Annotated in this window: 214 protein-coding genes, 6 tRNA genes, 11 pseudogenes and 1 riboswitch (2 of these 232 only partly in view); of the genes and pseudogenes, 161 read left to right on the top strand and 70 right to left on the bottom strand. The window is 71.0% G+C overall.

Annotated features, from left to right (window positions below; all coding sequences use genetic code 11):
- Positions 1-68 carry the final stretch of an NHL domain-containing thioredoxin family protein gene (locus OVA15_RS08770; protein ID WP_268144393.1) on the top strand. The gene continues 1,831 nt to the left of window position 1, outside the view, so only the last 68 of its 1,899 coding nucleotides appear in the window; the start codon falls outside the window, past its left edge; the stop codon is at positions 66-68.
- A gap of 87 nt (positions 69-155) precedes the next feature.
- Here the strand turns inward: OVA15_RS08770 and OVA15_RS08765 are convergent, their stop codons facing one another.
- Positions 156-1,139, bottom strand: a complete 984-nt coding sequence (locus tag OVA15_RS08765) for a hypothetical protein (protein ID WP_268144391.1) — start codon at positions 1,137-1,139, stop codon at positions 156-158.
- 52 nt (positions 1,140-1,191) lie between these two features.
- Here OVA15_RS08765 and OVA15_RS08760 point away from each other — a divergent pair, with 52 nt between their 5' ends.
- On the top strand, positions 1,192-1,854 hold the full coding sequence (locus tag OVA15_RS08760; protein WP_053447909.1) for a hypothetical protein: 663 nt from the start codon (positions 1,192-1,194) through the stop codon (positions 1,852-1,854).
- Between the two features lie 126 nt (positions 1,855-1,980).
- Here the strand turns inward: OVA15_RS08760 and OVA15_RS08755 are convergent, their stop codons facing one another.
- The 7 genes from OVA15_RS08755 to OVA15_RS08725 form a co-directional block, all read right to left on the bottom strand.
- Positions 1,981-3,240 (bottom strand): ABC transporter ATP-binding protein, encoded by a 1,260-nt coding sequence (locus OVA15_RS08755; RefSeq protein WP_053447908.1) that lies wholly within the window; start codon positions 3,238-3,240, stop codon positions 1,981-1,983.
- Positions 3,241-3,294: 54 nt separating this feature from the next.
- Positions 3,295-4,128: a carbohydrate ABC transporter permease gene (locus OVA15_RS08750; RefSeq protein WP_024289786.1), complete on the bottom strand. Its 834-nt coding sequence runs from the start codon at positions 4,126-4,128 to the stop codon at positions 3,295-3,297.
- A 4-nt stretch (positions 4,129-4,132) separates the two neighbouring features.
- Positions 4,133-5,071 (bottom strand): carbohydrate ABC transporter permease, encoded by a 939-nt coding sequence (locus OVA15_RS08745; protein WP_326493279.1) that lies wholly within the window; start codon positions 5,069-5,071, stop codon positions 4,133-4,135.
- Positions 5,068-6,366 carry an extracellular solute-binding protein gene (locus tag OVA15_RS08740; RefSeq protein ID WP_268144389.1) on the bottom strand — a complete coding sequence of 433 codons (1,299 nt, stop codon included), beginning with the start codon at positions 6,364-6,366 and terminating at the stop codon, positions 5,068-5,070. The genes OVA15_RS08745 and OVA15_RS08740 overlap by 4 nt, the downstream gene beginning before the upstream one ends.
- Before the next feature lie 149 nt (positions 6,367-6,515).
- Positions 6,516-7,538, bottom strand: a complete 1,023-nt coding sequence (locus OVA15_RS08735) for an AEC family transporter (protein WP_268144387.1) — start codon at positions 7,536-7,538, stop codon at positions 6,516-6,518.
- A gap of 1 nt (position 7,539) precedes the next feature.
- Positions 7,540-7,989, bottom strand: a complete 450-nt coding sequence (panD, locus tag OVA15_RS08730; protein WP_268144385.1) for an aspartate 1-decarboxylase — start codon at positions 7,987-7,989, stop codon at positions 7,540-7,542.
- Positions 7,990-8,174: 185 nt separating this feature from the next.
- Positions 8,175-8,245: transfer RNA gene (locus OVA15_RS08725), tRNA-Gly, on the bottom strand.
- Positions 8,246-8,323: 78 nt separating this feature from the next.
- Between OVA15_RS08725 and dcd the strand changes: the two genes are divergently transcribed.
- Positions 8,324-8,905, top strand: coding sequence for a dCTP deaminase (gene dcd / locus OVA15_RS08720; protein WP_053448328.1), 582 nt, complete (start codon positions 8,324-8,326; stop codon positions 8,903-8,905).
- A gap of 50 nt (positions 8,906-8,955) precedes the next feature.
- On the opposite strand, the gene OVA15_RS08715 is transcribed toward dcd, so the two are convergent.
- Positions 8,956-10,326: an MFS transporter gene (locus OVA15_RS08715; RefSeq protein WP_268144383.1), complete on the bottom strand. Its 1,371-nt coding sequence runs from the start codon at positions 10,324-10,326 to the stop codon at positions 8,956-8,958.
- A 232-nt stretch (positions 10,327-10,558) separates the two neighbouring features.
- Between OVA15_RS08715 and OVA15_RS08710 the strand changes: the two genes are divergently transcribed.
- The 9 genes from OVA15_RS08710 to OVA15_RS08665 all read left to right on the top strand — a co-directional run bounded on the left by OVA15_RS08710 (position 10,559) and on the right by OVA15_RS08665 (position 21,432).
- On the top strand, positions 10,559-13,783 hold the full coding sequence (locus tag OVA15_RS08710) for a Na+/H+ antiporter subunit A (protein WP_206390685.1): 3,225 nt from the start codon (positions 10,559-10,561) through the stop codon (positions 13,781-13,783).
- Positions 13,780-14,301 (top strand): Na(+)/H(+) antiporter subunit C, encoded by a 522-nt coding sequence (locus OVA15_RS08705; protein ID WP_006213853.1) that lies wholly within the window; start codon positions 13,780-13,782, stop codon positions 14,299-14,301. The genes OVA15_RS08710 and OVA15_RS08705 overlap by 4 nt, the downstream gene beginning before the upstream one ends.
- Positions 14,298-16,133: a Na+/H+ antiporter subunit D gene (locus tag OVA15_RS08700; RefSeq protein ID WP_206390684.1), complete on the top strand. Its 1,836-nt coding sequence runs from the start codon at positions 14,298-14,300 to the stop codon at positions 16,131-16,133. Before OVA15_RS08705 ends, OVA15_RS08700 begins: the two co-directional genes overlap by 4 nt.
- Positions 16,130-16,813 carry a Na+/H+ antiporter subunit E gene (locus OVA15_RS08695; RefSeq protein WP_061712173.1) on the top strand — a complete coding sequence of 228 codons (684 nt, stop codon included), beginning with the start codon at positions 16,130-16,132 and terminating at the stop codon, positions 16,811-16,813. Before OVA15_RS08700 ends, OVA15_RS08695 begins: the two co-directional genes overlap by 4 nt.
- Positions 16,810-17,196, top strand: a complete 387-nt coding sequence (locus OVA15_RS13280; protein WP_326493278.1) for a monovalent cation/H+ antiporter complex subunit F — start codon at positions 16,810-16,812, stop codon at positions 17,194-17,196. Before OVA15_RS08695 ends, OVA15_RS13280 begins: the two co-directional genes overlap by 4 nt.
- Entirely contained in the window at positions 17,196-17,585 is a 390-nt protein-coding gene (gene mnhG / locus OVA15_RS08685; RefSeq protein ID WP_024289798.1) for a monovalent cation/H(+) antiporter subunit G, read from the top strand. Before OVA15_RS13280 ends, mnhG begins: the two co-directional genes overlap by 1 nt.
- Before the next feature lie 107 nt (positions 17,586-17,692).
- Positions 17,693-17,974, top strand: a complete 282-nt coding sequence (locus tag OVA15_RS08680) for a DUF4235 domain-containing protein (RefSeq protein WP_206390682.1) — start codon at positions 17,693-17,695, stop codon at positions 17,972-17,974.
- A 145-nt stretch (positions 17,975-18,119) separates the two neighbouring features.
- A riboswitch (TPP riboswitch) is annotated at positions 18,120-18,224 on the top strand.
- Between the two features lie 113 nt (positions 18,225-18,337).
- Positions 18,338-19,006, top strand: a complete 669-nt coding sequence (locus OVA15_RS08675; protein ID WP_268144378.1) for an ECF transporter S component — start codon at positions 18,338-18,340, stop codon at positions 19,004-19,006.
- On the top strand, positions 19,003-21,432 hold the full coding sequence (locus tag OVA15_RS08665) for an ATP-binding cassette domain-containing protein (RefSeq protein ID WP_326493277.1): 2,430 nt from the start codon (positions 19,003-19,005) through the stop codon (positions 21,430-21,432). Before OVA15_RS08675 ends, OVA15_RS08665 begins: the two co-directional genes overlap by 4 nt.
- A gap of 10 nt (positions 21,433-21,442) precedes the next feature.
- Here the strand turns inward: OVA15_RS08665 and OVA15_RS08660 are convergent, their stop codons facing one another.
- Positions 21,443-21,859, bottom strand: a complete 417-nt coding sequence (locus OVA15_RS08660; RefSeq protein ID WP_268144376.1) for a hypothetical protein — start codon at positions 21,857-21,859, stop codon at positions 21,443-21,445.
- Positions 21,856-22,527 carry a low molecular weight protein-tyrosine-phosphatase gene (locus OVA15_RS08655; RefSeq protein WP_326493276.1) on the bottom strand — a complete coding sequence of 224 codons (672 nt, stop codon included), beginning with the start codon at positions 22,525-22,527 and terminating at the stop codon, positions 21,856-21,858. Before OVA15_RS08655 ends, OVA15_RS08660 begins: the two co-directional genes overlap by 4 nt.
- A 266-nt stretch (positions 22,528-22,793) precedes the next feature.
- Between OVA15_RS08655 and dnaK the strand changes: the two genes are divergently transcribed.
- From dnaK to OVA15_RS08630, 5 genes are all read left to right on the top strand, one after another.
- Positions 22,794-24,653 carry a molecular chaperone DnaK gene (dnaK, locus tag OVA15_RS08650; protein WP_268144374.1) on the top strand — a complete coding sequence of 620 codons (1,860 nt, stop codon included), beginning with the start codon at positions 22,794-22,796 and terminating at the stop codon, positions 24,651-24,653.
- A 160-nt stretch (positions 24,654-24,813) separates the two neighbouring features.
- Positions 24,814-25,419 carry a nucleotide exchange factor GrpE gene (locus tag OVA15_RS08645; RefSeq protein WP_268144372.1) on the top strand — a complete coding sequence of 202 codons (606 nt, stop codon included), beginning with the start codon at positions 24,814-24,816 and terminating at the stop codon, positions 25,417-25,419.
- 178 nt (positions 25,420-25,597) lie between these two features.
- Positions 25,598-26,608 carry a DnaJ C-terminal domain-containing protein gene (locus tag OVA15_RS08640; protein ID WP_268144370.1) on the top strand — a complete coding sequence of 337 codons (1,011 nt, stop codon included), beginning with the start codon at positions 25,598-25,600 and terminating at the stop codon, positions 26,606-26,608.
- 101 nt (positions 26,609-26,709) lie between these two features.
- Positions 26,710-27,192, top strand: a complete 483-nt coding sequence (locus tag OVA15_RS08635; RefSeq protein WP_268144368.1) for a heat shock protein transcriptional repressor HspR — start codon at positions 26,710-26,712, stop codon at positions 27,190-27,192.
- Positions 27,193-27,313: 121 nt separating this feature from the next.
- A complete protein-coding gene (locus OVA15_RS08630) occupies positions 27,314-29,332 on the top strand; it encodes a BCCT family transporter (RefSeq protein WP_268144367.1) in 2,019 nt (672 codons plus the stop codon).
- Here the strand turns inward: OVA15_RS08630 and trmB are convergent.
- Complete coding sequence (gene trmB, locus OVA15_RS08625; RefSeq protein WP_200904742.1) at positions 29,314-30,123, bottom strand: tRNA (guanosine(46)-N7)-methyltransferase TrmB; 810 nt, start codon at positions 30,121-30,123, stop codon at positions 29,314-29,316. The genes OVA15_RS08630 and trmB overlap by 19 nt on opposite strands.
- An 87-nt stretch (positions 30,124-30,210) precedes the next feature.
- Here trmB and OVA15_RS08620 point away from each other — a divergent pair, with 87 nt between their 5' ends.
- The 3 genes from OVA15_RS08620 (at position 30,211) to OVA15_RS08610 (ending at position 34,033) form a co-directional block, all read left to right on the top strand.
- Positions 30,211-31,434 carry a multidrug effflux MFS transporter gene (locus tag OVA15_RS08620; protein WP_268144364.1) on the top strand — a complete coding sequence of 408 codons (1,224 nt, stop codon included), beginning with the start codon at positions 30,211-30,213 and terminating at the stop codon, positions 31,432-31,434.
- Positions 31,435-31,645: 211 nt separating this feature from the next.
- Positions 31,646-33,085: an alanine/glycine:cation symporter family protein gene (locus OVA15_RS08615; RefSeq protein WP_268145674.1), complete on the top strand. Its 1,440-nt coding sequence runs from the start codon at positions 31,646-31,648 to the stop codon at positions 33,083-33,085.
- A gap of 111 nt (positions 33,086-33,196) precedes the next feature.
- Complete coding sequence (locus OVA15_RS08610) at positions 33,197-34,033, top strand: D-hexose-6-phosphate mutarotase (protein WP_268144362.1); 837 nt, start codon at positions 33,197-33,199, stop codon at positions 34,031-34,033.
- Between the two features lie 121 nt (positions 34,034-34,154).
- Here OVA15_RS08610 and OVA15_RS08605 read toward each other — a convergent pair whose 3' ends face one another.
- Entirely contained in the window at positions 34,155-34,556 is a 402-nt protein-coding gene (locus OVA15_RS08605; RefSeq protein ID WP_006213830.1) for a hypothetical protein, read from the bottom strand.
- A gap of 490 nt (positions 34,557-35,046) precedes the next feature.
- On the opposite strand from OVA15_RS08605, the pseudogene OVA15_RS08600 reads away from it, so the two are divergent.
- Positions 35,047-36,781 (top strand): annotated as a pseudogene (locus tag OVA15_RS08600) (DEAD/DEAH box helicase).
- 171 nt (positions 36,782-36,952) lie between these two features.
- Here the strand turns inward: OVA15_RS08600 and OVA15_RS08595 are convergent.
- The 4 genes from OVA15_RS08595 to OVA15_RS08580 all read right to left on the bottom strand — a co-directional run bounded on the left by OVA15_RS08595 (position 36,953) and on the right by OVA15_RS08580 (position 40,453).
- A complete protein-coding gene (locus tag OVA15_RS08595) occupies positions 36,953-37,084 on the bottom strand; it encodes a hypothetical protein (RefSeq protein WP_268144360.1) in 132 nt (43 codons plus the stop codon).
- A 1-nt stretch (position 37,085) separates the two neighbouring features.
- The gene (locus OVA15_RS08590; protein ID WP_268144358.1) at positions 37,086-38,426 is read right to left on the bottom strand and encodes an HAD family hydrolase; all 1,341 of its coding nucleotides are present in this window, start codon (positions 38,424-38,426) and stop codon (positions 37,086-37,088) included.
- A gap of 10 nt (positions 38,427-38,436) precedes the next feature.
- Entirely contained in the window at positions 38,437-39,309 is an 873-nt protein-coding gene (locus OVA15_RS08585) for a VanW family protein (protein WP_058870754.1), read from the bottom strand.
- A 91-nt stretch (positions 39,310-39,400) separates the two neighbouring features.
- Positions 39,401-40,453, bottom strand: a complete 1,053-nt coding sequence (locus tag OVA15_RS08580; protein ID WP_053447893.1) for a cation diffusion facilitator family transporter — start codon at positions 40,451-40,453, stop codon at positions 39,401-39,403.
- Positions 40,454-40,598: 145 nt separating this feature from the next.
- On the opposite strand from OVA15_RS08580, the gene OVA15_RS08575 reads away from it, so the two are divergent.
- Together OVA15_RS08575 and OVA15_RS08570 are read left to right on the top strand one after the other, a co-directional pair.
- Positions 40,599-41,153, top strand: a complete 555-nt coding sequence (locus OVA15_RS08575) for a hypothetical protein (protein ID WP_268144354.1) — start codon at positions 40,599-40,601, stop codon at positions 41,151-41,153.
- A 40-nt stretch (positions 41,154-41,193) separates the two neighbouring features.
- Positions 41,194-41,844 carry a CDP-alcohol phosphatidyltransferase family protein gene (locus OVA15_RS08570; RefSeq protein WP_006213822.1) on the top strand — a complete coding sequence of 217 codons (651 nt, stop codon included), beginning with the start codon at positions 41,194-41,196 and terminating at the stop codon, positions 41,842-41,844.
- Here the strand turns inward: OVA15_RS08570 and OVA15_RS08565 are convergent.
- The gene (locus OVA15_RS08565; RefSeq protein WP_268144351.1) at positions 41,828-42,445 is read right to left on the bottom strand and encodes a GNAT family N-acetyltransferase; all 618 of its coding nucleotides are present in this window, start codon (positions 42,443-42,445) and stop codon (positions 41,828-41,830) included. The genes OVA15_RS08570 and OVA15_RS08565 overlap by 17 nt on opposite strands.
- A 93-nt stretch (positions 42,446-42,538) precedes the next feature.
- On the bottom strand, positions 42,539-43,006 hold the full coding sequence (locus tag OVA15_RS08560) for a hotdog fold domain-containing protein (RefSeq protein WP_024289820.1): 468 nt from the start codon (positions 43,004-43,006) through the stop codon (positions 42,539-42,541).
- A gap of 181 nt (positions 43,007-43,187) precedes the next feature.
- Between OVA15_RS08560 and clpB the strand changes: the two genes are divergently transcribed.
- Both clpB and OVA15_RS08550 read left to right on the top strand, forming a co-directional pair.
- Entirely contained in the window at positions 43,188-45,788 is a 2,601-nt protein-coding gene (gene clpB / locus OVA15_RS08555; RefSeq protein WP_268144349.1) for an ATP-dependent chaperone ClpB, read from the top strand.
- A 202-nt stretch (positions 45,789-45,990) separates the two neighbouring features.
- Positions 45,991-46,206 (top strand): DUF3073 domain-containing protein, encoded by a 216-nt coding sequence (locus OVA15_RS08550; protein WP_024289822.1) that lies wholly within the window; start codon positions 45,991-45,993, stop codon positions 46,204-46,206.
- Between the two features lie 144 nt (positions 46,207-46,350).
- On the opposite strand, the gene purM is transcribed toward OVA15_RS08550, so the two are convergent.
- The 5 genes and pseudogenes from purM to OVA15_RS08525 form a co-directional block, all read right to left on the bottom strand.
- Positions 46,351-47,514, bottom strand: coding sequence for a phosphoribosylformylglycinamidine cyclo-ligase (purM, locus tag OVA15_RS08545; RefSeq protein WP_268144347.1), 1,164 nt, complete (start codon positions 47,512-47,514; stop codon positions 46,351-46,353).
- A 59-nt stretch (positions 47,515-47,573) separates the two neighbouring features.
- Positions 47,574-49,253 carry an amidophosphoribosyltransferase gene (purF, locus tag OVA15_RS08540; protein WP_006213816.1) on the bottom strand — a complete coding sequence of 560 codons (1,680 nt, stop codon included), beginning with the start codon at positions 49,251-49,253 and terminating at the stop codon, positions 47,574-47,576.
- Positions 49,254-49,257: 4 nt separating this feature from the next.
- On the bottom strand, positions 49,258-49,626 hold the full coding sequence (locus OVA15_RS08535; protein WP_061712195.1) for a hypothetical protein: 369 nt from the start codon (positions 49,624-49,626) through the stop codon (positions 49,258-49,260).
- A gap of 69 nt (positions 49,627-49,695) precedes the next feature.
- A pseudogene (locus tag OVA15_RS08530) lies at positions 49,696-50,057 on the bottom strand (sterol carrier family protein).
- Complete coding sequence (locus OVA15_RS08525; RefSeq protein ID WP_268144343.1) at positions 50,057-51,103, bottom strand: asparaginase; 1,047 nt, start codon at positions 51,101-51,103, stop codon at positions 50,057-50,059. The pseudogene OVA15_RS08530 and the gene OVA15_RS08525 overlap by 1 nt, the downstream one beginning before the upstream one ends.
- Positions 51,104-51,167: 64 nt before the next feature.
- On the opposite strand from OVA15_RS08525, the pseudogene purD reads away from it, so the two are divergent.
- The 3 genes and pseudogenes from purD to OVA15_RS08515 form a co-directional block, all read left to right on the top strand.
- Positions 51,168-52,052: pseudogene (purD, locus tag OVA15_RS08520) on the top strand (phosphoribosylamine--glycine ligase); the annotation flags it as partial.
- Between the two features lie 115 nt (positions 52,053-52,167).
- Positions 52,168-52,383 (top strand): annotated as a pseudogene (locus OVA15_RS13455) (phosphoribosylglycinamide synthetase C domain-containing protein); the annotation flags it as partial.
- Positions 52,384-52,587: 204 nt separating this feature from the next.
- Positions 52,588-53,526, top strand: coding sequence for a phosphoribosylaminoimidazolesuccinocarboxamide synthase (locus tag OVA15_RS08515; protein WP_268145672.1), 939 nt, complete (start codon positions 52,588-52,590; stop codon positions 53,524-53,526).
- 395 nt (positions 53,527-53,921) lie between these two features.
- On the opposite strand, the gene OVA15_RS08510 is transcribed toward OVA15_RS08515, so the two are convergent.
- The 9 genes from OVA15_RS08510 to OVA15_RS08480 all read right to left on the bottom strand — a co-directional run bounded on the left by OVA15_RS08510 (position 53,922) and on the right by OVA15_RS08480 (position 60,123).
- Positions 53,922-55,379: an NAD(P)/FAD-dependent oxidoreductase gene (locus tag OVA15_RS08510; RefSeq protein WP_268144341.1), complete on the bottom strand. Its 1,458-nt coding sequence runs from the start codon at positions 55,377-55,379 to the stop codon at positions 53,922-53,924.
- Between the two features lie 120 nt (positions 55,380-55,499).
- Positions 55,500-55,673 (bottom strand): hypothetical protein, encoded by a 174-nt coding sequence (locus OVA15_RS08505; protein WP_268144339.1) that lies wholly within the window; start codon positions 55,671-55,673, stop codon positions 55,500-55,502.
- Between the two features lie 81 nt (positions 55,674-55,754).
- Positions 55,755-55,919, bottom strand: coding sequence for a UBP-type zinc finger domain-containing protein (locus OVA15_RS13275; RefSeq protein ID WP_326493275.1), 165 nt, complete (start codon positions 55,917-55,919; stop codon positions 55,755-55,757).
- Positions 55,898-56,179, bottom strand: a complete 282-nt coding sequence (locus tag OVA15_RS13270; protein WP_326493274.1) for a hypothetical protein — start codon at positions 56,177-56,179, stop codon at positions 55,898-55,900. Before OVA15_RS13270 ends, OVA15_RS13275 begins: the two co-directional genes overlap by 22 nt.
- Before the next feature lie 2 nt (positions 56,180-56,181).
- Positions 56,182-57,606: a Na+/H+ antiporter gene (locus tag OVA15_RS08500; RefSeq protein WP_326493273.1), complete on the bottom strand. Its 1,425-nt coding sequence runs from the start codon at positions 57,604-57,606 to the stop codon at positions 56,182-56,184.
- Between the two features lie 199 nt (positions 57,607-57,805).
- Positions 57,806-57,882: transfer RNA gene (locus OVA15_RS08495), tRNA-Pro, on the bottom strand.
- 88 nt (positions 57,883-57,970) lie between these two features.
- Positions 57,971-58,831: a shikimate dehydrogenase gene (locus OVA15_RS08490; protein ID WP_268144337.1), complete on the bottom strand. Its 861-nt coding sequence runs from the start codon at positions 58,829-58,831 to the stop codon at positions 57,971-57,973.
- Positions 58,828-59,283, bottom strand: a complete 456-nt coding sequence (gene aroQ / locus OVA15_RS08485) for a type II 3-dehydroquinate dehydratase (RefSeq protein ID WP_268144335.1) — start codon at positions 59,281-59,283, stop codon at positions 58,828-58,830. The genes OVA15_RS08490 and aroQ overlap by 4 nt, the downstream gene beginning before the upstream one ends.
- A 201-nt stretch (positions 59,284-59,484) precedes the next feature.
- Positions 59,485-60,123, bottom strand: a complete 639-nt coding sequence (locus OVA15_RS08480) for an IclR family transcriptional regulator (RefSeq protein ID WP_268144333.1) — start codon at positions 60,121-60,123, stop codon at positions 59,485-59,487.
- Between the two features lie 177 nt (positions 60,124-60,300).
- On the opposite strand from OVA15_RS08480, the gene OVA15_RS08475 reads away from it, so the two are divergent.
- Together OVA15_RS08475 and OVA15_RS08470 are read left to right on the top strand one after the other, a co-directional pair.
- Positions 60,301-61,728 (top strand): MFS transporter, encoded by a 1,428-nt coding sequence (locus tag OVA15_RS08475; protein WP_206390899.1) that lies wholly within the window; start codon positions 60,301-60,303, stop codon positions 61,726-61,728.
- On the top strand, positions 61,725-63,689 hold the full coding sequence (locus OVA15_RS08470) for a bifunctional sugar phosphate isomerase/epimerase/4-hydroxyphenylpyruvate dioxygenase family protein (RefSeq protein WP_268144331.1): 1,965 nt from the start codon (positions 61,725-61,727) through the stop codon (positions 63,687-63,689). Before OVA15_RS08475 ends, OVA15_RS08470 begins: the two co-directional genes overlap by 4 nt.
- A gap of 102 nt (positions 63,690-63,791) precedes the next feature.
- Here the strand turns inward: OVA15_RS08470 and OVA15_RS08465 are convergent, their stop codons facing one another.
- Both OVA15_RS08465 and OVA15_RS08460 read right to left on the bottom strand, forming a co-directional pair.
- Positions 63,792-64,736: a metallophosphoesterase gene (locus OVA15_RS08465; RefSeq protein ID WP_268144329.1), complete on the bottom strand. Its 945-nt coding sequence runs from the start codon at positions 64,734-64,736 to the stop codon at positions 63,792-63,794.
- 19 nt (positions 64,737-64,755) lie between these two features.
- Positions 64,756-67,026 carry a transglycosylase domain-containing protein gene (locus tag OVA15_RS08460; protein ID WP_268144327.1) on the bottom strand — a complete coding sequence of 757 codons (2,271 nt, stop codon included), beginning with the start codon at positions 67,024-67,026 and terminating at the stop codon, positions 64,756-64,758.
- Positions 67,027-67,112: 86 nt separating this feature from the next.
- On the opposite strand from OVA15_RS08460, the gene OVA15_RS08455 reads away from it, so the two are divergent.
- From OVA15_RS08455 to OVA15_RS08445, 3 genes are read left to right on the top strand one after another with little or no spacing between them, the layout of a single operon-like run.
- Entirely contained in the window at positions 67,113-67,310 is a 198-nt protein-coding gene (locus OVA15_RS08455; protein ID WP_006213800.1) for a hypothetical protein, read from the top strand.
- Between the two features lie 2 nt (positions 67,311-67,312).
- On the top strand, positions 67,313-67,801 hold the full coding sequence (locus OVA15_RS08450; RefSeq protein WP_024289835.1) for a RidA family protein: 489 nt from the start codon (positions 67,313-67,315) through the stop codon (positions 67,799-67,801).
- Positions 67,785-68,843, top strand: a complete 1,059-nt coding sequence (locus tag OVA15_RS08445; protein WP_268144326.1) for a hypothetical protein — start codon at positions 67,785-67,787, stop codon at positions 68,841-68,843. Before OVA15_RS08450 ends, OVA15_RS08445 begins: the two co-directional genes overlap by 17 nt.
- 178 nt (positions 68,844-69,021) lie before the next feature.
- Here the strand turns inward: OVA15_RS08445 and OVA15_RS08440 are convergent, their stop codons facing one another.
- Complete coding sequence (locus OVA15_RS08440; RefSeq protein WP_006213795.1) at positions 69,022-69,699, bottom strand: Crp/Fnr family transcriptional regulator; 678 nt, start codon at positions 69,697-69,699, stop codon at positions 69,022-69,024.
- Positions 69,700-69,890: 191 nt separating this feature from the next.
- On the opposite strand from OVA15_RS08440, the gene OVA15_RS08435 reads away from it, so the two are divergent.
- Positions 69,891-71,087: a MarP family serine protease gene (locus OVA15_RS08435; protein WP_268144323.1), complete on the top strand. Its 1,197-nt coding sequence runs from the start codon at positions 69,891-69,893 to the stop codon at positions 71,085-71,087.
- A 98-nt stretch (positions 71,088-71,185) separates the two neighbouring features.
- Here OVA15_RS08435 and acs read toward each other — a convergent pair whose 3' ends face one another.
- Positions 71,186-73,135: an acetate--CoA ligase gene (gene acs, locus OVA15_RS08430; protein ID WP_061712210.1), complete on the bottom strand. Its 1,950-nt coding sequence runs from the start codon at positions 73,133-73,135 to the stop codon at positions 71,186-71,188.
- A gap of 126 nt (positions 73,136-73,261) precedes the next feature.
- Here acs and nth point away from each other — a divergent pair, with 126 nt between their 5' ends.
- From nth to OVA15_RS08415, 3 genes are read left to right on the top strand one after another with little or no spacing between them, the layout of a single operon-like run.
- Positions 73,262-74,224: an endonuclease III gene (nth, locus tag OVA15_RS08425; protein ID WP_006213792.1), complete on the top strand. Its 963-nt coding sequence runs from the start codon at positions 73,262-73,264 to the stop codon at positions 74,222-74,224.
- The gene (locus OVA15_RS08420) at positions 74,221-74,418 is read left to right on the top strand and encodes a hypothetical protein (RefSeq protein WP_268144320.1); all 198 of its coding nucleotides are present in this window, start codon (positions 74,221-74,223) and stop codon (positions 74,416-74,418) included. Before nth ends, OVA15_RS08420 begins: the two co-directional genes overlap by 4 nt.
- 38 nt (positions 74,419-74,456) lie before the next feature.
- On the top strand, positions 74,457-74,999 hold the full coding sequence (locus OVA15_RS08415; protein ID WP_268144318.1) for an NUDIX hydrolase: 543 nt from the start codon (positions 74,457-74,459) through the stop codon (positions 74,997-74,999).
- Between the two features lie 12 nt (positions 75,000-75,011).
- On the opposite strand, the gene OVA15_RS08410 is transcribed toward OVA15_RS08415, so the two are convergent.
- Positions 75,012-76,850 carry a bifunctional 3'-5' exonuclease/DNA polymerase gene (locus OVA15_RS08410; protein WP_268144316.1) on the bottom strand — a complete coding sequence of 613 codons (1,839 nt, stop codon included), beginning with the start codon at positions 76,848-76,850 and terminating at the stop codon, positions 75,012-75,014.
- A gap of 509 nt (positions 76,851-77,359) precedes the next feature.
- Between OVA15_RS08410 and ssd the strand changes: the two genes are divergently transcribed.
- The 7 genes and pseudogenes from ssd to OVA15_RS08375 all read left to right on the top strand — a co-directional run bounded on the left by ssd (position 77,360) and on the right by OVA15_RS08375 (position 82,425).
- Positions 77,360-78,454 (top strand): septum site-determining protein Ssd, encoded by a 1,095-nt coding sequence (ssd, locus tag OVA15_RS08405; protein ID WP_268144314.1) that lies wholly within the window; start codon positions 77,360-77,362, stop codon positions 78,452-78,454.
- Positions 78,451-79,659 (top strand): TadA family conjugal transfer-associated ATPase, encoded by a 1,209-nt coding sequence (locus OVA15_RS08400; RefSeq protein WP_061712262.1) that lies wholly within the window; start codon positions 78,451-78,453, stop codon positions 79,657-79,659. Before ssd ends, OVA15_RS08400 begins: the two co-directional genes overlap by 4 nt.
- A 441-nt stretch (positions 79,660-80,100) precedes the next feature.
- Positions 80,101-80,481, top strand: coding sequence for a type II secretion system F family protein (locus OVA15_RS08395; protein ID WP_268144312.1), 381 nt, complete (start codon positions 80,101-80,103; stop codon positions 80,479-80,481).
- Positions 80,478-80,819: pseudogene (locus OVA15_RS13265) on the top strand (type II secretion system F family protein); the annotation flags it as partial. The gene OVA15_RS08395 and the pseudogene OVA15_RS13265, both read left to right, overlap by 4 nt.
- A 379-nt stretch (positions 80,820-81,198) precedes the next feature.
- A complete protein-coding gene (locus OVA15_RS08385; protein ID WP_024289846.1) occupies positions 81,199-81,459 on the top strand; it encodes a DUF4244 domain-containing protein in 261 nt (86 codons plus the stop codon).
- A gap of 113 nt (positions 81,460-81,572) precedes the next feature.
- Positions 81,573-81,989, top strand: coding sequence for a TadE family type IV pilus minor pilin (locus OVA15_RS08380; RefSeq protein ID WP_204782204.1), 417 nt, complete (start codon positions 81,573-81,575; stop codon positions 81,987-81,989).
- Entirely contained in the window at positions 81,979-82,425 is a 447-nt protein-coding gene (locus OVA15_RS08375) for an Rv3654c family TadE-like protein (RefSeq protein WP_268144309.1), read from the top strand. The genes OVA15_RS08380 and OVA15_RS08375 overlap by 11 nt, the downstream gene beginning before the upstream one ends.
- Before the next feature lie 88 nt (positions 82,426-82,513).
- Here the strand turns inward: OVA15_RS08375 and OVA15_RS08370 are convergent, their stop codons facing one another.
- Together OVA15_RS08370 and OVA15_RS08365 are read right to left on the bottom strand one after the other, a co-directional pair.
- A complete protein-coding gene (locus OVA15_RS08370) occupies positions 82,514-83,227 on the bottom strand; it encodes a PIG-L deacetylase family protein (protein WP_268144307.1) in 714 nt (237 codons plus the stop codon).
- A 102-nt stretch (positions 83,228-83,329) separates the two neighbouring features.
- A complete protein-coding gene (locus tag OVA15_RS08365) occupies positions 83,330-85,711 on the bottom strand; it encodes a DEAD/DEAH box helicase (protein WP_268144305.1) in 2,382 nt (793 codons plus the stop codon).
- 156 nt (positions 85,712-85,867) lie between these two features.
- Here OVA15_RS08365 and OVA15_RS08360 point away from each other — a divergent pair, with 156 nt between their 5' ends.
- The 7 genes from OVA15_RS08360 to proC all read left to right on the top strand — a co-directional run bounded on the left by OVA15_RS08360 (position 85,868) and on the right by proC (position 95,498).
- On the top strand, positions 85,868-86,320 hold the full coding sequence (locus OVA15_RS08360) for a pyridoxamine 5'-phosphate oxidase family protein (protein ID WP_268144303.1): 453 nt from the start codon (positions 85,868-85,870) through the stop codon (positions 86,318-86,320).
- Between the two features lie 54 nt (positions 86,321-86,374).
- Complete coding sequence (gene trhO / locus OVA15_RS08355; protein ID WP_268144301.1) at positions 86,375-87,391, top strand: oxygen-dependent tRNA uridine(34) hydroxylase TrhO; 1,017 nt, start codon at positions 86,375-86,377, stop codon at positions 87,389-87,391.
- Complete coding sequence (locus tag OVA15_RS08350; RefSeq protein ID WP_326493272.1) at positions 87,388-89,595, top strand: pyridoxamine 5'-phosphate oxidase family protein; 2,208 nt, start codon at positions 87,388-87,390, stop codon at positions 89,593-89,595. The genes trhO and OVA15_RS08350 overlap by 4 nt, the downstream gene beginning before the upstream one ends.
- Before the next feature lie 259 nt (positions 89,596-89,854).
- Positions 89,855-92,662 carry a type I DNA topoisomerase gene (topA, locus tag OVA15_RS08340; protein WP_268144299.1) on the top strand — a complete coding sequence of 936 codons (2,808 nt, stop codon included), beginning with the start codon at positions 89,855-89,857 and terminating at the stop codon, positions 92,660-92,662.
- 64 nt (positions 92,663-92,726) lie between these two features.
- On the top strand, positions 92,727-93,713 hold the full coding sequence (locus tag OVA15_RS08335) for a Ppx/GppA phosphatase family protein (protein ID WP_024289853.1): 987 nt from the start codon (positions 92,727-92,729) through the stop codon (positions 93,711-93,713).
- Positions 93,710-94,573: a sugar phosphate isomerase/epimerase family protein gene (locus OVA15_RS08330; protein WP_268144296.1), complete on the top strand. Its 864-nt coding sequence runs from the start codon at positions 93,710-93,712 to the stop codon at positions 94,571-94,573. The genes OVA15_RS08335 and OVA15_RS08330 overlap by 4 nt, the downstream gene beginning before the upstream one ends.
- A 52-nt stretch (positions 94,574-94,625) precedes the next feature.
- Positions 94,626-95,498: a pyrroline-5-carboxylate reductase gene (gene proC / locus OVA15_RS08325; RefSeq protein WP_259871121.1), complete on the top strand. Its 873-nt coding sequence runs from the start codon at positions 94,626-94,628 to the stop codon at positions 95,496-95,498.
- A gap of 72 nt (positions 95,499-95,570) precedes the next feature.
- Here the strand turns inward: proC and OVA15_RS08320 are convergent, their stop codons facing one another.
- The 3 genes from OVA15_RS08320 to OVA15_RS08310 are packed head-to-tail and all read right to left on the bottom strand — an operon-like array spanning position 95,571 to position 98,799.
- Complete coding sequence (locus OVA15_RS08320; RefSeq protein ID WP_268144293.1) at positions 95,571-96,659, bottom strand: alpha/beta hydrolase; 1,089 nt, start codon at positions 96,657-96,659, stop codon at positions 95,571-95,573.
- 39 nt (positions 96,660-96,698) lie between these two features.
- A complete protein-coding gene (locus OVA15_RS08315) occupies positions 96,699-97,343 on the bottom strand; it encodes a potassium channel family protein (protein WP_006213769.1) in 645 nt (214 codons plus the stop codon).
- A gap of 28 nt (positions 97,344-97,371) precedes the next feature.
- The gene (locus OVA15_RS08310) at positions 97,372-98,799 is read right to left on the bottom strand and encodes a TrkH family potassium uptake protein (RefSeq protein ID WP_268144288.1); all 1,428 of its coding nucleotides are present in this window, start codon (positions 98,797-98,799) and stop codon (positions 97,372-97,374) included.
- 213 nt (positions 98,800-99,012) lie between these two features.
- On the opposite strand from OVA15_RS08310, the gene OVA15_RS08305 reads away from it, so the two are divergent.
- The 12 genes from OVA15_RS08305 to OVA15_RS08250 all read left to right on the top strand — a co-directional run bounded on the left by OVA15_RS08305 (position 99,013) and on the right by OVA15_RS08250 (position 109,983).
- Positions 99,013-100,128 (top strand): acetoin utilization protein AcuC, encoded by a 1,116-nt coding sequence (locus OVA15_RS08305; RefSeq protein ID WP_268145667.1) that lies wholly within the window; start codon positions 99,013-99,015, stop codon positions 100,126-100,128.
- 51 nt (positions 100,129-100,179) lie between these two features.
- Positions 100,180-100,830 (top strand): ArsR/SmtB family transcription factor, encoded by a 651-nt coding sequence (locus tag OVA15_RS08300; RefSeq protein ID WP_268144286.1) that lies wholly within the window; start codon positions 100,180-100,182, stop codon positions 100,828-100,830.
- A 136-nt stretch (positions 100,831-100,966) separates the two neighbouring features.
- On the top strand, positions 100,967-102,313 hold the full coding sequence (gene gdhA / locus OVA15_RS08295; RefSeq protein ID WP_204782196.1) for an NADP-specific glutamate dehydrogenase: 1,347 nt from the start codon (positions 100,967-100,969) through the stop codon (positions 102,311-102,313).
- Positions 102,314-102,341: 28 nt separating this feature from the next.
- A complete protein-coding gene (locus tag OVA15_RS08290) occupies positions 102,342-103,352 on the top strand; it encodes a FadR/GntR family transcriptional regulator (protein ID WP_268144284.1) in 1,011 nt (336 codons plus the stop codon).
- A 203-nt stretch (positions 103,353-103,555) separates the two neighbouring features.
- On the top strand, positions 103,556-103,654 hold the full coding sequence (locus tag OVA15_RS08285; protein WP_009882927.1) for a 30S ribosomal protein bS22: 99 nt from the start codon (positions 103,556-103,558) through the stop codon (positions 103,652-103,654).
- A 142-nt stretch (positions 103,655-103,796) separates the two neighbouring features.
- Positions 103,797-104,084, top strand: a complete 288-nt coding sequence (locus tag OVA15_RS08280; RefSeq protein WP_024289862.1) for a glutaredoxin family protein — start codon at positions 103,797-103,799, stop codon at positions 104,082-104,084.
- A gap of 47 nt (positions 104,085-104,131) precedes the next feature.
- Positions 104,132-104,806 carry a histidine phosphatase family protein gene (locus OVA15_RS08275; RefSeq protein ID WP_204782195.1) on the top strand — a complete coding sequence of 225 codons (675 nt, stop codon included), beginning with the start codon at positions 104,132-104,134 and terminating at the stop codon, positions 104,804-104,806.
- Positions 104,807-104,885: 79 nt separating this feature from the next.
- Complete coding sequence (locus tag OVA15_RS08270; RefSeq protein WP_024289864.1) at positions 104,886-105,548, top strand: TlpA family protein disulfide reductase; 663 nt, start codon at positions 104,886-104,888, stop codon at positions 105,546-105,548.
- 10 nt (positions 105,549-105,558) lie between these two features.
- Positions 105,559-106,317: a cytochrome c biogenesis CcdA family protein gene (locus OVA15_RS08265; protein ID WP_024289865.1), complete on the top strand. Its 759-nt coding sequence runs from the start codon at positions 105,559-105,561 to the stop codon at positions 106,315-106,317.
- 113 nt (positions 106,318-106,430) lie between these two features.
- The gene (gene resB / locus OVA15_RS08260; protein WP_268144267.1) at positions 106,431-108,137 is read left to right on the top strand and encodes a cytochrome c biogenesis protein ResB; all 1,707 of its coding nucleotides are present in this window, start codon (positions 106,431-106,433) and stop codon (positions 108,135-108,137) included.
- The gene (gene ccsB / locus OVA15_RS08255) at positions 108,134-109,237 is read left to right on the top strand and encodes a c-type cytochrome biogenesis protein CcsB (RefSeq protein ID WP_268144265.1); all 1,104 of its coding nucleotides are present in this window, start codon (positions 108,134-108,136) and stop codon (positions 109,235-109,237) included. The genes resB and ccsB overlap by 4 nt, the downstream gene beginning before the upstream one ends.
- A 92-nt stretch (positions 109,238-109,329) precedes the next feature.
- Positions 109,330-109,983: a maleylpyruvate isomerase N-terminal domain-containing protein gene (locus tag OVA15_RS08250; protein WP_024289868.1), complete on the top strand. Its 654-nt coding sequence runs from the start codon at positions 109,330-109,332 to the stop codon at positions 109,981-109,983.
- 25 nt (positions 109,984-110,008) lie between these two features.
- Here OVA15_RS08250 and OVA15_RS08245 read toward each other — a convergent pair whose 3' ends face one another.
- Together OVA15_RS08245 and OVA15_RS08240 are read right to left on the bottom strand one after the other, a co-directional pair.
- Positions 110,009-110,446 (bottom strand): PLD nuclease N-terminal domain-containing protein, encoded by a 438-nt coding sequence (locus OVA15_RS08245; protein WP_024289869.1) that lies wholly within the window; start codon positions 110,444-110,446, stop codon positions 110,009-110,011.
- Between the two features lie 149 nt (positions 110,447-110,595).
- Positions 110,596-111,498 carry a sulfite exporter TauE/SafE family protein gene (locus OVA15_RS08240; protein WP_326493271.1) on the bottom strand — a complete coding sequence of 301 codons (903 nt, stop codon included), beginning with the start codon at positions 111,496-111,498 and terminating at the stop codon, positions 110,596-110,598.
- A gap of 175 nt (positions 111,499-111,673) precedes the next feature.
- Here OVA15_RS08240 and OVA15_RS08235 point away from each other — a divergent pair, with 175 nt between their 5' ends.
- Both OVA15_RS08235 and OVA15_RS08230 read left to right on the top strand, forming a co-directional pair.
- Positions 111,674-112,168, top strand: coding sequence for an RrF2 family transcriptional regulator (locus OVA15_RS08235; protein WP_268144262.1), 495 nt, complete (start codon positions 111,674-111,676; stop codon positions 112,166-112,168).
- A 50-nt stretch (positions 112,169-112,218) separates the two neighbouring features.
- Positions 112,219-112,512 carry a DUF4229 domain-containing protein gene (locus OVA15_RS08230; RefSeq protein ID WP_024289871.1) on the top strand — a complete coding sequence of 98 codons (294 nt, stop codon included), beginning with the start codon at positions 112,219-112,221 and terminating at the stop codon, positions 112,510-112,512.
- Between the two features lie 79 nt (positions 112,513-112,591).
- Here OVA15_RS08230 and OVA15_RS08225 read toward each other — a convergent pair whose 3' ends face one another.
- The 3 genes from OVA15_RS08225 to OVA15_RS08215 form a co-directional block, all read right to left on the bottom strand.
- On the bottom strand, positions 112,592-113,473 hold the full coding sequence (locus OVA15_RS08225) for a 1,4-dihydroxy-2-naphthoate polyprenyltransferase (protein ID WP_204782190.1): 882 nt from the start codon (positions 113,471-113,473) through the stop codon (positions 112,592-112,594).
- 74 nt (positions 113,474-113,547) lie between these two features.
- The gene (locus OVA15_RS08220) at positions 113,548-114,807 is read right to left on the bottom strand and encodes an AMP-binding protein (RefSeq protein ID WP_268144260.1); all 1,260 of its coding nucleotides are present in this window, start codon (positions 114,805-114,807) and stop codon (positions 113,548-113,550) included.
- A 5-nt stretch (positions 114,808-114,812) separates the two neighbouring features.
- Positions 114,813-115,778 (bottom strand): 1,4-dihydroxy-2-naphthoyl-CoA synthase, encoded by a 966-nt coding sequence (locus OVA15_RS08215; RefSeq protein WP_268144258.1) that lies wholly within the window; start codon positions 115,776-115,778, stop codon positions 114,813-114,815.
- Positions 115,779-115,878: 100 nt separating this feature from the next.
- Between OVA15_RS08215 and hrpB the strand changes: the two genes are divergently transcribed.
- A complete protein-coding gene (hrpB, locus tag OVA15_RS08210) occupies positions 115,879-118,572 on the top strand; it encodes an ATP-dependent helicase HrpB (RefSeq protein ID WP_268144256.1) in 2,694 nt (897 codons plus the stop codon).
- 112 nt (positions 118,573-118,684) lie between these two features.
- Here the strand turns inward: hrpB and putP are convergent, their stop codons facing one another.
- Both putP and gluQRS read right to left on the bottom strand, forming a co-directional pair.
- A complete protein-coding gene (gene putP, locus OVA15_RS08205) occupies positions 118,685-120,385 on the bottom strand; it encodes a sodium/proline symporter PutP (RefSeq protein ID WP_268144254.1) in 1,701 nt (566 codons plus the stop codon).
- 332 nt (positions 120,386-120,717) lie between these two features.
- Positions 120,718-121,644 (bottom strand): tRNA glutamyl-Q(34) synthetase GluQRS, encoded by a 927-nt coding sequence (gene gluQRS, locus OVA15_RS08200; RefSeq protein ID WP_268144252.1) that lies wholly within the window; start codon positions 121,642-121,644, stop codon positions 120,718-120,720.
- A gap of 47 nt (positions 121,645-121,691) precedes the next feature.
- Here gluQRS and OVA15_RS08195 point away from each other — a divergent pair, with 47 nt between their 5' ends.
- Positions 121,692-122,531 (top strand): MBL fold metallo-hydrolase, encoded by an 840-nt coding sequence (locus OVA15_RS08195; protein ID WP_006213741.1) that lies wholly within the window; start codon positions 121,692-121,694, stop codon positions 122,529-122,531.
- Here the strand turns inward: OVA15_RS08195 and OVA15_RS08190 are convergent.
- Positions 122,509-123,486 carry a phosphatase PAP2 family protein gene (locus OVA15_RS08190; RefSeq protein WP_251714549.1) on the bottom strand — a complete coding sequence of 326 codons (978 nt, stop codon included), beginning with the start codon at positions 123,484-123,486 and terminating at the stop codon, positions 122,509-122,511. The genes OVA15_RS08195 and OVA15_RS08190 overlap by 23 nt on opposite strands.
- Before the next feature lie 6 nt (positions 123,487-123,492).
- On the opposite strand from OVA15_RS08190, the gene OVA15_RS08185 reads away from it, so the two are divergent.
- The 5 genes and pseudogenes from OVA15_RS08185 to OVA15_RS08165 all read left to right on the top strand — a co-directional run bounded on the left by OVA15_RS08185 (position 123,493) and on the right by OVA15_RS08165 (position 129,035).
- On the top strand, positions 123,493-123,630 hold the full coding sequence (locus OVA15_RS08185) for a hypothetical protein (RefSeq protein WP_155930972.1): 138 nt from the start codon (positions 123,493-123,495) through the stop codon (positions 123,628-123,630).
- Positions 123,631-123,751: 121 nt separating this feature from the next.
- A pseudogene (locus OVA15_RS08180) lies at positions 123,752-124,799 on the top strand (o-succinylbenzoate synthase).
- Between the two features lie 201 nt (positions 124,800-125,000).
- Entirely contained in the window at positions 125,001-127,175 is a 2,175-nt protein-coding gene (locus OVA15_RS08175) for a PhoX family protein (RefSeq protein ID WP_053447854.1), read from the top strand.
- Between the two features lie 40 nt (positions 127,176-127,215).
- Complete coding sequence (locus OVA15_RS08170) at positions 127,216-127,749, top strand: thiamine pyrophosphate-binding protein (RefSeq protein WP_268144246.1); 534 nt, start codon at positions 127,216-127,218, stop codon at positions 127,747-127,749.
- Complete coding sequence (locus tag OVA15_RS08165) at positions 127,740-129,035, top strand: 2-succinyl-5-enolpyruvyl-6-hydroxy-3-cyclohexene-1-carboxylate synthase (RefSeq protein WP_268144244.1); 1,296 nt, start codon at positions 127,740-127,742, stop codon at positions 129,033-129,035. The genes OVA15_RS08170 and OVA15_RS08165 overlap by 10 nt, the downstream gene beginning before the upstream one ends.
- Before the next feature lie 44 nt (positions 129,036-129,079).
- On the opposite strand, the gene OVA15_RS08160 is transcribed toward OVA15_RS08165, so the two are convergent.
- Both OVA15_RS08160 and OVA15_RS08155 read right to left on the bottom strand, forming a co-directional pair.
- The gene (locus OVA15_RS08160) at positions 129,080-130,081 is read right to left on the bottom strand and encodes an MFS transporter (RefSeq protein WP_268144242.1); all 1,002 of its coding nucleotides are present in this window, start codon (positions 130,079-130,081) and stop codon (positions 129,080-129,082) included.
- A 261-nt stretch (positions 130,082-130,342) separates the two neighbouring features.
- Entirely contained in the window at positions 130,343-131,731 is a 1,389-nt protein-coding gene (locus tag OVA15_RS08155; RefSeq protein WP_251714552.1) for an isochorismate synthase, read from the bottom strand.
- Between the two features lie 74 nt (positions 131,732-131,805).
- Here OVA15_RS08155 and OVA15_RS08150 point away from each other — a divergent pair, with 74 nt between their 5' ends.
- From OVA15_RS08150 to OVA15_RS08130, 5 genes and pseudogenes are all read left to right on the top strand, one after another.
- The gene (locus OVA15_RS08150; protein WP_268144239.1) at positions 131,806-132,537 is read left to right on the top strand and encodes a demethylmenaquinone methyltransferase; all 732 of its coding nucleotides are present in this window, start codon (positions 131,806-131,808) and stop codon (positions 132,535-132,537) included.
- Positions 132,534-133,864, top strand: a pseudogene (locus tag OVA15_RS08145) (geranylgeranyl reductase family protein). The gene OVA15_RS08150 and the pseudogene OVA15_RS08145 overlap by 4 nt, the downstream one beginning before the upstream one ends.
- Before the next feature lie 11 nt (positions 133,865-133,875).
- Complete coding sequence (locus tag OVA15_RS08140) at positions 133,876-134,931, top strand: polyprenyl synthetase family protein (RefSeq protein ID WP_268144237.1); 1,056 nt, start codon at positions 133,876-133,878, stop codon at positions 134,929-134,931.
- Positions 134,932-135,044: 113 nt separating this feature from the next.
- A complete protein-coding gene (locus OVA15_RS08135) occupies positions 135,045-136,739 on the top strand; it encodes a sodium-dependent transporter (protein ID WP_268144235.1) in 1,695 nt (564 codons plus the stop codon).
- On the top strand, positions 136,736-136,846 hold the full coding sequence (locus tag OVA15_RS08130; protein ID WP_082677002.1) for a methionine/alanine import family NSS transporter small subunit: 111 nt from the start codon (positions 136,736-136,738) through the stop codon (positions 136,844-136,846). Before OVA15_RS08135 ends, OVA15_RS08130 begins: the two co-directional genes overlap by 4 nt.
- Before the next feature lie 353 nt (positions 136,847-137,199).
- On the opposite strand, the pseudogene rarD reads toward OVA15_RS08130, so the two are convergent.
- Both rarD and OVA15_RS08120 read right to left on the bottom strand, forming a co-directional pair.
- A pseudogene (gene rarD / locus OVA15_RS08125) lies at positions 137,200-137,844 on the bottom strand (EamA family transporter RarD); the annotation flags it as partial.
- A 140-nt stretch (positions 137,845-137,984) separates the two neighbouring features.
- On the bottom strand, positions 137,985-139,427 hold the full coding sequence (locus tag OVA15_RS08120) for a DUF6882 domain-containing protein (RefSeq protein ID WP_204782177.1): 1,443 nt from the start codon (positions 139,425-139,427) through the stop codon (positions 137,985-137,987).
- Positions 139,428-139,490: 63 nt separating this feature from the next.
- Here OVA15_RS08120 and OVA15_RS08115 point away from each other — a divergent pair, with 63 nt between their 5' ends.
- Positions 139,491-140,993, top strand: a complete 1,503-nt coding sequence (locus tag OVA15_RS08115) for an SseB family protein (RefSeq protein ID WP_268144230.1) — start codon at positions 139,491-139,493, stop codon at positions 140,991-140,993.
- 151 nt (positions 140,994-141,144) lie between these two features.
- Here the strand turns inward: OVA15_RS08115 and OVA15_RS08110 are convergent, their stop codons facing one another.
- Both OVA15_RS08110 and OVA15_RS08105 read right to left on the bottom strand, forming a co-directional pair.
- The gene (locus OVA15_RS08110) at positions 141,145-142,665 is read right to left on the bottom strand and encodes a catalase (RefSeq protein ID WP_204782175.1); all 1,521 of its coding nucleotides are present in this window, start codon (positions 142,663-142,665) and stop codon (positions 141,145-141,147) included.
- An 82-nt stretch (positions 142,666-142,747) separates the two neighbouring features.
- Entirely contained in the window at positions 142,748-143,287 is a 540-nt protein-coding gene (locus tag OVA15_RS08105) for a Fur family transcriptional regulator (RefSeq protein ID WP_268144228.1), read from the bottom strand.
- Between the two features lie 325 nt (positions 143,288-143,612).
- Between OVA15_RS08105 and OVA15_RS08100 the strand changes: the two genes are divergently transcribed.
- Entirely contained in the window at positions 143,613-146,201 is a 2,589-nt protein-coding gene (locus OVA15_RS08100; protein ID WP_268144226.1) for a sigma-70 family RNA polymerase sigma factor, read from the top strand.
- A 141-nt stretch (positions 146,202-146,342) separates the two neighbouring features.
- Positions 146,343-147,221, top strand: coding sequence for a zinc metalloprotease HtpX (htpX, locus tag OVA15_RS08095; protein ID WP_024289893.1), 879 nt, complete (start codon positions 146,343-146,345; stop codon positions 147,219-147,221).
- An 87-nt stretch (positions 147,222-147,308) separates the two neighbouring features.
- Here htpX and OVA15_RS08090 read toward each other — a convergent pair whose 3' ends face one another.
- Entirely contained in the window at positions 147,309-147,800 is a 492-nt protein-coding gene (locus tag OVA15_RS08090) for a YajQ family cyclic di-GMP-binding protein (protein WP_006215871.1), read from the bottom strand.
- 210 nt (positions 147,801-148,010) lie between these two features.
- On the opposite strand from OVA15_RS08090, the gene OVA15_RS08085 reads away from it, so the two are divergent.
- The 3 genes from OVA15_RS08085 to trxA all read left to right on the top strand — a co-directional run bounded on the left by OVA15_RS08085 (position 148,011) and on the right by trxA (position 148,996).
- Positions 148,011-148,208: a hypothetical protein gene (locus tag OVA15_RS08085; protein WP_268144223.1), complete on the top strand. Its 198-nt coding sequence runs from the start codon at positions 148,011-148,013 to the stop codon at positions 148,206-148,208.
- A 132-nt stretch (positions 148,209-148,340) separates the two neighbouring features.
- Positions 148,341-148,422 (top strand) — tRNA-Tyr (locus OVA15_RS08080).
- Between the two features lie 181 nt (positions 148,423-148,603).
- The gene (gene trxA / locus OVA15_RS08075) at positions 148,604-148,996 is read left to right on the top strand and encodes a thioredoxin (protein ID WP_024289895.1); all 393 of its coding nucleotides are present in this window, start codon (positions 148,604-148,606) and stop codon (positions 148,994-148,996) included.
- A 133-nt stretch (positions 148,997-149,129) separates the two neighbouring features.
- Here the strand turns inward: trxA and OVA15_RS08070 are convergent, their stop codons facing one another.
- A complete protein-coding gene (locus OVA15_RS08070) occupies positions 149,130-150,038 on the bottom strand; it encodes a DNA-3-methyladenine glycosylase family protein (protein ID WP_268144220.1) in 909 nt (302 codons plus the stop codon).
- A gap of 488 nt (positions 150,039-150,526) precedes the next feature.
- On the opposite strand from OVA15_RS08070, the gene OVA15_RS08065 reads away from it, so the two are divergent.
- The 11 genes from OVA15_RS08065 to OVA15_RS08015 all read left to right on the top strand — a co-directional run bounded on the left by OVA15_RS08065 (position 150,527) and on the right by OVA15_RS08015 (position 159,665).
- Positions 150,527-152,356: a DEAD/DEAH box helicase gene (locus OVA15_RS08065; RefSeq protein ID WP_268144218.1), complete on the top strand. Its 1,830-nt coding sequence runs from the start codon at positions 150,527-150,529 to the stop codon at positions 152,354-152,356.
- A gap of 33 nt (positions 152,357-152,389) precedes the next feature.
- Entirely contained in the window at positions 152,390-153,946 is a 1,557-nt protein-coding gene (locus OVA15_RS08060) for a sensor histidine kinase (RefSeq protein ID WP_268144217.1), read from the top strand.
- 79 nt (positions 153,947-154,025) lie between these two features.
- A complete protein-coding gene (locus tag OVA15_RS08055; protein ID WP_268144215.1) occupies positions 154,026-154,691 on the top strand; it encodes a response regulator transcription factor in 666 nt (221 codons plus the stop codon).
- A 64-nt stretch (positions 154,692-154,755) separates the two neighbouring features.
- On the top strand, positions 154,756-155,181 hold the full coding sequence (locus OVA15_RS08050) for a hypothetical protein (protein ID WP_206390875.1): 426 nt from the start codon (positions 154,756-154,758) through the stop codon (positions 155,179-155,181).
- Positions 155,182-155,233: 52 nt separating this feature from the next.
- Positions 155,234-155,305, top strand: a tRNA-Thr gene (locus OVA15_RS08045).
- A 59-nt stretch (positions 155,306-155,364) separates the two neighbouring features.
- Positions 155,365-155,438, top strand: a tRNA-Met gene (locus OVA15_RS08040).
- A 161-nt stretch (positions 155,439-155,599) separates the two neighbouring features.
- Positions 155,600-156,049 carry an FAS1-like dehydratase domain-containing protein gene (locus OVA15_RS08035; protein ID WP_024289901.1) on the top strand — a complete coding sequence of 150 codons (450 nt, stop codon included), beginning with the start codon at positions 155,600-155,602 and terminating at the stop codon, positions 156,047-156,049.
- Positions 156,050-156,069: 20 nt separating this feature from the next.
- Positions 156,070-156,549 carry a MaoC/PaaZ C-terminal domain-containing protein gene (locus tag OVA15_RS08030; protein WP_268145664.1) on the top strand — a complete coding sequence of 160 codons (480 nt, stop codon included), beginning with the start codon at positions 156,070-156,072 and terminating at the stop codon, positions 156,547-156,549.
- Positions 156,546-157,862, top strand: coding sequence for an MFS transporter (locus tag OVA15_RS08025; RefSeq protein WP_268144213.1), 1,317 nt, complete (start codon positions 156,546-156,548; stop codon positions 157,860-157,862). Before OVA15_RS08030 ends, OVA15_RS08025 begins: the two co-directional genes overlap by 4 nt.
- A gap of 19 nt (positions 157,863-157,881) precedes the next feature.
- Complete coding sequence (locus OVA15_RS08020) at positions 157,882-159,000, top strand: UDP-N-acetylmuramate dehydrogenase (RefSeq protein ID WP_268144211.1); 1,119 nt, start codon at positions 157,882-157,884, stop codon at positions 158,998-159,000.
- Positions 158,997-159,665, top strand: coding sequence for a PGPGW domain-containing protein (locus tag OVA15_RS08015; RefSeq protein ID WP_268144209.1), 669 nt, complete (start codon positions 158,997-158,999; stop codon positions 159,663-159,665). The genes OVA15_RS08020 and OVA15_RS08015 overlap by 4 nt, the downstream gene beginning before the upstream one ends.
- Here the strand turns inward: OVA15_RS08015 and asd are convergent.
- The 7 genes from asd to OVA15_RS07980 all read right to left on the bottom strand — a co-directional run bounded on the left by asd (position 159,586) and on the right by OVA15_RS07980 (position 165,600).
- Entirely contained in the window at positions 159,586-160,734 is a 1,149-nt protein-coding gene (gene asd / locus OVA15_RS08010) for an aspartate-semialdehyde dehydrogenase (protein WP_024289906.1), read from the bottom strand. The genes OVA15_RS08015 and asd overlap by 80 nt on opposite strands.
- 65 nt (positions 160,735-160,799) lie before the next feature.
- The gene (locus OVA15_RS08005; protein ID WP_006213551.1) at positions 160,800-161,147 is read right to left on the bottom strand and encodes a GNAT family N-acetyltransferase; all 348 of its coding nucleotides are present in this window, start codon (positions 161,145-161,147) and stop codon (positions 160,800-160,802) included.
- 109 nt (positions 161,148-161,256) lie between these two features.
- Positions 161,257-161,787: a dihydrofolate reductase gene (locus tag OVA15_RS08000; RefSeq protein ID WP_268144205.1), complete on the bottom strand. Its 531-nt coding sequence runs from the start codon at positions 161,785-161,787 to the stop codon at positions 161,257-161,259.
- Positions 161,787-162,623 (bottom strand): thymidylate synthase, encoded by an 837-nt coding sequence (locus OVA15_RS07995; protein WP_053447833.1) that lies wholly within the window; start codon positions 162,621-162,623, stop codon positions 161,787-161,789. Before OVA15_RS07995 ends, OVA15_RS08000 begins: the two co-directional genes overlap by 1 nt.
- A 145-nt stretch (positions 162,624-162,768) precedes the next feature.
- On the bottom strand, positions 162,769-163,752 hold the full coding sequence (locus OVA15_RS07990) for an NUDIX hydrolase (RefSeq protein ID WP_006213548.1): 984 nt from the start codon (positions 163,750-163,752) through the stop codon (positions 162,769-162,771).
- Positions 163,753-163,930: 178 nt separating this feature from the next.
- A complete protein-coding gene (gene mshD, locus OVA15_RS07985) occupies positions 163,931-164,854 on the bottom strand; it encodes a mycothiol synthase (protein ID WP_268144203.1) in 924 nt (307 codons plus the stop codon).
- A 53-nt stretch (positions 164,855-164,907) separates the two neighbouring features.
- Positions 164,908-165,600 carry a response regulator transcription factor gene (locus OVA15_RS07980; RefSeq protein WP_268144201.1) on the bottom strand — a complete coding sequence of 231 codons (693 nt, stop codon included), beginning with the start codon at positions 165,598-165,600 and terminating at the stop codon, positions 164,908-164,910.
- A gap of 323 nt (positions 165,601-165,923) precedes the next feature.
- On the opposite strand from OVA15_RS07980, the gene OVA15_RS07975 reads away from it, so the two are divergent.
- From OVA15_RS07975 to ygfZ, 3 genes are all read left to right on the top strand, one after another.
- Entirely contained in the window at positions 165,924-166,430 is a 507-nt protein-coding gene (locus OVA15_RS07975) for a hypothetical protein (RefSeq protein WP_268144199.1), read from the top strand.
- A 118-nt stretch (positions 166,431-166,548) separates the two neighbouring features.
- The gene (locus OVA15_RS07970; RefSeq protein ID WP_268144197.1) at positions 166,549-167,145 is read left to right on the top strand and encodes an FABP family protein; all 597 of its coding nucleotides are present in this window, start codon (positions 166,549-166,551) and stop codon (positions 167,143-167,145) included.
- Entirely contained in the window at positions 167,142-168,368 is a 1,227-nt protein-coding gene (gene ygfZ, locus OVA15_RS07965; RefSeq protein ID WP_268144195.1) for a CAF17-like 4Fe-4S cluster assembly/insertion protein YgfZ, read from the top strand. The genes OVA15_RS07970 and ygfZ overlap by 4 nt, the downstream gene beginning before the upstream one ends.
- 184 nt (positions 168,369-168,552) lie before the next feature.
- Here ygfZ and OVA15_RS07960 read toward each other — a convergent pair whose 3' ends face one another.
- Complete coding sequence (locus OVA15_RS07960) at positions 168,553-169,584, bottom strand: 6-phosphofructokinase (RefSeq protein WP_061710850.1); 1,032 nt, start codon at positions 169,582-169,584, stop codon at positions 168,553-168,555.
- 278 nt (positions 169,585-169,862) lie between these two features.
- Here OVA15_RS07960 and ppk2 point away from each other — a divergent pair, with 278 nt between their 5' ends.
- Positions 169,863-170,768 (top strand): polyphosphate kinase 2, encoded by a 906-nt coding sequence (ppk2, locus tag OVA15_RS07955; protein WP_024289916.1) that lies wholly within the window; start codon positions 169,863-169,865, stop codon positions 170,766-170,768.
- Here ppk2 and OVA15_RS07950 read toward each other — a convergent pair.
- Positions 170,714-171,238 carry a hypothetical protein gene (locus OVA15_RS07950; RefSeq protein WP_442786733.1) on the bottom strand — a complete coding sequence of 175 codons (525 nt, stop codon included), beginning with the start codon at positions 171,236-171,238 and terminating at the stop codon, positions 170,714-170,716. The genes ppk2 and OVA15_RS07950 overlap by 55 nt on opposite strands.
- Positions 171,235-172,437 carry a pyridoxal phosphate-dependent aminotransferase gene (locus OVA15_RS07945; RefSeq protein ID WP_268144191.1) on the bottom strand — a complete coding sequence of 401 codons (1,203 nt, stop codon included), beginning with the start codon at positions 172,435-172,437 and terminating at the stop codon, positions 171,235-171,237. Before OVA15_RS07945 ends, OVA15_RS07950 begins: the two co-directional genes overlap by 4 nt.
- Positions 172,438-172,715: 278 nt before the next feature.
- Between OVA15_RS07945 and OVA15_RS07940 the strand changes: the two genes are divergently transcribed.
- From OVA15_RS07940 to glmM, 63 genes and pseudogenes are all read left to right on the top strand, one after another.
- Positions 172,716-172,788, top strand: a tRNA-Trp gene (locus tag OVA15_RS07940).
- A 127-nt stretch (positions 172,789-172,915) separates the two neighbouring features.
- A complete protein-coding gene (gene secE, locus OVA15_RS07935) occupies positions 172,916-173,179 on the top strand; it encodes a preprotein translocase subunit SecE (RefSeq protein ID WP_006213537.1) in 264 nt (87 codons plus the stop codon).
- 101 nt (positions 173,180-173,280) lie between these two features.
- The gene (gene nusG / locus OVA15_RS07930; RefSeq protein WP_006213536.1) at positions 173,281-174,132 is read left to right on the top strand and encodes a transcription termination/antitermination protein NusG; all 852 of its coding nucleotides are present in this window, start codon (positions 173,281-173,283) and stop codon (positions 174,130-174,132) included.
- Positions 174,133-174,384: 252 nt separating this feature from the next.
- Positions 174,385-174,816, top strand: a complete 432-nt coding sequence (rplK, locus tag OVA15_RS07925; protein WP_006213535.1) for a 50S ribosomal protein L11 — start codon at positions 174,385-174,387, stop codon at positions 174,814-174,816.
- Positions 174,817-174,912: 96 nt separating this feature from the next.
- Positions 174,913-175,620 carry a 50S ribosomal protein L1 gene (gene rplA, locus OVA15_RS07920; protein WP_006213534.1) on the top strand — a complete coding sequence of 236 codons (708 nt, stop codon included), beginning with the start codon at positions 174,913-174,915 and terminating at the stop codon, positions 175,618-175,620.
- Between the two features lie 194 nt (positions 175,621-175,814).
- A complete protein-coding gene (locus OVA15_RS07915; RefSeq protein WP_268144188.1) occupies positions 175,815-176,966 on the top strand; it encodes a GNAT family N-acetyltransferase in 1,152 nt (383 codons plus the stop codon).
- Between the two features lie 283 nt (positions 176,967-177,249).
- Positions 177,250-177,792: a 50S ribosomal protein L10 gene (gene rplJ, locus OVA15_RS07910; RefSeq protein WP_024289920.1), complete on the top strand. Its 543-nt coding sequence runs from the start codon at positions 177,250-177,252 to the stop codon at positions 177,790-177,792.
- 87 nt (positions 177,793-177,879) lie between these two features.
- Positions 177,880-178,266 (top strand): 50S ribosomal protein L7/L12, encoded by a 387-nt coding sequence (gene rplL, locus OVA15_RS07905; RefSeq protein ID WP_006213531.1) that lies wholly within the window; start codon positions 177,880-177,882, stop codon positions 178,264-178,266.
- 403 nt (positions 178,267-178,669) lie between these two features.
- Positions 178,670-182,176, top strand: a complete 3,507-nt coding sequence (rpoB, locus tag OVA15_RS07900; RefSeq protein WP_268144185.1) for a DNA-directed RNA polymerase subunit beta — start codon at positions 178,670-178,672, stop codon at positions 182,174-182,176.
- A 63-nt stretch (positions 182,177-182,239) separates the two neighbouring features.
- Positions 182,240-186,121 carry a DNA-directed RNA polymerase subunit beta' gene (locus OVA15_RS07895; RefSeq protein ID WP_053447826.1) on the top strand — a complete coding sequence of 1,294 codons (3,882 nt, stop codon included), beginning with the start codon at positions 182,240-182,242 and terminating at the stop codon, positions 186,119-186,121.
- 31 nt (positions 186,122-186,152) lie between these two features.
- A pseudogene (locus tag OVA15_RS13450) lies at positions 186,153-186,720 on the top strand (neutral/alkaline non-lysosomal ceramidase N-terminal domain-containing protein); the annotation flags it as partial.
- 52 nt (positions 186,721-186,772) lie between these two features.
- The gene (locus OVA15_RS07890) at positions 186,773-186,916 is read left to right on the top strand and encodes a hypothetical protein (protein ID WP_156479124.1); all 144 of its coding nucleotides are present in this window, start codon (positions 186,773-186,775) and stop codon (positions 186,914-186,916) included.
- A 15-nt stretch (positions 186,917-186,931) separates the two neighbouring features.
- Positions 186,932-187,747, top strand: a pseudogene (locus tag OVA15_RS07885) (neutral/alkaline non-lysosomal ceramidase N-terminal domain-containing protein); the annotation flags it as partial.
- A 54-nt stretch (positions 187,748-187,801) separates the two neighbouring features.
- Entirely contained in the window at positions 187,802-188,080 is a 279-nt protein-coding gene (locus tag OVA15_RS07880) for a neutral/alkaline non-lysosomal ceramidase C-terminal domain-containing protein (RefSeq protein ID WP_268145659.1), read from the top strand.
- Between the two features lie 30 nt (positions 188,081-188,110).
- Positions 188,111-188,233 (top strand): annotated as a pseudogene (locus OVA15_RS13445) (helix-turn-helix domain-containing protein); the annotation flags it as partial.
- 17 nt (positions 188,234-188,250) lie between these two features.
- The gene (locus OVA15_RS07875) at positions 188,251-188,883 is read left to right on the top strand and encodes an IclR family transcriptional regulator (protein WP_268144181.1); all 633 of its coding nucleotides are present in this window, start codon (positions 188,251-188,253) and stop codon (positions 188,881-188,883) included.
- A gap of 70 nt (positions 188,884-188,953) precedes the next feature.
- On the top strand, positions 188,954-190,168 hold the full coding sequence (locus tag OVA15_RS07870) for a 4-hydroxybenzoate 3-monooxygenase (RefSeq protein WP_268144179.1): 1,215 nt from the start codon (positions 188,954-188,956) through the stop codon (positions 190,166-190,168).
- 232 nt (positions 190,169-190,400) lie between these two features.
- Entirely contained in the window at positions 190,401-191,189 is a 789-nt protein-coding gene (gene pcaH / locus OVA15_RS07865; RefSeq protein WP_100244608.1) for a protocatechuate 3,4-dioxygenase subunit beta, read from the top strand.
- Positions 191,182-191,751 (top strand): protocatechuate 3,4-dioxygenase subunit alpha, encoded by a 570-nt coding sequence (gene pcaG, locus OVA15_RS07860; protein ID WP_006213520.1) that lies wholly within the window; start codon positions 191,182-191,184, stop codon positions 191,749-191,751. The genes pcaH and pcaG overlap by 8 nt, the downstream gene beginning before the upstream one ends.
- A gap of 121 nt (positions 191,752-191,872) precedes the next feature.
- Positions 191,873-193,360 carry a lyase family protein gene (locus OVA15_RS07855; RefSeq protein WP_268144176.1) on the top strand — a complete coding sequence of 496 codons (1,488 nt, stop codon included), beginning with the start codon at positions 191,873-191,875 and terminating at the stop codon, positions 193,358-193,360.
- Positions 193,357-194,733 carry a bifunctional 3-oxoadipate enol-lactonase/4-carboxymuconolactone decarboxylase PcaDC gene (pcaDC, locus tag OVA15_RS13440; RefSeq protein WP_442786732.1) on the top strand — a complete coding sequence of 459 codons (1,377 nt, stop codon included), beginning with the start codon at positions 193,357-193,359 and terminating at the stop codon, positions 194,731-194,733. Before OVA15_RS07855 ends, pcaDC begins: the two co-directional genes overlap by 4 nt.
- Positions 194,730-195,956 (top strand): thiolase family protein, encoded by a 1,227-nt coding sequence (locus tag OVA15_RS07840; RefSeq protein WP_006213517.1) that lies wholly within the window; start codon positions 194,730-194,732, stop codon positions 195,954-195,956. Before pcaDC ends, OVA15_RS07840 begins: the two co-directional genes overlap by 4 nt.
- 44 nt (positions 195,957-196,000) lie before the next feature.
- On the top strand, positions 196,001-196,684 hold the full coding sequence (locus tag OVA15_RS07835) for a 3-oxoacid CoA-transferase subunit A (protein WP_251714571.1): 684 nt from the start codon (positions 196,001-196,003) through the stop codon (positions 196,682-196,684).
- Between the two features lie 109 nt (positions 196,685-196,793).
- Positions 196,794-197,453, top strand: a complete 660-nt coding sequence (locus OVA15_RS07830) for a 3-oxoacid CoA-transferase subunit B (RefSeq protein WP_006213515.1) — start codon at positions 196,794-196,796, stop codon at positions 197,451-197,453.
- Between the two features lie 14 nt (positions 197,454-197,467).
- Positions 197,468-198,343, top strand: coding sequence for an IclR family transcriptional regulator domain-containing protein (locus tag OVA15_RS07825; RefSeq protein ID WP_268144173.1), 876 nt, complete (start codon positions 197,468-197,470; stop codon positions 198,341-198,343).
- A gap of 262 nt (positions 198,344-198,605) precedes the next feature.
- Positions 198,606-198,980 carry a 30S ribosomal protein S12 gene (gene rpsL, locus OVA15_RS07820; protein WP_006213513.1) on the top strand — a complete coding sequence of 125 codons (375 nt, stop codon included), beginning with the start codon at positions 198,606-198,608 and terminating at the stop codon, positions 198,978-198,980.
- On the top strand, positions 198,980-199,450 hold the full coding sequence (gene rpsG / locus OVA15_RS07815; protein WP_006213512.1) for a 30S ribosomal protein S7: 471 nt from the start codon (positions 198,980-198,982) through the stop codon (positions 199,448-199,450). The genes rpsL and rpsG overlap by 1 nt, the downstream gene beginning before the upstream one ends.
- 87 nt (positions 199,451-199,537) lie before the next feature.
- A complete protein-coding gene (gene fusA, locus OVA15_RS07810; RefSeq protein ID WP_053447820.1) occupies positions 199,538-201,652 on the top strand; it encodes an elongation factor G in 2,115 nt (704 codons plus the stop codon).
- A gap of 211 nt (positions 201,653-201,863) precedes the next feature.
- Entirely contained in the window at positions 201,864-203,054 is a 1,191-nt protein-coding gene (gene tuf, locus OVA15_RS07805; RefSeq protein WP_006213510.1) for an elongation factor Tu, read from the top strand.
- A gap of 524 nt (positions 203,055-203,578) precedes the next feature.
- Positions 203,579-203,887 carry a 30S ribosomal protein S10 gene (gene rpsJ, locus OVA15_RS07800; protein WP_006213509.1) on the top strand — a complete coding sequence of 103 codons (309 nt, stop codon included), beginning with the start codon at positions 203,579-203,581 and terminating at the stop codon, positions 203,885-203,887.
- A 17-nt stretch (positions 203,888-203,904) separates the two neighbouring features.
- Positions 203,905-204,561: a 50S ribosomal protein L3 gene (rplC, locus tag OVA15_RS07795; RefSeq protein ID WP_024289929.1), complete on the top strand. Its 657-nt coding sequence runs from the start codon at positions 203,905-203,907 to the stop codon at positions 204,559-204,561.
- Positions 204,562-204,566: 5 nt separating this feature from the next.
- On the top strand, positions 204,567-205,193 hold the full coding sequence (gene rplD / locus OVA15_RS07790) for a 50S ribosomal protein L4 (protein WP_006213507.1): 627 nt from the start codon (positions 204,567-204,569) through the stop codon (positions 205,191-205,193).
- Complete coding sequence (rplW, locus tag OVA15_RS07785; RefSeq protein WP_006213506.1) at positions 205,190-205,492, top strand: 50S ribosomal protein L23; 303 nt, start codon at positions 205,190-205,192, stop codon at positions 205,490-205,492. Before rplD ends, rplW begins: the two co-directional genes overlap by 4 nt.
- A gap of 33 nt (positions 205,493-205,525) precedes the next feature.
- Positions 205,526-206,365 (top strand): 50S ribosomal protein L2, encoded by an 840-nt coding sequence (gene rplB / locus OVA15_RS07780; RefSeq protein WP_006213505.1) that lies wholly within the window; start codon positions 205,526-205,528, stop codon positions 206,363-206,365.
- A 12-nt stretch (positions 206,366-206,377) separates the two neighbouring features.
- Positions 206,378-206,659: a 30S ribosomal protein S19 gene (gene rpsS, locus OVA15_RS07775; protein ID WP_006213504.1), complete on the top strand. Its 282-nt coding sequence runs from the start codon at positions 206,378-206,380 to the stop codon at positions 206,657-206,659.
- A gap of 52 nt (positions 206,660-206,711) precedes the next feature.
- Positions 206,712-207,077, top strand: coding sequence for a 50S ribosomal protein L22 (gene rplV, locus OVA15_RS07770; RefSeq protein ID WP_006213503.1), 366 nt, complete (start codon positions 206,712-206,714; stop codon positions 207,075-207,077).
- On the top strand, positions 207,078-207,896 hold the full coding sequence (gene rpsC / locus OVA15_RS07765) for a 30S ribosomal protein S3 (RefSeq protein WP_006213502.1): 819 nt from the start codon (positions 207,078-207,080) through the stop codon (positions 207,894-207,896). It abuts the gene before it with no gap.
- Positions 207,896-208,312: a 50S ribosomal protein L16 gene (rplP, locus tag OVA15_RS07760; protein WP_006213501.1), complete on the top strand. Its 417-nt coding sequence runs from the start codon at positions 207,896-207,898 to the stop codon at positions 208,310-208,312. The genes rpsC and rplP overlap by 1 nt, the downstream gene beginning before the upstream one ends.
- A gap of 30 nt (positions 208,313-208,342) precedes the next feature.
- On the top strand, positions 208,343-208,567 hold the full coding sequence (gene rpmC, locus OVA15_RS07755) for a 50S ribosomal protein L29 (protein ID WP_006213500.1): 225 nt from the start codon (positions 208,343-208,345) through the stop codon (positions 208,565-208,567).
- On the top strand, positions 208,564-208,851 hold the full coding sequence (rpsQ, locus tag OVA15_RS07750; protein ID WP_006213499.1) for a 30S ribosomal protein S17: 288 nt from the start codon (positions 208,564-208,566) through the stop codon (positions 208,849-208,851). The genes rpmC and rpsQ overlap by 4 nt, the downstream gene beginning before the upstream one ends.
- Positions 208,852-209,320: 469 nt before the next feature.
- Positions 209,321-209,692 carry a 50S ribosomal protein L14 gene (rplN, locus tag OVA15_RS07745; protein WP_006213498.1) on the top strand — a complete coding sequence of 124 codons (372 nt, stop codon included), beginning with the start codon at positions 209,321-209,323 and terminating at the stop codon, positions 209,690-209,692.
- Positions 209,692-210,036, top strand: a complete 345-nt coding sequence (gene rplX, locus OVA15_RS07740) for a 50S ribosomal protein L24 (RefSeq protein ID WP_006213497.1) — start codon at positions 209,692-209,694, stop codon at positions 210,034-210,036. The genes rplN and rplX overlap by 1 nt, the downstream gene beginning before the upstream one ends.
- Positions 210,036-210,596 (top strand): 50S ribosomal protein L5, encoded by a 561-nt coding sequence (gene rplE, locus OVA15_RS07735; protein WP_006213496.1) that lies wholly within the window; start codon positions 210,036-210,038, stop codon positions 210,594-210,596. The genes rplX and rplE overlap by 1 nt, the downstream gene beginning before the upstream one ends.
- A gap of 64 nt (positions 210,597-210,660) precedes the next feature.
- A complete protein-coding gene (gene rpsH, locus OVA15_RS07730) occupies positions 210,661-211,059 on the top strand; it encodes a 30S ribosomal protein S8 (protein WP_006213495.1) in 399 nt (132 codons plus the stop codon).
- A 32-nt stretch (positions 211,060-211,091) separates the two neighbouring features.
- Positions 211,092-211,628, top strand: a complete 537-nt coding sequence (gene rplF, locus OVA15_RS07725) for a 50S ribosomal protein L6 (protein WP_024289932.1) — start codon at positions 211,092-211,094, stop codon at positions 211,626-211,628.
- A gap of 2 nt (positions 211,629-211,630) precedes the next feature.
- Positions 211,631-212,005: a 50S ribosomal protein L18 gene (rplR, locus tag OVA15_RS07720; RefSeq protein ID WP_024289933.1), complete on the top strand. Its 375-nt coding sequence runs from the start codon at positions 211,631-211,633 to the stop codon at positions 212,003-212,005.
- Entirely contained in the window at positions 212,002-212,724 is a 723-nt protein-coding gene (gene rpsE, locus OVA15_RS07715) for a 30S ribosomal protein S5 (protein WP_006213492.1), read from the top strand. Before rplR ends, rpsE begins: the two co-directional genes overlap by 4 nt.
- Positions 212,724-212,933: a 50S ribosomal protein L30 gene (rpmD, locus tag OVA15_RS07710; protein WP_024289934.1), complete on the top strand. Its 210-nt coding sequence runs from the start codon at positions 212,724-212,726 to the stop codon at positions 212,931-212,933. Before rpsE ends, rpmD begins: the two co-directional genes overlap by 1 nt.
- A 2-nt stretch (positions 212,934-212,935) precedes the next feature.
- Positions 212,936-213,427: a 50S ribosomal protein L15 gene (rplO, locus tag OVA15_RS07705; protein WP_006213490.1), complete on the top strand. Its 492-nt coding sequence runs from the start codon at positions 212,936-212,938 to the stop codon at positions 213,425-213,427.
- 293 nt (positions 213,428-213,720) lie between these two features.
- The gene (secY, locus tag OVA15_RS07700) at positions 213,721-215,031 is read left to right on the top strand and encodes a preprotein translocase subunit SecY (protein ID WP_006213489.1); all 1,311 of its coding nucleotides are present in this window, start codon (positions 213,721-213,723) and stop codon (positions 215,029-215,031) included.
- 71 nt (positions 215,032-215,102) lie between these two features.
- Positions 215,103-215,666, top strand: a complete 564-nt coding sequence (locus tag OVA15_RS07695) for an adenylate kinase (protein WP_268144162.1) — start codon at positions 215,103-215,105, stop codon at positions 215,664-215,666.
- A 155-nt stretch (positions 215,667-215,821) separates the two neighbouring features.
- Complete coding sequence (gene map / locus OVA15_RS07690) at positions 215,822-216,652, top strand: type I methionyl aminopeptidase (protein WP_006213487.1); 831 nt, start codon at positions 215,822-215,824, stop codon at positions 216,650-216,652.
- Between the two features lie 237 nt (positions 216,653-216,889).
- On the top strand, positions 216,890-218,050 hold the full coding sequence (rlmN, locus tag OVA15_RS07685) for a 23S rRNA (adenine(2503)-C(2))-methyltransferase RlmN (RefSeq protein WP_268145657.1): 1,161 nt from the start codon (positions 216,890-216,892) through the stop codon (positions 218,048-218,050).
- A 275-nt stretch (positions 218,051-218,325) separates the two neighbouring features.
- On the top strand, positions 218,326-218,547 hold the full coding sequence (infA, locus tag OVA15_RS07680; RefSeq protein WP_006213485.1) for a translation initiation factor IF-1: 222 nt from the start codon (positions 218,326-218,328) through the stop codon (positions 218,545-218,547).
- A 61-nt stretch (positions 218,548-218,608) separates the two neighbouring features.
- Entirely contained in the window at positions 218,609-218,722 is a 114-nt protein-coding gene (gene rpmJ, locus OVA15_RS07675; RefSeq protein ID WP_006213484.1) for a 50S ribosomal protein L36, read from the top strand.
- Between the two features lie 182 nt (positions 218,723-218,904).
- Complete coding sequence (gene rpsM, locus OVA15_RS07670) at positions 218,905-219,273, top strand: 30S ribosomal protein S13 (protein ID WP_006213483.1); 369 nt, start codon at positions 218,905-218,907, stop codon at positions 219,271-219,273.
- A 78-nt stretch (positions 219,274-219,351) separates the two neighbouring features.
- Entirely contained in the window at positions 219,352-219,756 is a 405-nt protein-coding gene (rpsK, locus tag OVA15_RS07665) for a 30S ribosomal protein S11 (protein ID WP_006213482.1), read from the top strand.
- Between the two features lie 151 nt (positions 219,757-219,907).
- A complete protein-coding gene (locus OVA15_RS07660; protein ID WP_006213481.1) occupies positions 219,908-220,909 on the top strand; it encodes a DNA-directed RNA polymerase subunit alpha in 1,002 nt (333 codons plus the stop codon).
- 85 nt (positions 220,910-220,994) lie between these two features.
- Entirely contained in the window at positions 220,995-221,768 is a 774-nt protein-coding gene (rplQ, locus tag OVA15_RS07655; protein WP_006213480.1) for a 50S ribosomal protein L17, sunset domain variant, read from the top strand.
- A 233-nt stretch (positions 221,769-222,001) separates the two neighbouring features.
- On the top strand, positions 222,002-222,925 hold the full coding sequence (gene truA, locus OVA15_RS07650) for a tRNA pseudouridine(38-40) synthase TruA (protein ID WP_268144157.1): 924 nt from the start codon (positions 222,002-222,004) through the stop codon (positions 222,923-222,925).
- Between the two features lie 246 nt (positions 222,926-223,171).
- Positions 223,172-223,615: a 50S ribosomal protein L13 gene (gene rplM / locus OVA15_RS07645; protein WP_006213478.1), complete on the top strand. Its 444-nt coding sequence runs from the start codon at positions 223,172-223,174 to the stop codon at positions 223,613-223,615.
- 38 nt (positions 223,616-223,653) lie between these two features.
- On the top strand, positions 223,654-224,160 hold the full coding sequence (rpsI, locus tag OVA15_RS07640; protein ID WP_024289940.1) for a 30S ribosomal protein S9: 507 nt from the start codon (positions 223,654-223,656) through the stop codon (positions 224,158-224,160).
- 253 nt (positions 224,161-224,413) lie between these two features.
- Complete coding sequence (glmM, locus tag OVA15_RS07635; RefSeq protein WP_053447815.1) at positions 224,414-225,766, top strand: phosphoglucosamine mutase; 1,353 nt, start codon at positions 224,414-224,416, stop codon at positions 225,764-225,766.
- Between the two features lie 229 nt (positions 225,767-225,995).
- Here glmM and mscL read toward each other — a convergent pair whose 3' ends face one another.
- Positions 225,996-226,133, bottom strand: the final stretch of a protein-coding gene (gene mscL / locus OVA15_RS07630; RefSeq protein WP_051452684.1) for a large conductance mechanosensitive channel protein MscL. It continues 303 nt past the right edge of the window; 138 of the gene's 441 nt are visible here — the last part of the coding sequence; its start codon lies off the right edge, out of view — the gene reads right to left on this strand; the stop codon is at positions 225,996-225,998.

The following is a 226,133-nucleotide window of genomic DNA, read 5'->3' as shown; positions in this document are numbered from 1 at the left end:
TCCCGTTCACGGTCGCCGAGGGCGCCGAGGACTCCCTGGTGCTGGATCTGCGCGGTCTGAACGCCTGACCCCTCCCACCCGGCCTCCCGCGCCTGTGTGCCTGGATGCCGCATGCGCGGCGCGGAAGCGCATGCGTGCACGCAGGCGCGAGGGGCTCAGCGGCGGGTGACCTTCACGCTGTCGTCGCTGACGGCCAGATCGGCCTGGTAGATGAAGGGCACCGACTCGGTGACCTCCTCGGTGGTGCCATCGAACAGGTCCACGGAGGTGAACGAGACCTCGGCCATGCCCTTCGCCGACCCCAGGGCCCAGTCCTTGCCGCCGTCCACGCCGATCGTCACGGGCGGCTCGGGCTGCTTGGTGATGCTCCAGGTGACGTCGCCGTCCACTCGGCCGTCGAAGTCGTAGGAGAACGGGCAGTCGGTCGGGTACAGGCTGGACTGCTCGGTGCAGGTGCTCAGGTCAGCGGCGATCTGCTCGGAGATCTCGGTCTCCAGAGCCTCCGACGGGGTGGCCTCCAGCGCGATGGTCTCGGTCTGGGCCTCGTCCGTCAGGACGACCGAGGCAGGATCGGTGTCGACCCAGCGCGAGGCGTAGGAGGCCGAGTAGACACCGGGCGGGAAGGCTGCGAAGCGCTGCTCGGACTCCGGCAGCGCCGCCGAGGCTCCGTTGAGATCGGCGCTGGTGGCCCCGGGCATGGACACGGTGACCGAGGGGAGCTCGGATTCCTCGAAGCCCCACACCGTGAAGAAGCCCCACTGGGTGTCCACGGGCACCAGGCGGTACTCGGAGGCATGCGGCTGACCGTCCAGGGTGAAGTCGGCGCGCACCACGGCCTCCTCCGAGTCCTGGGAGACGGTCGAGATCTCGAGGTCCTCGAGCGACTCGGTGGCCGCGGCCAGCGGCTCGCCGTCGAGCAGGACGGCATCGTCCTCGGGATCGACCTGCGCATTGAGCAGGCCCAGGGCGCGGCCGCCGTCGCCGTCCTGGAGGCTCTCGAAGTAGGCGCGGACGCCCGTCTCCGGGCCGTACATGTACTTGTTGACCAGCGAGATCGTGATCCACGCGGCAGCCATGGCGAGCACGAGAAGGACCAGCCACATGCCGATCGCCCTGCGCACCGCCGTGTTCTGATCCATCCTCCTTACGCTAGTCGACGACACCGCCCGCGCTTCGAAGGAGCCGCACTCCATGGCCGAGTCCATCCGCCAGATCCCCGCGAAGTACGGCACCGCCGAGCGGGTTCTGCACCCTCGCATCGGCTCGATGGGCCGGCGTCTGCTGGCCTGCCTGCCCGCGGTCGTGCTCGGGCTCCTGTGCCTTGCCGTGCTGGGGGTGCGGCGGCCGGCGCCCATGGGGATCATCGTGCTGGTCATCGTCATCATCGGCTGCGCCGTCAGCGCGTGGCGCTGGCTGCGGCCCGTGACCGTGGCGATCACGCCCACCCATGTGATCGGCTCGCGCACGATCGGCTTCCACACGATGGAGCGGTCGAAGATCGAGCGGCTGGTGGTCGTGGACTCCCTGCGCCGCCCGGCGCGCACCGGCTCCGACGGGACCAAGCGCCGCCGCGGCGTCGCTCGGCCCTACCTGTGGGCGGCCGACGACGCGGGGCGGCGCCTGTTCCGCATGGACGGGACGATCTGGGACCGGAAGTCCATCGACCGCCTCGTGGAGCACCTGGGGGTGAAGACGGAGCGCTTCGCCCAGGCCAGCCCAGCGCACATGGCGAAGACCTGGCCGCGGCTCGTGGGCCCCTTGATGCGCTTCCCGTGGCTGCGTCCCCTGCTCACGGGTCTGGCGGCGATCGCCGCGGTCCTGCTGCTGGTGTGGATGGCCTGGAACCAGGGCTGAGCCGCCGGCCCCGCCGGATCGCCGTGCGGGAGTCAGGCGGACGGCCACCCTGCGACCCGGCACGACGACAGCGGCCGGTCCTCCCGTGAGGGGAGGACCGGCCGCTGTCGTCAGGCAGGAGGCGGGTCAGGCCTGATGGTCGCGCATCCGCGCGATGTCGGCCTTGCGCTCCTCGTTGGCCTCGCGGGTCAGCTCGGCGCCGGCCTCCTCGTCGCGGGTGAGGTTCTCGCCGGTCTGCGGGTCGAACACGTGCATCTTGGAGGTGTTCAGCCACAGCTTGGCCTGCGAGCCGCCGCGCACGCGAGAGCTGGCGGGCAGCTCGACGACCACCTGGGCGGGCATCTCATCGGCGTCCAGGTCGCGGGCGAGCTCGTCGAGCTTGTCCTTGACGTCCCGGTCCTGCTCGAACTGCACGTAGCCGTACTGCTGGTTGCCCAGCCACTCCGTGTGCGAGAGCTCGGCGTCGAACGTGGCGCCCTTGGCCGACCACGGGGTGTCGGCGACGTCGCGGGCATCCGCGAAGTGCTCCGGGCGCACGCCCAGCACGAGCAGCTCGCCGGCCGAGTCCAGACGGCCCTGGGCATGGGCCGGGACCGGGATCTCGCCCAGCGGCGTCACGAAGACGTCGCCGTTGCGATGGGCCGGCAGGAAGTTCATCGACGGGGCGCCGATGAACCCGGCCACGAACAGGTTGACGGGCTGCTCGTAGAGCTCGCGCGGAGAGGCGATCTGCTGCAGCTCGCCCTTCTTCAGCACGGCCACGCGATCGCCCAGGGTCATGGCCTCGGTCTGATCGTGGGTCACGTACAGTGAGGTGATGCCCAGACGGCGCTGCAGCTGCGCGATCTCGGTGCGCATCTGCCCGCGCAGCTTGGCGTCCAGGTTGGACAGCGGCTCGTCGAACAGGAAGGCGTCGGCCTCGCGCACGATCGCGCGGCCCATGGCCACGCGCTGGCGCTGACCGCCGGACAGGTTGCCGGGCTTGCGCTCCAGGTGGTCGTCGAGATCCAGCAGGCGCGAGGCCTCGCGGACCTTGGCGTCGATCTGGTCCTCGGAGAGCTTGTCCGAGCCCTTGGCCAGGCGCAGCGGGAACGCGATGTTCTCGTACACGGTCAGGAACGGGTACAGGGCGTAGTTCTGGAAGACCATCGAGAGGTTGCGCTCTCGTGGCTGCTTCTCGTTGACGCGGGTCCCGTCGATCCGCAGCTCGCCGTCGGTGATGTCCTCCAGACCCACGACCATGCGCAGGAGGGTGGACTTTCCGCAGCCGGACGGGCCGACGAGGATCAGGAACTCGCCGTCGGCGACGTCGATGCTGACGCCCTTGATGGCGGGGAAGCCGTCGTCGTACTTCTTGATGAGATTGTCGATGGTGATGGATGCCATGGTGCTGTGCGCCTCTCGTGGGGAGGAAGTGTGGTTTCGGGTCCGTACCGGGCGTCAGCCCTTGACGGCGCCCTGGGTGAGGCCGGAGACGATCTGGCGCTGGAACAGCAGCACCAGCAGGACCACCGGGATGGTGACCACGATCGCGGCGGCGGAGATGGCGCCGGCGGGGTCCTCGAACTGCGAGGCGCCGGTGAAGAAGCCCAGTGCGGCCGGCACGGGGCGGGCCGCCGAGGTCGAGGTCAGGCCGATGCCGAACACGAAGTCGTTCCAGGCGATGAAGAACGCGATGATCGCGGTCGTGAAGATGCCCGGGGTCACCATGGGCACGATCACCTTGCGGAAGGACTGCAGGGTGGTGGCGCCGTCGACCTGGGCCGCGGAGTCCAGATCCCACGGGATCTGCTGGAAGTAGGCCGCCAGCGTCCAGATGGAGATCGGCAGGGTCAGCGACAGGTACGGCAGGATCAGGCCCAGCCAGGTGTCGTAGAGCCCGATCTGGCGCCACATGTTGAACAGCGGGGTCACGATCGACACGACGGGGAACATGGAGACCATGAGCGAGGTCGTGAGGATCAGGGACTTGCCGCGGAAGTCCAGGCGGGCGATGGCGTAGGCGCACAGGGTCGCCAGCACCACGGCGATCGCCGTGGCGATCAGCGTGATGCCGATCGAGTTGCGCAGCGCCGGGACGAAGAGGTCCTGGGCCGAGCCCACGAAGATCATCTCGTAGTTCTCCCACGTGAACTGGGTGGGGATGAACCCGCCCGAGGTCAGGTCCGAGGCGGACTTGAAGGAGTTCATGAGGATCGAGAGCACCGGGAAGAGGCACCACACGAGGACGAGGACGGTGATGACCGCCCAGCCGAGCTTCTGCTTGCCGGTCATGGGATCAGCCCTTCCTTCCGGTGAGATCCACCTTGAAGCCCTTGATGGCCACGACGGCGATCAGCAGGACGCAGATGAACAGGATCACGGAGATCGCCGAGCCGAGGCCGATCTCCAGACGGGTGATCGAGGTGCGGTAGGCCAGCAGCGACAGCGACTCGGTCCCATACTGGCCGTTGGTCATGATGTAGATGTTGTCGAAGATGCGGAAGGCATCCAGGGCGCGGAAGACGACCGCGACCATGATGGCGGCCTTCATGGAGGGGATGGTCACCTTGACCATGCGCTCCCACCAGCCGGCGCCGTCGACCTTGGCGGCCTCGCCGAGCTCGTTCGGCACCTGCGCCAGGCCCGAGAGCAGCAGCAGGGAGATGAACGGCGTGGTCTTCCAGATCTCGGAGGCCATGATCACCAGCAGCGCGGACCAGCTCTGGCCGAACCAGTTGAAGTCCGGGCCGATGACCGGCAGCCAGGCGAACCACGAGTTCACGTAGCCGGTGTTGATGTCGAAGGCGTAGAACCAGGCGAAGGCCGACACGACCGTGATGATGCCGTAGGGCACCAGGATCACGGTGCGCAGCAGGCCGCGCAGCCGCTTGATCGCCGAGTGCATGACCAGCGCCAGCGCGAAGCCGAGCACGAGCTCCACGGCGACGGTGACGACCGTGATGAGCAACGTGACCCACAGGTCCTTCCAGAACACACCGTCCGTGAGGACCGTCCAGTAGTTCTGGAGGCCGATGAACTCTCGGTCATCCGGGGCCGTGAGGCGGTAGGAGAACAGCGAGTCGAACAGCGCCTGGATGATGGGGTACATGGTCACCAGCAGCATGACCGCGAAGGCCGGTCCGGCCAGCAGCCAGCCGAGGCGGCGCTCGGACTTCAGCCGGTCGGAGATCGGGGCGGAGGCGGGCCGTCGGCGGCCCTGAGTCGAGGTGCTCACAGCAGCGACTCTCCCTTCAGGACGGAGTCGATGAACTCCTGCGAGTTCGCCGGGGTGTTCTCGTTGACCTCATGGATCGGGGTCCACTCCTGCTGGATGCCGGAGGAGATCTCGTTGTAGTACGGGGTCTGCGGGCGCGGGGCGGCGCTGTCCAGGGACTCGCGGATGGCCTCGTACATGGGGTAGGCCTCCTGCACGGCCTTGTCCTCGTAGGCAGAGGAGGCGGCGGCGGGGTTGCCGTCGGAGACCATGTACTTCGCCTGGTTGGCCGGGTCCGAGATGCACTCGATGGCCTCCCATGCCAGGTCCTGGTTCTCGGAGCTGGCGCCCACGCCCAGGTTGATGCCGCCCAGCGGGGGAGCCGACGGGGTGTCCGCGTCCACGCGGGGCCAGGTGGTCCAGGCGATGTCGTCCATCACGGACTGCTCGACCGAGCCCTCCGCGACAGCGCCCTGGGTGGCGGAGTAGATGAACGGCCAGTTGACCATGAACGAGCCCTTCTCGCCGCGGAACTGCTCCATGGCGGCGTTCTCGTCCTGGGTGTCGATGCCCGGACCGCCCAGTCCCTCCTCGCCGATCGTCCCGACGATGCCTGCGGCCTTGCCCCCGGCCTCGGAATCGAGCGCGAGCTCCAGGGTGTCGACCGAGGCGGGGTCGCCCTCCACGATCGAGCCGCCGGCGGACTCCACGAGGCTGTTGACCCACACGGTCATGGACTCGCCCTGCACGCCCTGCACTCCCAGGTACTTGTCCTGGTCCTTCGCGGCCGTGATGATCTGCTCCCACGTCACGGGCTGGGTCATGTCCAGCCCGGCGGCCTCGGCCACGGACTTGCGGTACCACAGCAGCTGCGTGTTGGCCCAGAACGGGATGGAGACGTACTCGCCGTCCCACTGCGCACCGGCCTGGGCGCCCTCGAGGGTGTCCTGCGTAGCTGTCTCCACGAGCTCCTGCGGCGGTGCGGCCAGGAAGCCCGGCTCGGCCAGCTCGGGGATGAAGGGCGGGTCCAGGGACATGATGTCCATGGACCTGTCGCCGGCCGCCAGGCGGCGGGCCAGCTGCTCGCGCTGCGTGGCGGCATCGCGCGGCAGCAGCGAGGTGGTGATGGTGTACTTCCCGCCCGAGTCCGCGGAGCACTGCTCGGCGATCGTGGCCTGCCCCCCGTTGTCCGGGTTGATGTACCACGTCAGCTCGGTGGGACCGCCATCATCCGATGCGCAGCCCGCCAGCATCAGTGCTCCGATCGAGGCGAGCGCTGCGGTGCGCAGCCGTCGCCGATGGTGCTCTGCTCTCACGAGGTTCCTCCGTGTGCTCGATTCGTGCGAGGCGCACCGTGGACACGGCAGGCACCTCCACGGCCCAGAATACTCCCAGATGTGAATTGGCACACAATCATCTGGGCGAGTCCCCGGAAGTCGCGCAACGGGAGGTGAACGGGGGCGGCTCAGGCGAGCAGCAGGGCCACGACGGCCATGGTCCCCATGGCGGCCACGGAGGTCACGAGCACGACGTCGCGGGTCACGGCCTCAGCGCTGCGATAGCGCACGGCCGCCACATAGACGTTCTGCGCCGTCGGCAGCGCCGCCATCAGGACCACGCCGTAGAGCATGGCGGGGTCGAGGCCCAGGGCGAGGCCGAACAGCCAGGCCAGGACGGGCTGGGCGATCAGCTTCAGCGCGGAGAGCAGCGCGACCTCCTGGCGGTGGGCGCGAGTGCCCTGCAGCGGGCGGTGGGAGACCAGCGACATGCCGAACGCGGCGAGCATGCACGGGATGGCCGCCCCGGAGATCAGCTCGATCGGCTGGTGGGCCACGGTCGGCAGCTGCCAGCCGGTGGCCGAGAAGACCACGCCGAGCAGCGAGCCCAGGATCATGGGATTCGTGGCCACGGAGCGCAGCAGCGACAGCGGGTTCGGGCGGCGCCCGAGCACTGCGATGTCCATGAGGGCCAGGTAGATGGGCGTGTAGATCGCCAGCTGGAACAGGATCACGGGCACGACGGCCGAGGCATCGCCGAGCACGAAGGTCGTCAGCGGGATGCCCAGGTTGGCGGAGTTGACCATCGAGGCGGACTGTCCGGACATGATCACGGAGCCCAGCCGCGCGCGTTCGCCCTGGGCGCCGCGGCGCTCGACGGAGCTGCCGTCGTCGTCGGCCGAGGGGAAACTCTGCGCGGCCCGATCCCGCTGATCCCGCCGCCGCAGGGCGCGCCGTGCGAAGGCGAAGCCCCACCACAGCGAGGCGGTGGCCCAGGCGGAGACCAGGGCCACGAGCAGCGGGGCGGAGAAGATCTGGGAGACGTCCGCCCCGGAGACCGTCAGGAACAGCAGGCAGGGGGAGGCCACCCAGAAGGAGAAGGCGCTCAGGGAGTGCTGGCCGGCATCGCCCAGGATCCCCGCGCGGGAGACGACGGCCCCCACCAGGATGATGATCCAGATGACCGCGAATCCCGCGAGGACCCCGGTCATCTCAGCCGCGCCCGCCCAGCTCGGCGCGCGCGTCCGGGGAGCTCACGGCGTGATCGGGGGTCTTCACGTCCCCGACGACGGCCTCGGCGGGGTCCTGCCCCAGGTGCACGATGCGGTTGCCGGCATCCACATGGACGACGTGCGGCTCGTACGTGCGGGCCTCCTGGTCGTCCATCTGGGCGTAGGCCATCAGGATCACGAGGTCGCCCACGGACACGAGGTGGGCGGCGGCGCCGTTGATGCCGATCACGCCCGAGCCGCGCTCGCCGGGGATCGTGTAGGTCTCCAGGCGCGCCCCGTTGGTGATGTCGACGATGTGGACCAGCTGGCCCGGGAGGATTTCGGCGGCCTCGAGCAGGTCCAGGTCGACGGTCACGGAGCCCACGTAGTGCAGGTCCGCGTGGGTCACGGTCGCGCGGTGGATCTTGCCGGTGAACATGGTTCGCAGCATGGCTGCCTTTCACGAGACGCGAGCAGGGGTGCGGGGAAGCTCGGATGCCGCTGACGGCATATGCGCGTGGCGTTCGGGGCTGCGGCCGCACGGAGCGCCCCTGTCCGCAGCCGGAAGGGCCGTCCGATGAGAAGCGCCCGCAGACCGGAGGGTCTGCGGGCGCGGTCGGCGCAGGCCGACGAGAGAGCGGCTGACGGGAATCGAACCCGCGTATCAGGCTTGGGAAGCGTGCGCTCTACCATTGAGCTACAGCCGCGCGACGAACGCCGACTCTAGCGCAGTCCACGACACGGCGCCAATGCGTCGGGCGCCCGCGTGGACTACCGTGGCAGCCGTGCTGCTCTCCGATCGCGACATCCGCGCCGAGCTCGAGGCCCAGCGGGTCCGGCTCGAGCCCTGCGACCTCGACCTCATCCAGCCCTCGAGCATCGACGTCCGCCTGGACCGATGGTTCCGGCTCTTCGACAACCACAAGCACGCCGTGATCGACCCGTCGATCGAGCAGCCGGGGCTGACCCGGCTCGTGGAGGTGGCTCCGGAGGAGCCCTTCGTGCTGCATCCCGGCGAGTTCGTGCTGGGCTCCACCTACGAGTGCGTGAGCCTTCCAGACGACATCGCCGCCCGGCTCGAGGGCAAGTCCTCGCTGGGGCGCCTGGGGCTGCTGACGCATTCGACCGCGGGCTTCATCGACCCGGGCTTCTCGGGGCACGTGACCCTCGAGCTGTCCAACATGGCCACGCTGCCGATCAAGCTGTGGCCGGGCTCGAAGGTCGGGCAGCTGTGCTTCTTCCGGCTGTCGTCGTCCGCCGAGGAGCCCTACGGCACGGGGGATCACCAGAACCGCTACCAGGGCCAGCGCGGACCCACGGCCTCGCGCTCGCACCTGAGCTTCCACCGCACGCAGCTGCCGCGCTGAGGAGCACTCGGGCGGCGCGGGCTGCTGTGCGCAGCCGCATGCTGCAGGGCTCAGGCGGTGTGCGCGGTGGAGACCGCTTCGGCGGCGGCCACCGCGGGCCGGGGCCGCGTGGGCAGCCCGATCATCATGAGAAGGCCCAGCAGGACGACGGCCACGATGCCCAGGATCCCGTAGCGCTGTTCGCCGAAGACGCCGATGGCCGTCCCGAACAGCAGCGGGGCCAGGAAGCTCACCGCACGCCCGGTCGTGGCGTAGAGCCCGTAGAGGGAGCCCTCCGTGCCCTCGGTGGTCAGCCGCCCCAGGTAGGACCGCGACGAGGCCTGGGCCGGGCCGACCGCTACGCACAGCGCCAGTCCGCAGACCCAGAAGGCCCCCTTGCCCTCGAGCAGCATCAGGGCGGTGCCGGCCACGGCGACCAGGGCCAGTGCGGCGACGATCACCGGCTTGGGACCCAGGCGGTCGTCGAGCTGGCCGCCCAGCAGTGCACCGAGGCCCGCGATCAGGTTGCCCGCGATCGCGAAGATCATGACCTCGGTGAGGCTGAACCCGAAGGTCCCCGCAGCGATCAGGCCGCCGAAGGCGAACACGGCGGAGAGGCCGTCGCGGAACACGGCCGAGGCCGCGAGGAAGTGCAGCGCCCGACGATCTGTGCGCCAGAGGTGGACCACCATGCGCACGATCTCCCGGTAGGGAGCCAGAGCTCCGCCGCCGGTGCCCGGGGCCCGGCGGCTGGGACACCGGGCTTCGATGCGGCGCAGGCTCACGATCAGCGGGACAGCCAGGACGACGCACCACACGGCGCAGAACAGGGCGACCGCCCGGACGTTGAGGGCCTCGTCCGTGGGCAGCCCCACGAAGCCGGGCGTGATGAAGCCGAACAGCACGAACGCGGTGGCCAGGATCGAGAAGATGTAGCCGACAGCCCAGCCGCGTCCGCTGACGCGTCCGATCGACTCCGGGGAGGTCAGCCCGGGAAGGGTCGCGTAGTAGTCCACGACGGCGAGCTCCTTGGCCGCGTTGGCGGCGCTGAGCAGGACGACGCCGAGCATGAGCAGCTGCTCCTCGGGACGCACGAGGAAGCAGGCTGCCGTGCACGCCGCGCAGATCCCCGTGAACACGGCGATGCCGGTCGATCGGCGGCCGCTGCGGTCGGAGAGCCAGCCGATCAGCGGAGCCGCCACGGCGATCATCACCGCGGCCACGACCGTTCCCCGGGACAGCATCTGCGTGGCGTGCTCGGTGCTGCCGAAGGACCCTGACGTCAGGTACGTCCCGAAGACGAACGTGATCATCAGCGCATCGATCACGGAGATCGCGGCGTCGTAGAGGTACCAGGAGCCCAGGGCGCCGGGCCCGGCGGGGGACAGCGGAGCAGGGGGAACCGTCGGATCGACGGCCGCGGGCCGCGCAGTGGATTCCATGATGCTGAAGACTAGGGGCGACGGCGGCCGTCGGACGATTTCGCGACAAGGTGAAGGTGGCCCTGGGCACGGCGGGGCCTGCCGGCGAGTTGGTAATCTGCTGGGAAGTTCCCCGCAAGACGACCCCGCAAGACGACTTACGAGCCGCTGCCCTCGTCGCCGGTCCCTCGACCGATCGGCCGGCCTGCAGAGCCGCTGGTCGTCGACTCCTCGAGCCGCAACGGAGGCGCACGTGCTGGCAGTGCTGATAGCCCACGCAGCCATCGCTCTGCTCGCACCGCCCCTGTTCACCCGCTTCGGCCGGTCCGCCTTCTACGTCATCGCGGCGGTGCCGGCGGCCTCGTTCATCTGGGTGCTGCTGCAGGGCGGGGCCGCGCATTCCGGGCAGTGGCAGCAGGTGATCCCCTGGCTGCCCACCATGGACCTGGCGATCGCCCTGCGCACCGACTCCCTGGCGTGGGTGATGTCGCTGATCGTGCTGGGCATCGGTGCGCTCGTGCTGGCCTACTGCGCCCGCTACTTTTCGGAGGACTCCCCGGACACGGGCTCCTTCGGCGCGCAGCTGGTCGCCTTCGCCGGGGCCATGTACGGGCTCGTCGTGGCCGATGATCTCCTGCTGCTGTTCATCTTCTGGGAGATCACGACCGTCCTGTCGTTCCTGCTCATCGGGTATGCCCGCGTCCGGCTCTCGGCTCGCCGCGCCTCCATGCAGGCCCTGATCATCACGACCGCCGGCGGCCTGACCATGCTCGTGGGCGTCATCCTGCTGGGGCAGAGCGCCGGCACCTACCGGATCTCCGAGCTCGTGGCCATGGGCCCGCAGCTGGCCTCGCACGGGCCGATCATCGACGTCGCGATCGCGCTGCTGCTCGTGGGCGCTGTGACCAAGTCGGCGCTGATCCCGTTCCACTTCTGGCTGCCCGAGGCCATGGCCGCCCCCACGCCCGTCTCGGCCTACCTGCACGCCGCCTCCATGGTGAAGGCCGGCGTCTACCTGGTGGCCCGGCTGGCCCCGGGCTACTCGGACACCGCCGCCTGGCAGCCCATGCTGCTCACGCTGGGCGTCGGCACCATGGTCTTCGGCGGCTGGGTCGCCATGCGCCAGTACGACCTCAAGTTGCTGCTGGCCTACGGCACCGTGTCCCAGCTGGGCTTCATGATCCTGGTCCTGTCCGTCGGCACCCCCGACGCCGCCCTGGCCGGCATGGCGCTGCTCGTGGGCCACGCGCTGTTCAAGGCGACCCTCTTCCTCACGGTCGGGATCATCGACCACGAGACCGGCACCCGAGACATCCGCAAGCTCTCCGAGCTCGGTCGCCAGATGCCCGTCCTGCTGGTCGTGGCGATCATCGCGGCGGCCTCGATGGCAGGCGTCCCGCCGTTCGGGGGCTTCGTGGCCAAGGAGGCCGTGCTCGGCACCCTGCTCCACGACGTCCAGGCGGACACGGGAGACGCCCTGGCCTGGATCCGCCTGCTCGGCGTGATCCTCGGCTCGGTGTTCACCGTCGTGTACTCGGCCCGCTTCGTGTGGGGCGCCTTCGGGGTCAAGCGCAGCGCGTTCGCCCAGCTGCCCACGGGCGAGGACGGCCGGCCCATGCGCACCCCGGCCCACCACGCAGCCCGCTCCTTCGTGGCCCCTGCCGTGGTGCTCACCGTCCTGACGATCGTCTACGGCTTCGTGCCCGGACCGGTCGAGCACTCGCTGCTGCCCTGGGTGGGCGAGTTCGCCGGCGAGGCCACGCTGCACCTGGCGCTGTGGCACGGCATCAACGGCGCGCTGCTGATCTCGCTGGGGATCATCGCGCTCGGGCTCCTCATGCACGCCAATCGCCGCACGCTGGCCGCGGTGCTGCACTCCCTGCCGCACATGACCCCGGCCGAGCGGATCTACCGCGAGGTCATCGACTCCCTGGACAAGCTGGCTGTGTGGGTCACGGGCAAGACCCAGAGGGGCTCGCTGAGCTTCTACCTCTCGGTCATCCTGATCACGGCGATCGTCGTGCCGGTCACCGTCCTGTTCCTCTACGAGACCCCGCCGCTGGGCTCCATGCGCATCGCGGACTCGTGGGGACAGCTCGTGGCGGCCGCGCTGATCATCGGCGCGTGCCTGGCCGTGCTGCGCGCGGGCAAGCGCTTCCTGGCCGTGCTGCTCGTCTCCGTGACGGGCTACGGCCTGGCGCTGACCTTCGCCCTGCAGGGCGCCCCGGACCTCGCGCTGACCCAGACCCTGGTGGAGACCATCGCCCTGGTGGCCTTCGTGCTGGCGCTGCGGACCCTGCCGGCGCCCGTGTGGGACCGCAAGGCCGATCGCACCCGCCTGCCGCGGGCCATCATCGCGATCCTCTTCGGCGGCTTCATGATGCTGCTGGCGGCCTTCTCCATGGCCTCGCGCACCGAGTCCCCGGTCTCGTTCGCCATGCCGCGGCTGGCCTACGAGGAGGGCGACGGCGCGAACGTCGTGAACGTGCTGCTCGTGGACATCCGCGTGTGGGACACGTTCGGGGAGATCTCCGTGCTGGTCCTGGCAGCCACCGGCATCGCCTCGCTGATCTTCGTGCTCGGGCGCCGGGACCGCCCGCACGCCACGGCCCAGCCCAGCACCGGGCAGATCCGCCAGATCCGCCAGCGCTCCGAGATCACCGCGCGCAGCTTCGAGACCGAGTTCGACCGCGCCTCGCGGTCCTTCCGCGGCGACGTGGACGATCCCTACATCGTGGCCGGGCGCACGCTGTCCCCGGAGCGGCGCTCGATCGTGCTCGAGATCGTGACCCGGCTGCTGTTCCACACGATCATCATGGTCTCGCTGTACTTCCTGATCGCCGGTCACAACCTCCCCGGCGGCGGATTCGCCGGCGGCCTGACCGCCGGTCTGGCGCTCACGCTGCGCTATCTCGCGGGCGGGCGCTACGAGCTGTGGCGCTCGACGCCCATCAACGCGGGCACCATGCTGGGCCTGGGCCTGGCCATCGCCGCGGTCTACGCCATAGCCCCGATCTTCTTCGGCGGCTCGATCATGCAGAGCTACACGTTCGAGTGGACCTGGCCGATCATCGGCGAGGTGAAGTTCGTGACCGCCATGATCTTCGATGTCGGCGTCTACCTGGTGGTCGTGGGCATGGTCCTGGACGTCCTGCGCTCGCTCGGCGGGCAGATCGACCGGCACACCGAGGACGAGGCGCTGCGCCGCCGTCGTCGTGCCGCCGGTCGCGGCGGTGCCCGCATCCGCGTGGTGCGCCGCCCCTCCTCGGAGCCGGGCAGCACCGGGGCGATCACCGTCCTGCGCGAAGAGGCCAGCGACGACGTCGACCTGACCGAGAGCGACGCCACGCAGGACGTCACCGTCTCCGAGACCGACCTCAAGGACTTCGGCGGCGGGGGCATGGACCGGCAGCAGATCCTCAGCGCCGGCAAGCGCACGAGCACCGATGACGACCGGACGGGGGAGGGACGACGATGAGCCTGAACCTCACCATGCTGGTGGTCATGGGCGTGCTCTACGCCGTGGGCGTCTACATGCTGCTCGAGCGCTCGCTGACCCGCGTGCTGCTGGGCATCATGCTGCTGACCAACGGCACCAACCTGCTGCTGCTGCACACCGGAGGGCTGCCGGGGCGCTCGCCGCTCTACGACTCCGGTCTGGACCCGAGGGCCTACTCGGACCCGCTGCCGCAGGCGCTCGTGCTCACGGCGATCGTGATCGGCTTCGCGATCACCGCGTTCCTGCTCGGCATGATCTACCGCTCCTGGGTGCTCTCCCATCGCGATGAGATCACTGACGACGCCGAGGACCGCCGCGTGGCAGTCCAGTCGTCGTACGACGAGGAGCTGGACGCCGAGGTGCCCGAGGAGGACTCGGAGTTCGACGACGACGAGATCGACAAGCACGAGAAGGAGAGGGCCGAGGAGCTGGCACGCCACCGCAGGGAGCAGGAGTCCGCTGAGCGGCGGCGTCAGCGCAAGGAGGGACGGCGATGAGCTTCGACATCATCCAGCTCGCCCCGCTGGCCATCGTCCTGCCCTTCCTGGGCGCGGCGCTGTCGCTGGTGCTGGTGCGCCGCAACCGGGCCCAGCGCTTCGTGGCGATCGTGTCGCTGTCGCTGACGCTGCTGGCCGAGTGCCTCGTGCTGGCCACGGCATGGGAGTCGGCCCCCACCTCGATCAACGTCGCCGGGTGGCAGGCCCCGTTCGGCATCGTGCTGGTCGTGGACCAGCTCTCGGCCATCCTGCTCGTGGTCTCGACCCTGGTCTCGCTGGCGGTGCTGCTGTTCGCGACCGGGCAGGGCATCGCCGACGGCGATGACGACGGCCCCATCTCGATCTTCTACCCCACGTTCCTGATCCTGGTCGCAGGCGTCTCGAACGCGTTCCTGGCGGGTGATCTCTTCAACCTGTACGTGGGCTTCGAAATCCTGCTGATGGCCTCCTACGTCCTGATGACCATGGGCGGCACGGCCCAGCGCATCCGGGCCGGCGTGACCTACGTGGTCGTCTCCGTGATCTCCTCGGTCCTGTTCCTGATCGCCATCGCGATGATCTACGCGGCCACCGGCACCGTGAACATGGCGGATCTGGCCGTGAAGCTCGGCGATCTGCCGGTGGGCACGCAGATGCAGCTGCACCTGATGCTGCTGATCGCCTTCGGCATCAAGGCCGCGGTCTTCCCGCTGTCGTTCTGGCTGCCCGACTCCTACCCCACGGCCTCGGCACCCGTCACGGCCGTGTTCGCGGGCCTGCTCACCAAGGTGGGCGTCTACGCGATCATCCGCACCGAGACGCTGCTGTTCCCGGGGGACAGGGCGGATCAGCTGCTGCTGTGGGTCTCGCTGCTCACGATGGTCGTGGGCATCCTGGGAGCGCTGGCCCAGATCGACATCAAGCGTCTGCTGTCCTTCACGCTGGTCAGCCACATCGGCTACATGATCTTCGGCATCGCGGTCGGCACGCAGACCGCCATGGCGGCAGTTGTCTACTACGTGGTCCACCACATCATCATCCAGACCAGCCTCTTCCTGGTGGCCGGTCTGATCGAGCGCCGGGGCGGGTCGACCAACACGGACCGCCTGGGCGGCCTGGTCGGGCTGTCGCCGCTGCTGGCCCTGCTGTTCATGATCCCCGCGCTGAACCTGGGCGGCATCCCGCCGTTCTCCGGCTTCCTGGGGAAGGCGGGCCTGATCCAGGCGGGCACCGACCAGGGCGGCTGGGCCATCTGGGTCGTGATCACCGGCTCCGTGCTCACCTCGCTGCTGACGCTGATGGCCCTGATGCGCATCTGGAACAAGGCGTTCCTGCGCGCCCCCGACGACGCCGACTACCCGGATCCGGTCCTGCTGGTCTCCCGGGACGAGGCACGGGAGCACGGGCCCCGCAGCGCCGCCTCGGTGTCCATGGACGCCGAGGGCGGCGGCCGGTGGGCCGGTCGCAGCAACGTGCAGCTCATGCCGTTCTCCATGGTGATGCCCACCGGGATGCTCGTGGCGGTCGGGGTCGCCCTCACGGTCTTCGCGGGACCGCTGTTCTCGGTGGCCGACAACGCCGCGGAGAACCTCATGCACCCCGAGCGCTACGTCGAGGCGGTCTTCGGCGACGAATCGGGACCGCGCGGCGTCGTGGACGACGGCGAGGACCCGAGCTCCGATGACCCTGCCGCACCGAGCCTGCCGGAGGGCGAGCAGTACGGGGAGGACGTGGGCGAGGACAGCGGCGCCGGCATCCAGCGCGAGGTCTACGACGGCACGGATTCGCGGCCCTCGGCCGAGGCCGACGCGCAGCGGCAGGGCGCCGAGCAGTCCGAGGAGGCAGATCAGTGAGCTCGACAGCGACATCCCGCGGGTCCGCATCCGCCCGGCCGCGGCGGCGCGAGCACCGCTGGGCCGTGGAGATCCCCCTGATCCTGTGGCTCATGCTCGTATGGGCCGTGCTGTGGGGCGAGCTGACGGCCAAGAACCTGCTGGTGGGCCTGGTGCTGTCCCTGCTGGTCACCCGGGCGCTGGCACTGCCGCCCGTGCAGCTGTCCAGCCGCTTCAACGTGCTGCACGCCGTGACCCTGTTCGTCACCTTCCTGTGGCAGGTCATCCGCGCCAGCTTCGAGGTCATGTGGACCGTGATCGCCCATGGGCCCAGGGCCTCCTCGTCGGTGACCGCCGTGCAGATGCGCTCGCACTCCGATCTGATCATGACCGCGACCGGAAGCACCACGGGACTGATCCCGGGCTCGGTGCTGCTGGAGGTGGACCGTCCGAACGCGATCCTCTACTTCCACGTCCTGGACGTGCACGACGACGAGGACATCGAGCACTTCCGGGAGTCCGTGCGCAACACCGAGGCTGCCTGGATCCGCATGATGGGCTCCCCGGAGGACTACGCCGCGCTGCGGCGCGAGGACGCCCAGAAGGGCCGTGGACTCAGCCCTCGGGCCGTGCTGCGCAGCTGGGCGGGCTACGCCCACAGATCGAAGGCCGAACGACGGGATGAGGAGCAGAGCCGATGAGCTCCATCGTCATGGCCGTGTGCCTCGTGATGCTCGCCGGTGCGGCCGTCGGCGTGCTGTACCGACTGGTGAAGGGACCCTCGCTGCTGGACCGCGTGCTCTCCAGCGACGTCCTGCTCTCCGTGGTGGTCGCCGCGATCGCCCTGGAGATGGTCTGGAGCGATCACTCCGACTACATGATGGTCATCGTGACCGTCTCGCTGCTGGGCTTCATCGGCTCGGTGTCCGTGGCGCGGTTCGTCCAGCCCACGCGGCCCCGGAAGACGGGCCAGACCGATGAGGGCGCCACCAAGGAGCCGGTCGAGGGCGAGCGGGCCGAGCAGGATCACCGGCCCGCCCCGATGCAGAAGCCCGCCCCGTCCGAGAAGGAGGGACACCGCTGATGGATCCCATGGACCTCGTGCTCGACATCGTCGTGGGCGTGCTGCTGCTCGTGGGCTGCCTCATGTCCCTGACGGCCGGCCTCGGCCTGATCCGGCTGCCGGACGTCCTGTCGCGTATGCACGCGGCCACCAAGCCGCAGGTGCTCGGTCTGCTGTGCATGCTGCTGGCCGTGGTGATCCACTCCCGCGAGTGGACGCTGCTGCCGCTGGCCCTGCTCGGCTGGGCCCTGATGCTGCTCACGGCGCCGGTCTCGGCGCACATGGTGGGGCGCTCGAGCTATCGGACCAAGCACGTGCTCGATGAGACGCTGATCGCCGATGACCTGGCCGCAGCCCTGGACGAGGCCGACACCGCCGAGTCGCAGGGCGGCGCGGATCGCCCGTCGTGATCCGCGACGGCTCGCCGAGCGCGCTAGGGTGAGCACCGAACCTCCGGCGTCGGCTGAGGCGCCGGTTCCGCGATCTCCCGAGTGGCTCACTCGGGGTAGGAGATGACATGAACCCCAAGATTATGGGACTCATCGGCACCGGCGCGTCCGTGCTGGGCGTGCAGGCCGCCACCAAGGGCCTCGACGCCACGTGGAAGAAGGTCACCGGCCGCCAGGTCCCGTCCAAGGGCGATGACCCCCGTGAGGACCGCTGGCTCGACATCATCCTGTTCGCCGTGGTCAGCGGCGTGCTGACCACGGTCGTGCGCACCCTGGTCAACCGCCAGGTCGCCGAGCAGCGCGAGAAGGCCGAGCTCAAGGCGCAGGAGAAGGCCAAGGGCCGCGCCTGATCTCGACCGGTCCGGGCCGGCCGCTGCGCGCGGCCTGCTGATCGATGGCGAAGGCGCCGGGAGCTGTGTGCTCCCGGCGCCTTCATCCGTTCCGGGTCCGGCTGAGGGTGACCTGCATCTGCTGCGCGTTTGGCGTAGGATCCCAGGCACACGACAGGGGAGCGCCCGAGGGCGCTGAGAGTGCGGTCCGCCGCAGACCCTCGAACCTGCTCCGGCTAGCACCGGCGAAGGAAGTCGAGCATCTCGGAGGTGCTTCTCGCGCGTTCCTGCGGGCGCCCGCCCACGCAGGAACGCGCGAGAAGCGCTTCTCCCCTCCTGATGACAGGGGCGCCGCGGCGTCCCCGGGCCCCCAGGAGGACCACCATGACGCAGCATCGCAGCACCGGTCAGATGAGCACCGGATCCGGCCTCGATACGCGCTCGGACCGCGACCCCGGAACCATCGGCTCCCCGCAGCGCAGCGCGCGCTCCCGCCTGAGGTGGCGCGTGCTCGACCTCGTGGTCCTCGCAGTGCTGGCCGCCGCCTGCGGCGTGATCTTCTGGGCCTGGTCCGCTCTGGTCTACCCCCTCTCCCAGGCCGTCACGGTCGGCTATCCCCCGGCGGGCGGCCTGCTGGTCGGCGGATGGCTGATGGCCGGACCGCTGGCCGCCCTCATCATCCGCCGCCCCGGCGCAGCACTGGCCTGCGAGCTGCTGGCGGCGTGCTTCGAGGGGCTGCTGGGCACCCACTTCGGCATGACGGTCGTGCTCTCCGGTCTCATCCAGGGCGCGGCGGCGGAGGCCGTCTTCCTGGCCGCCGGGTACCGCCGCTTCGGCCCGGTCGTGGCCGTGGCCTCGGGCGCTGCCGCCGGAGCGCTCGGGACACTGACCGAGTGCCTGATCTACTACTACGAGTGGCCGATGGCCCACCAGGCGGTCTACGTCGTGCTGGGCACGGTGTCCGGGGCGGTCATCGCCGGTCTTGCCATGTGGGCACTGACGCGCGCTCTGCGCTCCACGGGAGTGCTCTCGGGCCTGGCCTCCGGTCGATGACCGCTCGCACGCACGGAGCCGACAGGGCCGTGCGCGGCGGAGCCGCCGTGTTCGCGCGCGGCTTCGGCTGGCAGCCCGGGGGTCGGAAGACCCCAGCCATCGAGCAGGTGGACCTCGAGATCCCCGCGGGGCAGTGCGTGCTGCTGCTGGGCGCCAGCGGCTCGGGCAAGTCCACGCTGCTGCACGCCCTGGCGGGCGTGCTCCCGGACACCGAGGACGATGCCCCCGGGCCGGGGCCCGACGGCGGTCGCGCAGCGCCCTCAGGAAGCAGCGGCTCGCGCGGCGAACTGCTCGTGGACGGACAGCCCGCAGCCCAGCGCGGCGTCGTCACCGGCCTGCTCCAGCAGGATCCGGAGTCCTCGATCCTGCTGGCCAGGGCCGGCGACGACGTCGCGTTCGGCCCGGAGAACCTGGCCGTGCCCGCCGAGGAGATCTGGGACCAGGCCGATGCCGCCCTGCGGGCCGTGGGGCTAGAGATCTCCCGCAGCCGGGACACCTCGGCGCTGTCCGGCGGGCAGCAGCAGCGCCTCGGCCTGGCCGGCATCACCGCCATGCGCCCGCGCCTGCTGCTGCTCGACGAGCCCACGGCCAACCTGGATCCAGAGGGGGTGGCGACCGTCCGCAGGGCGGTCGAGACGGTGGTCGAGGACACCGGGGCCACGCTGATCGTGGTCGAGCACCGCACCGAGGTCTGGGCGGATCTGGTGGAGCGCGTCGTGGTCCTGGGGCCGCGGGGAGTGCTGGCCGACGGGAGCCCCGAGGACGTCCTCGGCGCCCGGGGGGCCCAGCGCGAGCAGCTGCGCCGCGCCGGCATCTGGCTGCCGGGCCAGCGCGCCGCCGCGGCCGCCCCGGCCCCCGCCCCCGGTGAGCTGCTCCTGCGCGCCGACGAGCTCGAGGTCTCGCGCGAGCAGCCCTCGCAGCGCCTGCTCTCCCGCCGCCGTCGCCGCGTGCGCCGCGGGGACGCGGTGCCCGACGGGGCCTGGGCCGGCGCCCCGGCGGCGCAGCCGGTGGACCTGCGCCTGCGCGCCGGCAGCGCGCTCGCGCTGACCGGGCCGAACGGCGCCGGGAAGTCGACGCTGGCCCTGACGCTGGCCGGTCTGCTCGTGCCGAGCGCCGGTACGGTGCGCGCTGCCGGCAGCCTCGCCGGAGGGCTGCCGGACGATCCTTCGGTATGGTCCGGCCCGGAGCTTGTGGAGCGCATCGGCACGGTCTTCCAGGAGCCCGAGCATCAGTTCCTCACCGGCAGCGTGCGCGAGGAGCTCGCCGTGGGCCCGCGCCGGGCCGGGGTCCCCGAGGACGAGATCGCCCGCCGCGTGGACGAGCTGCTCGAGCGGCTGCATCTTTCGGCCCACGCCGAGGCCAATCCCTTCACCCTCTCCGGGGGCCAGAAGCGCCGCCTGTCCGTGGGCACGGTGATGGCTGGAGCACCCCAGATCCTCATCCTGGACGAGCCCACCTTCGGGCAGGACGCAGTGACCTGGGCGGCCGTCGTCGAGCTGCTGGCCGAGCAGGTGCGGCAGGGCCGCTGCGTCGTGGTCGTGACCCATGATGACGACCTGGTCCGCGCCCTGGGAGCCGAGGAGATCGCGGTGCGACCCCGGACCCGGCCGACGGAGGAAGCGCGGCCCACGAGCGCGCCCGCTCGGCAGCGCGGCGCCCTGGCTTGCCGCGACGCCCTGGCCAAGCTCGGGGCGGTCGCGGTGCTGAGCCTGGCGCTGCTGCTCTCCGCGGATCCCGTGACCTCCGGACTGATCCTGGCCGTGGAGCTCGTGGGCCTGGCTGCGATCGGCCAGCGGCCCGGTGCTCTGCTGCTGCGGATCTGGCCCCTGCTGGTGGCCGCCCTGCTCTCGGGCTGGGGCACCGCGGTTCTCTCGGATGCCGGCGGGCACCTGTGGGTGAGTGCCGGGCCCCTGCAGCTGACCTCGGGCTCGATCGCCGCCGGGGCCGCGATCGCGCTGCGTGGGCTGGCCCTGGCCCTGCCGGGCGTCATGCTGCTGCTGAGCACCGACCCGACCGATCTGGCCGACCGGCTTGCCCGGACCATGCGGCTGCCGGTGCGGGTCGTGCTGGCAGCGCTCGTGGGGCTGCGCTTGGTCACGGTCATGATCGATCAGTGGCAGGTGCTCGTGACGGCTCGTCGGGCACGCGGCGTCGGCGGCTCCCGAGCCCCCCTGGCGGCAGTGCGGGAGCTGGGCGGGCGTGCGTTCGGGCTGCTGGTGCAGGCCCTGCGGCGGGCCTCGCGGCTGGCCGTGACCATGGAGGTGCGCGGCTTCGGCGGCGTGGTGGATGCCAGGGATCGGACCTGGGCCCGTCCGCTGCGCTTCGGGCGCGCGGATGCGCTGCTGCTGGGGGCGGCCATGGCCGCAGCGGCGGCCGCGCCGGCGGTCTCCGAGCTGCTGGGGACCCACCGCTTCATCTGGCAGTGAGGCCGAGGGCTCAGCCGGTGGGGCCGGGCTGGATGATGGTGGCGGACTCCCACACGGGATCGCGCTGCAGGTAGTCCAGCTCCTGCTGGGCCCACATGTCCCAGTAGGGCTCGAAGCCGCTGTCGCGGTTCAGGGCGCGCTCCCGGCGCTGGGCCTCCGGCAGCTCGACCCACACGGAGACGTCGAGGGCCTCTCGCGCCGGTGCGCTGCAGGCTCCCACACCCTCCAGGACCACGATCTCCGCAGCACGGGTCAGCCGCGGTCCGCCCGGCGAGTCGGCCAGCCAGTCCCACGCCGTCCAGTAGGCGTCCCGGCCGTCGCGCAGCGGGGAGAGGATGGACTCCTCGTACATGGCGATGCCCCGATCCAGGCCGTCCCAGCCCGGGTAGAGGTCCTCGAGGTGGAAGACCACGACATCTCGGGTCACGGACAGCACCTGCGCGAGCTGCCCGGCCAGCGAGGTCTTGCCCGCCCCGGAGCGCCCGTCGATCCCGATGAGGTGGGGCCGGTGGATCGGCTCGGTGAGCTGATGCATGAGGGCGATGCCCGAGGGGTTGCGCTCGGCGATCGCGGGGTCCATGTGCAGCTCGACGTCCTGCATGCCTCAGGCCCCTGCCTGTTCGCGGCGTGCTCGACGATCCCCGGCAGCGCGTCGACGACCATCTCCCACGTGCTCTCGAAGCCCTCGGCCCCGCCGTACCAGGGGTCCGCCACGCCCTGCTCGGACTCGGGCAGATCGGCGGCCTGCGGGTCGAAGGAGCGGTACAGGCGCACCCGGTCCTGGGCGCCCTCCGGGGCCATGGCGCGCAGGGCCCGAGCGTGCTCAGGAGTCATGGCCAGCAGGAGGTCGTGGTCCTGGAACCACTGCGGGGTGACCTGGCGGGCGCTGTGCCCGGAGGGATCGAGCCCCTCGCGCTCGAGCACCCGCGCCGCCCGGGGATCCACGGGGTTGCCGTGCTCCTCGTCCGAGATGCCCCCGGAGTCCACCTCGACCGATGAGGCGAGCCCGGCGCGATCGAGCTCGCGCTCGAGGGCCAGCTCGGCCATCGGCGAGCGGCAGATGTTGCCGGTGCACACGACTGCGATGCGATACATGCGCTCCAGTGTAGGCGGCATGCATGTGCGGCGTATGAGCGGGCCCTGACGAGCGCGGGACAGCGGAGTGCCCGGGCGCATCGGAAAGTTGATACGAACTGACTCAAGTCTGCTTGACACGAAGGTTGGCAGGGCTATACTTGAGTCCAGAAAGCTCAACGAGAGAGGCCGTCCGGGCCTAAAGGATCCGGCAACCGCTCGCAGTGAGCACCGCAAGAACAGATCCGAAGGCCCCGTCAGAGGCTTCGGCAGAAGGAGGAATCACCATGGCTCGAGCAGTCGGCATCGATCTGGGCACCACCAACTCCTGCGTCGCAGTGCTGGAGGGCGGCGAGCCCGTCGTCATCGCGAACGCGGAGGGCGCCCGCACCACCCCGTCGGTCGTCGCGTTCTCCAAGGACGGCGAGACCCTCGTGGGCGCCGTCGCCAAGCGACAGGCCGTCACGAACGTCGATCGCACCATCGCCTCGGTCAAGCGCCACATGGGCACGGACTGGACGACCTCGATCGACGGCAAGAAGTACACCCCGCAGGAGATCTCGGCCCGCACGCTCATGAAGCTCAAGGCGGACGCGGAGGCCTACCTGGGCGACGACGTCACGGACGCCGTCATCACCGTCCCGGCCTACTTCAACGACGCAGAGCGCCAGGCCACCAAGGAGGCCGGCGAGATCGCGGGCCTGAACGTCCTGCGCATCATCAACGAGCCCACCGCGGCTGCCCTGGCCTACGGCCTGGAGAAGGGCAAGGAGGACGAGAACATCCTCGTCTTCGACCTCGGCGGCGGCACGTTCGACGTCTCCCTGCTGGAGGTCGGCAAGGACGACGACGACTTCTCCACCATCCAGGTCGTTGCCACCGCCGGTGACAACCGCCTGGGCGGCGATGACTGGGATCAGCGCATCGTCGACTGGCTGCTGGAGCAGGTGAAGTCCAAGACCGGCGCGGATCTGTCCAAGGACAAGATCGCCCTGCAGCGCCTCAAGGAGGCCGCCGAGCAGGCCAAGAAGGAGCTGTCCTCGGCCTCCTCGACCAACATCTCGCTGCAGTACCTCTCCGTCACCAGCGAGGGCCCGGTGCACCTGGATGAGACCCTGACCCGCGCCAAGTTCGAGTCCCTGACCTCGGATCTGCTGGCCCGCGTGGAGCAGCCCTTCCGGGATGTCATCTCGGAGGCCGGGATCAAGGTCTCGGACATCGACCACGTGGTCCTCGTGGGCGGCTCGACCCGCATGCCCGCGGTCGTGGAGAAGGTCAAGGAGCTCTCGGGCGGCAAGGAGCCCAGCAAGAGCGTCAACCCGGATGAGGTCGTTGCGATCGGCGCCGCCATCCAGGCAGGCGTGCTCAAGGGCGACCGCAAGGACGTGCTGCTGATCGACGTGACCCCGCTGTCGCTGGGCATCGAGACCAAGGGCGGCGTCATGAACAAGCTGATCGAGCGCAACACGGCCATCCCGACCAAGCGCTCGCAGGTCTACACGACCGCCGAGGACAACCAGCCATCGGTCTCGATCCAGGTCTTCCAGGGCGAGCGCGAGTTCACCCGGGACAACAAGAACCTGGGCACGTTCGAGCTGACCGGCATCGCGCCGGCCCCGCGCGGCGTGCCGCAGATCGAGGTCACCTTCGACATCGACGCCAACGGCATCGTGCACGTGTCCGCCAAGGACAAGGGCACCGGCACCGAGCAGTCCATGACCATCACCGGCGGCACCTCGCTGTCGCAGGAGGACATCGACCGCATGGTCAAGGACGCCGAGGCCAACGCCGAGTCGGACAAGAAGCGCCGCGAGGCCGCGGACATGCGCAACAACGCCGAGCAGCTGGCCTACTCGACCGAGAAGCTCGTCAAGGACAATGAGGAGAAGCTTTCCGACGATGTCAAGACCGAGGTCCAGGCGGACATCGACGCGGTGAAGACCGCGCTCGAGGGCGACGACGACTCCGCCGTGGAGTCGGCCGTCGAGAAGCTGCAGGGCTCCATGGGCAAGATCGGCGAGGCCGTCTACTCGCAGGACGGCGCCGAGGGCGCAGCCGCAGGCGAGCAGCCCGCCCAGGATGAGGACGAGGACATCGTCGACGCCGAGGTCGTCGACGACGAGAAGGATTCCGACTCGTCCAAGTGACCCGCGCTGCGAGGCTCGCCCGAGCGCCTGGCGGGACCCGTCGCGCACAGCGGCGGCCCCGCGACGGCGCCGGGCGGGCCTCGTCCGCATCCGCACCCCGTCGCGCGAGCCCCAGCCCGTTCGGGCGGGCTGCGCGCCCACACCGCTTGAGGAGCCAGATATGACCACCAATCCAGAGGACCCGCGCTCGGAGGATCAGGTGCCCGGCGAGGCCGAGCAGCCCGCCGAGAACCAGGACCAGGCCTCGGCCGAGCAGCCGCTGACCCCGGAGGACGTCCTGGGCGCGGAGCAGACCGAGGAGGCCCGCCAGGCCGATCAGGCCGGCTCCGCCGAGGGCGAGCCGGAGGGCGATGACCTCGCCCGCGAGCGGCTCGAGGATCTGCGTCGACTGCAGGCCGAGTTCGTGAACTACAAGAACCGCACGGCCCGCGAGCGTGATCAGCTGCGCGATCACGTCATCGGCGACGTCGTCGCCTCGCTGGTCCCCGTGCTCGATGACATCGACGCCGGCCGCCAGGCCGGAGAGATCACCGACGGGCCCTTCGCCCGGATCTCCGACAAGCTCGAGGAGTCGCTGCAGCGCAACGGGCTGCAGCGAGTCGGCACGGTCGGCGAGGCCTTCGATCCGAACGTGCACGAGGCCGTGCTGCAGCAGCCCGCCGAGGGCGTCGAGCCCGACCACGTCTCGCTCGTGCTGCGCTCCGGCTTCCGCGTGGGCGGGCGCGTGGTGCGCGCGGCCCAGGTGGCCGTCGCGCCGGGCGACTGAGCCGGCCCGCTCGCGGAGGCGAGCGCCGTGACACGAGCCGCGCAGCGGCCCGTGCACCTGAGATGACGGGGGCGTCCGCCTCGGCGGGCGGCCCCGTCATCTCCTCCCGGCAGACCCGAGGGATACGGGCCCCCGGAAGCACCATCACCACCGTCAACTGCCCCTGAAAGGAGGCGTCATGGCCAGTCAGGACTGGATCGACAAGGACTTCTATGGCGTTCTGGGCGTCTCCAAGGACGCGACCGACGCCGAGATCAAGAAGGCCTACCGCACGCTCGCCAAGAAGCACCACCCGGATCGCCACCCCGGTGACCCGGAGGCGGAGGCCCGCTTCAAGGAGATCTCCGAGGCGCACGACGTCCTCGCCGATCCCGAGGAGCGCCAGCAGTACGACCAGATCCGCGCCATGGGCTCCGGCGCCCGCTTCGCCGGCGGCTCCGGAGGCGGGGGCTTCGAGGACCTGTTCGGCGACGCCTTCGGAGGGGGCGGGCGCACCCGCACCCGCTACACCACCACCGGCGGCGGCGGAAGCTTCAGCTTCGAGGACCTCTTCGGAGGCGGCGGCTTCGGCGGTGGGGGCTACAGCGGCGGCTACAGCGCCGGAGGCTTCGACGGCTACGAGTCCCCTCAGCCGCCCGCCAAGGGCGAGAACCTCACCACGTCCACGCTGATCTCCTTCGACGACATGCTCAAGGGAACCACGGTGCGGCTGCGCCGCTCCGACGGCAAGACCACCACGGTCAAGGTCCCGCAGGGCGTGCGCGATGGCCAGAAGCTCAAGCTGCGGGGCAAGGGCCATGACGGCCCGGGAGGCCCGGGCGACCTGATCCTCACGGTCAAGGTCGGCGAGCACCCGGTCTTCTCCCGCAAGGGGGAGACGGACGACCTCCTGGTCACGGTGCCGATCTCCTTCCCGGAGGCCGCGCTCGGGGGCACCGTCCAGGTCCCCAAGCCGACCGGCGGCACCGTGTCGCTGCGCATTCCGGCCGGGACGTCGTCGGGACGCCGCTTCCGCGTGAAGGGCCAGGGCGTGCACTCGTCCAAGGGCCAGGGCAATCTGATCGTCACCGTGGAGGTGGCCGTGCCCGCCGAGCTCAACGACGCAGCCAAGAAGGCGGTCGAGGACTTCGCCGCCGCCACAGCCGGCGAGGATCCCCGGGCCAAGCTCATGGAGCGCGCCGGCGCGTGAGCCGGCTCCGAGCCCGGCCTCGCAGCGCCGGCCCGGGATCGCTCCCGGGTCCGCCCGCCGGGACACCGGAACCCCGTTATCTGGAAAGGAACGTGAATGCCATGGCTCTCGACACGGACAAGCCGCTGTTCGTGATCTCCGTGGCGGCCGAGCTGGCATCCATGCACCCGCAGACCCTGCGCCAGTACGACCGCCAGGGGCTGGTCCGCCCCTCCCGGGCCCCGGGGCGCGCTCGGCGCTACTCCCAGCGCGATGTGCAGAAGCTGCGCCACGTCCAGCAGCTGTCCCAGGACGGCGTCTCCCTGCAGGGGATCAAGCGCATCATCGAGCTCGAGAGCCAGGTCGCCGCCCTGCAGCACCGTCTCACCGAGCTCACGCGGGAGCGCGACGAGGCCCTGGAGCAGGTGGAGTCCGATCAGTCCGTGTTCGCGGCCACGGCCTCGGGCGAGATCGTGCGCCTGCCCCGCGGCAGGCGGCGCCTGCCGAGCGAGCGCCCCGGGGTCTCCAGCTCCCGGGCGCTGATGCTCTACCGCCCGAGCGACGGCCAGGGGCGCGCCTCCGCGACGCAGCGGCAGCGGTGCTGAGGTAGCACCGCGGCACGCGCTGGTCGCGGCTGTGAAGACGGCGGTCCGTCCTCCCCGGGACGGGCCGCCGCCTTCGCCTATGGTGAAGCAGTCCATCGAACCGCGACACCGAAGGCACCCCATGCCCAGGAGCGAAGCGTCCGGCACCCCCACCGAGTCCCGACGACACGGGAAGGAGGCCGCAGCAGGGCGAGCCTTCCTGCGGGAGATCACCTACCCGCACAACATCCACCCGGTGCTGGTACCCGGTATCTCGGTGGACGGCCAGCTCAACCGCTACGGCGTGGACCGCATCATCACCGTGGTCACCGGAGCGCTGATCCTGGCGTTCATCGTGTGGGGCCTGCTCGACACCCAGTCGCTGACCGAGATCTCGACGGCCGCGCTGCAGTGGACCAGCGTGAACATGGGCTGGGCCTTCAACTCCCTGGCCGTGGGGCTGCTGATCTACCTGGTGTGCCTCGCCCTGTCGCGCTACGGCCGGATCCCGCTCGGCCTGGACACCGACGAGCCCGAGTACTCGACCGCGTCGTGGGCGGCCATGCTCTTCGCGGCGGGCATCGGCATCGGCATCATCTTCTTCGGGCCGTTCGAGCCCATGACCTACTTCCTCTCGCCGCGCCCCGGCTCGGTCGATCCGGGCACGCAGGAGGCCATGAAGCTGGCCTCGGCCCAGGCCGCCCTGCACTGGGGCCTCAACGCGTGGGCGATCTACGGGATGGTGGGACTGGCCGTGGCCTACGCCTCTTACCGCCGCGGCCGCGTCCCGCTGATGAGCTCGGTGTTCGCCCCGTTCTTCCGCGACGGGCGCACGGACAACGCCGTCGGGAAGATCATCGACATCCTGGCGATCATCGCCACGCTGTTCGGCACGGCCGCCTCGCTCGGCATCGGGGCGCTGCAGATCGGGCGCGGCGTCGAGATCTTCGCCGGCCTGGGCGAGACGGGCAATGCCATGGCGCTGATGATCATCGCCCTGCTCACCTCCGGATTCATCGCCTCGGCCGTCTCCGGGGTCTCGCGCGGCATCCGCTGGCTGTCCAACATCAACATGGTGCTGGCGGTGGCCCTGGCGCTGTTCTTCTTCATCGTGGGCCCCACGGCGTTCCTGGCCAACTACGTCCCCGCCGTCGTGGTCACCTACTTCGCGGAGCTGCCCACGATGCTCTCCGCCTCGATGTCCGACGGCCCCGAGATGCAGGAGTTCCTCTCCTCGTGGACCACGTTCTACTGGGCCTGGTGGGTCTCCTGGTCGCCGTTCGTGGGCGTGTTCGTCGCCAAGATCTCGCGCGGACGCACCATCCGGCAGTTCATCTTCGGGGTGCTGTTCATCCCGTCGTCGATCGTGGTGCTGGCCTTCACCATCCTGGGCGGCACGGCCATCCGGGAGCAGCTGCAGAACCGGACCATCGCCCCGGACGGCACGGCGGCCAGCCTGCCGGCCCCCGAGGAGATCTTCTTCGTCGTGGCCGAGACCCTGCCCGGCGGGGCGGTCGTGACGGGGATCGTGATCGTGATGCTCGCGGTCTTCTTCATCACGACCGCCGATTCGGCCTCCGTCGTGGCCTCCCAGATGTCGCAGAAGGGCAATCCCGAGCCCCGCAGGCTCGTCACCGTCTTCTGGGGGCTGTGCATGGCCGGGATCGCGGTCGTGCTGCTGCTGGTCGGCGGTGAGAACGCCCTGACCGGACTGCAGAACATGATCACCGTGACCGCGCTGCCGTTCACGCTGATCATCTTCGCCATGGCCGTGGCCTTCCACAAGGATCTGCGCACCGACCCCTACATCCTGCGCAGCGCCTACGGGGAGTGGGCCCTGGAGAAGGCCGTGCGCCACGGCGTGGACGAGCACGGCGACGACTTCATGCTCGCCGTGCAGAAGGCCGACGGCCCCGACCGGGAGTGGGCCACGGCGGCCGATTTCGACTCCTCGGCCAGCGAGTACACCGACTGGTACCAGCGCACCGATGAGAACGGCCGTCCCGTGGACTACGACTGGGGCACGGGCACGTTCCCCGCTCAGGAGGACGAGCCCCGCAGCCCGGACGCCGACGGGTCGTCGGTCGAGGGGCGCCCGGAGGCCGGCGCCCAGCCGGGCGCCGAGGCCGGCCCCGGCGAGGATCAGCCCGAGAAGCGGTAGGTCAGATCCCGCGGAGTGCGCCCGGCCTCCCTGGCCTTGCGCTCGAAGCTGGTGAGGGTGCGGCCCTCCCAGCGCGGCGCCCAGCCCTGATCCGGCTGGGCGTCATCGGCCAGGGGGCCGGGGTGCAGGTTCTCAAAGCGGCCGTCGGCCTCGATGACCTCGCGCATCTGGATCGCGTACTCCTGCCAGTCCGTGGCCAGCCGCCAGGTGGCCCCGGGGCGCAGCACGCGGGCGACCTTCTCGACGAAGCCGGGGGAGACCAGGCGGCGCTTGTGGTGGCGCTTCTTGTGCCACGGATCGGGGAAGAAGACCCACAGCTCGTCGACCGAGGCCGGCTCCAGGAAATGCTCGAGCACCTCGGGGGCATTGGCCTGCACGGCGCGCACGTTGGTGGCCCCGGCGGCGTCGGACTTGGAGAGCAGGTCGGCCAGACCGGGGGTGTAGACCTCGACGGCCAGGAAGTCCTGCTCGGGGACTTCGGCGGCGCGGTGGGCCATGGCCTCGCCCAGCCCGGAGCCGATCTCGACGACCAGCGGGGCGCGCCGGCCGTAGACGGCCTCCTGGTCGAACACGGCGTGGGCGGCCACGGAGGTGTCGGTGATCTCGCGCGGGACCTGAAGGATCCGCTCGGGGGCCAGCTCGTCCCAGGCCCTCTGCCGGCGATGGGTCAGGCGGTCGCCGCGGCGCACGAAGGACAGCGGCTGGCGGTGGAAGCGGGTGGGATCCGCATCCCCGCCGGTCTGGTCGTCGGTCTCGGGCGCGGTCTGATCGGGGGAACTGTGCTCGCTCATCAGTCGGTGAGTCTAGCCAGCCGCTAGGGTGATGGGGCCGCCGCCCACCCCTCCCCGCCCCGACCGGGCATGTCGCGCAGGAGCACCGTGTCGTCGCTGACCAGGCTGAAGCTGTCCTCCGGAGCAGATCGGGCCATGTTCATCGTGGCCCTGGGCATCATGGCGGCGGTGAGCCCCATGGCCACGGACATCTACCTGGCTTCGATCCCGGCGGCGGCCGAGTACTTCCGGACCCCGATCACGGCGGTCCAGCTCTCGCTGAGCACGTACATGATCGGCATGGCCCTGGGGCAGCTCGTGCTGGGGCCCGTCTCCGATCGCCTGGGGCGCTATGGCCTGATCGTGGCCGGCACCTCGGTGTTCACGCTGAGCTCGGCGGGCATCGCCCTGTCCACGAGCATCGAGATGATGCTCGTGCTGCGCGCCGTCCAGGGCATCGCCGGCGCTGCGGGCGTGGTGGTCGGACGTGCGATGGTCTCGGACACGGTCTCCGGCATCGAGGCCGCCAAGGTCTACACGCTGCTCGGCACGATCACCTCCATGGCGCCCATCGTCGCGCCGCTGATCGGCGGAGTGATCGCCTCGCAGGCGGTGTGGCAGACGGTCTTCTGGCTGCTCACGGGCTTCGGCCTGCTCATGCTCACCGGGACGCTCGTGGTCCTCAAGGAGACGCTGCCTCCGGCCGAGCGCAGCCGTGCCGGCCTGGTGGGGATCTTCGAGGGGCCGTGGCGCATGCTGGGCCAGCCCGTGTTCATGGGCTGGGCGCTGGCCCTGGCCTTCGCCTTCGGCTGCCTGTTCTCCTACATCTCCGCCTCCTCGTTCGTGCTCCAGAACATCGTGGGGCTCTCGGAGCTCGGCTACTCGGTCGTCTTCGCCCTCGGCGCGCTGTGCGGGCTGCTCGGGGGCCTGGTCAACGTCCGCCTCCTGAACCGCTTCTCCCCGGGCGCCATCCTGCGCACGGCGCTGATCGCGCTCAGCTGCATCAACCTGGTGGGTCTGGCGGCTCTGCTGGCCGGTGCGCCGATGTGGACGCTGATCGCCCACGTGGTGGCCGCCCAGGCGTGCTTCGGATTCGTGATGGGCAATGCGATCGCGCTGGGCCAGGCCGAGGCGCGGCACCGGGCCGGGGCCGGCTCGGCGGTTCTCGGGCTGCTGCAGTTCCTGCTCGGAGGGATCGCCAGCCCGCTGTCCGGACTCGGCGGCGACAGCACCGCGGTGCCCATGGCGGTGTGGATGCTGATCTTCTCCGGACTGGCGCTGATCTGCGCCGTGACCGCCCTGCGGCTGTCCCGGCGCGCCGACGCCGACTGAGCGGACCAGCGACGGGCAGGCCTGTCGACACACTTCTCCCGTGAGCAGGCCGAGCACCGGCTGGCAATCACCTGTGTGCTTAGATGCTTTCGGATGGGGCGTGTCGCGCGTCTCTCCGGCTCCAGACTCCCTGACGAGAGGACCCCCCGTGATCCAGGACCTGCTCGACCAGCTCGCGGGCATCGGCTCGTACTGCTTCACCCCCGGCTCGATCGATGCCGCCCAGTGCTTCGGCAGCTTCGGGTCGATCATCTGGGGGCCCTTCTGCCTCATCCCGCTGATGCTGCTCACGGGCATGTACCTGACCATCCGCCTCTCGGGCCTGCAGCTGCGCAAGCTGGGCCCGTCGCTGCGCCTGGCCCTGCTCGACCGGGCGGACGACGACGCCGTGGGCGGCGACGTCTCCCAGTTCCAGGCGCTCACCACGGCCCTGGCGGCCACGGTGGGCACCGGCAACATCGTGGGCGTGGCCACCGCGATCTCGATCGGCGGCCCCGGCGCCCTGTTCTGGATGTGGGTCACGGGCGTGTTCGGCATGGCCTCCAAGTACTCCGAGGCCTTCCTGGGCGTGCGCTTCCGCACGACCGATGCCAAGGGGGAGATCTCGGGCGGGCCGCAGTACTACCTGCAGCGCGGCATCCCGGGCGGCATCGGCAAGTTCCTGGCCCTGTTCTTCGCGGTGGCCGCAGCGCTGGCGTCGTTCGGCATCGGCAACATGACGCAGGGCAACTCCATCTCCTCGAATGTCGAGGGCTCTTTCGGCATCCCCCTGTGGATCACCGGAGCGGTGCTGGCCATCCTGACGCTCGCCGTGCTGGTGGGCGGCATCAAGTCGATCGCCAAGGTCTCCTCGGGCTTCGTGCCGATCATGATCGTGTTCTACGTCGTGGGCGCGATCTGGATCCTGATCGTCAACATCGTCGACGTCCCCGCGGCGATCGCCCTGATCTTCACCGACGCCTTCTCCGGGACGGCCGCCGTGGGCGGCTTCGCCGGCTCTGCGCTGATCCTGGCCGTGCAGATGGGCGTGGCCCGCGGTGCGTTCTCCAACGAGTCCGGCATGGGCTCGGCCGCCATCGCCGCCGCCGCCGCCCAGACCACCCACCCGGTGCGCCAGGGCCTGGTGTCCATGACCCAGACCTTCATCGACACGATCATCGTGGTGACGTTCACCGGCCTGGTGATCATCACGACCGGCGTGTGGGAGCAGGGCTCGGACTTCGCCGCGACCATGACAGGCGACGCCTTCTCGCACGGCCTGCCCGGCAACTGGGGCCACTACGTGGTGACCATCGGACTCGTCCTGTTCGCCTACTCCACGATCCTGGGCTGGGCCTACTACGGCGAGCGCTGCATGGAGCGGCTGTTCGGCCGGCGGGCCGTCATGCCCTACCGCGTCGTGTTCTCGATCGTCGTCTACATCGGCTGCACCGTCCCCCTGGCGGTCGTGTGGAACTTCGCCGACGTCATGAACGGCCTCATGGCGATCCCCAACCTGATCGGCCTGCTCGTGCTCTCCGGGCTGATCTACCGGGAGACCAAGCACTACCTCGACAACGATCCGCAGCTGCGGGCCGGCAAGGCGCAGATCGACGCCTTCATGGCGGGCCACCCCGGCGGCATCGACACGTACGAGTCGACCGGGCGCTGAGCGCACTCGGGAGGGGCCTGCCGGCGGACCGGCAGGCCCCTCGTCGCTTTTCCACGGCAAACGACGACGACAGCTTCCCCTGCGGCAGCCGAGCGTGCCTAGGGTGGGAGCATGAGCGAACTCAACCACCCTCTGGCCCTGAGCGGCGACGCCGGGATCGCCACCGTCTACGACCAGGGCGCCCACGTCGCCTCCTGGACCCCGTTCGGCCACGACCCGGTCCTGTTCGTGTCCCGGCGCTCCGGATTCCAGGTGGGCACGTCCATCCGCGGCGGGATCCCCGTGTGCTTCCCGTGGTTCGGCCCCGGCCGCAGCGGGGACCGGAAGCCGGCGCACGGATTCGCGCGCATCGTGGACTGGGCGCGGGTGAGCACCGAGCAGGATGCGGCGGTCTTCGAGCTCACCGACGCCGCGCTGTCGCAGGAGCACCGGGAGTCCTTCCCGCACGCGTTCCGCGCTCGGCTCTCCGTGCGTGCCGGGGCGTCGCTGGAGGTCGTGCTCAGCGTGGAGAACACGGGGGAGGAGGCCTTCGAGATCGAGGAGGCGCTGCACACCTACCTGGCCGTCGGCGACGTCCGGGAGGTCGAGGTGCGCGGCCTCGAGGACGCCGAGTTCATCGACAAGACGCAGGACAATGCGCTCGTGCCCGCCGCCGGCCGGTCGCTGCGGCTGACGGGGGAGACGGACCGCGTGTACCTCTCGGGCGGGCCCGTGACGGTCGAGGATCCTGTGCTGGGCCGGCGCCTGCGCATCACCATGCGCGGAGCTGCGGACACCGTCGTGTGGAATCCGTGGAGCGAGAAGGCCGCGGCCATGTCCGACTTCGGCGATGAGGAGTGGCCGGCCATGCTGTGTCTCGAGGGCGCCAATGCGCTCGAGCACGCCGTGCGGGTCGCACCCGGCGAGGTCCACGAGCTCGGCTATCGGATCGACGTCGGGACCGACTGAATCCATCGAGAGCCTGCTGCCCGGACATGCGAACGCCCCCACCGTCACGGTGGGGGCGTTCGCATGTTCTCGGGGCGGCAGCTGTCAGCGGCTGCGCCCGGGCGGAAGCGGAGCGCTCAGCTCACTTCTTGCCCTGAGCGATCAGGCTGGCGCCGATCGCGGCGAGCCAGACGTCCTTGGACAGCGGCGTGCCCTCCTGGGAGGGGCGGATGCCGTCCGCCTGGGTGAGCTCGTCGTTGCGGAAGTACATGCTCAGCATGCCGGCGGAGAACGCGAGCAGAGCGGCGCCGGCCAGGCGCTTGTTCACGAACGGGGTGACCAGCGCTGCGCCGATGCCGACCTCGGACAGCCACAGGAACTGCCCGAAGGTCTTGTCGTCCCACTCGCCGAACTGCGGGATGCCGCTGGCGGCCATGCCCTTGAGGTGGCCGTAGGCCTCCGCGGGGAGGTCCTTCTTCCCCAGCCCGGACTGGATGAGGTAGGCGCCGGAGACGCCGCGGAGGATGGCATTGGAGAGGCGCATTCGTGCTCCTTCAGGTCGGGGGTGTCGGCTCCCGCGTGCCGCGAGGAGCCGATGGGTGATCCGTCACGATGTTAGCAGGGCCTCCCGGGGTGGGCAGGTGCGCGTCGGGGCGCCGGCCCCGCTGAGCGAGGGCCGGGCTCGTGCTGCGCCTCACGGCGGTCAGGGGCCTATTCATGTAGGGTCGATGAGTTGCACATGGCACTGCCCGCCGCGCACCGGACCCGACGGCCGTTCATCGGCCCGGGACGTGAGATCTGAAGCGAGATGGGCAGGCAGCGCGTCGAACACCCCGCGGGCACGCGGACGGCGCAGGACGCAGACGGACCCTCGAGGGCAGACCTCGGGTCTACGCCTGCAGCGGACCGGGAGCTCGGAAGCCCCGGACGTCACTGCGCGAGTCCGGTACGTCGCCTCCACGCGGATCGTGAGATCGGCGCACCCCGGCCGGCCGATACCGGCGCCGGGACATCCGATCGAAAGTGCTCTTCCCTTGACGTCCTTCATCGACCTCGGCGTGCCCGAGGCACTGGCTCGTGTCCTCTCCCAGCACGGGATCGACCAGCCCTTCCCCATCCAGACCAAGACCCTCCCGGACTCGCTGTCCGGGCGCGATGTGCTCGGCCGAGGCCGCACCGGCTCCGGCAAGACCATCGCCTTCGCCCTTCCCCTGGTGACCCGCCTGGCAGGCCTGGCCCAGGGAACCAGCCGCGCGCCGCGCAGGGCCAACCGGCCCACCGGCCTGGTGCTGGCCCCCACTCGCGAGCTCGCCACCCAGATCGATCGGGCGATCGCTCCACTGGCCGAGGAGGCCGGGCTGTCGACCACCGTGATCTTCGGCGGCGTCTCGCAGGTCCACCAGGAGCGCGCGCTCTCCCGCGGCGCCGATATCGTCGTGGCCTGCCCGGGCCGCCTCGAGGACCTGCTCAAGCAGGGGGTCCTGACCCTCGACGACATCCGCGTGACCGTGATCGACGAGGCCGATCACATGGCCGACATGGGTTTCCTGCCCGTGGTCACCCGCATCCTCAAGCAGACCCCGGACGACGGCCAGCGCCTGCTGTTCTCGGCCACGCTCGACGGCGGCGTGGACGTGCTGGTCAAGAAGTTCCTGCACGACCCCGTCACCCACTCGGTGGATGCGCCCAAGGCCGCGGTCTCGACCATGGAGCACCACGTGCTCGTGGTCGATGCCGATGAGAAGCAGGCGCTGATCGAGACCCTGGCCTCCGGCACGGGTCGGCGCGTGATGTTCACGCGCACCAAGCACCGCGCCAAGAAGCTGGCCAAGAAGCTCTCGCAGCAGGGCATTCCGGCGGTGGACCTGCAGGGCAACCTCTCGCAGAACGCGCGCGACCGGAACCTGGCGAGCTTCTCCCAGGGCGATGTCCGCGTGCTCGTGGCCACCGACGTGGCCGCCCGCGGCGTGCACGTGGATGACGTCGAGCTGGTCGTGCACATCGATCCGCCGGCCGAGCACAAGTCCTACCTGCACCGCTCCGGTCGCACGGCCCGCGCCGGCGCCCAGGGCCAGGTCATCACGATCGCCACGCGCGAGGAGCGCCGCGACGTCGAGAAGCTCATGAAGCAGGCCGGCGTGACCGCCGAGTTCTCCGAGGTCTCGATCGGCTCGCCGGTCGTCGCCGATCTCGTGGGCGAGCGCGCAGAGCGCGTGGAGTACGTGGCTCCGGCCCAGCAGCAGCCCTCCGGCGGCCGGGGTGCGCGGCGCTCCGGCGGCCGCGGCGGCGAGGGCCGTCCCGCCCAGCGCCAGGGCGGTCGTCAGGGCTCCGGGCCGCGGCGGCCGCGGCGGGGACGACGCCCGCGGCGAGTCCCGCGCCGAGGGCGGCCGCTCGCGCGGCGGCCGCGGCGCACGGCCCGAGGCCCAGGGCGGCCAGCGGGGCGGGCGCTCCGAGGGCCGCGCCGGTGAGCGCGGCCAGTCCCGCTCGGGCGGTCGCGGTGGACGCGGCGCCGAGCAGGGCCAGGCCCAGGGCCGGCGCGACGGAGGCCGCGGAGGCCGTCCGGTCCAGGGCGGCGGCCGCTCCGGCGGCGGTCGTCCCGCCGGCTCGGGCCGCGGACGCAGCGGCGGCGCTCGCAGCACCGCTGCTCGCACGGACGCCCCGGCAAGCGCTGTGGCGCTGCACGGCACCGCGGACGCGGTGGCCGATCGCGCCACGCAGGCAGCGGCTCGTCGTCGTGACCGCCGCGCCGGCGGCTCGCCGCGCGGCTGAGTCCCTCGCCGTGAGGCGCCGGGCAGGCTCGGCCGATGCGGCCGAGCCTGCCCGGTCCCACCTTGAGCCTCCGGGCCCCGTCCTCCCAGGACGACCGGACCCGGATAGGCCGGAAGCCCGGGATCTCCGTGAGGAGGTCCCGGGCTTCTGCCGTGCCCGCAGGCTCGGGGATCAGCCGCGGTTCAGGCGCAGCACCTGGCTGGCGGGGCGTCGGGTGGCCCGCTCGAGCTCGGCGCGGGAGCGATCGGCGGCATCTGCCCCAGCGGAGGCCTCGGACGGATCCCCCTGCAGATCTGCCGTCATGTCACAGCGGGGCAGCTCGGGCACCAGCGGGCCGATCGAGCGCAGCAGCTCGAGGGTCACGTCCTCGTGCCGGGCCACGGGCACGAAGCCGGGCTCGGTGGGGACCTCTCGCTCGCCGGGGACGATCACCACCGGCATGCCGGCGGCAGTGGCCGACTGGGCGCCGGCGATCGAGTCCTCCACGGCGATGCAGTCCTCGGGGGGCCGTCGTGAGCCGCTCGGCGGCCGTCGAATAGGGCTCCGGGTGCGGCTTGGCGTGCTCCACGTCCTCGCGCGAGACCGCCGCGCGGATCGCGTGCGGGGCTGCCGCCGCGGTGCCCGCGATGACCGCGGCCAGCGCATTGGTCACGATCGCGGCGGGGATCGCGGCCTCGGCGAGCTCGTCGAGCAGCTGCGGGCGTGCGGGCAGGAAGGGGACGTGCTCGGCGGTCGCCGCCGCCACCTCGGCGCCGATGCGGTCGGTGACCTCCTGCAGCTCTCCCTGCGCTCCGCGATCGAGCATCAGCTGCGCCGACTCCTGGACGGTGCGGCCCAGGGTGGCCATGTCGTCCTCCTCGGTCCACTCCTGGCCGAACGAGCGGGCCACGGTGCGCTTGGCGATGGCCCACTCGGGCTCCGTGTCCACCAGGGTGCCGTCGTGATCGAGCAGGACGGCCTTGGGCCACGAGCGGTGCTGGGGATCCAGCCACTCGAGCAGGGCCAGGGAGAGCTGGCGGTGATCGGTCAGATGGACGGTTCCCCGCTGCGGGTCCACGGGCAGGGCCCCAGGGACGACGACCACGGTCATGCCCGCGGCCTGGGCGGCCTCCACGCCGGAGGGGGAGTCCTCGATCGCGATGCACTGCGCCGGGTCCACCCGCAGGCGGCGAGCGGCCTCCTGGTAGCCCTCCGGGGACGGCTTGGCGGCGATGCCCTGGGCGAGCTCGCGGTCGCCGATGATGACGTCGAACATGTTCTCGGGGCCCTTGGCGGCCGTGTGCTCGGCGATCTCGGTGGTGGCGTTCGTGACGATCCCGGCCGGGATGCCGGCAGCGGCCACCTCCTCGAGCAGCGACTCGACACCCGGGATGAGCTCTGGGTCCTGCTCGCGCAGCAGCTCGCGGGACAGCAGCACCAGGCGCTCGCCCATGGCCCGGTCCTCGAGCTCCACGCCGCGCTCGCGCAGCCGCTGCAGCGTCAGCCCGATCGACCGGCCCATGACGTCGTCGGTGTCCTGGGCGGTCCACGTGCCGCCGTGCTCAGCGGCCAGCCGCCGCTTGGCCAGGTCCCAGAGGGGCTCGGTGTCCATCAGGGTGCCGTCGTGGTCGAACAGGACGGCCTGGGGGAAGGTGCGAGAGGACATGCGCACCAGCCTATCGGCGCTGGGCGGACTCGGATTCCGACAGCGGGCGGATGGGCTCGGTGATCCGGTCGCGGTCGTAGACCACCAGGGCGTCGTTCTCGAGCAGCGTCTCGCTCGCCACGATGTTGCCCGTGCGCTTGTCCCTGGTGCTCCGGCTGACGATGTTGTGCCGGCGCACCTGCAGCTTCCCGGTCTGCGGGTCCAGCGCCTCGTAGAACCACCCGTCCTCCTCGCGGACATGGAACTTCTGGTCCAGGGGAGCATCGGCGCGCAGCTCGCCGCGCAGGTGCTCGTCATCCGTGCGGACCCGGAACTGGAAGGTGATGCCGGTGTCGTTGCGCAGGCGGTAGTCCAGGAAGTTCCACACGATGGAGGTGCCGGTGCCGAACGGGATCTGCCGCTTGAAGTCGGGGAAGAGATCCAGGCCGGAGTGGTGGTGGTGCTCCACAATGCTCAGCGGCGAATGCAGCGCCATCCAGTGCAGGAGGTTGGTGAACTGGCACAGCCCGCCTCCCACCCCGGTCTCCGCGCGGTCGTCGAAGATCACCACGCCGGGCTGGAACCCTCGCCTGGAGCTGGGCTCGCCCACCAGCCGCCAGAAGGAGAACGTCTCTCCGGGGCGGATCAGGATCCCGTCCACGTGCGGGGCGGCCAGGCCGAGCGAGACGGCCTTCCCCTCCTGCAGCTCGGGCTGCGCATTGCCCAGACGGCGGCGGATCAGCGAGTTGTGGGTGTAGACCTTGACCGGCAGCGACTCCTGCGACGCCTGCCGCGCGAAGCTGCTGCGCCGCAGGCCGTCGGCGATCCTGCGCTGCATCCGGCGGCGGGCGAGGGCGATCTGATAGGTCGTCGGCGAGAGCTCGGAGAAGAGACGGCGTGCCATGATCTGCCTCCTTCGGCGTCGGGGGCACGCCATCCAGGGTAGCCCTCCGGTTTGCAGAGGGGAACAAGTGACGCCGAGGGGCGGCGCAGCCTCAGTCGTGGGCGGGGCCCAGAGCCTCGTGGCGGCGGTGCGATGCGGGCTCGAGCTGGAAGGTGGTGTGCTCCACGGCCACGGGGAAGTGCTCCACCGTGCACAGCTGCAGCGCGTCCAGGACGGCGGGCAGGGAGCCGTCGTGGAAGCAGTCGTCGTCCACCACCACGTGCGCGGTGAGCACGGGCACCCCGGTGGCCACCACGGAGGCGTGCAGATCGTGGATCGCCGCCACGTGCGGGACGGTCTCCAGGTGCTCGCGGACCTCGGTCACATCCAGACCGCGGGGGGCGGATTCGAGCAGCACGGAGCCGGACTCGCGCAGCAGCATGAGCGCCCGGGGCAGGATCAGCAGCGAGATCAGCAGGCCGGCCAGGGCATCGGCGCCGGTCCAGCCGGTGAAGTGGATGACGGCGGCCGCCGCGATCACGGCGACGGAGCCCAGGGCGTCGTTGAGCACCTCCAGGAAGGCGGCGCGCATGTTCATCGAATCCCCGCGCCCGCCCGCCAGAACCAGCAGCGAGGCGATATTGGCAGCCAGGCCCACGGCGCCGATCACGGCGAGCAGCACCACGTCCGTGTCCGCGGCCGGCGGGGGATCCAGCAGCCGCCGGACGCCCTCGACGATCGCGTAGAGGCCGACCACGAGCAGGACGGCGGCCTGCATGCCCGCGGCCAGGATCTCGGCGCGCAGCCAGCCCCACGTCCGGTGCGAGGAGCTCGGCCTGGCCGCCAGCGAGGCGGCGAGCAGGGCCAGCAGCAGACCGCCGGCGTCGACGAGCATGTGGGCGGCATCCACGAGCAGGGCCAGGGAGCCGGTGATCACCGCCCCGATGACCTCGGCAATCAGGATGCTCGACGTGATGGCGAAGGCGATGGCCAGGCGGCGACGGCCCGCACCCGCTGCATGGTCGTGGGAGTGCCCGCCTCCGTGCGCATGGCCGTGACTGTGGCCGGAGGCCTCTGCGGCGGCGCCGTCGGGGACGGCATGGGCGCTGCGGGTCTGCGCGCAGGCATGGTCGTGGGGGCGGGGGATCGTGGGGCGATCAGCCATGGCGCACCTCCTGCAGCACGGGGCCTCGTCGACGCCGACCCTTCCGGAAATTATCACGCCGCCGGCAGCTCCACTGCCGCCGGTGCGGTGCCCGGCCCCGTGAGCGCTGGGCGGGAGCGTCGGAGAGCGCTTCTAGGATGGAGCCATGAGCGCCCCGCTGGATGACCCCCGACGCCGCGGAGCCGTCGCCCGGACGGTGCCCCTGCTGGCTCCGGTGATGCCCCTGCTGCTGGCCGCCTGGCTCGCGTTGTCCTCCGCACCCGTCGGCGGGCCCGGGCAGCGCTGGCCGATCTGGCTCGGGGCCCTGGGCGCCCCGCTGGCGCTCCTGCTGTGGATCGCCGCGGGCATGGTGCTCGCCGATGCCCGCCGCTACCTCCAGCGCCGTGCCCGGCCCCTGACCTGCTGGCTCATGGTCGTCGCCTGGGCCCTGGCCGTGGCGCTGGGGGCGCTGCTGCCGGACCTGGTCCGCGGCGAGCCCGCCTCGATCTTCCTGGTGGTCTTCCCCGGTGCCACCGCCGGGCTGAGCTCGGGCTTCGCCAACACCGTGGGCGTGCTGATGTTCGCGGCGGCCGCCGCGAGCCTGCTGGCCGCGGCCCTCGACGTCCGCCGCACCCGCCTGCTGAGCCGCGGCGTGCCCCTCATCCCTGAGCCCGAGGACGAGGACCGCCTGCGCGAGCAGTGGCTCGACTCCTTCCGGTGACCGCGCCTGCACCCCTCCCGCCGAACAACGGATCCGCACCATGAACAAGGCCCTGACCGCTCTGCGCGACGGACTCCTGCCGCCGTCCCTGCGAGGCGATGAGCCCGCGGGACAGGGGCGTGCCGCGCAGTCGTCGTCGCACGCGGACAGCGGCGTGGTCACGGTCCCCAATGCCTTCACCGCGCTGCGCTTCCTGCTGATCATCCCGGCGGTCATCGCGATCCTGCAGATCCAGGAGCGGCCCTGGATGCCGCTGGTGCTGGTGGCGATCTTCTCGCTGACCGACTGGGTCGACGGCTTCCTGGCGCGACTGCTGGACCAGTTCAGCGAGTTCGGCGCCAAGCTGGATCCGATCGCCGACCGGATCGGCCTGGGCCTGGTGATCATCGCGCTGACGGTCGAGGGCATGCTGCCGCTGTGGGCGATCCTGGTGATCGCCGCGGTCGATGTGGCGCTTCTGGTCATGCTGGTCCGGCTGCGCCTGCGCGAGGGCATGGCGGTCACCTGGGCGGGCAAGCTGCGCACGGCCCTGACCATGCTGGGCGTGGTCGGGGTGCTGGCAGGGCCGGCCTTCGACTGGTCCTGGCTCACCGCCCTGGGCTCGGTGTGCGTGCAGGTCGGCGCCGTGCTGCACGTGCTCAACGGGATCGGCTACGCACGCACCGCCCTGCGGATCAGCCGCGGCGCATGACCGCCTGCTCCACCCCGGCGGAGTCGGTGATCAGCGCCACGAGCTCGAAGCCGCTGCGCTCGTAGAGCCGACGGCTGCCCGGGGTGGTCGACTCGAGGCCCACGGGCAGGCCCTCGGCGCGGGCCAGGCCGTGCTCCAGCAGGGTCGAGCCCACGCGACGGCCCTGCGCGGCCGGAGCCACCGTGAGGTAGGACAGGCGCCAGTGCGGCTCCTGGGGGTGCAGGCGGTCGTAGGTGCGGCTGTCCTGCTGCTGCTTCTGCGGGTCCGTCCCCAGGATCTCGCCAGCGCTGCGCTCGGCCTCCCGGGCCGCCGGGTCCTCGTGGGCCTTCGACTCGGGGCGGTCCCAGACGGCCGCACCCAGGATCTGTGGACCCTGATCGCCGTGCAGCTCCGCGACGTCCACCGCGGCATGGGGCAGCCAGACCTGCTCGAGCAGCAGGCGGTAGTGGGCCTCGAGCCGCTTGGTGAGGTCCTCGCCCGGCGCCGCATGGGCGCGGGCCCACGGATCGTCGGTGAAGGCCAGTGCCATCACTCCGGCGATCGTCTCGAGGTCCTCGGCGCTTGCCGGGCGGACGCGGATCGCGGTCTCGGAGGTGGTCATCGCGGAGCCTTTCGGGTCGGGACTGCGCCGCTACGGAGCGCGTCGGGGCAGCGGGGCCACACTATCCAGTCCGGCGGCGGCCCTGCAGGGCATTCAGCGCCTGGCCTCCGAGAGCCACAGGGGGATGACGCCGCGCACCACCTCGGTGCCGTCGCGCAGGTGGGCCGTCACGCGCACGGGCACCTCGCAGGGGAGGGGCTGCTCCCAGTCCGCCGGGTCGGTCTCGGCCAGGCATCGGACGTCGCCGGGGACCTTGGCCACGTAGTCGAGCCGAATGCCCTTGGGGATCCAGCGCGTGCCCTCCGGCAGCGTGGCTTCGGCCAGCAGGCCCATGGCCGCCTCGAGTCCGTTGCCGACGGCCAGGGCGTGGACGGTGCCGATGTGGTTCTGCACCGCGCGCCGCTTGCGGATCTGCACCACGGCGCGGTGCGGGGCCATCTCGAGGACCTGCGGGCGCACGGAGGCGAAGTAGGGGGCCTTGAGCATGTAGGCCAGGGAGAACGCTCGCTTCCCCAGGGGGCGGGCGGCGAACTGCTGGTACATCCGGTAGGTGGAGGTCATGCCCCGATGGTAGAGAAGATAGCGGGGAGAGGTGTCGAGCATCACTCCGGTGACGCAAGCCCGTGCCCATGGTGTATGGCGCAATAAACTTGAGTGGAGTAGACTCAAGTCAAGACAACACAAGAGGCGTCGAGGTCCGCAGGAGTGCAGCGGGCGGCAGCGCCGGAACAAGGAGGAACCTGTGGACACTCAGCTGACCACTCGCTCGCAGGAGGCCGTCTCGGCGGCGGCCGCTGCGGCCTCGACCGGAGGCCACCCGCAGATCGAGCCCCTGCACCTGCTGGACGCGCTGCTCCAGCAGCGCGACGGCGTCGCCGTCGCCATCCTGGAGGCCGCAGGCACGGACGTCGCCGCACTGGCCGCGGCGGTCACCGCCAAGCTCGGCGCGCTGCCGTCGGTCTCTGGCGACACTGCCAACCAGGCCCAGTTCAACCGCGCCGCCCTGCAGGCGGTCAAGGCGGCCGAGGCCTTCGCCCGCGAGCTCGGGGACGAGTACGTCTCGACCGAGCACCTGCTCTACGGCATCGCCGAGGGCCAGGGCGCTGCGGCCGAGCTGCTGGCCTCGGCCGGCGCCTCGCCCGCGGTCATCCGGGAGACGATCCCCAAGGTGCGCGGTGACCGTCGCGTGACCTCGCCGGATCCCGAGCAGACCTTCCAGGCGCTCGAGAAGTACGGCACCGACCTGACCGCGATCGCCCGCGAGGGCAAGCTCGATCCGGTGATCGGGCGCGACGGCGAGATCCGCCGCGTCATCCAGGTGCTGTCGCGGCGCACCAAGAACAACCCCGTGCTGATCGGCGAGCCCGGCGTGGGCAAGACCTCGGTCGTCGAGGGTCTGGCTCAGCGCATGGTGGCCGGGGACGTCCCCGAGTCGCTGCGCGGCAAGACCCTGATCGCCCTGGACATCGGTGCCATGATCGCCGGCGCCAAGTACCGCGGCGAGTTCGAGGAGCGTTTCAAGGCCGTCCTGGATGAGATCAAGGCCTCCGAGGGGCAGATCGTCACCTTCATCGATGAGATCCACACCATCGTGGGCGCCGGCGGCGGCTCCGAGGGCGCCATGGATGCGGGCAACATGCTCAAGCCCATGCTCGCCCGCGGCGAGCTGCGCCTGATCGGTGCCACCACGCTGGACGAGTACCGCGAGAACATCGAGAAGGACGCCGCGCTGGAGCGCCGCTTCCAGCAGGTCTTCGTGGGGGAGCCGTCGGTGGAGGACACGGTCGCGATCCTGCGCGGGCTCAAGGAGCGCTACGAGGCGCATCACAAGGTCCAGATCGCCGACAGCGCCCTGGTGGCGGCTGCGAGCCTGTCCAACCGGTACATCCCGCAGCGCCAGCTTCCGGACAAGGCCATCGACCTGATCGATGAGGCTGCCTCCCGGCTGCGCATGGAGATCGACTCCGCTCCGGAGGAGATCGACCAGCTGCGCCGCCAGGTGGACCGCCTGACCATGGAGGAGCTGGCCCTGGAAGGGGAGACCGACCCCGCTTCGGTCGAGCGGCTGGCCGCACTGCGCAAGGACAAGGCGGACAAGCAGGCCGAGCTGGATGTCCTGAACTCCCGGTGGGAGCAGGAGAAGGCCGGGCTGAACCGCGTGGGCGATCTCAAGGCGCAGATCGATGAGTTGCGCTCGCAGGCCGAGCGCGCCCAGCGCGGCGGCGATCTGGGGGAGGCCTCGCGCCTGCTCTACGGCGAGATCCCGGCTCTGCAGAAAGAGCTGGAGCGCGCACAGGAGCAGGAGGACGCCGCTGCCGATCGCGAGCTCATGGTCTCGGAGGAGGTCACCGCCGATGACATCGCCGAGGTGGTCTCCGCCTGGACGGGCATCCCCGCCGGGAAGATGCTGCAGGGCGAGGCAGAGAAGCTGCTCGAGATGGAGTCCATCCTGGGTCGGCGCCTGATCGGCCAGAAGAAGGCCGTGAAGGCGGTCGCCGACGCCGTGCGCCGCTCGCGCGCCGGCGTCTCCGACCCCGACCGCCCGATCGGTTCCTTCCTGTTCCTCGGCCCCACGGGCGTGGGCAAGACCGAGCTGGCCAAGGCGCTGGCCGAGTTCCAGTTCGACGACGAGCGCGCCCTGGTGCGCATCGACATGTCGGAGTACTCGGAGAAGCATTCCGTCGCCCGTCTCGTCGGGGCCCCTCCGGGATACGTGGGCTACGAGGAGGGCGGTCAGCTCACCGAGTCGGTGCGGCGCCGGCCGTATTCGGTCGTGCTGCTCGACGAGGTCGAGAAGGCCCACCCCGAGGTCTTCGACATCCTCCTGCAGGTGCTCGACGACGGCCGCCTGACCGACGGACAGGGCCGGACCGTGGACTTCCGCAACACGATCCTGATCCTGACCTCGAACCTGGGCAGCCAGTTCCTGGTGGATCCCGAGCTCGACGAGACCGCCAAGCGGGAGGCCGTGATGAACGTGGTCAATGCCTCGTTCAAGCCGGAGTTCCTGAACCGGCTCGACGCGACGATCATGTTCGATCCGCTGAGCACCGAGGACCTGTCGCACATCGTCGAGATCCAGGTGCGCGAGCTGGCGCGTCGCCTCGAGCCGCGCCGCTTGCGCCTGGAGGTGACCCCGGCGGCCCGCGAGTGGCTGGGGCTCGCCGGGTTCGACCCGGCATTCGGCGCCCGGCCGCTGCGCCGCCTGGTGCAGCAGGAGATCGGCGATCGGCTGGCCCGCGGTCTGCTCGCCGGCGACATCGTCGACGGCGACACCGTCCGCGTGGATGTCGATCCGAGCATAGACAGCGACGGGCTGGTCGTCACCGCCGAGCGCGATTGATCGTCAGACGCCGCAGCCGCCCGGCGGTCGCCCCTTCCTCCCGCGGAGGGGCGACTGCCAGGTCTCTGCCAGGTGGGGCCGGGTCGATCCAGGAGCGTTCGAACGTGTACCCTGGGGCCACGATTCATACGCACATCACCGGGGCAGCACTGTGTGTCGACTGGCTGCCGACCGGAACCGAGAGACAGAGGGGGTCACGCTCATGGGGCGCGGCCGTCAAAAGGCGAAGGCAACGCGACAGGCTCGGGAGATGAAGTACTTCACCCCCGACACCGACCTCACCGCACTGCAGCGCGAGCTGCGGCAGTCGGGGCCGACCGAGAGTCGGCGCCCGGCGTTCGAGGACGACCAGCACAGCGCGGTCGACTCGCACTCCGAGGATCAGGACAGCTACGAGTACGACGATCGTCGCCGCTGAGCCTCCCCTCTCCTGAAGGGGTCAGCCGGTGCGAACGGCGTGCGAAGAGCCCCCCACCGTTCGGTGGGGGGCTCTTCGCGCGCCAGCTGATCTCGGGGCGGGCGCCCCGTGGGCTGTGAGCGACTCCTCGCGGGGCTCGATCGCTCAGCCGGCGTAGTCGCCGACCAGGTGCACTGCGCCGCCGTCGACGCCCTTGGCTCCCTGCACCCAGTCCGGTCCTCCGCCCAGGCCGTCCCCCGGCAGGTCCTCGACCTGGCCCATGATCCAGGCGTCCATGCCGCGGGAGTGCAGGCGGGCCAGGGCGGAGTCGGCCGCGGACGGATCGACGACCGCGATCATGCCCACGCCCAGGTTCAGCGTGCGCTCCAGATCGGGCTGCGGGACGCTGCCCAGCGCGCCGATCAGCTGGAAGACCGGCGGAACCGACCAGGTCCCACGATCGACTACGGCCACGGTGCCCTGCGGCAGCACGCGGGCCAGGTTGGCGGCCAGTCCTCCGCCGGTCACGTGGGTGAACCCGCGCACACCCGAGCCGGTCGTGCCGTCAGGGCCGTTGACGGGGAAGGAACGGGCCAGATCCAGGACGTCGGCCGCGTAGACGCGGGTGGGCTCGAGCAGCTCCTCGCCCAGGGTGCGCCCGAACTCCTCGACCTCGCGCTCGAGCGACCAGCCGGCCACGTCCAGGACGCGGCGGACCAGGGAGTAGCCGTTCGAGTGGATGCCCGAGGAGCCCATGGCGATCAGGACGTCGCCCGAGCGCACGCGGTGCGGTCCGAGCAGCTCGTCGGCCTCGACCACGCCGGTCGTGGCGCCGGCGACGTCGTACTCGTCCGGGCGCAGCAGGCCCGGGTGCTCGGCGGTCTCGCCGCCCACCAGGGCGGCACCGGCCGCGGAGCAGGCGGCGGCGATGCCGCGCACGATATCGGCGATGCGCTCCGGCACCACCCTGCCCGTGGCGATGTAGTCGGTCATGAACAGCGGCTCGGCGCCGACCACCACGATGTCGTCGACGACCATGCCCACCAGGTCCCAGCCGATGGTGTCGTGGATGTCCAGGGCCTGGGCGATCGCGACCTTGGTGCCCACGCCGTCGGTCGACGAGGCCAGGTACGGCTTGCGGTAGCCGGTCAGCGCCGAGGCGTCCCACAGCCCGGCGAAGCCGCCGAACCCGCCGACGACCTGGGGCGAGTGGGTGTCCTTGACGGCGGCGCGCATCAGCTCGACCGCGCGGTCACCGGCCTCGACGTCGACGCCGGCCGAGGAGTAGGTGATGCTCTGGGCCGCGTCTGTGCTCTTCTGATCGGTCACGATGCTCCTGGGGTGGCGTGGTGGTCGTGAGGTGTGCGATGCGGGGCCGACGGCCGCGCTCAGCGCTGGGACGAGCTGTGCTCGTGGGAGGTGCGGGTGTCCTGCTCCAGGACCAGGTCCTCGAGCTCGGAGTCGGGTCCTGGATCGCACGAGCCGACCTCGGAGGAGGGCTCGGCGTCGTCGGCCAGCCGGATGCGCTCGCCCGAGGCCTCGACGGTCTTCTCCTCGCTCGCGGCGGCTGCGGACTCAGTCCGGCCGTGGGGCGCCGATGGGGCGCGACGAGCCTCCACGACGGACTTGCCGAGAGCATCGGCTGCGGGCAGCTCGGTGGGATAGCGCCCGGAGAAGCACGCCGTGCACAGCTCGGAGGGCTCCTGCCGGGTGGCCTCGATCATGCCGTCCTCGGAGATGTAGCCCAGGGAGTCGGCGCCCAGGGAGGCGCGGATGTCATCGACGGCCAGCCCGTTGGCGATCAGCTCTGCGCGATTGGCGAAGTCGATGCCGTAGAAGCAGGGCCACTTGATGGGCGGCGAGGAGATGCGCACGTGGATCTCGGCCGCGCCGGCCTCGCGCAGCATGCGCACGAGCGCGCGCTGGGTGTTGCCGCGCACGATGGAGTCGTCGACCACGATCAGCCGCTTGCCCGCGACCACGGACTTCAGCGGGTTGAGCTTGAGGCGGATGCCGAGCTGGCGGATCGTGTCCGAGGGCTGGATGAACGTGCGGCCGACGTACGAGTTCTTGACCAGGCCGTTGCCGAACGGGATCCCGGAGGCCTCGGCGTAGCCGATCGCCGCCGGCGTGCCGGATTCGGGGGTGGGCATGACCAGATCGGCCTCGACGGGGTGCTCGCGGGCCAGGGCTCGGCCCATGTCCACGCGGGACTCGTAGACCGAGCGGCCGTGGATCGCGGTGTCCGGGCGGGCCAGGTACACGTACTCGAAGACGCAGGCGGCGCGACGGGCCTCGGCGAAGCGGTGCGAGCGCAGGCCGTCCTCGTCGATCGCGATGAACTCGCCGGGCTCGACCTCCCGCACGAACGAGGCGCCCACGATGTCCAGGGCGGAGGTCTCCGAGGCCACGACCCAGCCGCGCTCCAGGCGGCCCAGCACCAGCGGGCGGATGCCCTGCGGGTCGCGCGCGGCGTAGAGGGTGTGCTCGTCCATGAAGCTCAGGCAGAAGGAGCCCACGAGCTGCGGCAGCAGCGCCAGCGCGGCCTCCTCGAGGGAGTCGTGCGGGTGCTCGGCCAGCAGCGAGGTCACCAGGGCGGTGTCCGTGGTGTTGCCCCGGGCCATCTCGCCTCGCGAGGGGAAGCCCGACTTGTCGATGAGCTTGTCGTAGAGCTCCGCGGAGTTCGTGAGGTTGCCGTTGTGGGCCAGGGCGACCGTGCCGTGGGGCGTGGCGCCCAGGGTGGGCTGGGCGTTGGTCCAGGTCGAGCCGCCGGTGGTCGAGTAGCGGCAGTGCCCGACGGCCATGTGCCCGATCAGGGTGTTCAGCGTCGTCTCGTCGAAGACCTGGGAGACGAGCCCCATGTCCTTGTAGACGCTGATGCGCTCGCCGTTGGAGGTCGCGATCCCCGCGGACTCCTGGCCGCGGTGCTGGATCGCGTACAGGCCGAAGTACGTCAGCTTGGCGACGTCCTCGCCGGGGGCCCAGACGCCGAAGACCCCGCATTCGTCCTGCGGAGCCCTGTCGTCGTCGAAGGTCTCGTGGGTCAGTCGTCCATCAGGTCGCAGCACGGGTTCAGTCTCCCACGTCGGCGGATCGGTCGTTCGGGGCGGCGGTGCGGGACTCCAGGTGAGCCTGCACCTCCCGGGCTCGTCGCACCGAGATGCGGTCGGCGACCACGTAGGCCACCGCTCCCAGGGCCATGCCGAGGAGTGCGAAGATCACCGCCATGTAGCCGATGACCTGGGTGGTCGTGAACTCCACGTTGCCCGATCCCAGCACGCCGATGACGATGCCCGCGATCAGGCCGATCGCTGCGCCGGTGCCCAGGAACACGGAAACCCTGGGCGCCCGGCGGAGGCTGAGGGTCGTGAGCTGCTCCTGGTCCTCGACGGGAGCCGTGGAGCCGTGGAGCGGGGTGGTCGGGGAGTCTTCGGAGGGCATGGGTCTCAGGATAACGGCCGCGGAGGCCGAGCGATCCCGCCGGAGGCCTCGCGCTGGGAGGCGTGCGTCTCAGGCCCCGAGCAGCGGCAGGACGCCCGAGAGATCGGTGCGGGTCCCGGAGGCCGCCACTCGGCGATCGGCCTGGCATCGGCCCAGCTCAGGCGCCCGGTGGCCAGCTCGAGCCACGTCCGGGCATCGGTCTCGACCACGTTCGGCGGGGTGCCGCGGGTGTGGCGCGGGCCCTCGATGCACTGGGTCACGCCCAGGGGCGGAACGCGCACCTCCACCGAGTTGCCCGGCGCGCGCTCGGCGAGCTCCTCGAGGGTGAAGCGCACGGCCGTGGCGATCGTGCTGCGCGGGGGCTCGTCGTCGCGTCGCCAGGCGGCCACGGCCAGGGTGCCGTCGGCGGGATCGATTCGTCGCCGGGCCATCAGCCGCGCCTCCGGGCTCCGGCCGGCTCGACCGGCTCCTGCCCGTGCTCGCGCAGGACGTCGACGACGGCGGGGGCCAGCTCGAATCCGCCCACGACCGCCTCGGCGCCCGTGATGGACGGGGTGGCGTCCTCGATCACGGGCCGGGCCCGCTCGGGGTCGATCGCCCCGACGGCGATCAGCAGGTTCAGGCCCACGAGCGCGTTGATGCGCCCGGAGCCGTCGAGGGTCTTGACGGCCACCGAGTAGCCGTCGGTGGTGCCCAGCCCCAGCACGCCCTCGGCGCCGAGCTTGGCGATGACGTCGAGCTGCTCCATGATCACGGTGTTCGACCGGCCGGGGCCCTCGACGAACTCGGGGTAGTCGAGCATGGCGGTGGCGACCGTGGCCATGCGGGCCTCTGCGCGGATGTTGCGCGCGGCGGCGCCCAGGGAGGCGAACGCCCTGCCGAGTCCGCTCAGCGAGATCGCGGCCAGGGGAGCCCCGCAGCCGTCGACCCCCACGAGGGAGGGCTGCTCGCCGGTGGCCTCGGCGATCACGCGCAGCACCTCCTGCTGCAGCGGGTGCTGCGGATCCAGATAGGTCTGCGGATCCCAGTCGTTGACCGCGCATGCCGCGAGGAAGGCCGCGTGCTTGCCCGAGCAGTTGTAGAACAGGCGCGAGTCCTGCTCCTCCGGGCGGTGGCGCCCCACGGCCGGGCACTGCAGGGCCGTCTCCGCCACGCCGGCCTCCTCGAGGATGGAGCGCACGGCGGCAACCTGGTCGTCGTCGGCGCGGTGGGAGCCGGAGGCGATCGCGATCTGGCCCAGGCTGAGGATCGCCCCGGAGTTCATGGCGGCGATCGTCTGGAACGGCTTGAGAGTGGAGCGGGGGAAGATCGGCGTGTCGACATCGCCCAGGCTGATCAGCCGGGAGCCGTCCGGGCCGGTCACCACTGCGGAGCCGATATGGCGGGTCTCCACGAAGCCGCTGCGCCGCAGGCGGGCGATCTCCACGGCGGAGGAGGCGGCGAAGGTCTCGTCGGGACTCGGATTCTGCATCGTCATGGCCCCAGTATCGGGCATGGGCGGGCCCGCGCACCCGGTCCCGGGTGGGCACTAGGCTGGCCCCGTGAAGATTCTGGTCATCGGCTCAGGCGGTCGAGAGCACGCCATCGTCCGCACCCTCCTGCGAGATCCGGCCGTGAGGGAGGTGCACGCAGCCCCCGGCAACGCCGGGATCTCCCGGGAGGTGCCGGTCCATCCGGTCGACCCCCAGGATCCGGCTGCGGTCCTCGCCCTGACGCGGACGATCGGCGCGGACCTGGTGGTCGTCGGCCCGGAGGCCCCGCTCGTGGCGGGAGTGGCCGACGCCCTGCGCGCCGAGGGCATCGACGTGTTCGGGCCGTCGGCCGAGGCCGCACGGCTCGAGGGCTCCAAGGCCTTCGCCAAGGAGGTCATGGACAAGGCCGGGGTGCCCACGGCCCAGGCCCGGACCTGCACGACCGAGCAGCAGGTCCAGGACGCCCTCGACGCGTTCGGCGCTCCGCACGTGGTCAAGGACGACGGCCTGGCCGCGGGCAAGGGCGTCGTGGTGACGGAGGACCGCCAGGCGGCCGCGGCCCACGCGCTGGCCTGCCTCGAGGCGGGCTCGACCGTGGTGATCGAGCAGTTCCTGGACGGCCCCGAGGTCTCGCTGTTCGTGATCTGCGACGGCACCGAGGCCGTGGCCCTGACCCCCGCCCAGGACTTCAAGCGCATCTTCGACGGCGACGAGGGCCCCAACACCGGAGGCATGGGCGCCTACACGCCGCTGCCGTGGCTTCCGGCAGGCTTCGCCGACGAGGTCGTGGCGACCGTGGCCCGTCCGGTGCTCGAGGAGATGGCCCGCCGCGGAACCCCGTTCAACGGCGTGCTGTTCTGCGGCCTGGCCGTGACCTCCGAGGGCCTGAAGGTCATCGAGTTCAACGTGCGCTTCGGCGACCCCGAGACCCAATCCGTGCTGGCGCGGCTCGTCTCGCCGCTGGGCCAGCTGCTGAAGGCGGCGGCCCAGGGGCGGCTGGCCCAGGAGCAGGCCTCGCCCGACGACGGCCCCCCTGCCGCTGCGCTGGAGCTCGCGCAGCTCGGTCAACGTGGTCGTCGCCTCGGCCGGCTACCCGGGCACCGTGCGCACCGGCGATCCGATCACAGGCATCGAGGAGGCGGAGGCGCTCGAGGGCGTCGAGGTCATCCATGCGGGCACGGCGCACGGCACCGGCGCCCAGGACGGGGCCGTGCTCAGCTCGGGAGGCCGCGTGCTCTCGGTCGTGGCCCTGGGCGATGACCTGGCTCAGGCCCGGGCCCGTGCCTATCAGGGCGTGGAGCTGATCCGGCTGGAGGGCTCCCAGCACCGCACCGACATCGCCGAGGGCGCCCTGCGAGCGCAGGCGCGCGCGCAGGCCGAGGACGAGGCTGCGGCACCGGCGCCTGCAGTTCCGACGGCAGCTGCCGCCGCCCAGGGCGAGCGTCGACCGGAGCATCCCGAGTTCCCCGGCCACCCCGCCCCGCCCGAGCTGCCGGGCTGGAGGCACATCTACTCCGGCAAGGTCCGCGAGCTCTACGTCCCCGAGGACGAGCACATGGCGGCCACGGGCGCGTCCGTCGGCGATGACGCCGAGTACCGGGCGGGCAGCGTGCTGGTGCTGGCCACCGACCGCATCTCGGCCTTCGACCAGGTCCTGCCCACTGAGATCCCGGACAAGGGAGTCGTGCTGACCCAGCTGTCGCTGTGGTGGTTCGAGCAGCTCAGCGAGGTCCCCAACCACCTGTGGAGCACCGATGTCCCGGAGGAGGTCCGCGGACGGGCGGTGATCTGCAAGAACCTCTCGATGTTCCCGGTCGAATGCATCGTGCGCGGCTATCTGACCGGCTCCGGGCTCAAGGACTACCGCCGCGACGGCGAGATCTGCGGCGTGGCCCTTCCCGAGGGGCTGGAGGACGGCTCGCGGCTCGAGGAGCCCATCTTCACGCCCACGGGCAAGGCGGAGGTCGGCGAGCACGACCTCCCCATCACCTTCAAGGAGATGTCCGAGGGCATGGGCACGGCCGTCTCGGAGCGGCTGCGCGAGCTGAGCCTGCAGATCTACGCCCGCGCCGAGGCGATCGCGCGCGAGCGGGGGATCATCCTGGCCGACACCAAGCTCGAGTTCGGCCTGGACTCCTACCGCGGGGCCATCACTCTGGGGGATGAGGTCCTGACACCGGACTCCTCCCGGTTCTGGGATGCCGAGACCTGGCAGCCGGGGCGCTCGCAGCCGTCGTTCGACAAGCAGTACGTGCGCGACTGGCTGCACAGCGAGGCCTCCGGCTGGAACGGCGAGGGGCTGGCGCCCGCGCTGCCGGCTGATGTCGTGGAGCCCACGCGGGCCCGCTACATCGAGGCGTTCGAGCGGCTCACGGGGCGCAGCTTCAGCCCCCAGGGGCCCTTCCTGGAGGTCGACGCCGTGGACTGATCGGGTCCCCTCCGGCGGCTCGGATCCCGGGGCCCGCCAGAAAATCCCGAGAACCTGGACCAAAGTCCATAGTGCGAATGCATGGACTCGTCGGATACTCGTGGTGAGCGAAAGCCGTGACGACCAGACGCGGCTGACGACTCGGTGAGGAACTCCTCGCCGCGCTCCCGGGAAGTTCCACCTTCCGGATCCAGGGCGCAGCGCGGAGTCCGTGTCGGTGTCGCTCCTGAAGGACTTGTCGAGGACCGGTGCTCTCCCCACCGCCTCGGCTCCGGACAGCCGCGCGAGGACTGGATCCCCTCGCAGGACGGCGCGGAGCAGGTCCCTGAGGTGGAACGACGAGCGGCCCCTTCTGCCCATGAAGGGGCCGCTCAACGTTTGTCCGAAAGGCCTTCTCAGGCCTGCTCGGGCGCAGCCGAGATGTGCTCGTGGATCAGCGACACCGCCGCAGCTCCCTCGCCGGTGGCCGAGGCCACCCGCTTCATGGACCCCGCGCGGACGTCTCCTGCGCACAGCACGCCGGGCACCGCGGTGGACAGCTGCGCCGGCGGGACGTCCTGCAGCCAGTGGTCGGCCGGGACGTCCCTGCCCGTGAGCACGAAGCCCCGCTCGTCCCGGTACACGGCCTCTGGAAGCCAGTCGCAGTGCGGGGCCGCCCCCAGCAGGAGGACGAGCCCGCCGACCTCCTGGTGCCGGCGCTGCCCGGTGGCGATCTCCTCGAGCTCGACCCAGGACAGCTCTCCCTCCTCGGCGCCGCCGTCGACCACGCGGGTCCCGCCCTGGACCTCGATCCGGGGGTTCGCCTCGATCTCGGTGATCAGGTACTGCGACATGGTCTCTCCGAGCCCGGGCCTGCGCACGACGATCGTGACGGAGCGGGCGAATCGTGCCAGGTGCACGGCGGCCTGCCCGGCGCTGTTCCCTCCGCCGACCACCACGACGTCCTGGCCCTCCATCTCCGGGGCCGAGGCCATCGCGGCGCCGTAGTGGACGCCGTGGCCGACCAGCTGCACGAGGGAGTCGACGCCGAGCCGGCGGTAGCTGACCCCGCTGGCGATCAGGACGGTGCGTGCGCGCAGGGCCTCGGATTCGGTGAGCACGGTGTGCAGGTCTCCGTCGATCCCGGGCTCCAGGCGCTCGACCGGCCAGCCGGTGCGGATCACGGCGCCGAAGCGCAGCGCCTGGGTGCGCGCCCGCGACGTCAGGCGCATGCCCGAGATGCCGCGCGGGAAGCCCAGGTAGTTGCGGATCATCGAGCTTGTGCCGGCCTGGCCGCCGACGGCGTCGGATTCGAGCACGAGCGTGCTCAGCCCCTCGCTGGCCGCATAGACGGCCGCTGCGAGCCCGGCGGGTCCCGCGCCCACGATGATGACATCGAACTCATCGGGCAGCTGCTCGACCGTGAGGGCGCGATTCGCCGAGAGCCTCCGGGCGAGGTGGCGGGCCGAAGGGCAGTGCTCGGCTGGCAGGCCCGAGGCGCTGATCATGGGCCAGCGGATCTCCTCCTCCGTCTCGGCCAGGATCCGCCGTCCGGTCTCGGAATCCGGGGAGTGCATCCCGTGCGGAGTGCCCATCCGATACAGGTGGTCCTGCAGCTGCCGGGCGATCGGGTGCCCCGGCGGGGCCACGATCGAGAAGGTCTCCACCTGCGGGCTGCCGGTCGTGGCGACCCAGTCGTTGAGCAGGTCGACGATCGCCGAGTGGAACTCCTCGTCGCGCTGCCCGCGCGGCAGCAGCAGGTGGGCATCGAGGACGCCCATGGCCACCTTGTGCCGCAGCAGCTGCACGTGGGGCATGAAGCTGGACCAGGCGGTGACCGCGATCCGCCGCGCCGTGGGCACGGCCGTGCCCACGGACTTCAGCGACGCGAAGGTCTGCGACCAGTCCTGGTCCTCGGTCTCGGGGGGGGGAGGTGTCCAGGACGAGAAGCGCCACGGGCGAGCCCTGGGCCTCGAGCTCCTCCGGGTCCGCGCTCAGCGCAGGCTGTGGGAGTCCACCGCGCGGACGTCGTACTCGTGGGCGTAGCGGCGGAACTGCCGGGTCAGCACCTCGCCGTGAAGGGCCGAGACGAGCAGGATCGCCGGCTGCGGCTCGACGGGCCGGTCCGGCTCGGAGGTCGTGGGCTGGGACGGGGGCGGGGTGGACATGGCGGCTCCAGTGCTCGGGCAGGACGGGGTTCCAGGACGACGGAGGAGGATGCGACGAGCACCGGATGCGTCGGGATCGGTTCAGGCGGTGGTGCTGTGCACGTAGCACCAGCGCCAGGTCTCGCCGGGCTCGGCCGACTGCATCACGGGGTGGCCGGTGGCGCGGAAGTGCGCGGTCGCGTGCTGGCCGACCGAGGAGTCGCAGCAGCCGATCTCGCCGCGGGTCAGGCAGCGGCGCAGGGCCACCGGATGGGTGCCCTGCCCAGACAGGCGCGGCACACGGCGTCGTCGTCGGCATGCGGGCTCACCGAGGGCTGGGCGGCGAGCTCGTCGCAGGTGCCGCCCTGGCCGTCGCCGGTGGCCACGATCTCCTCGCGCGCCTCGGCGCCGGAGTCCAGCATGGACTCCACGAGATCGAGCATGCCCAGGACCTCGCGGACCACGTGGGAGGGCACCTGGCCTTCCCTCCGGATCTCCAGCACGCGCTGGCGCTCGGCGGCGATCATGCTCAGCCGCAGCCGGGTGTAGGCCTCCGACGGGGACTCCTCCCCGGTGCGGGTGGACAGCCGCTCCCAGGCCGCGAAGGTGCGCGCTGGTCCAGGCGGGCGCGGATGGACTCGGCCACGCCGTGGTCCTCGTGGTGGTCGCACCGATCGAGCTCGTGCAGACCTGCCTCGCTCGCCTGCTGCAGCAGCGTGGCCCGGGCCAGCGCGTCCACGGCGGGGTCGTTGGGCCTGACCCCCAGCGCGCGGGTCAGCCAGGGCAGGGACAGGCCCTGCAGGTAGAGGGTTCCCAGCACCACCACGAGCGCGCACAGCACCAGCAGGTCGTGGTGGGGGACATCGGCCGGGATGATGAACACGGCGGCGATCGTGACGACGCCGCGCATCCCCGCCCAGCCCGTGATGATCGCGTGCGACCACGGCTCCCGCTCCTGCGGGGCCTGTCGCAGGCCGCGCAGCCACTGGGTCAGCAGCACCCAGGCCATGCGCGTCAGGATCACCGCGGCGAGCACGCCTGCGCACGCGAGCACCACGCGCGACCAGGGGACGGTGCCGTCCAGGCCCGTGATGATGGAGACCACCTGCATGCCGATCAGCAGGAAGACCGCGTGCTCCAGCAGGAACGCCACGGTGGACCAGGTGACGCGCTCGGTGATCCGGGATCCGGAGGTCTGGACCACGGGCGCCTTGTGCCCGATGAGCAGGCCGGCGACGACCACCGAGATCACTCCGGAGGCGTGGATCTCCTCGGCCGCCAGGTAGGCCAGGAACGGGACGACGAACGAGAGCCCCGTGTCGATCAGGGGGTCGTGGATGCGCCGGCGCAGCAGGTTCACGACGGCGGCCACGGCCAGCCCGAGCAGGATGCCCCCGCCGGCGGCGATGAGGAAGTCCAGGGAGATCGAGCCGACGGCGACGGCACCCGTGATGGCGGCGATCGCCGTGCGCAGGCTGACCAGGGCGGTGGCGTCGTTGAGCAGGGACTCGCCCTCGAGCACCGTGACGATCTGGCGGGGCAGCCCGATGCGGCGGGCCACGGCGCTGGCGGAGACGGCGTCCGGAGGGGCCACTGCCGCACCCAGGGCGAGCGCGACCGGCCAGGGGATGTCCGGCACGAGGGCGTGCAGCGTCCATCCGACGGTGAACGTGGTGACGACCACGGCCGTCACGGACAGCAGGATCACCGAGGTCAGGTTCGCCTTGATGTCGATGATCGAGGTCTGCAGCGCGGAGGAGTACAGCAGGGGCGGGAGCAGCCCCACGAGCACGAGCTCCGGGCCGAGCTCGATCACCGGGACGAAGGGCAGGAAGGAGCCGATCACGCCCAGGACGATGAGGACCATGGGCGCGGGCAGTCGCAGCCGCTCGCTCAGGGAAGTGCCGACGAGGACCGTGACGACGATGCCGACGAGCAGCAGAGCGGTGTGCATGGCGACATGCTAGTCAGCCGGGGGCGTCGGCGGCCCCGGTCGAGCGATCGGCGGAGCGGGCCCAGAACTCGATGATGTTCATGACGGCAGCCGCTCCGACGAGGATGAAGCTCAGACCCGCGAGTCCGACACCGGAATGACGAACGGCCGGATCCGCGCTGCGGCGGATCCGGCCGTTGCGATGTCCTGAGACATCACATGGTCGGGATGACAGGATTTGAACCTGCGACCTCCTCGTCCCGAACGAGGCGCGCTACCAAGCTGCGCCACATCCCGATTGCGCGGACTCGCGTCGCGCGCAACCCGACCAGTGTAAGGGCATCCGCGGGGGGATGGGAAATCCGTTCCTCGCAGCCCGTGCCGCTCAGGAGCTGGCGAGCAGGAAGGCCTCGCGCATCCGCTGGACGTCGGGCTCCAGTCCGGTGAAGTGGCGGAAGGCGTCGACGGCCTGGAAGACCGCCATGCGGCCGCCGTCGAGGGTGCGGCAGCCGCGCTGGGCGGCCTCCTCGAGCAGCTGCGTGCGCAGAGGCATGTAGACGATCTCCGCGACCCACTGCCGCGGGCTGAGCAGGCCGGTGTCGAAGGAGGTCCCGGGGTGGGCGGGCATGCCCATGGGGGTCGCGTTGACGACGCCGTCGCATGCCTGCAGCGCGGGCTCGAGCTGATCCTGGGGCAGCGCCGCTGCCGCCTGGCGGCCGGCCCCGCGGTTGAGCGAAGCCACGAGCTCCTGGGCCCGCACGGGGTCCAGGTCGCTGACCAGAAGGCGCTGCACGCCCATCCCGACCAGGGCCGAGGCCACCGAGGTGCCCGCCCCGCCGGTGCCGATCTGCACGACCGTCCCGGTCTCGGCATCCGGGAGACCCTCCAGGAACCCGCTGCGGAACCCGGAGACGTCGGTGTTGTGCCCGACGAGCGTCCCGTCCTCCCGGATCACGACGGTGTTGGCCGCGCCCAGGCGGCGCACGTCGTCGTCGATCTCGTCGAGCAGCTCGACGACGGCGCGCTTGTGCGGGTGCGTGATGTTCAGCCCGTCGAAGCCCAGGTCCCTGGCCGCGTGCAGGATCTCCGCGAGCGGCCGGCCCTTCAGCCCCGAGCGCAGGGTGTCCAGACGCCGATAGATGGTGGGGCGGCCCTGTGCCAGGCCCTCGGCCTCGTGCATGGGGGGAGTGCGGGACAGGGCGATGTCGTCGCCGATCAGCCCCAGCAGCAGCGTGCGCTCGCTCATGCGTCTGCGCCCCGTCCGTAGCGGGCCATCAGGAGCTCCAGCGCGTAGAGATAGCCCTGCGCCCCGGCGCCGGCGATCACGGCGTCCGCGATCGGCGAGAGGAAGGACACGTGGCGGAAGTCCTCGCGGGCGTGCGGGTTGGAGAGGTGGACCTCGACCGTGGGCAGCTCGGAGGCCTTGACGGCGTCGTGGAGGCTGACCGAGGTGTGGGTGAGCCCGGCGGCGTTGAGCACGCAGCCGACATGGCTCCCGCGGGCCTGCTGGAGGGCGTCGATCAGCTCGCCCTCGAGGTTGGACTGGCGGAAGTCGACCTCGACGCCCAGCTCTTGGGCGCGCTGAGCGACCAGGGCCTCGATATCAGCCAGGGTCTGGCTGCCGTAGATCTCGGGCTCGCGCGTGCCGAGCATGTTCAGGTTGGGGCCGTTGAGGACCAGGATGCGCGGACGGGTCATGGTGCGTCTCCTCTCGGGGCCGCCGCGGCGGCCGGGATCTGGGATCGGGGATGGGAGCGTAGAAGGGCGGGCGAGCTCAGCGGGGCCGCGGCGGCAGCACGGCCGCGAGCTGATCGGCGGCCTCGCGCAGCAGGGGCACCTGGTCCTGAAGCTCCTCCCGGGTGCTGCGGAAGATGGGGGCGGCCAGGCACAGGGCGGCGATCAGCCCCCGGCGGGGTCCAGGACCGGCACGGCGACGGCGGCCATGCCGTCGTCGTGCTCCTCCGACTGCGAAGCGAAGCCCTGCTGCTGCGTCTGCGCCACGAGCTCCCGCAGCCGATCGCGCTCGGTCAGGGTGCTCTCGGTCCGAGCCGGCAGGGGGATCGACTCGAGCAGGCGGTCGCGCTCGGCGGCGGGGGCGAAGGCGAGCAGGACCCGGCCGATCGCCGAGGAGTGCAGAGTGCCCTGATCGCCCGGGTCCGTGGTGACCCGGAAATCCGGGCCGTCGATCTTGGCGGTGGTGAGGAAGCGCTGCTCGTGCAGCACGGCGAGCAGGCAGCTCTCCCCGGTGGTCTCGACCAGTCCCTGCAGCACGGGTGCCGCCGAGGCGTCGAAGCCGCGGGCGTGAGCGACCTTCTGCCCGAGCTGGAACACGGGCAGCCCCAGGCGGTAGCGCTTGTCCTGGGGGGAGTGCTCCGCGAAGCCCGTGTCCACCAGGGTGCGCAGCAGACGGTAGGCGGTGGAGAAGTGGTGCCCCGAGGCCTCGGCGAGCTCGCGGGCAGTAGCGCCGTCGGGATGCTCGCCGAGCAGGCTCAGCATGTCCAGGGCCTTGCCCACCGTGCCGGTGCTCTGGGTGCTCACGCGCATCTCCCTCTGGGTTCTGCTTGACAGGCACTGTTGTGTGGATCACAGTGAATCTATCACTATTCGGAAGTCATTTCCAATATATGGAAATCATCCGTGCGGGGCATCTGTCCCGCAGGACCCGGCGCGCGTCGATCAGCTCGCCGCCCATGCCCGCCATCGTGAGGAACTGCCATGACCACTGCTTCGGCTGCTGAGCAGCCCGCCGCCTCGCCCTCCGGCAAGACTCCGCGCAAGGCCGCGCTGTCCAGCTGGGTCGGCTCCGCCCTGGAGTACTACGACTTCGCCGTCTACGGCACCGCCGCCGCACTCGTGCTCAATCACCTGTTCTTCCCCGCGGACACCAGCCCGGGGGCTGCGATCCTGTTCTCGATGGCCACCGTGGGCGTCGCCTACGTGGTCCGTCCGCTGGGCGCCCTGATCATGGGCCCGCTGGGGGATCGCATGGGACGTCAGTTCGTGCTGATGCTCACCCTGTTCCTGATGGGCGGGGCCACCTTCGCCGTCGGCCTGCTGCCGACCTATGAGCAGGCCGGCCTGCTGGCCCCGATCCTGCTGACCCTGTGCCGCGTCATCCAGGGCCTGTCGGCCGCCGGCGAGCAGGCCAGCGCGATCTCGGTCTCGCTCGAGCACGCCGATGACGACCACCGCGCCTTCACCTCCAGCTGGACGCTGCAGGGCACCCAGGCCGGCACGCTGCTGGCCACCGCCGTATTCATCCCCTTCACGCTGATCCTCACCGAGGAGCAGCTGATGAGCTGGGGCTGGCGCGTCCCGTTCTTCGTCTCGGCCCTGGTCGTCGTGACCGCCTGGGTCATCCGCCGCACCCTGGAGGAGCCGCCCAAGTTCCACGAGGTCTCCGAGCAGCTCGAGAGCGGCCCCACCAAGGCGCCGAACCCGCTGGGCATCCTGTTCCGCTACCACAAGGCGGCCGTGGCTCGGGTGGCCCTGGCTGCCATGGTCAACACCGTCAACATGGTCTTCACGGTCTGGTCGGTCTCCTTCGCGACCTCCGTGGTGGGCCTGAACCGCTCCACGATGCTGCTGGTGCCCGTGGTGGTCAACGCCGTCGCGCTGCTGGCGATCCCGCTGGCGGCCCTGCTCGCGGACCGGATCGGGCGCAAGCCGGTGTTCATCGCCGGGGCGATCGGCGCGGCGGCAGGCATGTACGGCTACCTCGGTGCCGTCCACAGCGGCAGCTGGCCGCTGATCTTCCTGCTCGGCATCCTGATGTCCGGCTGCTTCTACTCACTGGCCAACGGCGTGTGGCCGTCGTTCTACGCCGAGATGTTCCCCACCGCGGTGCGCGTCTCCGGCCTGTCCCTGGGCACCCAGATCGGCTTCGCGGTCTCGGGCGGCGTGGCTCCGGCGCTGTCGGCCTACCTGGCCGGTGAGACCGGCGACAACTGGATGGGCGTGGCCATGTTCGTGACCCTCATGTGCCTCATCTCGGCAGGTGCCGCGCTGACCGCCACCGAGACGGGCCACCGCACGCTCGACAGCCTGGACGACCTGCACACCACCCGCACCGAGGCCATCGATCTCAAGGCCATCGAGGCCGCGCAGGAGCGCAAGGCGCAGAAGGAGGCAGCCGGCCGATGAGGACGTCGATCGCCACCGTGTGCCTGTCCGGAACGCTCGCGGAGAAGATGCGCGCCGCCGCGGATGCGGGCTTCGACGGGATCGAGATCTTCGAGCAGGATCTCGTCGTCTCGCCGCACACCCCGGCGCAGATCCGGCAGCGCGCCGCCGATCTGGGGCTGAGCCTGGACCTCTACCAGCCCTTCCGGGACCTGGACGGGGTCGAGGAGGACGTGTTCCGGGACGGCCTGCGGCGATTGGAGGCCAAGCTCGACGTGGCCCGCGAGCTGGGCATCGACACGATGCTGCTGTGCTCCAACGTGGGCACGGCCACGATCGACGATGACGAGGTCTGCGCCGAGCAGCTCAGGAGGGCCGGCGATCTGGCTGCGGAGTACGGCATCCGGCTGGCCTACGAGGCCCTGGCCTGGGGGAGGTTCGTCAACGACTTCGAGCATGCCGCTCGGATCGTGCGGATGGCCGATCACCCGAACGTGGGCACCTGCCTGGACAGCTTCCACATCCTCTCCCGCGGCTGGGACCCGGCGCCGATCGAGGACCTGGATGCGCAGACCGTGCTGTTCGTCCAGCTCGCGGACGCTCCGCTGCTGAGCATGGACGTGCTGTCCTGGTCGCGGCACCACCGGGTGTTCCCGGGGCAGGGCGGCTTCGACCTGGTCGATTTCATGGTGCACCTGCACCGCTGCGGCTACGACGGCCCGGTGTCCCTGGAGATCTTCAACGACTCCTTCCGCCAGGCCGACGTGGCGCGCACCGCCGTGGACGGGCTGCGGTCGCTGCGCTGGCTCGAGGACCGCACCCTGGCCCGCCTCGTCGAGCTGGGGGAGGCCGATCCCGGCGACGTCCTCGTCCAGGGCCGGGAGGAGGCCATCGGCACCGCCGACGGCGCGGGCCGCGGTGACGAGTCGGGCCCGACTGGTGCGGGCCCCCTGGAGCTGCGCGCACTTCCCCCGGCGGTCCAGCCAGAGGACTGGGGTTTCGTGGAGCTGCGCACGGGCAGGCTGGGGAAGACCTCTCGCGTGCTGCATCAGCTCGGCTTCGCGCTGGGTGGGCATCACCGCAGCAAGGAGGGCGTGCAGCTGTGGACCCAGGGCGAGGCCCGCGTGGTCGTCGCCGACCTGGGCCCCACCGGCCAGGGCGCGGGACTGGCGGGGCTGGCCTTCGAGGTCCCGGACATCGAGGCCGCAGACGCCCGTGCTCACCTCCTGGGGGCGCGCAGGGTCGAGCGCAGCCGGCGATCGGATGAGCAGGACCTGCGCGGCGTGTTCGCCCCCGACGGCACGGAGATCTTCTTCTGCCCGCAGGAGGAGGGGCAGGTGCCGAGCTGGGCGCTCGAGTTCGGGCTGGAGGCCTCGCAGGGCCCGGCGCAGCAGGGACCGGGCATCACGGGGATCGACCACGTGAACACCGCCCAGCCCTGGCAGCACCGCGACGAGGCCGTGCTGTTCTTCACCGCGCTGCTCGGCCTGCAGGCCCAGGAGCCCCAGGACGTCCCGGGGCCGGCGGGTCTCGTGCGCAGCCAGGTCATGCGCTCGAGCGACGACGCGATCCGGATGCCGCTGAACGTGGCTCCGGAGGACGCCGAGCAGTCCGCCTCTATGGGCGCCGTGTACCCCGAGCACGTGGCCTTCGCCTGCCGGGACATCGAGGGCGTGGCCCGCAGGGCCGCCCAGCGAGGGCTGGACAGGCTCCCCGTGCCGGCGAACTACTACGCCGACCTGCAGGCGCGCTTCGGGCTGGACGACGACCGCGTGGCCGAGCTGCGCGAGCTCGGGCTGCTCTACGACCGCGACGACAGCGGGGAGCTGCTGCACTTCTACACCGGGACCCTCGGCGGGGTCTTCTTCGAGGTGCTCGAGCGCCTCGGGGGCTACCGCGGCTACGGAGCGGCGGATGCTCCCGTGCGCCTGGCCGCCCAGTACCGGCGCCTGCGCGATGCAGCACGCGGCATCCCGCGCTGAGGCACGGCACCTTTCGAGGCGGCCACCCGAGACGACGGCCCGGGCCGCGATTCCCGAAGGATCGCGACCCGGGGCCGTCGGGCGTTGCGGGACGACGTTCGCTCAGGCGCGCGCCGTCAGGGTCATGAGGACGGCCTCGGGGCGGCAGAACAGCCTCACCGGAGCGAAGCGAGATTCGCCGAGTCCGGCCGAGATCCCCACGGGCACGCCCTTCTGCTCCGTCATGCCCTTGCAGCGCTCGGGCTCGATATCGCAGTTGGAGACCAGTGCCCGGCCGCCGGGCAGGCAGACCTGCCCGCCGTGGGTGTGTCCGGCCAGGATCAGGTCCGCGCCGTCGTCGGCGAAGCGCTCGAGGGTGCGGATGTAGGGGGCGTGGGCCAGGCCCAGGCGCAGCACGGGCTCCTCGGCCGGAACCGCGTCTGCGGTCCGAACCGATCCGGAGGCATGTGCGGCGCCGGCCGGCAGGCTGAAGCCCGGGTGGCGGTCGAAGTGCAGGTGGGGGTCATCGACGCCCGAGACGTCGAGCAGCTGCCCGCCGATGCGCACCGTGCGGGAGCGGTTGACCATCCCGAGCCAGCCGGCGTCCTCGAAGGCCCGGTGCATCTGCTGCCAGGGCAGCAGCTGCAGCTGGGTGCGGTCGTCGTCCTGCGAGGTGCGCTTCCAGAGATAGCGCGCGGGATTCTTGAAGGCCGGGGCGAAGTAGCAGTTGGAGCCCGGGACGAAGAGGCCGGGCAGGCGCAGCAGGGGCTCGAGGATCTCGAGCAGGTACGGCAGCGCCTGCATGTGCGAGAGGTTGTCGCCGGTGTCGATCACGAGATCCGGCTCGAGCTCGGCCAGACCGTGCACGAAGCGCTTCTTGGCCTCCTGGCCCGGAACCGTGTGCAGGTCCGAGATGTGCAGCAGGCGCAGATCCCGCGAGCCGGGTGCCAGCACGGGCAGGGTCTCGTGGCGGACCCGGAAGCGGCGGCGCTCGCCGAGCACGGCCCATGCGCCGACGGCCAGGCCGGAGGCCGCGACAGCGGCACCGGTCTGGCCGAAGGTCCTCACCCAGGAAGCCCTCAAGGGATCACGCAGCCGGGGCGGTGGTGGCGGTCCCGCTGGCAGTCCCGCCGCTGTCGCCCGTCGCCGTGCCGCCGCTGCTCGAGCTGGAGTCGCTGCTCGAGTCGGAGTCGCTGCCGCCGGTCAGGTCCGACGGGGCCGAGGGGAACTCCTCCGTGCTGTAGTCCGGCGCGATCTCCTCCATGTACTTCTGCCACTGCTCACCGGCATAGGAGGCGCCGTCGACCCAGTCGTCGGGATCGGAGGTCTGGGAGGCTGGCGTGTCGCCGCCGATCGAGACGTCGTTGAGCGAGCTGCTGCCCTCGGCGTAGTTGCCGACCCAGGAGGCCGTGGACAGGCCCTGCGTGTAGCCCAGCAGCCAGGTCTGCGTGGAGTTGTCGGTGGTGCCGGTCTTGGCGGCCGACGCGTCCGGCAGCCCGATGCCGAGCTCGTAGCCGGAGCCGCGCACGAGGACCTGCTCGAGCACGTGGTTCACCGTCCGCGCCTCGTCCTCGCTGATCTGGCGCTGGCAGTTGCCCTCCGGGACCGCGTACTCGGTGCCGTCGGCGCCGGTGACGCTGAGCAGGGACCGGGGCTCGCAGCGCACGCCGTCATTGGCGAAGGTCGCGTAGGCGGTGGCCATGGTCAGCGGGGAGACGTTGTCCGACGAACCGCCCAGCAGCGCGGAGAGGTGCGTGGTGTCGATCGGCAGGCCCGTCTGTCCGTTGTGGAGACCCAGATCCGCGGTGAGCTCGCCGATGCGGCACAGGTCAAGCTGATCGGCCATGGCGTAGATCGCGGTGTTGATCGAGTTGTACAGGCCGAACTCCACGGACATGTCCCGCTCGTAGCCCTTGGTCGCGTTCTGGAACGAGAAGCCATTGCCGTCGTTGCCCGGCTCGAACACCGAGCCGCCCTCCACGCAGGAGGCCTTCCACGCGTGATCGGCCGGGTAGCGGGTGCGCGAGGCGTCGATGTTCTGGCCCACCGACTTGCCAGCGTCGATCCAGGCCAGCAGCACGGCGGGCTTGAACGTCGAGCCCACCTGGTATCCGCCGGTGCCGGCGTCCAGGGTGTCCGTGTTGAAGTTATAGACCGTGTTCTGGTGGTCCTCCTCCTCCGCTGAGGAGTAGTTCGAGTTCTGCGCCATAGCCACGATGTTCCCGGAGTCCGGCTCGACCGACACGATCGAGGAGCCCACGGAGTCCGGGTTGTCGTCGGCAGGCTGCGTGGCCTCGACCTGCTCCTGGGCCACGGACTGGGCCTTCGGATCCAGGGTGGTCACGATCTTCAGCCCGCCGCGCTGGAGGTTGTTCAGGCGGTCGTCCGGGGTCTCGCCGAACTCGGGCGAGGTGAGGATCTCGTTCTCCACGTACGTGCAGAAGTAGGGGGCGTCCTCGGAGGCGGTGCAACCCTGGTTCTCCGGGTGCAGATCCAGGTCCAGCGGGGCCGCGACGGCGGCGTCGTACTGCTCCTGGGAGATCTTGCCCTCATCGAGCATGGTCCACAGCACCGTGTTGCGGCGGTCGATGGACTGCTCCGGGTTGGTCGCGGGGTTGTAGTACTCCGGGGACTGCACGAGCCCCGCCAGGGTGGCCGACTGCTGGAGGTTCAGCTCCGAGGCGCTGATGCCCCAGTAGTAGTTGGCAGCGGTCTCCACGCCGTAGTTGCGCGGGCCGAACAGCACCATGTTCAGGTAGCCCTCGAGGATCTCCTCCTTGGGCACCTCGTTCTCCATGGAGACCGCGAGCTTCATCTCCTGGATCTTATCCGCGTAGCCCTTGTTGGCGCCCAGCGTGGAGGCCTCGTCGCCGGCGCGGACGTCGCGGTCGATGATGAGGTTGTTGACGTACTGCTGGGTCAGCGTGGAGGCGCCCTGACGGCCCTCGGAGTTGGTCAGGTTGTTCGCGACCGCGCGGAAGATGCCCGTGACCGAGACGCCGCCGTGCGTGTAGAAGTCGCGGTCCTCGACCGAGACGATCGCATCCTGCATGTACGGGGAGATGTCGTCGAGCGCGACCGGTGTGCGGTTCTCCGCGTAGAACGTGGCCAGCTCGGTCTCGCCGTCACGCGCGTACGCGGTCGAGGAGCGGGAGATGGGGCCGTTGGAGAGGTCCTCGGGGAGGTCCTTCATCCACGCGACCGAGCCGTTGGCGGCGAGGCCCGCCGCAGCGGCCGAGGGCAGGACGAGGGCCGCGACGACGCCTCCGGCCAGGATGCTGGCGAGGAGGAAGGCGATGACGCGACCGACGGCAGACGTCCCCTGCGGGGCACCGGGGGAGCTCGGAGATGAGGCCATTCGGTCATGGTACAAGCGAAGCCTGGCAGCGGCGGGCGGCGCGCGATGAGGCCTGCGCCACGGGCCCAGGCACTAGGATCGGGGTCATGACCACCTGGGAATACATGACCGCGCCCATCATGATCCACGCGACCAAGCAGATCCTCGACAACTTCGGCTCGGAGGGCTGGGAGCTGGTGGCGATCCTGCCCGGCCAGCAGCAGGCCTCCACGCCGGACGCTGCCGTGAACGCTCCGCAGCAGACCAACCCGATCGCCTACTTCAAGCGCCCCAAGGAGGCCTGATCATGTCCGCAGCGGCATCCGCAGGACGCGTCGAGGCCCGCATGGCCGAACTCGGCCTGGCCCTGCCCGAGGTCCCCGCCCCGGCCGGCACCTACGTCCCGGCCCTGATCGACGGCACCCACGTCTGGACCTCCGGGCAGCTGCCGTTCGTCGACGGCGCCCTGCCGAGCACCGGCAAGGTCGGGCTCGGCGAGGGCCTGGTCGCCCCGGAGCTGGCCCAGCAGCTGGCCGCCACCTGCGTGCTCAACGCGCTGGCGGCGATCAAGGGCCAGATCGGCGACCTCGATCGCATCACCCGCGTGGTGAAGCTCGTGGGCTTCGTGTCCTCCGACCCGTCCTTCACCGAGCAGCCCGGCGTGATCAACGGAGCCTCGGATCTGCTGGGCGAGCTGCTCGGCCAGGCCGGAGTGCACGCCCGCTCGGCCGTCGGCGTGGCGGTCCTGCCCAAGGACTCCCCGGTCGAGCTCGAGCTCGTTGTCGAATTCGCCTGAGCCCCTCGAGGCTTCCACCGGGCCGTCCGGCCGCGCTCCGCAGGAGGAGCCGGCCGGGCGGCCCTCGTCGTACCCGCCGGGGCTCGAGCAGCGGCGCCCGGACTCGATCGCCCCGGTGCGCCGCTTCCCGCTGCTGCCGGAGTACCGGGCGGCGGCCGAGCTCTGGCTGGATCCAGAGCAGGACACAGCTCCGGTCACGCCGCTGGACGCGGCCTGCACCGTGCTGCTGCGCGACAGCCCCCAGGGCGTGCAGACCTACCTCTGCGCCCACGAGCTGCGCTCGCCGTTCGGATCGGTGGGCTTTCCCGGCGGGAGGGTGACCGGCGCCGACGACGACCCCGTGCCCTGGTCCGGGCCCACGAGCAAGCAGTGGGCCGGCCTGCTGCAGGAGGACGTCGGCGATGCCCGCCGCGCCGTGATGGCCGCTGCACGCACCCTGTTCGTGAGCACCGGCGTGCTGCTGGCGGGTCGACGCAGCGATTCCACGATCACCATGACCGGCGGGCACGACTGGATGTCCGTGCGGGAGGGCGTCGCTGCCGGGGAGTCCAGCATGGCCGAGCTGCTCCACGAGCGCCGGCTGGTGCTGCGCACCGAGCTGCTGCGGCCCATGGCCCGGTGGGTGACCGCCGAGTTCGTGCACCGCCGCTTCGACCTGCGCTGCTTCCTGGTGATCCTGCCGGAGCGGCAGGAGCCCTCGCCGCTGCGCTCCCGTGATCGTCCCGGCGCCTGGGTCTCCCCGGAGCAGATCCTGCGGGCCCGGGAGACCGACACCGGTTTCGCGGAGGCCGCGCGCTCCGGCGATCTGGGGCTCACGGCCCGGGAGGCGCTGGCGGGGGCCGAGCCGCATGCCCACCTGCATCGGCTGCTGACCCCGTTCACCCTGCTGCTGCTCGAGGACCTGGCCGGAGCCGGCTGCGCGATCGCCGCCGCTGCCCACCGGCCCCACCTGGCTCCCCGCATGGCCCGGCTCGACCGCGACGACGACGGCAGGCTGTGCTTCGCCGTCGACCGCCGCAGCGGAGGGCGCCGCCGCCGCTGACCCGCGGAAGCCGCCTGCTCGCTGCGCTCAGCTGCGCCTCAGCGCCGCGATCACGGATCCCATGGAGGGCCCTTCCGCGCAGACGAGTGGAGGCCGCGACCCGATGGGTCGCGGCCTCCTCTTCATCGCTCCTGCCGGTCTGCTCGCCGAAGCGGTCCGGGGCAGAGCCGGCGGTGCGTCAGCGGGAGCGCTGCTGCAGGCGCGGCGTGTCCAGGATGACGACGGCGCGGGCCTCCAGGCGGATCCAGCCGCGCTGGACGAACTCGGCCAGGGCCTTGTTCACGGTCTCGCGCGAGGCGCCGACCAGCTGGGCCAGCTCCTCCTGGGTCAGCTCGTGGGCCACGAGCACGCCGTCGGGGGTCTGGCGGCCGAAGCGCTCGGCGAGGTCCAGCAGGGCCTTGGCCACTCGGCCGGGGACGTCGGAGAAGACCAGGTCGGCCAGGTTCTCGTTCGTGCGGCGCAGGCGACGGGCCAGGGCCTGCAGCAGCTGCTGCGAGACCGCGGGGTTGCGCTCGAGGACCTTCATGAGGTTCTCGTGGTTGAGCCCGGCCAGCTGGGTCTCGGAGACCGCGGTGGCGGCGGTCGAGCGGGGGGACGGGTCGAACAGGGCCATCTCGCCGAAGACCTCGCCGGGGCCCATGACCGCGACCAGGTTCTCGCGGCCGTCGCTGGCCGTGCGGCCCAGCTTCACCTTGCCGGAGATGATGAAGTACAGGCGATCGCCCTGATCGCCCTCGTGGAACAGGGTGGCCCCGCGCGGGAGATCGACCTCGGTGATCTCGTCGGTGAGCGCGGCGAAGGCCTCGTCGTCAAGAGACGCGAAGAGGGGGGCCCGGCGCAGGACCTCGGTATCCATGGTGCTCCTCGAAAGGTGGTAGCTGATCTCGGTGCCGACTTGCTGTGACGCATTCGACACTCCCGTCCCCACTGTAATGCGAGATACTCCGATTCCCAACGGACCGGACATGATCGGACCGCCTCAGCGCGTCGAGGCGCCGGGGCGAGCCGCCCCGTCGACGGGTCGGCACGAGCGCGGAGGAGGCGGCGATGACCTGGAGCCTGATGGACCTGATCATCGTGCTTCTCCTCGTGCTGGGGATGCTCCACGGCCTGGTGCGCGGGATCGGGCGCACACTCGGCGGCATCGTCGGGCTGCTGCTCGGAGGTGCCCTGGCCCTGTGGCTGATCCCCCTGATCCCGCTGGAGAACGGCGGGACCTCGGTGCGGCTGCTGGTGCTGGGCGGGCTGGTCGTGCTCGGGATGCTCGGAGGGCACGCCCTCGGCGAGGCCCTGCTCGGGCGGATCGCCGGGATGCCGTCCCAGCGGCACTCGCGGGCCGCGGCGGTGCTCGACGCCCTCGGCGGCGCGCTGCTCAGCACGGCGGCGGCAGCGCTCGTCGTGCTCGCGGCGGTCTCCACCCTGGCCAGCGGGCCGGCCCCGGCCCTGGGCGCCCACGCCGAGAGCTCGCCCATGATGCGCGCGATCGACGGCTCCGTGCCTCGGAGCCTCACGAGTCTGCTCGAGCAGACCCAGCACAGAGTGGCCGGAAGCGCCGCCGCGCGTGAGCTCGACACGCTGCTCTTCGCCCCGGCCTCCCCGCCGGAGGGAGAGGTCGAGGACCCGGAGATCCTCGCGGCGGCCGATTCGGTCGTCCAGGTGGTCGGCTTCGCCCCGCAGTGCTCGACGCGCCAGAGCGGCTCGGGCTTCGCTGCCGCCGAGGGCCAGGTGGTCACCAACGCCCACGTGGTGGCGGGCACCGACACCGTGTTCGTCCACGACGCCCAGGGGCGGCGGCACGAGGCCCGGGTGGTCCTCTTCCGTCCCGAGGAGGATCTGGCCGTGCTGGACGTCGCGAGCCTCGCGGTCCCGGCGCTGCCGATCGGCGGCGCCCCGGCGCAGGGCACCCTGGGGGCCTTCATCGGCCACCCCGGCGGCGGGCCGCTGACGATCGGCCCGGCCGAGGTCCAGGGCACGGCGCTGACCTCCATGAGCTCGATCGACGCCGAGGCCTCCGCCGCACCCGTCGAGGTCCTGCAGTTCGCCGGCGACGTCCAGCAGGGCAATTCGGGCGGGCCCCTGGTGGATGAGGACGGGGCGGTGATCGGCGTGGTGTTCGCTCGCTCGTCGTCCGGACCCGCCGGCTTCGCGGTGAGCACCGAGCAGCTCGACGCCGCTCTGTCCGCGGCGGACGGGGCCGAGCAGGCCGTCTCCACGCAGGACTGCGAGCCCGCCGCGGCCGGCTGAGATCGCCCGTCGCGCCGTGGATGCGGAAGGAGGGGCCGGGAGGAGCCGCACGGCTCCTCCCGGCCCCTCCTTCCGACGGGCTCAGGCCTGCGCTGGGCTCACTTGCCCAGCGAGTCCACGATCTGGACCATGACCGTCTGATCGGCCAGGGTCGAGACGTCGCCGACCGGGCGATCCTCGGCGACATCCTTGAGCAGACGGCGCATGATCTTGCCGGAGCGCGTCTTGGGCAGCTCGGGGACGATCAGCACGCGCTTGGGCTTGGCGATCGGGGAGATCTCCTTGCCCACGTGCGCCCGCAGCTCCTCGGACAGCTCGTCCTTGGGCCGGTTCTCGTCCACGGCGTCGTCGGTGAGGATCGCGAAGGCGACCACGGCCTGCCCGGTCGTCTCATCCGCGGCGCCCACCACGGCGGCCTCGGCCACCGACGTGTGCGACACCAGCGCGGACTCGATCTCCGAGGTCGACAGGCGGTGCCCGGAGACGTTCATGACGTCGTCCACGCGGCCCAGGACCCAGATGTCGCCGTCCTCGTCGAAGCGGGCGCCGTCGCCAGCGAAGTACATGCCCTCGAAGCGCGACCAGTAGGTGTCGATGAAGCGCTGGTCATCGCCCCAGATGGTGCGCATCATGGACGGCCACGGCTCGCGCACCACGAGGAAGCCCTGCTCGCCCTTGCCGACGCTCGCGCCCGACTCATCGACCACGTCCAGGCTGATGCCCGGCAGCGGGGTCTGCGCCGAGCCCGGCTTGGCCACGGTGACGCCCGGCAGCGGCGTCATCATGTGCGCGCCGGTCTCGGTCTGCCACCAGGTGTCCACGATCGGGCAGCGGCCGCCGCCGATGTGCTCGTGGAACCAGGCCCAGGCCTCCGGATTGATGGCCTCGCCCACGGTGCCCAGCAGGCGCAGCGAGGAGAGGTCGTACTCGGCCGGGATGTCCTCGCCCCACTTCATCATGGTGCGGATCGCGGTCGGCGAGGTGTACAGCGTGGTCACGCCGTACTTCTGCACGATCTCCCAGAAGCGGCCGCGGTGCGGCGAGTCCGGGGTGCCCTCGTAGATGACCTGGGTAGCGCCCATGACCAGCGGACCGTAGGCCACGTAGGAGTGCCCCGTGACCCAGCCGACGTCGGCGGTGCACCAGAAGACGTCGGTCTCCGGCTTGAGGTCGAAGGTCGCCTTCATGGAGAACGCGCCCTGGGTCAGGTAGCCCCCGGTCGTGTGCAGCACGCCCTTGGGCTTTCCGGTGGTGCCCGAGGTGTAGAGGATGAACAGCGGGTCCTCCGCGCTCATGGCCTCCGGCTCGTGCTCGGCGGACTGGTCGTCGACCAGGTCGTGCCACCAGTGGTCGCGGCCCTCGGTCCACTCGACGTCCTCGCCGTTGCGCTTGACCACCAGCACGTTCTCGACGGTGGGGGCGCCCTTGGACAGGGCCTCGTCGACGACCGGCTTGATCTTCGAGGGCTTGCCGCGGCGGTAGGAGCCGTCCACGGTGATCACGAGCTTGGCCTCGCCGTCCTCCATGCGCGAGCGCACGGCGTCGGCGGAGAAGCCGCCGAAGACCACCGAGTGGATCGCGCCGATCCGGGCGCAGGCCAGCATGGAGATCACGGCCTCCGGGACCATGGGCATGTAGATGCCCACGCGATCTCCCTTGGCGATGCCCAGCGAGAGCAGCGCGTTGGCGGCCTTGGAGACCTCGTCCTTGAGCTCGGCGTAGGTGTAGGTGCGCTCGTCACCGGGCTCGCCCTCGAAGAGCAGGGCCGTGCGGTCGCCGTTGCCGGCTTCCACGTGCCGGTCGACGGCGTTGTAGGCGGCGTTGAGGGTGCCGTCGGCGAACCACTTGGCGAACGGCGGGTTCGACCAGTCCAGGGTCTCGGTGAAGTCCTGGGACCAGCTCAGCAGCTCGCGGGCCTGCTGAGCCCAGAACTCCGGCCCCTCTGCGGCTGCACGGTCGTAGACCTCTGCGCCGAAGTTCGCCTGAGCCGCGAACTCCTCTGACGGGGCGAAGGTCGGCTTCTGCTGCTGATCGGTCATCTGCTGCATCTCCAGTCCGGTGTGCGGTGTGTCACTGTCGTCTGCCTCGAGAGTAGTTCACCCTTCGAGCCACCTCCAATGCGGGCGGGCCGCACGCGGCGGAGGGCGTCGTGGGCCCCGCGTAGCATCGGGGCCATGACCCAGCCCGAGCCCACTGCGGACCCAGCCCAGCCCAGCGCGGGGCCGGTCAGCGACCTCAGCGCCGAGCACGGGCAGCACCCGCTGCACCGCCGTCAGGGCGGGCCGGTGCCGGATCACGTGCGGATCGTTGATCCGGCCAAGGCCCGCGCCGGTGCGGCCCGCCGTGCGCGCACGGGCAGGGCGGAGACCCCGCTGGCGCTCAAGCGCCGCGCTCGCCGGATCAACCAGGAGCTCGGACGGGCCTATCCGTATGCGGTGGCCGAGCTGGACTTCGACAGCCCCTGGCAGCTGCTCGTGGCCACTGTGCTCTCCGCGCAGACCACCGACGTCCGCGTCAACGCGACCACCCCGGCGCTGTTCGAGCGCTGGCCGGATCCGCGCGGGCTGGCAGAGGCCGAGCGCACGGAGGTCGAGGAGATGCTGCGGCCCCTGGGCTTCTACCGCTCCAAGGCCCGCTCCGCGCAGGGGCTGGCCCAGGCGATCGAGGACGAGCACGACGGACAGGTGCCGGGCCGGCTCGAGGACCTCGTGAAGCTGCCGGGGGTCGGGCGCAAGACCGCCAACGTGGTGCTCGGCAACGCGTTCGACGTCCCCGGCATCACGGTGGACACGCACTTCGGCCGACTGGCCCGCCGCTTCGGCTGGACCGGTCAGGAGGATCCGGTCAAGGTCGAGCACGAGGTGGGGGCGCTGTTCGAGCCCGAGGACTGGACGGATCTCTCGCACCGGCTCGTCTACCACGGCCGCCGGATCTGCCATGCCAAGCGCCCTGCCTGCGGAGTCTGCCCGGTGGCGGATCTGTGCCCCTCCTACGGGTTGGGCCCGGTCGAGCAGGAGGCCGCCGCGCAGCTGCTGGCCTACGAGTTCAAGCCCGGGCGCGAGGACCTGCTCGCCGGGTACATGGAGGGCCGGACGCGCCGCGAGCTGCGCGCGGCCGGGCACGGGCTGAGCGCATGAGCGCCCGCGAGCAGCTGCTGGGCGCCGTGGCCTCCCTGCGGGAGCAGGGTTCGCTGCGCATCGACGTCCTCAAGCACCGGACCACGCCGCGGGAATCTGCGGTGCTGATCCTCGTGGGCGTGCTCGACGACGTGGCCGCCGAGTCGGACGGGCCCGCCCCGACGGCCCCGGGGCCGATCTGGACCTGCTGCTGACCCAGCGCGCCGCCACCCTGCGCGCGCATCCCGGCCAGGTGGCCTTCCCCGGAGGGCGGCTGGATCCCGAGGACGGTGACCCCGAGGACCCGGACGACGTCCTGCAGCTGCCCGGCGGGCCGGTCGCAGCCGCCTACGTGCGCGCGGCGCTGCGCGAGGCGCAGGAGGAGACGGGGCTGGATCCGTCCGGGATCGAGATCCTGGGCGCACTGCCCAAGGCGCCGGTGCCGGTCTCCGGGCACGACGTCACCCCGGTCGTCGGCTGGTGGACGCGGCCCTCGGCCGTGGACGTGGTGGATCACGCGGAGTCATCGCTCGTCTTCCGGGTTCCGGTGCTGGATCTGGTGGATCCTGACCGCCGCCACACCGCCGAGGTCACGCGCGAGGGGGCGAACCGGCCCACGCTGCGCCACCGCTCGCCGGCCTTCCGCGTGCCCCGGCAGATCACTGACCCGGTGGGCGGCGCGGACGAGGTGGTCGTGTGGGGCTTCACCGGGATCCTGCTGGACCGGGTGCTCGAGGCAGCCGGTTGGGCTCGCCCCTGGCCGAAGGACGACGTCCGTCCCGCGCCGCTGGGCTGAGCGGGACCGTCGTCACTTGGCCTGGTCGTAGCTCTCCACGACCGCCACGGTCACCGGGAACTCGACCGGCACCCGGCCGAAGACGATCCCGGTGGCCTGCTCGGCGCACTCGCGCACCAGATCGGCCACCTCCTCGGCGTGCTCGGCGGAGGAGTCCACCATGATCTCGTCGTGCAGGAAGAAGACCAGGGCGGCGTCCAGGCCGCGGCGATGCAGCTGCGCGCGCACGCAGCCCATCCAGGCCATGGCCCATTCGGCCGCTGAGCCCTGGACCACGAAGTTTCGCGTGAACCGCCCCTGCGACCTGCGCAGCTGGGCTGCGCGGCGCTCGTCCTCGGCGCTGGCCGTGCGGGCCACGGCCTCCTGCCAGCGCTGATCGGGCTGCGGCGACCAGCGCCCGAGCCAGGTGCAGACCTGGGAGCCGTCCTCGCCCACGCGGGCGGCGTGCTCCACGAAGGCCACGGCCTGCGGGAACAGCCGGGCAAGCTGGGGCATGAGCCTGCCGGGCTCGCCGCTCGTGGCTCCGTACATGGCGCCGAGCAGAGCGACCTTGGCGTGATCGCGCTGGGTGAGTCCCGTCCCGGAGTCCCGGCCGCGCTCGGCGATCGAGAGGTAGAGGTCGCGACCGCGAGAGGCATTGGCCAGGGCGTCGTCGCGGGCGAGCACGGCCAGGACGCGGGGCTCGAGCTGGGCGGCGTCGGCGACCACCAGTCGACGATCCGGGCCCGGCCGCACGGCCGAGCGGATCACCTTGGGGATCTGCAGGGCCCCGCCGCCGCGTGCGGCCCAGCGCCCGGTGACCACGCCGCCCACCATGTACTCGGCGCGGAAGCGGTCATCGCGCACCCAGGATTCGAGCCACTGCCAGCCGCTGGCCGTGAGCAGCCGGGAGAGCTTCTTGTACTCCAGCACGGGGGCGACCAGCTGCTCGCGGCGCTCGCGCTCCCCGGGTGAGGAGACCGGTGCGGCCTGGACCCAGCCGGTGAGCTCCCACTGGCTCGTGGAGCTGACGTTGAGCCCCGCACCGCGCAGCGCCCGCAGCAGGGACTGGGGGGAATCCGGGTTCAGCTCGGCGGCGCCCAGCACCCGGCGGACCCGCTGGACGGCCTCCTCCATGCGGGCCGGACGATGTCCGAGCGCGGGCTGCGGGCCCAGCGCCTCGATGAGCAGGCGGCGATGGACCTCTGCGTCCCAGGGGATCCCGATCCGGTGCATGTCCGCGGCCAGCAGCGCCCCGGCGGATTCGAGCCCGCAGAGCAGACGCAGCTTCCCGGGGGAGCGGGAGCCCTCGATCGCGGCCAGCTGGGCGCGCAGCTCCTCGATGACTGCAGAGAGCCGCTCGGCGCCCCCCGCGTCCGAGTCCGGGGCAGCCATGCCTTCCGGGGCATCGTCGAAGAGGCCCATCTGGCCCTCGCCGGGACCGTTCCACACGGAGCGCGGCGGGGGCTCGGGGGCGATCCCCGGGTGCTCGTGGGCCGGCAGAGGCTCGAGCACCGGCGAGTAGTCCACCCGTGCGGCCGGTGCGCTCGCCGCGTTGGAGAGGATCGCCGAGACCAGTCGGAGGTCGTGCAGGTGCGGCAGCGGCACGGCCGGATCCGCGGCCAGCAGCCCGGGCAGGATCAGCGGCGAGCGCTCGAGGACCCAGCGCGGGCTGCGGCCGGTCTCCGTCCGGCACCGGGCGTCCTGGTCGTGGACGAAGGCGGCGAGCCCCGTGGAGTCCAGCTGCTGCGGGGCGCTGAGGGGCCGGGTGAGGTCGTCGAGGACCTGCGCCCAGTGGACGGCCGAGGTTCTCGCGCCTGCGAGCCCTGTGGTCGCGGCGCGCGGATCCGGGGCGGTCACGACGATCAGCACTTCGGCATTCTCGCCGTCGGCACCGACAGCACAGGCGCCCCTGACCCCCGCCCGTGCGCGAGAGCCTCCACAGGCCATGCATCGGCGGCAGCGCCCCGCCAGGGCGTGCTCGCATCCGCGACTGCCGTCCCGAGGGGGCCGCCGGCGGCGCATCGTTCGGGGCATGACAGCACAGCACCTGCCCCAGGAGCCGCGGATCGAGCGGCGGCGACGCCCCCGGGCGGCGCGCCGCCGCCCTCGACCTGACGGCGCGAGCGGACCGCGAGGCCGAGCGGCAGACGGATCTCGACGCGGTCGTCGCGGACCGGGAGCTCGAGCGAGCGGGCTCGCTGCCCGGGCTGCCTCAGGCCGCGGGTGATCCGGTGATCAGTGCGAGCGCCGCAGTGCCGCCTCCGGCATCCGCGCTGCGTGCGACGGCCGAGCCGACGGCTGCGGACCCCCGCGCGGTCGCTGCGCCCGGGGCGGAGAGGGCTCCTTCGGGCCTCGTGCTCGAGGGGCCCGGTCGGCGCGTGGTGCTGATCAGCGCGGACGCCGGCCTGGTCCAGGAGATGACCGCGGTCTGCGCTGCCGCCGAGGCGCGCCTGAGCCGCGCTCGCGGGCTCGAGCCCGGACAGCTGGAGGAGGCGGCGGAATCGGCCGAGCTGATCCTGCTGGATGCCCGCAGCCTTCGCGCCGCCGAGGTGCGCTCAGGGACGCTGCCGGCTCCGGCGGTGCTGCTGGGGACGGCCGAGGACGAGGACCTGTGGGAGCTGGCCTCCCGCGTGGGCGAGTGCACCATGGCCGTGCTGCCGGCGGCCGAGCCGTGGCTGGCCGACCGGCTGGCGGATGTGCACGCGGACTCGGCACGCATGAGCGCAGGGGTGCTGGGCGTCATGGGCGCTGCGGGAGGAGCGGGCGCCTCGACCCTGTCCTGCTGGCTGGCGGCCTCGGCGGCTCAGGAGCACGACGTCGTGCTGGTGGACGGCGACCCCGACAGCTGCGGCATCGATCTGCTGCTGGGCACCGAGCTGCTCGGCGGGCTGCGCTGGCCGGATCTGGTGGGATCCCACGGGGCGCTGAGCTCGCAGCGGCTGTGGGAGGTGCTGCCGGACATCGAGGGCCTGGAGTCGCTCCGGTGGCTGTCCTGGGATCGTCGCGAGCCCGTGCAGGCGCCGGTGCCCGAGGTGCTGCGCACGCTGCGCCGTGCGTGCGACGTGGTCGTGCTCGACCTCGGCCGAGGCACCGAACGATCGTTCGGGATGGCCGGTCAGTGCGATGCCGTGCTGGTGGTCGTGCCGCGCACCCTCCGGGGGATGATCTGCGCCCTCCGTGTCGGACAGGGCCTCGGCGGGATCCCCGTCGAGTACGTCCTGGCCGGACCGGCCATCTCCGATGTCTCCGCCGACGGCGCCGCCGAGCACCTGGGCGTCCGTCCACTGGGGGCGCTGCCCTTCGATGCGCGGGTCGCGGAGGCCTGCGAGGTCCGCGATCTGCTGCCCCGCGGGCGCAGGCGACGCCACGCCGAGACGGCGGCTGCCCTGTGGGAGCAGCTCGATGAGCTGCACGGCCTGCTGGCCGAGGACGTCGCCTCCGCGGCCGGCACTGGATGGGGGCGGCGGGCATGAGCGCCCAGACGACGATGCCGTCGAGCCTCCGCGGCACGAGTGGCGCAGACCTGGACCCGCAGCTGCTGCACGAGGTCCGCGAGGCGCTGCTCAGCGACGGCGGCAGCGTGGACGACGAGCGGATCGCCCGTGCCGTGCGCGAGTCCGGCCATGCCCTCAGCGCCGCAGGGACCCTGCACGCCGTGCGCAGGATCCGCGCCGAGCTGACCGGGCTGGGCGCCCTGCAGGCCATGCTGCCCGCCGAGGGGCTCACCGACGTGTGGATCAACGGCCACCGCGAGGTCTGGTGGGAGGCCGGTGCCGGGCCCGTGCGGGTCGAGTCCCCCTTCCGCAGCGAGGAGGAGGTGCGCGCACTGGCCGTGCGCCTGATCGCCTCGGCCGGGCGGCGTCTGGACGACGCCCACCCCTGCGCCGACGTCCAGACCGACGACGGCATCCGCGTCCATGCGGTGCTGCCACCGATCTCCACGGGAGGCACGCTGCTGTCTGTGCGCTTCCGGCACCGCGCCGTGCTCAGCGTGAACGACCTGGTGGCCTCCGGGACCCTGCGCCCCGAGATCCTGGAGCTGCTGCTGACCGCCACAGCCGGCGGGGCGAACCTGCTGGTCACCGGCTCGACCGGATCCGGCAAGACCACGGTGCTCAACGCGCTGCTGTCGGCATGCCCCGTCGGCGAGCGGATCGTGCTGATCGAGGATGCCGCCGAGCTGCGCCCCGAGCACCCGCACGTGATCGGCATGCAGTCCCGGCATGCGAACGTCGAGGGCGCCGGCGCGGTGGATCTGGTCGAGCTGGTGCGGCAGTCGCTGCGCATGCGCCCGGACCGGATCGTGATCGGGGAGTGCCGCGGGGCCGAGGTCCGGGAGCTGCTCACCGCGCTGAACACGGGGCACAGCGGGGCGGGGACCGTCCACGCGAACTCCGCCGATGCCGTGCCGGCTCGCCTGGCAGCGCTCGGAGCCCTCGGAGGGATGTCCCCGGAGGCGGTGGCCCTGCAGGCCGGCTCGGCCCTGGACCTGGTGATCCACCTGGACCGCGAGGGCGGTCGGCGGATCCTGCGCACCGTCTCGCTTCTGCAGGAGCACCAGGGGGCGCTGCGCATGGTCCCGGCCTTCGAGCAGACGCCGCAGGGTCCATCCTTCGGCCCAGGCTGGTCGGAGTTCGCGGCGCTGGCCGCGCGCAGTCCCGGGCAGGCCGGCTCATGAGCGCGCGTTCGCGGCCATCTGCGCCCTGCTCCTCGGGGCCGCGGTGCTGCTGTGGCTCCCGCGGCAGCTGCCGGCGCACCTCGGTGTCCTCGGGAGCGCCGCAGCTGCTGAACAGGTGCCGGCGGAGGCCACCGGGATCGAGTCCCTGCTTCGGCGGCTGCGCCGACGCGATGCCGCCGCTGAGGCCGGCGAGTGGGTCGATTGGATCCGGCAGCTGGCCGCTCTGGTCAGGGCGGGGCAGACCCCGTCGGCGGTCTTCTCCGTCAGCGCGCAGACCGCCGCCCAGGCGGTAGCGCCCAGCCGGTCGATCCGTGCTCAGGAGCGGATCAGCCGCAGCGTCGCCGCAGCCGCCTCCTCGGACGCGGTCCGGGCGAGACGCTGCGGGCCCAGGCGGCCGCTGCGGGCCGAGGCCGCAGCCGGCTCGAGCGCACACGGGTCTCCGTGCTGCGGGATCTGGCCCGGTGCTGGGAGGTCTCCGAGCGCACCGGAGCGCCTCTGGCCTCGCTGCTGGAGGGCGTGGCCGAAGCCGCGGAGGCCGACCTGGATGCCGATGCCGCCCGCGAGACCGCCCTGGCGGGGGCCAAGGCCACCGTGCGGATCCTGTCCTGGCTGCCGGTGCTCGCCCTGGGGCTCGGGATGCTGATCGGCGCCGACCCGGTGCGCACGCTGCTGACCACACCCTGGGGCATCACCGCCGGCGTGCTCGGTGCGGTCCTGACGATCCTCGGGCGGGTGTGGACCCGCCGGATGGTCCACCAGGCAGAGGCCGCCTCCGGGCACCGGGCAGCGCCTGCTGCGGCACAGGGGAGGCGGCGGCCATGACCGATCCTCAGACCCTGCGCGGCGCGGCGCTGATCGCGTTCCTGGTCCTGGGAGCGCTGATCGTCTCGGGGATCGCGCCGCTGCCCGGCAGGAGCCGTCCCTCGAGCGGGTTGCCCGGCGCCTCGAGGGCCGCTGCGGCGGCCGAGGCGGAGGCGCCCGTCGGGACCGAGGCTGCCGCAGGCGTCTCCGCCGGGGTCCTGATCGAGCTCGTCGCCTCGATGCTCGAGTCGGGCGTCCCGGTCTCCAGGGCCCTGGAGGTGCTGGCCGGCACGGACTCCGGAGCCGTCGGGCAGGCGCTTCGCTGCGTGGCCACCGCACTCGGGCTGGGGCTGTCGTGGCAGCAGGCCTGGTCGGCAGCCGGGGAGGTTCCGCCCCAGGTCCAGGACCTGCGCTCGGCGCTGACCTTCGCGGCCGTCTCCGGGGCGCCGTCGGCCTCAGGCCCTGCGGGCGGCCTCCGCACAGGTCCGGCGCTCGGAGCACCGCCGGGCGGAGGCGGCGGCCGAGCGGCTGTCCGTGCACCTCATGGTCCCGCTGGGGCTGTGCTCCCTGCCGGCCTTCGTGTGCTGGGGCATCGTCCCGGTGCTCATCGGGCTCGTGCCCGACCTGCTCGGATGAGCGACGCCGTCGCAGCCGCGGCGGCCCATGAGCCCCGGTCGGACGACCGTCCGCCCGGTCCAGGAGCCCCTTCCCGGGGCCCGAATGAGAGAGAGGGACATCATGTCCGTCATCACCCGCACCACCGCCCCCGCCTCGCTCGAGCCGTCGGAGGAGATCGTCACCGCCCTGCAGCCGTCCGGGACCGTCGAGCCCGGTCGAGAGCTCAGCGCACAGGATCCGGACCTCGGCGCCTCCACGGTGGAGTACGCCATCATCCTCTTGGCCGCCGCCGCCTTCGGAGGCGTCATGGCGGCGGTCCTCGCCTCCGATGCCGTCTCCGACCTGCTGCTCAAGATCGTCGAGAAGGCGCTCGCCATCTGATAGCCGGGAGGATCCGCGCTCTCCGCGCGCGGATCCTCCCGGCCCTGGCCCGGTCGGCCCGGTGCCGCGCGCACCGGGCCGACCGACGACGACCGGAACGAGAGGACATCGCCATGAACAGCATCCGCGCAGCGCTCGCCCGCCGCACACGGCCACGGCACCGCCACAGCAGCAGCGCCCGGGACGAGGGCGCCGTGACCGTCGAGACCGCCATCGTCCTGCCCTCGATCGTCCTGCTGCTGGCCGTGCTCCTTGCCTGCGGCGGCGCGGCCATGCTGCAGGTGCGCGCCGAGGAGGCGGCGGGAGCCGCCGCCCGCGTGATGGCCCGCGGGGAATCCGCCGCCGACGCCCAGCGGGAGGCCGAGGCCATCGCCGGCGACGACGCCGTGGTCTCCGTGCAGCGCGACGACGACCGGGCCACCGCAGCCGTGCGGCTTCCCGCTCCCGGGGTCCTGGGGCGCTGGGAGTCGCTCGAGGTATCGGCCGAGGCCACGACGTTCAGCGAGGAGGTGATCGTCGATGTGGGCTGAGGGCGGCGGGCTCGACCCCGGGATCCTGGGCGACGATCCCGACGGATCCGCGTGGGATCGGCGGCATCATCCCGACCTCGGTGCGGGGACGGTCTTCGGACTGATCCTCGCCCTGGTCGCCGTCTTCCTGATCATCGCGGCGCTGGGAGTGGGGCAGGCCGCGATCCTGACCCATCGCGCCGGCAACGCCGCCGACCTCTCGGCGCTGGCCGCCGCCGACACCGCCCGCGGTCTGCGGATCGGGCAGCCCTGCGAGGTCGCCGCCGAGCTGGCCGAGCTCAACGGCGCGGAGGTTCTCGACTGCGCGGTCGTGGGTCCCGAGGCCACCACGGTCGACGTGGAGGTGGGCATCGACCTGCCGCCGTCGCTGTCGGTCTTCGGTCAGGCCCATAGCCGAAGCCGCGCAGGGGCGCCGGAGGACAGCCCCTTCTCATGAGGCGAGCGGGGCGTCCCTGCGCGGGGCAGCCGCCGGGTGTCCTGACAGCTCCGCCTGCAGCTGCCGGCGGTCGTCGCCGTGAAGGCCCTCAGCGCAGCCGGAAGGCTCGGAAGGCCTCGGCGGCCTCCACGCCGAGCTCGCGGCCGGCCTCCGCGGTGACTCCGGTGATCAGCTCGCGCGGGGCCGGGTGGCCCGGCAGATCCGCCAGGTACTCGCGGTGCTGCTCCAGAGAGGCGATCCCGCGCTCCAGAGCCTCTCCGCTGACATCGACGGCATGGGTCGGCTGGTCGGTGCCGGAGACCAGCAGCCAGGTGGTGCCCCACGGCTCGAGCCCCTCCTGCTCGGCGAGCTCGCGGAAGACCCACCGGTTGTCGGCATCGCGCACGGCATCAGCGGCGGCGAGTCCGGCCACGCGGTGATCTGCCATGGACAGCCCCCACGGCACCACGTCAGCCCAGGTCATGGTCACCACCGCATCCGGGCGCACGCGGCGGATGTGCCGGGCGATGTCCCGGCGCAGCTCGAGCGAGGGCTCCAGGTGGCCGTCGGGGTGATCGAGGATCGTCAGGTCCGTGACGCCCACCTCCGCGCAGGCGCGGGCCTGCTCCTGGGCGCGCAGCGGGCCGGTCTCGGCGGGATCGCGCTGCATCCCGGCCTCGCCGCTGGTCAGCAGCAGGTAGGAGACCTCCACACCGCGGGCGACCCAGCTGGCCACGGCGGCAGAGACCCCGTATTCGAGGTCATCGGGATGGGCCACCACGCACAGCACGCGGCGGAGGTCCTCATCGGGCAGCAGCTCCATGGCGCATCCGCTCCTCTTCCAGAATCGATTCGGGCTCCCAGTCTGGCACCGGCAGCGGGGCCAGGTCTCGCGCTCGCAGGGATCGCGGGGCGCAGCGCCGGATCAGTCCTGCGGTTCGGCCACCGGCGCGGCCTTGAGCAGGGCGTCGAGCAGCCGCACCGCCGCCTGCTTGTCCAGCGGCTGATTCCGGTTGCCGCACTTGGGCGACTGGACGCACGACGGGCACCCGGCCTCGCACCCGCAAGCCGTGATGGCGTCCCGGGTGGCCTGCAGCCACCGCCGGGCGACGTCGTAGCCGCGCTCGGCGAATCCCGCGCCGCCGGGGTGGCCGTCGTGCACGAAGATCGTGGGCAGCTCGGTGTCGGCGTGCAGCGCGGTGGACAGCCCACCGACGTCCCACCGGTCGCAGGTGGCCAGCAGCGGCAGGAGCCCGATCATCGCGTGTTCGGCGGCGTGCAGCGCTCCCGGCAGATCCGGCTCCTCGATGCCGGCGGCCGCCAGCTCCGATCCCGGCGCGGTGAACCAGACCCCGCGTGTGCGCAGGTCGGTGGGAGGCAGGTCGAGCGGCTCCTCGCCGAGCACCTCGTTGCCGGGCACGGCCTTGCGCTGGAAGGACACCACCTGCGAGGTCACCTGCACCTGCCCGAAGCGCACGGTCACCGGGCCCCACTGCTGGCTGCGCTCCTCCTCGATCACGGACACGGTGGTGACCTCGCGAGCCGAGGTCCAGAAGTCGGGCTGGGCGCGGGTCACCGAGACCAGGTGATGCTCCAGATCCAGGTCATCGACCAGGTACGACCTGCCCTGGTGGACGTACACGGCCCCGGGATGGGTCTGCTGATGGGCCTGGGACGTGCCGATCGAGCCGAGTAGCTGGCCGGTGTCCGTCTCGATGATCTGCAGGGGCCCGCCGCCGTCGCCGCGGATCGAGACCATGCCCGCCGGGTCCTCTGCATGGGTCCAGAACCAGCCGGTGGGACGACGACGCAGGCGCCCGGCCTGCTCGAGAGCCGCCACGATCGCGGGGGCGCCGGGGCCGAAGAGCTCGAGCTCCTGGGGCCGCAGCGGCGTCTCGGCGGCGGCGGCGCACAGGTGCGGAGCCAGCACGTAGGGGTTGCCGGGGTCGAAGACCGTGGCCTCGAGGGGATCGTCGAACAGCGCCTCGTGATGGTTGACCAGATAGGTGTCCAGAGGGTCCTCGCGGGCGATGAACGCCGCCAGCGCGTCCTGCCCGGCGCGGCCGGCGCGGCCGATCTGCTGGAAGAACGAGCTGCGCGTGCCGGGCCAGCCGGCCACCAGCACGGCGTCGAGCCCGGCGATGTCGATGCCGAGCTCGAGCGCGGACGTCGAGGACAGCCCGAGCAGCCGCCCGTCGCGCAGCTGCTGCTCGATCTCGCGGCGCTCCTCGGGGAGGTAGCCGGAGCGGTAGGCGGCCACGCGGTGGGCCAGGCCGGGCTCGACCTCCTCGAGCTGGCGGTGGGCGATCTGCGCGATCGTCTCCGAGCCGCGGCGCGAGCCCACGAATGCCAGGGTGCGGACTTGGCGCAGCACCAGGTCGGTGAGCATCTCGGCGGCTTCGACCACGGCGCTGCGCCGCACGGGTGCGCCGTTCTCGCCCTCGGCCCCGGACTGCTCGGGCTCCCACAGCACGACCGTGACCGGTCCATGGGGTGAAGTGTCCTCGCGGATCGCGGTGACCTCCTCGCTCGGAGCCCCGATCAGCCGGGCGAACGAGTCCTGCGGCCGCGCCGAGGTGGCCGAGGCGCCGATGAACACGGGAGCGGCGCCGTAGAGCGCGGCGACCCGCTGAAGCCGGCGCAGCACCACGGCCACGTGGGAGCCGAACACGCCGCGGTAGACGTGGGCCTCGTCGACGATCACCCAGCGCAGCCGGCGCAGGAATCGCGACCACTGCTGGTGGTTGGGCAGCACGCCCGCATGGAGCATGTCCGGATTGCACAGCACGGCATCGGCGTGATCGCGGATCCAGCGCCGCTCGGAGACGGGGGTGTCGCCGTCGTAGGTTCTCGCGCGCACGTCCAGGCGGACGCCGTCGGGCCCGCCGCCGCGGCGGATGAGCCCCTCGAGAGCGCTGAGCTGATCGGCGGCCAGGGCCTTGGTGGGGGAGAGGTAGAGCGCGGTGGCCTCGTCGGGGTGCTGGAGCCTGCCCGGTGCCCTGCGCGCGGCCAGCCGCCCGCGGTGCAGATCGGAGAGCACGGGCGCCTGATAGGCCAGCGATTTGCCGGAGGCCGTTCCGGTGGCCACGATGACGTGGCTCTCGCCGGCCGCGCGGATGGCCCGGGCCTGATGGGCGTAGGGCTTGTTGATGCCCATGGCGCCGTAGGCCGCCACCACATCGGGGTGGATCGTCTCCGGCCACGCAGCGGTCTCGGCCTCGCGTCCCGGCAGCTCGCGGACATGGCGCACCTGCTCGGGGTCGGCGCCGCGACCGAGCAGCGGGAGCAGGGGATGGGGCTCGTGCATCCGCGCATTGTCCCACCGCGGCAGGCCGGCGTCAGCGCACCGGTCCGGTGCGCGCACGCCGCGCGCTCGGGGGGGACGACGAGCTCAGCGGGACCCGCGGCAGAAACCCCGGGCAAGTCCTCGCCGCAGTCGGCAGAAGCGGGCCATCATGAGGCCATGGACAAGGACATCCTCCACCCCGACCCCATGCCGGAGCACGACGGGCCACAGGATCAGGCCCCGGCCGAGCCGCTGAGCGACGAGCAGTGCTGGGAGCTGCTGGGCGAGAGCCGCTTCGGACGCCTGGGCACTCGCGATGGCGACGAGATCGAGATCACCCCGGTCAACTTCATCGCGGATGACGGCAAGCTCTACTTCCGCTCGGCCCGCGGCTCCAAGCTGCTGCGCCTGACCCTGTACTCGCAGGTCGCCTTCGAGGTCGATCACGTGGCTGGAGGCCAGGCCTGGTCCGTCATCGTGCGCGGCCATGCCCGCACGCTCACGGACCCGAAGGACCTCGAGCGCTTCGAGCGCCTGGACCTGCGCCCGTGGCTGGACACCGTGAAGCTCGAGGTCGTGGAGATCGCGCCGTACAAGGTCACGGGCCGGCGCTTCAGCCTGCAGGGCTGAGCCGCCCGTCGCCCGTCGGCGGCCACCGGTCGGCTGCCCGGCTAGCCTGGTGCGGTGACTGTCGAACGCATCCTGCTCCACTACCGGATCGTCGCCCTGCCGGATCCGCAGGCGATCGCGCTGTGGCAGGAGGCCCTGTGCGAGCGATGGGGCCTGCGCGGGCGCATCATCGTCTCCCCGCAGGGTCTCAACGGCACGGTCGGCGGGGAGGTCGGCGCTCTCAAGCAGTACGCCAAGGCCACCCGGCGCCATCCCGGCTTCCGCGACCTCGAGCTCAAGTGGTCGGACGGCTCGGCCTCGGACTTCCCGCGGCTGTCGGTGAAGGTGCGCCGAGAGCTCGTGGGCTTCGGCGCCCCCGACGAGGTCGCCGTGGACGAGCAGGGCGTGGTCGACGGCGGCGTGCGCGTGAGCCCGCAGCAGCTCGATGACATGGCCGCTCAGCGCGAGGACCTGGTGCTCTTCGACGGCCGGAACGCCTGGGAGGCCCGGATCGGGCGCTTCCAGGGAGCCGTGGTCCCGGACGTGGAGACCAGTCGCGACTTCGCCGCCGAGCTCGACTCCGGGGCCTACGACCACCTGAAGGACCGTCCCGTGGTCACCTACTGCACCGGCGGGATCCGCTGCGAGTTCCTCTCGGCCATGATGCGCCGCCGCGGCTTCCGCGAGGTCTACCAGCTCGACGGCGGCATCGTGCGCTACGGCGAGGCCCGCGGCGATGCCGGGCTGTGGCAGGGCTCCCTGGCCGTGTTCGACGACCGCGGGGCCCTCGAGTTCTCCGAGGACGCCGCCGTGATCGGGCAGTGCGACCTCTGCGGCGCCGACGCCCGGCGCTTCGAGAACTGCGCCCGATCCCGCTGCCACCGTCGCCTGCTGATGTGCGAGGACCACCGGGCCGCTCACCGCGACGGCCCGGGCCTGCGCTGCCCCGATGGCTACCGGGATGCCCGCACCGGCGCCCCTCTGCCGCCCGAGGCCCACTCCGGGCAGAGCTCCTCCACACCGGCTGCGGCCCCCGAGACCGGGGACGCCCGCCCGACCGATCCGTCGACCAGCACCCAGGAGGGCGCATGAGCACGGGAGCGCACGAGACCGCCCGCACCCCCGACTTCGCGGATGTCCCGGAGGCGCCCCGCTCGGATGACCCCGCGCTGCTGGCCCGCCTGGGGCTGGCTCTCGAGGACGCTGGCTTCCGCGCCGAGCGGATCGCCGAGCTGCTGGGGACGGAGGCCGCAGAGGCCCTGGCCCGCGATCAGGCGGTCCCCGCGCTTCGAGTCCTCCGCCGCCTCGAGGCCGCGGCGGAGACGGCGCCGTCGGCCGATCGTCGTCTGGCCGTGCTCGTCGAGCTGCTGCTGCTGGCACGCCCCGTCGGCTCCGGTGATCTCGAGGCGGCCCTGCCGGGCATCCGCGTTCAGGACCTCGAGCACCTCCGGCTGGTGGAGGCCGCGCACGGGCAGGTCCGCAGCCTGGTGGACCTGGATGTCCACCAGGCGGACGACGGCTTCCACCTGTGGATCGCCTCCGACCACAGCGCGTTCCAGCGCCCGGGCGCGCCGCTGCGCCGTGACCATGTGCTGGGCGTCGGAGGCGCCTCGCAGACCCTCGTGCAGATCACGGACCCGCGCCCGGCGGCCGTCGCGCTCGATCTGGGCACCGGCTGCGGCGTGCAGAGCTTCCACCTGCTGCGCCGGGTCGATCGCGTGGTCGCCACCGACCTGTCCGAGCGCGCCCTGGCCTTCGCTCGGTTCAACCTGGTGCTCAACGCCCAGGCCCTGCGCCTGGACCCCTGGGACCTCGAACGGCGCATCGAGCTGCGGCAGGGCTCGCTGCTCGAGCCGGTCGCGGGCGAGTCCTTCGACCTGGTCGTGTCCAACCCGCCGTTCGTGATCACCCCGCGCACGCCCGGCGAGGACGCGTCCTCCCGCTACACCTACCGCGACGGCGGCAGGGAGGGCGACGCCCTCGTGGCCGAGCTGCTCGGCGATCTGGGATCCGTGCTCGCCCCGGGCGGCAGCGCGCACCTGCTGGGCAACTGGGAGATCCGGGCCGAGGACGTCGAGCGCGGCGGAGGCAGCTTGGAGCGCGCCTGGTCGCGGCGTGTGGAGGGCTGGATCCCCGCGCAGCTGGACGCCTGGGTCATCCAGCGCGAGATCGAGTCCCCGCAGGCCTACGCCGAGACCTGGCTGCGCGATGCCTCCGAGCACCTCGAGCAGCAGCGGTGGGAGAAGGCCTACGCGGCGTACCTGGACGACTTCGAGGCCCGCGGGGTCGCCGGCGTCGGCTTCGGGTGGGTGCGCTTGGATCGCCCCGCAGCCGGGCGCACGAGCCCCGTCCGCCGCAGGCTCGAGCACATCGGCCACCCGGCTCAGCAGCCGGTCGGCGGCGTGCTCGCAGAGGCCGTGCGGAGGGAGCTCGAGCTGGAGCGCCTGGGCCCGGCCTGGGAGGAGCTGCACCTGGAGGTGCCCGAGCACGTCACCGAGGAGCGCCACGGGCGCCCGGGAGCCGAGGACCCGGCCGTCATCCTCGTCCGGCAGGGCGCCGGCCTGCAGCGCACGGCGGTCCTGGACCTCGGCAGCCGCCGGACTGATGGGCGCCTGCGACGGCGAGCTCAGTGTCAGGCAGATCGTCGAGGCCCTGGGCATGCTGCTGGGGTGGGAGGCTCCCGCCGGGCAGCGTTCGCAGGAGGCGCTGGATCTGCTGGCGCAGACCCGCAGCCTGCTGGTCGACGGCTTCCTGGAGCCGGCTGCCGAGGATGCCGCCGCCGAGGACCGCGCCGGGGCCGGCAGGGCCTGATCTGCGCCTACCGCCTCGGCTTCCGAGGTGGGAGGATGGCAGGCATGACTGCAGAGAACCCGTACCGCGACCTGACCCGTGACGAGATGTGGCAGCTGCTCGACGACGAGCCCTTCGGACGCCTGGCCGTGCAGGCCGGCGGCTTCGTCGACATCTTTCCCGTCAACTTCGTGGTCCACGGCAAGAAGCTGTGGTTCCGCACGGCTCCGGGCTCAAAGCTCGCCGCTCTGACCGTCAACGACCAGGTCGCCTTCGAGGCCGATCACCGGGACGAGGACAGGCTGCGCGTCTCCTCGGTCGTGTTGCAGGGCCGGGCTCGCCGCGTGGACGACGCGCAGGAGCGCGAGCTCGCCGAGTCGCTGGGACTGCGCACCTGGGTGCGCAGCTTCAAGCCGGTCTTCGTGGTGATCGAGCCCGATCAGATCCACGGCCGCTCCTTCCCTGTCGGACCCGCGGACGACTCCGAGGACGACGACCAGGACTGACGCCGCAGCGCCTCTGCTCCACCTGCACGGCCCGAGGGGATCCCCCTCGGGCCGTTGTCGTCTGCTGAGGGAGCGGCCGGATCCGCGGACGGCGCCGGCCCGGAGGGTCGGGCGCGACCCCGTGTGTCGGGGGCTGTCCGGCGGCGGCTATATGGTGGGGGCGATCGGACGGGCGAGCGCTCGTCCACCGCAGCCTCCCGGCTCCCGCGCTTCCGGCGCGGAGGATGGCCGGGGGTGTCCCCATCCCCTAGGAGCGACCGTGGCCCAGAAGAACCCGGGATCAGGCAGGAGCCTGCTCATCGTCGAGTCCCCCTCGAAGGTGAAGACCATCGCGGGGTACCTGGGCGACGCCTATGAGGTCGATTCCTCCATGGGCCACATCCGGGATCTGGCCCAGCCCTCGGACCTGCCCGCCGAGATGAAGAAGGGTCCCTACGGCAAGTTCGCCGTGGACGTCGAGTCCGGATTCGACCCGTACTACCTGGTCAGCACGGACAAGAAGAAGAAGGTCGCCGAGCTCAAGCGCAAGCTCAAGGACAGCGACGCCCTCTACCTCGCCACGGATGGCGATCGCGAGGGCGAGGCCATCGCGTGGCACCTGCTCGAGGTGCTCAAGCCCAAGGTCCCGGTCTACCGCGTGACCTTCCCCGAGATCACCCGCGAGGCGATCGAGCGCGGCTTCGGCGAGCTGCGGGAGCTGGACAAGGACCTGGTCGACGCCCAGGAGACCCGCCGCGTCCTGGACCGCCTCTACGGCTACGAGATCTCCCCAGTGCTGTGGCGCAAGGTCTCCTCCGGGCTCTCGGCCGGGCGCGTGCAGTCCGTGGCCACCCGCATGGTGGTGCAGCGCGAGCGCGAGCGCATGGCGTTCGTGACCGCCGATCACTGGGACCTGACCGGCGAGTTCACCCCGGTCTCCGGGCCCGACGCCGGCAGCGCCTTCCAGGCGCGGCTGTCCAGCGTGGACGGGCGCAAGGTCGCCACTGGCCGCGACTTCGACGACCGCGGGCAGCTGCGCAAGCCGGAGGCCGTCGCGCACCTGGACGAGCAGCAGGCACGCTCGCTGGCCGAGGGCCTGTCCGAGGCCGCCTTCACGGTCGCGCAGCAGGAGACCAAGCCCTACCTCTCGCGCCCCAAGGCCCCGTTCACGACCTCCACGCTGCAGCAGGACGCGGCGCGCAAGCTGCACTTCTCGTCGCGCTCGACCATGCAGGTGGCTCAGCGCCTGTACGAGAACGGCTACATCACCTACATGCGAACCGACTCGGTCGCGCTGTCGCAGCAGGCCGTGAGCGCTGCTCGCAAGCAGGCTCGGGAGCTGTGGGGCGGGGACTTCGTGCCGGATGCCCCGCGCAGCTACGCGAACAAGTCCAAGAACGCGCAGGAGGCCCACGAGGCCATCCGCCCCGCCGGCGACTCCTTCCGCACCCCGGATCAGGTCCGCGGCTCGCTGTCGGCGGACGAGTTCAAGCTCTACGAGCTGATCTGGCAGCGCACCGTCGCCTCGCAGATGGCCGATGCCAAGGGCTTCACCGCGACCCTGCGCCTGGCCGCGACCAGCACCGACGGCCGCAAGGCGGAGTTCAGCGCCTCCGGCACCGTGATCACGTTCAACGGCTACCTCTCGGCCTACCGCGAGGCCCCGGACACCACCGAGGGCAAGGACGGCGAGGCGAAGGGCCGCAAGGACCGCCGCCTGCCGCAGATGGAGGAGGGCGACGCCCTCACCTCCCAGGAGATCGCCGCCGAGGGCCACAGCACCAAGCCCCCGGCCCGCTACACGGAGGCCTCGCTCGTGGCGGCCATGGACGAGCTCGGCATCGGGCGTCCGTCGACCTACGCCGCCGTCATCTCCACGATCACCGACCGCGGCTACGTCAAGGTCCGCGGCACCTCCCTGATCCCGTCGTGGACCGCGTTCTCCGTGGTGCGGCTGCTCGAGGAGCACTTCAGCGACTACGTCGACTACGACTTCACGGCCGAGATGGAGGAGGGCCTGGACCGCATCGCCCGCGGGGAGGAGGACCGCACGCAGTGGCTGCAGCGGTTCTACTTCGGCCGCGAGGACGAGCCCGACGACGGCCTCAAGGCCATCGTCGACGACCTCGGCGAGATCGATGCCCGGGCGCTGAACACGCTGAAGGTCACGGACACGATCGACCTGCGCGTGGGCAAGTACGGCCCGTACCTGGAGTCCGGCGGCGGGGTCGATCCGGAGACCGGCGAGGTCACGGACCCCGTGCGCGCCAACGTCCCGGACACCCTGGCCCCCGATGAGCTCACCGCCGAGAAGGCCGAGGAGCTCATGGAGATCGGGCGCGCCGATGGCCGCGAGCTCGGGCAGGATCCGCAGACCGGGCGCACCATCGTGGTCAAGGACGGCCGCTACGGCCCGTACGTCTCGGAGGTGATCCCCGAGCCCACGCAGGAGGAGCTCGATGCGATCCCCACGGAGTACTACAAGAACGGCAAGCCCAAGCCCAAGAAGATCGACAAGCCCAAGCCACGCACGGCCTCGCTGCTGTCCTCCATGGACATCCAGGAGGTGGACCTCGACGACGCCCTGAAGGTGCTCTCGCTGCCGCGGGAGGTCGGCGCCGACAAGGACGGTGAGATGATCACCGCCCAGAACGGGCGCTACGGGCCGTACCTCAAGAAGGGCTCGGACTCCCGGTCGCTGTCAAGCGAGGAGCAGATCTTCGAGATCACCCTCGAGGAGGCACAGCGGATCTACGCCCTGCCGAAGCAGCGCGGGCGCGGTGCCGCCAAGCCGCCGCTGAAGGACCTGGGCACGGATCCGATCACGGACAAGCCCATGATCATCAAGGACGGGCGCTTCGGCGAGTACATCACCGACGGCGAGACCAACGTGACCATCCCGCGCTCGGAGTCCGTGGAGCAGATGACGGCCGAGCGAGCCTCCCAGCTGCTCTCGGAGAAGCGCGCCAAGGGCCCGGCCGCCAAGAAGACCACCCGATCGTCGTCGGGCTCCCGGGCCAAGAAGCCGTCCGGGGCCTCCACGACCAAGCGCGCGGGCACCCGGAAGAAGACCTCCGCGTCTTCGTGAGCCCGCGGCGGGGCCCGCGGCGGCTCCCGCTCGGTCGACCGATCGATCACCTGAAGGAGCCAGCATGCGCCTGGGAGTCCTGGACGTCGGGTCCAACACCGTCCATCTGCTGCTGCTCGACGTCTACCCGGGCTCCCGGCCCGAGGCCTTCGCCGATCACAAGGTCAGCCTGCGCCTGGTCCAGTACCTGGACGAGGCCGGATGCATCTCGGACGAGGGCCGCGATGCGCTGACCGCGTTCGTGATCGAGGCCCGGGACGTCGCCGCCGAGCACGAGGCGGAGGATCTGCTGGCGTTCGCGACCTCGGCGATCCGGGAGGCCGGCAACGGCGCCGATGTGCTCGATCACGTGCAGTCGCGCTCCGGGGTCACCCTGACCGAGATCTCCGGGGATCAGGAGGCCGCGGTCACGTTCTCCGCGGTGCGCCGCTGGTCCGGGTGGGGCTCGGGCACGATCCTGGATCTGGACATCGGCGGCGGGTCCTTCGAGATGGCCATCGGCCACGACGGGCTTCCGGCGGCGGCGGTGTCCACGCCCCTGGGCGCCGGGCGCCTCACGCGCAGCTTCGTCACGCAGCACCCGGTGCGGCCCAGCGAGGTCAAGGCCCTGCGCAAGCACGTGCGGCGCACCCTGGAGCCGGCCGTGGAGACGATCCTGGCGCAGGGCGCCCCGGATCTCGTGGTCGGCACGTCCAAGACCTTCCGCTCCCTGGCCCGCATCTGCGGCGCCGCTCCCTCCGGGGCGGGCCAGTTCGTGCGGCGGACCATGCACCTGCAGGACCTGCGGCTGTGGACCCGGCGCATGGAGGCCATGACCGTCCAGGAGCGCTCGGACCTGCCCGGGGTCTCCGTGAACCGCGCCGAGCAGATGCTGGCCGGAGGCATCGCGGCAGAGACGGCCATGGACATGCTCGGGGTCCAGAGCCTGGACATCTGCCCGTGGGCCCTGCGCGAGGGCCTCATCCTGCGGCGCATGGACCGGCTCGGCGCCGATCCCGAGACCGTCCTGAACCCGCCCCACAGCCTGATCGGACGAGAGGCCCACGCATGAGCACCCATGTCGCCATGTCCTCGAGCTGCCTGTTCCTGGGCTCCATGCCCGAGGTCTTCCGCACCGCCAGCGAGCTGGGCTACGACTCGGTGGAGGTGCTGGTCACGCATCAGCGCACCACGCAGCTGACCCATGAGCTGCTCGATGCGGTGCAGACCTACCAGATCCCCATCTCGGCCATCCACGCGCCCACCCTGTTCTTCACCCAGCAGGTCTGGGGCAGGCCGTGGACCAAGATCCAGCTCGCCGCCAAGATGGTCGAGGAGGTCGGTGCCGAGGTGGTCGTGGCGCACCCGCCGTTCGCCTGGCAGCACAAGTACGCCGAGAGCTTCGTGGAGGGCATCCGCGCCGTCGGCGACATGACCGGCGTGAAGATCGCCGTGGAGAACATGTATCCCTGGCGCGTGGGCGGCCGGGAGCTGCAGATGTACCGCCCGCACTGGGACCCGCGCCGCTTCGACTACGAGTGGGTGACCTGGGACTTCTCCCACGCCTCGATCGCCAAGGTCGACTCGCTCGTTGCCGTCCGCGAGCTGCTGCCGCGGCTGGGCCACGTGCACCTCACCGACGGCAGCGACGGCGGCACCTCGGACGAGCACCTGGTGCCCGGGCACGGCGAGCAGCCGGTGGCCGAGACCCTGCAGCTGCTGGGCGCCAGCTCCTGGGAGGGCGTCATCGGCGTGGAGATCAACACCCGCGGCGCCGACGACGACGAGGCCCGCGATGCCATGCTCGCCGAGTCCCTCGACTTCGCTCGCACCCACATGGCCCTCGGGGCCGCGCAGTCGGCGGAGGGTGCCGGGGCAGGGCCCGCAGAGCCGACCGAGGGCCCTGAGGGGCGGGGCTCGCACAGCGTCTGAGGCGCCTCCTAGGGTGGATGCCAGAAGCATCCGAGACACGAGAGGACCTCTCATGACCGAGACCGCATCCGCATCGACCGAGCGCTCGAGCGCCGAGCCCGTGATCGCCTTCCTGGGCAGCGGCTCCATGAACGGCGCCATCCTGCGCGGCGTCCTGGCCTCGGGAGTGCCTGCCCGGCGCGTTCGCGCCACCACGCGCTCGCAGGAGTCCCGCGATCGGCTCTCCCAGGAGACCGGCGTGCAGGTCCTGTCCTCGGAGGCGGACGCCGAGGCCAACCGCCGGGCCGTCGAGGGCGCGGACATCGTGATGCTGGGCGTGAAGCCCTACGCGATCCTCGAGCTGTGCGATGACATCCGCCCGGCCCTGAACCCGTCCACCGTCGTCGTGTCCGTGGCCGCCGGGGTGAACATGGCTGCCATGGCCGGGCACCTGCCCGAGGGGCAGCCGATCGTGCGCAGCATGCCCAACACCCCGTCCTCGGTGGGGCACGGCGCGCTGTCCCTGACGGCGGGCGATCACGTCACCGAGGATCAGGCAACTGCGGTGGAGGAGGTGCTCTCCGCCGTGGGCGTGGTCGTGCAGGTCCCGGAGGAGCAGATCAGCGCCGTCACCGGTGTGTCCGGCTCCGGCCCGGCCTACGTCTTCCTGCTGGCCGAGATGATGCAGAAGGCCGGCGAGCGCCTGGGCCTCGATGCGCAGACCGCCCGGACCCTGGCCAAGCAGACCGTCTCGGGCGCAGGACGCCTGCTCGAGGCGCCGGACGCCGATCCCGAGGCCCTGCGCAAGGCCGTGACCAGCCCGAACGGCACGACCGAGCGGGCGATCGAGACGTTCCTGGACAGCGGCATCGAGGACCTCGTGGCCCGCGCGGTCCAGGCCTCGGCCGCACGCGGCGACGAGATGGAGCAGGAGTACGCGGACTGAGTCCTGCCCGGAGCCGGTGGATCGGCCTGTGCCCGGCAGATGCCGGGCACAGGCGTCTGCGGGCCCGACGACTCAGCCGGCGCGGTCGAAGTGCTCCTGCAGCTGCGGGGACACCGAGCGCAGCGCCATCGACCAGCACGTCCATTCGTGCCCGGCCGAGCAGGTGCCTGCGGGCATGGGCGCGCCGTCTTCGATCATCTGCTCGTAGGTGCTCGTGCTCACCCGCGCCCCGGACGACTCCGCGCTGGTCTCGAAGGCCGCGGTGGTCTTCTGCAGCTGGGCCTCGAACTCCTCGCCGGAGCCGGAGTACAGCCAGATCGGCATGCCGGACAGCGGCTGCGTGTGCCGGGACGGGTCGTGGGACTCCCAGTCGGCGCGGGTGGTGCGCTGTCTGTCGCCGAAGAGGTCCGAGCCCTCGCCGGTGGCCGCCTCGGCCTCGCCCAGCAGCAGCTTCCGATCGGCGGTCGCGTCGAAGCTGAGCAGCCCGGACATCGACACCGCGGCGCCGAAGAGATCGGGGCGGTCCTCGGCGTAGGCCATGGCGCCGTAGCCGCCGGCGGAGGCGCTCACGACCGCTCGCCCTTCCGGGGACGCGATCGTGGGATAGCGCTGATCCACCCACGGGAGCACCTCCTCGAGATGGTGCGTGCGCCAGCCCTGCGGCTGCGAGGTGGGTCCGGTCCAGTCGGTGTACCAGCCGTACGCGCCGTCATCGAGGGCCACGGTGATCGCCTGCAGATCCCCCAGGGAGTCCTCCAGGGCGGCGCGGTCGTACCAGTCCCGAGGGGAGGCCCCGGCGTCGGTGCCCGTCAGCAGGTAGACCACGGGGTAGTCGCGGGTCTCGTCGTAGTCCCGGGGAAGGGTCACGACCGCCGAGGGGCCGTCCTGGGTCTGCTCGGCCGGCACCAGCTCGGTGGAGAGCCGGTAGCGGGTCGTCCGGTCGGAGAGCCGCTGCCCCTCCAGGATCTCGGGCACCCCGGGCTCGGGAAGCGCCGCTGCGGGCTGGGCGGTCTCTCCCGAAGACGGGAAGCGCGCCTGACAGCAGTTGCGCAGACGGTCCTGCCGGATGAGCACTCCAACGGTGACCGCCACGGCCAGCACGACGACGATCGCCGCAGCCGTCAGGAGGCGTCGTCTTCCGATGCGCCGTCGTTCGCCCATGCCGGGCTCCTCTCGGTTCGCGGTGTCGCGCCACCTGGCTCAGGGCCGGGCGGCGAAGCGCTCGATGAGCTCCACGTGCCCGGCCACGATCAGGGTGTCGCGCGCGGTCACGGTGGTGTCGGGGGTGGCGTAGCTGAAGTCGTCTCCCGGCGCCTTCACGCCCACGACCGTCACGCCGTACTTGGCGCGCACATCCGCCTGGGCCAGCGTGAATCCCTGGGTCTCGCGCGGCGGGTGCATCTTGACGATCGCGAAGTCGTCGTCGAACTCCATGTAGTCCAGCAGGCGCCCCGAGACCAGGTGGGCGGTGCGCCGTCCGGCATCGGCCTCCGGGAAGATCACGTGGTGGGCGCCGATGCGGGAGAGGATCTTGCCGTGGGCCTTGGAGATCGCCTTGGCCCAGATCCTGCCCACGCCCAGATCCACCAGGTTCGCCGTGATCAGCACGGAGGACTCGATCGACGTGCCCACGCCCACGACCGCCTGCGTGAACTCGGCGGCGCCCAGCTGGCGCAGGGCGTCGATGTCCGTGGCCTCGGCCTGCACCACGTGCGTGAGCTGGCCGGCGAGCTTCTGCACGAGGGTGTGGTCGCGCTCCACGCCCATGACCTCTCGGCCCTGGGAGGCCAGCTGCAGGGCGGTGGCGGTGCCGAAGCGGCCCATGCCGATGACCAGCACGGGCACGGCATGGCTTCTGCCGCGGTGGCGATGCTCACCCAATGATCAGCCTCTCCTCGGGGTACTGGTACAGGCGCCGGCGCGATCGCAGCGCCAGGGCAGTGGCCACGGTAGTCGTGCCGATGCGCCCGATGAACATCACCACGATCAGCACGGCCTTGCCGGCCGCGCCCATCTCCCCGGACAGCCCGACCGACAGCCCGCAGGTGGCGTAGGCGGAGACGACCTCGAAGAGCACCCGCTCCAGCGGCTCGCCGGTCAGCACGAGCAGGATCCCGACAGCTGTCAGCACGATCGTGGCGCTCATGGCGATCACGGAGATGGCGATGCGCAGCACGCCGTCGGGGATGGTGCGATGGAAGGCGAGGACGGCCTGATCGCCGCGGGCCTCCGCCAGGATCGCGAGCACGACGACGGCGAAGGTCGTGACCTTGATGCCGCCGCCGGTCGAGGCCGGCGCACCTCCGGCGAACATCAGGGCGTCGGTGAGCAGCAGCGTGACGGGCTGCAGGTCCGCCATCTCCACGATGTTGAAGCCGCCGGAGCGCATCATGACGGAGGCGAAGAAGCCGTTGAAGATCTTCTGCCCCGGGGACTCGTCGCCGATCGAGGCTGGATTCGTCCATTCCAGCCCGGCCCACAGGACCCAGCCCAGCAGCATCAGGCCGAGCGTCGTGACCACGGTGACCTTGGTGTTGAGGTTCCACCGCGAGAACCGCAGCCAGCCGACCTGGCGCAGCACCAGGATGACGGGGAAGCCCAGCGAGCCGATCAGCACGCCCATGCTGATCGGGAACAGGATCAGCCACACGTGCACGGAGTCGGTGAAGTAGGGCACCAGGCCGTCGGAGTGCGGAGTGAAGCCTCCGTTGTTGAAGGCGGACACCGAGTAGAACACGCCGTGCCACAGGGCGGTGTGCGGGGCCTCGCCGGCCACCAGGAACCCGATCGTGAGGATCAGCGCCAGGGACCCCTCGATGACGATCGAGGTCGCGGCCACGGTGCGCAGCAGCGAGCCGACCTCGCCCAGGCGCCCGACGTTCATGGCGTTCTGCGTGACCAGCTTGGAGCGCAGGCCGAGCTTGCGCCCGATCGCCAGGGCCAGCAGCGATGTCATGGTCAGGGTGCCCAGACCGCCGATCTGCACGGCGACCAGGATGATCAGCTGGCCCGTGAAGGACCAGTGATCGGCGGTGGGCACGACGGTCAGCCCCGTCACGGTCACGGCGGAGGCGGCGGTGAAGGCGGCGTCGACGAAGGTGGTGGAGCGCCCTGCGTGGGAGGACCACGGCAGCCACAGCAGCAGAGTGAACAGCCCGGCCACGCCGACGAAGACCAGCACGGCCAGGCGGGCCGGGGAGGACTGGGCGACGCGGTCGAGCAGGTCGCGCAGACCGCCCAGCTGATCGCGCAGCGGGCGGGACTCGGTCTGGGGCGGAGAAGCCCCGAGGGTGGCACGCACCGTGGAGCCTCCAGGATCATCTCGGCGGGGCGGGATCCGGCTCGGATCCACGCACAGTATGGACCTCTTGGTGCCCGGTTGGCGTCGTGTGCCGCCGCCGGGTCCCGACCGAGTCGCCCGGAGTGTTCTAATGAGCCTGTGACGCAGACGACACCCACCGCCCTGTTCTGGAGCCCGCAGCTGCTCCAGTACGACTTCGGCGCCTACCACCCCATGCACCCCTCGCGACTGGATGCCACCTGGCGGATGGTCCGGGAGTTCGGGCTGGATGCGCGCCCCGGTGTCGCCGTTCAGGTGCCGGAGGCCGCGCAGGACTCCGAGCTCGGGCTGGCGCACACGGACGAGTACATCCGGGCGGTGCGCGCCGTGAGCGGGGACCCCGGCAAGGAGATCGCCGAGTGCGGGCTCGGCACCGAGGACACTCCCGGCTACGCGGGCATCCACGAGGCCTCCGCCCGGCTCGCCGGCGGCACCCTGCAGGCGGCCCAGGCGCTGCTCGACGGCTCCGCCGTGCGCGCCGTGAACTTCAGCGGCGGCATGCACCACGCCTTCGCGGACAGGGCCAGCGGCTTCTGCGTCTACAACGACTGCGCCGTGGGCATCCATCGCCTCCTGGAGGGCGGGGTCTCCCGCGTGCTCTACCTGGACGTGGACGGCCACCACGGCGACGGCACCCAGTCGATCTTCTGGGACGATCCCCGCGTCATGACGATCTCCCTGCACGAGACCGGCGCGGCGCTGTTCCCCGGCACGGGCTTCGCCACGGAGCTGGGAGGGGAGCAGGCCGAGGGCACTGCGGTGAACATCGCCCTGCCGCCCATGAGCGACGACGCCCAGTGGCTGCGCTCCTACTTCGCGGTCGTGCCGCAGCTGATCGAGCAGTTCCGCCCCGAGGTGATCGTCTCCCAGCACGGCTGCGACTCCCACTTCAGGGACCAGCTCACCCACCTGCGCGTGAGCGTCGACGCCCAGCGCGAGATCATGATGGATGTGGCCCGGCAGGCGGATCGCTGGTGCGAGGGCCGCTGGATCGCCACCGGGGGAGGCGGCTACGACTGCTACGACGCCGTGCCCCGGTCCTGGACGCACCTGGTCGCGGTGGCCACCGGAGATCCGATCGGACTGGCCCGCCCCGTTCCCGAGGCGTGGCGCGAGCACATCCGCGAGGCCTACGGCACCGACCCCCACCCCTCGATGGGCGATGACGTCGACCTGTGGTGGCGCTCGTGGGAGGTCGGCTTCGACCCCGATGACCCCACCGACCGCGTGGTCATGGCCACGCGGCGGGCGGTGTTCCCGCTGTGGGGCCTGGACCCCTGGTACGACTGACCGGCCGCGCGCTGGCCTGCTCTCGGGTCCTCGCCCGGTAGGATCCCTGGAATGACTCAGGACGTCTTCACCGCTCTGGCCGACCCCACGCGACGCGCTCTGCTGGAGGAGCTCAGCATCGGCGAGCGGGCAGTCGGGGAGCTCGTCGCCGCGGTGGAGGCCTCCCAGCCGACCGTCTCCAAGCACCTGCGCGTGCTGCGGGAGTCCGGATTGGTGCATCAGCGCGCCGTGGGCCAGAAGCGCTTCTACCGCATCGAGGCAGAGCCCCTGCTGGAGACCGCCGAGGCCCTGCGCGAGCTGGTCGGCAGGCAGCACCGGGAGGCGGCATCGAGCGCGTCACCGGTCGAGACGGCCGAGCCGCTCGAGCCGGCGCAGAGCACCGAGCCCGTGCGGATCGTGAGCCAGGAGGCGCCCGAGCCCCAGGAGGGCGCGCAGCCGGCGGCACCCGCTGAGCAGACGCCCGTCGAGCAGCGCAGTCCCGCCGCGCAGCAGGCTCGCTTCCCGCAGCAGCCGGCCGCCTCCGCCGACGAGGCCGTCGTCGGGGAGGCCGCCCTGGCCGTTGCGCCGGCCGCATCAGCGGCCCAGGAGGCGGCGCCGCAGCGCCTGGACCCGCTCAGCGCGGTGCAGGACGGGCAGTCCCCGGCTCGCGGGCGCGGCGTGAGCGGGCTGGTCTCCTCGGTGCTGCGCAGGCGTCGCCGCTGATCGCAGCGGTCCCGGGGATGCCGGCCGCCGCATGTTTTCCGCGGCAGCCGAGCGCACTGGTCGCCACGGGCGCGCTGCGTCTGCCAGACTCGCCTCTGGTCGGGACGAGGGTCCCGTTTCCGGAGAGGAGCACATCGTGCACGAGAAGCTGCAGCCGGTCCGCGAGGCCGTCATCGCCCGCAACCCGGGTGAGAAGGAGTTCATCCAGGCGGTCGACGAGGTCTTCGAATCGCTGGGGCCTGTGGTCGCACGTCGCCCGGAGCTGCTCGACGCCGCCATCCTCGAGCGCATCTGCGAGCCCGAGCGCCAGATCATCTTCCGCGTGCCGTGGGTCGACGACCAGGGGCGCACCCAGATCAACCGCGGCTTCCGCGTCGAGTTCAACTCCGCGCTGGGCCCGTACAAGGGCGGCCTGCGCTTCCACCCGTCGGTCTACCTCGGCATCGTCAAGTTCCTGGGCTTCGAGCAGATCTTCAAGAACTCGCTGACCGGCATGCCCATCGGCGGCGGCAAGGGCGGCGCTGACTTCAACCCGTCGGGTCGCTCCGACGGCGAGGTCATGCGCTTCTGCCAGTCGTTCATGACCGAGCTCTACCGCCACATCGGCGAGTACACCGACGTCCCTGCCGGTGACATCGGCGTGGGCGGCCGCGAGATCGGCTACCTGTTCGGGCAGTACAAGCGGATCACCAACCGCTACGAGTCCGGCGTCCTGACCGGCAAGGGCCTGTCCTGGGGCGGCTCCCTGGTGCGCACCGAGGCCACCGGCTACGGCACCGTCGAGTTCGCCCGCCAGATGCTCAAGACGAAGGGCGACGACTTCGACGGCAAGACCGTCTCCGTCTCCGGCTCGGGCAACGTGGCGATCTACGCCATCCAGCTCGCCCAGAGCCTGGGCGCCAAGGTCGTCACCGCCTCGGACTCCAGCGGCTTCGTCCACGACCCGGACGGCATCGATCTGGACATCCTGCGCGAGGTCAAGGAGGTCGAGCGCGGGCGCATCAACGACTACGTCCAGCGCCGCGGCGGCCAGGCCCGGTTCACCGAGGTCGGCAAGGCCTCGCTGTGGCAGGTGCCGACGCAGGTCGCCCTGCCCTGCGCCACGCAGAACGAGCTCAACGGCGCGGATGCCCGCAAGCTCGTGGAGAACGGCGTGCTGGCCGTGGCCGAGGGCGCCAACATGCCCACCACGACCGAGGGCGTGCACATCTTCCAGGAGGCGGACGTGCTCTTCGCCCCGGGCAAGGCGGCCAACGCCGGCGGCGTGGCAACCTCCGCCCTGGAGATGCAGCAGAACGCCTCGCGCGACTCGTGGACCTTCGACTACACCTCGACCCGCCTGACCGAGATCATGAAGGGCATCCACGACACCTGCGCGGCCCACGCCGACGAGTACGGCCAGCCGGGCAACTACGTCGCGGGCGCCAACATCGCCGGTTTCATCAAGGTCGCCGACGCCATGCTGGCCCAGGGCGTCATCTGAGCAGGCAGGATGAACGTAGGCTGAGCACATGGCAACACATCGACGAGTCCTCCAATGGCTGGAGAACGAGCTCTTCGACGGGAACCTGGTCCTCGGACAGCAGCTCCCGTCGGACAAGGACCTCGCGGCGATCCTCGGCGTGAGCCGCGGGACCATGCGCGAGGCCCTCAAGATCCTCGAGGCGCAGGGCGTCCTGCGGCTCTACGAGGGGAGCCGCAAGTCGATCCTGCCCATGCTCGTGCGCGAACCGGCCTCCTCGGCAGGACCCGCGCTGCAGCTGCACATGGCCACAGCGGCATATCCGCTGAGGGACATCGTGCAGACGCGGGTCCTGCTCGAGACCTGGGCGCTGCGCAGCTCGGACTACCGCAGCCCGGCCATGCCGGAGCTGCGAGCGATCCTGCGGGAGATGGCACGCGATGACATCTCCCTCAAGGAGTTCCACCACCACTACGTAAGCTTCCACATCGCCCTGGTGAAGACGGCGGGCAACACCCTCGTCGCCTCGCTGATGTCGGCGCTGCGGGATTCCATCTACGAGTACACGATGGCGCTGGTGGGCCATGTGCCCCTGTGGTCCAAGACCGTGGACCGCATCCGGGCCGAGCACCAGGCGATCTTCTCGGCGGTGCTCGCCGGGGACCGCAACCTGGCCGCCCGGCTGGTCGAGGAGCACATCGAGTACCAGTACGTCGAGGCCGGAGTGGATCCCGATCGGGGCACGCGCGGTCCCGAGTCCGTGTCCACGGGGCTGATCCCCGGGCCCACGGCCTCGGGCCGGGTCTGGGCCTCGGAGGACGAGGGCCAGGAGCCGGGGCGCGCGTCGTCGCGGGCCGGGGGACTGGTCCAGGCGGCGGCCGCCGGTCGCGGGGCCTCGCACGACGGCCCCGTCACGGAGGCCGCCACCGGCGCCATGCCGGCTGCGCCGCATGCCGAGGGCGGCAGCGCCGAGCAGAACCAGGCGGGCGGCTCGCCGAGCGCCGCTCCGGCAGCGCAGGATTCCCGGTCCGCCGAGGACTCGGAGTCCACCGGCGGCTGAGGGCGTCGGCCCCGGCGGAATACCACCCTGCGGGGCATAGCAGGTAGACTTCCGGGGAACGAATTCTCGACTGGGCGGGTCATGCCCGCCTCGTCGTCACCCGGTCGCGCACCGGAACGGCCGTCGCGCCAGACGTGCCGGGCAGCAGCGCGCCGACGCGCCGCGCCGGTTCGGACCAACGAAACGTGAAGTGAGGGAAGCCCATGGGCTCTGTGATCAAGAAGCGCCGCAAGCGCATGTCCAAGAAGAAGCACCGCAAGCAGCTGCGCAAGACCCGCCACCAGCGTCGCAACAAGAAGTGACCTGCTGGCAGTGAGCCGACAGGGGCCCCGCTCTCGCGAGCGGGGCCCCTCGGCATGCGCGGCAGCAGCCTCGCATGACGCCGCGTTGCCGGCCGCGCGGCCTCGTGGAGGGGGCGCGGCGCCCTCGTCATAGGATCGGACGATGACCGAGCAGACCCCGGGGCAGATCGACCTCTCCGTGCCGCCGCTGCGGCTGATCACCCGTCAGGGGTGCCACCTGTGCCAGGCGGCCCGCGACACCGTCGCCGCCGCAGCCCAGCGCCACGGCTTGGAGTGGGCCGAGACCGACATCATGCAGCTGCCGGAGTCCGAGCAGACCCAGCGCTGGCAGATCGAGGTCCCCGTGCTGCTGATCGACGGCCGGCAGCGCGACTTCTGGCAGATCGACCCGCGCAGGCTCGAGCGCCTGCTCGTCCGGCGCGGGGCCTGAGCGGGCTCGATTCGAGCCCTGTGCCCGGGTCTGGGATGATGGCCCCCATGTCCTCAGCGATCGTCCATCTGCTGCGTCACGGCCAGGTCCACAATCCGGACCGGATCGTGTACGGCCGCCTGCCCGAGTTCCGCCTGGCCGAGCGCGGCCAGGAGATGGCCCGGGTCGCCGCCCAGTCGCTGGCCCAGCGACGCGACGAGCAGGGCGCGCGGATCGTGCACCTGGTGGCCTCGCCGCTGCTGCGCACCCGCCAGACGGCGCAGCCGGTGGCCGAGGCCCTCGATCTGCAGATCCACCCGGATGAGCGCGTGATCGAGCCCTGGAACCACTTCGAGGGCCACCACGTGGACGCCGCCGAGCTGGCCAAGCCGGTGCACTGGCCGCACCTGATCGACCCGCTGCGCCCGTCGTGGGGTGAGCCGTACCGCAGCATCGTGGCGCGCATGGCCGAGGCGGCGCTGGCGGCGGGGCGCCGGGCCGTGGAGATCGGCGGCGACGGCGCGGAGGCCGTGATCGTCTCCCACCAGCTGCCGATCTGGCTGACCCGCCTCTCGGCCGAGGGCCGCCGCCTGCCGCATGACCCCCGCAAGCGGCAGTGCAACCTGGGGTCGCTGACCTCCCTGCACTTCACTGACCTCGACTCCGGGCGCCGACCCGCGGTGACCTATGCGGAGCCGTCGGCGCACCTCTACTCAGGGGTCAACCAGCTTCCCGGGTCATGATGGCCCGCGCCTCCGCGGGCCCCTCCGCACCGCCCGCGCCCCTCGTCCGTTCCGAACCCCATCCTCAGGTGAGCGCATCGTGATCCGTCCTCCCCGCACTGCCCGCCCGCACGTCGACAGCGCCGCTGGCGCGGCCGAGGACGCCCGGGTCCGTCCCACGCGCCGCGCGCTGCTGGGCCTGGGCGGAGCAGGCTTGGGGGCCCTGGTGCTCTCCGCCTGCTCGGCCAAGGAGGACGACCTCGCGCAGCAGGCCAACGCCGGCGGGGACACCGGATACATCGCCGGGGACGGCTCCGTGAGCGAGTACCCCGAGGACGACCGCTCCGATCCCGTGGACTTCGAGGGCGCGCTGTTCGACGGCACCGAGGTCACCGGCGAGCAGCTGCGCGGGAAGCCCGTGCTGCTCAACTTCTGGTACGCCGGCTGCGCTCCGTGCCGCAAGGAGGCCCCGGACCTGGTCGAACTGGCCCAGGACTTCGAGGACCGTGTCGCGTTCTACGGCGTGAACGTGCGCGACGAGCAGGCCACTGCGGAGGCCTTCGAGCGCACCTTCGAGATCCCGTACCCGTCGTTCGAGGACCGCGACGGAGGCGTGCTGCTGGCCCTGTCCAAGCACGTCCCGCCGCAGGCCGTGCCGACCACCCTGGTGCTCGATTCCCAGGGGCGCGTGGCCACCCGGATCCTGGGCATCGCCGACCCCTCGATCCTGCGCACCGTCCTCGACGACGTCACGTCGGCCTGAGGCGCTCGTGATCGACGGCAATCCCTTCGCCGAGACCGTCCTGGACGGCTCGCTGCTGGCCGCGCTGCCGGTGGCGGCGCTGGCGGGGCTGGTCTCCTTCGCCTCGCCCTGCGTCCTGCCGCTCGTGCCGGGCTACCTGGGTTACGTCACCGGGCTGACCGGGATCGACCTGCAGAAGCAGAAGCGCGGGCGGATGCTCGCGGGGATCGGGCTGTTCGTGCTCGGCTTCACCCTGGTGTTCCTGCTGATGTCGGTCGTGCTGGCGCAGCTGGGCGCGCTGCCGTGGCTGCGCGGTCAGGGCTGGGTCATGGTCGTTCTCGGGGTGCTCGTGATCGTCATGGGGCTCGTCTTCATGGGAGGGATCGGCGCCCTGCAGCGCGAGCGCAAGATCGAGCGGCGCCCGCCTCCCGGGCTGTGGGGTGCCCCGCTGCTGGGCATCACGTTCGGACTGGGCTGGGCCCCGTGCATCGGGCCCACGTTCGCGGCGGTGCAGGCCCTGGCCTACAGCGGCGGCTCCTCGGTGGGCAAGGCCGCGCTGCTGACCGTCGTGTACTGCCTGGGCATGGGCATCCCGTTCCTGATCGCGGCCCTGGCGCTGCGCCGCGGGATGGGCGCCCTGGACTTCTTCAAGCGGCACCGGGTGGCCCTGCAGCGCTTCGGCGGGCTGATGCTCGTGGTGATCGGCCTGCTCATGGTCAGCGGCGTATGGACGGCCTTCGTCTCGTGGATCCAGTCGGAGCTGGTCCAGGACTTCGTGCCGGTGATCTGAGGCGGAGGATGGACAGCGCACAGGATGATGCCCCGGCTCCCGGACAGGAGCACGGCACGGGCAGGGATGAGCACACCAGGGCGCACGGCGCCCGCAGCGGACGAGGGAGCACAGTGAGCACAGCGCAGAAGGACCCCGGGGGAGGATCGAACCAGGAGGTGACCGTTCCGTCGCTGGGGCCCCTGGGGATGCTGCGCTGGGCCTGGGCCCAGCTGACCAAGATGAACACGGCGCTGTTCCTGCTGCTGATGCTGGCGGTCGCCGCTGTTCCGGGCTCGATCTTCCCGCAGCGGGTCCAGGACGTCGCGGCCGTCAACGACTACATCGACTCGAACCCGCGGCTGGGACCGATCCTGGACCGGCTGCAGATGTTCGACGTCTTCTCCTCGGTGTGGTTCGCGGCCATCTACCTGCTGCTGTTCATCTCGCTGGTGGGCTGCGTGCTGCCGCGCGCTCGCAAGCACTGGCAGGCCTGGCGGGCCCAGCCCCCGCGCACACCGCGCCGGTTCTCCCGCCTGCCCGTGCACCGCAGCCTGCGCATCGGCGGGGCCGATGGCACCGAGGCCCCGTCGGCCGCGGAGATGGTCGAGCGCAGCGCGGCGCTGCTGAAGAAGCGCGGCTACCGCGTGCACCTGCGCGACATGGACACGCCGACGCCGTCGGTGGGCGCCGAGCGCGGCATGTGGAAGGAGGTCGGCAACATCCTCTTCCACGTGGCCCTGCTCGGCATCCTGATCTTCATGGCAGTCGGCGCGATGTTCGGCTTCAAGGGCCAGAAGATCCTGACGGTGGGGGAGACCTTCGCGAACTCGCTGATCAGCTACGATTCGTTCACCCCGGGCTCGAACTACGACGCCGACTGGCTGGCCCCGTTCACGCTGACCGTGGACGACTTCCACATCGACTACAACCGCGACACCGATGACCCCGGCAGCTACGGCCAGCCGCTGGGCTTCGACGCCGACGTCACCGTCCAGGACGGTCCCGACGACGAGCCGCGCCAGGAGAAGCTGTCGACCAATCAGCCGGTCTCCTCGAACGGGGTGCGCTCGTACCTGATCGGCAACGGCTACGCGCCGACCGTGCGGGTCACCGACGGCGACGGAGACGTCGCGTATGAGGGCCCCGTCATCACCGTCCCCGAGGACCTGACGAACATCTCGGCGTTCACGCTGAAGGTCCCGGACTCCCAGCCCGAGCAGCTCGGCTTCACCGGCACGTTCCTGCCGACCGGCTACGTCGACGAGGCCTCCGGCCAGCTGACGTCGATCGACCCCGACCTGGGCAACCCCACGCTGGTGCTGTCCGTGTACTCGGGCGATCTGGGCCTGGACAGCGGTGCGCCCCAGAACGTGTACGTCCTGGACGTCGAAGGTCTGCAGGAGCAGGCCTCGCCGAGCACCCCCGGCGGTCCGCTGGTGCTCAACGAGCAGAACCCGAAGGCCGAGCTGCCGAACGGCCTGGGGGAGATCGAGTACCTGGGCACCGAGCGCTACGTCGGGCTGGACGTGAACTACGATCCGGGAACGGCCGGGGTGTTCATCTCGTTCATCCTGGCCTTCGCCGGGCTGATCATGTCGCTGTTCATCGTGCGACGCCGCGCCTGGGTGCGAGTGCGCACCGAGCAGACCCCGGAGGGGCCGCGCGCGGTCCTGGAGTACGCTCTGCTGGCCCGCGGGGAGGACCCGCGGCTGGAGTCCGAGGACGAGGCGCTGCACGAGCTGTTCAGCGGTGAATGGGAGCACATCGGCGTCGCAGACGATGTCGATGAGGATGCGGAGGCGCCCGGCGCCTCGAAGGTGGGAGAATCACGAGCATGAGCACTGAAGTGAACACCGCGCTGGGGACATGGTCGGAGCTGTTCATGCTCCTGGCCGCCCTGGTCTACCTCTGCGTCTTCATCTGCTTCGCCTGGGACATGGCGTCCCATTCGAAGACCCTGAGCGAGGCCGAGAAGCGCACGGCAGCGCGCAGCTCCTCCCGCAGCCGCGAGCTCGTGGGCGCTGGCGGCGGGGCCTCGAGCGCCTCCGGGCCGGAGGAACCGGAGCGCGACGAGCGCAACGACTCCGGTGCGGGCAACCGCGCCGGAAGCCGCCGGGGCGTCTCGGAGAAGCTCGAGGGCCAGGTCGCCGACTCCCGCATGGGCTATGGCACCTCCGAGCGCCGCCCGGCAGCGCGCGCTGCCATCGTGCTGATGGTCATGGCCTTCGCGATCCACCTCGTGGCCGTGGTGTCCCGAGCGATCGCAGCCCAGCGCGTGCCGTGGGGCAACATGTACGAGTTCTCGACCACCTCTGCGCTGATCATCGCCGGGATCTACCTCATCATGCTGATCCGTCGCGATCTGCGCTTCGTGGGCGTGATGATCTCGGGCCTGGTCACGCTGCTGCTGACCATGGCCACGATCGCCTACCCCACCCCGGTCTCCCCGCTGCAGCCGGCGCTGCAGTCGTACTGGCTGATCATCCACGTCTCGATCGCCGTGGCGTCGTCCGCGATCTTCGCGGTCACCTTCACCATGTCGATCCTGCAGCTCATCCAGGACCGCCGCGAGCGCCGCATCCTCGACGGCGGCGAGCCGGGCTGGGCCTTCATGCGCTCGGTGCCCTCGGCCAAGACGCTGGAGAACTTCGCCTACCGCCTCAACAGCGTGGGCTTCGTGTTCTGGACCTTCACCCTGGCCGCCGGCGCGATCTGGGCCCGCGACGCCTGGGGCCGCTACTGGGGCTGGGATCCCAAGGAGGTGTGGACCTTCGTCATCTGGGTGGTCTACGCCGCCTACCTCCACGCCCGCGCCACCCGCGGCTGGACCGGAACCCGCTCGGCCTGGCTGTCGATCGCAGGCTTCCTGTGCGTGCTGTTCAACTACTTCATCGTGAACACCCTGTTCGAGGGCCTGCACTCCTACTCGGGGCTGTGAGCCGGCTTCCGGCTCCCTCCGCTTCCCGGACCGCCCCTCATGGCAGTTCTCGGGCGGGTCTCGGGTCTGGTGAGCTCGGAGGAGGGGGTGCCATGCTCGCTGCCATGGACGATCCTTCCGGCGACCTCTCTACGGAGCCCCGTCGCGCCGCAGAGCTTGTGCGCCTGGCGCACCAGCGCCTGCTCGGCACCGCCTCAGGCCTCGATGACGCCCAGATCCGACGTGCCTCGCTGCTGCCGGAGTGGTCAATCGGGCACGTGCTGACCCACCTGGCGCGCAACGCCGACGGGCACAGCCGCCGACTCGCAGCATCCCTTCGGGGAGCGGATGAGCCGAGGTATCCCGGTGGTGCGCAGCAGCGCCGGGACGAGATCGACGAGGGCGAGGGTCGGCCCGCGGCGCAGATCCTGCGCGACCTGCAGGAGTCCTGCGGCCGTCTGGACGGGGTGCTCGCCGCCATGGATGCGGCGGGCTGGCCCCACCCTGAGCTCCTGGGCCGCGACTCCTACGGCACGAGCGAGGAGCCGGCGCACCGGCTGCGCGAGGTCGAGATGCATCATGTGGACCTCGGCCTCGAGTACACGTCCGCCGACTGGCCTCAGGAGTACGTGGCCTGGGACCTTCCGCAGCTGCTCGCAACCGTCCCGCAGCGCTGGGGATCGCTGTCGAGCCAGCACCGGCTGCTCGCCTGGCTGGCCGGTCGAGCAGACCCGCAGGATGCGCCGCAGCTCGATCCCTGGGGCTGAGCTGCGCGCGGGGATCCCGAGGGATTCAGCGCGCGGAGGGATCCGCCCCGGGGGCGCTCGGCGCGTCGTCGTCCGGGTCCTCCGAGCCCGGGGCCCGGTCCTGGTCGGACTGCGGCTCATCGGCCGGATCGTCGCCGGCCTGTTCCTCGCCGGGCTGCTCGCGGCGCTGCCGCTCGCGCTCGGCCTGGCGTCGCTGGCGGTCCAGCTGGCGCAGGAACTCGGGGTCGTCGTCCGGGCCCTTGCCGCGGGTGGGGACGGAGCCGGGGGAGGCGTAGCGCGGGCGGCCCAGCGTCAGCCACAGGATGCCGCCGATGACCGGCAGGAGCAGGATGATCGCCAGCCACGGACCGCGGCGCAGGCCGCGGATGTCGCGGGCGTCCGAGCGCGCGCAGTCGATCAGCGAGTAGATGATCACGCCCACAGCCAGAGCGATCACGCCGATGATGAGGATTGCTCGGATCATGTCTCCATCGTACGGGGAGGCCCGACCCCGCGATCAATCGCGACGGGGCCGCGACGTCCGGGTCCCGTCCTCAGCGCGCCGAGTGCACCGACTCCGAGCACTGGGCAGCGGACGACCCGCTCGCGGCCGCGGCCGTCGGCTTCGCGACCTCATCGGCGGTCGTCGCCTCCGAGACGCTCCCCGCATGCGAGCCGCTGCGATGCTGCAGGACCGACCAGCCGACGGCGGCCAGCCACAGGACGGCGATCCCCAGCAGCACGGCGTGGGGAGACCGTCGCAGGGGCGTCCAGCGCATCCGCCCCGAGCAGGGTCCGGGCGTTGGTGAGCACGATCAGCCCGCCCACGGCCGGGCCGAGCACGCGCGAGGGGACGCGGCGGACCAGCGCGGCGGCGATGGGTGCTGCGATTACGCCCCCGATCAGCAGGGCCAGCACCCAGGACCAGGTGATCCCCTGGCTGCCCAGGGAGAAGAGGAAGCCGAGCGAGGCGGCCACGGTGACCAGGAACTCCGCGGAGTTGATCGAGCCCACGACCTTCCGGGGCTCCAGGCGGCCGTCGGCGAGCAGGGCGGGCGTGCCGACGGGGCCCCAGCCGCCGCCTCCGGCGGCGTCCATGAAGCCGGCGAAGAGCCCGAGCGGGGCGAGCAGCCGTGCGGGGATGGCTCGTCCCAGTCGATCGCTGCGCAGGCCGCCAACGGTGAAGCGCACCAGGATGAACAGGCCCAGGGCGAGCAGCACTGCGGACATGAAGGGCCTGGCGGCAGCGGCGTCGAGGTTCGACAGGGCCGTGGCCCCCAGGAAGGCGCCGATCGCACCGGGGATCCCGATCTTGGCCACGACGCCCCAGTCGACGTTGCCGAAGCGCCAGTGGGAGAGCCCGGACACGAGCGTGGTCCCGACCTCGGCCAGGTGCACGGTAGCCGAGGCGGCAGCCGGGTTGGCCCCGATCGTGAGCAGCAGCGTGGAGGTCGTGACGCCGTAGGCCATGCCCAGGCCGCCGTCCACGAGCTGGGCGGCCAGGCCGACGAGGGCGATGAGGACGAGCATGCGCATGCGGGACTCCCGGGCAGTGAGGTGGGGCGGATCGTGGACTCGGCAGCGCCGCGCGGGCGGGGCGAGCGCCGCTTCCGCAGCCGATCCACTATTCCCATCAGGATGATGGGATTTGCTGTGCGCGAGCATTCCAGGGCCCTGGGAAGGGCGTCAAAGTCCGTGAAACAATCGACACATGGAGATCTCCGCACGCGCCGAATACGCGATCAGGGCCATGCTCATGCTCGCCGAGGCGCACGCGGCGGGCACCGCCGCCATGCCGGCCCAGGAGCTGGCCCAGCGTCAGCAGCTGCCGGCCAAGTTCCTCGAGGTGGTCCTCGGGCAGCTGCGCCGTGGGGGGCTCGTCGTCAGCCGCCGCGGAGCCGCAGGCGGCTACCGGCTGGCCTCCCAGGCGCAGGAGATCACAATCGGCGCGGTGATCCGCACGGTGGAGGGGCCGCTGGCCGGCATCCGGGGGCAGCGCCCGTCGGACACCGCCTACACGGGTGCTGCTGAGCACCTGCCGGTCGTGTGGGTCGCGCTGCGCTCGGCCATGCGCCGGGTGCTCGACGAGGTCACGCTGGCAGATGTCCTGACCGGCAGCTTCCCGGAGCACGTGCGGGCCTTCGCCGAGGAGCCCGGAGCCTGGACGGACCGCTGGCCGATCGAGGGCGGGCGCTCGCAGGGCTGATGCCCGTGCGCGCGGAGGCCGCATCCAGGGGCGGGCCGTAGGATGCTCCGGTGAACTTCCTGAAGTACTCCGCCCTGCGCCTGGCCATCCTCGCCGTCGCGTTCGTGCTGTTCATGGCACTGGACCTCGGCCTGATCTTCTCCGGCATCGCCGCCGTGATCGTGGCGTTCGCGGTGTGCTATCTCTTCTTCCCCAAGCTGCACATCGCCGCGAGCGAGGACCTCAACCGCGCGATCTCGCGCTCGCCCAAGCCCCGCAGCCGAGAGCGCCTGCGCGACACCCGGGACGAGGACGCCGAGGCCGACGCCTACCGCCGCAGCCGCGGCGAGGACGACCTTCCCTGAGGATGCGGAAGGGGCCCGGGCGCACCAGCCCGGGCCCCTGAACGCGGCCGCTGAGGCCCTGAACGCAGGGCCGCCTGTCTCACAGGCTCTGGTGCGCCACCACGGCGATGAGGAACAGCACGGACCACACGAGGTTGAGGATCCCGCACTGCTTGAGCACCGGGATCAGCGCGGTGCGCTCGGTGGCACCCAGCACGGTGCGCGCGGCCATGATCGCCAGCGGGGCCGCCAGCAGCACCAGCAGGAACCACGGGTTCTGCGGGAGCAGGAACACATGCAGCGCGAAGGCCAGCCCGAGCTCGGCGGTGAAGACCACGCGGGCCCAGCGATCGCCCAGCCGCACGGCCAGGGTGCGCTTGCCGACCTCCTGGTCGCCGGGGATGTCGCGGATGTTGTTGGCCATCAGCAGCGCGCAGGCGAACAGTCCCGTGGCCACGGCGGCGATCCAGGCCTGCAGGTTCAGCTCGCCGGCCTGGGTCATGGCGGTGCACAGCACGGCCACGAGCCCGAAGTAGACGAACACCGCCGCATCGCCCAGCCCGCGGTAGCCGTAGGGCCAGGGGCCTCCGGTGTAGCCCCAGGCGGCCAGCACCGCGGAGGCGCCGATCACCAGGAACCACCACTGGCCTGACAGCGCCACCAGGGCGACGCCGGCCACCATGGCCAGCACGAAGCAGCCCAGCGCGGCAGCCAGCACCTGCCGCGGTGCGGCGGCCCCGGAGCCGACCAGGCGCATGGGGCCCACGCGGTCGTCGTCGGTGCCCTTGATGCCGTCCGAGTAGTCGTTGGCGTAGTTCACGCCGATCTGCAGCAGCAGCGCCACGGCGAAGGCCAGCAGCGCGCGCACCACGTCCGAGCCCCACATGGACTGGGCGGCGGCGGTGCCGGCGATGACCGGGGCCAGGGCCATGGGCAGGGTGCGCAGGCGCGCGCCCTCGACCCACTGCGCAGGTGTAGCCACGAACAGGACCTCCTCGGCCGACGGCTGTGAACCGGCCCATCATTTCATGAGAACCCGACGGACCCGACCGCTGCTCAGCCGCTGACGCCCTCCAGCAGGCGGCGCACCTCGGCCCGATCCGGCTTGCCGGTGACGAGCATGGGCATCTGCGCCGCGATGAGCCAGCGCTTGGGAACGGCCGCAGCGCCCAGTGCTGAGCGGATCTCGGCGGACAGCCGCTCCCGCAGCGCGGTCTCCTCCCGCTGATGGCCGCTCGAGCGCGGGACGACGAGCGCGGCCACGGCCTGTCCCCACTGCGGATCCGGCACCCCGAGCACGACGGCCTGCTCGATCTCGGGATCGCGCAGCAGCTGCTGGGCCACCACGCCGGCCGAGACCTTGAGCCCGCCGGTGACCACGACGTCGTCGGCGCGACCGGCGATCTCCAGCAGCCGCCCGTCCCAGGTGCCGAGGTCATCGGTGCGGTACCAGCGCCGGCCGTCGATCAGGCGGACATGGCGGGCGGTCTGGGCATCGTCGTCGAGGTAGCCGGTCGTGACCGCGTCCCCGCCGAGCCAGATCCGCCCGGATCCCTCGGGCGCCAGCGGGGCGCAGCCCTGCGCAGGAGCCGGTGACGAGGACCCCTCCGAAGCCTCGATCCGGACCTCGATGCCGTCGAGCGGTCGGCCGTCGTACACGCAGCCGCCGCAGGTCTCCGACATCCCGTAGGTGGTGGCCACGCGGGCCCCCAGGGCGCGGGCGCGCTCGAGCAGCACGCGCGAGGCCGCCGAGCCTCCGAGCAGCACCGAGTCGAAGGATGCCAGCGCCCGGCGCACCGCGCGCCCGCCTGCCGGGTCGTCTGCGACCTCGACCAGTCGGGAGAGCTGGGTCGGCACGAGCGAGACGTGCCGGACCTCGCCCGTCATCCTCTCGGCGGCGCCCGCGAAGGCCTCGGCGCGGAAGGGTCCGTCGTCCATGATCACCGGCTCGGTCCCTGCAAGTGCCGATCGGGCCAGGACCTGGACACCGGCCACGTAGTGCGCGGGCAGGCACAGCAGCCACTGGCCGTGCCCGCCGGTGCGCACGGCTGTGGCCTCACCGGAGGCGCGCAGCGACTGCGCCTCGAGCACCGTGGCCTTGGGGCGCCCGGTCGAGCCCGAGGTCGAGACGACGACGGCCGGACCGGGCCGCGACAGCGCATCCCGGAGCCGCTCGAGCAGACCGGCCGCACCGCCGAGCCCGGGCAGGGCCTGAGGGCCGTCGAGGACAACGGCGTCCGAAGGCAGGTCCGCGGTGCGCGGCGCCGGCATCGCGCGACCGGGCAGCTCCTGCTCCGCAGAGGAGGTGTCCGCCACGGGGATCAGAAGTAGTACGGGTAGGACGACCAATCGGGATCGCGCTTGCCCAGGAAGGCATCGCGGCCCTCGACGGCCTCGTCGGTCATGTAGGCCAGGCGCGTGGCCTCACCGGCGAAGACCTGCTGCCCGACCATGCCGTCGTCCGGGAGGTTGAAGGCGTACTTGAGCATGCGGATCGCCTGCGGGGACTGCGCGCAGATCATCCGGCACCACTCGATGGCCGTGGCCTCGAGCTCGGAGTGCTCCACGACCTCGTTGACCGCGCCCATGCGGTGCATGTCCTGGGCGGAGTACTCGCGGGCCAGGAAGAAGATCTCGCGGGCGTTCTTCTGACCCACCTGGCGGGCCAGCAGGGCGGAGCCGTAGCCGGCGTCGAAGGAGCCGACGGTGGCGTCGGTCTGCTTGAACCTCCCGTGCTCTGCCGAGGCCAGCGTGAGGTCGCAGACCACGTGCAGGGAGTGCCCGCCGCCTGCTGCCCAGCCGGAGACCGCGGCGATCACGGGCTTGGGCATGGTGCGGATCAGACGCTGGACCTCCAGGATGTGCAGGCGCCCGGCGCGGGCCGGATCCACCGACTCGGCGGTCTCGCCCTCGGCGTAGCGGTAGCCGTCGCGGCCGCGGATGCGCTGATCGCCGCCCGAGCAGAAGGCCCAGCCGTCGTCCTTGGCCGACGGGCCGTTGCCGGTGAGGATCACGGCGCCCACGTCCGAGCTCATGCGGGCGTGATCGAGCACGCGGTAGAGCTCGTCCACCGTCCCCGGGCGGAAGGCATTGCGAACCTCGGGGCGGTCGAAGGCCACCCGGACCCAGGGCAGGTCGCGCTCGAGGGCGCCGTCGGGTCCGCGCTGGACGCCGCGGTGGTAGGTGATGTCCGTCAGGTCCTCGAACCCTTCGACCGTGCGCCACTGCACGGGATCGAAGATCTCGGAGACCTGGCGGGAGAGCTGGGATGCGCTGGAGTCGTTCACAGCGGCCAGTCTACGAGCGCTCGCCGACGCCGGAACGGGCCCGCTGGGGCCGTCGACGCCCACGGAGCTGCTGCCGCACGGCAGATGGGAGACTGGCCGGATGATGGATCTGGACCTCGAGCGCCTCGGCGCGGACCTGCCCTTCGCGCAGGCCGTCCCGCGGCTGCGGGCGGCGCTGGCCGGCCACGGAGTCGCCGTCGTGGAGGCGCCTCCGGGCACCGGCAAGACCACGCTCGCCCCGCCGGCGGCGGCCCTCGAGCTCGGGGCGGATGCGCGCAGCAGGGTCGTCGTCGTGCAGCCGCGGCGGGTGGCCGCGCGGGCCGCGGCCCAGCGGCTGGCCCAGCTGAGCGGAACGAGGCTCGGCGAGCTGTCCGGGCTCACCGTGCGCGGGCAGCGCGAGGTCGGCTCGGGGACTGCCATCGAGTTCGTGACCCCGGGCGTGCTGATCGGGCGCCTGCTGGCGGACCCGGAGCTGAGCGGGACCCGAGCGATCGTGCTCGACGAGGTCCACGAGCGCGGCCTGGAGATCGACCTGCTGCTGGGCATGGTCCTGGAGCTGCGCCAGCTGCGCGAGGACCTGGCCCTGATCGTCATGTCCGCCACCCTCGACGCCGGATCCTTCCGCGACCTGATCGGGCAGGCGCTCGGGCTGGACGAGGTACCGCTCGTGGACAGCCGGGCGGTCGAGCACCCCCTCGAGGTCCGCTGGGCTCCGGGGACGGGGCCGCGGCTCGACGAGCGCGGCGTGCGGCGGGAGTTCCTGGACCACGTGGCCCGCACGGCGCATCGGGAGCACGAGCGCGGCCTGGCCCAGGACCCTGGCCTCGACGCCCTCGTCTTCCTGCCCGGAGCCGGGGAGGTCTCCCACGTGGCTGCTCGGCTCCGGGAGCTCTCGGAGGCCGAGGTGCTCGAGCTGCATGGGCGCATCCCCGCGCACGATCAGAACCTCGCGGTGGCCGGGCGCGAGCCGGACGGCCGCCCCCGGATCGTTGTCTCCACGGCCCTGGCCGAGTCCTCGCTGACGGTGCCCGGAGTGCGCCTGGTGATCGATGCCGGTCTCTCGCGCGAGCCGCGCAGGGACGCGGTGCGCCGCATGTCCGGGCTCGTCACGGTCTCGGCCTCTCGGGCCTCGGGACGGCAGCGGGCGGGCCGTGCCGCGCGCACCGGTCCCGGAGCGGTCGTGCGCTGCTACGACGAGTCGGTGTGGGCGGCCATGCCCGAGCGCGCCGTCCCGGAGATCCGCACGGCCGATCTGACCTCCGCAGCGCTCGTGCTGTCCTGCTGGGCAGCCCCGGGAGGCAAGGGCATGGCCCTGCTGGATCCGCCTGCGCCCCGGGCCCTGGCCGATGCTCACCGCACGCTGCGCTCGCTGGAGGCCCCCGACGAGGACCTGCGTCCCACTGCCGTCGGCCGCCGCCTGGCGGGGCTGCCGCTGGATCCGCGCTGGGGCCGCGCTCTGCTCGTCGGCGCACAGTCGGTGGAGGAGTCCACGGCCGCCGAGATCGTGGCGGCCGTCGCCGACGACCACCGGGCCCCCGACGGCGACCTCGCCGGTCTGCTGCGCGAGCTGCGCCGCGGGCAGCATCCGGGCTCCCGGCGCTGGCAGGCCGAGGCTCGACGGCTGCGCTCGCTGATCGCGGGAACGGCTGTGGAGCCGTCTGGCGAGTCGCCTGGCCCCGAGCCGCAGCGGCGACGAGCCGATCCCGAGGGGAGCCGAGAGCCCGCCGCTCACGCCCCTGCCGATGCCCAGGAGGTCCTCGGGCTGGTGGTGGGCCTGGCCTTCCCCGAGCGGATCGCCCGGCGGATGGATGAGCGCGGCGAGCAGTGGCTGCTGGCCTCGGGGACCCGCGCCGGCCTGCCTCGCGAGTCCCCGCTGGTCCACGAGCAGTGGTTGGCCGTCGCCGATGTCACGCGCTCGCAGGCCTCCGCCGCCGCGGGCACCGGGGCCCTGATCCGCGCTGCCGCCGGGCTGGAGCGGGCCACGGCCGAGCGCGCCGCGGGTCGACTGCACCGGCGCGAGCTGTCCGTGCGCTTCGTCGACGGGCGGGCCAGGGCTCGCGACGTCGAGTCGCTGGGGGCCATCGAGCTCGCGGCCACCCCGGCGCGCCCGGACCCCGAGCAGGCCGCCGAGGCGATCGGCCGTGCGCTCGAGGAGCAGGGCCCGGCGCTGCTGGAGATGTCCGGGCAGGCGCTGCAGCTGCGCGCTCGGATGGCGGCCTGCCACCGGCACCTGGGCGAGCCCTGGCCGGCCATGGACGACGACTCCCTGGGAGCCCAGGCGCAGGTCTGGCTCGGCCCGGAGCTCGCGGCGCTGGCACGAGGGGCCTCGGTGCGCTCGATCGACACCGTCTCGGCTCTGCGACGGCTGCTGCCCTGGCCGGAGGCCTCGCGCTTCGAGGAGCTGGCCCCTCAGCGGCTGGCCGTGCCATCGGGCGCCTCGCACCGGATCCTGTGGCCGCAGCAGTGGGAGTCCGAGGAGGTCGCGCTCACCGACCAGGAGGAGCAGGCCGGCAGCGGGCGCGGGCAGGTCCCGCAGCCGATCGTGCGGGTCAAGCTCCAGGAGTGCTTCGGCCTGGCGGAGTCGCCCCGGCTGCTCGACGGTCGTCTGCCGGTGCTCTTCCACCTGCTCTCCCCGGCCGGGCGGGAACTGGCGATCACGGCCGATCTGGCCTCGTTCTGGGACGGGCCGTACCGCCAGGTCCGCGCCGAGATGCGCGGGCGCTATCCCAAGCACCCGTGGCCGGAGGACCCGTGGGCCGCCCAGGCCACCGCCAGGACCCGTCGGCGCGGCTGAAGCCGGCAGCGGCGCGGGAGGCTCTGCCGCGACCTGGCCCGGAGTCGGACAGGGGGCCCGGGACGATGCTCATCGTCCCGGGCCCCCTGAGGCTTCAGCGCAGCTGGATCGCTCAGCCGTTGTGCGCCCACGGCGCGGGCGGGGTGCCGCCCTCGGCGGCGCCGGTGGCCCGAGCGGAGCCGTCCGCGTCCTGCGCAGAGCTCGCACCGGCCTGGCCCGGCGCCGAGGCCGCACCTGCGGCACGGGGAGCTTCGAGCTCGGAGTCGTCCTCCGGCAGGCCCTCGCGGGAGCGGGCGACGGCGGCGTCGAAGTGGTCGTCGATGCCCGGCTCGTTGCTGTAGGTGGCCAGGGAGACCAGCACGGCCACGATGAGCGCGGCGGCGAAGCCAGGGATGATCTCGTACAGATCCGCCCACGGGGTCGAGGGCCAGATCAGCACGACGGCCGCGCCGACCACCATGGAGGCGGTGGCGCCGTAGCCGGTGAGCTTCTTCCAGTACAGCGACAGCAGCACGATCGGGCCGAAGGCCGCGCCGAAGCCGGCCCAGGCGAAGCCGACCAGGGCCAGGATCGATTCGGACGGGTTCAGGGCCATGAGCGCGGCGACGACCGCCACGACGAACACGGCGGCGCGGGAGACCCACAGCGACGAGCGACCGGTCAGAGGGCGGCGGCGCAGCAGCAGCATGAGGTCCTCCACGAACGCGGAGGCGGTGACCACGAGCTGCGAGGACAGCGTGGACATGATCGCGGCGAGCACGGCGGCCAGCACGAGCCCGGCCACGAACGCCGGGAACAGGCCGATCGCGGAGTCCAGGAACACGGTCTCGGCAGTCTCGGAGTTGGTGAGGCTCACGCGTCCGCGCTCCACCAGCGGGATCGCGAACAGGGCGGTGAGGATCGCGCCGATCGCGCACAGGGCCATCCACACGATGTTCCAGCGGCGCCCGGAGACGGCCTCGTGGTGGCTGCGCAGGGCCATGAAGCGCACCAGGATGTGCGGCTGGCCGAAGTAGCCGAGGAACCAGGCGAACAGCGAGATCGCGCCGATGGCGCCGCCGGCCGCGCTCCAGTCGAAGAGGTTCCAGGCGCCGGGGTGGACCTCGTCCACGCGCTGGACGATGGTCGCCGGGCCGCCGGCGATGATCATGGTCACGACGGGCACCGCCAGCAGGGCCAGGAACATCAGGGTGCCCTGCACGAAGTCGGTGAAGCTGGCGCCCAGGAATCCGCCGATCAGCGTGTAGAGGATCGTGACCGCGGCGATGACCAGCATGCCGATCAGGTAGGTCTCGCTGTTGGACCAGCCGAAGCTCTGCTCGAGGGCACCGCCGAACGAGGCCGCCGCGAAGTTGCCGCCGGCGACCATGCCGGAGGAGATGTAGAACGTGAAGAAGATGAGGATGACCAGTCCCGAGACCACCCGCAGCATCCGGCCGCCGCGCACCAGGCGGTTGCCGAAGTAGGAGGGGAGGGTGATGGCATTGCCGTACTGCTCGGTGAACAGGCGCAGTCGCGGGGCCACGACCTTCCAGTTGACCCAGGCTCCCAACGTCAGGCCGATGGCGATCCAGGACTGTGCCATGCCGCCGAGGTAGAGCGCTCCGGGCAGGCCCATGAGCAGCCAGCCGGACATGTCGGAGGCGCCGGCGGACAGCGCGGCGACCGGGGCGGGCAGATCGCGCCCGCCGATCATGTAGTCGTCCTTGTCATTGGTGCGCGTGGACGCCCAGAGGCCGATGCCGACCATCGCCAGGAAGTACAGGGCGATGGCGGCCATCATCCACCAGAAGCCGGATCCTGCTTCGATCATGGGTTCCTCTCCGCCTCGGTGCGGATGGGGCGCGCAGCGGCGTCCATCGATCGTCCGGGCGTGTTCTCCGAATCGGGAAGTGCGGGGGTTGCGGGCAGCGGGGCCGCTCAAGCGGGTCGCGCGAGATCGTGCGGTCCTGCGGGTCGGGCTGCGGAAGGGCAGCAGCCCGGACCGCGGTGGGCGAGTGCCAGGCAGCGCCCAAGCGCGGACAAAACGACTGAAAGGATACGGGAAGGTCGCTCATCGCCCCCCGATATGACGCAGATATGCCGCTCTGACCTGGGGCGATGAAAAGCTTGACAGGTTGTGTCCAGGTGGTGTCTGGGCGTCGCTCAGCCGGTCTCGGCGGCCCGGCGCGGGGGGTCCAGGATCCAGGGGCCCTGGTCCAGGCGCACCTCGTCGAAGCGCTCGAGCACATCGGAAGCTGTGCGGATGCCGTCGCCGAGCCCCAGGGAGGCTCCGATCCAGCCCATCGCCTCACCCGGCCCCACCCCCAGGCCGCGCAGGTCTGCCAGGCTCACGGCGCCGTCGCGCTTGGCCAGGCGGTCGCCGTCGGGATTGAGCACGAGGGGGACGTGGATCCACTGCGGCTCGGGCAGCCCGAGCAGCTGCGCCAGATGGGCCTGCCTGGGCGCGGAGGACAGCAGGTCGTCGCCGCGCACCACCTGATCGACGCCCTGATGGTCGTCGTCGACGACGACCGCGAGGTTGTAGGCGGGGCGGCCGTCGTTGCGCACGAGAACGAAGTCGTCGACGGCAGCGGTGTGCTCGCCCAGCAGGCGGTCGCGGACGGTCGCGGACTCCGTCTGGGCGCGCAGTCGCAGCGCGGCCGGGCGCTCGGCGCGGCGGGCATCGCGCTGGGCGGGCGTCAGATCGCGGCAGGTGCCCGGATAGGCCCCCGGCGCCCCGTGCGGCGCGCCGCCTGAGGCCTCGATCTCCTCACGGATCTCGCGGCGCGTGCAGAAGCACTCGTAGACCAGATCGCGCTCGCGCAGCCTGTCGACGGCCTGGAGGTGCGCCGGGATCCGCTGCGACTGCACGAGCACGGGCTCCTGCCAGTCCAGGCCGATCGCGGCCAGGTCCTCGAGCTGGCGCTCGGCCGCGCCCTGCCTGACGCGGTCGAGGTCCTCGAGGCGCAGCGCGAACCCGCGGCCGTCGGCGCGGGCGATCGCCCAGGCCAGCACGGCGGTGCGCAGATTGCCCAGGTGGAGGTCTCCGGAGGGGGAGGGCGCGTAGCGCCCGGATCCGCTGCTCAGCATGGCCACCACCGTAGGCCACGCGCGGTGCGGCACCGTACGCTGGACGGGTGAGCTCCCTCAGCGAAGTCGGCGACGACATCCATGTCATCACCACGGAGAACTGGCGCCTGAACTCGGGCCTGGTCGTGGGGTCCTCGCGCGCTCTCGTGATCGACACCGGCGCCGGGCCGCGGCAGGGACGCGAGATCCTCGAGGCCGTGCGCACGGTGACCCAGCTGCCGCTCGTGGTGCTGAACACCCACGCCCACTACGACCACTACATGGGCAACGCGGTCTTCGAGCGGGCCGGTGTCACCGAGTTCTGGTCGCACCGAGACGCCGCCGCGGCCATCGGCACCCACGGCGACTTCCAGCGCTCCTTCGTGGGAGTCCTGGAGCCGGAGATGGGGGAGGGCAAGGGTCTGGGGACGCGGATCGTGGTGCCGCAGCGGCACCTGCCCGGCACCGGTCTGCGCCCCGCGCTGAGCCGGATCGACCTGGGCGGTCGGCACGTGGTCGTGTTCTCGGTGGGACGGGCGCACACGGACAACGACATCTTCGCGGGCGTGGACGAGGTCCTGTTCGCCGGCGACGTGGTGGAGCAGGGCGCGGATCCGGCCTTCGAGGACGCCTATCCGCACGAATGGGTGCGGGCCTTGGAGCAGATCGCGGATCTGGAGCGCTACTCGGTGGTCGTGCCGGGCCACGGCTCCCCGGTATCGCGCGGCGCGGTGCGGGACATGGCCGAGAACATGGCCGCGGCGATCGAGCGCCTGGATGCGCCTGCGGCCCCGGTGCAGGACGCCGCCGGTCCGGTGACCGCCGCGCTGTACCAGCTGCCCTACGGGGCGGCGGCCTCCAGGATCCTGCTGGACCGGCTGGCCGTCATCGCCGGCGCGGGCGCATAGCCCGCACCATCTGCTGGGCCGAGAGCAGGGACGCGCTCAGCACGCCCAGGGCGCCGAAGGCCAGTGCCAGGCCCGGTGCCGGGATCGTCTGCTGAGCCGTCAAGGCCAGGATCGTGAGCCCGGCCCCCAGCACGAACAGGACCAGCAGCGTGAGGCCGCGCTGCGGGACCCAGGGCTCGGCCGGGATCAGCGCGCGCAGCACCAGGGATCCGAGCACGAACCAGCCGGCGACCAGCAGCACGGACACGGCGGCATCGGCGGGCCGGTGCCAGCCGTTGATCACCGTCCCCACCCCGGCCGCAGTGACTGCCGCAGCGCCCAGCAGCGCCCACGCCTTGCGCTGGCGCGCGGGAGCGACCATGACGACGACCGCCACGGCTGCCGCTGCTGCGGCGGTGTGCCCGGAGGGCAGGGAGTTCTGGGCCGACTCCTGGATCCCGTAGGCGGTCTTGTCCAGCAGGCTGTGCTTGAGCAGCTGGACGGAGGCCAGGGCCGGCACCGCGGTGAGCACGGCGATCACCAGCGGGATCCAGCGGCGGTTCGAGGCGGCCAGGATCAGTGAGATCACAGCGGAGGCCGCGCAGGTGATGAGGGTGGCCGAGGCGAGCAGGCCGGTCACCGTGGAGGGGAGGCGTTCGTTGACCGCAGAGGCCTGGCGCAGGGCGACCTCATCCACCCACTGCCCGTTCACCGTGCGCAGCGCGGCCCAGGCGATCAGCCCGGCCAGGGCGAAGAGCACGCCTGCGCGCACCAGCTGGCCCACTGCGGAGCCGACCGTGAGATCGCGCCGCGGCTGCGGGCGGTGCTCGCCGCCGTACTGGTAGGCGGCCTGGCCCGGGTAGTCGGGGCGATCGTCGATGCGCTGCGGGGCCCAGACCTGCTGCCGCTGCAGCGGAGCCGTCGGCGCAGGGACCCCGGCGACGAGCCGGGTCTCCTGCGCCGTGTCGGGCCTCATCCGGTGGTGCTCGACCCCGAGATGCTCGCCCTGCGGGTGCCGATCCTGCGCCGCGGAGTGGCGGTCGCCCCGCTGTCCTCGCTGCGGATCGGTCTCAGCCGGAATGTAGGTCACGCTCGTCGTCCCCTGATCGACACTGCCTGATCGCCCAGGCTTGGGAAGGGCCCCAGTGTGGCATCGGAGCCTTCGCGGATCCTGGGACCGAGCCTCGGATTCCCGAGGACTCGGGCGCAGCCCCTGCGCGGCCCGGCCCTAGGCTGGATCCATGTCCCGAACCGAGCCCCTGGCCTTCAGCCCCCTGCCGCAGCCGCTGCCCTCCCTCGAGGAGGTGCTTGAGGACGCCGCGGTCGTGGACCTGCCGATGACCTCGCGCTTCCGCGGTCTGCAGCGCCGCGAATCCATGCTGGTGCGCGGTCCGCAGGGCTGGGCCGAGTTCGCCGCCTTCCACGAGTACGACGATGCCGAGGCTCTGGCCTGGTGGCGCTGCGCCCTCGAGGTCGCCTGGCTCGGGCTGCCGCGGCCGCGGCGCACGACCGTCTCGGTCAATGCCACCGTCCCGGCGGTGCCCGCCGCGGAGGTCCCCCGCGTGCTGGCCCGCTACGGGGAGGGCATCGCCGCGGTGAAGGTCAAGGTGGCCGAGCACGGCCAGTCGCTGGCCGACGACGACGCCCGCGTGGCCGCCGTGCGCGGGTCCTGCCGGAGGCCGCGCTGCGCGTGGATGCCAACGCCGGGTGGGGCCCCGAGGAGGCGGTCGAGGCGCTGATCCGGCTGGCCCGCCACGGGCTCGAGTACGCCGAGCAGCCCAGCCCCGGGATCGAGGGCCTGGCCCGCGTGCGCAGCGAGCTGCGCGGCCGCGGGAGCCCCTGCCGATCGCCGCGGACGAGTCCGTGCGCAAGGCCGAGGATCCGCTCGCGGTGGCCCGAGCCGAGGCCGCCGATCTGATCGTCATCAAGGCCGCCCCGCTGGGCGGGGCGCGACGGGCGCTCGCGGTCGTCGAGCAGGCCGGGCTGCCGGCCGTGGTGAGCTCCGCCCTCGAGACGAGCGTGGGCCTCAGCGCGGGTCTCGCCCTGGCCGCAGCGCTGCCCGAGCTGCCGTACGCGTGCGGGCTCGGCACGGCAGCGCTGCTGGCCGAGGACGTGACGGGCAGCCCGCTGCTGCCGAGCGGCGGCGTCCTGCCGGTGGGCCCCGTCGCCGCCGATCCGGAGCTGCTGGCCCGGCACCGGGCCTCGCCGCAGCGCGAGCAGTGGTGGCGAGACCGCGCTCGCCGGGTGCACGGCCTGCTCGAGCGGACCGAAGCGCAGCATCGCGTCTGATCGGAGCCCCCTCGAGGTTCCCTCGACATGCGGATTCATCGGGGATACGGCATGGCTTCCTGTCCTTTTTCTGCCGTCGTCGTCCTGTTCACTGCGCGTTCTCCCGGCGACCAACAGGCCCTCACGCACGACGGGTTAGGTGGTCTGCGACGAAGGAACCGACGCCCGCCGCTCGTCCGGCGGGCCGATGAGAGGGAACCCATGCGCCACCAGCTCCTGCCCATGCTCGGCCACACGAACGGCAAGCGCTCGCCGCTGACGTGCGCCCTGAAGTGCGACTCCGCCTGCGCCAAGCCGGACTGCAACCAGTCCGACAACGCCACCTTCCACGAGGTCGCCTCCACGGCGCTCTCGCGCCGCTCGGCCCTGGGCCTGGGTGCGGCCGCCGCGGTCTCCGTGGGCGTCGTGGCCACCGGGACCCGCGCCGAGGCGACCTTCGCCTACTGGGGCGAGCGCGGCGGCAGGATGGACTTCACGCCGATCGATCCCGTGGATGCCGCGGTCGACGACCTCAACGTCCCGGAGGGCTTCGACTGGTCGCCGATCATCCGCTGGGGCGACCCGCTGTTCGCCGACTCCCCGGCCTTCGACCCGCAGAACCAGACCTACGAGTCGCAGAAGGCGCAGTTCGGCTTCAACAACGACTACCTCGACATCATCCCGGACCGCGGCGGCCGCACCGGCGTGCTCGTGTGCAACCACGAGTACACGAACGAGAACACCATGTTCCCGGCCGATCAGCTCGAGAACGATCTCGAGCGCACGGCCGCCGTCGGGATCGCAGCCCACGGCATGGCGGTCGTGGAGATCGAGCGCTCGGCCCCCGGCCAGCCCTGGACCTATGTGGTGGGCGGTCGGCGCAACCGGCGCATCACCGCCGACACCCCCTTCTCCGTCGACGGCCCCGCCGCCGGCTCGGACATGCTCAAGACCGTGGCCGATCCCACCGGCAGGCTCGTGCTGGGCACCCAGAACAACTGCTCGGGCGGCGTGACCCCGTGGGGCACGGTCCTGTCCGGCGAGGAGAACATCAACAACGTCCTCACCGCCAAGGCCTCCCCGGAGGCCACCCGCTACGGCATCGGCACCAAGCCGACCTCGCGCCGCTGGGATCTCGTGGACCCCCGCTGGGACGGCAACAACGAGGGCTACGAGAACGAGATCAATCGCTTCGGCTGGGTCGTGGAGATCGACCCGCAGGATCCGTCGTCGACCCCGGTCAAGCACACCTCCATGGGCCGCTTCAAGCACGAGGGCGCCAACGTCTACGTGGCCGCGGACGGCACCGTGGTCGCCTACTCGGGCGATGACCAGCGCTTCGACTACCTGTACAAGTTCGTCTCGGCCAAGAAGCACAAGCAGGGCGACCGCCGCCACAACATGACGCTGCTGTCCGAGGGCGATCTCTACGTCGCCAAGTTCACCGGCGACTCCGAGAAGGAGATCGACGGCTCCGGGCGCCTGCCCTCCGACGGCGCGTTCGACGGCAAGGGACAGTGGCTGCCCCTGGTCGTCGGCGGCAAGTCGAAGGTCCAGGGCATGTCCGTCGAGGACGTGCTCGTGCACACCCGCCTGGCGGGCGACAAGGTCGGCGCCACCAAGATGGACCGCCCCGAGGACGTCGAGCCCAACCCGCACACCGGCAAGGTCTATGTGGCCTGCACGAACAACACCGAGCGGGGCACCCCGGGCAAGGCGGCGGCGGACGAGGCCAACCCGCGCAGCAGCAACCGCGACGGGCACATCATCGAGCTCACCGAGGACGCGGCGAACTCCGGCGGCACGACCTTCCACTGGTCGATCCTGCTGGTCTGCGGCGACCCGGCCGCCAACTCGTCGACCTACTTCGCGGGCTTCCCGGCGGATCGGGTCTCGCCGATCTCCTGCCCGGACAACGTCGCCTTCGACGCCGAGGGCCACCTCTGGATCTCGACCGACGGGGCTCCCGGCACGATCGGCTACAACGACGGGCTGTTCCGGGTGGGCCTCGAGGGGCGCGAGCGCGGTCTGGTCGAGCAGTTCCTCTCCGTCCCGCAGGACGCCGAGACCTGCGGCCCGGTCATCCACGACAAGGAGCAGATGGCCTACGTGGCCGTCCAGCACCCGGGCGAGGACGGCACCTTCGAGGATCCGCGCTCGTACTTCCCGGACTACGTGCTCAAGACCCGCCAGGGCGACGGCAAGTTCTCTCTGCCCCGCCCCTCGGTCGTGCAGGTCTACTCGACCGGCAAGGGCCGCGGGCAGTTCGGCCGCGGCAAGGAGCTCGCCCGTGAGCGCAAGTCGGCGCGCGGTCTGGAGATGGAGGGCTACAAGGGCCGTTCGACCAAGGCCATCCGCGACAAGGCGCGTCGCGCTCGACGGTCCTACACGGACTGAGGCCCCTCCGACGGCAGCCGGCGGTCAGTAGGGTGAGCGGATGACCTCCGACGCCCTGCTGACCGCCGCCGCCGTCCTGGACGGGCTCACCGACTCCGGGCTGCGCGAGCTGTTCGTGTGCCCCGGCTCCCGCTCGGCCCCGTTCGCCTACGAGGCCGCCCGTCGCGACGGACGCGACCTGTCGGTGCACGTGCGCCTCGACGAGCGCTCGGCGGCCTTCCACGCCCTGGGCGCGGCTCGGGCCACGGGGCGGCCCGCGGCCGTCGTGACGACATCGGGCACCGCCGCCGGGAACCTGCTGCCGGCGGTCATGGAGGCCCATCATGCAGGGGTCCCGCTCGTGGCGATCACCGCCGACCGACCGCCGGAGCTGCGCGGCACCGGGGCGAACCAGACCACCGTGCAGCCCGGGATCTTCGCGGGCTTCGTGCGCGTCGAGCTCGATGTGGTGCTCGAGGACTCGGCGCACGATCCGCAGGCGCTGCGCGAGCTGGTGCTGGAGGCCCTGGCCCCCCCGCGCTCGCCGTTCTCCGATCGGAAGGGCACGAGGCTCCGGCGGGACCCGTGCACCTGAACGTCGCGCTGCGCGATCCGCTGCAGCCGCAGCCGCCGACCGAGGATGCTGCGGACGATGAAGGCCCCGGATCGACCGCGGCGACCCCGGGGCAGCCGCGTGCGGACGACGCCGCCGATGCCCCCGCCGGCGCTGCGGATCAGGCAGAAGAGCTCGCCGATCGGCTGCGCCTGTCCGTGGAGATCCCGCCGCTGGATCCTGCCGAGATCAGGCTCCCGGAGGAGCCGGACGGCCTGCGGCACAGCGTGCTGGTCGCCGGCGATGGTGCAGGAGCGGGCGCCGCTCAGCTGGCCGAGGCGCTCGGGACTCCGCTGCTGGCCGAGCCGTCCTCTCAGGCCCGTCGCGGCTCCACGGCGATCGGCCCCTACCGTGCCCTGCTGGACACCGCGCTCGGGGAGGGCATCGAGCGCGTCCTGCTGGTCGGGCGCCCCACGCTCTCGCGCCCGGTGGCCGCGCTGCTGCAGCGTCGCGGGGTGGAGGTTGCGGCATGGCGGCCCCGGCCGGTCCCGTGGTTCGACGACGGCCGCAGGTCTGAGCGCGAGCTCACGACGGCGGCTGAGGCGGCCGCATTCCTCGGGCGGGCTCCGCGGGAGTGGACCGAGGCCTGGAGCAGAGCCGGGGCCGAGGGCCAGCGTCGTGCGCTCGAGGTCCTGCAGCGGGCGGCTTCCGTGAGCGACGGGGTCCCCGGTCCGCTGACCGCACGGGCCGTCTGGGAGGCCTGCCGCGCCGACGGCCGACTGCTGGTGATGGGCTCGTCGAATCCGATCCGCGATCTGGACCTGCTGGGCCAGCCTGATCCCCGCGCCGACGAGGGCGTGGAGGTCCTGGCGAACCGGGGACTGGCCGGGATCGACGGACTGGTCGCCACGGCTGCCGGGGCTGCGCTGTCCTCCGGGCGTCCGGTCCGGGTCCTGCTCGGCGATCTCACCCTGCTGCACGATGCCGGTTCGCTGCTGAGCCTGCGCGGCGAACGGGCCCCGCAGCTGCAGATCGTCGTGCTCGACGACGGCGGCGGGGGCATCTTCGCCACGCTCGAGCACGGCGCGCTGGGGGAGCACCGGGCCTACGGGCAGATCGTCGAGCGCTTCTTCGGCACGCCGCCCAGCGCACGGGTGGCCGAGGTCTGCGCCGGCTACGGGATTCCGGTGCATCAGGCGGGCACCGTCCGGGAACTGGAGGAGCAGCTGCGCGACCCGGCTCCGGGGGTGAGCGCGGTCGTGGTGCGTGCCCAGCGCGTCGGTCTTCGGCAGATGAGCCAGGAGCTCACCCGCGCCGTGCGCGGATGAGCTCCTGGGAGGACTGCTGAAGCGCCTGCCGGCCGCGCGGTTGCTCAGGCTCCGGTGCGGGGTCCCTGGGCCGGGACGGAGGCGCCGTCCACGACGAGCGGGGACTCGGCGGCCGCCTCGCGAGCGGCCTGGACCTCCTCCGGCTTCGCGTCGCCATCGATCAGCAGGCGGCGCTCGATCAGGTAGGTGTTGTGCTTGTGCGGCAACAGCACCGTGACGATGGCGCCGAGCAGCGCGACCACCGCGAACACGTAGAACTGCTGCGAGGCGCACATGGCCGCGCCTGCGGCACGGGCGTTCGAGGTGCAGTAGTTGGCCTGGAAGCCGTAGACCAGCGCCTGGGTGCCCAGGTTGACCACGCCGACCACCGCGATGAAGAGGACCAGCAGCGGCAGCGGGAAGTGGAAGGTCACGAGCACCGGCGTGATCGCGGCCAGGGCGAAGGTCGTGGCGATGACGTTCTGCGGCTTGCCCAGGCGGTCGGAGGCGGTCGCGGCGCGGGAGTCCATGAGCTCCTCCTGCAGCGGCACGCCGGTGCGGTTGGCGACCTCGATCGCGCGCTGGTCGTGCCCGCGGGCCAGCAGCCAGCGCGGGGACTCCGGCAGTTTCAGGGCAGCCAGGGGGAAGAGGAAGAGGATCGGCGTGGCGGCGATGAGGAGCAGACCGCGCCAGCCGATGGCCTCGCCCAGGAAGATGCCGCACAGGGAGGCGAACATGCCGCCGGCCGGGACGCCCGAGCAGACGATGGTGTTGAAGACGCCGCGGCGGTCCTTGGTGGCCATGCCGCTGGAGAACCAGGCGATGCCGCTCATGAGCATGCGCTTGCGGCCGAGGATGTCTCCGATGAATCCGGAGGCGAACGATCCGAGCAGCACGCCGATCAGAGCGAGCGATCCGACGGTTCCGGCGATGGACGGATCCAGCGGGCCGATCTGCGAGGGGTCGTTCAGGAGGGTCGGTATCACGGTGCCGTACACCACGAGGCCATAGCCGTCGAAGATCAGCGCGGTCGAGGCGATGGCGGCCACCCAGATGGCCGTCTTCATCTCGAGCGAGCCGTTCTCCGTCGCGAGGGTCTGGGTCGTGGACAGGGGGCCCCGATCTCTCCGTCGTATCTGGGCGCGGCGGCAGATTCGCCGAGCGCGCTCGAGGAGGCGGACCTCTTCGAGTGCCACGATGCTCGCAGGAGTGTGATCCAGTTCATATGAGGGGAATCCCTGGGATATCACCAGGTACTCCTAAGGGTATCTGGGATATCAATAAGCCCTGAGCATGCCGGGTCGATGGAATGACCCGGCACATGGGTCTCACTCGGCCCCCAGGGCCCCCAGCACGGGACGCAGCTTGGCGCGCGTCTCGGCGAGTTCCTCCGCGGGGTCGGAGGCGCCCACGATGCCGCAGCCGGCATAGACGCCGGCGGTCGCTGCGTCCTCCAGGATCCCGCCGCGCAGGGCGATGCCGAAGTCGCCGTTGTGCCGGGCATCGACCCAGCCGACGGGGCCCGCGTAGAGGCCTCGATCCATCCCCTCGAGCCGGGCGATGGAAGCGGCCGCGGCGGCGGTCGGCGTGCCGCACACGGCGGCAGTGGGGTGCACGGCCTCCACCAGCTCGAGGGCGGAGGCCACGGTGCCGTCGGGGCCGCGGCGCAGATCGCAGGTCACGTCCGAGGCCAGGTGCCACACATTGGGCAGCTCGAGCAGGTACGGCTCGGTCGAGGAGCGCACCGCGTCCGTGTAGGCGGCGATCCCCTCCAGGAACGAGGCGATCGCGAACTCGTGCTCCGAGCGCTGCTTGGCGTCCTCCATGAGCCGCTCGTGTGCCCAGGCCCGCTCGGCGGCGCTCGCGGGACCCGACGACGTCCGCGCGACGGTGCCGGCCAGCACCCGGGCGTGCACGGCGCCGTCGAGCACGCGCACCAGCCGCTCGGGCGTGGCTCCGAAGGCCCGACCGCCGTCCGGGCTCGGCCGGCCGAGGATGTCCACGGTGTAGGTCCAGCAGCGGTCGTAGTCGGCGGCCAGGCGGCTCAGCGCCCTCGGCATGTCCAGCTGCGAGCCCTCGGCCGCGCGCACCGGGACGCGCCGTGCCAGCACGATCTTCTCGAGGCTCCCGGAGCGGATCTCCTCGATCCCGGAGGCCACCCCGTCCAGCCACGTTGCCTGGGCAGAAGGATCCTCGAGGGCGCGCGGCGCCGCGGTCTCGGGGGCGGGCCCGTCCGGGAGCTGGATCAGGCGGCGGACGGCCTCCGCGATGTCGTCGGGCCCCAGGGGATCGGGGGAGGAGGAGACCAGGGTCGCCCAGGCGCCGTCGCCGTCGCGGCCCAGCACCAGCTCGGGGACCACCAGCCCGGAGCGGCGCTGGGAGGAGCGCGCGAAGGCGAACGCGCCGAAGGCCACGGGCCCGGTGGCCGAGCGCTGCAGCGGATCCTCGATCCGCAGCCCGTCCACGACGTCGTCCCACCATGCCCGGGCGCCCGTGAACCGGTCCTCGCCGGTGATCGCGAACGAGGCCGCCCGACCGAAGCCGATCAGCCCCAGGCCGCCGATCGTCCAGCAGGCCTCGGGTCCTGCGGGCAGCATGGCGCGCAGATCCGCGTCTTCGTGCAGGACCGTGGGCAGTGCGTCGCGCAGCTGCTCGAGGGGCATGGTGAGGCTGCGGCGCAGGGCCGACGGGGCGGGTGAGCAGTGGCTGACGGGCATAGCGGCTCAGTGTAGGCCGCGGCCGCGGGGCATGTCGGTTCGGGCTGTCGGGCGGCGGTGCCACAATGGAGCCCGTGAATCGTGCAGACCTGTCCAAGCGCACCGACGCCGTCGCCTCCATGTTCGATCAGGTGGCCCCGCGGTACGACATCGCCAACGACATCCTCGCCCTGGGCCAGACCAGGGGCTGGCGCCGTGCTGTCATCAGCGCTGTGGGCGCGGTCCCCGGCGAGCGCGTGCTCGACGTCGCCGCCGGCACGGGGACATCCTCGGAGCCGTTCGTGGATGCCGGCGCGGAGGTCGTCGCCGTGGACCTCTCCGAGGGCATGCTGCGTGTCGGGCGCGATCGCCGCCCGGACATCGACTTCATCCAGGCGGACGCCACGCACCTGCCGTTCGCCGACGAGACCTTCGACGCCGTGACGATCTCGTTCGGCCTGCGCAACATCGCCGAGCACCGCCAGGCTCTGTTCGAGATGCTGCGCGTGACCAAGCCGGGCGGGCGCCTGGTGATCTGCGAGTTCTCCACGCCGGTCTTCAAGCCCTTCCGCACGCTCTACAGCGAGTACCTGGTCCGCGCGATCCCGGGCATCGCGCAGAAGGTGAGCTCCAACCCGGAGGCCTACGAGTACCTGGCCGAGTCCATCCGCGACTGGCCGGACCAGGAGACGCTGTCCGAGCACCTGAGCGAGGTCGGGTGGCAGGAGGTGCGCTACCGCAATCTCACCGGTGGCATCGTGGCCCTGCATCACGCGGTGAAGTCGCTCGAGCACACCTACGGCGCGCCCACCATCGATCTGGCGTGAAGGTCGTGATCGCAGGCGGCGGTCCTGCGGGATCCACCGCCGCCTACTGGCTCGCCGCCCACGGCCATGAGGTCGTGGTCCTGGAGAAGACGGCGCATCCGCGCGAGAAGGTCTGCGGCGACGGCCTCACTCCGCGCGCCGTGCACGAGATGCAGCTCATGGACCTGCCGCACGGCGCGCAGGACGGCTATCGCGCCAATCGCGGGCTGAGGCTGTGCGCCCGCGACCGCGCGATCGAGGTCCCCTGGCCCGAGCTGACCGACTTCCCGTCCTACGGGCTGGTGCGGCCCCGCTCGGGCTTCGACCAGCACCTGGCCCGCCACGCCGAGGCGGCCGGTGCCCGGCTGATCGAGCACCGCTCCGTGACCTCCGTGGTCCGCGACGACGACGGCCGCGTGATCGGCGCCGACGCCTCGGTGCTCGGCGCGGACGGTCGGCGCACCGGCGAGACCGAGCGCCATCTCGGCGATCTGGTCCTGGCCGCCGACGGCGTCTCCTCGCGCACGGCCGTCAGCTCGGGCCTGCACCGCGATCCGGACCGGCTGATGGGTGTGGCCGTGCGCGGCTACTACGAGTCCTCGCGCACGGACATCGAGTGGATGGAGGGCTGGCTCGAGCTGCGCGACGGCACGGACCCCTCGGGCTCCCTGCTGCCCGGCTACGGCTGGGTCTTCGGCGCCGGCGACGGCACCGCCAACGTGGGCCTGGGCATGCTCAGCACCTCCAAGGCCTTCCGCGGCACGGACTACCGACGCGTGCTGCAGGACTGGGCGGCCTCCATGCCCAGCCAGTGGACGTTCGATCCCGAGCATCAGCGCGGCCGCATCCTCTCGGCTGCGCTGCCCATGGCCTTCTCCCGCACGCCGCACTGGGTGCCCGGGATGATGCTGCTCGGCGACTCCGCGGGGCTGGTCTCGGCGTTCAACGGCGAGGGCATCTCGAATGCCATGCAATCGGCGCGCCTGGCCGCCGAGCAGATCCACGAGGCCGCCGGGGCCAACGGCCCAGCTCAGCGCGACGTGGTCCTGGCGCGCTATCCGCAGCTGCTGCAGGACGAATGGGGAGCCCACTTCACCCAGGGCGCGCGCTGGCGCAGTTGATCGGGCGGCCGCGGATCATGAAGGCCGCCGTCGCCACCGGCATGTCCTTGCCCGCGCTCATGCGCTTCGTGGTGCAGGTCATGACCGAGCTCAGCGACCGCCCGGCGCACACCTGGGAGGACCGGGCCATCACGCTGCTGGACGCCCTCACCCCGGCCACCTCCAACCGGAGGCGCTCGTCCGGGATCCCGGACGAGCGCCTCCAGAAGCCGTCCCCGACGAAGTAGAGTGTCCGATCGTGACTGACTCCTCCCAGGCCCCCGCGCGCCCCGACGACTCGCTGTCGGGCATCCTGCCCCCGAGCTTCGCCGCCGTCGCTCAGGACGAGGTGCTGGGACCGCAGCTGCTCGAAGGCCTCTCGGCGATCGAGGACCGACTGGCCGAGTGCGTGCGCAGCACGGATCCGCTGATCCAGGTGACGTCCTCGCACCTGCTGCAGGCAGGCGGCAAGCGGGTGCGCCCGCTGCTGACGCTGCTCAGCGCCCAGGTGGGCGGGGGCATCAACGACGACGTCGTCGACGCCGCTGTGGTCGTCGAGCTGACCCACCTGGCCTCGCTGTACCACGACGACGTCATGGACTCCGCCCCCGTCCGCCGCGGAGTCGAGGCCGCGCACACGGTGTGGGGCAACTCGGTCGCGATCCTGACCGGCGATCTCATCTTCGCCCGCGCCTCGTCCCTGGTGGCCGAGCTGCCCGGGGACTCCTTCAAGGTCCAGGCCAACGCCTTTGCCCGACTGGTCGAGGGCCAGCTCAAGGAGACCTCCGGCGTCCCGGAGGGCACGGAGGCCCTCGAGCACTACCTCGAGGTGCTGGCGGGCAAGACCGGCTCGCTGATCGCCGCGTGCGGGATCTACGGCGCAGGCCTCTCCGGTGCGGACGAGCACGTGCGCGCCGCCATGGAGACCTATGGCGAGCGCATCGGCGTGGCCTTCCAGCTGGCCGACGACATCATCGACATCACCTCGCCCTCGGAGGTCACCGGCAAGACCACCGGCACGGACCTGCGCGAGGGCGTGCTCACCCTGCCGGTGCTCATGCTGCGGCGCATGGCAGAGGACGGCGATGCCTCCGCGGCGCGCGTCCTCGACCTCGTGGACGCAGATCTGACCAGCGACGACGCCCTGGCCGCCGCCGTCGAGGCGATCTGCGCGCACGAGGCCGTCGAGCGGTCGTGGGCCGTCGCGCAGGAGTGGGTCGACGACGCCCTGCGGGCCCTGGAGCCGCTGCCCGCCTCGGCCGCTCGCTCGGCGCTGGAGGCCTTCGGGCGTGACATGGTTCACCGCCGTTCCTGAGAATGCGGTATAAATGCACCGCTGAAATGATCCCGATTCCCGGGGCATGACCTCGATGACCGAGGCGGCGGGACGCACACGCGCCGTCGAGCCCTGATTTCTCGAGGTGGAACGTGTCCTCACCCAACGCTTCCGCGACCACGGAGGTCCGCTCCTCGCACGAGCGCGAAGCCTTCTCCAGCCGCACCGTCTTCATCCTGGCCGCCATGGGCTCCGCCATCGGCCTGGGCAACATCTGGCGCTTCCCGTACATCGCCTACGACAACGGCGGCGGCGCCTTCATGATCCCGTACCTGGTCGCGTTGCTCTCGGCCGGCCTGCCGCTGCTCATGCTGGACTACGCCGTGGGACACCGCTTCCGCGCCTCCGCCCCGCTGGCCTTCCGCCGCCTGCACCCCAAGGCGGAGGTCCTGGGCTGGTGGCAGCTGGCCATCTGCTGCGTCATCGCCGTGTACTACGCCGCGATCCTGGCCTGGGCAGGGTCCTACACGATCTTCTCCTTCACCAAGGCCTGGGGCGATGACCCCGAGGGCTTCCTGATGGGCCAGTACCTCCAGGTCGCCGAGACCGTCGCCCCGAGCTTCGACTTCGTGCCCCAGGTGCTCATCGGCATGATCCTCGTGTGGGGCGTGCTGATCGTCGTGATGTCGCTGGGCGTGCAGAAGGGCATCGGCCGCTTCAACGTGATCTTCCTGCCGCTGCTGATCGTCATGTTCGTCGTCATGGTGGTCATCTCCCTGACCCTGGACGGCGCCGGCATGGGCCTGGACGCCCTGTTCACCCCGGACTGGTCGGCGCTGTCCAACCCGTCGGTGTGGATGGCCGCCTACGGCCAGATCTTCTTCTCGCTGTCCGTGGGCTTCGGGATCATGGTCACCTACGCCTCCTACCTCAAGCCCAAGACCGATCTCACCAGCTCCGCGCTGGTGGTCGGCTTCGCGAACTCGAGCTTCGAGATCCTCGCGGGCATCGGCGTCTTCGCCGCCCTGGGCTTCATGGCCAGCGCGTCCGGAGTCGCCGTAGGCGACGTCGCGACCAACGGCATCGGCCTGGCCTTCATCGCCTTCCCCACGATCATCTCGGAGGCGCCCGCCGGCACCCTGATCGGCGTCCTGTTCTTCGGGGCCCTGACCTTCGCCGGGTTCACCTCGCTGATCTCGATCGTGGAGGTCATCATCGCGGGCTTCCAGGACAAGCTGGGCCTGACCCGCGTGCCGGCCGTCCTGGTGGTCACCGTCCCGCTGGCGATCGTCTCCCTTGCGCTGTTCCCCACGACCACGGGCCTGAGCCTGCTGGACGTCGCCGACGCCTTCGTGAACAACTACGGCATCATGCTCGTGGCCCTGGTGGCGGTCGTGCTGCTCACCGCCGGGCTGACGGCACTGCCGGTGCTGCGCGATCACCTCAACTCGGTGTCCACCTTCAAGCTCGGGCGCACCTGGATGCTGCTGGTCGGCGGCCTGGGCGTCGTCGTGCTGGGCTACTCCCTGATCGGCCAGCTGTCCGTGACCCTGTCCGATGGCTACGGGGGATACCCGAGCTGGTATGTGGGCGTGTTCGGCTGGGGCATGGCGCTGGCGCTGCCGGTGCTGTCCTGGCTGATGACCCGCATCCCCTGGTCCGAGCGCTCGCGCGCCTCCCAGCAGTCCCCGGCCCCGGCCATCCTGGACTCCGTGCTGGATCGGCGCCTGCTCGGGACCTCCGGGCACTCCCCGCTGCAGGACGGCCCCCGCAGCCCCTGGGCACAGGGCTCCGAGCCCGGCGCCCGCACCGAGATTCCTGCTGAGAACGAGGAGAACGTCCGATGAGCACCACCGCCGTGATCATGATGATCGTCGCCATGGTGACGGTCTGGGGCGGCCTGCTCGCCTCGCTGCTGCACCTGCGCAACTCCCCGGAGGAGCAGGACGACTGAGACCGGCAACCGCTCTGTGCGAACTCCGGTGAACCGCAGAGGCCCCTGCCTCCGCTGCCTGACGGGCAGCCGGAGGCAGGGGCCTCGTGCTCGGGGGCGACTCGTCGTCTCTGTCCCGAGGCCGTGCTCCGTGCGGTGGCCGGCTCAGCTGAGGGGCGCGCCTCGACGGGCTCGGCTGCACGGTCGCGGCGGCGGCGACGCCCGGCGAGGACCGCGTCGGCGATCATCAGCACGACGGCGGCCCAGACGACGAAGAACCCGGCCCAGCGCTCCGGCGGCATGGCCTCGTGCAGGATGACCACCGCCACGATGAACTGCAGGATCGGGGCGATGTACTGCAGCATGCCCACTGTGGACAGCGGGAGGTTGGAGGCCGCGAGCCCGAACAGCAGCAGCGGGCCCACGGTGATCACGCCCGTGCCGATCATGAGGGCCGTGTTGGCCGGGCCGGCGGTGCCGAAGACCAGCGCATCGCGGCTGATCAGCAGCCCCACGATGATCGAGGACGGGATCAGCAGCACGAGCGTCTCGACCGACAGGGTCACCAGGGCGGGCCAGCTGCTGCCGACCATGGACTTCACGAGCCCGTAGAAGCCGAAGGTGAAGGCCAGCCCGAGCGACATCCAGGGGACCTGGCCGTAGAAGACCGACATGACCAGCACAGCGGTCGCCCCCAGGATCAGGGCGCCCCACTGGAGGGGCCGCAGCCGCTCACGCAGCACCAGGACGCCCAGAAGGATCGAGACCAGAGGGTTGATGAAGTACCCCAGCGAGGCCTCAAGCGTGTGCCCGGAGGTCGTGGCGATCGTGTAGAGCGTCCAGTTCATCCCCACGAGCACGGCGGCCAGCGCGAGGAGGCCGAGCACTCGCGGCTGGGACAGCGCCGCCGCGAAGCGGCCGAACTGCCGGAAGACCCCGAGCATGATCATGCACAGCACCAGCGCGAACCCGATGCGCATGGAGACGATCTCCCAGGGGCCGGCAGGCGCCAGCGCCACGAAGTACAGCGGGAGCACGCCCCAGAAGGTGTAGGCGGCGATGCCCTGTGCCAGCCCCGCGCGGGGGCTGCGCACATGGTGGCGGACGTCGACGACCTCCGGGGCCGGACCGGAGGTCGGGGCCGGGTCCGGCGTCAGACTCACCGTCCGAAGAAGCGGCTCAGGAAGCCCTTCTTGCGCGGCTGGTCGTCCTCGGCCGGGCGGGTCCGCTCGGCGGCCTCGTCGTCGACGGTGGCGTCCTGAGGGTCCTCGACCGGGGCGACGGTGCGCTCGGAGTCCTGGCGGCGCAGGTCCTCGGCATCGACGCGCTCGACGGTCTCGGCCTCCCGAGCCTCCGGGCGGTCCTGCTCGGCAGAGGCGGCCGCAGCCTCCTCGGAAGAGCGCTCGTCGTCGTGGGAGTCCTCGTCCGAGGTCTCCGCCTCGTCCGGGGTCTCGGCCACGTCCGGGGTCTCGGCCACGGGCACCGTGGAGGTCGTGACCTCGCCGGGAGCCACGTCGCGGCGCGGATCCTGGTCGTAGGGGAGGTCGTCCTCGGCGGCAGCACCGCCGTAGGTGACGGTCGGCTCGTCCTCGCGCGGCTGCTCCGGCTCGTCGTGGGAGATCTCGTAGGCGGGCTCGTCGTCCTGGATCTCGGGCTGTTCGGAGGCCGGCACGGGGGCCTCGAGCTCCTCGCGGGAGAGCTGGTCGGGAAGCGGGGTCTGCTCGGCATCGGCGGCGGGAGCCGCCGGCTCCTGCTCGGCGCGCTCCTGGGCGGCGGTGGCCTCCCGGCGAGCCTGCTCGTCGGCCTGGCGGGCGGCGCGATCGCGCTCGGCCTCCGCAGCGGCCAGACGCAGCGCATCGTCGCGATCGGCGCGCAGGGCCTCACGGCGGGAGACGGCCTCCTCCTCGAGGACGCTGAGCTCCTGCTCCCCGACCAGGGGATCGGCGGACTCGGCGGCATCGATCTTCCGGTCCTCGAACCACAGCCGCTGGGCGCCGGAGCGGGTCGTGATGACGCAGGTGGTCTCGCCGTCCCAGTCGATGTGAGCGCCGCGCAGGCGGATGTAGGAGTCCACTGCGCGGCAGTGGTCCTCGGCGGTGCCGGTCTGCAGCGCCTCGGCGATCACGCGCATCATGGTCTCGACGTCCAGCGCGGGCAGCTCGAGCTCGGGGCCCTCGAGCAGCAGCCATGCGGTGACCTGGCCGCCCACGCCGGCGGGGTAGTGGGCCCAGATCCCCGTGACGGACTTCGCGGCCAGGGCGAGGCGACGAGCCAGCCCGTCCTCGCGGGGGATCTCATCGGCGATCAGCTCCTCGACATCGCTGCGCGAGCCGGCCTGGCGGGCCTGCACCGAGGCGGCGACGACCTCCGGAGGGAAGTGCCCGAGCTCCTGCCAGGCCCAGATCCACGAGCCGCGGCTGGTGGAGTCGGTGCCCAGCAGGTGGGGGCGCAGCGTGACCGGCGGGTCGGACTGCAGGGTGAACGAGGCTGCCGAGAAGTCGACGTCCCACTCGACGCCCTGGCTCAGTTCGGCCAGGCGGGCCTGGTGCTCGGTCGAGATGAAGACCGAATCGTCGATCAGCTGCTGCAGTGATGTCGTCATGGGCCCCAGGCTAGCAAGGCAGAGCGCGCCCGGGCGGTGGCAGGACCTGGATAGGGTTGAGCCATGACTCAGGATCCCGCCCCCGCCCCCGTTCCCGAGCCCTCCGGCCGCCGTCCGGGCAGCCACAGCGCCGAGCAGCGCACCGACGCCCAGATCGCCGAGCTGCTGCAGCAGCAGCTGCGCACGATCGGGCAGTGGGTGCTCAGCGTCGTGAACGCCCGGCCCGGCTGGCAGCGGATGATCCTCGATCTGAAGCCGCAGGACGGCCGCGTGTGGCTGCGGATCTCGGAGGAGCGCGATGGCCGGGTCCTGCCCGGCACCGTGGGCCCCCTCAACGCGGCGAGCCCCGTGCTGCGCAGCATCGAGCGGCTGCAGTCGCTGAGCTACCGTCCCGGACGCGGCACCTGGTTCGCGACCAGCGTGATCGTGATCGCCGAGGGCTGGCCGGAGCCCGAGCACCGCTTCACGGCCCGCCACGTCTACGACGAGCGCCCGGAGGTCCTTGGCGAGGAGGGCCCGTACGGGCTCGAGGACGCCCTCGCGCACCTCGAGCGCTTCCCGCGCACGGAGGACCGGGTCCCGTCGTGGCTGGCCGAGATGGCCGCGCAGGCGGACGTGAGCGTCCCCGTGCTGGCCCCGGAGGACGTCGCCTCCGCGGTGGACGGGTCCACCGTCAATCCGCTGCTGCGCGAAGCCGTGCTCGGCTTCGCCGCCGCCCCTTCGGAGGAGGCGATGATCGAGGTCCTCCGCCAGGCCATGCAGGGGACCGTGGTGCTCGATGCCAGCGGCTCCGACCTGGTGCCCGATGCGAAGGGAGCCCAGCCCGGTCCCGAGTCGACGATCCGGCTGCAGAGCCTGCGCGATCAGGACGGCGCCGTGGGCCTGGCAGTGTTCACCTCGGAGGAGGAGGCCCGGGAGGCCTTCCGGCGGTTCTCGGGCCAGGAGGCCGGCGAGCCCACGCTGCTGCGCCAGCCGACGCTCGTGCCGCTGCAGATCCTGATGCAGGACGAGCAGTACGACCACCTGGTGGTCGATCCGGGGAAGGCCTCCTGCCGCATCCCGCGTCGGCAGATCCAGTGGGCCCTGTCCTCGCCGCACAACGACGTCGTCAAGGGCGGTCTGGTCTCCGGCAGCATCCCGCAGATCCTCGGCGGCATGGTCGGGCGGGAGTCCAGGCTGCTCGTGGCCACCGAGCCCCCGCAGGACGGCTCCGTCCCGCCGCCGGTCTTCGCCTCGAACGACGACGGCACCGCGGACACGCTCTACGTCTTCACCTCCGTGGCCGAGGTCGCGGCCCTGGACCGCAGCCTCGAGTCCCGTGCGGCCTCCGGTCGCGATGTCCTGCGCATGGCCCTGGACTCGGGGGCGCAGCGCATCCGGCTCAACGCCAGGGCGCCCATGGCCGTGTTCGAGATGGACGAGATCTTCCGCCTGCTGGCCTCGCTCGAGGAGTCCGAGGACCAGCAGCGCCGCGCGGCGGAGGCGGACGACGAGGACTGCGAAGCCGAGTCGGAGGACCCGGGCGCGATACCGGGCAGCCAGCCGTTCTCGCCTGACCTCCGCTGAGGGCGCGCCCGGGCGGCGCCTCCGCGCGGAATCCGTCCTGCTGCGCTGGAGCTCGTGGCCGCAGGGCAGCGGGATGGAAGCAGGCCCCCTCGACCGGATGGTCGAGGGGGCCTGTCGTCGGCCGCGCAGCGGCCGGAGGCGGATCAGCGGATCACACGTACTTGGCGTCGGCGCCGCGGTTGGCGGCCTCCGCCTCGCGCACGCGCTTGCCCAGCTCGGGGTGCACGTTCTCCCAGTACTGGAAGGCGCGCTCCTTGATCGTCTCGTCCTGGACGTCGCCCACGTGCCCGGCGATGTTGTCCACCAGGACCTGCTGCTCCTCGGCGTCCATGACCTCCGAGTACAGCTTGCCGGGCTGCGAGAAGTCGTCGTCCTCGGCGCGCAGGGTCGCGGCGGCGCGCACCATCTCGCCGTCCGTCTCCCAGCGCATCTCGTCGGCCGGCTTGACGCCCTGGCCGGCGACGGGGCCGCCGGCGGTGTTGGGCGCGTAGACCGGCTGGGTCGGGGCCTTGAAGGTGTAGCGCATGGGGCCGTCGTGCGAGTACGAGTTGTTCTCGGCGTAGTGCGGGTAGTTCACCGGCAGCTCCGCGAAGTTCGCCCCGATGCGGTGACGGTGCGTGTCCGGGTAGGAGAACACGCGGGTCATGAGCATCTTGTCCGGGGAGATCTCGTGGCCGGGCACGGTGTTGCCCGGGGAGAAGGCCGCCTGCTCGATCTGGGCGAAGTAGTTCAGCGGGTTCTGGTTCAGCACGAACCGGCCGATCTTCTTCCGCGGGTAGTCCTTGTGCGAGATCGTCTTGGTGACGTCGAACGGGTTGACCTTGTAGGTCTTGCCGTCCTCGTAGGGCATGATCTGCACCTCGACCGACCAGGCCGGGAAGTCGCCCTTCTCGATGGAGTCGTAGAGGTCGCGGCGGTGGGCGTCGGCGTCCTGGCCGGCGATGTGCGCGGCCTCCTCGCCGGTGAGCCCCTCGACGCCCTGCTCGGAGATGAAGTGGTACTTCACCCAGAAGCGCTCGCCGGCCTCATTGACCCACTGGTAGGTGTGCGAGCCGTAGCCGTTCATGTGGCGCCAGTTCTTGGGGATGCCGCGCGAGCCCATGAGGTAGGTGACCTGGTGGGCCGACTCCGGGGACTGGGTCCAGAAGTCCCACTGCATGGTGTTGTCGCGCAGGCCCGAGCCGGGGAGGCGCTTCTGCGAGTGGATGAAGTCCGGGAACTTGATGCCGTCGCGGATGAAGAAGATCGGGGTGTTGTTGCCCACGATGTCGAGGTTGCCCTCGGTGGTGTAGAACTTCAGCGCGAAGCCGCGGGGATCGCGCCAGGTATCGGGCGAGCCCTGCTCGCCGGCGACCGTGGAGAAGCGGGCCAGCATGGGCGTCTTGGTGCCCTTCTGGAAGACCGCCGCACGGGTGTACTCCGAGACGTCCTCGGTGATCTCGAGCTCGCCGAAGGCGCCGCCGCCCTTGGCGTGCACCACGCGCTCGGGGACGCGCTCGCGGTCGAAGGCCGCCAGCTTCTCCACGACGTAGGTGTCGTGCAGGGCGATGACGCCGTCGGGGCCGCCGCTCGTCAGCGAGTGGGCGTCCGACTGGACGGGCTTGCCCAGCTGATCGGTCGTGAACTCGCCGGTGGGGCGCAGTCCGTCTTCGTAGATGTTCTTCTCGGCCACGGTGTTCCTCCTGTGAGGTGATCTTGCGATGGTCGTCGATCCGGGCGCCGCGCTTGACGCGCCGCCCCTGCGACGGCCCGGGTCAGCCAGCAGCAGCGACCGCTCCGGGGGTCTGTGGGGCGGCTTCCGCTGCTGCGGCGGCCTCGGCCGCACGACAGCTGCGGCAGATGCCGCGGTAGAGGACGTCGGCGGAGAGCAGCTGCATGCCGAGGTCATCCGAGGGACTCAGGCACGGCGCGGCGCCGACCGCGCAGTCGACGTCCTCCACCTGCCCGCAGCGCACGCAGTAGGCGTGATGGTGGTTGTCGCCGGTGCGGGTCTCGTAGAGGGCGGGTCGGCCCGGGGGCTCGAACTTGCGCAGCATCTCCAGGCTCGTCAGGTCCGTCAGTACGACGTACACCGACTGAGTGCTGATGCTGGGCAGCTGCTCCCGCACGAGCTCGGCGATCTGCTCGGCCGAGCTGTGGGGGTGGTCCTGGACTGCGTCCAGGACGGCCAGGCGCTGACGGGTGACCCGGCGCCCCTGGGCTCGCAGCTGTGCGCTCCAGTCCTCGCTGGTCACGACGCGGCCCTCGTGCGGCGGGTACCCGTGGGTCTCCGTCTCGAGTGCTGATGTCCTCATGGTCCCGAGTGTAGCGATAATTCTGAGAAACTCACAAGAACGGCGTGCCCTGCCTCACTCGTCTCGGGGAGGCGACGACGCTGATCTGCGGTGATGCGAACGCATGTTTTTCTTGCGGCGCCGTCATCCGACTGGCCCCGCGCGTCGGCCTTGCCTATCCTCGGGTGCAGATCGCCGCGTCCCCTCCGGGAGTGCCTGCTGCGGTTCGGCGGCCTCGACGCGAGCGCCCGCACACGGGGGCGGACTGAGCCTCCTGTCGGATGCCTCCGTTTGACGACCAGGGCTGAAGAAGCCGCCTCCCACGTCCGAGCACCGAATGCGCCCCATGAACCCCCATCACGAGAATCCTGCGGACAGCGAGCCGGAGGCGACGAGCCACGGGCCCGCCTCCGGGCACGAGCCGCGCCCTCAGGACGGGGCGGAGGCCGGCCCGGGCACGCAGACGCCGCGGTCCGCTGCCGACGATGCCGGTGCGGCCGCCGCACCGATCGCCCCCGCAGACCTCGAGTCCCCGCAGGAGGAGTCCGCGGCCCCCGAGGATGAGGCGATCGCCGATGAGGCGCTGCTGGATTCGGCTCGCGCCGGCGACGAGAGCTCGTACGCCGCGCTCTACGAGCGGCACCGCTCGACCGCGCTGAACGTCGCGCGCATGCACACCCGCAATGTGCACGACGCCGAGGACCTGGTCTCCGAGGCCTTCGCCCGCATCCTCAGCGTCCTGCGCCGCGGCGGCGGCCCCCGCAAGTACATGCGCAGCTACCTGGTCACCACCATCGGCCGTCTGGCGGTCGACCACGGCATGGCGGCCGGCCGCGTGCGCCCCTCGGAGGACGAGGCCGAGCTGGATCGACCCGAGGAGTTCGACGACGTCGTCGTGCGACAGTGCGAGGCCGCCGTGGTGGCCACGGCCTACGGCTCGCTGCCCGAGCGCTGGCAGGCCGTGCTGTGGCACACCGAGATCGAGGGCATGAAGCCCGCGGCGGTGGCCGAGGAGCTGCAGATCAGCCCCAACGCCGTCTCCGCCCTGGCCAAGCGGGCCCGGCAGGGGCTGCAGAGCGCCTACCTGCAGGCGCAGGTCTCGGCCGAGGCCACCGACGCCTGCCCGGAGTACGCCGGCGAGCTGGGCGCGTTCGCCGCAGGGACCCTGGCCTCCCGACGCCGCGCCAAGCTGCAGCAGCACCTCGACGCCTGCCCGCGCTGCACCGCCGAGTACCTCCAGCTCGAGGACGTCGGCGTGGGCCTGCGCGTCTGGATCCTCCGGTGCTGGCGGCGCTGCCGCTGTGGGGCACCGAGTCCAAGGTGCTCACCGCGATCCTCGCCTCCGGCACGGGCAGTGCGCTCGCCGCAGGGGCCGGCGGGAGCTCCGCCGGGGATCTGCGGAGGTATCGGGCGGTTCCGGCCAGGCCCCGCAGACCCTTCAGCGCTGACTCCGGCACCCGCCGACGGCGCAGTCGCCGCAGGCTCCGAGACAGCCACAGGCTCAGCGGGCGCCGGCTCCGCCGGTGGGGCCGGCTCGGCGAGCGAGGGCGGCAAGCTCGGCATGGGCGCGGACGTGGCCGGCGGCATCGGGTTGAAGGTCGCGGTCGGCGTGGTCGCTGCGGCGGCTGCGGTCTCCTCGTCGGGCTGGGTGTCCACGCTCGTCCGCCATGACGACGGCGGTGCCAGCGCCATCGGGGGACTGCCCTTCCCCGCGGGCGAGGGCGAGGTCGACAGCAGCGACGAGCAGAGCGGCGACGGCGAGGGTGACGGCGACGGCCGTGGCGGTGATGACGGCGCGGACTCGGGCGGCTCCCTGTTCGGGGACGCTGCCGGCGATGCCGGCGCTGACTCGGCGCCCGGCGGCGGAACCTCCTCGGCGGATCCGGCCGATGCGTCGGACAGCGCCGACCGGCTCGCGGCCTTCGGCCCGGCCGACCAGGCCGATGACCAGAGCGCTGACAACGGCGCGGACTCCGGCAGCGAGGCCTCGGCCGAGGACAGTCGGGCAGGAAACGGGCGGACTCCGGTGCCGCCGGCGACGCCGCTGCCGGCGGTGCTGACGACGGAGCCGATCGGCCCGCGAGCGGCGGCGGCTCCGGCAGCGGTGCCTCCGGCAGCGACGGCGGGGCGTCGGGCGGCACAGGGGGCGAAGGCGCCCCGGCGGCTCGAGCAGCGGCGAGGCCTCCGGCAGCGGCAGCTCCAGCGGCGAGCCCGGTTCGAGCGGCACGACCGATCCGGCTCCGCAACCCGATCCCACCGGCGAGCCCGCACCGGAGCCGGAGTCCACCCCCGAGCCCACCCCCGAGCCGACCCCGGAGCCCACCCCCGAGCCGACCCCGGAGCCCACCGCGTCGGGGGACGGGGTGACCTCTTCGGCAACCGACGACTCGACCGATTCCACCGATCCGGCCACGGACACGGGTGGGGGGTCTGCGGGCTCCGGCGAGTCGGACACGGGTGGGGGTCTGCGGGCTCCGGCGAGTCGGACGCGGGCGACGCGTCTGCGGGCTCCGACCAGTCGGACACGGACGGCACGACTCCGGGCAGCGGCAGCACGGACCCGAGCCAGTCGGGCATGGACGGCACGACTCCGGGCAGCGGCAGCACGGACCCGAGCGAGGCGCCTGCGGACTCCGACAAGTCGACCGCGGCGCCCACCGAGTCGGGGGACGAGGTGACCTCTTCGGCCACCGACGACTCGATCGATCCCACCGATCCGGCCACGGAGCCGGGCGAGGAGTCTGCGGATCCCGACCAGCCGAACACGGGCGGAACGACTCCGGGCAGCGGCAGCACCGATCCGAACCAGCCTCCGGCCGAGGTGGAGGGCGCCACCTGGGTGTGGGTGCCTCGTGAGCAGTGGCCGCGGCTGTGGCAGACCCTGTGGCCCTGGGGGAGCGGATACTGGGAAATGTCTGCAGACACAGCCGAATAGGGAACACCCGTCTGAGGCTGCCGGTTCCTCCCTGATGAGGGCTCGCGCGCACCCGGGGCTGCCTGGGAAGACGGCGGAGCGCCGCTTCTGGGTCTCCGGCGCGACCAGACGGCCCCATTGAACGAGAGGAACGGATCCGGCATGCACCGACACTTCAACGGGCTGAAGACCGCAGCGCTGCTCGGGGGGATGTGGGGCCTGCTCGTGCTGATCGGGTACGGCATCTCGCTGAGCACGGGCAGCTCGATCTTCATCCTCCTCTTCGCGCTGATCGGGCTGGCTTCCACGGCCTACAGCTACTGGAACAGCGACAAGCTCGCGCTGCGCTCCATGCACGCCGTCGAGGTCAGCGAGCAGCAGGCGCCCTGGCTGTACGCCACGGTGCGCGAGCTCTCCGATCGCGCCGGACAGCCCATGCCCCGGCTCTACGTCTCGCCCACCTCGAGTCCCAATGCCTTCGCCACCGGCCGCGACCCCAAGAACTCCGCGGTGTGCGTCACGGAGGGGATCCTGCAGCTGCTCAGCGAGCGCGAGCTGCGCGGCGTGCTGGGCCACGAGCTTCAGCACGTCTACAACCGGGACATCCTCACCTCGTCCGTGGCTGCGGCGATCGCGGGCATCATCACCTCGATCGCGCAGTTCCTGCAGTTCACCGCGATCTTCGGCGGGCGCGGGGGCGACGAGAGGGGCAACCCGCTGGCGGCCCTGGCCGTCGCCTTCCTGGCCCCGGTGGCCGCCTCGGTCATCCAGATGGCGATCTCGCGCACCCGCGAGTTCGACGCCGACGAGGACGGCGCCCGGCTGACGGGCGATCCGCTGGCCCTGGCCAATGCGCTGAACAAGATCGAGAACGGCGTCAACGCCAGGCCGCTGCCGGCCGATGACCAGAGGGTGGTCAACACGTCGTCCATGATGATCGCGAACCCGTTCCGCGGCGGCGGGCTCTCCCGGATGTTCAGCACGCACCCGCCCACGGCCCAGCGCATCGAGCGCCTGCAGGCCATGCTCCACGAGGGCTGAGCCGACACGACGAAGGGGCGCCGTCGCAGCCGAGATGCTGCGACGGCGCCCCTTCGTCGTCCGCCAGGGCGCGGCGGCGGGGGACTGTCAGCGGAAGTTGATGAACTGCAGGTCGACGTCCAGGTCCTTGCCCTTGAGCAGCGCGATGGTCTCCTGGAGGTCGTCGCGGGACTTGGACGAGACGCGCAGCTCGTCGCCCTGGATCGTGGCCTTGACGCCCTTGGGGCCCTCATCGCGCACGATCTTGGTGATCTTCTTGGCGTCGTCCTGGGCAATGCCCTCCTTGATGGTGGACTCGATCCTGTACTCCTTGCCCGAGGCGAAGGGCTCGCCGGAGTCCAAGGACTTCAGGGAGATGCCGCGCTTGGCCAGCTTGGACTGGAAGACGTCCAGCACGGCCTTGGCCCGCTCCTCGGAGTTGGCCTTGATGAGGATCTTCTCGCCGGAGAAGTCGATCTCTGCGCCCACGCCGCGGAAGTCGTAGCGCTGGGCGACCTCCTTCTGCGCCTGGTTCATCGCGTTGGAGACCTCCTGCTTGTCGACCTTGCTCACGACATCGAAGGTGGAATCGCTGGCCATGGTGCTCCTCCTGGGGCTCTTCAGGGTCATCGACGGGGTCGTCGGACGCATTGCACGGCAACAAGTCGCAGCAGTTGCCTGGGAATTCCGGCCGACGACGGGGCCGTCGCCCGCGTGATCACGGGCCTCTGGGCTCCAGTCTAGGGAGTCGTGATGAATCCGTGATGCTCTCCACCAGGTTCGCACAGGTGAACGGCCGAGCATGGAGGCATGAATCTGATCGACAGCCCCTCGACTCGCAGTGCCGCGATCGCGAGCTCCCGCCTGGGCGGAAGCACCGCCGGCTCCGACCCCCGCCTGGAAGCGGTGGCGGAGGAGCTGGCTCAGGCCGTCTCGCGCGGAGACGTCTCCCGCGAGCAGGCCGATGCCTTTCTCGGCCGCCTGTCCGCCCGCGTCTCAGCGCCCTAGGCCGGCGAGCTCTGACGGAGCGGGCGAGCACTGGCCCCGTGCCGGGATTTGGCCGCAGGCCGGTGCTTCGCTAAAGTAGCGGTGCTCCCGCACAGAGAGCATCTCCGGCATCGGCTCGCCCGGTGCGGTCGCGGCAGATTACCCGAGCGGCCAAAGGGGGCTGACTGTAAATCAGCTGGCACTGCCTACGGGGGTTCGAATCCCTCATCTGCCACTCGCGTCCTGCTGTGCAGGACCAGGAAGGCGCCCCGGACCACACGGTCCGGGGCGCCTTCTCGCATCTGCGGCCCCGGGCGCCCCGACAGGTCCCTCGTCGGCCCTCGCGGGAAGGGGATGTGTCCACCGACGGCGAACCGCAGCTGACGCGCGAGGCCGCGGTCCGTAGGGTGGCGGCCATGGCTACCGTTGAGATCACGCAGGATAATCTGCAGGAGACCCTCACCCAGAACGACATCGTCCTGCTGGACTGGTGGGCGGACTGGTGCGGGCCCTGCAAGCAGTTCGCACCCACCTTCGAGGCGTCCTCGGAGAAGCACCAGGACGTCGTGCACGGCAAGATCGACACCGAGGACCAGCAGATGCTGGCCGCTTCCGCCCAGATCAGCTCGATCCCCACCCTGATGGCCTTCCGCGAGGGCGTGCTCGTCTTCTCGCAGGCCGGCGTGCTGCCCGAGTCCGGGCTGGACCAGGTCGTCGAGGCCGTGAAGGGCCTGGACATGGAGGAGGTCCACAAGCAGGTCGCCGAGCAGCAGGCCGCTGCGGAGTCCGGCGACGACCAGCAGAGCTGAGTCCACCCGCCAGGCACAGACACCCCAGCGCAAGGGCGTCTCCCCCGAAGGGAGGCGCCCTTCGCCGTGTCCAGGCCGGGTGGCCTCGACCGGCGCGCAGGCAGCTCCGGAGACCGCCCTGCAGCGCCTGGAGTCAGTGCTCGCGGTGGTCCTCGGGGGACAGCCGCGGCCCCATGCGCTGGGCCCGCCACTGCGAGGCGTGCAGCAGCCGCACGACGCGCTGACGGTGCCCGCGCCAGGGTTCGAGCAGCTCGAGCATGCGGGCGTCGTCGCCCCGGCAGCCGTCGAAGAACTCGGTGACGTGATGCGCCAGGTGGTAGTCGGCCACGCTGACGCGATCGGGATCGCCGTGCGTAACCTGAAGGGTCTCGGCGACGGTCCACGGGCCCACGCCGGGCAGGGATCTCAGCGCGCGCTCAAGATCCTCATCCAGCGGGCGGCGGTTCCAGCGGGCCAGCGCACCGGCCCGGGCGGCGATGAGAGCCATGGTCCGCGAGCGGGCGGGATCGACCCCTGCTCGATGCCAGGCCCAGGACGGGATCGCCCGCACCTGCTGCGGGGTCGGTGCGACCGCCATGCCGCGCGGTGCGGGACCCGGGGCTGCGTCCCCATGGGCGCGGGCCAGCCAGCGCTGCTCGCGGATGGCCTCGTGCCCGGTGACGCGCTGCTCGAGCACCGCGGCGCACAGAGCCTCGAAGAGCCGCCCGGTGGAGATCAGGCGCATCCCCGGGCTGTGATGCCGGGCCTGACGCAGGGAGCTCGGCAGGGCGTCCCAGTCGGGGGAGTCCTCGAACGCGGACCAGTCGTCGCGGGCCCCGCACCACAGGGGAGCCTCGTCCAGGAAGCCCCGCGCTCCGGGGCCCCAGGCGTCGACGAGGATGTCCCGGCGCAGGAGGTCGCCGTCCCCGGCGCGGGTGAAGCGCGCGGTGAGCGGGGCGCCGTCGACCCGGGCGGTGATCCAGGCCTGCTGCGGGGAGGGGACCTGCGCGGTCGTGTGCTGCGGCCCGCGCGACAGCGTCCCCAGCGACTGCGTCAGGTCCACCGGCCCCGGCGGGCTCCAGCGCCGACGATGTTCGCCGGCCTGCGCTGTCCCGTCCTGGACCGCGCCGCGAGGGCGAGCGGGGGTGCTGCGTGTGCGACCGGCGGACATGGCGCTGATCGTGGCACAGCGGGGCGACAGCACAGCCGCGGCGGTGCGGCCGCCCGAGTGTCTCTGCTCACGATGGCCTGCATCCCCGGTCGAGCAGCGGAGGCGTGGGTTAGGGTGGACCGACCCTTCCGGTCACATCCCTGGATCTGTCTGTCGTGCACCGACGTCTTCTCGTCGGTGATCGGTGGCCGCCTCAGGCCGCTGGAATCCCGTCGCCTCCACCGTCGAGCCTCGGCTCGCACCGCGCTTCGAACCGCGCGGAAACCAGCGACGCAGGACGCCTTCTGCACTCGGGGAGCACCGGAGCCATGTGCAGCCACTTCAGACGACCGCTCCTCCAGCGGCGCCTCGTCGTGCGCTCGATCCCGTGAGGAGCTCGGATGAGCGAGAACGCCCCCGACCAGAACACCCAGGACACCACCCCCACCTTCGCCGAGCTCGGCATCGACGCCCGCGTGCTCGCAGCGCTCGAGGCCATCGGCTACGAGAAGCCCTCGCCCATCCAGGAGGCGACCATCCCGGTCCTGCTGGAGGGCCGCGACGTCGTCGGCATGGCGCAGACGGGCACCGGCAAGACCGCGGCCTTCGCGGTCCCGGCCCTGTCGCGCCTGGCCGAGCTGGCCGATCTCAACGGCCCGTCGACCTCCACGCAGGTCCTGGTGCTGGCCCCCACCCGCGAACTGGCGCTGCAGGTCGGCGAGGCCTTCGCCTCCTACGCCGTCCAGCTCGAGGACTTCACCGTCCTGCCGGTCTACGGCGGCTCCTCCTACGGTCCGCAGCTGGCCGGGCTGCGCCGCGGCGCCCAGGTGGTCGTCGGCACGCCGGGCCGCGTGATCGATCACCTCAAGCGCGGCTCCCTGAAGCTCGACGATCTCCAGTACCTCGTGCTCGACGAGGCCGACGAGATGCTGCGCATGGGCTTCGCCGAGGACGTCGAGACGATCCTGTCGCAGACCCCCGAGGACAAGCAGGTCGCCCTGTTCTCCGCGACCATGCCCCCGGCGATCCGCAAGATCGCCCAGCGCTACCTGCGCAACCCGGAGGAGATCTCGGTCAAGGCCAAGACCTCCACCGCCACGAACATCCGCCAGCGCTACCTGCAGGTCATGGGCGCCCACAAGCTCGAGGCTATGACGCGCCTGCTCGAGGTCGAGGAGCACGACGGCATCATCGTCTTCGTGCGCACCAAGGCCGCGACCGAGGAGGTCGCCGAGAAGCTGCGCGCCCGCGGCCATGCCGCCACCGCGATCAACGGCGACATCCCGCAGCAGGCCCGCGAGAAGTCCGTGGAGCAGCTGCGCAGCGGCAAGATCGATATCCTGGTCGCCACCGACGTCGCCGCCCGCGGACTGGACGTGGAGCGCATCTCCCTGGTCGTGAACTACGACATCCCGCACGACACCGAGTCCTACGTCCACCGCATCGGCCGCACCGGCCGCGCGGGCCGCTCGGGCGATGCGATCCTGTTCATGACCCCGCGCGAGAAGTACCTGCTGCGCGCGATCGAGAAGACCACGCGCCAGCCGGTCGAGCAGATGCCCATGCCCTCGGTCGAGGACGTGAACCGCACTCGCGTCGATCAGTTCGGGCAGTCGATCACGGACACGATCGAGACCCAGGATCTCTCGGCCTTCCGCGAGATGGTCACCGCCTACGTCGAGGACCACGACGTCGACCCGCTCGAGGTCGCCGCGGCCCTGGCCGTGATCTCGCAGGGCGACCAGCCCTTCTTCGCCCAGGAGCTGCCCGAGCCCAAGCGCAAGGAGCGCGATCGCGGCGAGCGCTCGGAGCGCGGCGGACGCACCCCGCGCTCCGAGGAGGGCAAGGCGACGTACTGGATGGCCGTGGGCCACAAGCACCGTGCGCTTCCGGGCTCGATCGTCGGCGCCCTGACCAACGAGGGCGGGCTCAAGGGCTCGGAAATCGGCGCGATCGAGATCAAGCCGTCGTTCACCCTGATCGGGCTGCCGGACGATCTCTCCCGCGGAGACCTGGACCGCCTGGGCGCCATCGAGATCAACGGCCAGCGCCTGGACATCCGCCAGGACCGCGGCCCCAAGTCCAGCGGCGCGCGCAGCGACCGCGGCGATCGCGGCGGCTACCGCGGCGACGACCGCCGCGGAGGCCGCTCGGCCCGTCCCGAGCACAGTGGCGGCCACAAGAAGTTCACGGGTGGCCGGAAGGGCTCGCAGCGCCACGGATCGCGCTGATCGTAGGAGGCGGGCCTGCGTATCGTGTGAGTCATGACCGCAGAGCCCGCCGCCGCCCGGGGCGGCGCTGTGCTCCGGCAGCTGACGTCGGTGCGTGGACGGGCCCTCGTGGTGGTCGTGACCATCACCGCTCTGACGGTGCTGGCGATCGGCGCGGCCACGCACTGGGTCCGCTACGGCCAGCTCGAGGCCTCGGTGGCCCAGGGCACCGAGCAGGAGGCCGGGGAGCTGCAGCGGCTGCTCGATCGCGGCCCCGCCTCGGCGGAGGCCGATGCCATGGCCGGCCCGCCTGCCGAGACGGCACCGGAGGACGCCTTCGACAGCCGGTTCGACAGCGTCGAGCACCTGCTGTGGACGTTCATGTCCACCTCCGTGCCGGCCCCTGACGAGGTCATCGTGGGGCTGGTCGACGGCGAGGTCCGCTACACCTACGACGGCCCGGCCGGCGAGGGCCTGAGCCACGACGTGATCGAGGAGGTCGTGCGCGAGCACGGCCAGCCGGACCGCACGGTCCACACCATCGGACAGCACGACGGCCGCGACATCGGCTTCGGGCTGATCCACGTGGACATCGACGGCGATGCGTCCGAGGGCTACCTGGTCGTGGCCACGGACATCACGCGGGGCCGCCAGGAGATCCTGGACTCGTGGTGGCGCTACGTCATGATCTCCCTGCTGTTCCTGGTCGCCGCCTCAGCGGTGGCGTACTACCTGATCGGGCGCGTCACCGCACCGATCTCGAGGCTGCGCGAGGCCACCGAGTCGATCTCGGTGAACGATCTCTCCGGCCGCGTGGAGGTGCCCAGCCAGGATTCGGACGTGGCTCACCTGGCGGAGAACTTCAACGGGATGCTCGACCGCCTCCAGGAGGGCTTCGAGGAGCAGCGCCAGTTCCTGGACGACGCCGCCCACGAGCTGCGCACGCCGCTGACCATCCTGCACGGCAACCTCGAGCTGATGGACGAGCACGATCCGCACGACGCCGCCGAGACCCGCGATCTGATGCTCGACGAGATCTCGCGGATGAACCGCCTGGTCGATGACCTCCTGATGCTGGCCCGGTCACGGCGCCCGGACTTCGTGCGCCCGGCCTCCTTCGAGGTCTCCGCCTTCCTGGACGACGCCTTCGCGCGGATCTCGGCCCTCTCCGGGCAGCGCCGCTGGCGGGTCGACTCCCGCTGCGAGGGCCTGCTGGTGGCCGACCGCGAACGGCTCATGCAGGCCGTCATCCAGCTGGCCGCCAACGCCGTGAAGTTCAGCGCCGAGGACGACACCATCGCGATCGGCGCCTCCTGGGGCGAGCCCGACGACGGCGGCAGGCGGCTGCAGCTGTGGGTGCGCGACACCGGCGCCGGCATCGATGTGAAGGACCAGGCCCGGATCTTCGAGCGCTTCGGCCGGGCCTCGGCGGGGCGCACGGTCGAGGGCTCAGGGCTGGGCCTGGCCATCGTCGAGGCCATCGCGCGCGGGCACGGCGGGCGGGTCGCGCTGCGCTCGTCGCTCGGCGCGGGCTCTCAGTTCACCCTGATGCTGCTGGAGGGCGGGCCCTCGCCGGAGCCCGCCGAGACGCCGGTCGAATCTCTCTCCTGATCCCCTCATCTTCCTGTGCGAGCCTGCCCCCGAGCGGGAGAGCCCCGCGGCAGTCACGACACCAGGAAGGGAGCGGGAGATGGCCAACATCCTGATCGCGGAGGACGAGGAGCGGATCTCCCGCTTCATCCAGAAAGGGCTGCGCGCCTCCGGCTACGAGACCGCGGTCGTCGAGGACGGCGTCGAGGCCCTGGATCTGGCCAGCACCGGCGTCTACGACCTCCTCGTGCTCGACGTCGGACTGCCCGGGCTCGACGGCTTCCAGGTGCTCGCCGAGCCGCGCGCCGGCGGCTCCGGAATGCCCGTGATCATGTGCACGGCTCGGGACTCGGTGGAGGACACCGTGCAGGGCCTGGACTCCGGGGCCGATGACTACCTGGCCAAGCCCTTCCGCTTCGCCGAGCTGCTGGCGCGGGTGAAGGCGCGCCTGCGCCAGACGGGCTCCGCCGGGGACGACGGCAGGCTCACCGCCGGGAGCCTGACGCTGGACATCTCGCGGCGCTGCGCGTTCGTCCACGACCAGGAGATCGCCCTGTCGGCCCGCGAGTTCTCGATGGCCCAGGTGCTCCTCGAGAACACGGGCCAGGTGCTCACCCGCGACCTGCTGCTGTACAAGGTCTGGGGCTACGACTTCGAGGGCTCCTCGAACGTGGTGGACGTCTACGTGCGCTACCTGCGCAACAAGCTCGGGCCCGAGCGGATCATCACGGTGCGCGGAGCCGGCTACAGGCTCGCGGAGATCTGAGCCGATCGGCGCCGAGCGAGGCGGTCCTCATGCTCGTCTCACGTGCGGAGGCCATGGTGGGGACATGCGCATCCTCTGGTCCGCCCTCGCCCTGATCGTCGCCTCGATCCTCGCCGTCGCCCTGTGGGTCTCTGCGGGCCCTGCGGCCCCGGAGACCGAGGTCCTGCGCGACGGCGTCGGCAGCAGCGAGGATCCCGAGGACGGCGCCACGAGCGAGCCGGCCGAGGACGACTCCTCGTCCGCTGCGTCGCAGGATCCTTCTGCGGGCCCGTCGCAGGAGGCCTCGGCGCAGCCGTCGTCGGAGCCGTCACGGGCGGAGGCCGCCTCGCAGCCGACCCGGGAAGGGCAGCAGCCGGCCGCGAAGCCTGCTCCGGCCCCGGCGCAGGAGCCCGTCCCTGTTCCCGTTCCGCTCGAGCAGTCCCAGGGCTACGACGGCGACTGGGACGACGATGCGGACGGCGACTACGACGACGACTGGGATGATGACTGAGCCGGCTCCGATTTCATGTCTCAGCCAGGTGTGCTGTACAGTATTCCGCGTTGCCCCGATAGCTCAGTGGTAGAGCGCCATCTTGGTAAGATGGAGGTCCCGGGATCGATTCCCGGTCGGGGCTCTCGAGATGAGGGCCCGCATCCGCGTCATGACGGGGATGCGGGCGTCATCGTCTCTCCTGGCGGTGTAGCTCAGCTGGTTAGAGCGCACGACTCATAATCGTGAGGTCGACGGATCGAGCCCGTCCACCGCTACGGAAGATGAAGCCCGTGATCCCCACTCGGATCGCGGGCTTCTCCTATTGCAGAGGCAGCGGTGGGGGCGCCTTCCCGGTGCAGCCTCCGAGGCCCCGTCCCCGAGAATCCGTCAGCGGCCGCAGGATCGGGCCCGCGCACCCACGGGAGGTTGCACCGCCATGGCCATCAGCCCCGAGCTCGTCGGTCGGACGTATCCGGCCATCGAGCTCTACACCGTCTCGCGGGAGGCCGTGCGCGCGTTCGCCGCGGCCGTCTTCGCGCAGGACCCGGCCCACACGGACCCGGAGGCAGCTCGCGCTCTGGGCCATGCGGACCTCCTCGCCCCGCCGACCTTCGCGATCATCGTCGCCCAGCGCGCGGAGGCCGCCGTGGTGGCGGACCCGGAGGCCGGGATCGACTTCTCCCGCGTCGTGCACGCCGATCAGCGCTTCACCCACGCCCGCCCCATCGTCGTCGGCGACGAGCTCGTCGCGGCCACGACCGTCGATGCCGTGCGCGCCGTCGGCACCGGGGCCATGGTGACGTTCCGCACCGAGATCACCGATCGCCAGGGCCAGCCGGTCTCCACCGCGCGCTCGTCCCTGCTGGTGAGAGGAGACGACCAGTGACCGCTGCAGACACCGCTCCGATGCTCGCCCAGCTCGAGAAGGGGCAGGAGGTCGCTCGCCGCGACCTCCAGCTCTCCCGCGCCGATCTCGTGCGCTACGCCGCCGCCTCCGGGGACTTCAACCCCATCCACTGGAACCAGGAGTTCGCCGTCTCCGTGGGCCTGGCGGACGTCATCGCCCACGGCATGCTGACCATGGGTGCCGCCATGCAGCTCGTGGCCGACTGGGCGGGGGATCCGGGGCGCGTCGTCGACGTCCAGACCCGCTTCACCAAGCCGGTCGTGGTGCCGAACGGCGTCCGCGAGGGCGCCGCCGAGATCCAGCCGTCCACCACGCTGAGCATCGTCGGCGTCGTGGGCGCCCTGGACGAGCAGGCCGGCACCGCCCGGATCGACCTGACCGTCTCGGCCCCCGATCTCTCGGACCCGCAGGCCGATCCCGCTGAGGCGGCCTCGCAGAAGGTCCTGGTCAAGGCGCAGGCGATGGTGGTCTGTCGTTGACCCGGGGGCGCACGAAGCCTGAGCCGTCCAGCCTGCGCCCGTGGCGCATCAGCGTCTTCGCGATCTACTTCGCCTCGGGCATCGGCATCTCCGCGTGGCTCACCCGCATCCCCGCGATCTCCGAGCGGCTCGAGCTGGGCCCGGCGGCCATGGGGGCGCTGCTGCTCACGCAGACCATCGCGGCCTTCGCCTCGGTGTCCACCTCGGGCATGACCGTGATGCGGCTGGGGGCCAAGCGCAGCATCGCCGTCACCGCATCCATGGTCGTGATGGGCATGATCCTGATCGGCGTGGGCGTCAGCGTCTTCGGCTCGGTCCTGGTGACCGCCGTGGGCATGCTGCTCTTCGGCCTGGGTTCCGCCACCTGGAACGTGGACTCCAACGTCGAGGGAACCGCGCTGGAGACGGCCATGGGCCGCAGCATCATGCCGCTGATGCACGCGTTCTTCTCGATCGGCACGGTGACCGGTGCCGTCGTGGGCTCGATCGCGACCGCCGGCGGGGTGGCCGTGGTGTGGCATGTGGGTGCCATGGCCCTGGTCATGGGTCTGCTGGTGGCCCTGGCGCTGCCGCGCTTCCAGGGCGACCGGCGGGCCTCCGCCGAGCTCAACCCCGTCTCCTCGCAGATGCCCATCATCACCGGCACCATGCAGCAGATCGACCTGGCCTCCGACGGCCGCGGACGCGACTCCGGCGCTGCGACCGCGCAGGACGCGTCCTATGGGGTCGGCGATGCCTGGAGGGACAAGCGCACCGTCCTGGTGGGGGTCTTCGTGCTCGGCATGGCGCTGACGGAGGGCGCGGCCAACGACTGGGTGGCCCTGGCCATCACCGACGGCTACGAGGCCCCGGCGCACCTGGGCGCGATCGGCTACGGCATCTTCGTGGCTGCCATGACCACCGGCCGGCTCAGCGGCACCTGGCTGATCGACCGGTTCGGCCGCCTCGCGGTGCTGCGCACCGCCTGCGCGCTCGCCCTGGTCGGACTGGGCGTCTTCGTGTTCTCACCCTCCCTTGCCGCCGGCATGATCGCGCTGTTCCTGTGGGGCATCGGCGCCTCCCTCGGCTTCCCCGTGGGCATGTCCGCCGCCGCCGACGATCCCCGTCGGGCCGCCGCCAATGTCTCCGTGGTCTCGACCATCGGCTACGGCGCGTTCCTGGGCGGTCCGCCGCTGCTGGGGCTGCTCGGCGAGGCCGTGGGCGTGCGAGGCGCCCTGGGCTTCGTGATGATCTTCGTGATCGTCTCGATGCTGCTGGTCTCGAATCTGCGGCCGCCTGCCTCGGCCGGAGCTCGAGCGGGCACCGCGGCCTGAGGTCGATAGGATCGGGGGCATGACTTCCCCCGAGCTCTCCACGCTGACCACCACCCGCATCGGCGGCCCCGCCGGGTCCCTGATCCGCGCCGGCAGCCAGCAGGAGATCATCGACGCCGTCCGCGCCGCCGACGAGCAGGGCAGGCCCGTGCTGCTCGTCGGCGGCGGATCCAACCTGCTGGTCGGCGATGACGGCTTCGACGGCGTGGTGGTGCACCTGGCCTCGCAGGGCCTCGAGGTCTCGGACCCGTCGGACGACGGCTCCGTGATCGTGACCGTGCAGGCGGGGCATGCCTGGGACGACGTCGTCGAGCAGACCGTCTCCCGCGGGCTGGTGGGCCTCGAGGCCCTGTCCGGCATCCCGGGCACCGCAGGGGCCACCCCGGTGCAGAACGTCGGGGCCTATGGCGCGGAGGTCTCCCGCACGATCGTGCGTGTCAGCACCTGGGATCGGCGCGCGCGGGAGGTCCGCGAGTTCGAGGCCGCCGAGCTCGACTTCGCCTACCGCGACTCCCTGCTCAAGCGCACCACCGAGGCGGGCTCTCCGCGCTACGTGGTCCTCGAGGTCGGCTTCCGGCTGGCACAGGGCACGGACTCCGCGCCGATCCAATACGGCCAGCTGGCCGACGCCCTGGCCGTGGAGGTCGGCGGCAGCGCGGATCCGGCCCAGGTGCGTCGCACCGTCCTGGAGCTGCGAGCCTCCAAGGGCATGGTCCTGGACCCGCAGGACCCCGATACCTTCTCCACCGGCTCGTTCTTCACCAACCCCATCGTCGAGGCCCAGGAGGCCGAGCGGCTGCTGCCGGCCGATGCCCCGCGCTATCCGGTGCTCGACGGCACCGGCTCGCCGGTCGAGGGCCGGCTGAAGCTCTCGGCGGCCTGGCTGATCGATCGCTCGGGGTTCGGCAAGGGCTTCGGGCTGCCCGGCACGCGCAACGAGCGCCTCGGGCTCGAGGGCCCGGATGTGGCCCAGGGCCGAGCCGCCGTGTCGACCAAGCACACCCTGGCCATGACCAATCGCGGCTCGGCCAGCGCCTCGGACGTGGAGGCCCTGGCCCGCACCGTGCGCGACGGAGTCCAGGAGGCCTTCGGCGTGCAGCTGGTGCCCGAGCCGGTGATGGTGGGCTTCCGCCTGTGACCCCGCAGGAGCCTCTCGCCGAGGTTCCGCCGCAGGGCGAGGACCTGGCCGACGAGATCCGCCGCGGTCAGAGCCACAGCCACCCGATCCGGCGGCGGATGCGCGCGTTCCAGGACTGGTCGCACCGAGGATCCCGCCTGCGGCGCACGCTGGTGGTCGGGCTGATCTCCGTGGCGGGATTCGTCCTGCTGATGGCCGGGGTGATCATGTGGTTCATCCCGGGGCCGGGCTGGCTGTTCGTGTTCCTCGGCATCGGCGTGTGGTCGCTCGAGTTCGCCTGGGCCGAGCGGCTCAACCACTGGGCGCTGCACCAGGTGACCCGCCTGTGGACCTGGTGGAAGGGCACGCGTGCGGCGGACTGGTGGCGCTGGTGCCTCTCCGGAGCCGCGGAGCGCTCCGTCGAGCTGAGGAGGCGGCCCAGGCGCAGCGAGAGGGCCGCCGCGTGCGCGGCGGCCCTCATAATGCAGCCCCGGGTGCCTGACGAGGGGCTGCTCGAGCCGCTCGTGGTCGGCGCGCAGGGCAGCGCATCCGCGGCCCTGAGGGGCCGCACCGGGACGAGCGGCGGTGCTCAGCGCCGCGTGCGCCTCACAGCGCTCCGATGGCGATGCGCAGCATGCGGCGCAGCGGCTCGGCCGCGCCCCACAGCAGCTGGTCGCCCACCGTGAAGGCCGAGAGGTACTGCGGGCCCATGGACATCTTGCGCAGGCGCCCTACCGGGATCTGCAGGGACCCTGAGGCCGACACGGGGGTCAGTGCGTTCATGGAGGCCTCCTTCTCGTTCGCGACCACGGTGGCCCACTCGTTGTCGGCATCGAGGATCCGCTCGATCTCCTCGACGGGGACGTCCTCGGTGAGCTTGATCGTCAGCGCCTGCGAGTGCGAGCGCATGGCGGCGATGCGCACGCACAGCCCGTCGATCGCGATCTGGTCGTCGCCGGACAGGCCCAGGATCTTGTTGGTCTCCTTCTCGGCCTTCCACTCCTCGCGGGACTGGCCGTTGCCCAGATCGGCGTCGATCCAGGGGATGAGGGAGCCGGCCAGCGGCACGCCGAACTGCTCGACGTCGAGCTGCCCGGAGCGCTGGGTCTCCAGGACCCTGCGATCGATCTCCAGGATGGCCGAGGCCGGATCGGCGAGCTCGTCGGACACGGCCGAGGAGAGGTCGCCGAACTGGCGCAGGACCTCGCGCATGTGACGGGCGCCGCCGCCGGAGGCCGCCTGATACGTCATGGAGGTGGCCCATTCGACGAGCCCGCTGCGGAACAGCCCGCCCAGGCCCATGAGCATGCAGGACACGGTGCAGTTGCCGCCCACGAAGTCCTTGGTGCCGCCGGCCAGCGCTGCGTCGATGACGTCGCGGTTCACGGGGTCCAGCACGATGACCGAGCTGTCCTCCATGCGCAGGGTCGAGGCGGCGTCGATCCACAGGCCGTCCCATCCGGTCTCGCGCAGCTTCCGGTGGACCTCGGAGGTGTAGCCGCCGCCCTGGGCGGTCACGATGATCGGCAGGCGCCGAAGAGCCTCGATGTCGTTCGCGTCCTGGAGGACCCCGGTGTCGCCGAGGCCCTCGATCTGCGGAGCGGGGGCCCCGGGGGAGGAGGTCGAGAAGAAGACGGGCTGGATGTCGGCGAAGTCGCCCTCGGCGCGCATGCGGTCCATGAGGACGGAGCCGACCATCCCGCGCCATCCGACGAAGCCGACGGCGGGTGCGGAGCTGTGATCGATGGTCATCATCCCAGTCTAGGCGGCGTCAAGGGACCCTTGCGATTCCTTGTCCGGGCTCCGAGACCCGAGAGGGCTCAGTCCGCGACGGCTGAGCGGTACTGCGGGAAGCGCTCCAGGTAGTCCTGGACGTAGGTGCAGGTGGGACGCACCAGCACGCCGGCCGCCTGGCAGGCCTCCAGCAGGAGCGTCACGAGCGTGCGGGCGTAGCCCTGGCGGCCGTGGCGCTCGTCGATGATCGTGTGCTGCAGCTCGAGCGTGCCGTCCGGGTGCTTCTCGACGCCCTCGAACCCGATGAAGGTCTGGTCGAGCCACAGCTCCACGCGCCCGCTGGTGGTGTTGTCGACCAGGCGCAGACCCGGCTCGTCGTGGATCTCCGGCTCGGGGCGCTGCGCATCGCCCGGGACGTCCTGCTGGGTGCTCACGAGGGCCTCCTGCCCGGCCGCTGCCGGTCCCCGCGCCATCGACGGGGCCCCGGGTCGGCCATGGATATGGTGCGCACCACTCTATCGGCCGCGACGACGGCGCGGCGGATCAGCGCCGCCAGTGCTCCACGTGCCAGCGCAGCCCTGTGCGCGAGAGGCGGTCCTCGTCGCGGCGCTCCAGCCGCCACGGGGTCTCCAGACGGGGTGCGCGGGTGTCTCCGGGCTCGTCGATCTCGATCACCGTCACGACCGCGTGCTCGAGCTCGGGCATGGCGTCCTCGAGCAGGCGCGCCCCGCCGATGACCCAGAGGTGCTCGCCGCCCGGCGCCTCGGCGCCGGCGCGCACGGCCTCGCGCCACGAGCTCACCGCGATGACCGCGGTGCCGTCCTCGCGCGGGTCCGCCTGCAGCCTCGGGTCCTCGGGGCGGGAGGTCACGACCACGTTGGTCCGGCCCGGCAGGGGGCGGAAGCGCTCGGGGAAGGACTCCCAGGTGCGCCGGCCCATGAGCACGGGATGGCCCTGCGTGGTGGCCTTGAAATGAGCCAGGTCCTCGGGCAGGTGCCACGGCATGCCGCCGTCGCGGCCCATCACCCCGTCGGGGGTCTGGGCCCAGATCGCGGACAGGCGCGGGGCGGGCATCAGACCGCCACCGGGGCCTTGATCCCGGGGTGATGCTCATAGCCCTCGAGGACGAAGTCCTCGAAGTCGTAGCTGAAGAGGTCCTTCGGCCTGCGCGCGAAGCGCAGCCGCGGATACGGGTACGGCTCGCGGGCGAGCTGGCGCTGCACCTGCTCCACGTGGTTGTCGTAGACGTGGACGTCGCCGCCGGTCCACACGAAGTCCCCGGGCACCAGATCGGTCTGCTGGGCGATCATGTGCGTCAGCAGCGCGTAGGAGGCGATGTTGAAGGGGACCCCCAGGAACATGTCCGCCGAGCGCTGGTAGAGCTGGCACGACAGCCGTCCCGGACCGTCCTGCTGCGGCTGCACGTGGAACTGGAAGAGCGCGTGGCACGGGGGCAGGGCCATCTGATCGACCTCCGCCGGGTTCCAGGCGCTGACGATGTGGCGGCGCGAGTAGGGGTTCGTGCGGATCGAGTCCACCACCCGGGCGATCTGGTCGATGCCGCTGCCGTCGGGAGCCGGCCACGAGCGCCACTGGACTCCGTAGACGGGGCCGAGCTCGCCGTCGGCGTCGGCCCACTCGTCCCAGATGCTCACGCCGCGCTCCTGCAGCCAGCGCACGTTCGAGGACCCGCGCAGGAACCACAGCAGCTCCAGGGCCACCGAGCGGAAGTGCACGCGCTTGGTCGTCAGCAGCGGGAAGCCCTGCGAGAGGTCGTAGCGGATCTGGCGCCCGAACACGGAGCGGGTGCCCGTGCCCGTGCGATCGGAGGTGTGCACGCCATCGGCCATGACCTCGCGCAGGAGGTCCTCGTAGGGGGTCGGGATGGCCGTGGACGGGTTCGGGCTCACGTGGGGTCGCCTCCAGGTGCGGGGTCTCGTGCGTGTCGGCTGCGGTGTCGTCAGCGCTGCCGAGGGAGCGGTTCTTCCGCGCGGCGCTCATGCGGCGAGGCGGCGGGGCCGGCCGCCCCGGACGGAAGAGGGTGCGGCCTTCGGGTCAGTCGTCGAACGGCTTGACGATCTCGACCGTCACCACGCGGCGGCGGTGCTTGCGCGAGACCTGCAGCACGATCATCTCGCCGGGGGCCAGGTAGGGATCCTCCTCCGGCAGGATCGAGCGCAGCTGCGGATCGAGCCGGCCGCGCAGCACGCGCAGGACGGTGGGCAGCACGGGCCGGTGGGTGCACAGCGCCGCCGAGGGCTCCTTGTCGAACAGGGACTCCACCACGGCCCCTGCCTTCGCCGGACGCCGCTTGTGAGCGGCCTCGGTGAGCTGCGGCTTCTCCTTGAGCTTGAGCCCGGCCGCGCGCGCGTACGGGGTCACGGTGGACAGGCAGCGCAGCCACGGCGAGCTGACCACGCGCTTCGGGGACCAGACCTCGAGCAGGCGTGTGACCGCCATGGCCTGGCGCTTGCCCGTGGCGGCCAGGGGACGGTCGCCCTCCGGGCGCGACCACGACGAGCGCGGCTTGGCCTTCGCGTGGCGCACGATGATCACGGGCCGCACCGAGAGATCGCCGGCGGCGTGCAGCTCGACGAGCCGCTCCAGCGGCTCCAGGTCGCTCCGGTTGCTCAGCAGCTCGCGGGCTCGCTCGGGGGAGACCCACTCCAGCCGGTCGACCTCGTGGCCGTCGGCCTCCGGGCGATCCTGGGGGCCGATCTCGGCGCTCCAGTAGTGGACGTGCTTCTCCGCGCTCTTGGCCCTGTAGCGGATCGCGGGCAGCGGGACGCCCAGCCTGACGTCGAGCCCGACCTCCTCGAGCACCTCGCGGTGCGCCGTCTCGGGCAGCGTCTCCTGGTCCTCCTGCTTGCCCTTGGGCCAGGACCAGTCGTCGTAGCGGGGCCGGTGGATGATCAGCAGCTCCAGGCCTGATCTGCCGTCGGAGCGCCAGCACAGGCAGCCGGCGGCGCGCACCGAGGGATCGGTATCGGGCGACGGCTCCGTCATGCGGTACGCCAGCCGGTCCGGGTTCTTGGCCATATCGGCTTTCGGGTCCTCTCGTGGTGGGATGCGATCGCCGTGCGGCGCGTCCGTCAGGGCCTCCGGTCGGAGGCCCTGACGCTCTGGCTCCGACGGCGGCGCGCAGTCATGCTAACCGGCCCGCGGCCGCGACTCAGGACCCGATCGCGGCGCGCACCGCTGATCAGGGCCGGCGCTCTCAGCGCCGCGAGAACATCACATCCACGTGCCAGCGCTCGAAGCCCAGGGACTCGTAGAGCCGGAAGGCGGCCGTGTTCTCGGCATCGACGTAGAGCAGGATCTCGTCGAGCCCCTGCTCGGCCAGATGCCGCATCCCCGCGACGGTCAGCGCCCGGCCCAGGCGACGCCCCTGCTGATCGGGGGCGATGCCCACCACGTAGACCTCGCCGCGGGCCGGCTCCGGGCCGGAGCCCGGGTGACGCTTGGTCCAGTGGAAGCCGAGCACGCGATCAGGATCGTCCTGCTCGACGGCCAGCAGCAGCCCTGCGGGGTCGAACCAGGACTCCGCCTGTCGCTGGCGCAGGTCCTCGAGGCTCATCTGGCCCTGCTCGGGGTGGTCGGCGAAGGCCGCGGCGTTGACCCGCAGCAGCTCCTGCTCGTCCCGGCCGGGCTCGAACGAGCGGATGACCACGCCGTCCGGCAGCTTGACCTCCGGAAGCCGCTCCGGGCGCGCATCGGTGCACAGCAGCCGGTGCAGCTCGCGCACCGGCTCGAAGCCCAGCGTCTGCGCCAGATGCCGGGCGGCGGGGTGGTCGCCGTGGGACCAGGCGTCAACCGGGCCGTGATGGCCCTCGAGGATCGTCTCGATGAGGCGGCGCCCCAGCCCCCGGCCACGCTCCTGGGAGTCCACGACGCCCTCGAGCAGCGCCGGTGCGCCCTGGGCGCGGGAGCGCACGAGCACGGCGGCCGCCAGCGCCCGGCCGTCCGCCGAGGCCTCCGCCAGGTCCGCGCGCTCGGGCTCCGTGCGGAGGTCGACCAGGGTCTGATCGGACAGCGGGGGGTCGCCGTCGTCGTCCTCGGCGGCCCGGGCCAGGGCCAGGACGGCCTCCAGATCGGCCTGCTCGGGGCTCAGACGCTGGATGGGGTGCGTGCTGCGGTCCATCGGAACCTCCTGGGTTGCCTCGGGTCTCGTGCGGTGCTCATCGGGCACCGGTCTCAGCGTCCCTCGGGAGCGCGTCGGGCGGTCAGGCTGTACCCGACGTTGCGCACGGTCGTGACCATCTTCTCGTGATCCGGCCCCAGCTTCGCCCGCAGGCGCCGGATATGGACGTCGACGGTGCGCGTGCCGCCGAAGTAGTCGTAGCCCCACACCTCGGAGAGCAGCTGGCTGCGGGTGAAGACCCGGCCCTCGTTGTGGGCGAGGAACTTCAGCAGCTCGAACTCCTTGAACGTGAGATTCAGGCTCTCGCCGGCCACGTGAGCGGAGTAGGCGGCCTCGTCGATCATGATCGAGCCGGCCGTGATCAGCTCGCCGCCCGCCGATTCGTCGGCCTGGGTGCGCGCCGAGGCCAGGCGGATGCGGGCATCGAGCTCGGCGGGTCCGGCCCCTGCCAGGACGATGTCGTCCACGAGCCAGGTGGCGGCCACGGCGGCCAGCCCGCCCTCGGTCAGCACCATGATCACGGCCTTGTCCGGGGCGATCCCGCGCAGCAGCTGGGCCAGGTTGCGCGCCGCGACCAGTCCCGAGCGGCCGTCGATCAGCAGCAGGTCCGCCTGCTGCAGCTCCGGCACGGACCCGCCGACGGCGCCGCGATCCAGGGTCGAGACGGGGTGGGGGAGCAGATCCAGGGCGGGGAGCACGGCAGACGGCGCCTGGCCGGGATCGGCCAGCATGATGATCCGGGTCATCCAGGCTCCACTTCCATCGTCGTGCAATGCCTTCCGGGGCGGACGCCGCGACAGTGTGGTCGACGGCGGCGCCGGCGCTCGACCAGCTTACGCGGGGCGAGTCGTGGGCCGTCCCGGCGGCTCCACGCGGCGTCACGGTCGGCCTGTCGGCTCCGGGCAACTATCGTGGTCTTCCATGACAGCGCTCAGGACAGAGGCGAGAACCGCGCCCCGACCGGGCATGAAGGTGGCCACGATCGGCGTGTGCGCGACCCTCGTGCTGGGCCTCGCGCTGGCCGCGGCCGTGGCGGGGAGGCATCGCGCCCTACCTGCTGGCCGCCGCCATGAGCCTGGTGCTCGGCCTGGGATGGGCCTCGGCGGTGGGCATCCGCGCCCGGTACCGGCACAGCATCATCATCCTGCTCAGCGGCGCCCTGGCCGCCGCGGTCTCTGCTCTGCCGGCAGGCGATCGCCTGACCTGGATCCCGGCCATCGTGGCGGTCGCACTGATCGCGATCTTCGTGGCCGAGCTCGTGCGCGGCGAGGGCGCCGAGCACCGCCTGGAGTCCACGATCTCCTCGACCGCCGGAGTGCTCGCCGCCGTCTCGTCCTCGGGCTGGATCGCCCTGTCGCGGCACCTGCACGATCTGGGCGACACCCCCGTCGCCATGGTCGTGGTCCCGGGGGTGCTCACGGGAGTGATCATCGGCGTGGTGGGCCTGCGCCTGCTGCTCTCGGCGCCCGAGCGCGGACCCAAGCGCGGCCTGCTGGCGCTGAGCGTCCTGCCGGTCGCTCTGCTGGGCCCGACCGCCCTCTTCGCGGCCCGCATCGTGGCGCTCATGGTATTTTGAGCCCATGCTCCTTGCTATCGAGATCTTCTTCCTGGTCCTGCTCGCCCTCGCGGTCGTGACGATCGGCCTCATCAGCGTGGTCGTCGTCAAGAACCTCTACAAGGGGCAGATGTAAGCCGTGCCTGTCGAGATCCCCACCGATCTCCCTGCTGAGCTCGTCCCCTTCGCCTGGCTGCTGGGCGAGTGGCAGGGCGACGGCTTCGTCGGCTACGGCGAGTCCGAGCAGCGCCCATTCCGCCAGCACGTCCAGTTCGCGCACAGCGGCCTGCCCTTCCTGGAGTACCGCGCCGAGTCCCACTTGGTGGACCAGGACGGCAAGCCGGAGCGCCTGATCACGGTCGAGCACGGCTTCTGGCAGCTGGCGCGCCCGCAGCGCAGCGGCGACTCCGGACCCGGCCTGATGCCCGGGGCTCCGGAGCCGGAGATCACCACCGCCGATCAGGTCGAGTCCCTGCGCCTGCCCGGAGGCGGATTCCCCCTCGTGGCCACGTTCAGCCGCCCCGGCGGCGTGAGCGAGCTCTACGTCGGAGAGATCGACGGTCCCCGCATCCAGATGGGCACGGACGCCGTCGTCCGCGCCGAGGGAGCCAAGGAGCACACCGCCTCGACCCGCATGTTCGGCCTGGTCAACGGAGACCTCTTCTGGGCTTGGGACATGGCGGCCGAAGGCCGATCGCTGAGCACGCACGCCTCGGCTGAGCTGAAGAGGATATGACTGACACTTCGCATGACCCCGCCTCCATCGCCGCATCCGAGCCCCAGGCCCAGGTGCGGCGATCCGCGCTTCTGGACGTCGTCGACGGAGCCGTCGAGGCCTCCGGCCAGGATGCCGGGACGGCCGCCCACTACGGCGACCCGGTCAGGGAGCAGCGGGCGCTGGCCCGCGGCAGCGCGATCGTGGACCTGTCGCACAAGGGCGTCGTCTGCGTCAGCGGACCCGATCGGCTGTCCTGGCTGAGCACCCTGAGCTCCCAGATCCTCACCGGGCTGGGGCCGGGGCAGTCCTCGGAGACGCTGTTCCTGTCCGTGCAGGGACGCGTGGAGTTCGCACCCCATGTGATCGAGGACGGGCGCACCGCCTGGCTGATCACGGAGCCGCAGGAGACCGAGCCGCTGCGCCAGTGGCTCGAGTCCATGCGCTTCGCGCTGCGGGTCGAGATCGAGGACCGCAGTCAGGAGGTGGCCGTGCTCGGCGCCGCGGAGGTGCCGGAGCACCTGCGCCTGCTGGCGGCCGAGCCGGCCGAGGGGCGTTGCGAGCTGGTCTGGACGGATCCGTGGCCCGGGGTCGCCGAGGGCGGATGGGCCTACGGCGAGCAGCAGGATCATCCGGGCGAGCAGCGGCGCTGGCACGAGGTCCTCGTGCAGCGCGAGCGCCTCGTGCAGGCCGTGACCGGCCCCCAGGCCGACGGGCTGAGCCTGGCCGGCTCGTGGGCGGGGGAGGCCCTGCGCATCGAGGCGTGGCGGCCCCGACTGGGCCCGGACACCGATGACCGCACCGTGCCGCACGAGCTCGACTGGCTGCGCACGGCCGTCCACCTGTCGAAGGGCTGCTACAAGGGCCAGGAGACGGTCGCGCGGGTCCACAACCTGGGCCATCCACCGCGGCGTCTGGTCTTCCTGGACCTCGACGGCTCCGAGCACACGCTGCCCTCGGCCGGGGCAGAGGTGATCGCCGGGCAGCGCACGGTCGGCAGGGTGACCTCCGCGCAGCTGCACCACGAGGCCGGGCCGATCGCCCTGGCGGTCATCAAGCGCTCGGTGGACCCCCAGGCGGAGCTGCGGGTGCGCGAGCCGCTGCGAGACCCGGATGCCGGCGGCGGGGACGCGGACGAGCAGGCTCCCGAGCAGTGGGCCGCCGCCCAGATCGTCGTGGTGCCGCCGGATGCCGGTCAGGTGGTCCAGCGCGAATCCGGCTTCCTGCGGAAGCCTCGGCACTGACGCACGGCCCCAGGGGCATCCGGCTCAGCAGGACTCCGGGGCTGCGGGGGGCAAAACGGCGCTCGACGGGCGAAGCGGTGCTCGATGGGCGAGACGATGCTCGGAGGATGTGACCGGGGGCCCGCGATCAACGGATCGCGGGCCCCCGGTGCGTTCCTGGGCCGAGGCGGCCCAGGTGCGCCTCTCAGCGCCCGAAGAGGACCTTGGCCTCGTCCCAGCGGTCCTGGGGCACCGTCTTGAGCCCGGTGAGAGCCTCGTCGAAGCTCACCGGGACCATGTCCGTGCCGCGCAGGGCCACCATGTAGCCCCACTTCTTCTGCTGGATCAGATCGACCACGCTCATGCCGAAGCGCGTGGCCAGCACGCGGTCGTAGCCCGTGGGGGCGCCGCCGCGCTGGATGTGGCCCAGGATGGTGTTGCGGGTCTCGATGCCCGTGCGCTCCTCGATCTGCTGAGTGATGTACTCGCCGATCCCGCCCAGGCGCGGACGGCCGTCGGCCTCGGTGCCGTGCACGGCGGTGACGTCGTCGAAGCCCTCGGGGATGAAGCCCTCGGCCACCACGACCAGCGGGGAGCGTCCGCGCTCGTGGACCTCGGTGACCCAGCGGCAGACCTCGTCCATGCTCGTGCGCTGCTCGGGGATCAGCACCGCGTGCGCACCGGCGGCCATGCCGGAGTGCAGGGCGATCCAGCCGACATGACGGCCCATGACCTCGGCGACCATGCAGCGGTGATGCGACTCGCCGGTGGTGCGCAGGCGGTCCATGGAATCGGTCGCGATGGAGACCGCGGTGTCGAAGCCGAACGTGTAGTCGGTGCCCATCAGGTCGTTGTCGATGGTCTTGGGCACGCCGACGACGGGAAGCCCGTCCAGCGCCAGCCGACGGGCGCCGGCCAGGGTGCCCTCGCCGCCGATGGCCACGACGGCGTCGATCCCGTGCCTCTCGAGCATGATCGAGATGTTCTCCGGACCGCCCTGGGGATGGTCGTACGGGTTGGTGCGCGAGGTGCCCAGGATCGTGCCGCCCTGGCGCGCCAGGCCGCGCACCTTGGTGCGGGGAAGATCGATGATGTCGCCCTCGACCAGGCCGCGCCATCCGTCGCGGAAGCCGACGAACTCGTGGTCGTAGCTCTTGATGCCGTGCAGCACCGCCGCGCGGATGACGGCGTTGAGCCCGGGGCAGTCGCCGCCGCTGGTCAGCAGACCGATCTTCATGGGTGTCGCTCCTCCTGCTCGGGGACGGGCCACGCCCGCAGGCGAGGGGCCGCGGAAGCGGACCCGCCTGCAGCCGATGGATTCTGCTCCCAGTCTAGGTGCGGGGCTGGGCGTGGGTGTCGGCCCGCGGCAATTCGCGGCAGTTCAGGAGCCGTTCACCTGCACCCGACTAGAATGGACGGTCAGTCAGCCACAGGCCCCGGCGGCTGGCAGCGCCTCGGGGCCGCCGCACCGATCGCAGCCCTTCGGGGCCGCGGTCCCAGCCCTTGGGAGCCGCAATGGCAGAAGCGCCGCAGGAGAACCTCCGCGAGTTCATCGACAAGCTCGTCGAGCAGGGCTACACCGTCACCGACGGCCATACCGCCGACCCCGATCTGATCGATCCGGGCGGATCCGCCGTGGAGACCTGGCGAGAGGGCGGGTACCCGTACGACGAGCGGATGTCGCGCGAGGACTACGAGCTCGAGAAGTACCGCCTGCAGATCGAGCTGCTGAAGTTCCAGTACTGGGGCCAGGACAACGACCTCAAGCACATCATCCTGTTCGAGGGCCGCGACGCCGCCGGCAAGGGCGGCACGATCAAGCGCTTCACCGAGCATCTGAACCCCCGTGCCGCGCGCACCGTCGCTCTGAGCACCCCCACCGAGCGGGAGAAGGGGCAGTGGTACTTCCAGCGCTACATCGAGCACTTCCCCACGAACGGCGAGATCGTGATGTTCGACCGCTCCTGGTACAACCGGGGCAATGTCGAGCGGGTCATGGGCTACTGCACCGATGAGGAGTACGAGGTCTTCATGAAGCAGGCCCCGGTCTTCGAGAAGATGCTCGTGGACGCGGGGATCCACCTGACCAAGTTCTGGTTCTCTGTCACCCAGCACGAGCAGCGCACCCGGTTCGCGATCCGGCAGATCGATCCCGTCCGGCGCTGGAAGCTCTCGCCGAACGACCTCGCCTCGCTCGATCGCTGGGACGACTACACGCTGGCCAAGGAGGAGACGTTCCGCCGCACGGACACGGATCACGCTCCGTGGATCACGATCAAGTCGAATGACAAGAAGCGCGCTCGCCTCAACGCCATGCGCTACTTCCTGAACCAGTTCGACTACGAGGACAAGGACGAGACGGTCGTCTACCCGCCGGATCCGCAGATCGTGCGCCGCGGTCGCGACGCCGTCGACGACTGATCCGTCCGGCAGAGCGCCTGGGACGCAGTCAGGGCCCGCAGGTGGAGCACCTTCCGGTGCTCCACCTGCGGGCCCTGACGTCTGCGGGGGCTCAGTCCTGGAGGCGGCTGTCCACCAGGGCCCAGCTGGCTGCGGCGGACACAGCGGTGAGTGAGCACGGAGGGCCAGGCGCCGAGCTTCTTGGCCAGCGGGTGCGAGAGCCCGAAGCCGAGGAGGTAGACGGCGCTGAGGGCGCCGGTCTGGGCCGGTCCGCCGCGGCGCCACCAGGTGTGGGCGGCAGCAGCACCCGCGCCGAGCAGCGCGGCCCCGCCGAGCCAGCGCACCCCGGTCGCCCGGGCGATCCCGTAGCCTCCGATCAGCCCGACCGTGGTCCAGGCCGCCGTGGGGATCTGCTCGAAGGCCCCCACGGCCAGTGCGGCGGCCTCCCCAGCCCGCTGGGCGCCGGTGGGCTCGGACGTGCCCGCGCTCATCGGGCACCGCCCAGGAAGTCCTGCAGGCGGGTCAGGCCCTCGCGCAGGTCGTCGTCGCCCAGGGCGTACGAGAGCCGGAAGTAGCCCGACGGGCCGAAGGCCTCGCCCGGCACGACCGCCACCTGCGCCTTCTCGAGGATCAGCCCGGCCAGCTCGGCCGAGGTCTGCGGGGTGCTGCCGTCGAAGTCGCGGCCCAGCAGCGCGCTGACGTCCGGATAGACGTAGAACGCGCCCTGGGGCTCGGGGACGGCGACGCCGTCGATCGCCGAGAGCATCTCCACGGCCAGCCGACGACGGCGGTCGAAGGCCTCGCCCATGGCGGCGACCTCGTCCTGCGGCCCGGTCAGCGCGGCGACCGCCGCGCGCTGGGCGATGTTGTTGACGTTCGAGGTCAGGTGCGACTGCAGATTGCCCACGGCCTTCACGACGTCCGCGGGGCCGATCAGCCAGCCCACGCGCCAGCCCGTCATGGCATAGGTCTTGGCCACGCCGTTGAGCACGATGACGTTCTCGCCCAGCTCCGGGCAGGCTCCCGCGATGGAGGTGAAGGGCACGCCGTCGTAGGTCAGCTGCTGGTAGATCTCATCGGCGATCACGAAGATCCCCTTCTCGGCGGCCCAGGCGCCCAGCGCCCTGGTCTCCTCCGGGGAGAACACCGCGCCGGTCGGGTTCGACGGAGAGCAGTGCAGGATCGCCTTGGTGCGATCCGTGATCTTCTCCTCGAGCATCTCCGGCGTCACCTTGTAGCCGTGCTCGGCGCCGGCGAAGACCTCGACGGGCACGCCGCCGGCCAGGCGGATGGCCTCTGGGTAGGTGGTCCAGTACGGGGCGGGCAGCAGGACCTCGTCGCCCTCGTTCAGCACGGCCTGGAAGGCCTCGTAGACGGCCTGCTTGCCGCCGTTGGTCACGATCACCTGCGACGGGTCCACCTGCCAGCCGCTGCGCTCGGCGGTCGTGTCCGCGATCGCGCGGCGCAGGTCGGGCAGTCCGGGGCCGGGGGAGTAGCGGAAGTTCGACGGGTCCTGGAGCGCGTCGGCGGCGGCCCGGACGATGTGCGCGGGGGTCGGGAAGTCGGGCTCGCCGGCGCCGAAGCCGATGATCGGGTGCCCCTCGGCCTTGAGGGCCTTGGCCTGGGCGTCGACTGCCAGTGTGGCCGATGGGGCGATCGCCGCGATGCGGCGTGAGATGCGTTCGGACATGACCTGCGGTTCCTCCATCTGGGTGAGCCTGGGAGCGCCGTCCGCCGCTCGTCGCGGCCGCGGCACCCTCCCATGCTACTGGGGCGCTGCCTCTGCACCGGGGGCGATCCCCGGGCGATGAGGCGCCGTCGGGCCTTGCCGAGCGGCATTGGCTGGATTAGAATGGCCCGCTGGTGTCGAACCGAGCCCGCCGCTCGCACGGGCGCCCCGCACGGGGCGCACCGCGGCAGTGGTAGGCTCGAGGACCGGCGTGCGGGGCATCCGCCCCACAGGCCTGAAGGGCAGTGGCGCAATTGGTAGCGCAGCGGTCTCCAAAACCGCAGGTTGCAGGTTCGAGTCCTGTCTGCCCTGCGCAGCCCGCGTCCTCCTCCCGTGAGCAGCATGGCGTCGCCGAGCGCTCGCGGGAGGGCGGATGCGAACAGCGCAGACCATCACCCGATGGTGCGGACCAAGCGCGAGGCCCTCTTGAGGAGAACCGATGTCGCAGAGCACAGCCGCTGATCAGCCGGGCGGTGAGCCGGAGCAGAAGTCGAACGGGATGTTCGGCGGACTCCTCCTGTTCCTGCGCCAGGTCATCGCCGAGCTGCGCAAGGTCCACACCCCCACGCGTCGCGAGCTCGTGCAGTACACGCTCGTCGTCCTCGTCTTCGTGGCCTTCATGATGGGCCTGATCTCGCTGCTGGACTTCGGCTTCGGCCAGCTGGCCATGCTGGTCTTCGGCGACGGCGCGATCGCCTCCTGAACGACGCACGCCCGCCGGGAGCAGACACCGGCGCAGAGCACGACCGCTTCGCGAGCACGGCCTCGCGGCCACCCCAGAGCAGAGGAAAGCAGGGACTCCCAGTGACCCAGCACGAAGCTGAGAACGACGTCGACCTGGCGCCGGAGGACACGACTCCCGCGCAGGACGCCGCCGAGCAGGCTGAGACGGCTGCGCCGGCGAGCGTCTCGGCAGAGGCCGTCGAGGCCCCCGTCGAGCAGGAGTCCGTGCAGGACGCCGACCTGGCGATCGCCGAGGGCGCCGAGTCGGAGGAGCCCGCCCAGGCCCCCGTGGAGGAGGCGCCCGCCGAGGATCCCCGCAAGGAGTTCGCGGCCAAGCTGCGTCGGCAGGAGGGCGACTGGTTCGTCATCCACACCTACGCCGGCTACGAGAACCGCGTGAAGACCAACCTGGAGACCCGCATCCAGTCCTTGAACATGGAGGAGGACATCTTCCAGATCGAGGTCCCCATGGAGGAAGTCGTGGAGATCAAGAACGCGCAGCGCAAGACCGTGCGCCGCGTCCGGATCCCCGGCTACGTCCTGGTGCGCATGAACCTCACCGACGCCTCCTGGGGCGCCGTGCGCCACACCCCGGGTGTGACCGGGTTCGTCGGGCAGGACGCCTACAACCCCAACCCGCTGCGCATCGACGAGGTCGTCGACATGCTCAACCCGGTGTTCGAGGCCCCCGCCGCGGCAGAGGGCCAGGCCCCGTCCTCGGGCGGCTCCGCCGGTGCGACCGCCTCGGCTCCGGCCGTGACCGTCGACTTCGAGGTCGGCGAGTCCGTGATCGTCAAGGAGGGCGCGTTCGCGACCCTCCCGGCGACCATCTCCGAGATCAAGGTGGAGTCCCAGCAGCTGGTCGTCCTCGTGTCGATCTTCGAGCGCGAGACGCCGGTCACCATCTCGTTCGACCAGGTCTCCAAGATCTGATCCCCGACCGGTCCGCCGGGCCCGCTCGCGCGCGGATCTGGCAGACTGGTCGATCGTCGTCCTGACGCCGGCTGCTCCTCCGGGGGCCCGACTCGGATGCCGACTGCAGGCCCAGGGCCTGCCCCACATGCTTCGGCACCGCCGCGGGACGCGCTTTCGCGCGGCGGGCGCCGTCCGGCCGCCGCGCCACGGCGGCCACACCGCCGTCGTACGCTCCTGTGCGTCGGTACATCACGTCAGGAGGACCACACCATGGCTCCCAAGAAGAAGAAGGTCTCGGGTCTGATCAAGCTGCAGATCCAGGCCGGCGCCGCCAACCCGGCACCGCCCGTCGGCCCCGCGCTCGGTGCGCAGGGCGTCAACATCATGGAGTTCTGCAAGGCCTACAACGCGGCCACGGAATCCCAGCGCGGCAACATCATCCCGGTCGAGATCACGGTCTACGAGGATCGCTCGTTCACCTTCGTCACCAAGACCCCGCCTGCCGCGCAGCTGATCAAGAAGGCAGCCGGCATCCAGAAGGGCTCCGGCGTCCCGCACACGGACAAGGTCGGCTCGATCACCTGGGACCAGGCGCGCGAGATCGCCCAGACCAAGGCCGCGGACATGAACGCCAACGACGTCGAGGCCGGCGCCAAGGCGATCGCGGGCACCGCACGCTCGATGGGCATCGACGTCGTCTGATCCGGCTTCCAGCCGCAGCACGACACAGCACACGTAATCCCGTGGCAGGGCCGAGCGCGGTCCGCATGACCACGACTGCACAAGGAGAACAAGCAGATGGCAAAGCGCAGCAAGGCGTACCGGGCCGCCGCCGAGAAGATCGACGGCGACCGTCTCTACACCCCGGCCGAGGCGATCGCACTCGTCAAGGAGCTCGACGGCTCCAAGGCCGATTCCACTGTCGAGGTCGCCATGCGGCTCGGCGTGGATCCCCGCAAGGCCGACCAGATGGTGCGCGGCACCGTCAACCTGCCGAACGGCACGGGCAAGACCGCTCGCGTGGTCGTCTTCGCCCAGGGCGACAAGGCCGCGGCCGCTGAGGCCGCAGGCGCCGACTTCGTGGGCGCCGACGACCTGATCGCCAAGGTCCAGGGCGGCTGGGTCGACTTCGACGCCGCCGTGGCCACGCCGGACATGATGGGCAAGGTCGGCCGCCTGGGCAAGGTCCTGGGCCCCCGCAACCTGATGCCGAACCCCAAGACCGGCACCGTCACCATGGATGTCGCCAAGGCCGTCGGCGACATCAAGGGCGGCAAGATCGACTTCCGCGTCGACAAGCACTCGAACCTGCACTTCATCGTGGGCAAGACCTCGTTCGACCAGAAGGCGCTGGCGGAGAACTTCGCCGCCGCTCTGGAGGAGGTCCTGCGCCTCAAGCCGGCCTCGTCCAAGGGCCGCTACGTCTCCAAGATGACCGTCGCCTCCACCTGGGGCCCCGGCATCCCGGTGGATCCGAACGCCACCTCCGTCGAGTCCGAGGCCTGAGCCCCGCACGATCATCTGCCGATGAGCAGATGACCGCTCTTTTCCCCGGTGATTGACCGCCGCGGGAGGGATGCATGATCCTGAGGGGTCCAGTCGACAGCGACTGGGCCCCTCTTCCGTTGACGAGCGAAGCCCTCCGTGCGGCCCCTGCCGCACGTGCGCAGCCGGGCGCGCTCACCGTCGAAAGGCCCGATGTGCTCCCGAGCGAAGCCGTCCAGATCCGCCAGATCCGCACGCCGGAGGTCTTCGACGAGGCCGCCGAGCGCACCCTGGGCGAGGTGGCCGATCTGGTGCGCCGCTCGCGAGAGGCGATCTGGGGCACCGGGCAGCTGTCGAATGAGGCCGAGGACATCTTCCACGACCTCCACGACCCCTGGGAGCGCGTGGTCCTGCTGGGCGCCTTCCTGGACGATCGGCTCGTGGGCCGTGCGGAGATCCGGCTGCCGCTCGTCGTGCACACCCGCTCCGCCGTGGTGCTCCTGACGGTCGACCCGCAGTGCGAGGCCAGGGGCGTCGGGGTGGAGCTGCTGGCGGCCGCCGAGCAGCTGTGCGGGGCGGAGGCCCGTCGGCGGATCACGATCCAGTCGGAGCACCCCGGGCCCGGGGACCTGCAGGGCGATGGCCGCATCGGGTCTCCGACCGGAGCCATCGCCCAGGTGCGCCCCGAGGACTGGATCCCCGCCTCGGACGGCTCGGGGCGGCTGCCGCTGTCCAATCGTCAGACACGCTTCGCCCAGCGCGCGGGGTACACCCTGCGCACCGTCTCGGACGTGAGCCGGCTGTCCGTCCCCCTGGATCCGGAGGAAATGCGCAGGCTCGGCCAGGATGTGCTGGCCAGCGAGGGCGCGGAGGACTACCGGACCCACGTGTGGAAGGACGAGGCGCCGGAGCAGTGGCTCGAGTCGCTCGCCCGCCTGCATTCGCGGATTCCGTCGGACGCCTTCGCCGCCCCGGAGGTGTGGGACCCGGAGCCGTGGGACGCCGAGCGGGTCCGGCGCACCGAGGCGCTGCGCAGCTCCGGCGGCGATCGGTCCCTGATGGCCGTCATGGAGCACATCCCCTCCGGCGAGCTCGTGGGGATGACCGAGGTCGTCGTGCCCCGTCCCCATCGCGGGGCCGGGCTGCAGGACGAGACCGTCGTGCTGCGGGAGCATCGCGGTCGGCGGCTGGGACTGCGGCTCAAGCTCGAGAACCTTCGCCAGATCGCGCGGGAGACCCCGGGCGTCGAGTCGATCTACGTGTGGACGCACAGCGGCAACACCCGCATGAACTTGGTGAACCGCCGACTGGGCTCCGTCGTGGTGGGCCGCTCCGCGGTCTGGGAGCGGGCGATCGGGGAGGCCTGAGGCGAGGCTGCCGCGGTGGAGTTGCCGCTGGCTGCGCGAGCGGGTACTCTCGTGGCATCCAAAGACCGCCGGTCGCGGATCCGTCGTGCCTGCTTCACCTCGAAGCGGACGGAGCGGATCGCCGTAAGAGCCCCTCGGGGCGTCCAGCGCAGGTGTCCTGAACGTGCAAGACCTCTGATCCGCCTCTGGCGGTCAGCGTCCTGATGCGCCTCGGCTCCTGCCGGGGCGCTTTTCTCGTTTGGGGCACGAACGGCAGGCGCCCGGCACACCAGGAAGGAGTGCCATGGCGAACTCTGAGAAGTACGCCGCGGTGGCCGAGCTGAAGGGACGCTTCGAGTCGTCCACTGCAGCTGTGCTGACCGAATACCGCGGGCTCTCGGTGACGCAGATCTCGCAGCTGCGCCGCTCGCTCGGCGAGAACGCCGAGTACGCCGTGGTGAAGAACACGCTGGCCGGCATCGCCGCCCGCGAGGCCGGGATCGACGCATTCGAGGGACAGCTCCAGGGCCCCACCGCGATTGCGTTCGTCTCCGGCGATGCGGTCGCCGTCGCCAAGGGCCTGCGCGACTTCGCCAAGGAGAACCCCGCGCTCGTCGTCAAGGGCGGCTACATGGACGGTGCCGCCCTCGACGAGGCCGGCATCAAGAAGCTCGCGGACCTCGAGTCCCGCGAGGTCCTGCTGGCCAAGGTCGCCGGAGCCGCACAGGCTTCGCTGTCCCAGGCCGCAGCGCTGTTCCAGGCGCCGCTGTCCAAGACGGTCCGCACGGCCGAGGCGCTGCGCGCCAAGGTCGAGGAGACCGGCTCGGACACCGCTGCCGACGCCTGAGCGTCGACTCACCACGTACCAGAACCATCCTCCGTCGCGCCGCGCCCCATGCGGCCGACGGGAACAGACACCAGAAGGAGCCACATCATGGCCAAGCTGACCACCGATGAACTGATCGAGGCCTTCAAGGAGCTCTCCCTCATCGAGCTCTCCGAGTTCGTCAAGGCTTTCGAGGAGACCTTCGACGTCACCGCTGCGGCCCCGGCCGCCGTGGCCGCCGCCCCGGCTGCCGGTGGCGACGCCGCCGCCGCCGAGGAGGAGCAGACCGAGTTCGACGTCATCCTCGAGGCTGCCGGCGACAAGAAGATCGGCGTCATCAAGGAGGTGCGCGCCCTGACCTCCCTCGGCCTGAAGGAGGCCAAGGAGCTCGTCGACGGCGCTCCCAAGCCCGTCCTCGAGGGCGCTTCCAAGGAGGACGCCGAGAAGGCCAAGGAGCAGCTCGAGGGCGCCGGCGCCACCGTCACCCTCAAGTGATCCGTGCGGGCCTGAGCCCGCACCTCGCTTCAGACCGCCTCGCGGTCGGATCAGCGCCCCGCACGGCTCCGGCCGGGCGGGGCGCTCGTCATCTCACGGGTCGCCGCTGCGCCGCCGTCGACCGAGGCCGATGGATGTTCGACAAGGGGTAGACAACGGCTCTGGACTTGACGTAACCTGTTTCTTTGCGTCGTCCCTGAGTTCTGCGTGCCTTCATATAGCGGTGGGCGCCCCTCGGACCCGAGCCGCCGGCTCTGCGACCCGCGTCGGATCGATCCTCGCACGGCACCCTGCGCCCCGTGCGAGCAGTCCCCTCGCCCGCAGCGCCGCGTTCCGGCCGTCTCCGAGTCCTCCGGACGGGAACCGCGCGATTCACCTGCAGATCTGTGGAAGGAATCTCACTTTGGTCGCCTCGAGCACCGATTCGTCCGTCACCGCATCCCAGGCAGGAGGCAGCGTGCCCCGCCGCGTCTCCTTCGCCAAGATCCACGAGCCCCTGGATGTCCCCAACCTCCTGGCCCTCCAGACCGAGAGCTTCGATCGCCTCATCGGCAACGAGAAGTGGCAGGAGCGCCTGCGCCTGGCCCTGGAGGCCGGCGAGACCGGCGTCGCCACCACCTCTGGCCTCTCGGACATCTTCGAGGAGATCTCCCCGATCGAGGACTTCCAGGGCACCATGTCCCTGTCCTTCACGGAGCCGGAGTTCTACGACCCCAAGTACACGGTCGATGAGTGCAAGGACCGTGACGCCACCTACTCGGCCCCGCTGTACGTCAAGGCCGAGTTCATGAACAACACCACCGGCGAGATCAAGCAGCAGACGGTCTTCATGGGCGACTTCCCGCTCATGACCGACAAGGGCACGTTCGTGATCAACGGCACCGAGCGCGTCGTCGTCTCGCAGCTGGTCCGCTCGCCCGGCGCCTACTTCGAGCGCGGCCAGGACCGCACCTCGGACAAGGACATCTACTCGGCGCGCATCATCCCCTCGCGCGGCGCCTGGTTCGAGCTCGAGATCGACAAGCGCGATCAGGTCGGCGTGCGCCTGGATCGCAAGCGCAAGCAGTCCGTCACCGTGCTGCTCAAGGCTCTGGGCTGGTCCGAGTCCAAGATCCTCGAGGAGTTCGGCGAGTTCGACTCGATCCGCGCCACCCTCGAGAAGGACGCGACCGAGACCCGCGACGACGCGCTGCTGGACATCTACCGCAAGCTGCGTCCGGGCGAGCCGCCCACGGTCGAGGCCGCCCAGCAGCTGCTGGACAACATGTACTTCAACCCGAAGCGCTACGACCTCGCCAAGGTCGGCCGGTACAAGATCAACCGGAAGCTCGGGATCGACAAGCCCTTCACCGACCCGGATGCCTCCGTGCTCTCGGTCGAGGACATCGTCGCCATGATCCGCTACCTCGTCACGCTGCACGCCGGGGGAGACTCCATCGAGGGCGTGCGCGACGGCGAGACCCGCGAGATCCGCATCGACGTCGATGACATCGACCACTTCGGCAACCGCCGCATCCGCGCGGTGGGCGAGCTGATCGAGAACCAGATCCGCACCGGTCTGTCCCGCATGGAGCGCGTCGTGCGCGAGCGCATGACCACCCAGGACGTCGAGGCGATCACCCCGCAGACCCTGATCAACATCCGCCCCGTGGTGGCGGCGATCAAGGAGTTCTTCGGCACCTCCCAGCTGTCGCAGTTCATGGATCAGAACAACCCGCTCGCGGGCCTGACCCACAAGCGTCGGCTGTCCGCTCTGGGCCCCGGCGGCCTGTCCCGCGACCGCGCCGGCATGGAAGTCCGCGACGTCCACCCGTCGCACTACGGCCGCATGTGCCCGATCGAGACCCCTGAGGGCTCGAACATCGGCCTGATCGGCTCGCTGGCCACCTACGCCCGCATCAACCCGTTCGGCTTCATCGAGACCCCATACCGCAAGGTCCGCGACGGCGTCGTCACCGACGAGGTCGTCTACCTGACGGCCGATGACGAGCGCGGCGCCACGATCGCCCAGGCCAACGCCCCGCTGACGGACGACATGCGCTTCGCCGAGGACGCCGTGCTGGCCCGTGCCGCCGACGGCTCCGGCGAGGCCGTGCTGGTCGAGCCCGCGGACGTCGAGTTCATGGACGTCTCCCCGCGCCAGATGGTGTCGGTGGCGACCGCCCTGATCCCGTACCTCGAGCACGACGACGCCAACCGCGCGCTCATGGGCGCCAACATGCAGCGCCAGGCCGTGCCGCTGCTCGTGTCGGAGGCCCCGCTCGTGGGCACCGGCATGGAGCGCTACGCCGCCATGGATGCCGGCGACTCCGTGCTGGCCGTCAAGGCCGGCGTGGTCACCGAGGTGGCCGCCGATCACGTGATCGTGGCCAACGACGACGGCACCGAGAAGGAGTACACGATCGGCAAGTTCGTGCGCTCCAACCCGGGCAACACGTACAACCAGCGCGTCGTGGTCTCCGAGGGAGATCGCGTCGAGCCGCGCACCGTGCTGGCCGACGGCCCGTCGACCGATCACGGCGAGCTGGCCCTGGGCAAGAACCTGCTCGTGGCCTACATGTCCTGGGAGGGCCTCAACTACGAGGACGCCATCATCCTGTCCCAGCGCATGGTCTCGGACGACGTCCTGACCTCGATCCACATCGAGGAGTACGAGATCGATGCCCGCGACACCAAGCTCGGTGCCGAGGAGATCACGCGCGACATCCCCAACGTGTCGGAGGAGGTGCTCTCGGCTCTGGACGAGCGGGGCGTCATCCACATCGGCGCCGAGGTCCAGGCCGGCGACATCCTGGTCGGCAAGGTCACGCCCAAGGGCGAGACCGAGCTGACCCCGGAGGAGCGCCTGCTGCGCGCGATCTTCGGCGAGAAGTCCCGCGAGGTCCGCGACACCTCCCTGAAGGTGCCCCACGGCGAGTCGGGAACGGTCATCGGCGTGCGCGTCTTCGACCGCGACGAGGATTCGGACGATCTCCCGGCCGGCGTCAACCAGGTCGTGCGCGTCTACGTCGCGCAGAAGCGCAAGATCACGGACGGCGACAAGCTCGCCGGACGCCACGGCAACAAGGGCGTCATCTCCAAGATCCTGCCCCTGGAGGACATGCCGTTCCTGGCGGACGGCACCCCCGTCGACGTCATCCTGAACCCGCTGGGCGTGCCCGGGCGCATGAACCTCGGCCAGGTGCTCGAGGTCCACACCGGCTGGCTGGCCAAGCAGGGCTGGAAGGTCGAGGGCGACCCGCAGTGGCTGGATCACCTCACGAACTTCCCCAAGGAGACCGGCCCCACCAACGTGGCGACCCCGGTGTTCGACGGTGCCCGCGAGGACGAGATCTTCGACCTGCTGGATCACTCCAACGTGACCCGCGACGGAGATCGCCTGATCAACCACACGGGCAAGGCGCAGCTGTTCGACGGCCGCTCCGGCGAGCCGTTCCCGGATCCGATCTCGGTCGGCTACCAGTACATCCTGAAGCTGCACCACCTGGTGGACGACAAGATCCACGCCCGCTCGACCGGTCCGTACTCGATGATCACGCAGCAGCCCCTGGGCGGTAAGGCCCAGTTCGGCGGCCAGCGCTTCGGCGAGATGGAGGTCTGGGCGCTGGAGGCCTACGGCGCCGCCTACACGCTGCAGGAGATCCTGACCGTGAAGTCGGATGACGTGCACGGCCGCGTGAAGGTCTACGAGGCGATCGTCAAGGGCGAGAACATCCCGGAGCCGGGCGTTCCCGAGTCGTTCAAGGTCCTCATAAAGGAGATGAAGTCCCTGTGCCTGAACGTCGAGGTCCTCTCGGCCGACGGCCAGACCGTCGAGATGCGCGATGCGGATGACGAAGTCTTCCGCGCCGCTGAAGAGCTGGGCATCGACCTGTCCCACTCCGAGCCGAGCTCGGTCGAAGAGGTCTGATCACCTCCGACGTCGACCGCCCACTCTTTTTGAAGACTGCTTAGAAAGGGATCAAGGATCCTCATGTCCAACGATTCTTCGCTCAACCTCATGCGCATCGGCCTCGCCACGGCTGACCAGATCCGCTCCTGGTCGTACGGCGAGGTCAAGAAGCCCGAGACCATCAACTACCGCACGCTCAAGCCGGAGAAGGACGGGCTCTTCTGCGAGAGGATCTTCGGCCCCACCCGCGATTGGGAGTGCGCCTGCGGCAAGTACAAGCGCGTGCGCTACAAGGGCATCATCTGCGAGCGCTGCGGCGTCGAGGTGACCCGTGCCAAGGTGCGCCGCGAGCGCATGGGGCACCTGGAGCTCGCCGCTCCGGTGACCCACATCTGGTACTTCAAGGGCGTGCCCTCTCGTCTGGGCTACCTGCTGGACCTGGCGCCCAAGGACCTGGAGAAGGTCATCTACTTCGCGGCCTACATGGTCACGAAGGTCGATGAGGAGGCCCGCCACGAGGACCTCCCGAACCTCCAGGCCTCGATCGACCGCGAGAAGAAGGCCCTCGAGGACCAGCGCGATGCCGACGTCGTCGCCATCGCCGGGGACCTCGAGACCGATCTGGCCGAGGTGGAGAAGGAGGGCGGCAAGGCCGCCGAGAAGCGCAAGCTGCGCGATGCCGCCGACCGCCAGATGGCCAACGTGCGCAAGCGCGCCGACCGCGAGATCGACTCGATCGACCGCGTGTGGGAGCGCTTCAAGAACCTCAAGGTCAACGACCTCGAGGGCGACGAGGCGCTGTACCGCCAGCTGCAGGACCGCTTCGGCATGTACTTCGAGGGCTCCATGGGCGCCGAGGCGATCAAGAAGCGCCTCGAGACCTTCGACCTGGCTGCTGAGGCCGAGGCCCTGCGCGAGACCATCGCCACGGGCAAGGGCCAGCGCAAGTCGCGCGCCCTGAAGCGCCTCAAGGTCGTCAACGCGTTCCTGTCCACGGACAACTCGCCGCTGGGCATGGTCCTGGACGCCGTCCCGGTCATCCCGCCGGAGCTGCGTCCCATGGTCCAGCTCGACGGCGGCCGCTTCGCGACCTCGGATCTCAACGATCTGTACCGACGCGTGATCAACCGCAACAACCGCCTGAAGCGCCTGCTGGATCTCGGCGCCCCCGAGATCATCGTGAACAACGAGAAGCGCATGCTCCAGGAGGCTGTGGACTCCCTGTTCGACAACGGCCGTCGCGGCCGTCCCGTCACGGGCCCGGGCAACCGCGCGCTCAAGTCGCTGTCGGACATGCTCAAGGGCAAGCAGGGCCGCTTCCGCCAGAACCTGCTCGGCAAGCGCGTGGACTACTCGGGCCGCTCGGTCATCGTGGTCGGCCCGCAGCTGCGCATGCACCAGTGCGGTCTGCCCAAGCAGATGGCGCTCGAGCTGTTCAAGCCGTTCGTGATGAAGCGCCTGGTCGATCTGAACCACGCGCAGAACATCAAGTCGGCCAAGCGGATGGTCGAGCGCTTCCGCCCGCAGGTGTGGGACGTCCTGGAAGAGGTCATCACCGAGCACCCGGTGCTGCTCAACCGCGCCCCCACCCTGCACCGCCTGGGCATCCAGGCCTTCGAGCCGCAGCTCGTCGAGGGCAAGGCCATCCAGCTGCACCCGCTCGTGTGCTCGGCGTTCAACGCGGACTTCGACGGCGACCAGATGGCCGTGCACCTGCCGCTGTCGCCGGAGGCCCAGGCCGAGGCGCGCGTGCTGATGCTGTCGTCGAACAACATCCTCAAGCCGTCGGACGGCAAGCCGATCGCCCTGCCCTCGCAGGACATGATCATCGGCCTGTACCACCTGACCACCGTCCGCGAGGACGAGGTCGGGGCCGGGGAGAGCTACTCGTCGGTGGCCGAGGCCGTCATGGCCTTCGACGCCCGCAAGCTGCACCTCAACGCGCCGATCAAGGTCCGCATCGAGGACTTCGTCCCCGGTGAGGGCTGGGAGGCTCCGGAGGGCTGGACCGAGGGCGACACCGCCACGGTCGAGACCACCCTGGGCCGCGTCATCTTCAACCAGCAGCTGCCCGCCGGGCACCCGTGGTTCGAGGGCGTCGCGGACAAGAAGAGCCTCTCGCGCCTGGTCAACGACCTCGCCGAGGAGAACTCGATGGGCGTCGTGGCGCAGACCCTCGACAACTTCAAGGACGCCGGCTTCTACTGGGCCGCCTGGTCGGGCATCACGGTGGCGATCTCGGATATCGCCACGCCTCCGTCCAAGCCCCAGATCATGGAGGGCTACGAGGCGCAGGCCGCCAAGATCCAGACCCAGTACGAGACCGGTCTGATCGACGACGACGAGCGCCGCACCGAGCAGATCGACATCTGGACCAAGGCGACCGACGAGGTCGCTGCGGCCATGCGCGAGAACCTCGGCCGGCTGAACAACATCAACCGGATGGTCTCCTCGGGTGCACGAGGCAACTGGATGCAGGTCCGTCAGATCGCGGGCATCCGCGGCCTGGTGGCCAATCCCAAGGGCGAGATCATGCCCCGTCCGATCAAGTCCTCGTACCGTGAGGGCCTGACGGTGCTGGAGTACTTCATCGCGACCCACGGCGCCCGCAAGGGCCTGGCCGACACCGCGCTGCGCACGGCGAACTCGGGCTACCTGACCCGTCGTCTCGTCGACGTCTCCCAGGACGTCATCGTCCGCGAGGGCGACTGCGGCACGGATCGCGGCCTGACGCTGCCGGTCTCCGAGACCTCGGAGACGGGTCAGCGCGTGCTGGATGCCGAGGTGGAGAACACCATCCACGGCCGCGTGCTGGCCGTGGACGTGGCCGATGCGAACGGCGAGATCGTGGCCCAGGCGGGCCAGGACCTCTCGGACGGGCTCATCAAGGCGATCTTCGACGCCGGCGTGGACGAGGTCCGCGTGCGCTCGGTGCTGACCTGCGACTCCGCCGTCGGCGTGTGCGCGGCCTGCTACGGCCGCTCGCTGGCGACCAACAAGCTGGTCGACATCGGCGAGGCCGTGGGCATCATCGCGGCTCAGTCGATCGGCGAGCCCGGCACGCAGCTGACCATGCGCACGTTCCACACGGGCGGCGTCGCCTCCTCGGACGGCGACATCACGCAGGGTCTGCCGCGAATCCAGGAGCTCTTCGAGGCCCGCACGCCCAAGGGCGTCGCGCCGATCTCGGAGGTCGCCGGTCGCGCCACGATCGAGGACACGGAGAAGGGCGTGCGCGTCGTCATCACCCCGGACAACGGGGACGAGGACTTCGCGTACCCGGTGCTGCGCCGCGCCAAGCTGCTCGTGGCCGACGGCGAGTCCGTCGAGGTCGGCCAGCAGCTGGTGGCCGGTGCGGTGGACCCCAAGGAGGTCCTGCGCATCCGCGGTCGCCGTGCGGCCCAGAAGCACCTGGTGGACGAGGTCCAGGGCGTGTACCGCTCCCAGGGCGTGGGCATCCACGACAAGCACGTGGAGGTCATCGTCCGGCAGATGCTGCGTCGCAACACGGTCATCGAGTCCGGCGACACCGACCTGCTGCCGGGCGAGCTCGTGGACGACGTCCGCTACCGCGAGGCCAACCGCAAGGCGGTGACCTCGCAGCAGCGTCCGGCCGCAGGCCGTCCGGAGCTGATGGGCATCACCAAGGCCTCGCTGGCCACGGACTCGTGGCTGTCGGCCGCCTCCTTCCAGGAGACGACCCGAGTGCTGACGCAGGCCGCCATGGAGGCCAAGTCGGATCCGCTGGTGGGCCTGAAGGAGAACGTGATCATCGGCAAGCTGATCCCGGCCGGCACCGGCCTGGCTCGCTACAACGATGTGAGCGTGGAGCCCACCGAGGAGGCCAAGGCCGCCCTGTTCACGGACAGCGGCGCGTACGCGGACTTCTCGTACGCCGACGACTCGTCGCTGGGCGAGTTCCAGGCGATCCCGCTGGAGGACTACGACTTCGGCGCCAACTGACCGGTCGGCGGCACCTCGGCGCTGAGCTGAGGTGCCGCGCCGAGATCAGACACGGACGCTCGGCGTCCCAGACCGGAAGCCCCGCTCCTGCACTGGCAGGAGCGGGGCTTCCGCCGTCTCTGCCGATCGTGACGTCGCACGGTCCACCGAGACCGCGTCGAGCCCCCGGCGCCGGGCGCGGGCCGAAGCCGACAGCGAGGGCTTCAGCGGCCCGTCGCGCAGGCCGGTCGGGCGGGGTGCCCTCGGTGCTGCGGCGGCTCCCGGCGGCGAGGGGGACGGCCGCTTCCTGAGCGGACGCGCGGTGCGGGACATCACCGGCAGGCTCGCCGGGGTGGGCTTTCTGGGCTGCGGGTCCACGAGCAAGCTGGGGCTCGGCGTCCACACGCGCCAGCACGCCCGCGCCTTCGTCATCGAGGACCCGGCCGACGGCTCGCACGTGGCGCTGGTCGCAGGCCACGGTCAGCCTGGGAGCCGCCCACACCCATGCCACTCCGGGCGGCGCCGGATTCGACGAGCTGCAGAACATCACCACGCTGGGCTTCCAGCCCCAGGTCTTCGAGGCGCAGGTCGAGCGCATCGTGGCCGCGATCCTGGCCGCAGACGCCGACCGGGCGGAGGGCAGACTGCGAGTGAGCCGCTCGGAGCTGGCCGATGCGGGGGGTCAACCGGTACATGGAGGCCTTCCGCCTGAATCCCGAGGACCTGCGCTCGGCGCTGCCCGGCGGCCTGGACACCTCCTCGACCACGCTGCGGATGGAGAGCGGGGGAGCGGTCGATGCCGTCGTGAACTGGTAATCGACCCACAGCACCTCGCTGACGAACACCAACCGCCTGGTCTCGGGGGACAACAAGGGCTGCGCCGAGTACGCCCTCGAGCGCCTGGACCACGGCGTGCACCTCACGGCGCAGCAGCGACCGGAGTTCGTGGCGGCGTTCGCCAACTCGAACTCCGGCGACATCAGCCCGAACCTGAACCTGAGCCCGGGCAGCGGGCCCACCGACGACGAGTTCGAGAACACGCGGGAGATCGGCACGCGCCAGGCCGATGCGGTGCGCTCCCAGCTGGTCTCGTCGGGAGACCCGGTGGGCTCGGGGGTGGCCGGCCGGATCACCTACGTGGACATGCGCGGCTACCAGGTGCGCTCGGAGTTCTCCGGCACGGGTCGCACCGAGCGCACGGGCTGGGCGATCCTGGGCACGGCCTTCGGCGCCGGATCCCAGGAGGACGGGCCGGGCCCCAGCATCTTCAGCGAGGGGCTGTGGAACAACTGCTTCTCGGCCACGCTGGCCTCGTGGCGCTACTGGGTCGACCGCTACGAGGCGGCCATCCACGCGCCCAAGTCCATCCTGCTGTCCGTCGGGGCCATGGGCTGGGTCCAGCAGCAGGTCCCGGTGCAGCTGATCCGCCTGGGCCGGCTGTGGCTGGCGGTCATGCCCGGCGAGGTCACGGCCGCCGTGGGCGTGATGTACCGCAGGGCGGTCGCTGAGGCCACCGGCGCGCAGGAGCGCGATGTCATCATCCAGTCGACCTCCAACGGCTGCACGCACTACGTCACGACGCGCTGGGAGTACGAGTCGCAGCAGTACGAGGGCGGGGCCACGGTCTACGGCAAGCACTCGGCGGCCGCGTACTGCCAGATCCTCGACGGGCTGGCGCGGGCGATCGTCGACGACACGGAGGTGGCCCTGGGCCTCGTGCCGCGGGATGAGTCGGCCAAGGCGCTGCGATCCCTGCAGGGAGCCAACGGCACCTGGCAGCGCTTCCGCGACGACCAGGACTTCGACACCCGGTTTCTCTGGGAGGACAGGCTGTTCTCGCGCTCGCTGGTGACCCTCGAGTGGACCGTGCCCGCCGGTGCCGCCGGCACGTGCCGCTTCGTCTACCAGGGCGATCGCCGCACCGGTCTCAGGAGGATCCTGCCGATCACGGCGACCAGCCAGGCCTTCACCGTGCGCTGATACTGGCCCGAGCGGGGGAGAATCCGGGACATGGCCAATTCGTCCTCCGGAGATTCCGTGCTCGTGCGCCTCGACCGGGTGCTGGCCGCCTTCGGGCGCGACCAGCCCCGGCTGACCTCCGCGCAGATCGCGCGACGCACGGGGCTGCCTCCGGCCACCGCCCATCGCCTGTGCGCCGATCTGGCGGCAGCCGGCTGGCTGACCCGCGGGGCGGGGGCTCCTACTCCGTGGGGACCCGGCTGTGGGAGCTGGCCACCCGGTCGGCCCCGGAGACCTCCCTGGCGGCGGCGGCCGCGCCGTTCCTGCACGGCGTCCAGTCGGTGCTGCGACAGCATGTCCAGCTCGGTCGCATCCAGGGCGACGAGGTCCTGTTCGTGCAGAGGCTCTCCCAGCCCGGCACCCGCCCCATCAGCTCCGCGGTGGCGGGGAGGCTGCCGCTGCACCTCTCGGCCACCGGCCTGGTGCTGCTGGCGGGGCTGCCCGAGGCGCAGCGCCGCGACCACGCCCGACGCGTGCTCGAGCGCGGCGAGCAGCTGCCGCAGGGCGGGCCCGAGCAGCTCGAGCAGGTGCTGCGCGAGATCCGCGCGAGCGGCCACTGCGTGCAGACCGGCAATCTGGAGCCGGACCGCACGGGCATCGCCGTGCCCGTCCATGCCGCCGACGGCTCGGTGCTCGCAGGCCTGGGCATCGTCGCCGATCGGGCCCTGGCCCCCGTGGATCCCTCAGCCGTCGTGCAGGCGCTGCACACGGCCGCTCACGGGATCGCCCGCGCGGCCGAAGGACCGGATCATCCCGTTGAATGAGCAGTATGTGGCGCAGACCTCACTGTGAGTCTGAGACTGTGCGCACAACCGTTCGCCAGGAGGACATCCCGTGAGCCAGAACCCCGCGCAGCCCGCATCGGCCGCACCCCTCCTCGAGACGCAGGTCGCGATCGCCGGCGCCGGCCCCGCCGGGCTGATGCTCGCGCACCTGCTGCGTCGCGAGGGCCTCGAGACGATCGTGATCGAGAAGCGCGCCCCGGAGACGATCCGGGCCACCCACCGCGCCGGGATCCTGGAGGCCGGCACCGTGGACATGCTGGTGGACTCCGGCGTCGACGGCCGAGTGCTCACGGAGGGCCACGAGCATAAGGGCACGTCCCTGCGCTTCGAGGGCCGCAGCCACCACATCGATTTCCAGGAGGCGGTCGGGCGCTCCGTGCGGCTCTACCCGCAGAACGAGGTGTTCTGGGACCTCAAGGAGGCCTCCGAGCGCGACGGCGGCACGGTCTTCTGGTCGGTCGACGACGTCGCCGTCCATGACGTCGAGTCGGATCGCCCGGGGGTCACGTTCGTCGATGCCGAGGGCGCGGCGCGCGAGATCCGCTGCCGGATCCTGGTGGGTGCCGACGGCTCCCGCTCGGTGTGCCGCAAGGCGATTCCGGAGGACGTGCGCACGGATCACTTCACCGAATACCCGTTCGCCTGGTTCGGCATCCTGTGCCAGGCGCCGCCGAGCCACCACGAGCTGATCTACACCCGCTCCGAGTCCGGGTTCGCGCTGATCTCCCAGCGCTCGGACGACGTCCAGCGGATGTACTTCCAGTGCGACCCCACGGAGGATCCCGACGACTGGTCGGACGAGCAGATCTGGGCCCGGCTGCAGGAGTGCGTCTCCGGCCCGGACGGCTTCCGCCTGCAGGAGGGGCCGATCATCGACAAGACGGTCCTGCCCTTCCGCTCCTATGTGTGCGAGCCGCTGCGCCACGGCTCCCTCGTGCTCGTGGGCGATGCCGGGCACACGGTCCCCCCGACCGGCGCCAAGGGCCTGAACCTCGCCTTCTGCGACGTCCGCGTCCTGGCCCCGGCCCTCGTGGCCCTGCTGCGCGACGGCGATGAGCGGCCGCTGGCCGGCTACTCGGGGGCGGCGCTGGAGCGCGTGTGGAAGGCGCAGAACTTCTCGTACTGGGTCACCCGCATGCTGCACAGCAGCTCCGAGGACTCCGAGTTCGACTCCCGCCGCCAGCTCGGCGAGCTGCATGCGATCACGGACTCGCCGTACGGCCGGGCGTACTTCGCCGACTCCTATACGGGCTGGCAGGCCTGAGCGGGCGCTGAAGCCCACGGTGGGCCGTCGATGGCGCCCCCCCCATACCCAGGTCCGACGACGGACCGCGCTCCGATCACCATGCGTGCGCTATGCGCACAAGTGTTCAGTTTCGGAGTGACGCACGTTATTCTCAGGTGCTGGAGAGCACGGGCAGCAGCCCTGGGATGACGGGGCCGCGGGGCAGCCCCGCGGCAGCACCTCTACTGCCCGGCTGATGAAGGAGATGACCATGGCGGACACCCCCGTCTCGTCCTCGGACGCGGCAGCGGATTCCCAGTCGGTCCTGAGCGCGGAGATGGACGCGATCTCGGAGAGCTACGCGGCCTCCGGATCCGTCGAGACCCAGCCTCGACTCGACTACGCGCCCTATCGCAGCTCGGTCCTGCGCCACCCCACCAAGGATCTGCATCATGCGGATCCGGAGACCGTCGAGCTGTGGGCCCCGGCCTTCGGCCCCCGCGACGTCCACGCCCTCGAGTCCGACCTCACGATCCAGGACAAGGGCGAGCCCATCGGCGAGCGGATCACGATCAGCGGGCGCGTGCTCGACGGCGAGGGCCGGCCGGTGCGCCGCCAGCTGGTGGAGATCTGGCAGGCCAATGCGGCGGGCCGGTACATCCACAAGCGCGATCAGCACCCGGCTCCGATCGACCCGAACTTCACCGGGGTGGGCCGCTGCCTGACCGGCGACGACGGCTCGTACTCGTTCACCACGATCAAGCCGGGCCCGTACCCGTGGAAGAACCACTACAACGCGTGGCGTCCGGCTCACGTGCACTTCTCGCTGTTCGGCACGGAGTTCACCCAGCGCATGGTGACCCAGATGTACTTCCCGGGCGATCCCCTGTTCGCCCTGGACCCGATCTACCAGGCGATCGTCGACCCCAAGGCGCGCGAGCGCCTGGTGGCGAACTACGACCACGACCTCTCGGCCCACGAGTGGTCGCTGGGCTACAAGTGGGACATCGTGCTCACCGGAACCCACCGCACGCTCATGGAGGAGGACACCGATGTCTGAGCAGCTGACACCCACGCCCGGTCAGACCGTCGGCCCCTTCTACGGCTACGCCCTGCCGTTCGACGGCGGGGAGAACCTGGTGGATCGGACGCATCCCCAGGCCGTGCGCCTGCACGGGGTCGTCTACGACGGCAACGGCGATCCCGTGCCGGACTCTCTGCTGGAGATCTGGCAGGCGGATGAGCACGGGCGGATCTCGCAGGAGCCCGGCTCCCTGATCCGCGACGGCTACACCTTCACGGGCTTCGGCAGGCAGGCCGTGGACAACGTGGGGGCGTACTCGTTCACCACGGTGGCCCCCGGCCCCACGGAGCCCGGGGCGGCCCCGTTCATCGCCATGACGGTCTTCGCCCGCGGTCTGCTCAACCGGCTCTTCACCCGGATCTACCTCCCGGAGGACCAGGAGGCCCTGGAGCGGGACCCGCTGCTGTCCTCGGTGCCGGCGGATCGGCGCGAGACCCTGATCGCCCGCCGCGAGCAGGACGGCTCGCTGCGCTTCGACGTCCGCCTGCAGGGCGAGGCGGAGACCGTGTTCCTGCGCTACCCGCAGCACGCGGACTGAGCAGGCACGGGGCCGGGCCGACGTCCATCGTCGCCCCGCCCCCTCCGCCGCGCGGGGACGACTCGCGACGGCGTCACCACCATCTTCAGAGCATCGCGACGACAGGACGACGACGAGACGCATGGCAGCACAGGACGCCGACTATGGTCTGCTCGTCCCCGGAGCCCATCGGGCCCGGGGACTCGCCGGTGATCGACAGGTGCTGCGCTGCCTGGTGCGAGCGGAGACCGCTTGGGTCGCGGCGCAGGCGCAGCTCGGGCTCGTCCCGGACAGCGCCGCGGAGGCGGCGGCCGACGTCCTCACGGACGAGGTGCTCGATCGCAGCTTCGACCTGGCGGATCTCGCCGAGCGCAGCGAGCTGGGCGGGAACCCGGTGATCCCCATGCTCGCGGATCTGCGCGCAGCGGTGCGGGAGATCGACCCGGAGGCCGTCGGCGCAGTGCACCGCGGGCTGACCAGTCAGGACGTTCTGGACACCGCCCTGATGCTGGTGCTGCGCGAGGCCCTCCAGCATCTCGATGACTCCCTGTCCCAGGCGCGGTCCGCGCTGGCCGGACTGGCCCAGCGCCACCGCCACGCTCTGTGCGCCGCGCGCACCCTGACGCAGCACGCGCTGCCCACGACCTTCGGCCTGCGCTGCGCCCAGTGGCTCGAGGGGCTGGCGGATGCCCATGAGCGGCTGGACCGGCTGAGCACTCCGGTGGCCATCGGCGGTGCGGCCGGCACCCTGGCCGGATCGCAGGCCCTGTTCGAGCAGCAGGAAGACCTCCAGCGCGGCAGTGCCTGCTCCGCGCAGCTCTCCGAGCAGGTCCTGCAGCTGCACGCCGCCTGGGCCAGGCAGCTCGGGCTGGAGGAGGCGCCCCACGTCTGGCACACCGCCCGCCAGCCCGTTCTGGATGCCGGGGCCGCGCTGGGCAGCGTCTGCGCGGCGATCGGCAGGATCGCCGACGACGTCCTGCTGCTCTCGCGCCCCGAGCTCGGCGAGCTGCGCGAGCCCACGGGCCCGGGCAGGGGCGTGTCCTCGGCCATGCCGCAGAAGCAGAACCCGGTGCTCTCGGTCCAGCTCAAGCGCACCGCCCTGTGCGCACCGCAGCTGCTCGCCTCGCTGTTCACTGCCGCCTCCTCCTCGGTCGACGAGCGTCCGGACGGCGCCTGGCACGTGGAGTGGCCGGCGCTGCAGCAGCTGCTGCGACTGAGCCTGACGGCGTGCTCCCAGCTGGCAGAGCTCGCCCAGGGGCTGCGCGTGGATGTCGAGCGCATGGAGGAGAACCTGCGCGCCTCGGGGCCGGCGCTGCTCTCCGAGCGGATCGTCACGGCGCTGAAGCCCGCGGTGCAGGAGGCGGACGGGGCCACTGGAGCCCAGCGCATCCAGGCCGTGCTGGCCCGGGCCGGTGCGGATGTCGAGGCAGCCGTCGACGGCCTGGCGGAGATCACGGGGGAGGGCCGCGACGCCCAGGGGCATGTCCTCGACCGGCAGCGGCTGCAGCAGCTGTGCGACCCGCGCGGCTATCTGGGCGCGGCCGATCTGCTGATCGATCGGGCTCTCGCGCGCCAGGACGAGCGAGAGGCGCTGCCCGGCGGCGGCGCCAGAACAGGAGAGGACTCATGAGCGTTCCGAGCATCCGCCTCGTGGAGCTGAGCGCGCCCGCTGCGGCGCAGGACGAGCAGCGGCCGGTGCTGCTGCTCGGCCCGGCGCTGGGCACGGCTCTCGTCCCGCTGTGGGGCGGGGTCGCCCGCGAGCTGGAAGGGCGCTTCCGCATCATCGGCTGGGAGCTGCCGGGCCACGGGGGCGCACCGGCCGGCTCCGACGACTTCTCGATCGAGGAGCTCGCCCAGGGCGTCCTGGCCGCCGTGGATGCGGTCGAGGAGCTCCCGGCCGAATCCCCGTTCTGGTATGCGGGCTGCTCCGTGGGCGGGGCCGTGGGGCTGCAGCTGCTGGTCGATGCACCGCAGCGCGTCCGAGGCGCCGTCATCACCGCCTCCGCACCGCAGCTGGGCGATCCCGAGCAGTGGCGCGAGCGCGCCGCGCTGGTGGAGGCCGCGGGAACTCCCACGCAGGTCATCGGCAGTGCGCAGCGCTGGCTCACCCAGGACTTCATCGAGCGCGACGCCGCCGCCGGCACCGGGATCACCACGGGTCTGCTGCACGCGCTGCAGTCCGCCGACCGCCACGGCTACGCCCAGGTGTGCCGTGCGATCGCCGCGTTCGACCTCACCGGGCGACTGGGGGAGATCGTCGCCCCGGTGATCGCCGTGGCCGGCGAGCAGGACCCCTCGGTCGAGGCGCAGGCGGTGCGGGACTGGGCGCAGCAGGTGCCCGGTGCGCGCTTCGAGCTGATCGAGCAGGCCGCGCACATGATCCCCGCCCAGCAGCCGGCCGCGCTCGCCGGGCTGATCAAGGAGCTGGCAGCGCAGACGCCGGGCTCCGCGTCGACCGATCCGCTGCGGCGTGAAGGGGCGCCGTCCTCGGTCGGCGACTCGGCCCCGGGGAGCGCCTCGGCTCAGGCGCCTGCACCACGCGCGGGCGGCGACCGCACCGCCTCCCAGACGCATGCCGACGGCATGCGGGTGCGCCGGGAGGTCCTCTCCGACGCCCACGTGGATCGCTCGGAGGCCAACAAGGACGAGTTCACGGCCGAGTGGCAGGACTTCATCTCCCGCTACGCCTGGGGCGAGATCTGGACCCGTCCGGGCCTGGATCGGCCCATGCGCAGCGCCATCACGCTGACCGCCCTGATCGCGGCGGGGCACTGGGGCGAGTTCGAGATGCACGTGCGCGCGGCACTGCGCAACGGGCTGACGCGCGAGCAGATCAAGGAGATCCTGCTGCAGAGCTCGATCTACCTCTCGGTGCCCTCCGCCAACAACGCCTTCTCCCATGCCAAGGCGGTCTTCGACCGTCTGGACGCGGAGGCCGCCAGCGCCTCCTCGCCCGCCACGACAGACCGAGCATCATCAGACGACGAAGGAGTCACCTCATGAGCACCGCAGCCAGCGGCCGCCAGGACGCCTACATCTACGACGCCGTGCGCACCCCGTTCGCCAAGATCGGCGGCGCCCTGTCCGGCCACCGCCCCGACGACCTCGCAGCGCTCGTGGTGCGCAGCATGGTCGAGCGAGCTGAGGGCCTGGACCCGGAGAGCATCGACGAGGTCGTGTTCGGCAACGCCAACGGCGCCGGCGAGGAGAACCGCAACGTGGCGCGCATGGCCACGCTGCTGGCCGGTCTGCCCACCTCGCTGCCGGGCACCACGGTCAACCGCCTCTGCGGCTCCTCGCTGGATGCCGCCATGATGGCCTCGCGCCAGATCGAGGTCGATGAGGCCGACCTGATGCTCGTGGGCGGCGTCGAGTCCATGTCGCGCGCTCCCTGGGTCCTGCCCAAGACCGAACGTCCGTTCCCCATGCAGGACCTGCACCTGGCCAACACCACGCTCGGCTGGCGGCTGGTCAATCCCGAGATGCCCGATGCCTGGACGGTCTCGTTGGGCGAGGCCACCGAGCAGCTGCGCGAGAAGCACGGGATCACCCGCGAGGAGCAGGACGTCTTCTCGGCGCGCTCCCACCAGCTGGCCGCGAAGGCCTGGGACGAGGGCCGCTACGACGACCTCACCGTAACCGTGAAGGCCAACTCCAAGCGCGGCAGCGACGTCACCCGCGATGAGACCGTCCGCGCCGATTCCACCCCGGAGACGCTCGGCGGTCTGCGCACCGTGTTCCGCAAGGACAACGGCACGGTCACCGCCGGCAACGCCTCGCCCATGAACGACGGCGCCTCCGCCGCGTGGCTCGGGTCCGAGAAGGCTGCCGTTCTTCTGGGACGCACGCCGCTGGCGCGCATCGCCGGGCGCGGCGCTGCGGCCAATGAGCCGCAGTTCTTCGGCGAGGCGCCGGTCGAGGCCGCGAACCTGGCCCTGAAGCGCGCCGGGATCGGCTGGGAGGATGTCAGCGCCGTCGAGCTCAACGAGGCCTTCGCGGCCCAGTCGCTGGCGTGCCTCCGCCAGTGGGGGATCGAGGAGTCGATCGTCAACGCGTGGGGCGGCGCGATCGCGATCGGCCACCCGCTCGGCGCCTCCGGCACCCGAGTGCTGGGAACCCTGGCTCGGCGCCTCCGGGCGGAGGGCGGCCGCTGGGGCGTGGCTTCGCTGTGCATCGGCGTGGGCCAGGGCCTGGCCGTCGTGCTCGAGAACACCGACGCCGCCTGAGCCCGGCGCACCAGAGACCGAACGATCATTCGCAAGGAGAGAGCATGCTGAGCATCGCGGACACCGCGGCCCAGGCCGTCGAGCAGATCGAGGACGGCTCGACCGTCATGATCGGGGGCTTCGGGGTGGCGGGTCAGCCCGTCGAGCTGATCGACGCCCTGATCGAGCAGGGCGCGAACGACCTGACCGTCGTGAACAACAACGCGGGCAACGGCGACGTCGGGCTGGCCAAGCTCATCCAGCTGGGACGGGTGAAGAAGATCATCTGCTCGTTCCCGCGCCAGTCGGACTCGTGGCACTTCGACGAGAAGTACCACGCCGGCGAGATCGAGCTGGAGGTCGTCCCGCAGGGCAACCTGGCCGAGCGCATCCGCGCCGCAGGCGCCGGCATCGGCGCGTTCTTCACCCCCACGGGCTACGGCACGCCGCTGGCCGAGGGCAAGGAGGTCCGCGAGCTCGACGGACGCCACCAGATCCTCGAGTACCCGATCGTCGCCGACTACGCCCTGACCAAGGCGCACACCGCCGACACCGCGGGCAACCTCACCTACCGCAAGACGGCGCGCAACTTCGGCCCGATCATGGCCGCGGCCGCCCGGACGTCGATCGTGCAGGTCTCGGAGCTCGTGGAGCGCGGGCAGATGGATCCGGAGACCGTGGTGACCCCGGGTATCTACGTCGACACCGTCGTGCACATCCAGGCCCCCAAGACGCCCGACGTGGGCTGATCCCCTCACGGATCAGGACCGCCGCCGCAGGCAGCGCCCGTCCCGATCCACCGCGAGCAGACACGCCACCGCAGCGGCAGCCAGGCCGCGCAGAGAGCGAGACACGACCATGAGCACTCCCCAGACCCAGGACGCGGCGCTGGACAACCAGCAGCTCGCCGAGCTCGTCGCCCGCGACATCCCCGCCGGCGCCTATGTGAACCTCGGCATCGGCCAGCCCACGCTGGTCTCCGACTACCTCACGCCCGAGGACGACGTCACCCTCCACACGGAGAACGGCATGCTCGGCATGGGTGCGGCCGCCCACGGCGAGGACATCGACCCCGATCTGATCAACGCGGGCAAGATCCCGGTCGTGGAGACCGACGGCTGCTCGTACTTCCACCACGCGGACTCGTTCGCCATGATGCGCGGCGGCCATCTGGACTGCTGCGTCCTCGGCGCCTTCCAGGTGGACCGCAACGGCAACCTGGCCAACTGGTCGACCGGCAAGCCCGGGGCCATCCCCGCGGTCGGCGGGGCCATGGACCTGGCCACCGGCGCCAAGCAGACATTCGTGATGATGGACCTGCGTACCAAGAAGGACCAGCCCAAGCTGGTCGAGCAGTGCGATATGCCCCTGACGGGCGTCGGCTGCGTCTCGCGCGTCTACACCGACCGCGCCGTCTTCCTCATCGAGGGCGACGGCCGCGTGGTGGTGCGCGAGACCTTCGGGGCCACGTTCGAGCAGATCCAACAGCTCGTGCCCTTCCCGCTCGAGCAGGCCTGAGGACAGCAGCGCAGATGGCAGTCGAGCATTCCGCCGACGGGTCGGGGGAGTCCGAGCGCGCCGCCGGGTCGTCGTCGCGCTCGGGCACGGACACGGTGCAGTCGCTGGCCCGCGGCCTCGGCGTGATCACCGCCTTCGACGCCGGGCGACCTCGGATGACGCTGTCCGAGGTCGCCCGGCGCAGGGGCCTGTCCCGGGCGACGGCGCGCAGGCTCCTGCTGACGCTCGAGCAGCTGGGCTACGTGCGCACCGACGGCCGCGACTTCGAGCTCACCGCCAAGGTCCTCGAGCTCGGCTACGCCTACCTCTCCGCGCTGAGTCTGCCGGAGATCGCCGCCCCGCACCTGCGCCGGCTCTCCGAGACCGTGGGGGAGTCCACCTCCGTGGCCGTATTGGACGGCTCGGAGATCGCCTACGTGGCCCGGGTCCAGGCCCGGCACATCATGAATGTCTCGATCTCGGTGGGCACGCGCTTCCCGGCGCATGCGACCTCCATGGGCCGCGTGCTGCTCAGCGAGCTTCCCGACGACCAGGTCCGCGCTCGCTGCGAGGCTGCTCTGGCTCATCCGCCGGCCCGTCGCACCGTCACGACCCTCGACGGGCTGCGCCATCGCCTGGCCGAGGTGCGCCGCAGCGGGTGGGCGGACGTAGACCAGGAGCTCGAAGCCGGGCTGCGCTCGGTGGCTGTGCCGATCCGGGACGCCCGGGGGCAGATCATCGCCGCGGTCAACGTCTCCATGCGCGTGGGCGCCACGGAGGAGCACGAGGATCCGCTGCGTGCGATCCTCCCGGCGCTGCGCGAGTGCGCAGGCGCCATCCAGCAGGACCTGGCCGCGTCCGGGGCGGGTGGGCACCAGGGCCCCGCGATCGCGGCGCGCGGAGGCGTCTGATACACTTGACGGGATTGGCTCGACCATCCGTGGTCGCTTCCAGTGGCAGGTATGGACTCCGTCCTCAGGCACGCAGGGTGTGCCCGAATGCCACTTTTTGTCATGCCTCGAGGGTCTCGCCCCTGCTGCCCGCAGCGGTCGCATCGTCGATCTCCTGCAGCACCCCTCGGGGCATCGGCCGCGGGTCCGCGTCGAGCGGCCCATGGCAGGCCTATCCACCAACGTCGCGCGCCGCACCGGCGCGCCACCATCAGGAGACGATGTGCCCACTATCCAGCAGCTGGTCCGCAAGGGCCGCACCCCGAAGGTCGTGAAGACCAAGGCGCCGGCCCTCCAGGGCAGCCCCATGAAGCGCGGCGTCTGCACCCGCGTGTACACGACCACGCCCAAGAAGCCGAACTCCGCGCTGCGCAAGATCGCGCGCGTGCGCCTGAACAACGGGGTCGAGGTCACGGCCTACATCCCCGGTGAGGGCCACAACCTGCAGGAGCACTCCATCGTGCTCGTGCGCGGCGGCCGAGTGAAGGACCTCCCCGGCGTCCGCTACCGCATCGTGCGCGGCGCCCTCGACACCCAGGGCGTCAAGGGCCGCGGCCAGGCCCGCTCCCGCTACGGCGTGAAGAAGGAGAAGAAGTAATGCCTCGTAAGGGTCCCGCCCCCAAGCGCCCGCTCGTCGTCGACCCGGTCTACGGATCCCCGGTCGTCACGCAGCTGATCAACAAGGTCCTCCAGGACGGCAAGAAGTCCACCGCCGAGCGCATCGTCTACGGCGCGCTGGCCGGTGTCGAGCGCAAGTCCGGCGAGGAGCCGGTCGCCACGCTCAAGAAGGCCCTGGAGAATATCAAGCCGGCCCTCGAGGTCCGCTCCCGCCGCGTCGGCGGCGCCACCTACCAGGTGCCGATCGAGGTCCGCGCGGGCCGTTCACAGGCACTGGCCCTGCGCTGGCTCGTCGGCTACTCCAAGGCCCGTCGCGAGAACACCATGACCGAGCGTCTGATGAACGAGATCCTGGACGCCTCGAACGGTCTGGGTGCCGCTGTGAAGCGTCGCGAGGACACTCACAAGATGGCCGATTCGAACAAGGCCTTCGCCCACTACCGCTGGTAATTCCGGCTCCGCTGGTAGCATCGGCTCGGTCTGCCGCCCCTCATCGGGGGCGGCAGACCGCCGGGAACACCTCAGAAGGGACTCACCGTGGCACAAGACGTGCTTACCGACCTGAAGAAGGTCCGCAACATCGGCATCATGGCGCACATCGACGCCGGCAAGACCACCACCACCGAGCGCATCCTGTTCTACACGGGCATCAACCACAAGCTCGGTGAGACCCATGAGGGTGCGTCCACGATGGACTGGATGGCTCAGGAGCAGGAGCGTGGCATCACGATCACCTCCGCGGCCACCACCTGCTTCTGGGACGGCAACCAGATCAACATCATCGACACCCCGGGCCACGTGGACTTCACGGTCGAGGTCGAGCGCTCCCTGCGCGTCCTCGACGGCGCCGTCGCCGTCTTCGACGGCAAGGAGGGCGTCGAGCCCCAGTCGGAGACCGTCTGGCGCCAGGCGGACAAGTACGACGTCCCCCGCATCTGCTTCGTCAACAAGATGGACAAGCTGGGCGCGGACTTCTACTTCACCGTCGACACCATCATCAACCGCCTCAAGGCCAAGCCGCTGGTCATGCAGCTGCCGATCGGCTCGGAGAGCGACTTCGTGGGCGTCGTGGACCTGGTCCACATGAAGGCCCTGGTCTGGGAGGGCGACTCCAAGGGAGACGTCTCCCTGGGCGCCTCGTACAAGACCGAGGAGATCCCCGCGGATCTCCAGGAGCGCGCCGAGCAGTACCGCGCCGAGCTGGTCGAGAACGTGGCCGAGGCCGATGACGAGCTCATGGAGAAGTACCTCGGCGGCGAGGAGCTGACGATCGATGAGATCAAGGCCGGCGTCCGCAAGCTGACCATCGCCTCGGAGGCCTACCCGGTCTTCTGCGGCTCCGCGTTCAAGAACCGCGGCGTGCAGCCGATGCTCGACGCCGTCGTGGACTACCTGCCCTCGCCGCTCGACGTCGACGACGTCCAGGGCCACTCGGTGCGCGACGAGGACGAGGTCATGACCCGTCCGGCCGATCGCACCGCTCCGTTCTCCGCTCTGGCCTTCAAGGTCGCTGCGCACCCGTTCTACGGCCAGCTGACCTACACCCGCGTCTACTCGGGCACGGCCAAGGCCGGCGAGCAGGTCCTGAACTCGACCAAGTCCAAGAAGGAGCGCATCGGCAAGCTGTTCCAGATGCACTCCAACAAGGAGAACCCGGTCGAGGAGATCCAGGCCGGTCACATCTACGCGATCATCGGCCTGAAGGACACCACCACGGGTGACACCCTGTGCGATGCGGCCAACCCGATCGTGCTGGAGTCCATGTCCTTCCCGGCTCCCGTGATCTTCGTGGCCATCGAGCCCAAGACCAAGGGCGACCAGGAGAAGCTCTCCACCGCCATCCAGAAGCTCTCCGCTGAGGATCCGACCTTCACGGTCTCCCTCAACGAGGAGACCGGTCAGACCGAGATCGGCGGCATGGGCGAGCTGCACCTGGACATCCTGGTGGATCGCATGAAGCGCGAGTTCCGCGTCGAGGCGAACGTGGGCAAGCCCCAGGTCGCCTACCGCGAGACCATCAGGAAGTCCGTCGAGAAGGTCGACTACACCCACAAGAAGCAGACCGGCGGCTCCGGTCAGTTCGCCAAGGTGCAGGTCTCCTTCGAGCCGATCGACCTCGAGGCCGAGGAGCTCTACGAGTTCGACAACGCCGTCACCGGCGGTCGCATCCCGCGCGAGTACATCCCGTCGGTGGACGCCGGAATCCAGGACGCCATGCAGCTCGGCGTGCTGGCCGGCTACCCGGTCGTGGGCGTCAAGGCCACGCTGCTCGACGGCGCCTACCACGACGTCGACTCCTCGGAGATGGCGTTCAAGATCGCCGGCTCCATGGTCTTCAAGGAGGGCGCCAAGCGCGCCAACCCGGTTCTGCTCGAGCCGACCATGGCCGTCGAGGTCCGCACGCCCGAGGAGTACATGGGCGATGTCATCGGCGACCTGAACTCGCGCCGCGGCATGATCCAGTCCATGGAGGACGTCTCCGGGATCAAGCTCGTCAAGGCCAGCGTTCCGCTGTCCGAGATGTTCGGCTACATCGGCGATCTGCGCTCCAAGACGCAGGGCCGCGCGGTGTACTCGATGTCCTTCGACTCCTACACGGAGGTCCCGAAGAACGTCGCCGAGGAGATCATCCAGAAGAACCGCGGCGAGTGATCCGTCGGCGGCTTCCTTGTGAGGAGCCGCCGACGGCCCCACGGCCTCGATCGCGGGCCCGCAGCCGACCCCGAGCCGGGCGGGCCCGCCGCACCGACCGATTTCTCACCCCCAACCAGCCCGACTACACTTGCAGAGGATTCCGCCCGCTGAGCGCCTCTGCACGCGTCAAGGGCGAGCAAGTTCGCATCATTCTCTAGGAGGAACCACCATGGCGAAGGCCAAGTTCGAGCGCAGCAAGCCGCACGTCAACATCGGCACCATCGGTCACGTCGACCACGGCAAGACCACGCTGACCGCTGCGATCTCCAAGGTCCTGGCCGACAAGTACCCGGACCTCAACGAGGCCCGCGACTTCGGCGGCATCGACTCCGCTCCGGAGGAGCGCCAGCGCGGCATCACGATCAACATCTCGCACATCGAGTACCAGACCGAGAAGCGCCACTACGCGCACGTCGACGCCCCCGGCCACGCCGACTACGTCAAGAACATGATCACCGGCGCGGCCCAGATGGACGGCGCGATCCTCGTGGTCGCCGCCACCGACGGCCCCATGGCGCAGACCCGCGAGCACGTCCTGCTCGCCCGTCAGGTCGGCGTGCCGACCCTGATGGTCGCCCTGAACAAGTCGGACATGGTCGATGACGAGGAGCTGCTGGACCTCGTCGAGATGGAGGTCCGCGAGCTGCTCTCGGACCAGGAGTTCGACGGCGACAACGCCCCCGTCGTGCGCGTCTCGGCGCTGAAGGCCCTCGAGGGCGACCCGGAGTGGGTTGCCAAGATCGAGGAGCTCATGGACAACGTCGATGAGTTCATCCCGGACCCGGTCCGCGACACCGACAAGCCCTTCCTCATGCCCGTCGAGGACGTCTTCACGATCACCGGCCGCGGCACCGTCGTGACCGGCCGTGCCGAGCGCGGCACCCTGCCGATCAACTCCGAGGTCGAGATCGTCGGCATCCGCCCGATCCAGAAGACCACGGTCACCGGCATCGAGATGTTCCACAAGCAGATGGACGAGGCCATGGCCGGCGAGAACTGCGGCCTGCTGCTGCGCGGCCTGAAGCGCGACGACGTCGAGCGCGGCCAGGTCGTCTGCAAGCCCGGCTCGATCACCCCGCACACGGACTTCGAGGCCAACGTGTACATCCTGTCCAAGGATGAGGGTGGGCGTCACAACCCCTTCTACACGAACTACCGCCCGCAGTTCTACTTCCGCACCACCGACGTCACCGGCGTCATCTCCCTGCCCGAGGGCACCGAGATGGTCATGCCCGGCGACAACACCGAGATGTCGGTCGAGCTGATCCAGCCGATCGCCATGGAGGAGGGCCTCGGCTTCGCCATCCGCGAGGGCGGCCGCACCGTGGGCTCCGGCAAGGTCACCAAGATCACCAAGTGATCATCGGCTGACTGATCCCGGACGCGGGCTCGCACGAGCCTGAGTCCCGGAAGCCTCGAAGGGCCCCGCACCGATCCGTCGGTGCGGGGCCCTTCGCCGTGCCCACCAGACAGTGGGGCTCCGCTGCCACAGGCCGTCGCTCGAGCTGCGCGCGGCGGGAGAGCTGAGCCACATCGACGCACCCGGGGTTGCGGGGCATCCGCGGATCGTGGCAAGATGGACGGCGTTGTTCGCGCATCGGCGCTGCTCGCAGCGCACCGAACGATGCAGGGTCCGGCCTCCTGGCGAGGCCTGGGCCACAGCGAACCCCTCTGAACGACCCTCCCGCGATCCGGGATCGATGCTGTCGTCTGCGCAGAGCGAATAGACGACACGCCCGACCCCGGGGGACGGTGCTCCGGCAGGCTGAGGAACCCGACGACGTCGGATTCAGCCCGTGCGGAGCGGCGCTGAAGGCAGCGCCACGCATAAGGAGCCTCGGCTCCGTCACAGGGAAGTACTTGAAGAAAGAGAGTCACGACGCCATGGCGGGACAGAAAATCCGCATCCGGCTGAAGTCCTATGACCACGAGGTCATCGACGTCTCGGCCCGCAAGATCGTCGAGACGGTGACCCGTGCCGGCGCAACCGTCGTCGGTCCGGTGCCGCTGCCGACCGAGAAGAACGTGTACACCGTGATCCGGTCGCCGCACAAGTACAAGGACAGCCGTGAGCACTTCGAGATGCGCACGCACAAGCGCCTGATCGACATCGTCGATCCCACGCCGAAGGCGGTCGACTCGCTCATGCGACTCGACCTGCCGGCCGATGTGAACATCGAAATCAAGCTCTGATAAGGACCGCAGACGCAATGACTACGACTTACGAACGCCAGATGAAGGGCATTCTGGGCACCAAGCTCGGCATGACCCAGGTCTGGGACGAGAACGGGAACCTGGTTCCCGTCACCGTGGTCCGGGCTGACACCAACGTTGTGACCCAGCTGCGGACCCCGGAGAACGACGGCTACTCCGCCGTCCAGATCGGCTACGGCCAGATCGACCCGCGCAAGGTGACCAAGCCCCTGGCCGGTCACTTCGAGAAGGCCGGCGTGACCCCGCGCCGCCACCTGGTCGAGCTGCGCACGTCGGATGCCGCCGAGTACTCCCTGGGCCAGGAGCTCTCCGTGGAGATCTTCGAGGCCGGCGCGCGCGTCGACGTCGTCGGCACCACCAAGGGCAAGGGCACCGCAGGTGTCATGAAGCGCCACGGCTTCGCCGGCGTCTCCGCCTCCCACGGTGCCCACAAGAACCACCGCAAGCCGGGCTCGATCGGCAATGCGTCCTACGCAGCGCGCGTCTTCAAGGGCATGCGCATGGCCGGCCGCATGGGCAACGAGCGCCACACCACCACGAACCTCAAGGTGCACGGTGTGGATGCCGAGAACTCCCTGCTGCTCATCAAGGGCGCCCTGCCGGGCGCCAAGGGTTCGGTCGTCCTCGTCCGCACCTCCGTGAAGGGAGCCTGATACTCATGGCAACTGAGACCATCAACGTGGACCTCCCCGCTGAGATCTTCGACGCCAAGTCCTCGGTGCCGCTGATGCACCAGGTCGTCGTGGCGCAGCTCGCGGCCGCCCGTCAGGGCACCCACAAGACCAAGACCCGCGCCGAGGTTTCCGGCGCCGGCCGCAAGCCCTTCAAGCAGAAGGGCACGGGCCGCGCCCGTCAGGGCTCCATCCGCGAGCCCCAGATGACCGGCGGCGGCATCGTGCACGGCCCGGTGCCGCGCGACTACTCGCAGCGCACGCCCAAGAAGATGAAGGCCGCCGCCCTGCGCGGTGCCCTGTCGGACCGTGCCCGTCACGGCCGCATCCACGTGGTGTCGACCCTCGTCGAGGGCACGACCCCGTCCACCGCAGCCGCCAAGGCCGCGCTGGCGGGTCTGACCTCGCGCAGGCACGCGCTCGTGGTGCTCTCGCGCCAGGATGACGTCGCCGCTCTGTCGGTGCGCAACCTGCAGAACGTGCACAGCATCTACGCGGATCAGCTGAACACCTACGACGTGCTGGTCAGCGACGACGTGGTCTTCACCAAGGATGCGTACGACGCATTCGTCGAGGCCGCCACGGCCGGCAAGAAGCAGGAGGACGCCAAGTGAGCGTGACCTACAAGGACCCCCGCGACGTCATCGTCGCTCCGGTGCTCTCCGAGAAGTCGTACTCCCTGATGGATCAGGGCCAGTACATCTTCCAGGTGACCCCGGATGCGAACAAGATCGAGATCCGCCAGGCCGTCGAGTCCATCTTCGACGTCAAGGTGGCCTCCGTGAACACGATCAACCGTGCCGGCAAGCGGAAGCGCACGCGCTTCGGCTGGGGGCAGCGCAACAGCACCAAGCGTGCTGTGGTGACGCTGTCCGAGGGCACCATCGACATCTTCGGCGGTTCCCAGGGCTGAGGCCCGGGAACAGAGTCAACGAGGAACTAGAACATGGCTATTCGCATTCACAAGCCCACGACGCCGGGCCGCCGCGGCTCGTCCGTCGCGGACTTCGCAGAGATCACGCGCTCGACCCCGGAGAAGTCCCTGCTGCGCCCGCTGCCCAAGAAGGGCGGACGCAACAACCTGGGTCGCATCACCACGCGCCACAAGGGCGGCGGGCACAAGCGCCAGTACCGCGTCATCGACTTCCGTCGCCATGACAAGGACGGCGTGGACGCCAAGGTCGCGCACATCGAGTACGACCCGAACCGCACCGCGCGCATCGCGCTGCTGCACTACGTGGACGGCACCAAGCGCTACATCCTGGCGCCCAAGCGCCTGACTCAGGGCAGCATCGTCGAGTCCGGTCCGGCGGCCGACATCAAGCCCGGCAACAACCTGCCGCTGCGCAACATCCCGGTCGGCACCACGCTGCACGCTGTGGAGCTGCGTCCGGGCGGCGGCGCCAAGCTGGCCCGCTCGGCCGGCGCCTCGGTGCAGCTGGTCGCCAAGGAGGGCAAGTACGGACAGCTCCGTCTGCCCTCCGGCGAGATCCGCAACGTCGACGTCCGCTGCCGCGCGACCGTCGGCGAGGTCGGCAATGCCGAGCAGTCGAACATCAACTGGGGCAAGGCCGGCCGCAACCGCTGGAAGGGCATCCGCCCGACCGTGCGCGGCGTCGTCATGAACCCGGTGGACCACCCGCACGGCGGTGGCGAGGGCAAGACCTCCGGCGGCCGTCACCCGGTCAACCCGAACGGCAAGCCCGAGGGTCGCACCCGTCGCCCCAACAAGGAGAGCGACAAGCTCATCGTCCGTCGCCGTCGCACCGGCAAGAACAAGCGCTGAGGAGCCTGAACCATGCCACGCAGCCTGAAGAAGGGCCCCTTCGTCGACCAGCACCTGTATCTCAAGGTGGCCAAGGAGAACGAGAAGGGCACCAAGAACGTCATCAAGACGTGGTCCCGTCGCTCGATGATCGTGCCGGACATGCTCGGCCACACCATCGCGGTGCACGACGGACGCAAGCACATCCCGGTGTTCGTCACCGAGTCCATGGTCGGTCACAAGCTCGGCGAGTTCGCGCCCACGCGCACCTACCGCGGCCACGTGAAGGACGACAGGAAGGGCAAGCGCCGCTGACCTTCTCAGGTCGCAGCGTTTGACTTCCCGATAAGACGAGAAGAGGAAAGCAATGGAAGCCAAGGCATCCGCGCGCTACGTTCGCGTGACGCCGATGAAGGCCCGGCGCGTCGTCAACCTGATCCGTGGCCAGCAGGCGCACGAGGCTCTGGCGATTCTGAAGTTCGCCCAGCAGGGCGCTTCCGAGCCGGTGTTCAAGGTCCTGTCCTCGGCGGTCGCCAATGCGCGACAGACCGCCGATCAGAAGGGACTGCCGTTCCGCGAGGAGGAGCTCGTCGTGAGCGAGGCCTTCGTGGACGAGGGTCCGACGATGAAGCGGTTCCGTCCGCGAGCCCAGGGCCGCGCGTTCCGCATCAACAAGCGCACGAGCCACATCACCCTGGTCGTGGCGACCCCGGAGAACGAGGAGGTCCGCTAAGTGGGACAGAAGATCAATCCCAACGGCTTCCGTCTGGGAATCACCACGGACCACGTCTCGCACTGGTTCACCGATTCCAACAAGGCGGGCCAGCAGTACAAGGACTATGTCCGCGAGGACATCATGATCCGCAAGCTCATGGACACCGGCATGGAGCGCGCCGGCATCTCGAAGGTCGATATCGAGCGCACCCGTGACCGCGTCCGCGTGGACATCCACACGGCGCGTCCGGGCATCGTCATCGGCCGCCGCGGCGCCGAGGCCGATCGCATCCGCGGCGAGCTCGAGAAGCTCACGGGCAAGCAGATCCAGCTGAACATCCTCGAGGTCAAGAACCCCGAGATCGATGCGCAGCTGGTCGCCCAGGGCGTCGCTGAGCAGCTCGCCTCGCGCGTGGCCTTCCGCCGCGCCATGAAGAAGTCCATCCAGTCGGCGCAGCGCGCCGGCGCGAAGGGCATCCGCATCCAGTGCGCCGGCCGTCTGGGCGGCGCCGAGATGTCCCGCTCGGAGTTCTACCGCGAGGGCCGCGTGCCCCTGCACACGCTCCGCGCGAACATCGACTACGGCTTCTTCGAGGCCAAGACCACCTTCGGCCGCATCGGCGTGAAGGTCTGGATCTACAAGGGCGACCTGACCTCCAAGGAGCTCGCAGCTCAGGAGGCGGCAACCCAGTCCCGCGGCCGCGGCGGAGACCGTCGCGGCGGAGGCGCCGGCGATCGCCGTCGCCGTCCCGAGCGCACTGACCGCAATGATCGCGGTGGACGTCGTGGAGAGCGCTCCGGCGACGCCCCCGCAGCGAATGCAGAGGGTGGTAACTGATGCTCATCCCCCGTCGTGTGAAGCACCGCAAGCAGCACCACCCCAAGCGCGGTGGCACTGCGACCGGCGGCACCACGGTCTCCTTCGGAGACTGGGGCGTCCAGGCACTGACCCCGGCCTACGTCACCAACCGGCAGATCGAGGCGGCTCGTATCGCCATGACCCGCCACATCAAGCGCGGTGGCAAGGTCTGGATCAACATCTTCCCGGACCGTCCGCTGACCAAGCGCCCCGCTGAGACCCGCATGGGCTCCGGCAAGGGCTCGCCCGAGTGGTGGGTCGCCAACGTCAAGCCGGGTCGCGTGATGTTCGAGCTGGGCGGCGTGTCCGACGAGGTGGCCCGTGAGGCCCTTCGCCTGGCCATCCACAAGCTCCCGATGAAGGCGCGCATCGTGCGTCGCGAAGGCGGTGAATGATCAATGGCCGTTGGATCCAAGGATCTGAACATGGAGAAGCTCGTCGAGCTCGATGACGCCGCTCTCCAGTCCGAGCTGAAGAAGGCCAAGGAGGAGCTGTTCAACCTGCGCTTCCAGTCGGCCACGGGTCAGCTCGAGAGCAATGGCCGTCTGAAGGCCGTCAAGCGCGACATCGCGCGCATCTACACGGTGCTGCGTGAGCGCGAGCTGGGCATCCGCGGCGCAGCCGAGACCTCGAAGGATGGTGCCAAGTGACCGAGCAGCCTCAGAAGACCGCTGAGACCGACCAGCGCGGGGATCGCAAGACCCGCCGCGGCTACGTCGTCTCGGACAAGATGGACAAGACCGTCGTCGTGCAGCTGCAGGACAACGTCACCCATGCCCTCTACGGCAAGGTGATCCGCCGCACGCAGAAGGTCAAGGCCCACGACGAGGCCAACGAGTGCGGCGTGGGCGATCTCGTCCGCATCGCCGAGACCCGCCCGCTGTCGGCTCAGAAGAACTGGCGCATCGTGGAGATCGTCGAGAAGGCCAAGTGATCTGAGGCTCCCGCGCTGCGGGAGCCTCACGGGACCCCGCCGCATGCGGGGCGCCGCAGGGCTAGCGCCCCTTCACCGCTCGCGCGGGGGAGGGGCGCTTCGCCGTCCCCGCCGGCCGGGCCTGCCCACCAGGACGTGATGCGGCTCAAGCCGTGATCCGCGTCCTGGCGCGGATCACGGCCTGTCGGGCGGGTGCCTCATGTGCTAGAGTTTCTCCCTTGTGTGGGCATCTCTATGCCCCCGACCCTCTGCCTTCCGTGCCAGCGCATAATGCTCGCGGCTTCGGCGCGCCTTCGGGCACACCGGCAAGACCACGAGTCCAGATGCTTCTGGCACGGTGCGGCGGAGCCCCTGCCGGGAGCGCCTCGCGCGGAGCCGGTGGAGGGGGATCCATCCGACGAACTGTTCCGCAAGGCCCGCCCCTGCTCTCGAAGGGTGCGAGAACCAGCGTGACGACAGGAGAGCAACAGTGATTCAGCAGGAGTCGCGACTCAAGGTCGCCGACAACACGGGTGCGAAGGAGATTCTCACCATCCGTGTCCTCGGCGGCTCTGGTCGACGCTACGCAGGCATCGGCGACACCATCGTCGCCACCGTGAAGGACGCCATCCCCGGCGGCAACGTCAAGCGCGGCGATGTCGTCAAGGCCGTCATCGTGCGCACGCGCAAGTCGCGTCGCCGCTCGGACGGCTCGTACATCCGCTTCGACGAGAACGCGGCCGTCATCCTCAAGTCCGAGGGCGGCGATCCGCGCGGCACGCGCATCTTCGGCCCGGTCGGGCGCGAGCTGCGCGACAAGAAGTTCATGAAGATCGTCTCCCTGGCACCGGAGGTGCTCTGATGCCCAAGTTCAAGATCAAGACCGGCGACCTGGTCCAGGTCATCACCGGCAAGAAGGAAAACAAGGGCAAGCAGGGCAAGGTCCTGCGTGTCATCACCGAGACCGAGCGTGTGGTCGTGGAGGGCGTCAATGTGATGACCCGTCACAAGCGCCCGACCATGCAGGGTGAGTCCGGCGGGATCGAGAAGGTCGAGGCCCCGATCCACATCTCGAACGTCGCCCTGGTCGATCCCGAGACCAACAAGCCGACCAAGGTCGGCTACCGCACCGAGACGGTGGAGCGCAACGGCCGGACGAAGACCGTGCGCGTCCGCGTCTCCAAGACCACCGGCAAGGATCTGTGATGACTGAGACCACCACCGCCCCGCGCTTCAAGACCAAGTACGACGAGGTCGTCGCGCCGGCGCTGCAGGAGCAGTTCGGCTACAAGAACGTCATGCAGATGCCGCGCATCACCAAGGTCGTCGTCAACATGGGCGTCGGAGATGCCGCCAAGGACTCCAAGCTCATCGACGGCGCCGTGCGCGACCTCACCGCGATCACCGGCCAGAAGCCGGTCATCAACCGCGCCCGGAAGTCCATCGCTCAGTTCAAGCTGCGTGAGGGCATGCCGATCGGCTGCCACACCACGCTGCGCGGCGAGCGCATGTGGGAGTTCCTGGATCGCCTCGTGACCCTGGCTCTGCCCCGCATCCGCGACTTCCGCGGTCTGTCGGACCGTCAGTTCGACGGCAACGGCAACTACACGTTCGGCCTGACTGAGCAGGCGATGTTCCATGAGATCGATCAGGACAAGATCGACCGCGTCCGCGGCATGGACATCACCGTGGTCACGACCGCCACCTCCGATGATGAGGGCCGCGCACTGCTCAAGGCGCTCGGCTTCCCCTTCAAGACCAACTGAACCACTACGTCGCAGGTCCCGCCCCCGGGCGGGAAACCATGACGAGGAAGGGCTAGAGCCCACCATGACAATGACAGATCCTGTCGCAGACATGCTGACCCGTCTGCGCAATGCCAACTCGGCCTACCACGACACCGTGGCCATGCCGTACTCGAAGCTGAAGGCCCGCCTGGCGGAGATCCTCAAGGCCGAGGGCTACATCGAGGACTGGACCGAGGAGCCGGCTCGCGTCGGCAAGACCCTGGTCCTGAACCTCAAGTTCGGCCCGCAGCGCGAGCGCTCCATCGCGGGTGTGCGCCGCATCTCCAAGCCCGGCCTTCGCGTCTACGCGAAGTCCACCAACCTGCCCCGAGTCCTGGGCGGCATGGGCATCGCGATCATCTCCACCTCTTCCGGCCTGCTGACCGATCGTCAGGCCGCGAAGAAGGGCGTGGGCGGCGAAGTCGTCGCCTACGTCTGGTGACCCGCTAGCAGAGAGGAAGGAAGGAAGAGAACATGTCACGTATCGGACGTCTCCCCATCTCTGTGCCCAGCGGCGTCGAGGTGAAGATCGATGGCTCCCTGGTCACCGTCAAGGGACCTAAGGGGGAGCACCAGCACCAGATCGCAGCGCCGATCACCGCCGTCCTGGAGGACGGTGTGATCACGGTGTCGCGACCCGATGACGAGCGCGAGTCGCGGTCCCTGCACGGGCTGACCCGCACTCTCATCAACAACATGATCGTCGGTGTCACCGACGGCTACTCGAAGGGCCTCGAGATCGTCGGCACGGGCTACCGCGTCACGCCGAGGGGCAAGGACCTCGAGTTCGCCCTCGGCTACTCGCACCCGGTCCAGTTCGAGGCTCCCGAGGGCATCGAGTTCGCCGTCGAGGGCGCGAACAAGGTGTTCGTGAAGGGCACCGACAAGCAGCAGGTCGGCTATGTGGCCGCCAAGATCCGCGCCCTGCGCGCCCCGGAGCCCTACAAGGGCAAGGGCGTTCGCTACGCGGGCGAGCAGATCCGTCGCAAGGCCGGAAAGGCAGGTAAGTGACCATGGCTCTCAAGTTGAAGAGGGGCAAGTCGAAGTCCGCGGCGCGCAACCGCCGTCACCTTCGCGTCCGCAAGCACGTCTCGGGAACCGCCGAGCGTCCGCGCCTGGTCGTGAACCGCTCCAGCCGGCACATGTTCGTCCAGGTCATCGACGACAAGGCCGGTGTGACGCTCGCGTCCGCATCCACCATGGAAGCCGAGCTCCGCGCCGCGGAGTCGGACAAGTCGGAGAAGGCCAAGCGCGTGGGCGAGCTCGTCGCCGAGCGCGCGAAGGCAGCCGGCATCGAGGCCGTCGTGTTCGACCGCGGGGGCAACAAGTACCACGGTCGTGTGGCAGCCGTCGCTGACGGCGCCCGTGAGGGAGGTCTGGCACTGTGAGCGAGCAGAACACCGAGAACACCACCACCGAGACTCAGACCGAGTCCACCGGTGCAGAGCAGTCCAACCAGGGTAGCGGCGGCGATCGCGGCGGGCGCGGCGGCAATGACCGCGGCGGTCGCAACGATCGTGGCGGACGCGGTGGCAACGACCGCGGCGGCCGCGGCGGCCGTGGCGGCCGCGGAGGTCGCGACGAGGAGAAGGACAAGTTCCTCGAGCGCGTCGTGACCATCAACCGCGTGTCCAAGGTCGTCAAGGGCGGCCGTCGCTTCAGCTTCACCGCACTCGTCGTGGTGGGCGATGGCGAGGGCATGGTCGGCGTCGGCTACGGCAAGGCCAAGGAGGTCCCCGCGGCGATCCAGAAGGGCGTCGAGGAGGCGAAGAAGAACTTCTTCCGCGTCCCGCGCATCGAGGACCGCACCATCCCGCACCGCGTGCAGGGCGAGGCCGCCGCAGGCGTCGTCATGCTGCGTCCGGCCACTCCGGGTACCGGCGTGATCGCCGGCGGTCCGGTGCGCGCCGTGCTCGAGTGCGCCGGCATCCACGACGTCCTGTCGAAGTCGCTGGGCTCGTCGAACCAGATCAACATCGTGCACGCGACCATCGAGGCGCTGCGCATGCTCGAGGAGCCCGCTGCTGTGGCTGCTCGTCGCGGCCTGTCGATGGAGGACGCCATCCCGGCGCCCCTGCGCGGCATCCAGCAGAAGGCAGGTGCGTGATGACCACTCCGAAGCGAATCAAGGCTGACGGCCGGGACATCCGGATCACCCAGACCCGTTCCGTGGTCGGCCAGAAGCAGAACATGCGCGACACCCTGCGTTCTCTGGGCCTCAAGCGCCCCGGCAACGTGGTCGTCCGCAAGGCGGATGAGGTGACGGTCGGCATGGTCAACACCGCCGCCCACCTCGTGCAGGTTGAGGAGGCCTGATCATGGCTGAGCAGAACACCGACAGCGTCGTGTCCGTGGACGGCACGACCTCGAGCGCCCTGAAGATCCATCACCTGCGTCCGGCTCCGGGCGCCAAGAAGGCCCGCCAGCGCGTGGGCCGCGGTGAGGCGTCGAAGGGCAAGACCGCAGGCCGCGGCACCAAGGGCACCAAGGCCCGCTACCAGGTGCGTCCGGGCTTCGCAGGCGGGCAGCTCGCGCTGCACATGCGCCTGCCGAAGCTGCGCGGCTTCACCAACCCGTTCCGCGTCGAGTACCAGGTCGTGAACCTGGACCGCCTGGGGGAGCTGTTCCCCCAGGGCGGCACGGTGGACGTCGACCAGCTCGTGGCCAAGGGCGCGGTTCGCAAGAACCAGCCGGTCAAGGTGCTGGGCGACGGCGAGATCTCTGTGGCCGTGAACGTCACGGCGCACAAGTTCTCCAAGTCGGCCGCTGAGAAGATCTCCGCCGCGGGCGGTTCGACCACCGCTCTGTGATCCTGGCGGCGGGCTAGGCGATCCCCGAGGATCCGCCCCGAGTCCGCCACCGGATCGCGACCAGAAGGGCCTGTCTCCCGCACGGGGGACGGGCCCTTCTGCCGTCTGCGCAGGCGGAGGGCCGCCTTCGGCTGTGAGGAGGCGCTCCCGGGCCCGATGCGCTGATGCTGGACACGATGGTTAGAATTGCACGGGCCATCACAGCCCCATGCCGACCCCCGCCCGTCCCAGGGCGTTCGCCGGATGACGGAAGACCGGCCGACGGTCTGCCCCCACGACCAGAGGAGAGTCGATTGCTCAGCGCTTTCGGACGGGCGTTCAAGACTCCCGAGCTGCGGAACAAGCTGCTGTTCACCATCGGGATCATCGTGATCTACCGCCTGGGCACCTTTGTCCCGGCTCCCGGTGTGGACTACGGCAACGTCCAGCAGTGCCTGGCCCTGGGCAATGCCAGCGGCGGCGTCTACGACCTGGTCAACCTCTTCAGCGGCGGAGCCCTGTTGCAGGTGTCCATCTTCGCCCTGGGCGTGATGCCCTACATCACGGCGAGCATCATCGTCCAGCTCCTGCGAGTGGTCATCCCGCGCTTCCAGGAGCTGCATGAGGAGGGTCCGCAGGGCCAGGCCAAGCTCACGCAGTACACGCGCTACCTCACCATCGGGCTGGCGCTGCTGAACGCGACCACGATCGTCTCCCTGGCCCGGTCGGGCCAGCTGCTGGGCGACTGCCCGCTGCCGATCATCCCGAACGACTCGGTGCTGACCATCGCGATCATCATCATCGCGCTGACCGCCGGCACGACCGTGATCATGTGGCTCGGCGAGCGGATCACGGAGCACGGCGTGGGCAACGGGATGTCGTTGCTGATCTTCACCTCGATCGCGGCGTCGTTCCCGTCGGCCCTGGGCCAGATCTTCAACACGCAGGGCGCGCTGGTCTTCGGGCTCGTCTGCCTGGTGGGCCTCGTGGTGATCATCTGCGTGGTCTTCGTGGAGCAGTCGCAGCGCCGCGTGCCGGTGCAGTACGCCAAGCGGATGATCGGCCGCCGCACGATCGGCGGCTCGACCACGTACATCCCGCTCAAGGTCAACATGGCCGGCGTCATCCCGATCATCTTCGCCTCGTCCATGCTGATGCTGCCCGGGCTCGTGACCCAGTTCGCGGCGCCCACGGACGGCTCGCCCATGCCGGGGTGGATCAACTGGATCAACACCTACCTGGCCTCCGGCGACCACCCGGTCTACATGGTCACGTATTTCCTGCTGATCGTGTTCTTCACGTACTTCTACGTCTCGATCACCTTCAACCCGGAGGAGGTCGCCGGGAACATGAAGCGCTACGGCGGCTTCATCCCGGGCATCCGCGCCGGGCGCCCCACGGAGAAGTACCTGCAGTACGTCATCAGCCGCATCACGCTGCCCGGCGCGCTGTACCTCGGCGTGATCTCGATGATCCCGCTGGTGGCCCTGGTGCTCTTCGATGCCAACCAGAACTTCCCGTTCGGCGGTCCGTCGCTGCTCATCATGGTGGGCGTGGGCCTGGATACTGTGAAGCAGATCGACGCTCAGCTCCAGCAGCGCCACTACGAGGGCCTGCTGCGCTGAAGCGCTGACGTCGGCGTGCAGAGCGGGCCCGGCGCAGCCATCCACCATCCGCTCCAGATCAGGAGAAGCACATGACTCGCATGCTGATCATCGGCCCGCCCGGTGCGGGCAAGGGCACCCAGGCGGTGCGCATCGCCGAGCGCCTGGGGATCCCGGCCATCTCGACCGGGGACATCTTCCGGGAGAACATCCGCGGCGGCACCGAGCTCGGCAAGGAGGCCCAGTCCTACACCGATGCCGGCAACCTGGTCCCGGACTCCGTGACCAACCGCATGGTGCGCGATCGGCTGTCGTGGGACGACTCCGCCGAGGGCTTCCTGCTCGACGGCTACCCGCGCAACACCGCCCAGGCGGAGGAGCTCGACCGCATCCTGCAGGAGTCCGGCACCCAGCTGGATGTCGTCCTGCAGCTGACCGCGGATCGGGACGAGCTGGTCGCGAGACTGCTCAACCGCGCCCAGGAGCAGGGCCGCACGGATGACACCGAGGACGTCATCCGGCACCGACTGGACGTCTACGACCGCGAGACCGCCCCGGTGATCAGCCTCTACGCCGACCGCGGCTTGGTCACCGAGGTCGACGGCCTCGGCACGATCGACGAGGTCACCGAGCGGATCGCTCAGGCCCTGGCCTGATCCGCCGCCGGACGGTGCAGCCTCCGAGAGCATGATGCACCCACGGGTGCGCGGCGCGGCGGAGACCACCATGGCCCCAGCGGGGTCGCACGACAGCGCAGGGCCGGTGCCGCGAGCACCGGCCCTGCGCACTGCCCGAGAAGAGAGGGGGCGGCATGTTCGGCCGCCGCAAGATCGAGTACAAGACCGATGAGCAGCTGCGCGGCATGGTCCGTGCCGGCGTGGTGACCTCCCGCGCGCTCGACGCCGCGGTGGCCGCCGCACGCCCGGGGGCCACGACGGCAGACGTCGACGCCGCCTTCCGCGAGGTGCTGGCCGCCAACGGGGCCACGTCCAACTTCCTGGGCTACTTCGGCTACCCGGCGACGGTCTGCGTGTCCGTCAACGAGGAGGTCGTCCACGGCATCCCGGGCGAGCGCGTCCTGGAGACGGGGGACATCCTCTCGATCGACGGCGGCGCGATCGTCGACGGCTGGAACGGCGACTCCGCCCGCACCGTGATCCTCGGCAACCCGTCGGAGGAGGACCAGCTGCTCTCGGACGTGACCCGCGAGGCCATGTGGCGCGGCATCGCCGCGGCGGCCACCGGAACCCGTGTCGGCGACATCGGCGCGGCGATCGAGGACCACGTGCGCGAGCGCGTGGGCCAGCGCCTGGGGATCCTGGAGGACTACGTGGGCCACGGCATCGGCTCGCAGATGCACATGGCCCCGGACGTGCTCAACTACCGCGCCTCGGGCGGCTCGCCGGCGCTCAAGCCGGGCATGTGCCTGGCCATCGAGCCCATGCTCGTCACCGGAGGCATCGCTACCTCGACCCTGTCCGATGACTGGACCGTGGTCACCGACGACGGCGGCCGCGCCAGCCAGTGGGAGCACTCCGTGGCGATCCACCGCGGCGGGCTGTGGGTGCTGACCGCCGAGGACGGCGGTGCCTCCGAGCTCGAGCCCCTGGGCGTCACGCCTGTGCCGATCCCCGGCAGCTGAGAAGACACAGCCCTCCCCTCATGAGCGACCCTGATCGGGACGCGCCGCAGAACCGACACCGCCCCACCGGGGCCTGGAGACATCGTGAGCCAGACCAACCAGCCGCTGCCGGATCCGACCGTGGGTCGGCCCGAGACGCCGATCGCCCCCGTCGAGGAGCTCGACGAGGCGCAGATCCTGGGAGATGACGCCGAGACCGAGATCTCGGAGGTTGAGACCGCCCAGCCGCCGGTGGACATGGAGCAGACCGACCCGGATGCCGGCACCGCGGACACCCCGCGCCCGGTGCCGGGCCAGCTCGTGTTCCAGGCCGCCCGTCGCGGCAAGCCTCCGCGCCATCTCGCCGACACGGACATGGCAGGACGCCGGGAGATGCTCAAGGAGATGGGGCACAAGCCCTTCCGCGCCGAGCAGCTCTCGCGCCACTACTTCGAGCGCTTCGCCTCCGATCCGGCGGATATGACCGATCTGCCCAAGGACGGGCGCGAGCAGCTGGTGCACGACACCATGCCCGAGCTGCTCAGCACCGTGCGCACGCTCAGGGCCGACGGCGGAGACACCGTCAAGCGCGTGCACCGGCTCTTCGACGGAGCCCTCGTGGAGTCGGTGCTCATGCGGTATCCGAACCGCGTGACCATGTGCATCTCATCCCAGGCCGGCTGCGGCATGAACTGCCCGTTCTGCGCGACGGGGCAGGCGGGGCTGACCCGCAACCTCTCGGCAGCAGAGATCGTGGGCCAGGTGGTCGAGGGCATCCGCATGACCCGCGACGGCGAGGTCGGGCGCCGCGAGCAGGATCCGCAGCGTGTCTCGAACATCGTCTTCATGGGGATGGGGGAGGCCCTGGCCAACTACAGGTCGACCATGCAGGCGGTCCACCGCCTGATCGACCCGGCGCCGGAGGGCCTGGGCATCTCGGCGCGCGGGCTGACCATGTCGACCGTCGGGCTCGTGCCGGGCATGCGCAAGTTCACCCGCGAGGGCCTGCCGATCACCCTCGCCCTGTCCCTGCACGCCCCCGACGACGAGCTGCGCGACGAGCTCATCCCGATCAACAACCGGTGGAAGGTCGACGAGGCGCTGGACGCGGCCCGTGAGTACTTCGATGCCACCGGACGGCGTGTGTCCATCGAGTACGCCCTGATCCGGGACATGAACGACCAGGGCTGGCGCGCCGACCTGCTGGGGGAGAAGCTCAACGCCCGCGGAGCAGGCTGGGTCCACGTCAACCCGATCCCGCTGAACCCCACCCCGGGCTCCAAGTGGACGGCCTCGCGCCGGGGCGTGGAGCAGAACTTCGTCGAGCGCCTGCGTGCCCACGGCATCCCCACGACCGTTCGCGACACCCGCGGCTCGGACATCGACGGCGCCTGCGGGCAGCTGGCCGCCGCGAGCTGAGCCGAGCAGCACTGGGCGACCGCCCGGAGGGATCGAGATCACCCTTCCTGAGGCCGAAGGAGGCCCCGGACCATCTTGTCCACAGGGCCGCAGTAGCGTAATGTCTTCTGCTGGTTGTCTGCGTATCCCTCTGCGTGCCCGGACATCGCCCCGCACCTGTCTCGCCCCCGGGCGTCGGCTGTCGTGCGCGGGACCGGAAGCAGCAGAGATCTGCAGACAGAGAGCCGAACCCCGCCCGTCTCCTTCGGGAGCGGGCACTGAAGTGAGCGGAGTACATGGCTAAGAAAGACGGAGTCATCGAGATCGAAGGCGGCGTGGTCGAAGCGCTCCCGAACGCAATGTTCCGGGTTGAGCTCGACAACGGCCACATCGTCCTGGCCCACATCTCCGGAAAGATGCGCCAGCACTACATCAGGATCCTCCCGGAGGACCGTGTGGTGGTGGAGCTGAGCCCCTACGACCTCTCACGGGGTCGGATCGTCTACCGCTACAAGTGAGTCGGAGAGTCGTCGGTCCTGCCGGCGGCGCCGATTCGTCCAGCAAACGCGAAGGAATGCGATGAAGGTCCAGCCGAGCGTGAAGCAGATCTGCGAGAAGTGCAAGGTGATTCGCCGCAACGGACGAGTCATGGTGATCTGCGAGAACCCGCGCCACAAGCAGCGTCAGGGCTGAATCAGCCCTGAGGCGAGATATCCGCCGCACCAGCGGTGGATGACAGAGGCACCGCTCCCGACCGGAGAGATCCAGGCGGGCACCCCCGGGCACGGAGGCCGGGGACCACGGAACAGGGCTCATGCCCACCGATGGACAGCGATGCTCCAGACCTCCGGAACGAACCGAGGAGAACAGCCGATATGGCACGTCTCGCAGGCGTCGATCTTCCGCGCGACAAGCGCGTGGTGATCGCACTCACGTACATCTACGGCGTCGGGCCGACCCGCGCCAAGGAGGCCCTCGCGGCCACCGAGATCCCCTCCGATGTCCGGGTCAAGGACCTGACCGACTCCCAGCTGGTCGCACTGCGCGACTTCATCGAGGGCAGCTTCAAGGTCGAGGGCGACCTCCGCCGCGAGGTCGCCGCCGACATCCGCCGCAAGGTCGAGATCGGCAGCTACCAGGGCATCCGCCACCGTCGCGGTCTGCCTGTGCACGGTCAGCGCACCAAGACGAACGCTCGCACCCGCAAGGGCCCCAAGCGCACCGTCGCCGGCAAGAAGAAGTAACGCGCTCACCTGATCTGAACCGGTGCGGCCGCTCGTCGCGCCGAATGCACAGAAGACCACCACGCAGCAGGAGTAGAAATGCCCCCTAAGACTCGTGCGACCGCCGCTCGCAAGCCGCGTCGCAAGGACAAGAAGAACGTCACCCAGGGCCAGGCCCACATCAAGTCGACGTTCAACAACACCATCGTCACCATCACCGACCCGTCGGGTGCGGTCCTCTCCTGGTCCTCGGCCGGCGAGATGGGCTTCAACGGCTCCCGCAAGTCGACCCCGTACGCCGCTCAGATGGCCGCCGAGGCCGCTGCCAAGCGCGCGCAGGAGCACGGCGTCCGCAAGGTCGACGTCTTCGTGAAGGGCCCGGGATCCGGCCGCGAGACCGCGATCCGCTCCCTGCAGGCCACCGGCATCGAGGTCGGCTCGATCCAGGACGTCACCCCGAGCGCTCACAACGGCTGCCGCCCCCCGAAGCGCCGCCGCGTCTGATCACCGGCACGGCTGAGCCGCGACGGGGCCTCGCCCCTCGCGCCGGCCGTGCCCTCCGCTGCCGTCGGGTCCGATTCCGACGGCAGCGTCCAGAGAGTGCTCCACCACCTGCGTGCGTCATATAGCGGAGGCACGCCGAAAGGAAACATCAGTGCTCATTGCACAGCGTCCTGCCCTTTCCGAAGAGGTCGTGGCCGACAACCGCTCCCGGTTCACCATCGAGCCGCTGGAGCCCGGCTTCGGCTACACCCTCGGCAACTCGCTTCGCCGCACCCTGCTCTCGTCGATCCCCGGTGCCGCTGTCACCAGCGTGCGCATGGACGGCGTCCTCCACGAGTTCTCGACCATCGAGGGCGTGAAGGAGGATGTCACCGAGCTCATCCTGAACGTCAAGAAGCTGGCCGTGTCCTCCGAGGAGGACGAGCCCGTCACCGCGTACCTGAACAAGCAGGGGCCCGCCGAGGTCACTGCCGCTGACATCCAGGTGCCGGCCGGGGTCGAGATCCACAACCCGGGTCTGCCGATCGCCACGCTGAACTCGAAGGCCAGCCTGAACCTCGAGCTGACCATCGAGCGCGGCCGCGGCTACGTCACCGCCGCTCAGAACAAGCTGGCGGATGCCGAGATCGGCCGCATCCCGGTCGACTCGATCTACTCGCCGGTGCTCAAGGTGACCTTCCGCGTGGAGGCCACCCGTGTCGAGCAGCGCACGGACTTCGACCGCCTGGTCCTGGACGTGGAGACCAAGGAGTCCATCTCCCCGCGCGATGCCATGGCCTCGGCCGGCACCACGCTGGTGGAGCTGTTCGGCCTGGCTCGCGAGCTCAACATCGAGGCGGAGGGCATCGAGATCGGCCCGTCCCCGACCGACGCCGCCATGTCCGCCGACATGGCGCTGCCGATCGAGGATCTCGAGCTGACGGTGCGCTCCTACAACTGCCTCAAGCGCGAGGGGATCCACAGCGTGGGCGAGCTCGTGACCCGCTCCGAGGCGGACCTCATGGACATCCGCAACTTCGGCGCGAAGTCCATCGACGAGGTCAAGGCCAAGCTCCAGGAGCTGGGTCTGGCCCTCAAGGACTCGCCTCCCGGGTTCGAGGCGGCCGCGCGGCCCGCGGCCATCGACGACGAGAACCCGTTCGACGTTCAGTAATCCTTCCGCCTCTCCTCATCCGGACCGCCGCGCGCCCCGAGCGCCGGACGGCAACGGCTGAGTCACTTCCAGGAGACCAATCACCATGCCTGCACCTACCAAGGGACCCCGTCTCGGCGGCAGCCCGGCGCACCAGCGCCTGATCCTGCGCAACCTGTCGCAGCAGCTCTTCGAGCACAAGCGCGTCACCACCACGGTGACCCGTGCTCGTCGCGTGCGCCCGTACGCCGAGAACCTGATCACCGCCGCCAAGAAGGGCGATCTCAACGCCCGCCGCAAGGTCCTGGGCCAGCTGTCCGACAAGTCCGTCGTGCACGAGCTGTTCACCACCATCGCCTCGGCGATGGAGGACCGTCCGGGCGGCTACACCCGCATCACCAAGATCGGCAACCGCAAGGGCGACAACGCGCCCATGGCGGTCATCGAGCTCGTCATGGAGCCCGTGGCCACCAAGGCGACCGTCGCCGAGGCCGAGGCGGCCACGCGCACTGCGGCTCCGGCCGCCGAGCCGGCCGCTGCCGCTGAGCCGGCTGCTGCCGAGGACGTCGTGTCCGACCCCTCGACCCCGCTGGCCGAGGAGGGCGGCGTCAGCGCCGCCGCCGCGGATGCCGAGGCCCAGGCCTCAGGCGACATCGAGGCCGACGAGTTCGCCGGCTCCGCCAAGCCGCTCGAGTCCGGCGAGGCCCCCGAGGGCTTCACCATCAAGGGCAACAAGGACTCCATGAAGTTCCACGTGCCCGGCTCGCGCTGGTACGCCTCCACCCGAGCCGAGGTCTGGTTCGACACCAAGGCCAACGCCGAGGCCGCCGGGTTCGCCCCGGCAGGCGGCGCAGCCGCCCAGAAGATCGACGGCGAGTGATCTTCGGGCTCTGAGGCTCTCGGGTCTCGGGCCGACGACGGCCGCCGTGCGGATGCCTGCGCATCCGCACGGCGGCTTTCGCGTTTCCGCAGGGCCGACGGCGGCAGCAGCCGGGCCGTGCGCTGGTCGGGCAGCGATCGCGCACAGGACACTTGCCGGGGCTGAAGGATCCGCCCCAGTGAACCGCCCAGGAGCGCGGCAACCGATCGACGACGGATGAGGGAGGCGAGGCGATGAGCACGCAGAGGCAGAGCCCAGCAGGGGCGGGCGCCGCCGAGGCGGTGCGCTTCCGCCTGGACCTGGCCTACGACGGCACGCCGTTCGCGGGCTGGGCTGTGCAGCCCGGGCTGGAGACGGTCCAGGGCAGCCTGGAGGCTGCCCTGGAGCTGGTCGTTCGCGCTCCGGCCCGGCTCGTGGTGGCAGGACGCACCGATGCCGGTGTGCACGCCCGCGGGCAGGTCGCCCATGCCGATCTCACCGGCGAGCAGGCGATGCGGGTGCTCAGCGGTCGGGAGGGTCCGCGACCGGACGGACTGGAGCGGCGCCTGGCCGGAGGCCTGAGCCGGATCCTGGGCTCCGACAGGCGCCGACGGGGGCTTCCGGAGATCCCGGGGGCGATCGTCGTGCGACGAGCCAGGCCCGCCCCCGAGGGCTTCGACGCCCGATTCTCGGCGGTCGCGCGGCGCTACGTGTACCGGATCGACGACGGAGCGGCCGGCCACGACCCGCTGACCCGGAAGTCCACCTGGGCCCTCGATCATCGGCTGGACGAGACCGCCATGCGGGAGGCCGTCGAGCCGCTTCCGGGGCTGCACGACTTCCTGAGCTTCTGCCGCCCCCGGACGGGGGCGACCACCATCCGGGACCTGCAGGGGATCTCCCTGCGGCGCACCGACAGCGGTCTGCTCGAGGTCGAGCTGCGCGCCGATGCCTTCTGCCACTCGATGGTCCGCTCGATCGTCGGGTCGATGGTCCGGGTGGGCAAGGGCGAGCGGCCCGCCTCCTGGCTGCGGGACAGGCTGGAGGAGCGGTCCCGGTCCTCCGAGACGCTGCTGGCGCCTCCCCAGGGGCTCGTCCTGGAGGAGGTCGTGTATCCGGAGGACTCGCAGCTGGCGCAGCGAGCCCGGCTCACGCGAGCGCGTCGGGAAGGGGCCTGAGCCGCGGCCGGCCCCGGTGGAAACGGGCGGCCGCTTCGGGTAGGGTGGCCTGCTGTTGTGCGTGTCCCGCCTCGGTTCACGTGTACCCGGATCCGCCGTCCAGTTGCAGGGCACAGGGCGATCTGGTGCGCTGAGGTTCTGGGGACCCGGATGCTGCTCGGCCCTCACCCGAGCCCCGGAGGCACACGGAATCCGGCCCCTGACCCCAACTCAGGGCCACTCTTCATCGAACGAAGGCAGATCAACGTGCGCACGTATACCCCGAAGCCCGGTGACGTCCAGCGTGACTGGTACGTCATCGACGCGACCGACGTCGTCCTGGGCCGTCTGGCCAGCCACGCGGCAGTCCTGCTGCGCGGTAAGCACAAGGCCACCTACGCCCCTCACGTCGACACCGGCGATTTCGTGATCGTCGTCAATGCGGACAAGGTCGCCCTCACCGGCGACAAGCTGCAGAAGAAGATCGCGTACCGCCACTCGAACCACCCCGGCGGCCTCACCGCGACCACCTACGCCGAGCTGCTCGCCAAGAGTCCCGAGCGTGCGGTCGAGAAGGCCATCAAGGGCATGCTCCCCAAGAACAAGCTGGCGGCTCAGCAGCTGTCCAAGCTCAAGGTCTACGCCGGCCCGGAGCACCCGCACGGTGCGAACAAGCCCAAGACCTTCGAGTTCAACCAGGTCGCCCAGTAATCCGGGCCTACGAGAACGACTGACACAAGGAGAACATCGTGGCTCAGAATACTGATGAGCAGTTCGCGCAGGACGGTGAGGAGCTGACCTCCTACACCTCCGAGTCCACCGGCGCAGCCGCCGAGTCCGCCGTCGCCACCGAGCGTCCGGCGCTGACCGTCCCCGGCCAGGGCACCGGCCGCCGCAAGGAGGCTGTCGCTCGCGTCCGCCTGATCCCCGGCTCCGGCCAGTGGAAGATCAACGGCCGCACGCTGGAGGAGTACTTCCCCAACAAGCTGCACCAGCAGGAGGTCAACGACCCCTTCACGCTGCTGGACCTGCAGGGCGCCTACGACGTCATCGCGCTGGTGCACGGCGGCGGCCCCTCCGGCCAGGCCGGTGCCATGCGCCTGGGCGTCGCCCGCGCGCTCAACGAGATCGACGCGGAGCACAACCGCTCGACCCTCAAGAAGGCGGGCTTCCTGACCCGTGACGCCCGCGTCATCGAGTCCAAGAAGGCAGGCCTCAAGAAGGCCCGCAAGGCCCCGCAGTACTCCAAGCGCTGATCCAGCGCCTCTGCGCAGCTCCCGCCTGATCGGGACTGCCTGCCCCAGCGCCTCGTCGCACACGGACATCGTCCGTCAGCGGCGGGGCGCTGTCGCGTCGACAGGGCGCGTGCGACGGGACTCCTCGGCGGCTGTCCGTGCCGCTGCGACTCGTCGGCGGCGAGACCCGGGCCCAGAGTCCGGCCGAGCCACGACCCCGCATGTGGTGGATGGAATGCGTCAGCGCGGCCCACGGGCCTAGGATGTTGGATCGATGACACGAATCTTCGGAACCGACGGCGTACGCGGTCTGGCCAATGAGCTGCTCACGGCAGACATGGCGCTGGACCTCTCTCAGGCAGCGGCCATCGTGCTGGGCCACGACCATGCGGCTGATGGCCGCCGTCCCAGGGCTGTGCTCGCCCGGGACGGCCGGGCCTCGGGCGAGTTCCTGGGTGCGGCCGTAGCCGCCGGGCTCGCGGCCTCAGGCGTCGACGTCGAGGACGCCGGCACCGTGCCGACCCCGGCGCTGGCCTACCTGGTGGGCGACACCGAGGCGGACTTCGGCGTGATGATCTCCGCCTCGCACAACCCGGCCCCGGACAACGGGATCAAGTTCCTGGCCGCCGGCGGCAAGAAGCTGCCGGACGCCGTGGAGGACCGGATCCAGGCCGTCTACGACGCCAAGGACTTCCGTCGGCCCACCGGCGCCGGGGTGGGACGCATCCGCACCCTCACCGACGCCGAGGACCGCTACGTGATGCACCTGGTCGCGGCCATCCCGCACCGCCTCGAGGGGCTGAAGATCGTTCTGGACTGCGCCCACGGCGCCGCCTCCGGTCCGTCTCCGGACGCGTTCCGCGATGCCGGGGCCGAGCTGGTCGTGATCGGCGCCCAGCCCGACGGCCTCAACATCAACGACGGCGTGGGCTCGACCCACCTGGGGCCGCTGAAGGAGGCCGTGGTGGCCCACGGGGCGGATCTCGGCATCGCCCATGACGGCGACGCAGATCGCTGCCTGGCCGTGGACGCCCAGGGGCAGGAGATCGACGGCGACCAGATCATGGGCATCCTGGCGGTGGCCATGCACCAGGCCGGGCGCCTGAAGGACGACACCCTGGTGGTGACGGTGATGTCCAACCTGGGGCTCAAGCTCGCCCTGCAGGAGCGCGGCATCCGGATCGTCGAGACCAAGGTCGGGGACCGCTACGTCCTCGAGGCCATGGTCGAGCACGGCTTCAACCTGGGCGGCGAGCAGTCCGGTCACGTGATCATGGCGGACTGGGCCACGACCGGCGACGGCCTGCTCACCGGCCTCATGCTGGCCTCTCAGGTGGCGGGGACCGGCCTGCCGCTGTCCGAGCTGGGCACGGTCATGACCCGCCTGCCGCAGCGTCTGCTGAACGTGAAGGGCGTGGACCGCTCCGCCGCCTCGACCGACGAGGGCGTGGCGGAGGCCGTGGCGGAGTCGGAGAAGCGACTGGGGGAGACCGGCCGTGTGCTGCTGCGTCCCTCCGGAACCGAGCCCGTGGTGCGCGTGATGGTCGAGGCCGCCACGCAGGAGCAGGCCGACGAGGAGGCCGCCGCGCTGGCCGAGGTCGTGCGGCAGCGGCTCGCCCTGGGCTGAAGCCCCGGCTGAGACCCGCTGCCTGCTCGACTGAAGCGGCGACGCAGGATGAGGAGGAGCCCCGACGGCATCGCCCGTCGGGGCTCCTCCTGCTTCTGATCAGCGGCTCCGAGCGCAGAAGAAGGCCCCTGCCGCGAGTCGCGGCAGGGGCCTTCTTCTCTCTCCCAGCGCCGCCCGGCGCTGTGCTCTCAGATCATGAGGTGAATGGGGGCGGTGGAGCCTGTGGGGCTCAGACGGACGGCGTGTCCTTGGGCGAGACGCTCTCGGCCTGGCCGGCGCCCGGGACGAGCGCGTCCCGGATCTCGGTGAGCAGGGCGACCTGCGGGTCGACCTCCTCCTCGTCCGGGTTGATGCCGAGGCGCAGGTT

This window comes from Kocuria sp. SL71, from assembly GCF_026672465.1.
In the GTDB taxonomy this organism is placed as follows: Bacteria; Actinomycetota; Actinomycetes; order Actinomycetales; family Micrococcaceae; genus Kocuria; species Kocuria palustris.
The sequence above is the reverse complement of the archived record's forward strand: the minus strand, read 5'-3'. Positions and strand labels throughout refer to the sequence as shown.

Bases quoted from the DNA above. Each gene is read 5' to 3' on its own strand.
- OVA15_RS08765 (WP_268144391.1), bottom strand. From the start codon at position 1,139: ATGGATCAGAACACGGCGGTGCGCAGGGCGATCGGCATGTGGCTGGTC.
- OVA15_RS08760 (WP_053447909.1), top strand. From the start codon at position 1,192: ATGGCCGAGTCCATCCGCCAGATCCCCGCGAAGTACGGCACCGCCGAG.
- OVA15_RS08755 (WP_053447908.1), bottom strand. From the start codon at position 3,240: ATGGCATCCATCACCATCGACAATCTCATCAAGAAGTACGACGACGGC.
- OVA15_RS08750 (WP_024289786.1), bottom strand. From the start codon at position 4,128: ATGACCGGCAAGCAGAAGCTCGGCTGGGCGGTCATCACCGTCCTCGTC.
- OVA15_RS08735 (WP_268144387.1), bottom strand. From the start codon at position 7,538: ATGACCGGGGTCCTCGCGGGATTCGCGGTCATCTGGATCATCATCCTG.
- panD (WP_268144385.1), bottom strand. From the start codon at position 7,989: ATGCTGCGAACCATGTTCACCGGCAAGATCCACCGCGCGACCGTGACC.
- OVA15_RS08715 (WP_268144383.1), bottom strand. From the start codon at position 10,326: ATGGAATCCACTGCGCGGCCCGCGGCCGTCGATCCGACGGTTCCCCCT.
- OVA15_RS08705 (WP_006213853.1), top strand. From the start codon at position 13,780: ATGAGCCTGAACCTCACCATGCTGGTGGTCATGGGCGTGCTCTACGCC.
- OVA15_RS08700 (WP_206390684.1), top strand. From the start codon at position 14,298: ATGAGCTTCGACATCATCCAGCTCGCCCCGCTGGCCATCGTCCTGCCC.
- OVA15_RS13280 (WP_326493278.1), top strand. From the start codon at position 16,810: ATGAGCTCCATCGTCATGGCCGTGTGCCTCGTGATGCTCGCCGGTGCG.
- mnhG (WP_024289798.1), top strand. From the start codon at position 17,196: ATGGATCCCATGGACCTCGTGCTCGACATCGTCGTGGGCGTGCTGCTG.
- OVA15_RS08680 (WP_206390682.1), top strand. From the start codon at position 17,693: ATGAACCCCAAGATTATGGGACTCATCGGCACCGGCGCGTCCGTGCTG.
- OVA15_RS08675 (WP_268144378.1), top strand. From the start codon at position 18,338: ATGACGCAGCATCGCAGCACCGGTCAGATGAGCACCGGATCCGGCCTC.
- OVA15_RS08665 (WP_326493277.1), top strand. From the start codon at position 19,003: ATGACCGCTCGCACGCACGGAGCCGACAGGGCCGTGCGCGGCGGAGCC.
- OVA15_RS08655 (WP_326493276.1), bottom strand. From the start codon at position 22,527: ATGTATCGCATCGCAGTCGTGTGCACCGGCAACATCTGCCGCTCGCCG.
- dnaK (WP_268144374.1), top strand. From the start codon at position 22,794: ATGGCTCGAGCAGTCGGCATCGATCTGGGCACCACCAACTCCTGCGTC.
- OVA15_RS08645 (WP_268144372.1), top strand. From the start codon at position 24,814: ATGACCACCAATCCAGAGGACCCGCGCTCGGAGGATCAGGTGCCCGGC.
- OVA15_RS08640 (WP_268144370.1), top strand. From the start codon at position 25,598: ATGGCCAGTCAGGACTGGATCGACAAGGACTTCTATGGCGTTCTGGGC.
- OVA15_RS08635 (WP_268144368.1), top strand. From the start codon at position 26,710: ATGGCTCTCGACACGGACAAGCCGCTGTTCGTGATCTCCGTGGCGGCC.
- OVA15_RS08630 (WP_268144367.1), top strand. From the start codon at position 27,314: ATGCCCAGGAGCGAAGCGTCCGGCACCCCCACCGAGTCCCGACGACAC.
- trmB (WP_200904742.1), bottom strand. From the start codon at position 30,123: ATGAGCGAGCACAGTTCCCCCGATCAGACCGCGCCCGAGACCGACGAC.
- OVA15_RS08610 (WP_268144362.1), top strand. From the start codon at position 33,197: ATGAGCGAACTCAACCACCCTCTGGCCCTGAGCGGCGACGCCGGGATC.
- OVA15_RS08605 (WP_006213830.1), bottom strand. From the start codon at position 34,556: ATGCGCCTCTCCAATGCCATCCTCCGCGGCGTCTCCGGCGCCTACCTC.
- OVA15_RS08595 (WP_268144360.1), bottom strand. From the start codon at position 37,084: ATGACGGCAGATCTGCAGGGGGATCCGTCCGAGGCCTCCGCTGGGGCA.
- OVA15_RS08590 (WP_268144358.1), bottom strand. From the start codon at position 38,426: ATGTCCTCTCGCACCTTCCCCCAGGCCGTCCTGTTCGACCACGACGGC.
- OVA15_RS08585 (WP_058870754.1), bottom strand. From the start codon at position 39,309: ATGGCACGCCGTCTCTTCTCCGAGCTCTCGCCGACGACCTATCAGATC.
- OVA15_RS08580 (WP_053447893.1), bottom strand. From the start codon at position 40,453: ATGGCTGATCGCCCCACGATCCCCCGCCCCCACGACCATGCCTGCGCG.
- OVA15_RS08575 (WP_268144354.1), top strand. From the start codon at position 40,599: ATGAGCGCCCCGCTGGATGACCCCCGACGCCGCGGAGCCGTCGCCCGG.
- OVA15_RS08570 (WP_006213822.1), top strand. From the start codon at position 41,194: ATGAACAAGGCCCTGACCGCTCTGCGCGACGGACTCCTGCCGCCGTCC.
- OVA15_RS08565 (WP_268144351.1), bottom strand. From the start codon at position 42,445: ATGACCACCTCCGAGACCGCGATCCGCGTCCGCCCGGCAAGCGCCGAG.
- OVA15_RS08560 (WP_024289820.1), bottom strand. From the start codon at position 43,006: ATGACCTCCACCTACCGGATGTACCAGCAGTTCGCCGCCCGCCCCCTG.
- OVA15_RS08550 (WP_024289822.1), top strand. From the start codon at position 45,991: ATGGGGCGCGGCCGTCAAAAGGCGAAGGCAACGCGACAGGCTCGGGAG.
- OVA15_RS08535 (WP_061712195.1), bottom strand. From the start codon at position 49,626: ATGCCCTCCGAAGACTCCCCGACCACCCCGCTCCACGGCTCCACGGCT.
- OVA15_RS08525 (WP_268144343.1), bottom strand. From the start codon at position 51,103: ATGACGATGCAGAATCCGAGTCCCGACGAGACCTTCGCCGCCTCCTCC.
- OVA15_RS08505 (WP_268144339.1), bottom strand. From the start codon at position 55,673: ATGTCCACCCCGCCCCCGTCCCAGCCCACGACCTCCGAGCCGGACCGG.
- OVA15_RS13270 (WP_326493274.1), bottom strand. From the start codon at position 56,179: ATGATCGCCGCCGAGCGCCAGCGCGTGCTGGAGATCCGGAGGGAAGGC.
- OVA15_RS08500 (WP_326493273.1), bottom strand. From the start codon at position 57,606: ATGCACACCGCTCTGCTGCTCGTCGGCATCGTCGTCACGGTCCTCGTC.
- OVA15_RS08490 (WP_268144337.1), bottom strand. From the start codon at position 58,831: ATGAGCGAGCGCACGCTGCTGCTGGGGCTGATCGGCGACGACATCGCC.
- aroQ (WP_268144335.1), bottom strand. From the start codon at position 59,283: ATGACCCGTCCGCGCATCCTGGTCCTCAACGGCCCCAACCTGAACATG.
- OVA15_RS08475 (WP_206390899.1), top strand. From the start codon at position 60,301: ATGACCACTGCTTCGGCTGCTGAGCAGCCCGCCGCCTCGCCCTCCGGC.
- OVA15_RS08470 (WP_268144331.1), top strand. From the start codon at position 61,725: ATGAGGACGTCGATCGCCACCGTGTGCCTGTCCGGAACGCTCGCGGAG.
- OVA15_RS08460 (WP_268144327.1), bottom strand. From the start codon at position 67,026: ATGGCCTCATCTCCGAGCTCCCCCGGTGCCCCGCAGGGGACGTCTGCC.
- OVA15_RS08455 (WP_006213800.1), top strand. From the start codon at position 67,113: ATGACCACCTGGGAATACATGACCGCGCCCATCATGATCCACGCGACC.
- OVA15_RS08450 (WP_024289835.1), top strand. From the start codon at position 67,313: ATGTCCGCAGCGGCATCCGCAGGACGCGTCGAGGCCCGCATGGCCGAA.
- OVA15_RS08440 (WP_006213795.1), bottom strand. From the start codon at position 69,699: ATGGATACCGAGGTCCTGCGCCGGGCCCCCCTCTTCGCGTCTCTTGAC.
- OVA15_RS08435 (WP_268144323.1), top strand. From the start codon at position 69,891: ATGACCTGGAGCCTGATGGACCTGATCATCGTGCTTCTCCTCGTGCTG.
- acs (WP_061712210.1), bottom strand. From the start codon at position 73,135: ATGCAGCAGATGACCGATCAGCAGCAGAAGCCGACCTTCGCCCCGTCA.
- nth (WP_006213792.1), top strand. From the start codon at position 73,262: ATGACCCAGCCCGAGCCCACTGCGGACCCAGCCCAGCCCAGCGCGGGG.
- OVA15_RS08420 (WP_268144320.1), top strand. From the start codon at position 74,221: ATGAGCGCCCGCGAGCAGCTGCTGGGCGCCGTGGCCTCCCTGCGGGAG.
- OVA15_RS08400 (WP_061712262.1), top strand. From the start codon at position 78,451: ATGAGCGCCCAGACGACGATGCCGTCGAGCCTCCGCGGCACGAGTGGC.
- OVA15_RS08385 (WP_024289846.1), top strand. From the start codon at position 81,199: ATGTCCGTCATCACCCGCACCACCGCCCCCGCCTCGCTCGAGCCGTCG.
- OVA15_RS08380 (WP_204782204.1), top strand. From the start codon at position 81,573: ATGAACAGCATCCGCGCAGCGCTCGCCCGCCGCACACGGCCACGGCAC.
- OVA15_RS08375 (WP_268144309.1), top strand. From the start codon at position 81,979: ATGTGGGCTGAGGGCGGCGGGCTCGACCCCGGGATCCTGGGCGACGAT.
- OVA15_RS08370 (WP_268144307.1), bottom strand. From the start codon at position 83,227: ATGGAGCTGCTGCCCGATGAGGACCTCCGCCGCGTGCTGTGCGTGGTG.
- OVA15_RS08365 (WP_268144305.1), bottom strand. From the start codon at position 85,711: ATGCACGAGCCCCATCCCCTGCTCCCGCTGCTCGGTCGCGGCGCCGAC.
- OVA15_RS08360 (WP_268144303.1), top strand. From the start codon at position 85,868: ATGGACAAGGACATCCTCCACCCCGACCCCATGCCGGAGCACGACGGG.
- OVA15_RS08350 (WP_326493272.1), top strand. From the start codon at position 87,388: ATGAGCACGGGAGCGCACGAGACCGCCCGCACCCCCGACTTCGCGGAT.
- OVA15_RS08335 (WP_024289853.1), top strand. From the start codon at position 92,727: ATGCGCCTGGGAGTCCTGGACGTCGGGTCCAACACCGTCCATCTGCTG.
- OVA15_RS08330 (WP_268144296.1), top strand. From the start codon at position 93,710: ATGAGCACCCATGTCGCCATGTCCTCGAGCTGCCTGTTCCTGGGCTCC.
- proC (WP_259871121.1), top strand. From the start codon at position 94,626: ATGACCGAGACCGCATCCGCATCGACCGAGCGCTCGAGCGCCGAGCCC.
- OVA15_RS08320 (WP_268144293.1), bottom strand. From the start codon at position 96,659: ATGGGCGAACGACGGCGCATCGGAAGACGACGCCTCCTGACGGCTGCG.
- OVA15_RS08305 (WP_268145667.1), top strand. From the start codon at position 99,013: ATGCACCCCTCGCGACTGGATGCCACCTGGCGGATGGTCCGGGAGTTC.
- OVA15_RS08300 (WP_268144286.1), top strand. From the start codon at position 100,180: ATGACTCAGGACGTCTTCACCGCTCTGGCCGACCCCACGCGACGCGCT.
- OVA15_RS08290 (WP_268144284.1), top strand. From the start codon at position 102,342: ATGGCAACACATCGACGAGTCCTCCAATGGCTGGAGAACGAGCTCTTC.
- OVA15_RS08285 (WP_009882927.1), top strand. From the start codon at position 103,556: ATGGGCTCTGTGATCAAGAAGCGCCGCAAGCGCATGTCCAAGAAGAAG.
- OVA15_RS08280 (WP_024289862.1), top strand. From the start codon at position 103,797: ATGACCGAGCAGACCCCGGGGCAGATCGACCTCTCCGTGCCGCCGCTG.
- OVA15_RS08275 (WP_204782195.1), top strand. From the start codon at position 104,132: ATGTCCTCAGCGATCGTCCATCTGCTGCGTCACGGCCAGGTCCACAAT.
- ccsB (WP_268144265.1), top strand. From the start codon at position 108,134: ATGAGCACTGAAGTGAACACCGCGCTGGGGACATGGTCGGAGCTGTTC.
- OVA15_RS08250 (WP_024289868.1), top strand. From the start codon at position 109,330: ATGCTCGCTGCCATGGACGATCCTTCCGGCGACCTCTCTACGGAGCCC.
- OVA15_RS08245 (WP_024289869.1), bottom strand. From the start codon at position 110,446: ATGATCCGAGCAATCCTCATCATCGGCGTGATCGCTCTGGCTGTGGGC.
- OVA15_RS08240 (WP_326493271.1), bottom strand. From the start codon at position 111,498: ATGCGCATGCTCGTCCTCATCGCCCTCGTCGGCCTGGCCGCCCAGCTC.
- OVA15_RS08235 (WP_268144262.1), top strand. From the start codon at position 111,674: ATGGAGATCTCCGCACGCGCCGAATACGCGATCAGGGCCATGCTCATG.
- hrpB (WP_268144256.1), top strand. From the start codon at position 115,879: ATGATGGATCTGGACCTCGAGCGCCTCGGCGCGGACCTGCCCTTCGCG.
- putP (WP_268144254.1), bottom strand. From the start codon at position 120,385: ATGATCGAAGCAGGATCCGGCTTCTGGTGGATGATGGCCGCCATCGCC.
- gluQRS (WP_268144252.1), bottom strand. From the start codon at position 121,644: ATGCTGAGCAGCGGATCCGGGCGCTACGCGCCCTCCCCCTCCGGAGAC.
- OVA15_RS08190 (WP_251714549.1), bottom strand. From the start codon at position 123,486: ATGAGGCCCGACACGGCGCAGGAGACCCGGCTCGTCGCCGGGGTCCCT.
- OVA15_RS08175 (WP_053447854.1), top strand. From the start codon at position 125,001: ATGCGCCACCAGCTCCTGCCCATGCTCGGCCACACGAACGGCAAGCGC.
- OVA15_RS08170 (WP_268144246.1), top strand. From the start codon at position 127,216: ATGACCTCCGACGCCCTGCTGACCGCCGCCGCCGTCCTGGACGGGCTC.
- OVA15_RS08160 (WP_268144242.1), bottom strand. From the start codon at position 130,081: ATGAAGACGGCCATCTGGGTGGCCGCCATCGCCTCGACCGCGCTGATC.
- OVA15_RS08155 (WP_251714552.1), bottom strand. From the start codon at position 131,731: ATGCCCGTCAGCCACTGCTCACCCGCCCCGTCGGCCCTGCGCCGCAGC.
- OVA15_RS08130 (WP_082677002.1), top strand. From the start codon at position 136,736: ATGAGCACCACCGCCGTGATCATGATGATCGTCGCCATGGTGACGGTC.
- OVA15_RS08120 (WP_204782177.1), bottom strand. From the start codon at position 139,427: ATGACGACATCACTGCAGCAGCTGATCGACGATTCGGTCTTCATCTCG.
- OVA15_RS08115 (WP_268144230.1), top strand. From the start codon at position 139,491: ATGACTCAGGATCCCGCCCCCGCCCCCGTTCCCGAGCCCTCCGGCCGC.
- OVA15_RS08105 (WP_268144228.1), bottom strand. From the start codon at position 143,287: ATGAGGACATCAGCACTCGAGACGGAGACCCACGGGTACCCGCCGCAC.
- OVA15_RS08100 (WP_268144226.1), top strand. From the start codon at position 143,613: ATGAACCCCCATCACGAGAATCCTGCGGACAGCGAGCCGGAGGCGACG.
- htpX (WP_024289893.1), top strand. From the start codon at position 146,343: ATGCACCGACACTTCAACGGGCTGAAGACCGCAGCGCTGCTCGGGGGG.
- OVA15_RS08090 (WP_006215871.1), bottom strand. From the start codon at position 147,800: ATGGCCAGCGATTCCACCTTCGATGTCGTGAGCAAGGTCGACAAGCAG.
- OVA15_RS08085 (WP_268144223.1), top strand. From the start codon at position 148,011: ATGAATCTGATCGACAGCCCCTCGACTCGCAGTGCCGCGATCGCGAGC.
- trxA (WP_024289895.1), top strand. From the start codon at position 148,604: ATGGCTACCGTTGAGATCACGCAGGATAATCTGCAGGAGACCCTCACC.
- OVA15_RS08065 (WP_268144218.1), top strand. From the start codon at position 150,527: ATGAGCGAGAACGCCCCCGACCAGAACACCCAGGACACCACCCCCACC.
- OVA15_RS08060 (WP_268144217.1), top strand. From the start codon at position 152,390: ATGACCGCAGAGCCCGCCGCCGCCCGGGGCGGCGCTGTGCTCCGGCAG.
- OVA15_RS08055 (WP_268144215.1), top strand. From the start codon at position 154,026: ATGGCCAACATCCTGATCGCGGAGGACGAGGAGCGGATCTCCCGCTTC.
- OVA15_RS08050 (WP_206390875.1), top strand. From the start codon at position 154,756: ATGCGCATCCTCTGGTCCGCCCTCGCCCTGATCGTCGCCTCGATCCTC.
- OVA15_RS08035 (WP_024289901.1), top strand. From the start codon at position 155,600: ATGGCCATCAGCCCCGAGCTCGTCGGTCGGACGTATCCGGCCATCGAG.
- OVA15_RS08030 (WP_268145664.1), top strand. From the start codon at position 156,070: ATGCTCGCCCAGCTCGAGAAGGGGCAGGAGGTCGCTCGCCGCGACCTC.
- OVA15_RS08020 (WP_268144211.1), top strand. From the start codon at position 157,882: ATGACTTCCCCCGAGCTCTCCACGCTGACCACCACCCGCATCGGCGGC.
- asd (WP_024289906.1), bottom strand. From the start codon at position 160,734: ATGATGACCATCGATCACAGCTCCGCACCCGCCGTCGGCTTCGTCGGA.
- OVA15_RS08000 (WP_268144205.1), bottom strand. From the start codon at position 161,787: ATGCCCGCCCCGCGCCTGTCCGCGATCTGGGCCCAGACCCCCGACGGG.
- OVA15_RS07990 (WP_006213548.1), bottom strand. From the start codon at position 163,752: ATGGCCAAGAACCCGGACCGGCTGGCGTACCGCATGACGGAGCCGTCG.
- mshD (WP_268144203.1), bottom strand. From the start codon at position 164,854: ATGGACCGCAGCACGCACCCCATCCAGCGTCTGAGCCCCGAGCAGGCC.
- OVA15_RS07980 (WP_268144201.1), bottom strand. From the start codon at position 165,600: ATGACCCGGATCATCATGCTGGCCGATCCCGGCCAGGCGCCGTCTGCC.
- OVA15_RS07975 (WP_268144199.1), top strand. From the start codon at position 165,924: ATGAGCCTGGTGCTCGGCCTGGGATGGGCCTCGGCGGTGGGCATCCGC.
- ygfZ (WP_268144195.1), top strand. From the start codon at position 167,142: ATGACTGACACTTCGCATGACCCCGCCTCCATCGCCGCATCCGAGCCC.
- OVA15_RS07960 (WP_061710850.1), bottom strand. From the start codon at position 169,584: ATGAAGATCGGTCTGCTGACCAGCGGCGGCGACTGCCCCGGGCTCAAC.
- ppk2 (WP_024289916.1), top strand. From the start codon at position 169,863: ATGGCAGAAGCGCCGCAGGAGAACCTCCGCGAGTTCATCGACAAGCTC.
- OVA15_RS07950 (WP_442786733.1), bottom strand. From the start codon at position 171,238: ATGAGCGCGGGCACGTCCGAGCCCACCGGCGCCCAGCGGGCTGGGGAG.
- OVA15_RS07945 (WP_268144191.1), bottom strand. From the start codon at position 172,437: ATGTCCGAACGCATCTCACGCCGCATCGCGGCGATCGCCCCATCGGCC.
- secE (WP_006213537.1), top strand. From the start codon at position 172,916: ATGTCGCAGAGCACAGCCGCTGATCAGCCGGGCGGTGAGCCGGAGCAG.
- rplK (WP_006213535.1), top strand. From the start codon at position 174,385: ATGGCTCCCAAGAAGAAGAAGGTCTCGGGTCTGATCAAGCTGCAGATC.
- rplA (WP_006213534.1), top strand. From the start codon at position 174,913: ATGGCAAAGCGCAGCAAGGCGTACCGGGCCGCCGCCGAGAAGATCGAC.
- rplJ (WP_024289920.1), top strand. From the start codon at position 177,250: ATGGCGAACTCTGAGAAGTACGCCGCGGTGGCCGAGCTGAAGGGACGC.
- rplL (WP_006213531.1), top strand. From the start codon at position 177,880: ATGGCCAAGCTGACCACCGATGAACTGATCGAGGCCTTCAAGGAGCTC.
- OVA15_RS07895 (WP_053447826.1), top strand. From the start codon at position 182,240: ATGTCCAACGATTCTTCGCTCAACCTCATGCGCATCGGCCTCGCCACG.
- OVA15_RS07890 (WP_156479124.1), top strand. From the start codon at position 186,773: ATGCGGGGGGTCAACCGGTACATGGAGGCCTTCCGCCTGAATCCCGAG.
- pcaH (WP_100244608.1), top strand. From the start codon at position 190,401: ATGGCGGACACCCCCGTCTCGTCCTCGGACGCGGCAGCGGATTCCCAG.
- pcaG (WP_006213520.1), top strand. From the start codon at position 191,182: ATGTCTGAGCAGCTGACACCCACGCCCGGTCAGACCGTCGGCCCCTTC.
- OVA15_RS07855 (WP_268144176.1), top strand. From the start codon at position 191,873: ATGGCAGCACAGGACGCCGACTATGGTCTGCTCGTCCCCGGAGCCCAT.
- pcaDC (WP_442786732.1), top strand. From the start codon at position 193,357: ATGAGCGTTCCGAGCATCCGCCTCGTGGAGCTGAGCGCGCCCGCTGCG.
- OVA15_RS07840 (WP_006213517.1), top strand. From the start codon at position 194,730: ATGAGCACCGCAGCCAGCGGCCGCCAGGACGCCTACATCTACGACGCC.
- OVA15_RS07835 (WP_251714571.1), top strand. From the start codon at position 196,001: ATGCTGAGCATCGCGGACACCGCGGCCCAGGCCGTCGAGCAGATCGAG.
- OVA15_RS07830 (WP_006213515.1), top strand. From the start codon at position 196,794: ATGAGCACTCCCCAGACCCAGGACGCGGCGCTGGACAACCAGCAGCTC.
- OVA15_RS07825 (WP_268144173.1), top strand. From the start codon at position 197,468: ATGGCAGTCGAGCATTCCGCCGACGGGTCGGGGGAGTCCGAGCGCGCC.
- rpsG (WP_006213512.1), top strand. From the start codon at position 198,980: ATGCCTCGTAAGGGTCCCGCCCCCAAGCGCCCGCTCGTCGTCGACCCG.
- tuf (WP_006213510.1), top strand. From the start codon at position 201,864: ATGGCGAAGGCCAAGTTCGAGCGCAGCAAGCCGCACGTCAACATCGGC.
- rpsJ (WP_006213509.1), top strand. From the start codon at position 203,579: ATGGCGGGACAGAAAATCCGCATCCGGCTGAAGTCCTATGACCACGAG.
- rplC (WP_024289929.1), top strand. From the start codon at position 203,905: ATGACTACGACTTACGAACGCCAGATGAAGGGCATTCTGGGCACCAAG.
- rplD (WP_006213507.1), top strand. From the start codon at position 204,567: ATGGCAACTGAGACCATCAACGTGGACCTCCCCGCTGAGATCTTCGAC.
- rplB (WP_006213505.1), top strand. From the start codon at position 205,526: ATGGCTATTCGCATTCACAAGCCCACGACGCCGGGCCGCCGCGGCTCG.
- rpsS (WP_006213504.1), top strand. From the start codon at position 206,378: ATGCCACGCAGCCTGAAGAAGGGCCCCTTCGTCGACCAGCACCTGTAT.
- rplV (WP_006213503.1), top strand. From the start codon at position 206,712: ATGGAAGCCAAGGCATCCGCGCGCTACGTTCGCGTGACGCCGATGAAG.
- rplP (WP_006213501.1), top strand. From the start codon at position 207,896: ATGCTCATCCCCCGTCGTGTGAAGCACCGCAAGCAGCACCACCCCAAG.
- rpmC (WP_006213500.1), top strand. From the start codon at position 208,343: ATGGAGAAGCTCGTCGAGCTCGATGACGCCGCTCTCCAGTCCGAGCTG.
- rplX (WP_006213497.1), top strand. From the start codon at position 209,692: ATGCCCAAGTTCAAGATCAAGACCGGCGACCTGGTCCAGGTCATCACC.
- rplE (WP_006213496.1), top strand. From the start codon at position 210,036: ATGACTGAGACCACCACCGCCCCGCGCTTCAAGACCAAGTACGACGAG.
- rpsH (WP_006213495.1), top strand. From the start codon at position 210,661: ATGACAATGACAGATCCTGTCGCAGACATGCTGACCCGTCTGCGCAAT.
- rplF (WP_024289932.1), top strand. From the start codon at position 211,092: ATGTCACGTATCGGACGTCTCCCCATCTCTGTGCCCAGCGGCGTCGAG.
- rplR (WP_024289933.1), top strand. From the start codon at position 211,631: ATGGCTCTCAAGTTGAAGAGGGGCAAGTCGAAGTCCGCGGCGCGCAAC.
- rpmD (WP_024289934.1), top strand. From the start codon at position 212,724: ATGACCACTCCGAAGCGAATCAAGGCTGACGGCCGGGACATCCGGATC.
- rplO (WP_006213490.1), top strand. From the start codon at position 212,936: ATGGCTGAGCAGAACACCGACAGCGTCGTGTCCGTGGACGGCACGACC.
- OVA15_RS07695 (WP_268144162.1), top strand. From the start codon at position 215,103: ATGACTCGCATGCTGATCATCGGCCCGCCCGGTGCGGGCAAGGGCACC.
- map (WP_006213487.1), top strand. From the start codon at position 215,822: ATGTTCGGCCGCCGCAAGATCGAGTACAAGACCGATGAGCAGCTGCGC.
- rlmN (WP_268145657.1), top strand. From the start codon at position 216,890: ATGGAGCAGACCGACCCGGATGCCGGCACCGCGGACACCCCGCGCCCG.
- infA (WP_006213485.1), top strand. From the start codon at position 218,326: ATGGCTAAGAAAGACGGAGTCATCGAGATCGAAGGCGGCGTGGTCGAA.
- rpmJ (WP_006213484.1), top strand. From the start codon at position 218,609: ATGAAGGTCCAGCCGAGCGTGAAGCAGATCTGCGAGAAGTGCAAGGTG.
- rpsM (WP_006213483.1), top strand. From the start codon at position 218,905: ATGGCACGTCTCGCAGGCGTCGATCTTCCGCGCGACAAGCGCGTGGTG.
- rpsK (WP_006213482.1), top strand. From the start codon at position 219,352: ATGCCCCCTAAGACTCGTGCGACCGCCGCTCGCAAGCCGCGTCGCAAG.
- rplQ (WP_006213480.1), top strand. From the start codon at position 220,995: ATGCCTGCACCTACCAAGGGACCCCGTCTCGGCGGCAGCCCGGCGCAC.
- truA (WP_268144157.1), top strand. From the start codon at position 222,002: ATGAGCACGCAGAGGCAGAGCCCAGCAGGGGCGGGCGCCGCCGAGGCG.
- glmM (WP_053447815.1), top strand. From the start codon at position 224,414: ATGACACGAATCTTCGGAACCGACGGCGTACGCGGTCTGGCCAATGAG.